Raw genomic sequence first — 223283 nt, 5'->3', positions numbered from 1 at the left:
CTATGACTGTTGGACGGGGGCGAATCAGCAGTGGACGCATACGGCGGCCGGTGAGTTGTCGGTCTATTCGGGTGGGTCTCGGAAGTGTCTGGACGCTTCGGGCGGGAGCAGTGCGAACGGGACGGCGGCGATCATCTGGTCGTGTCACGGTGGTGCGAATCAGCGGTGGAACGTGAATGCGAACGGTTCGATCACGAACGCGCAGTCGGGGTTGTGCTTGGATGTCGCGGGTGCTTCGGCGGCTAACGGCGCTCTGGTCCAGCTCTGGGCCTGCCACGGCGGCACCAACCAACGCTGGAACCTCGCCTAGGCGGATCGCATTACTCCGGTAGATGAGGAGAGACGACCGGGCGGCCCGAACGGGTCGCCCGGTCGTTGCCGAGGGTGATCGTGCATTCGCCCTCGGCCGGAGCCGGCTCAACTCACCGGAGTGACGCGGAGATCGACCGACAGCGTGCCCGAGAAGCTGATGGTGAGGATTCGATGGGTGCGATTGCCCAGGTACGACCGGTCCATCGGCGCGTACTTCGCTTCCCGGTCCGCTCCCCAGTCGATGGTGAACCGCAAGCCTCCGCGCGTGAGCGTCAGCCCTTTGGCGACCGTGATGGTCTCCTGTCCATAGGGGGCCGCGGTGCCGTTCGCGAACACCACCTGGTCTTCGGTGCCGACGATCAGGGGAATGCGTTCACGGGACGCTCCCGGAGTCGTCAGCACGCGTCTGATCCCGTCGGCGCGGTGCGTCACGTCCGTCCTGACGGCGCCGTCGGCGGTCACGTACTTCGTGGTGAACACTCCCGTGTACCCAGTCAGCGCGTCCGGGGAGATGACGGCGCCTGAGGCGCTCGCCCCGGCGTGATGGGTCGCGGTCACCGGCCCGCGCGACGAGGCGGTCCCGACGGTGTCCGCGACGGTCGTCCAGTCGTCCGGGCCCGTGCTGTTGACCGTCAGCGCGAGCATCCCCGCGGTGGGGTGCCAGAACGAGTTCGTCCCCATGCGCTGGAGGGCGTTCGGCCGCACGCCGTAGACGGCGGCGGTGTAGTACCCGGGCCGCCGGACGAACACGTACTGCTGGTCGAGCGTGCCCTTGCGAAGCTCGGTGAAGGTGTTCTCCTGCCGGTAGCGCTGCTCTGCGACCCGGGCGTTCCGCTGGGCGCTGGTGACCCCGAGGGGAGCCTGCGGGACGTGCATGTACAGGCGCGGGGAGGAGTCCTGCTTCTGCCTGGGCGACACCGGCGCACTCGACGTGCGCCAGGCGTCGCGCGCCTGCGTCTTCTCCTCGGAGCTGGCGAAGAACGCGCCCAGCGCGGGGACGTGCGGCACCAGCGTGCGGGCGAGCGCGCTGCGGTCGAGGTCGTCCTCGGGCGTGGTCTCGAAGGTCGGGACGATGTTGCGAGCGCTCGTCGCGGAGAGGATGAACCCCTCGTTGCGGCCCGGCTCCATGACCACGATGTACCCCCACCACTCGGCGAACCGCTCCGCGAGCTGGATGATCGCCGGGTCGGGCAGCCGCTTGTACAGCGCGCCGAGGTCGGGCAGCATGACTTCGAAGTTGTACCCGGCGTCGGGGGCGACCGGCTCGTGGAAGAACCCCGCGGGAGCCTGGCCGTCCTCGAGGAGGATCTGCAACCGGTCGGGCACGGAGGCGCTGACGGCGGGCTCGCCGAGGATGTGCGCCGCTTCGGCAACTCCGGACAGTCCCGCGAGGACCTGGTTGGCGAACTGCACCGGCCGGTTCCAGTGTGGACGCGAGGTGTCGACGAGCCATGCGGAGCTCTTGCGGAGGGCGTCGCGGATCTGCAGGCGGCGGTCGTAGAGCTCGCCTGCGGCGCGGAGGTCGCGGAGCACCGCGGAGAGTGCGACGGTCCCGAAGCCGGTCGGGGACAGGTGGTGCTCGGTGGGCGAGTACTCCGGGTAGGACCCGTCGGCGTGCTGCAGCGAGAGGTAGTGGCCGAGGGCGGCGTCGAGGCGTCCCAGCAGCGCGGGGTCGCGGTAGTACGGGTTCCAGGTCCGGTCGTTGGCGTAGAACCACGACAGCGTGGCGACGTGCTCCATGATGCGGGCGTTGTACGGCTCGTTCGGGTTGCGCTGCCAGCCGTCCTCCATCCACCCGTAGTTCGGTGCGATGTCGCGGACGCTGTTGGCGAGGGGTGCGAGGATCATCAGGTACGCCGCGAGGACCTGCTCGTTGGAGGCGAACTGGGACCGGACGGGTCGACCGGCCGGGAGGGGCGCGACGAGCGGCAGCACCGTGCCCTGCGACGTCGCCATCGCCGCGGGCGCTCCGGCGTTTCCGATGGCGACCATCGCCGCGGCCGCGCTCGCCCCCATGAGGAAGTGCCGGCGGCTCAGCGGCGGCGGCATCGGCGGGCGTTTCTCAGGCTCATGCATGGTTTTGGACTCCTTTGTCTCTCGACCGGGCCGTTGCGGTCAGCGGCGGCGCCCGGTCTGCGCCGCCGCTGAGGTGGCTCAGGTCATCCCTTGAGCCCGGTCTGCGCGAGACCCTGCACGAACTGCTTCTGCGCGATGAGGAACACCACGAGGATCGGGACGACGGTGAGCGAGGCCGCGCCGAGCTGCGTGTTCCACATCTGCTCGCCGTAGAAGTCCTGGTAGCGGGTGATCGCGAGCCCGAGCGTGAAGTTCTCGGGCGTGCGCAGGAAGATGAGCGCCTCGAAGTACATGTTGAACGAGCGCAGGAACGCCATGATCCCGACCGCGGCGATCGCCGGCTTGGCGAGCGGGAGGGCGATCCGGAAGAACACCCCGGCTCGGCTCACGCCGTCGAGCCTCGCGGCCTCCTCGTACTCCGTCGGGAAGCTGAGGAAGTGCTGCCGGAAGATGAAGACGGAGACCACGGCGGTCGGCCCGAAGATCGGCAGGATGATCAGCGGCCAGTGCGTGTCGTTGAGCCCCATCGCGTTGACGGCGGTGAAGATCGGGATGATCGTGACCTCGGTCGGCACCATCATCGCCGCGAGCATGAGCGTGAACACCGCGTTCCGCAGCGGGAAGCGGATCCGCGCGAACGCGTAGCCGGCCATCGCGGACAGCAGGATCGAGGCCGCGGTGACGATCGCCGCGATGTACATCGAGTTGCCGTACTGCTGGACGAACGGCTGCGCGGTGAACACCTGAGCGAACCCGTCGAGCGTCCACTCCCGCGGCAGCAGGGCGGGCGGCTGCAGGAAGATCTCGTTCGCCGGCTTGAACGAGGAGAAGAACATCCACAGCGTCGGATAGAGGAAGGGGACGGACACCACGACGAGCAGCACGTAGAGCGTGACGGTCGTGGCCCTCGAACGGCTCCTCGCCGCGCGCGATGCGTCAGACCTCATCGTGCACCCACTTCCGGCGGGTGGTCCACTGCAGCATCGTCAGCGCGAGGATGATCGCGAACAGCACGACGCCGATCGCGCTCGCGTAGCCGAACTGCTGGCTGATGAACGCGGTGCGGTACAGGAAGAACGGCAGGACGTTCGTCGAATCGCCGGGCCCGCCCCCGGTGAGCAGCTGCACGGGCGCGAAGACCTCGAGCGATCCGATGGTCGTGAGGATGCCGGTGAGCAGGATCGTCGGCGCGATCATGGGCACGGTGATGGACCAGAACGACTTCGACGGCGAGGCGCCGTCCAGTTGCGCGGCCTCGCGGATCTCCTCCGGGACGCTCTGCAGCGCCGCGAGGAAGAGGACCATGTTCATGCCGACGCCCTTGAACACCTGCACCACCACGAGGGAGATCAGCGCCGTGGACGGATCGGCGAGCCAGTTCGGCCCGGTGACGCCGAGGAGGTCCAGTGCGCCGTTGATCCCTCCGTTGGGCGCGAGGAGGAAGCCCCAGGTCACCGACCAGGCGACGACCGAGACGACGACCGGGGAGAAGAAGATCGTGCGGAACGCGGTGGTGCCCTTCATCCTTCGGTTGAGGAGCACGGCGAGGCCGATCGCGATCACGAGGTTCAGGACGAGCACGCCCGCGCTGAACAGGAGGCTCGCCAGGACCGACGCCGAGAACGTCGGGTCCGCGATGAGGCGGGAGTAGTTCTCGAGGCCGATGAACTCCATCTGCCCGGTGAGCGGCCGCCACTCGTTGAAGCTGTACCAGATGACGAAGAAGAACGGGACGACCCCGAGGACGATGACGCCGAGGGCCTGCGGGGCGACGAAGGCCGCGCCGAGCCAGCGGTCCCGATCGGGGCGGGGCCGCCGGCGCGGCGCGGCTCTGCCGCCTTCCGCCGCGGAAGCGAGTGCGGTCACTCGGGTCACCCCTCGAGCGTCGGCGAGATCTGCTCGCAGATCTCGTTCACCGCGGACTCGACGTCGCCGCCCGACCACACCGGGTCGAGCCCGGCGCGGACCGCGTCCGAGAACTGCGACAGCACCGAGTGCTGCGGCTTGACCTGCGCCTCGGGAACCACGTCGATGATCGCGGTCTGGATCTCCTCGGGCGAGAGCTTCGGCGCGGCCTGCGAGAGCGTCTCCACGTTGAGGAGCGACTGCCGCGGCGGCGGGAAGAACTGCGCGAGCAGTTCGGCGTTCGCGGAGTTCGTCAGGTACGCCAGGAACCCGGCCGCCTCTTCCTTGCGCTCGCTGCGCTCGAGCACGCTCACGCCCGCCTGGCCCACGATGGGGTGGTAGCCCTCCGGGCCCGCCGGGAGCGGGAGGAAGGACCACTCGAAGCTGTCGTCGAGACTGCCGGACTGGCTGAGCTGCGCGACGCTGAAGGCGACGTCGCCGCTCGCGAACGCGGCCGGCGCGGCGTTCCCGGAGACCGCGGGGATGGCGCCCCGCGCGATCTGGTCCTGGTACCAGGTGAGGTACTCGATCATCTCCGGCGACGCGAACTCGCACGTCGCGCCGTCCTCAGACCACGGCGCCGCGCCCCACGCGCTCCCGAGCATCGTGACCGCGCTCCAGTTCGTGGGGTTGAAGGTCGGAATGTTCAATCCGGAGGCTCCGGTCGCTCCGTTCGTCGCCGCGGCGATGTCGGTGACCGTCTCCCACGTGTACTCCGGCGTGCCGACGAGCGCCTTCACGTCGGGCTGGCCGGCCTCCGCGAGAAGGGTCTCGTTCACGTAGAGCGCGATCGGCGAGTTGGAGAACGGATACGCGTAGACGCCGCCGGCGTCGTCCTGCCAGGGCTCGAGCGCTGCGGGGATGATGTCGTCGAGGTCGTACCCCTCGGTGCCTTCGAGCGTCTCGCGGACGTCGTAGAGGATGCCGGAGTCGACGAACTCGGGCCCGCTCGCCTCCGGGATCCAGGCGAGGTCGGGCACGTCCCCGCCTGCGATCTGCGTCGTCAGCCCCGCGATGTAGTCCGGATTGGTGACCGGTTCGAACGTGATCGACGCGACCTCGTCGCCGTGCTCCGCCACGTAGGCGTCGCCGATCTCCTGCAGCAGCGCCAGGTGGTCCTCGTTCGACGACCAGAGCGCCATCTTCAGGTCGGCCGGGCCTGACGCGCCGTCGTCGCCGCCCGCGCATGCGCTGAGGGACACCGCGAGAACACCGGTGAGCGCGATTGCCGCCCCTCGGGATCGGGTAGCTCGCATGAAGTACTCCTTCGGACTCATGACGCGCCGCATAGCGCGTAGAAAGAAAAAGTACCAGAGTTACCGAGAAAATCAAGAAGTATTTTCGAGACCTTGCGGCGGCGCCGTCGAGTCGCGAACGACGAGCTCCGTCGCGAGGTCCGTGTGGAACGTGGGCGGCGCCCCGCCGAGCAGGAGCTTGTGGGCGACCTCCACCGCGTACGCGCCCATCGCCTCCGACGGCTGGCGGATGGTCGTCAGCCGCGGCGCGGTCATCCGGGCGACGAGCTGGTCGTCGAAGCCGATGACGCTGAGGTCGCGCGGCACCGACAGCCCGGCGAGGCGCGCCGCCTCCAGGACGCCCGCGGCCTGCGCGTCGCTCGCGGCGAAGATCGCCGTGACAGGATCGGCCCTGCTCAGGAGCTCCTGGGCGGTCCGCAGACCCGATTCGTACGTGAAGTCGCCCTCTTCGATGATGTCGTCACCGGCCGGGAGCCCCGCGAAGGCGAGCGCCGCGAGGTGCCCGTGCTTGCGGGCGATCGACGCCTGCGTGTCCGCCATGCCGCCGAGGAACCCGATGCGCGTGTGCCCGAGCGCCAGCAGATGCCGGGTCGCCGCCATGCCGCCCGCGAAGTTGGTCGCGCCGACCGAGTACGAATCACTGTCCGGCAGCTGGTAGGTGTCCACCTCGACGAGCGGCACCCCGTTCTTCGCGAGCTTGGCGCGCTCTTCGGTGCGCAGCCGCGACTTCAAGACGACCACCGCCGTGGGACCGTTCCGCTTCGTGCGGTCGAGCCACCCCGCGGCCGGCGCGCCGTCGGGGAGGTCGAGGAGGACCAGCTCGAGCCCCGCCTCGTGCGCCGCTCGCATCGTCCCCCGCAGGATCTCCACCGTCAGCGGCGAGGACATGCTGGAGTTCGCGAGCACGACGACCACGGTCGCCAGATCGCTCCGGGAGCGCTGCTTGGGCGACAGGTACTGCTTGTCGCGCAGGGCGGTCTCCACCCGCACCCTGGTGTCCTCGGCGACGTCGGGCGCCCCGTTCACGACCTTCGACACGGTCGAGATCGAGACACCCGCCTCGTTTGCCACCTCGGCAAGCGACGGCCGACGGTCCTTCTCGCGCATGGGCATCCCTTCGATTCACTTCCAGTGCTGGCATTCTATGGCGAACTCGTCACCTCTAGAGATTTTACTTGCAAAACGCCGATAAAATTACCTAGAGTTCCCGGGAAAGAAAGAGGTTTTCCCGTGAATGAACAGCAGGCCGATCTTCTCATCATCGGCGGCGGAGTCGGTGGCGTGTCCGCCGCACTCGCCGCACTGCGCCGAGGCAGGTCGGTGATCATGACCGAGCGGACACCCTGGCTCGGAGGACAGCTGACGGCGCAGCTCGTGCCGAGCGACGAGCACCGCCGGATCGAGACGACGGGCCGCAACCGCAGCTACGCGCGGTTCCGCGAACTCGTCCGCGAGCGCTACCGGACCTACTACCCGCTGACCGCGGCCGCGCGAGCGGACCGGCGCCTCAATCCGGGCGCGGCGTGGGTGAGCCCGCTGAGCGTCGAGCCCAAGGTCGTCCTCGCGGTGATCCACGATCTGCTGCGCCCGTACGAGGCGTCCGGACGGCTCACCCTGATGCTCGAGACGGTCCCCGTCGCCGTCCACGCCGACGGCGACCTCATCAGTGCGGTGACGGTGCGCGACCGCGAAGGGAATGCCCGCGAGCTCACCGCGCCCTTCGTGCTCGACGCGACCGAGCTGGGCGACCTGCTGGAACTGGGCGGCGTCGAGTTCGTCACCGGGCGCGAGGGGCGGGGCGAGACCGGCGAGCCCGGCGCCCCGGAGACCGGCGATCCCCTCGACATGCAGAGCGTCACCTGGTGCTTCGCGATCGAACACCTCGCCGGCGAGGACCACGTCATCGACCGGCCCGACGACTACGAGTTCTTCCGCGACTGGCGCCCGCCCCAGCTCGCGGGCGAGAAGATGCTCGGATTCCGCCGGGCCGCGCACGACGGCTCGATCGCCCGCGAGTACACGCTGAACGTGAACGCCGACGACGACCCATTCGCCATCGATGTGGATCACCGCAACATGGGCGAGGCCCCCGAGCTGTGGAACTATCGGCGCGTCGCCGCGCGGCGCCAGTTCGAGGACGGTGCGTACGCGAGCGACATCGTGATCGTGAACTGGCCCATGAACGACTACGTCGGCGGGCCGCTCTTCGGCACCGATGACGTTGCCGTGCACTGGGATCGCTCGAAGTCGCTGAGCAGGTCGCTGCTCTACTGGCTGCAGACCGAGGCCCCGCGGCCCGACGGCGGCACCGGCTGGCCCGGCCTGCGCCTCGCGCCGCGCGTGACCGGGACCCCCGACGGCTTCGCGATGCTGCCGTACTTCCGCGAGTCCCGCCGCATCCGAGCGCAGCGCACGATCCTCGAGCAGGACTTCGACCGGCGGTTCCGCGACGGCCGGGGCGCGGAGCGGTACCCGGACACGGTGGGCGTGGGGCACTACTACTGGATCGACCGCCATGCCACGACCGGCTCGAGCGCCGGCGGCGGCGGCCTCCCGGAGCCCTTCGAGATCCCCCTCGGCGCACTCCTGCCGCAGCGGGTGCGCAACCTCCTCCCCGCCGCCAAGAACATCGGCACCACGCACATCTCGAACGGCAGCTACCGGCTCCAGCCGGTCGAGTGGTCGATCGGCGAGGCGGTGGGCGCGCTCGCCGCGTACTGCCTCGACCGGAAGGTCGAGCCGTCGACGGTGCGCTCCGACCCGCGTCGACTCGGCGACTTCCAGAACGACCTCGAGCGAGGAGGCGCGCAGCTGCGCTGGGATCCCGAACTCCGGTGGTAGACCGCCCCCGCGGATCAGGGCTCGGTCGGCGCCGGCCCTGATCCGCGGCGCGGGCGTCGGCGCCGACATCGACCGCGACTTCGTCGAGGACTACCGGGCGCTGCTGCACCGGTTCGCGAAGGTGCGCGACCTGTCCTATCTGGGATGGGCCGGGACGGTCTCGGAACTCCAGTTGCGCATGGAGAACCGGCTGCGCATCAGATCGGTCGCGAATGGCTCGACTCGCTGTCGTGGATGGTCGAGCAGGGTCGCCTGGCGCGCCTCGGGGTTCCGCCCGATCGGATGGTCGACGTGTCGTACCACCAGCTCACGGCCGACCCGTACGGGCAGCGCTCAGACCAGGCCCGCCTCGCGGGCGAGCACGGCGATCTGCGTCCGGTTGTTGAGACCGAGCTTGCCGAAGACGTGGGTGAGGTGCGCCTTGACGGTGGCAACGCTCATGAACAGTTCGGCGGCGATCTCGGCGTTCGTCCTGCCTTGCGCCACCGCGAGGACCACCTCGTGCTCGCGCGTGCTGAGACCGGCCAGCGCGGCGCTGGCCGTTACGTGGGCGTCGGTCTGGGCGGCCGCCCGGTCCATGAGCCGGCGGGTGATCTGCGGGGACAGGATCGGGTCGCCCGCGGCGACGCTGAGGATCGCGGCGACGATCTGCTCGGGCGGCGTGTCCTTGAGCAGGAAGCCGCTGGCGCCGGCCCGCAACGCGTGCAGGATGTCCTCGTCGGCGTCGAAGGTGGTCAGCACGATCACTTCCGGCGGGTTCGGCAGTCGCCGCAGCCGGCGGGTGGCGGTGATGCCGTCCACGCGCGGCATCCGAAGGTCCATGAGCACCACGTGGGGATTGGAGTCCTGCACGGCCGAGAGCGCCTCGTCGCCGTCGACGGCCCTGCCCACCACGGTGATGCCGCGGGCGCCGTCGATCATCATGGACAGACCGGCCCGGACCATGGCGTCATCGTCGACCAGGAGCACGCGCAGCGGAGCGTTCACGTCGGCAATGGTAGCCAGGCCCGGACTCGGAACTCGCCGGGCGGACTCGTCCCGTGGTCGAGGTTCCCGCCCGCGAGGCGTGCCCGTTCCGCCATGCCGATCAGACCGAAGCCGCCGCCGGGCGCGGCGGGTGCGGCCGATCGGTCCGGCGGCAGCGGATTGCGGATGTCGATCACGAGTCGGGCCCCGGACTGGCGTTCCAGGAGGACCTGGACGGGTTGGCCCGCGGCGTGTTTGCGGGCGTTGGTGAGTCCTTCCTGGACGATCCGGTAGGCGGTGCGGCCGACGATGTCGGGAACGGCGTCCCCGCCGGTCGCCGCGTCGCGCAGTTCCACTGCCGCACCGGCGTCTCGGGACTCGTCGATGAGGCGGGGAATGTCGTCGAGCACGGGTTGCGGCAGCACGTCGCGGTCTTTCGCATCCTCGCGCAGCACGGTGATGACCTCCCGCAGCTCGTTCAGTGCCTCATGCGCTCCGGCGCGGATCACTCCGGCGGCTCCGGCGAGCTGCTCGGGAGGGGAGTCCGGGCGGTACTCCAGGGCGCCCGCGTAGGTGGCCAGGAGTGACAACCGGTGTGCCAGTCCGTCGTGCATCTCCCTGGCGACCCGGTGGCGCTCCCGCATCCGGGCCTCGGCCACGCGTCGCCCCTGCTCGGCCTCGGCGCGCCGTGCGCGTTCGCGCAGGGAGTGGATGAGTGCGCGTCGGTCCCGGGCGAGCCGGCCCCAGCCGAGCAGCGCACCGAACGCGATGGCGACCAGGAACAGCCACCAGCCGTAGTCGATGCCGGCTTGGCCGCGCCAGACGCCTTGCACGGCCTGGGCGATGAATCCGACCGCGGCCACGGCGGCCGCGACGCGAAACCGGGACAGCTGCGCGACGCAGAGCACGCCCATCGCGGCCGACGGCGTGGCCGCGGGCGACAGTGCGGTCAGCGTCACGAGCAGCACCGTCGCGCCGACCGGTCGTCGCAGCAGCAGCGGCGAGACCAGCAGGCTCACCGCCCCGATCGCGATGTCGAAGCCCGGCAGCCACCCGGTCTCGTCGCTGACGTACTCGCCGAAGACGGTCGCCCCGGTCAGCACGACCGCAACGGCGAGCGCGCCGACCACCCCGGCGGTGGGCGGCGAGCTTCGGGAATCGGTGCCGCAAGGAGGCCTGTTCGTCACCGGCCCAGCCTAGGCACGCCTCATCGATCGGGGACACCTACCAAAGTCGATTTCCGCGTCGACACAAGTCGAGGGCGCGGTCGCGCAGCGGCCGATGCGGCGAGGGGCCCTGCGCGGCAAGGCTGTGAGGAGTGGCGCGGCGCCGAGTCGCCGCGCAGTCCCGGGGTCCAGCCCCGGCCGTCACCGAAGGGAAGTCCACATGTCCACCGAGATCACCGCCGAACCGCGCACCGCCGGTCGCCGAATGCTCGCGCTCGCCGCAGTCGCCGTCGCGTCGCTCGCCGTCTGGGTCCTGACCGGCCTCGTAGGCGGCATCCTGCCGACCGTCCTGCTCAACGGGGACGAGCAGGTCGTCGGCCCGGTCGCGATCGTCGTGTCGAGCCTGATCGCCGGGTCGGCGGCGTGGGCGCTGCTCGCGATACTGGAACGAAAGGCGAAGCGGCCCAGGCGAACCTGGCTCATCATCTCGGCGGCGACACTGGCGGTGTCGCTCGCGGGTCCGCTGACGAGCTCCGTCGACACCGAGTCCCGGGTGGTGCTGTGCGCGATGCACCTGGTCGTGGGGGCCGTGCTCATCTTGGGCCTGGACCGTTCGACACGCCGCTTCGACAAGGCCGGAAGCTGATGCACCATGCCGAACCGTATCCGCGCCGCCGCACCGCGACGCACCAACACTGAAAGGTCGAACGCCATGACGAACCACGACGACTCCTCGTCGCCTCCCAAGCCGTCCGGCGGCGCTGTGCGCCGTCGCCGACTGCTCGCCTTCGCAGCGGGAGGTGTCGCCGTGCTGTTCGCGGCGGGCGCCACCGTCATGAGCGCGAGTTTCGCCACCGCGGAGGAACCCGCGAGCGGCCAGACGGACCTGCCTGCGGCCCTTGACACTTCGGGCCAGGCCCTGGAGACGGTCCTGCTGCCGACCGGCGACCGGGTTCGGATGCAACCGGACGGCACGATCGGTGTCCTGCCCGCCGAAGGCCGCGAGGACGTCGGATTCCTCGCGGTCCCGGCCGCGGACGGCAGCGGCGACACGATCATCGTCCCCCGAGACCGGGCCGACGAACTCCGCTCGGGCGCCGAGGACTCCCGCCGCTACAACATCACCGGGCTCATCGCCGACGGCCACGCCGACGCCGCCGACGTCGAGACGTCCCGACTGGAGCAGTACGCGGGCCTGCCGCCGACGACCGACGACGCCGGAGTCGAAGGGGCTCAGACGTTCACCGTCACCATCACGGACCGGTCCGGTGGCGTTCCCGGCAACAACTTCGTCCGGTGGTACGACACCGCCGACGTCGACCGCAACGGCACCCTCGAGTTCGACGCCGACGGCAACGCCACCGCCGACCTCGCGCCGGGCACCTACCTCCTCACCTACTCGTTCGGGAACGACGCCACCGACACCGAGGCGGCCGAGTCGATCCACGGCATCGGCCATGTCGTGATCGGGGACCAGGACATGGGCCTCCTTCTCGACGGCGGCAAGGCCGAACCCGTCACCGTCGAGGTCGAACGTCCTGACGCGACACAGGCCGGCAGCGTCCTCGCCTTGGACGCCATCGCTCCAGACGGCTCGGGCGTCAACTCGACCAGCTTCGACAGCGACGCCATCGACCACTACCTCATGCCGCAAGCCGATGTGCCCGGGTACGACCTCGGTTTCCGGTACCAGCAGACGCTGACCGGGACCGAAGGCGGACCCTACGAGTACAACCTCACGTTCGCCCAGCACGGCGGCATTCCCGACGACACCTCTTTCAGCGTCGCCGACGACGAACTCGCGGCGGTCCAGACCGAGTACCTCGGCTTCGGCAAGGACGCCGACGGTCTCACCTGCAAGATCGGCGACCACGCCGTCCAATCCATCGGCATGAGAATCTGCTTCCTGACGGACAGGTCGTTCCCCTCCGAGCGCCTCGAGCTCTTCACGGCCGATCCCGCGATCGAGTGGAGCAACCTGATCGAAGGCGGGCGGTACGACGCGGACGACGACCTGGTGGACGGTTTCCAGGAGCGGGCGAACTTCGTCTTCGAACCCGGCGAGACCGAGCGGACGTTCCCGCACGGCCCCTTGACGGCCGGCGCGAGCGCGATGCCCCTCTACAACGATGACGGCGTCACGCAGTCGGAAGGCTTCGCCGACCTGGGCGCCAGCGTCAACGGCGAGCGGGTGAACCTCATCGGATACACCGGCGACGCGACCCTGCTCCTGGACGGCGAGCAGGTCGACCAGGTCACCGGCATCGATCCGTCCGCCGGTTTCGGCTTCGACCTCACCGGCGCCGCCGCCGGCCGCTACACGCTGGCGGTCGACGGGACGCGTGAGGAGACCGCCGAAACAGGGCCGTTCGCCACCACATCCGCGGTCGAATGGACCTTCGACCTCGATCCGGCCGCGATGAACCCCGAGGGCTACCAAGTCGTGGCCCTCCCGGCGGTCGGCTTCAATGTCGACGGCGTCGACGGCGGCTGGACCGAGGACCGCCACCAGGAGCTCACCCTCGAACTGACGAACGTCGAGGGCGAGGCCGTGACGGCCCGGGAGATGACCTTCGAGGTGTCCTACGACGACGGACGCACCTGGACCGAGATCGACATCGACGAGAGCACCGGCACGGTCGAACTCGACCACCCCGCGAACGCCGAGTACGTCTCCACCCGCATGACCGCCACCGACGAGGCGGGCACCGAGGTCACCCAGACCACGACCCGCGCCTACGGCCTCCGCTGAAACCGAGGCGACGCCCCGGTGATCCCGCACGCGGGATCACCGGGCGTCACCTCGCTCGGGGCCGAAGCGCACTCAGACTGAACGTTCAGCCGTCAAGGGGACGGAGCGTCGCCGCAAGAAACCGACGAACCCGCGCGGACCACTCACCGAGATGCAGCTCGTCAAAGTCTCGGATCGCTTTGGCGTAGTGACGGATGTAGCGCCTGAGGTGAGAGTCGGCGTGGTGGGCTTTCAGAAACTCCACGTCGCCGAGCCCCAAACTGCTGCGAGCTACACCAAATCCGTCTCCCAGTTCTTCAAATGTAGCCAGTGCCGTCGAGTATGCTTTCTCAGCTTCTTCGAGGTCCGGAGAGTTCTGAGCTATTGCCATATTTCCGATCCCGATGTAAATATCAGCAATGCCGACATAATCTCGTCGCGCTCGGAACAGCTTCAGGGCATCTTCGAAGTGGCGCTTGGCAGATTTCAGATCCAATGCCGTGTCGGCGTTGCCACCGATCGGGCGCTCAAGCGCTCGCTCGTGATACAAGTTGGGCCATTCGACGAGATCACCCGAACTTTGAGACATTTCAATACCCCGGGCGCGTTCCAAGATCGGCCACAGCACTCCCCCGGTGGTAATGTAGATAGCTGTATTCCCGAGCCCAGCGAGCGCTGCAGCTTCTCCGGCCTTGTCGTTGATAATCCGCGCAGACCTCAGAGCGCCGCGATAAAGACGCTCCGCAGCAAAAAGCAAACTGAGAGGACCCGCGAAGTCGTCGTTGAACTTGTATGTCAGGCGCCTAGAAGCCTCGACCGTCTCGGAATCCGCCAATCCCAACCGGGCCGCAATAGACCCCTCCGCATCGTCCATCAATTCACAGGCTTCGAGAGCGGTCCGAAAAGCATCCTCCGCCTCATCGGGCTTGAACTTGAGAAGAAATATGTCTCCTCTGATCCATATATCCGGATCAAAGCCGGTCGCGGCAAGTGTCGCGCTCTTGACATTCATGAACCGCCTTCCTACTCGCCGAGCATATTCCTCTCCACCGACATGCGGTGATTCCCAGGTCGCACGGAGCGCCGCGGCATAGTTGAAATCGTCTTCGGCGTTCCAGAATATCTTCGCAGCGTGGCCGAACAGTTCCCGAGAGACATTTGCCCGTCCGGAGGCGAAGAACCGTGCGGCGGCGAGATTCGCGAATTCCGCAGTCGCGATGTCCTCTTCCCCCAATGCAACCTCTCGGATTGCTTCCGCTTCAAGGAAGAACCAATCGTAGTCTGAGGACTGGTAACTCGCCAGCCTATGCGAGTAATACTCCCGCAGGCCAGACCATACGAGAGCACGATCATCTCTGGCCCGGCCGTGGATCCAACACTCTTGCAATGCCTGGTTGGCACCGAACGCCCGAATCAAGTCATGGGCGAAGTACGTCCTCAGATGCCTCGGAGTCCGAGTGGTGCGGTCGTCCTCTCGCTGCGCCAGCCCGGCATCGACCAACTGCAGAATCAGCTCTTCAGCATCTTCGACAGCACACTTGAGCACTCCGGCGAGAGTACCGATCGAGAGAGCCCTTCCCGGGTACGATCCGAATATGCGGAACGCGACTCGCTGCAATGGATCCAATCGACGATAGGAGGCGAACAGTCGCTCAAATAGCGATGCTTGCAGTCTTGCCGCGTGCTTCCTTCTACTTTCACTGACGGGAGGAAGATCCGAGACGATGTCAGCGAGAGACCATTTCCCGGATACGACTCCCTGAGCGTGGGAGTTGATGAGCACTGGAACGCAGAGGTCACGCAGCACCAACTCCTTGACCCGGCTTCTATCGTGATCACTCCCCGCAACCTGAAGAAACAGCGCCTCCGCGTCCTCAGTTTTCAACACGTCGAGCCGGATGGTCTTGGAACCGCCTTCGAGGAGCAGGGCTTGGCGGGTCGTATAGATCGTCGCGCAACCCCGGCCCCTAAGAATCAACGGTTCGATCTGATCCGACGAACTGACATTGTCCCATATCATGAGAATCCGTCGGTTGGCGGTAGCGCTATGCCAGAGAGTCAGCAGCTCCTCTGCACTGTACATCGCAATCCGCTTCGGATCCTGATTGAGCACTACCGGGAGTATCCTACGAAGCGCTTGCACCGCACTGATGGGCTGGGCGTTCAAGGAGTACGACTGAAAGTCAAAGAACACTCGCCCGTCGAAATCTGCCGAGTGATTCTCACCGAAGGCTGTTGCGAGCGCAGTCTTTCCGATTCCACCGAATCCGCCAATCGAGCAGACCTGCACTACAGCGGAGGAACCCGTGAGATCCTCCTCCAATGCTGCCATGTCCTCGACGCGCCCGACGAATCCACTACCCGCGCCGGCGGGGTTCCAGTAATCGGACCAGGCCGTGAGATTATGCGAAGGCGTCCGCTCCGATTCGAGGACAGGCGGACTCGAGCCGAACTCCAGTCGATTCGGTTCCGAATCGGCTCGAAGCTCGGTGCTCGTCGGCTCCGCGAGACTCCCATCGCAGGCGAGCAGCCGGGGCCAGTGCTCGCTCAGGTAGCGGTTCGGCAGCAAGTGTCCGGAGCGGTGTCCGTCTCGGAGCGCGACTATGCCGATGACCGCCTCGGCTTCATGGTCGTACACAGGTGCCCCCGAGAAACCGGGCCCGATGGCCCACCCGGTCATGCCATCCGCGTCGAGCTGGACCCAGTTGCCGAACTCGCCGCTGGCCCCGCGGAGGATGCCGGTCGCCTCCCGCGCAATGCGCTCACCCTCAGGAAACCCATGAGCAGAGAAGCGATGCCCACGCATCCCATTCGGGAATGCAAGCGGAGCCGCTTCGATCCCCCGCCGCGGATGCTCCAGTCGTAGTACTGCGATGTCACCATCGCCGTTGTCCTGCACCGGAAGCCAGAGAACAGTCCTCGCGTGAAAGGCGCCCCGGTGCAACCCGAAGGGGAATTCCACGCGGGCTAGGGCCGCCGGCGCCTCTCGACGCGATGCTACCGGGCCTGTTCGCCCTGACTGCAGATCGACCACGTGAGCGCAGGTGACGATGTGGTATTGGTCGACCAGCACCCCGGCTCCGGCGACGCGCTCCCCGCTCAAGTAGGGGAAGCGGACTAGCCAGGGTGGGCGCTCGGACAGGTCGGCGGATCCGGCCACGGGCCTAGCCTGGGCCGGGCTTCGTGACTTCCGGCTTCTTCCAGACCACCTTCACGTTCAGGTGTGCCCCGGAGCCGCCTGAGACGATTGAAGCCCCGACCTTGCCGTCCATGGCCACTCCGAACGTCACTTCTACTTCGTCCGGTGCCGGATCGATGCTCCGCAACTGCTCCAGCGTCCCCTCGGCCGCCAAGCGCATACCGTCGAGCGCTCGGCTCCAAGTCCTCGTAGCGGTCATGACCAGCCGCTCACTCGCCCCGACTCGGGTCAGGCTGCCGGCGCCTTCCTCATCGGCCATGAACACGTGGACCGTGCCTTCTCCATCGCCACCGATGGGGAATTCGATCAGGGTCATCGATACACCACCTCAAAGCCCAGTCTCCCACAGTGACAGTCGTTCCACACGCCTCGAAGGTCACCTGCCCAGGCGCACCTTCGACCCTGTGAAATGATCCCTGCCGTGTGAGCGTGATTCATCGTGCGAGTCGCGGCGATCGGGAGGAGACGCATGTGCCACCACGAACTGCAGTTGTGGGCCGCGTTGGAGGCGGCGCAGGCGGTGGAGGACTTCGAGATACGGCAGGCGCGGCTCGAGGACGTGGTCGACAGCGCCGAAGCCGGAGGCTTCGCCCGGCTCGCCTTCACCGCCCGGCATGCGCTGGCGAACGCGTACTGCGTGGGGCGGCAATGGGACCGGGCCTTCCCCCTGTTCTCCCGCTGCCTCTCCGAGCACGACGCCCGCAGGCTCGAACTCGGTCCGGAGGAAGAGGCGGAGCTGCGTTCCTGGTACTGCTGGGTCGTCCAGTCGATGGCCGAGTTCCCGGCCATCGGCCTGCCCCGGATCTACGCCGCGCTCGACGACGTCGAACAGCGCTACCGGGCGGCGGGCCAGAACCTCCGGGAGGTGTACGCGACCCGCCGCTCCGTGGCGCACATCGCCGCGGACTGGGAGCAGGAGCAGCACTACTTCCGGCAGTGGAACGCCGCGGGTGGACCGGACCCGAAGCGGATGTGGGACTTCGCTTTGCAGGTCGACCGGCTCACCGACCGCGGCGACGACGCGGCGGCGTACGAGCTGGCCGCCCCGGTGCTGGCCGGCGCGCGATCCTTCGACGAGCCCCCGGTGCCGGTGCAGATCGACATGCTGCTCCCCTTGGCGCGGCTGGGACGGGACGCCGAGGCCCGGCGGGCGTTCCGGCTCGCCCGCCGCGGCATCACCCGCGACGTGTACCGCTACGAGTACAGCGGCAAGCTCATCGAGTTCTGCGCGCTCACCGGGAACCTCGACGCGGGCCTCGAGACGCTCAGCATGATGATGTGGGGCTTCGCGACCCTGAACCGGCCGACCGGGAAGATGGACTTCGCCGCCGCCGTCGCGGTGCTGATGCGGCAGATGGTCGACGCCGGCCGCGGCGACGAGCCCGTCGGTTGGGCCAAGCAGGACGAGGACGAGTACGTCGACGCCGCGCAGCTGCTCGAGCGGATGCGCGGCATCGCACTCGATCTCGCGGCGCGGTTCGACGCGCGCAACGGCACCACGGACCAAGGCGACCGGGTTCGTACCCGCCTCGCCGCGCCACCGGTCGCACAGGTCCGCGTCGGCGCCGCGAGCTACCGGTTCACCGACGGCATTCCTGCGGGCCTGACGGCCGAAGAGCTGCTGGCCCGAGCCGAATGGCACCGCGACCGCGGGCAGCGCACCGCGGCCCGCGACCACCTCCGGGCGCTCGGGCGCCCGCCTGCGCACCTGGCCGCCCGCCGTGCGCATCTGCTGGCGCTGCTGAACGACGGACCCGACGCGGGATCCGATCTGCACGAGGCGGCCGGGCTCTACCAGGCCGAGGACGACGTGGTCGGCATGGCGCTCTGCCTGTGCGATGTCGCGATGTGGATGGCCGACAACGAGAAGCTCGACGACGCGGTGCCACTGGTCACCGGAATGCGCGACGTGCTGATCAAACTGCCCGACCCGAAGACGGCCGCGCTCGCGGAGTTCGCGTTCGCCAACGTGATGGCGGGGTCGGACCTGGAAGAGACCGACCGCGCGCTGGCTCGTGCCGCTGAACACGCCGCCGAGTCCGGCGACCCCTATGTCGTCGCCCTCGTCGTGCGCCACCAGGTGCACCGGGCGGTGCGGCAGGAGTCGCCGCCCGAGCAGGTCATGGCGCTGGCCACGACGATGCGGGACGCCGCGCTGGACGCGGAGTGGCCGGCTCAGGTGGTCCGCGCGTTCTCCTACCTCGAGTCGGCCCATTCCGAGGCGGGCACCACGGCCGCCTACCGCCGGGAGATCGACGAGCGCATAGCCCGGTTCGTTTCGGACACACCGCATCTGGTGCGGGTGGGTTTCGGCTATGCGCAGGCCCGGGGCCTCATCGGCGACGACCGGGAGGCCGAGGCCGTGCCGGCGTTGGAGCGGCTGATCGCCGCCGAGCGTCCCGGCGGGGTGCCGACCATGCACTGGCATTGGCTCGCGCAGGGGTACTTCGCGGCCGGTCGCCTCGAAGACGCGGTCGACGCCGCGGAAGTCGACGCGGACTATCTCGACGAACTGCGTGAACGCGGAAGCCTCGAGACGCCGTCGACGGCCGACGTGAACCGCAAGCTGCTCGTCGAGTGCTATCTGCGGCTCAACGATGTCGAGGGCGCCCTGGAACATCTGGAGATCCTGAGCCGCAACGCCCACAAGCGGGACGACGCGCAGCTCCAGAACTACGTGCGTACTCAGACCGATCAGGTCAGAGCGGTTGCGGTGGCCGCACGGCCACCGCAACCGTTCTGACCGGCACCGCGAACCCGAATCACCGGCCTTCGCTCATGCCTTGCATGTTCCTCAGCCCCACGGCTCCGCCGGTGCCGGAACCGTGATGCAGTTGTCCTCGCGGGTGACGTCACGGCCACTGGCGCAGAACTCCATGTCGCCCGACAGTTCTGCGGCGTCCGGGATCTGGAAGGCCAGGCCGCCGATCATGGTCGCGCCGGCCGGGAGGTCGACGCGCCCGAAAGCATCGGCGCTCCCCCACATGTGGTCGCGCCACTCGCCGTCGGCGACCGATTCGATGCTGGTGACGGGGTTGGGGGTGCAGTTCCCGTAGGCGTCGACATTGGCGGCCGCACAGGCGTCACCACCGGCGGGGAAGACCAGCTCGAAGTCGAAGTAGTTGAACCAGGCGTCGGCCACACCGCGGTCGTCGGCCTCGCCGGTCACCGCGACGTAGACCACCAGGTAGTGCGCGTCCGCATCGGCGATCTGGCCGGCGAGTTCAGTCTGCCAGACCGTGTCCACGGCCTTCAGTCGCAACCCGACGGGCACCACTCCCTGCTCGACGTACAGCAGCTCCTCGCCGGGGAAGTCGGCGAACGCGGTGTAGGTCGGCCCGGACGTGCTCGGCGACGACTCCTCTTGCGAGGTCGATTCGCCGGAGTCGGTGTCGGCGCCACCGGAGTCGGCGCATCCGGTGAGCGTCAGGAGGAGAGCCGCGGCGAGCGCGGCGATCGAGCGCGCGGACATCAGGCTCGCTCCCCCGTCGGCGCGGAGACGGCGACGCAGTTGTCGTACTCCATGAGGACCGTTTCGCCGCCCCCGCAGAACTCGATCCCACCGGTCGCCTCGAAGGTGTCCGGAACGGTGAAGGCCACGACCCCGGCCGCGGTCTCGCCGGCGTCCAGCGGGATGCCGCCGAGGGTCGACTCCTCCCAGCCGTACGTGCCCCAGTCCTCGTACGGAACGTCTGCGGGATAGGTGACCAAAGTGGCGTTGTCGTGGCAGATCTCCTCCATCGACTCGTCTCGGCCTCCGAGCGTGTCGCGGTTGCAGTCCTCCCCGGAGCCGAATCGCAGGGCCAATGAGAGGGCGTTCAGGTAGGCCTCCTCCACGCCGCGGTCGGCCGCTTCGCCGGTCATCACGACGTAGACGGCCAGGTAGTGGGATCCCGTCTGGGCGGGCCTGCCGGCCAACTCGGTGAGCCAGGCGGTCTCCACCGGCTTGACGAGCAGGCGGTACGACTCGCGGCCGTCGGTGTACAGCAACTCCTCGCCGGGGTAGTCCTCGTACTGCGAGTACGTGGGCTCCGGCTCGCTGGTCGATGCGCTCTCATCGGTTGTCGCAGCGTCGGAAGCGGTCTCGCCGCCATCGCTTCCGGAGCAACCGGCGAGTGCGAGGAGCAGACTCAGGGCGAGTATGGACGGTGAACGAACGGACATGCGGTTTCCTTGATCTATCGCTCGGCTTCGCCGCATTCACCCGCCGTGCCGACGGCGGGTCATCGCGGCTATGCGGATCACTGTCGCCGAACCCGGCTTCAGATCGACTTCACCATCGCCGGTGCCCTCGCCACCAGGGGCTAAGATGGCGGCGTGCCGGACCTCGATGGCAGCGAGAGCAGCGCCAACACGCCCACTGGATCACCTGGCGGTGTCGAACTCGGAGTGCTCGGGCCGCTGCGCGTCGCCGCGGGCGGCACGGAACTGGAGTTGACCTCACCGCTGTCGCGAACCTTCTTGGCGCTACTGGTGCTCAACGCCGGCAGGCAGGTGACGCTGTCGGCGTTCGCGGACGCCTTGTGGGGTGCGGAGCTTCCGCAGAACCCCCGTCGCGCGGTCCAGTTGTGCGCGGTGCGGGTGCGGGCGCAACTCGACCGGATCGGCGCAGGCGACATCGTGGCGACCTGTCCCGACGGGTACCGGCTCGACGTCCCGCCGAACGCCACCGACCTCGGAGGCGTTGCGAACCTCCTGCGGGAAGCCGATGCAGCCGCCGAGCCCGAAGGCGAGCTTGCCGTGGTGACGGCGGCGCTCGGACTGTGGCGCGGTGAGCCGCTGGCGGACGTCCCGTCCGAAGAGCTCCAGCGGGAGGTGGCGCCGGGCCTGCGAGAGAAGCGGCTGCGGCTGTTGGAGCGGCGCGTCGACATCCTGCTTCGCCGCGGGAGCGCCGCCGAACTGGTGGACGAACTGGTGACCCTCACCGCGCGGCATCCACTGCGCGAAGGGTTCTGCGGCCAGCTGATGCAGGCCCTCCACCACTGTGGACGACGCGGGGAGGCGTTGGACGCCTACCACCGGTTCCGCCGCCGGTTGAGCGACGAGTTCGGCGTCGATCCGAGCGAGTCGATGCGGACGCTCCACGCCGCGATCCTGGCCGGTCGACCGGACGAGGACCGCGGCACCGAGCTCACGCGGCTGCCGGTCCCGCGCCAGCTCCCCGCGAGTGCGGCGGCCTTCTCCGGGCGCAAGGGCGAGCTCGCCGAGCTGGACGGGTTGCTGACGGTGATGCACGGGTCGTCGGGACCGGTCATCGGTGTGGTCACCGGAACTGCCGGGGTCGGGAAGACCACGCTGGCGGTCCATTGGGCGCGTCGGGTCGCCGACGAGTTCGTGGACGGGCAGCTGTTCGCCGACCTGCGCGGGTACCACCCGGGGCAGGCGCTGTCGCCGGATCGCGTGCAGGCGCGGTTCCTGCGGACGCTGGGGGTGCGCGCCGAGGACATCCCCACCGAGACCGACGAACTGACCGCGATGTTCCGGTCCACGATAGACGGACGACGGCTGCTCATGGTGCTGGACAACGCGAACAGCGCCGACCAGGTCCGGCCGCTGCTGCCGGGCGGGCCCGGCTGCCTGGCCGTCGTCACCAGCCGGGACGCGCTGCTGAGCCTGATCGCCATCGAAGGTGCGAACCGGATCGACCTGGAGCTGTTCGACATGGCCGAGGCGCGGGAGCTGCTGGCGCGGCGGTTGGGCTCCGAACGGCTGGCCGTCGAATCGCAGGCCGCCGATGACATCATCGCCGCCAGCGCGCGGCTTCCGCTGGCACTCGCGATCGCCGCAGCCCGTGCCGTGATCGACCGGGGCACTCCGCTCAGCGCCCTCGCCGAGCAGCTGCGCGAGGGACTCGACGCCTTCGACACCGCATCGGACCTGACGGATGTGCGCGCGGTGTTCTCGTGGTCGTATCGCGCGTTGAGCCCGGACGGCGCCCGCATGCTGCGACTGCTGGGGCTGCATCCGGGTCCGCATCTGACGGTGCCCGCCGCGGCGAGCCTCGGCGGCCTCCCGGCGAAGACGGCCGGGAAGCTGCTCGACGAGCTGGTGCGGGCGAACCTGGTCATCGAACCGGTCCCGGGGCGCTTCGCCTTGCACGACCTGATGCGCGAGTACGCCCTCGAGCTGGTGTCCGCCGAGGAGCCCGAGGCCGACCGGGATCGAGCCGTCCGCCGCGTTCTCGACCACTACCTGCACAACGGGTACGCCGCCACGGCCGTGATCGACCCGATGCTGACCGGCGAGGGGCCGGGGGACGCGCTTCCCGAGGTCCTGCTGGAGGAGATGGCGGACCATGACGCGGCCATGGACTGGCTCACGGCCGAGCAGGAGGTGCTCGTCTCCATTCTGGACTGGGCGGCGGACGCCGGGTTCGACCGGCAGGTGTGGGAACTGGTGTGGGTCCTCGTCCCGTTCTTCGACCGACTGGGCAACTCGGCGCAGTGCCTCAGCTGCATGGAGGCGGCGCTCAAGGCCGGTGAACGGCTCGGCGAGCCGCTCATGCAGGCGCGGGCCCACCGGGGGCTCGGGAACCTTCACTTCAGAGCGGCTCGCGAAGCAGACGCCGACCGGCACCTCGAGACGGCGCTGAAGCTCTACCGCGGCGACGGTGACCTGGTCGGCGAGGCGCACGTCGAAATGGCCCTGGCGGCGTTCCGCGAGCATCAGGGGCGACACCCCGAGGCACTCGAGCACGCGCTGCGGGCGCTGGAGCTGCACGAGCGGCTGGGCGACGCCGGTTCCCATGCCAACGCCCTGAACTCGGTGGCCTGCTGCTATGTCCAGGTGGGGCAGCATGATCTGGCACTCGAGCACGGCCGGCAGGCGCTCGCGGCGTTCCGGGAGCTGAAGGCCCCCGACGCGGAGACCGCGGCGCTGGACACGATCGGTGAGGCCTACCAGAGGTCGGGGCGGTTCGCTGAGGCGATCGACAGCTTCCAGGAGGCCATCCGATTGGCCCGGCAGGTGGGCAACCGCTTCTACACGGCCCAGAGCCTCGACAACCTCGGTGACACCTATCTTGCGATGGGCGACCGGACCGCGGCTCATGATGCGTGGAGCCAGGCCGAGGCCATTCTCGACGAGCTCCAGCACCCCGCTGTAGGACGGGTCCGGGTCAAGCTCGCCGAAGTCGACGCGTAGGGGCCGCATGGGTCCGAGCGCCGATGCACGACCGTTGACGACCGATTGTCGTCGTCTCCGGGGCGGTGGCGGTGCAGCGGCGCTCGGACGGAGGCGGAACGATGGTCAGCCGGCGAGGCGGTAGCCGAACTGGACGGTGAGCCCGGCGGCGTCGGCGCTGGCGTCCTCCACGAGCAGCCCGATGCGCTTCGGGGCCGCTGAACCGTCCACATAGGCGATACCTGAGATGGTCTGGACGGCCGCCTCCTGGCCGACGGTGAGCGGGCCGGTGGCGGCGTCGCCGTCGACCGCGAAGCGCACCTTGCAGGACCCGGCGTCGATCGCGTGGGCGGCCTTGACGACCGTGACGTGCTGCCCGGCCACGAACAGGTTGTTCCCGAAGTCCAACGCGCCGTTGGCGACCGCGCCCCCGACTCGTGCGCTGAACCAGCCGTCCACGTCGCCGGTGCCCTTGTTGCCGGAGATGCGGGTCTCGGCCGTGGGGGTGGCCTTCATGAGCAGGCCGCCGGCGTGGTTGCCGTTGAAGTCGTTGGCGGACACCAGGACGTCGGGAGACGCGGTGACGAAGGCGTAGTCCTGGCGGTTGGTGCCGTCGCCGACGAAGCCGCCGACGCCGTTGCCGGTCAGGACGACGCGGGTCGCGCCTTCGCGGATGCTGACGCCCGCGCCGTGGCGGTAGGCCGCGCCGCCGGAAGGCGAGCCGGTGAACTCCGATCCCTGGAGGTCGAAGGAGTCGTCGTCGATGACGGTGACCGTCCACTTCGAATTCACCGCGTCGGCGCCGGCCACGTCGTAGACCGTGACGCGGTCGCCCGTCTCCCAGCCGTGCGGGTCCGCGGTGGTGACGCGGACGGCGCCGTCGCCGTTGTCGGCGAGGCCGGAGAGGCTCCGGCCGAAGTCGACATGGGCGGTGCGGCCGTTGTTGCCGATCAGGCAGCCGCTGACGTTCAGGCGCCTGGAGGCGAAGTCGATCCCGTTGCGCCCGGCGCCGCGGATCACGCAGCCGGCGAAGGTGACGCCGCCGACGAAGTCGGGGCCGACGCGAACCAGGTCGAGTTCGCCGTCGGTGGAGATGTAAGCGTTCGCGAACTGGGCCTGCGCGCCGCGCTCCAGCAGGACCGAGTAGCCGTAGGTGTTCTCGAAGCCGCCGCCTTCGAAGTACACGAACTTCGGCAGCGCGGCCGAGCCGGTGGTGTTGCGCATCCACAGGCCGTGGCGTCCGAAGAGGATCGCGGTGGCGATGAATTTGAGGGACCCGCCGAGGCCGTCCACGATCACGTTGTCAGTCGCGTGGTTGCCGCTGCCCGCGGCGATGCCGCACTGGACGAACTCGATCGGGTCGGCCCGGGTGTCGTCGGCGACCCCGTTGAGGAGGACCACGTACTCGCCGGTGAAGGTGTTCCAGACGCAGTTCTGGAAGCGGACGGTGTTGCATCCGCGCAGAGTGGTGCCGTTGTAGCCGTCGCGGAAGCGCACGTGCGAGAAGGCGAGCATGTAGTTGCCGTCTTCGGGCTCCGGCCCGGCGCGCTCGGTGCGGATCAGCGACCCGCCCTCGAGTTCGAGCCCGCGGATCTGGAGGTCGCGGAAGCCGCCGCCGCGGACGCCGGTGAGCAGGAACCCGTCGGCGTCGGTGGTGTCGACGACGATCTGGGTGCCGGTCTCGAGGTTGTCGGAGTGCCCGGCCCCGGCGAAGGTGATCGGGACGCGCAGGACGTTGACCGTGGTGCGCAGGAGGACGAGGCCGGGCCCGATGGCGACGGTGCCGCCCGAGGGGAGGGCGTCGACGGCGGCTTGGAGGAGGTCCGAGTCGGCCGAGGCGTCCTCGGGGTCGGCGGTGCCGGTGCCGCTCCAGCCGAACCAGGTCAGGTCGACGCGGGATTCGGCCTGGCGCTTCCAGCGTCCGGTCGCGGTTCCCGTGACGGCGAAGACGGTGCCCCCGTTGTCGTCCTCTGTGGATTCCTCGTCCCAGAAGAGCAGGCCGCCGCCGCGACCGGGGGTCGCGGTGAAGTACCCGACGAGGTAGACGGTCTCGCCGTGGGCGGTTCCGGCCTTCTCGCGCAGGTCCGCGACGGTGGCGACGGGTTCGGCGGCGGCGATCTGGGCGCGCCGGTCCTCGCCGGAGTCGTCGGCGGCGTGGGCGGGTGCGGCGAGGGCCGCGCCCGCGATGCCGCCGAGGCCGAGGGCGGTGAGGCCGCGGCGGGTGATGGTGCGGTCGGTGCTCATGGTGATCACTCCTTTGTGACGGCGTGCTTGAAGACGTGCAGTGCCGGAGGGGCCGCCGGGGTCGGACCCGGCGGTCGGGTGAACTGGTGGAGAGCGGGTTGACGGTTGGTACCGGGGGTCGGGTCAGCCCTTGACGGCGCCGATGAGGAGGCCTTTCGCGAAGTGGCGCTGGAGGAACGGGTAGACGAGGGCGATCGGGACGAGGCTGACGACGAGGATCGCCATCTGGATGGACTGGGAGGCGGGCAGCGTGGCGCCGGCGATCTCGGTGCCGTCCACGCCCAGTGAGGTGTTGTCAACGACGTAGGTGCGCAGCACGAGCTGGAGCGGCCACTTCGCGGTGTCGTTGATGTAGAGGACGGCGTTGAAGAACGCGTTCCAGAACGCGACGGCCTGGAACAGGCCGATCACCGCGAGCACGGCCTTCGACAGGGGCAGCACGATCCGGGTCAGGATGTGCAGCTCCCCCGCGCCGTCGATGCGGGCGGCGTCGATGAGCTCGCGCGGGATCTCCATGAAGAACGCGCGCATGATGAGCACCTGGAAGGCGTTCACCAGGACCGGCAGGATGAGCGACCAGTACGAGTCGAGCAGGCCGAGCGACCTGATCAGCAGGTACATGGGGATGATGCCGGGGGTGAAGAACAGCGTGAACAGGACGGTCATGAGCAGCGGCTTGTGGGCGAACGAGCCCGGCCGCGACAGCGCGTACGCCAGGAGCGCGGTGCACGCCAGGGAGAGCAGCGTCCCGACGAGGGTCACGCCGACGGACACGAACAGGGCCCTGGTGACCACGCCGCCGGCGAGGATCGCGCGGTAGGCGTCGAGGTTCGGGCGCTCGGGCCACAGGACGTAGCCGCCGGCCTCGGTGATCTGCTGCTGGTCGGCCAGGCTCGTCGAGACGACCGACAGGAACGGGACCACGACGAGCGCGCACGCGATCAGGAGGATCAGGCCCTTCGCGCCGCGCATCGCGAGCCCCGGCGGGGGCGTGCCGTTGACGTTGCGCCGCACCGGTTTCCGACTGGTGAGGACGGTCATTTCTGGTACACCCCGCTCTCGCCGAGGAGGTGCGCGAACTTGTTCGCGAGATAGACGAGTATCAGCCCGACCAGGCCCTTCACGAGTCCGACCGCGGCCGAGACGCCCCAGTCGCCGCCGATGATGCCGTTGTAGTACACGTACGTGTCGAGCACTTCGGAGGCGTCGGCGCCGACCGCGTCGCGTTGCAGGATGATCTGTTCGAAGCCCACGGTGAGCGCGTCTCCCAGTTTGAGGATGAGCAGCAGCACGACGACGCCGCGGATGCTCGGCAGGGTCACGTGCCAGAGCTGGCGCATCCGCGAGGCCCCGTCGACGGCGCTCGCCTCGTACAGCTCGGTGTCCACTCGCGACAGTGCCGCGAGGAAGATGATCGTGCCCCAGCCCGCGTCCTTCCAGATCACCTGCGCGGTGATCAAGGGGATGAACAGGTCCGGGTTGCCGAGGATGTTGAAGTCGCCCAGCTCGTGCGTGCGCAGGAACGTGTTGAACAACCCGGCGTTGCCGAGCATTTGCTGGAAGATCGCGACCACGACCACCCAGGACATGAAGTGCGGCAGGTACAGCACCGACTGCACGAGGCGCTTCAACCGCTCGCTGAGCAGCGAGTTGAGCATGAGCGCCAGGACGATCGGGATCGGGAACACGAACGCGACCTGCACGAACGAGATCACGAGCGTGTTCGTGAGCGCGTTCAGGAACTCGGGGTCGCCGTTCCAGATGACCGAGAAGTTCGCGAAGCCGACCCACGGGGAGTCCACGATGCCGATGTACGGCTGGTAGTCCTTGAACGCGATGACGTTCCCGGCCAGCGGCAGGTAGTGGAAGAGCAGGACGACGGCGATGCCGGGCGCGGCGAGCAGCAGCAGGAGCCGGTCCCGGCGCAGCCTCGCCCGGCGCCGGGCGCGCGGCTTCGGGGCCGCGGCCGGTCCGGCCCCTGCCTGCGCCGTCGCCCGCGTGTCGCTCACCGCGGCCGCCATCAGTTCCCGGCGCTCTCGGACGGGGACGCCTCGGTCTCGGCGACCGCGGCCTCGTACTCGGCGCGGATGTCGTCGCCGCCCGCGGCGCGCCACGCCGAGACGGCCTCGTCCCAGGCCTCGATGCCCTTGCGGCCGGAGACGATGTCGAGTTCGGCGGCCTTGACGATGTCGGACAGCTCCCCCGCCTTGTTGATCGCGGTGTCTGAGTAGAAGCCGATCGACGGGTCGCGGACGACCCGGGAGATCACGGTCTCCTGGTAGGCGCGCTGGGCGTCCACGCGGGCCTGCTCGCGCGGGCCGAGGATCGGCGTGGCGTCGGTGACGTACTCGAACGGGACGGTGGTCTCGTTGGAGCCGAGCTCGGTCTTGACGGGCGTGTCGCCCTCCCAGTTGAAGTGCCGGCCTTCAACGCCGAACTTGCGGAGCATGTACTCGTTGCTGCCGATGGGGGCGGCGAGCCAGTTCGCGACCGACAGGAGCTGGGCGATCCGGTCGTCGTCGGCCTGCTTGAACGCGATCATGCCGAAGCTGGCCGACCCGGCGCGCTGGACGCCCTCGCCGCCGCCGTCGTAGGACGGGGCGGGGACGCCGGCGATCTCGATGCCGTAGGTGTCGGCGATGAGGTCCCAGGCGGCGTACCCGTCGGGTCCGATCGCGATGGTGCCGTTGCCGAGCAGGTCGCGCAGGTTGATGTTCTCGCTCGCGGCGTCGGGGTGGAAGAGCCCGGCCTCGACGAGTTCGGCCACGCGGGCGACCGCTTCGCGGCGCTCCTCGGTCTCGAACTCGGAGGTGAACTTGCCGCCCTCCTCGCGCCACACGTTCGGGACGCCGAGCATGTTGGCGACGTAGGTGATGAGGCCGCGCGGGTTGCCGAAGGCCCAGCGGTTCGCGCCCGGGTCGGTCAGCTCGGTGGCGATCTCCACGAGTTCGTCGAAGCTGCCGGGCGCGAGGTTGAGGCTCTTCGCCGCGAACAGGTCCGAACGGGCGAACATGACGGTGCCGACGATCGCGCGCGGGTTCGGGATGCCGTAGATGCCGCCGTTGTAGACGCTCGGGAGCCAGGAGTCGGTCGGGAAGTTCGCGAGGAACGGGTAGTCGGCGACCTTGTCGCCCGAGAGGTGCCCGGACAGGTCGGCGCAGAGGTTGCTCAGGACCTCGGAGCGGTTGGCGAGGGTCGAGGCGATCAGCATCATGTCGGGCAGGTCGCCGCTGGCGATGACCGTGGAGAGCTTCGCGAGGTAGTCCGCCGCCGGGGTCATGGTGATGTCGAGTTCGGCGCCGACCGAGTCGTTGACAGCCTGCCAGTAGGCGTTGTCGCCCATGCCGGGCGGGACCGGGTTGAACATGTTGGTGAGGATCGAGACGGTGCCGGCGCCGTCGGCGGGCGGGGCCTCGAAGGCGTTCACGAGGTCGCGCGGGAACCGGTAGTACCCGGCGAGGACGCCGTCCTCGGTGGCGGCGAGGTCCGGGGCGGCGAGTTCGGTGGGAATGTAGCTCGGCAGTTCGACGCCGGTCTCGCTCAGGGACTGGGCTTCGCCGGTGCCGGCGCCGTCGCCGCAGGCGGCGAGGCCTCCGGAGGCGGCGATGACGGCGGCGCCGCCGGTCGCTCGCAGCAGGCCGCGCCTGCCGATGTGGATGTCACTCATGATCAGCTCCGATCAGGTTCTACTGGTGAAGGGTTGGGGCCCGAGCAGCGCGAGGTCGACTGCTCCGGCCATGGCCTGGTATCCGGCCGGGGTGAGGTGGACGCCGCCGCCGGAGTCGTATGCCGGGAGCAGGCGCCTGGGGTCGTCGGGGTCGCGGACGGCGGCGTCGAAGTCGACCGTGCCGTCGGCGAGGCCGTCGCGGACGGCGGTGTTGACGGCCGTCCGGATCGCCTCTTTCGGTTCGGTGAAACTCGCCGAGCCCAGCCACGGCGTGATGGTGCCGCAGACGAGGCGGATGCCGTGGAGGTTGAGGCGTTCGCGCAGGTGGCCGTAGGCGTCGATGAGGTCGCCCGGGCTTGCGGCCTTGCCGCCCGCGATGTCGTTGATGCCCTCGACGAGGACGACCGCGTGGACGCCGGGATGGGAGAGCACGTCGCGGTCGAGCCGGGCCTGGCTCGACGGCGAGGCGCTGTTCCACAGGACGCGGTTGCCGGCGATGCCTTCGTTGAGGACGCCGACGCGGCTCAGCGCGCCGCCGGCGGCGAGGAGCCGCCGGGCCAGGAAGTCGGGCCAGCGCTGGTTGGTGCCCGCCACCGAGCCGACGCCGTCGGTGATCGAGTCGCCGAGGCAGACGACGGATCCGCCGTCGGCTTCGAGTTCAACCGTGAGTTCGTCGATGAGGTACCACTGCGAGACGGTCGCGGTGAACGCGGCGGCCGTCTCGTCGGCGGCGTGGTCGCCGCCGGTGGTGAGGTACGAGCGCTGCGCGGCGATGCTGTGGCCGGTGACGTCGCCGATCGGTGCGGGCGCGTGGACGCTGACGGCGAGGTCCGCTTCGGGTGCGAGCACGAGGTCGACGGGGTCGGAGAGGACGACCGCACCGGCGGCGATGACGACGGTGTCGGCGCCGCCGAAGGTGACGGGGCGGTTGGTGCCCGCCGCGACGGCGCCGCCTCCGGCGTGGAGTCCGAGGTGGACGCTGGTGACGGTGATCGGTTCGGCGCCTGCGACGTTGGAGAGGCGCAGGCGGGGGTTGGTGCCGCCGACGCTGGTGCGCAGGATGAACCGGCCGGTCTGGGCGCCGAAGGTGACGCCGGTGAGGCCGTAGGCGCCCGCGGCCCAGGTGCCGACGCGCGGTCCGGTCGTCTGGGCGGCGGCGGGTGCGCCGATCAGCGCGGTGCCGGTGGCCGCGGCGGTGGCGCCGAGGAGGCTTCGCCGTCTCATCGGGCGTCTCCGTTCTCGTGCAGGAGGATCGAAACGACTTCCCAGGGCCGCAAGGTGACCGTGGCGTCGAGGAGCGGTTCGAGCGGGGTCTCGTCGGCGGTGCAGCGCACCGCGGTGCCGGTGGTCGGGAGCGGCACTCGGGTGCCGCGCCCGGAGAGGTCCTGGAAGCGCACGAGGAGGCCGCGGCGGTCGCGCGGTTCGGCGACGGTGGCGTGGACTTCGGGCGGCAGGTCGAGGTCGAGCAGGGAGGCGGCGTCGGCTGGGAGTGGCCTGGGTTCGGTGTCGAACTTGTCGAGCCGGTTCACTTCGCCGGGGACACCGGGGAAGCGGACCTCGCGGCCGAAGCGGCCCGCCGCGGCGGCGTCGAAGGCGGGCATCGGCGTGAACGCGTACCGCAGTTCGAGGGTGCCGTCCTGTTCGGGCGGGGTGTTGGTGGGCCAGTAGTTGTTCATGACCCACGAGAAGATCGAGCCGTTGGGGATGTGGAACTGTTCGGGCCAGGCGCCGCGGACGATGTCGCCGGCGGTGAACAGGGGCGCGTCGGCGCTGGTCCACACGACGGCGGGGCCGCCCGGCCCGGAGGAGACGGTCACGCCGTACTGGGTGGTGAACCACTCGTGGCAGGCGCCGGGGGCGTGGTCGGTGGCCGGGTCGATCCAGCCCTGCTGGCGGTCGTAGGCCAGGCGCGGGTCCTCGGCGGCGAAGGGGAAGGCGACGTAGACGGCCTCCTTCGCGAGTTCGCGCTTCTTTTCGAGGCGGACGAGGACGTCGACGCGGTCGTCGCCGTCGCGCAGGAGGAGGTCGACTTCGACGTGCGGGAGGTTCGGGGCGGTGCCGACGGTGCGCAGGCGCCAGCCGTCGTAGGTGCGGCGCAGGCCGACCGGGCGCATCGCGGCGGCGGTGACGGTGAGTTCGGGCGGGTCGGCGATCGGGCGGCGGCCCGAGAGGGTGCTGCGCGGCGGGTGCGGATGCGTATGCGGCGCACCGGAGTGCGTGAAGGCGTCCGGATGGTCGCCGCGGGTGAGGGTGTCGGGTCCGTTGAGGACGTAGAGGACGTCGCCGAGGTGCCACGCGGAGCTGGTGTCGAGCAGGGTCCGGCCGGTCGGGCGGTGGGTGAGGGAGCGGACCGCGCCGGTGTCGGGGGCGAGGGCGAGTTCCCAGCGGTCGGTCGTCAGCGTCTCGGGGACGGGACGCCAGTCGTCGCCCGCGGCGGCGGCGCGTTCGGCCTGGCCGCCTTCCTCGCCGGGAGCGAGGGTGCGGGCCGAGCCCATGGGGACGGTGCGGTAGCCGAAGGGCGGCACGTCGGGGACGGTGAGTCGGTGGCGTACGAGGCCGTCGCAGTCGGCGAGCGCCTCGGTCGGGAGCGGGGCGCCGTTGAGGAGGAACGGGGTCCCGGCGGGGGCTTCGACTTCGATCTCGACGTCGCGGGCCCAGCCGAGCGGGTTGTGCGCGAGCACCGTGGGGCCGTCGGTGGTGACGAGTTCGCCGAGCTGGGAGAGGGCGCGGCGGGTCTCGTCAACGGCGTTGCGGTGGCCGGTGTGGACCTGGTGGCGCTTCCAGTCGAGCTGGTCGCCGACCTGTTCGCCGTGCGGGTGGGCGTTGGCGTGGGACCAGGTCCAGGTGTGCTCGCAGCCGAAGAGGGCGCCTTCCCAGGCGGCGTCGAGGGCGGCGCGGTTGGGGCGGTAGGTGTCGTCGGCCCGGGCGACGAGCGCGGTGAGCGCTTCGGCTACGGGGAGCGCGGTCTGGGTGCGGCGGTGCTCGGCGGCGACGGTGGCGCCGGTGCCGACGCCGTCCTCCCAGTAGGAGCCGCCGTCGCCGCGCCACACCGGGAGCCGGTCGGCGAGGGGCCGGACCGCGTCGAGGTATCCGGCCATGGTGGACACCGCGATCCGGGGCCAGGCGTAGGCGGCGTTCCAGCGGGCGGCGAACGCGGCGTCGCCGTCGGCGAGGTCTTCGTTGTCGGCGTGGGTGCCGATGACGGGCAGGTCGTGCGGGAGGTAGTCGTCCCGCTCGTAGCGGGCGAGGAACCGGTCGAGGGCGTGCGCGCCGCCGGGGAGGGTCTGGGGGTCGCCGGCCATGAACCGCAGCTGCGAGTAGGTGTCGGAGAAGTGGGCGAGAACGCGGGAGCCGTCGACGCCTTCCCACATGACGGGGCTGGCCAGGTGCTGGAGGTCGGAGTCGGCGTTGCCGCCTCGGTGGTGGTTCTCGATGCCGACGAACGCGTCGATGCCCAAGGCGCGCAGCATGGACGGGACGGCGGCGCTGTAGGAGGGGACGTCGGTGAGGTTGGCGTAGTCGACGGGGACGCCGTGGTCCTCGCGCAGCCGCGCGGCGAGGTAGGCGGCGCGGTAGACCTCTTCGAGGCTCGCGACCCCGGACAGGAAGAGCGAGTGGAAGGCGTTGACGGAGACGCGGCCGGAGCGGAGCGCGGCGAGCACGCGCTCGGACCTCTCCGGGGAGCGGGTCGCGAGGTACTGGGCGACGATGAGGGAGCCGTCCACGGAGAACGCGAAGTCCGCGTTCCGGTCGAGCGCGGCCAGGGCGCGGTCGAGGTTGCGGGAGTGGAGTTCGAGCACTTTGCCCTGGACGTCGGTGTAGCCGACGTCGAGGTGGACGTGCGGGATGAGGTGAACGGTCCACTTGCGCTTGGGTTCGAGGATGAACGCGACGGGTTCGCGGCTGAAGGAGCGGACTCGGTCGGTGGCGGCGGTACCGCCGCCGGTGGCGCCGTTGGCGGCCGGGCTGGCGGCGACATCGCTGAAGCCCGCGTCATCGGCACCGGTGCCGTCGGTTGCGGCAACCTCGAAACCGCCGCCGCCGTTGGCGACGCGGTTGCCCGCGGCGTCGCCCGAGTCCACACCGCCGGAACCGGCGGCGTTGGGATCGACACTGCCGAGGCGCACTTCGGTCTCGGTGGGCCCGGCGAGTTCGGGGACCGGGAAGCGGACGCGGAACTGGCCGAAGTCGCGCCCGGGACGGGTGAGGCCGTGCGTCCAGGTCCGGTCGCCGATACGGACTTCGGCGGTGCGCGGCGGTTCAGTGCCGATCGGCACCGTGACCGTCAGGTCGATGAGCTGTTGCAGCCCTTCGGATTCGATGAACAGCGGCGTCGACCGGAGGTCGACGTGCGCGGCGGTCGGCGCGCCGGGAGCACTCGCGCTCGGCGCTCCCGATGCGGCCCTGGTCGCGGGTGCGGTCGGCACTTCGGTCGCGGTCCCGATCGGCGCTCCGGGCTCGGTGGCGGGAGCGGTCGGGACGCCATTCGCTTCGGCCGCGTCGTAGGAGACGAGCGCGAGGCGCCGCCAGGTGATGCCGCTGCCGAAGTGGTGGCCGAACTGCTCGCGGTGGCGGGTCGGCCCGCCGGGGTCGGCGACGGGGCCGGTCGCGGCCGCCGTGTCGAGCGTCGTGGTCAGGCCGATGGCGTGCCGCCCCGCCGCGAGCGGCCCGAGCGGCACTTCGAGGATCGCCGATCCGGCGATGGGCCCGTGCCGGTAGACCTCGGCGCGGTCCTCGCGAACGACCTCGGGATGGAAAAGGCCCGTGCGTTCGCCGTCGAGGTCGATCAGCAGGTCGGGGCACGGCCCGTGTCCGGCGTCGAATTCGAGGCGCAGCAGCCAGTGCCCTTCGGGCCCATGCCCTTCAGAAGGCACGGCGGTGCGCAGTTCGACTCGGTGGTCGCGCCATCCGGCCTCGGCGTCGAGCGGGCCGGGCTGGAACGCGGGCAGGTCCGCTCCGCCGATCGGGAATTCGATCACCTCGGGCACGTCACTCCCCTTCCTGCTGCGGCAGTGCGAGGACGCTCCCGTGCTCCGTGAGCGCGGCCGCGAGGTCGGCGTAGTCGTAGTCCTGCACCGGGAGTCCAGTGCGCAGGGACTGGGCGGCGAGTTCGCCGCAGGCCTCGCCGAGCATCCCGAAGTTCGGTTCCATGCGCGGGGAGGAGAAGCCGACGTGGCTGGCGGAGAAGCAGATCGCGACGGTGAGGTTCTCGACGCCGCCGCGCGAGGGCATCAGGACTTCGGCGGGGATCTGGTACAGGTCCACGGCCGGGTTGACCACGGTGCCGCTCAAGGTGCCTTCGCCGACGACCGTGCCGTCCCCTTCGGGGTAGTACTGGACCACGTGCGAGTCCATGGCGTACGCCCAGCAGGCGACGGACGTGGCCTTGGTGTTGTGGGGGCGCAGCAGGTCGTGCTGGGTGAGCACGTGCTGTCCGAGCATCCGGCGGCCTTCGCGGACGTAGAGGGCGTGCGGGAAGCCGTGCCCGAGCGGGCTGTCGGCGAACTCGTCGGGCGGGAGCCCGAAGGTGCGCGCGTCGGCCCGGAAGGACTCGGGGAGCGCGGGGTCGTTGGCGAGCCAGTACAGCATCCCCTGGTGCCAGCGGGCCTGCTCGGCGATGATCTCGTCGCGGCGGCGCCACGAGCCGTCCGGGTAGTCCCAGGAGGCCCCGGGCAGGTCGAATCCGAAGAACAGGGCCTGGTTGGTCTGGAACTTGCCGTTCGGGAGCGCGGCGGTGTGCGTGACGATCGAGGAGAGCCCGGCGACGCCGCGGTCCCGCAGGTGCTGGAGCAGGTGCCCGTAGCGGCCGGGGTCGTAGTCCTCGGGTTTCGGGAACGGCAGCCGGTCGGCCTCCCTGGTGAGGACGCCGCGGAAGTTGTACGCCTGGGTCTTGTGGTCGCCTTCGCCCTCGGCGGTGCGGGGGACGGGCCCGACGGGGTAGCCGGTGTTGGGTTTGAAAGGGCCCCTTCGGTAGGCGCGGGAGGGCTGGAACCCGGCCAGGGTCTCGTCGTAGCGGGAGGCGCCTTCGCGGCCGACCGCGTACGGGACGCCGGCGGCGGCCATGAGGTCGCCTTCGTAGGAGGCGTCGATGAAGAAGCGGGCGCGGTGCCATTCGCCGCCGGTGCGGACGGCGGTGACGCGCTTCCCGTCGGTCTCGACGTCGGCGCCGGACCCGATGCGCCGCCCGGTCTTGACGAGGGCGCCGGCCTCCTCGAGGAGGCGCCGCGAGACGCGTTCGGCCGCTTTGGGTTCGAACAGGAACTTGGGCCCGTCCTCGCCGTATTCGGCGCCGATTCCGGCGAAGTACCGGTCGCGGGTGAGCCCGGCGAGGGCTTCGGGGACGTCGGGGGTGTCGGTCTTGACGAGGCCGCCGGCGACGATGCCGCCGACGTGGCCGGTCGGTTCGAGGACGGTGGCGCGGTGGCCGCGCAGGCTCAGGCGCAGCGCGGCCATGATCCCGGCCGGGGTGGCGCCGTAGATGAGGACGTCAGACACCGGGCACCCGCTTCTTCGGCTTGGCCAGCACCGGGGTCGCGTTCTTGGAGGCCTGGGAGGGCCGGGTCCGCCGGACGTCCTCGGGCCAGGCCACGGGGGCGCCGACGGTGCCGGTCAGGAGCCGCTGAAGGTCCTCGGTGAGCTTCGGGGAGTCGCCGACGGCGTGCGGCTCGGTGCGTTCGGCGGCGCACAGGGCGGCCAGGGCGCCGACGGCCTCGCCGATCGACCACTCGACCGGGTGGAGCCGGTAGCAGCCGTTGGTGATGTGGGTGGTGCCGATGTTCTTGTTGGCGGGCAGGAGATTGCGGACCCGGACGGGCAGGAGCGCGCCGAGCGGGATCTGGAACGGGTAGGTCTCCAGGTTGACGTAGTTGACGCCGGCGGCGCTGGGGTGCAGGTCGATGTTGTAGTGGCCCACGCCGACCGCGTCGGCGAACTGCTCGGCGCCCTGGCCTTCGGGACGGTCCACGACGGCGACGTGCTGCTCCAGGATCGTGAAGCGGGCCTTGATGCGCCGGGCCTCGCGGATGTACGCGGTCTTGGCGAGCCCGTCGTCGGTGCCGGTGAGGTCGGGGCGCAGGCGCAGGCCCGGGTAGCCGGTGCCGCCGTCGGGGCGCGGGGCCTCGGTCTGCATCCAGTGCAGATAGGACAGTGACAGTTCCTTGCAGCGGCGCAGGGCCTTCTCGCGGGCGGACTCGTCGATGCCCTCGCCGAGGAGCGGGGCCTCCCAGTAGTCGATGTTGGGCCAGTTCACGAGCGAGATGTCGGTGTCGATGACGGCGGGGTCGAACTGGCTGCGGGCGCGGATGCGGCGGAAGTGCCACAGGTCGGGCACGCGCACGGCGTCGAGGTCGCCTTCGAAGATGCGGTTGGTCTTGCCGCCCATGGTGTGGATGTCGATCTTCTCCCAGGACAGCTGGGGGCCGGGCCAGAAGTCGTCGACGTGGGTGCGCCAGTGGTCGTAGGAGGCGGGCTTGTCGACCACGTGCTCCTCGCCGGGGCGGTATTCGAGGGGGAAGCACCAGGTGATCGACTGCTGGTCGCCCGGAACGGGTTCGGGCGCGGCGTAGGGTTCGCCGGTCTGGGCGTGGGACTCGGCGCCGATGACGTGCTCGACCCCGGCGAGTTCGAGGAGGTCGCCGAGTTCGGTGGCGTCGACCACGAGCGGGGCGGTGACGGTGCGGTCGCGCCCGTTCCACTTGTCGCGCAGGGTGACGGCCGTGACGCGGTCGCCCTCGACCTGGGCGGCCACGGGCACGTGCCCGTAGAGGACCGTGATGCGCCCGGCCGAGCGGTAGGGGGCGAGCATCTCGCCCAGGACGGCGACGCCGACCTCAGGCTCGTGGCAGATCTTGCTGACGTTGCCCAGGCCCGGGTTGAGGGCGGGCTCGGCGGCGGCCTCCGCGGTGAGCGGGTAGTTGCGGCGGTAGTAGTCGCGGATGCGCTCGCGCAGTTCCTTGTACCCGGCGGAGATGAGGTCGGTCTCGATCCACGGGTGCTCGTCGGAGGGGACGGCCTGGGCCGTGAGCTGTCCGCCGAGCCAGTCGGTCTCCTCGGTGAGCAGCACGCTGAGGCCGAGGCGGGCGGCGGTCAGCGCGGCGGCGGTGCCGCCGAGCCCTCCGCCCACGACGAGCAGGTCGTGAGCGGTCTCGTGCTCCGGATTCATCTGGGGGTCTCCAGGTCGCTATCGCTTGCTGATACTATTAGCAATCTCAGCAATATTTGCTGAGTTCGGCCTCACATTACATCAACGCGACCGGGAGGTGTCAAGGGTGCTTCAAGAGTCTTTCCCGGAACTGCACGGTCAGCGATCGTGCCGATAAAGCTGATATGAATCCGTTGTATGCTGATGCGATGAATGATCGTATGACTGCGGCGCCCGCGCTCCCCGGCGTGCGCTACTACCTCCCCCCGAGCGGCGCCCCCGAGCGCCTGGACGCCGACCTCGTGGTCTACGGGGCCACCGCCGGAGGCGCGACCGCCGCCATCGCCGCCGCCCGCAAAGGACGGTCCGTGGTCCTGCTCGCCTTCGGCGACCACATCGGCGGCATGACCGCCTCGGGGCTCGGCACCACCGACGTGGGCGACCCCGCCACCGTGGGCGGCCTCGCCCGCGAGTTCTACCGGCGTGTCGCGCACCGCTACCGCGCCGACGACCCGCACTGGGACGTCGAGGCCGGCCTCGCCGAGGCGATCCTCACCGACTGGCTCGCCGACGCCGGCGTCCAGATCCGCCGCCGCCGGCACCTCGACGGCGTCGCACTCGACGGCGGGCGCATCGCCTCGATCACCACCGACGACGGTTCCTCCTACGCCGCCGAGGTCTTCATCGACGCCACCTACGAGGGCGACCTCATGGCCCGCGCCGGGGTCACGCACACCATCGGCCGCGAATCGTCCGAAGTGCACGGAGAGCCGCAGGCCGGCGTGCAGCACAGCGAGAACCACCAGTTCCAGCGGCCCGTCGACCCCTACGTCGAACCCGGCCGCCCCGAGAGCGGGCTGCTGCCCGGGATCAGCGCGGACCCCATGGGGGCCGTCGGGGAGGGCGACCGGCGGCTCCAGGCCTACAACTTCCGCCTCCACGTCACCACCGGCGAGCACCGCGTGCCGTTCCCGAAGCCGGAGGGCTACGACCCCGGCCGGTACGAACTGCTGCGCCGCTACGTCGACGCGGGCGTGTACGAGCTGTACGGGCGCTGCACCCGCGTGCGCGGCGACGTGTTCGACATGAACAACCACGGCGCGGTCTCCTCCGACCACATCGGAGCGAACTACCGCTGGCCGGAAGCGGACTACGCCGAGCGCGAGGCGATCTACCAGGACCACGTGCGCTACCAGGCCGGTCTCCTGCACTTCCTCGCGAACGACCCGCGCCTGCCCGAGCGGGTCCGCGCGGACACCAGGGCGTTCGGGCTCGCCCCGCAGGAGTTCGCGGCGCGCTCGAACTGGCCGCACCAGCTGTACGTGCGCGAGGCCCGCCGCATGGTGTCCGAGCGGGTCGTCACCCAGCACGACGCCGCCGGGCGCGGCTGCGCCGACCCGGTCGCGCTCGCCTCGTACGTCATGGACTCCCACAACGCGAAGCGCGTCGTGGTCGACGGGCGGCCGGTCAACGAGGGCAATGTGCAACATCCACTGTCGACCCCGTTCGGCGTTCCCTACCGGGCGCTGGTCCCGGCGCGCGGCGAGTGCGAGAACCTGTTGGTGGCGTCGGCGGTGTCGGCGTCGCACGTCGCGTTCGCGTCCGTGCGCATGGAGCCGGTCTTCATGATGCTCGGGGAGGCGGCCGGGACGGCGGCGGCGCTCGCGGGCGCCGACAAGACCGCGGTCCAGGACGTGGACTACGGGAGGCTGCGACTCGACCTGCTCGCGGGCGGCGCGGTCCTCGACGGTACGGGGAAGGGGCACGGATGAAGGAGGATGGACCGATGACCAGACAGCGGGGCCGGACGTCGCGGCAGGCCGACATCGCCAAGGAGGCGGGAGTCTCGCAGTCGACGGTCTCCATGGTGCTCAACGGGACCGCTGAGAACGGCCGGATCTCCGCCGAGACGCGCAAGCGGGTCCTCAGCACGGCGCGGCGGCTCCAGTACGTCCCCGCTTCGGCCCAGCGCGCTCCCGCCGTGCGCGCTCAGGCGCTGCTGCTCGGCGTTCACACCTTCGAGCCGATCTTCCCGACCAGCACCGGGGACTACTACTTCGAGTTCATGCGCGGCATCGAGGACCAGGCGGCCGCCGAGAGCTGCAACCTCATGCTGTTCACCGCGGCCCGCAACGACTCCGGGGTCCGGCGGATATACGAGGACGGGGTCAACGGGCTCGCCCAGGCGGCCGGGAGCCTGCTCCTGGGCCACCATGCCGACCGCGACGACTTGGAGCGCCTTGCGGCCGAGGAGTATCCGTTCGTCTACATAGGCCACCGGGAGGTGGCCGACGGGATCGCCTACGTCGGCGGGGACTACCGCACCGCCACCGGCCGCATCGTCGACGAGCTGGTCGGCATGGGGCACCGGTCCTTCGCCTACCTCGGCGAGACCTCCCGGCACGAGCCGCAGGTCGACCGCTGGGAGGGCTTCGCGACCGCGCTGGGGCGCTTCGGCCTCGCCGTTCCCGAACCGACGTACGTGGACCCCGAGGGGCTGACGGCGCAGTGGCTCGACGACGCGGTCGCCGCCGGGGCCACGGCCCTGCTCGTGGAGTCGGTGAGCCTGCTGCGGGTGCTCGCGGCCATGGCGAGCATCCGGGGCCTGGAGATCCCCCGCGACCTCTCGATCGTGGTCCTGGTGGACATCCCGGTCGGCGAGGTCGGCACCCGGCAGTGGGCGTCGCTCCGCGTCCCCCGCCACGAGATGGGCCGCCGCGCGGTACGCCTCCTCACCGGCCTGCTCACCGATCCTGCGGGCGACCACGAGCGGCAGGTGCTCCTGCCGTGCACCTATTCGCTTGAAGGAACCGCGCGATCCCTGTAGCGCGGCGGTGGCATCGCAGCTCGACTCGACGTCGCAGGTCGCCTCGCCGGCCGAGGTCCGGCCGGGCGCGGGCCGTGCGGCCCCGCGGTTCAGGCGTGGCGTGCCGCGAACTCCGCGGAGAGTTCCACGAGGCGCTCGCGGGCGGGCACGGTCTCGAAGCCGTGGCCGACGCCGTCGAACAGATGCAGGTCGAGACGGCCCGCGTACGCGTGCTCGTAGCGTTCGAGGACACCGGGTTCGAGGACGAAGTCCTCGGATCCGACGGCGAGGAGCACCGGCCCGGGGTACGCGGCCGCGTCGGCGAACGGGTCGATGTCCTCGGCGTCGTCCACAAAGGCCTGGTGGATGGGCAGGCCGCCGAAGTCGTCGTAGCCGAATTCGGCGATCGCCTCGGCGCGCCGCTTCGCGCCCTCGTCGCTCATCGCGACGGCTACCGCGGCAGGCGCCCACAGGATCAGCGACCGGACCTGCCGCAGCGGGGCGGCCAGCGATGCGGTCAGCCCGCCGAGGCTCATGCCCAGTAGCGAGACCCGCTCGGCGTCGATCGCGGGGTGCGCGGCCACGGCGTCGAGGACGGCGGTCGTCTGCGCGACCTGGTCGGAGACGGTGAGGTCCTCGAATTCGCCTTCGGAGTCGCCGCAGCCGGCGAAGTCGAACCGGTAGGCGGCGATGCCGTGCGCGGCCATGCGCTCGGCGGCGCGGACGAACGTGTACCCGAACTCGGCGCGGTTGCCGCCGAAGCCGTGGCAGAACACGACCGCCGGGACCGGCGCGTCCGTGTCGGCGGGAAGGTGCAGCGCGCCGCGGAGCGTGCGGCCGCGGTGCGGGATGTCGAGGAGTCTCACAGCACCCGAATCTAACAGCACCGGGATGCGCGCGGCATCCGAGCGAGCGCGTCGCGGCGGAACCGGCCGCGCGGGGTGGACAAGTGGTCGGGGCTGTGCCATGATCCTCGCTAAGCAAGCGCTTAGTAATCTGAGGATGCCATGACCGAAGCCGTGATCGTCGCCGCCGCCCGGACCCCGATCGGCCGGGCCGGGAAGGGCGCGCTGCGGGACTGCCGCCCCGACGACCTGGCCGCGTTCGCCGTGCGGGCGGCACTCGACCGGGTCCCCGCCCTCAATCCATCCGAAGTGGACGACCTCTACCTCGGCTGCGGGATGCCCGGAGGCGAAGCCGGGTACAACATGGCGAAGGTCGTGAACACGCTCAACGGCATGGACACCGTCCCGGGCGCGACGGTCACCCGGTACTGCGCCTCGTCGGTGCAGGCGACCCGGATGGCGTTCCACGCCATCCGGTCCGGTGAAGGAGACGTCTTCGTCGCCGCGGGCGTCGAGGCCGTGTCGCGGTTCGCCAAGGGCACCTCGGACGAGCTGCCGGACACCCGCAACCCGGTGTTCGCGGCGGCAGGGGCCCGCACGGCGACCGGCGGGGCGCGGTGGCGCGATCCGCGCGAGGAAGGGCTGCTGCCCGACGTCTACATCGCCATGGGGCAGACGGCCGAGAACGTCGCGTCGCTGCGCGGGATCACGCGCGAGGAGATGGACCGGTTCGCCGTGCGCAGCCAGCACCGTACCGAGCGGGCCGTCGCCGAAGGGTTCTGGGCACGCGAGATCACGCCGGTCACCACCCCGGACGGGACCGTGCTCGCCGCCGACGAGAGCCCGCGCCCGGGCGTCGCCTACGAAGCGGTCGCGGCGCTGCCGCCGGTCTTCCGCGACGGGGGCACCGTGACGGCAGGCAACTGCTGCCCGCTCAACGACGGCGCGGCCGCGGTGGTCGTCATGTCCGACCGCCGAGCGGCCGACCTCGGCATCGCCCCGCTCGCCCGCGTCGTCGCCACCGGCGTCTCCGGCCTGAGCCCGGAGATCATGGGCCTCGGTCCCGTGGCAGCCACGCGCCGAGCACTCGCCAACGCCCGCATGAGCATCGGCGACATCGACCTGGTCGAGATCAACGAGGCGTTCGCCGCCCAGGTCATCCCCTGCCAACGGGACCTCGGCATCGACCCCGAGCGGCTCAACGTCAACGGCGGCGCGATCGCCGTGGGCCACCCGTTCGGCATGACCGGCGCCAGACTCCAGGCCACGATGCTCAACAGCCTCGACTGGCACGACAGGACCACCGGCCTGATCACGATGTGCGTCGGCGGCGGCCAGGGCATGGCCCTGATCCTCGAGCGCGTCTGAACAGGACGTCAACTTCCACGAAGGAGTGCACATGGGACGTTTCGAGGGTCGCGTCGTCGCGATCACCGGCGCCGCCCGCGGCATCGGACTGTCCTCGGCCGCGCGGTTCGCCGCCGAGGGCGCCTCGGTCGCCGTCATCGACCTGGACGAGCCGTCCGCGGCCGAAGCGGCCGCGGGACTGCCGCTCGCGAAGGGCGCGAAGGCGATCGGCGTCGGCGCCGACGTGACCTCGGCGCCCGACGCCGACAAGGCGATCGCCCGCGCCGTCGACGAGCTCGGCGGACTCCACGTCCTGATGAACAACGCCGGCATCACCCGCGACAACCTGCTGTTCAAGATGTCCGAGGACGACTGGGACCAGGTCATCGGCGTGCACCTCAAGGGCGCGTTCCTGATGTCGAGGGCGGCGCAGGCCCGCTTCGTCCCGCAGCGGTACGGCAAGATCGTGAACCTCTCCAGCATCTCGGCCCTGGGCAACCGCGGGCAGGCGAACTACGCCGCCGCGAAGATGGGCGTCCAGGGGTTCACCCGCACGCTGGCGATCGAATTGGGGCCCTTCGGGGTCAACGTCAACGCCATCGCGCCGGGCTTCGTGGCGACCGACATGACGGACGCGACCGCCGCCCGGCTGGGGCTGAGCGTCGAGGACTTCCGGCAGCGCACCGCCGAGGGCAACCTGGTCGGGCGCGTCGGCAGGCCCGACGACATCGCCGCGGCCGCGGCGTTCCTCGCCAGCGACGAGGCCTCGTACATCACCGGTCAGACGCTGTACGTCGACGGCGGCCAGACGGTCGCGTGAGGGCGGGAGGAACCGTGCAGGGCATGATGCAGGACCGTCCACTGGAGATCGGCTCGCTGATGCGGCGGGCGCAGCGGATGTTCGCGCGCAAGACCGTGGTGACCGGGACGGTCGGCGGCGAGACCTCGGCGACCTGGGGCGAGGTCGTCGCGAGGGCCTGGCGCCTGTCGGCCGCGCTCGACCTCCTCGGCGTCCCGCCCGGGGCGCGCGTCGCCAGCTTCGCGTGGAACACGCAGCGCCACCTCGAGCTCTACCTGGGGGTCCCCGCGGGCGGGCGGGTGCTCCACACCGTCAACCACCGCCTGTTCGCCGACGACGTGGCGCACATCCTGGACGACGCCGGCGACGACGTCGTCTTCGTCGACCGGTCGCTGCTGCCGGCCGTCTGGGAGCTCGTGGCGGCGGCCGCGAGCGTGCGGCACGTCGTCGTCATGGACGACGGCGCCGCGTGCCCCGTTCCGGACGACCCGCGGGTCCTCGACTACGAGGAGCTGCTCGGCAGGGTCGCCGCGGACCACGAGCCGCCCCCGTCGCCGGTCGTCGCCGAGGACGACGCCGCGGGGCTCTGCTACACCTCCGGCACCACCGGCAGGCCCAAGGGCGTCCTCTACAGCCACCGGTCCGTCGTGCTGCACACGCTCACCCTCCTAGGCGCCGACGCCCTCGCGATCAGCGAGCGGGACACGGTGATGCCGATCGTGCCGATGTTCCACGTCAACGCCTGGGGCCTGCCTTACGCCGCGCTGGCCTCCGGCGCATCGCTCGTGCTCCCCGGACCGGCGATGGCCCCGGAGGCCTTGGCGGACAGGCTCGAACGCCACCGCGTGACGTTCACCGCCGGGGTCCCCGCGATCTGGCGCGGCCTCGTGCCGCTCCTCGCCTCGCACGACCTGTCGGCGCTGCGGACGGTCGTCAGCGGCGGCAGCGCACTGCCCGACTCCCTCTCGCGCGCATGGGAAGCGCAGGTCGGCATCCCGATCACCGGGTCGTGGGGCATGACCGAGTGCAGCCCCCTCGTCGCCGCGGGCCGCGTCGTCTCGGACCTGGACGGCCTCGCCGGGGACGAGCGCCGCGCGCTGGTCGGCCTGCCCGGACCCACGGTGCCCCTGGTGGAGGTCCGCGTGGTCGACGACGCGGGACGGCCGGTGGCGCACGACGGCGTCGCCTCGGGCGAACTCCAGGTGGCCGGCCCGACGATCGCCGCCGGGTACTTCGGCGCGGAGGCCGGCGCGGCCGCGTTCACCGCGGACGGGTGGCTGCGCACCGGCGACGTGGCCGCGATCGACGCGCACGGGTACCTGAGGATCGTGGACCGGACCAAGGACATGATCAAGTCGGGCGGGGAGTGGATCTCCTCGGTCGCCTTGGAGAACGCGCTCATGGACCACCCGCTGGTGCAGGAGGCCGCGGTCGTCGGCGTGGAGGACGAGCGCTGGGGCGAGCGGCCCTGCGCCTATGTCGTCCCCCTGCCCGGCAGCGAGATCGACGAGACCGGGCTCCGCCGCCACCTGGCGGGGCGCCTCGCGTCGTGGTGGGTCCCGGACCGGTTCGTCGTCCTCGACGCCATCCCGAAGACCTCGACCGGGAAGGCGGCCAAGAACGTCCTGCGCTCGCGCGCCCGGGCCGAGGCCGACCCCGGCGCGCCCTTGTAGAGTCGCCGTCGCACCGACACGCACGGAGGGAGACGATCGTGCCCCAGGTTCCACCGCCGCCCGCGCCCCGCGCCGCGCCGCTTTCGGCCGCCGAGCTCGCGGCGGCCGACCTGCCCGGCGCCGAGTCCTACGCGGAGGTCCCCAGGCGCCTGCTGCTCTCCGCCGTGCGCGCCTTCGCCGCGAACGGCTTCCACGGGACGACGACGCGCGACATCGCCTCGGGCGCGAACCTGAGCCCCGCCGCGCTCTACGTGCACTTCCCGTCGAAGGAGCTCGCACTGTTCGCGATCGTGAGCCTGGGCCACCGGCGCGCCCGCGACATCCTCACCGCCGCCGCGCCCACCTCCGATCCGACTGCGCGCCTGCGGGAGCTGGTGTCGCGCTACACGCAGTTCCACGCGCGCCACCACGTGGTCGCCCGCGTGTGCCAGTACGAGTTGGGCGCGCTGGACGAGGAGCACTACGCCGAGGTGCTGGCCGTCCGGCACGAGACCAACGAGGTCTTCCGGCTCGCGGTCGCCGCGGGCGTGGACGCGGGCCGGTTCGACCCGGACCTCGACGTCCACCGCACCACTCGGGCGCTGATCTCGCTGGCGATCGACCTCGCCCGCTGGTACCGCCCCGACGGCCCCGACAGTCCCGAGGAGCTGGGCCGGTTCAACGCCGACCTGGCGGAGCGGCTCGTCGCGCCGAGCCGCCGCTGACCTCAGGGGAGCTCGGTGGCGCTGTCCCGCAAGGCGGTCAGCGTCCGGCGCACCTCGGGCGTGTCGGGCAGGGTCGCGAGCAGCATCTGCCGCACCGGACTCGGGTGCGCAAACTCGGAGGTCAGCCCGCGGACCCACGCCATGCCGGCCTGGAGCTCGGCCATGGCGTCGGTCGCGCCCTCGCTGCGCGCCCAGCCGCCGAGGGCGGAGCGGTGCATCGCGTCGATGAGCGCGGCCAGGCCCATGGCCTGGAACCCGGGCGCGTCCGGCGCCAGGCGGCCGCGCAGGAACGCCGAGGTCATCGCCACGTACCGTTCGTGCTCCACGATCTCCCGGTTGCGCAGTTCGGGGACGCGGCGGGTGAGCCGGTACCGGCGGAAGACGAGCTGCGGGTGCTGGAGGAAGTCGCGCAGCGACGCCTCGGTGCCGCCGATGACGGCCTCGACCGGGTCCTCGTCGGGCCCTGCGGCGTTGAGGTGGCTCTCCAGTCGTCGCAGCCGCCCCGAGTGGTCGGGGAAGGGCAGCTCGTCCTTGCCGCCGAAGTACCGGAAGACCGTGCGGCGGGAGACCTCCGACGCCTCGGCGACCGCTTCGACGGTCACCGTCTCGTAGCCCTGCTCGAGGAAGAGGGCCATCGCGGTCTCGGCGATGCGGTACTTGGTGTCCTTGGACTCCCGGGTCGGTTCGGACACCGCGGCTCCCTGTCGTCTCGTCGTCGTTTTCCTGCGGCCAGTGTAGAAGCGCGCGGGGGGCCCGGTCGCGGTGATGCTTCCGGACGCCCCGCGCGCCGCGCGTCAGCCGAACTCGCCGGTGGTGATCCGCGCCCGGTGGTCGTCGGCGTCGAACACGACGCTGGCGGGCCACTGGGCCCATCGGACCGGGAGCGTCCAGGACTGCGGGCTGCCGGTCCGGATGAACTGGCGCACCGCGCCGATCATCTGGCCGGACAGCGCGAGCCGGCCGGGCGCGTTGGCCTCGCTGAACGCGTAGGAGAACACGCTCTGGCCGAAGTTCCCGAACACGAACGGCAGGTCCATGGCGTGGACGGCTCCGTAGACGTCGTCGAACGGTTCCGGCTCGTTGTTCCAGGCGAACTGGTAGTAGTAGACGTTCCGGTTGCCGCTGTCCTGGAGCGCGTTCATCGAGTTCTCGGCGATGCCCATGAACACCAGCTCGGTCAGCTGGTCCGACGCCTCGTTCCACCCGCCCGGGGCGTCCACCGGCAGGTACCGGTCGACGAGGAAGTCCTCGGCGGTCCAGTCCGTCGGAGCGTCGGGATCGAACTCGTACTGCATCGTGAAGCGCTCGTAGTCGGTCGGCCGGTGGGCGCCGATGGCCGAGCCGAACAGCTTGCCCTCCTCCATGGTGTTCCCGGCCAGGACCGGGACGTCGCGCAGGGACCCGTCCCCCAGCGCGGCATAGGGATCGGCCGGGATCACCGTCCCGTCGGCGATGACCGCCGGCGTCGCGTCGAGCCGGTGCCGCAGCGCCAGCGCCACGAGCTCGTCGGCCGACATCGCGTCCAGCAGGGGCGCGCCGGCCTCGGGACCGGACAGCCCGGCCTCCGTCGCCGCCGCGGAGGCCAGGTTCTCCGCGTACGCGTGCGCGCTCGCCACAGTCGCGGTGCTCAGACCGCCGCTCATCGGGATCGCCTTGTCGAAGAGCCCCTGGGCCTCGGGTGCGACCATCAGCGCCCACACGTTGACCGCGCCGGCGGACTCGCCCATGATCGTGACGTTGCGCGGGTCGCCCCCGAAGGCGCGGGCGTTGTCGTCGACGAACCGCAGCGCCTCGATCTGGTCGAGCAGTCCGAAGTTCCCGGAGTCGGTCAGCGGGTCGCCGGTGTCCTCCCGCACCCCGTCGAACCAGCCGAAGAGGCCGAGGCGGTAGTTGACGGTGACGACCACGGCTCCGGCCGCCTCGGCCAGCGCCCGCCCGTCGTACATCGGGTCGGCGGCGTAGCCGACGACGTTGCTGCCGCCGTGGACGAACACGATGACCGGCAGGTGCTTCGCCGCGGTCGAGGGCCGGAAGACGTTGAGCGTCAGGCAGTCCTCCTCCCCCACCGGCTTGCCGAGGCCGTCGCGGACCTCCAGGTCGTAGTGCGGGCCGTCGGGCGACGGGCTGAAGAACCGGCCCGGCTGGGCGCAGCCGTCCCCGTACTCGTCGGCGTCGAGGACGGACCGCCAGGGGCTGTGGGGCACGGTGGCCCGCCAGCGGAGGTCGTCCACCGGCGGCTCGGCGTACGGGATGCCGAGCCACGAGTAGGTGCCGCTGCCGCGGTGGTCGTCGATGCCGAGGACGGGGCCGAGGGTGGTGTGCCGCAGGACCGGGGACGCGCCGCCGTGTCCGTCGCCGCGGTCGGCCACCGCGGCGGCGGCCGGTGCGAGCACGAGTGCCAGCGCTGCGGTGATCGCGGTGAGGAGTCGTCGCGTGTTCATGCGTCGCTCCCGGTGGTCGCCGCGGTCCGGGCGGTGCGGGCTTGCGCCGCGCGGTCTTCGCGCCGGACGGTGCGGTGCAGGATCGGGACGAGGGCGACGCCGAGGAGCGAGGAGCCGACGAGGACGATCCAGGCGGATCTGGCCGCGCCCGAGGCGGCTTCGGACCAGCCGTAGAGGTAGGGGCCGAGGAAGCCGCCCATGAGCCCGATGGTGTTGATGAAGGCGAGGCCCGCGGCGGCCATGAGTCCCTGCATGCGCTGCTGGGCGACCGACCAGTAGATGGGGAGGACGCCGATGAGGAAGAACATCGCGAGGTCGATCAGGAGGATGCGGGCGACGGGGGCGGTGACGAGGACGTAGGCGACCGCGGAGGCGGCGGTGCCGAGGGAGCACCAGATGATCACCGCGACCTCGTTGCGCACGCGGCGTTGGACGGCCGGGATGGCGATCACGCCCAGCAGGGCCGCGATGCCGACGCTGCCGGAGACCAGGCCGATGAGGAAGGGGCGGGTGATGTCGATGCTCTCGACGATCGAGGGGAAGTTGTACTGGATGGCGACCGAGGCGATCTGGTTGGCGAAGTAGACGGTCGCGAGCGCGAGGATGAACGGCCGGCCGAACGCGACCTTGACGTTGCCGCGCAGGGTGGGGTGGTCGGGGGCGGTGGGGACGCGGGCGCGGTCTTCGAGGATCGCGGCCTCTTCAGGAGTGAGCCATGTGGCTTCGGAGGGCTTGTCGGGCAGCAGTCGCCAGATGGCGAGTCCGACGAGGATGGTGAACCCGCCTTCGAGGAGGAACATCCACTGCCAGCCGTGGAGGCCGCCGGTGCCGCTCATCTCCATGAGCGCGCCGCCGAGCGGGCTGCCGATGGCGAGGCCGAGGCAGACGGCCATGTAGAGCAGGCCGACCATGGTGGCGCGCTGGGACTGGGCGAACCAGACCGTGATGATGTACATGAGCGCGGGGAACAGGCCCGCTTCGGCGGCGCCGAGCAGGAAGCGGATGGCGTAGAAGCTCATGTCGCCTTGGACGAGGGCCATGCAGGCGGTCAGGGCGCCCCAGGTGATGGCGATGCGGGTGATCCAGACCCGGGGGCCGACTCGGTGCATGATCAGGTTGCTGGGGACTTCGAGCAGGGCGTAGCTCAGGAAGAAGATGCCGGCGCCGAGTCCGTAGGCGGCGGCGCCGATGCCGACGTCGGCTTCGAGCTGGGTCTTGGCGAGGCCGACGTTCGTGCGGTCGACGAAGGCCATGAAGTAGGCGAGGCAGAGGAGTGGCAGGAGGTGGGTCAGGGCTTTTCTGGTGGCGGCGCGGTGCAGTGCGTCGCCGCGGGCCGCCGCTTGCGGCTGGGTCATGAGGGGTCCTCTCGACATTGAGTGGCACGCCGTGCCGCAGTTTGGTCGACACTTTGGCATCTGGTGCCATGAGTGTGACGCACCCGGTCCGGAAAGGCAAGACCCTGCCGCCGGCAGCTTGAGCTATTTCCATCGATCGATGCATTGGGCTCGCCGCGCAGGCCCGGAACGGAGAGGCCGGACCGGTTTGGAAGATACCCCCTAGGGGTATATGCTCCGACCGAGGAGCAACCGCATGGAAGGAGCCTCAAGTGAGCGGTCATCACGCCCACGGTGACGACGAGGGGCACCAGGGACACCAGGGCCACGAGACCGACCACGCCGGTCACGGCGGCCATGGCGAGCACGGCGGTCACACGTCGCACGGTGGCGCCGTCGCGGCCGAGCAGCCCCGGGCCCACGGGTCGCACGGCGCGCACGAGGGCCACGGCGGCCATGACAAGCACGCCGGGCACGACCCCGAGGCGTTCCGGCGCAAGTTCTGGCTCAGCCTGGTCCTGACGATTCCCCTGGTCGTCACCAGCCCCATGATCATGGACTGGTTCGGGTACACGCTCGACCTACCCGGCATGGACCTCGTCGGGCCCGTGCTCGGCACGTTCGTGTTCTTCTACGGCGGCTGGCCGTTCCTCGCGGGCGGCGTCCGCGAGGTCCGCGACCGGGCGCCCGGCATGATGCTCTTGATCGCCACGGCGATCACCGTCGCCTACATCGCTTCGCTCGCAACCAGTCTCGGGTTCTTCGACCTCGAGTTCTGGTGGGAGCTCGGTGCGCTGGTGTCGATCATGCTGCTCGGCCACTGGCAGGAGATGAAGGCCATCGGCCAAGCCCGAGGCGCGCTCGCCGCGCTCGCGGCACTGCTGCCCGACGAGGCCGAGCGCATCGCCGAGGACGGTTCGACCGAGACCGTTCCCGCGGCCGAACTCGGGGTCGGCGACGTGGTGCTGGTCCGCTCCGGGTCCCGTGTTCCGGCCGACGGCGAGGTCGTCGACGGCGAAGCCGAGATGGACGAGTCGATGATCACCGGCGAGTCCCGCCCCGTGCCTCGGAGCGCGGGCGAGCGGGTCGTGGCCGGCACCGTCGCCACCGACTCGGCGATCCGCGTGCGCGTCGACGCGGTCGGCGACGACACCGCCCTGGCCGGCATCCAGCGCCTCGTCTCGGCCGCGCAGGAGTCCCGCGGCCGCGGCCAAGTGCTGGCCGACCGGTTCGCGGCCCTGCTGTTCTACATCGCCATGGCCGCCGGCGCGATCACGTTCGCGGTCTGGTCGCTCCTGGGCGACACGACCTCGGCCGTCGTCCGCACCGTCACCGTCCTGGTCATCGCCTGCCCCCACGCGCTCGGCCTGGCGATCCCGCTGGTCATCTCGATCACCACGGCCGTCTCGGCCAAGGCCGGCATCCTGGTGAAGGACCGGCTCGCGATCGAGCGGATGCGCACGGTGGACGCCGTCCTGTTCGACAAGACCGGGACGCTGACCAAGGGCGAGCACACCGTCGCCGGCGTCAGTGGAGCCGCAGGCGCCGACCGAGACGAGGTGCTCCACCTGGCCGCGGCGGTCGAGTCGGACTCCGAGCACCCGCTCGCCCGCGCGATCGTCGCCCACCGCGGCCGCGAGCACGGCGAAAGCGCCCGCGCCTCCGACTTCCGCTCCCGCACCGGCAAAGGCGTCGAAGCCACGGTGGACGGCGAGCGATACGCGGTCGGCGGTCCGGCGCTGCTGCGCGAGCTCGGCACCGATGCGCCGAACGAGCTGCAAGGCGACATCGAAACCTGGTCGGGCCGGGGCGCGACGGTGCTCTACCTCATCGCGCTCGACGATGAGGCGAAGGTGCTCGGCGCGATCGCCCTCGAGGACGAGGTCCGCCCCGAGGCCAAGCAGGCCATCGCCGACCTGCGAGCCCAGGGCGTGAAGACGATCGCGATGATCACCGGCGACGCCAGGTCCGTGGCCGAGGCGGTCGCGGCGGACCTCGGCTTCGTCGAGGGTCGCGACGAGGTCTTCGCCGAGGTGCTGCCCGCCGACAAGGACCAGGCCGTCGCGGACCTGCAAGCACGCGGACTGCGCGTGGCGATGGTCGGGGACGGGGTCAACGACGCGCCCGCGCTGGCACGGGCCGATGTCGGCATCGCGATCGGCGCGGGCACCGACGTGGCGATCGAGTCCGCCGGGGTGGTCCTGGCGTCCTCGGATCCGCGCGGTGTCGGCGGCGTACGGCGTCTCTCGAAGGCCGGCTACCGCAAGATGATCGAGAACCTCGGCTGGGCCGCGGGCTACAACATCGTCGCGATCCCGCTCGCGGCCGGAGTCCTGGCCGGAGTCGGGATCACGCTGAGTCCCGCGGTCGGCGCGGTGCTGATGTCGGCCTCCACCATCGTGGTCGCCCTCAACGCCCAGCTTCTGCGCCGGGTCAGGCTCACGCCCGAGTCATAGGAGGCGAAGGACCGCAGACCGTCCAGGTCTGCGGTCCCGCACAGGCACGTGCGCATACGGTCCGTGCCAGGACCGGTCTAGAAGACCTGGCCGGTCTGGGACTGGAAGGAGTCGCCCAGGGGGGTGGCCTCGGTCTGGACGGTGTCGAGGAAGCCGTCGCCGTCGCTGTCGGTCAGGACCGTGTCGGCCACGCCGTCGGCGTCGGAGTCGACCACGATCTCGTCCACGTAGCCGTCGGCGTTGTAGTCGCTGGCCACGGTGTCGGTGTAGCCGTCGCCGTTGGTGTCGGTGGCGACCGAGTCGACGTAGCCGTCCGCGTTCGTGTCGACCGAGACCTGGTCCACGATGCCGTCGCCGTCCGTGTCGGACTCGTAGGTGTCGACGTAGCCGTCGCCGTCGCCGTCGCTGATCGCGGTCTCGAAGCCGCCGTCGCCGTCGGCGTCGATGAGGACCTCGTCGGAGAGGCCGTCGCCGTCGTAGTCGGTCGCGACCGCGTCGGCCTCGCCGTCGCCGTCGGTGTCGATGAAGGTCACGCCGTCGGCGGTGATCGTCTCGTCGGCGTAGCCGTCGCCGTCGATGTCGAAGGTCTCCTCGACGTGGGAGAGTCCGGTGCCGCCGAGGTCGGCGTCGTCTTCGGTGTAGGTGTCGTCCACACCGGTGACGTCGTCTTCGACCGTGGTGTCCTCGTACTCGCTCATCGCTCTTCCTCTTTCGTCCAGGGGCGTTCCGGGCTGTTGCAGGGAACTCTATGGCCGCGAGAACGCCTCAGAATCCCCAGAGTGTGCCAACTGCCCCGCCGCATCGCCGCCGACGCCATCCCGCCCCCGGTCCCCCAGCTCGCCGCCGTCGGCTAAACCCCTCCTATGGAAACCCACGCCTCCGAGGACACGGCGCACGGACGGCCCGACACCCATGCGGCGGTCCCGCGCCGTGTCCTCATCGCCTTGTGCGCCACCCAGATCACCAGCTGGGGCGTCCTCTTCTACGCCCTCCCGGTCCTCCTCGGCGACATCACCGCCGACACGGGCTGGTCGACCGCCGCCGTCATGGGCGCCTTCTCCGTGGGGCTGGGCGCCTCCGCGATCGCCGGCGTCGCCGTCGGACACCTGCTCGACCACCGGGGCCCCCGCCTGGTCATGACCACAGGCTCGGTCATCGCCGTGCTCGCGGTCGTCGGCATCGCGACCGCGCCCAACCTGTGGACGTTCACCGCCGCGTGGATCCTCTCCGGCACCGCCCAAGCGGCCGTGCTCTACAAGCCCGCGTTCGCCGCCGTCACCGCCTGGTACGGACCCCGGCGCGTGCGCGCGCTGACGATCCTGACCCTCGCCGGAGGCCTCGCCAGCACCGTCTTCGCACCCCTGACCGCCTACCTCGCCGGCCACTTCGACTGGCGCGGCAGCTACCTCGTCCTCGCCGTGATCCTCACGGTCGTCACCGTCCCCGCCCACGCCTTCGCGCTCACTCCGCCATGGCCCCGAAGCGCACACCCGTCAGGCGGCCACTCGGCGGCCACGGCTTCGGCGGCACGGCGGCGGATCATCCGCTCACCGACGTTCATCGCCCTCGCCGCCGCCCTGACCCTCACCGCCTTCGCCATGGCCGCCTCGAACCTCTACCTCGTGCCGCTGCTGACCGGCCGCGGCATGGACACCGTCACCGCCGCCTGGGCCCTGGGCATCTGCGGCGCCGGGCAACTCCTCGGCCGCATCGCCTACGCACCGCTCGCGAACCGCACCGGCCCGACCGTCCGCGCCGTCGCCATCCTCGTCATCGGCGCCGCGACGCTCTCGGCGACCGCGCTCATCGCCGAGCCCGTCGCCCTGGTCTTCGCCGCCGTCGTCCTCCTCGGCGCCGCCCGCGGCGCCTTCACGCTCCTGGACGCCACCGTCGTCACCGACCGATGGGGACCGCACGGGTACGCCACCCTCCACGGCATCCTCACCGCACCCGCCACCGCCGCGATCGCACTCGCCCCTTGGACCGGCGCACTCCTGACCGACCGGACCGGAGGGCATCCCGAGATGTTCGCCGTCCTCGCCGCCCTCACCGCCGCCGCAGCGGTCGTCATCCTGCTGGAACGAATCGCAGCAAAGCCGCCCCTGAAGGCTCGCGCTGGATCAAAGTGAACGTGCGGCGGCCGGCGTTTCGCCTTCAGCCGCGGGCACCGGCCGGCTGGACGTCGAGATCCGGCTTCGGCAGGATCGTCGTGCGCCGCCGAAGGCTCCCGAGCAGGACCCCGCCGACGACCAGTACGCCGCCGAGCATTTCGGGGACCGTCACGGTCTCGCCCAGGATCAGCCACGCCGCGGTCATCCCGACGACGGGCACCAGCATCGAGAACGGCGCCACGACTCCCGCCGGGTGGCGCGACATGAGCCAGGTCCACAGCCCCGAGCCGAGAATCGTCCCGATCAGGACGGTGTAGAGCAGGCCGAGCACGGCACCGACCGCGCCGGGCTCGTCGAACCCGGTCAGCGAGCCGGCGATGCGCGACGGACCCTCCACGAGCAGCGCCAGCGCGAGCATCGGCAGCGGCGGTACCACGGACATCCACAGCGTCAGCCGCAGCGGATCGGCCGCTCTCGCCTGCCGGTTGCAGATGTTGCCGATCGCCCAGCCGAGCGCTCCGGCGAGCGTCAGCAGGAACGGGACGACGCTGGCGTGCTCGGCGCGCTGCCAGCCGACCACCGCGAGGCCGCCGACCGCGACCAGGACGCCGGCCAGCTGCGCTCCGGTCACGCGCTCGCGGAGGAACGTGGCGCCCAGCAGCATCGTGAACGGCCCGGAAGCCTGGAGCACCAGTGAGGCATGGCCGGCGGGCATCCCGGCGGCCATGCCCCAGTACAGGAACAGGAACTGCACGGTCCCGAAGCCGAGCCCGTAGCCGATCAGCCAGCGCAGCGGCACATCGGGCCGCTTGACCAGCAGCATCGTCGGGACGGCGATCAGCGCGAAGCGCAGCGCGACGAGGAACATCGGGGGGAAGTGCTGGAGGGAGGCGTCGATGGCGATGAAGTTGAGGCCCCACATGAGGGCGACGGCCATCGCGAGCAGTACGTGGCGAGCAGGCATGCGTCCATCATCGGCGCCCCGACTGTAAAGCACAAACGAAAACTACTTAAGCTATTGTGTAGCATTGCTACATGGACGTCCGTCATCTGGAGCTACTGCGCGAACTGGCCCTGCGAGGCAGTGTCACCGAGGTCGCCCGCGCCACGCACCGGACCCCGTCCGCGGTCTCGCAGCAGCTCAAGGCGGCTCAGCGCGAGTTCGGCATGGCCTTGGCCGAGCCTTCGGGCCGCGGCCTGCGCCTGACGGAGGCGGGTCGGGTGCTGGCCGAGGGCGGGGCGGTGGTCGCCACGGCACTCGAGCAGGCCCGGGCCCGATGGGACTCCTTCCGCAGCGAACCGTCCGGCACGGTGACCGTCGCGGCCCTTCCCAGCGCCGCGACCTTCATGCTCGCGGAGGTCATGCGAGCGTTCGACGGCGGAGCCATTGAGTTGCGGTGCAACGATATCGACATCGCCGAGGCGGAGTATGCGGCGTTCGCCGCCGACAACGACATCGTGATCGCGCACAGTTTCACGGGGGCGCGCCCGGCCGGGACGTCCGCGTTGACCGCGGTGTCGCTGGCGCGCGAGCAGCTCGACGTGGCGATGGCCGCGGACCATCCGCTCGCCTCGCGGGCGACCGTGCGGACCGAGGACTTGGTGGACTGGGAGTGGATCGGCGTGCCGAAGGGCTACCCGTTCGACTCGGTGCTCGAATCGATCGAGCGTGCGACGGGTGCCTCGTTGCGGGTGTCCCAGCGAATTCGCGACAACCGGCTGGTCGAGTCGCTGGTGGTCGGCAGCCGGCGGATAGCGCTGCTGCCGCGGTTCACGACGCCGACCGGGGCCGGACTCGTCCTCAGAGAGATCGCCGACATTCCCACGCGGCGGCACATCACCGCGATCCTGCGACCGGACCGCGCCGAACGGCTCGCGGTCAAGCGGGTCCTGGACGTGTTCCGTCAGGTGGCCGCCGAAGTCGAACGGCGCCACCGGACCAAGGGGTGAGCGACGACCCGGCCGATAGGGCGATCCGCTGCGTCGTTGAGGATCGGCCCGGGTCCGAATCCCTCCGTTGAGCGTCATCGAGCGGTGTTGCGAAATTGGTGCGGAACTCGTGCGAGGCCGTGCAAGGCTCAGGGATTCGGCGGTGTCGAACCCGGACGCCCGCGCCGACGAACCCTCTTACCGCAATGCGAACAGGACCCCCTACGTGGCTTACGCGACCCCGACGCTCACCCTTCGAGCCCTCAACAACCTGCTCGCTCCGCTGACGATCGGCCTCGAACGGCGCGCTGATGCGACGATGGACCGGATCGTGGCGAGAGCGGAGCGCGAGACCGGCGAGAGCCCTGAGGGCCATGCGCAGTTGATTGAGGACTTCCGCCTCATCTTGCGAGCCTGGGCCAGACAGGACGGCGCTTCGACGATCGGCTGGAAGTCGGTGGTCGATCAGGTCCAGGGTCGGGTCATCAACCGGTTCCGGATCGCGCGGGCCATCGCCGAGCACCCGGAGATCGAGGACGAGCCGATCGACGACCCGATCGTGGTGACCGGCCTGCCGCGCACGGCGACCACCCTCGCCCACAACCTGCTGTCCAATCCTGAGGGCAACCGTGCCCCGCTGCTGTGGGAGATGCTGCAGACGCCGCCGCCGGGTACCGACGAGGCGGGCCTTCGCGCGAGGATCAAGTCCACCGAGCGGTACGTCGCCAACTTCGAGAAGGCGGTTCCGGCGCTCCCGAACATTCACAAGATGGGCGCGATGCTCCCCGAGGAGTGCGTGTTCATCATGTCGTTCCACACGTTCATGTGGACCCTGACCGGTCACATGCCAGAGCTGCGCGAGTGGTTCGCGAAGCGTGATTACACCGAGGACTACCGCTACCTCAAGCGGACGCTCCAGGTGCTCCAGCACGGGCAGGAGCGCAAGCGGTGGGTCCTGAAGAGCCCCTGCCACCTGTGGTCGCTCCCGGCGCTGATCAAGACCTTCCCCGACGCGAGGGTGATCTGGACGCACCGCGACCCGATCACCGTGATGGCCTCCTACTGCTCGCTCGCGGAGGGCACCTGGTCGGTGTACCTGCGCAAGTTCGACCGTTCGAGCCTGGGCAGGATGTGCCTGGACGTGCTGACGGAGGGCATCGAGGCCGCCCGCGCCGCCCGGACCATGATCCCGGCCCGGAATCTGCTCGACGTCGGCTACTCGCACCTCGCCGGCGACGCCATGGTCCAGGTGCCGCGCCTGTTCCACCATCTCGGCCTGGAATGGGACGAGCGCGAGTTCCAGCACCTGGAGTACCGGATGTCCCGCCCCGACCAGAGCCGCAGGCACGAGTACAGCCTCGGCAGCTACGGCCTGACCCCGTTTGAGGTGGAGGCGGCGTTCGGCGACTACGTGCGGCGGGTCGAGACCCTCCCCGCCATCCCCGACACCGTGTTACCGGCACCCCCGTTCACCGTGGAGTGGCAGACGCTTCGCGGAGCACGGCGGCGGTGAACGACCAGGGCGGCAGGACGAGGTCGATCCCGTTCTCGCCCTTGGCGGTCGTCCTGAACGGTCGGACCGGGGACGCTTCGAAGAGAGCGCCGTCGTCCGGTCCGGCCCCGGCGAGCACCGACAACTCGGCCTCCACCGCGCCAGGCGTCCCCGGCAGGTCGATGCGCACCGGCTTCTCGGTGTCCTCGGCATTGACGAGGCGCACGACGTATTCGACGCCGCCGCCGGCACCGGACCGGGAGAGCGCTCCGGCCACCACTCGCTGCTCGGGGCGGTCGTCGCGGACAAGGTCGTGGTGGCGTTCGCCGTCGACCCAGACCTGGAGGCGCGGGCCGTCGAGACGGACGCGCACGGCGACCGGTACGCCGTCGGCGAGTCCCGGCCAGACGCACCCGGACTCCCAGTTGTCGATGCCGTCGTCGCGACGGATCACCGCCGTGTTCTTGTTCTGCCAGACGGCGAAATCCAACCTGAACGAGGTCTGCGGGTCCTCGGGGCCGAGACCGAGCGAGAAGCCGTCCGCGCCGTCCCGGCGGACCGCGGTGAACGCGATCTCCGCGGCTTCGGGGTCGATCGCGGCGAGCAGGAGGTCATCGCCGCCGGGGGTGATGACCGCGTCGGGTACCGGGTTGCCGTCGACGGTGATCTCGGTGAGGGCGATCGCGGCCCGCGCCGACCGGAAGCGGACCGCGCCTTCGCGCGGGACCGGCCGTGAAAACGGTCGGGCGCCTTCGAGGACCACCGCATGGACCTGCTCGCCGCGCTCGGCGCCGAAGGCCTGCTGCACGTGGTAGGAGGCGGTGAGGCGCACCTCGTCGGCCGTGAAGTAGATGAGGTCCGGGGTCCATTGCGAGTGTCCGACGCGGGCGAGCAGCGGCGCGTACGAGGCGAGGCGGACCACGCCGGGGGTGCGCTCGAGGCCGATCATGTACGCGGCCTCGGCGAGCGCGGAGCGGATCCTGCTGGAGGCGCCGGCGTACTCCCCCAGGTAGACCTTGGAGCCTTCGGGATCGTAGGCGCCGTAGCGGTCCAGGTTCTGGTGGAGCCAGCGCGGACTCTGGTAGCCGTGCTCGTCGACCACGGCGATGGCGCGTTCGCGGGCGTAGGCCCAGCCGGCCTCGTAGTCGGGGCCGGAGGTGGCGGGCCCGGTGGTGCCGATGACGGTGATGTCGGGGTGGGCCTCGCGCAGTGCGTTCTCGATGCGGGCGTAGCGGTCGCGGAAGTCGTCGTTGATCACGTCCTCGTTGCCGACGCCGAGGTGGCGCAGCCCGTAGGGTTCGGGGTGGCCGTGTTCGGCGCGTTTGGCGCCCCAAGGGGTGTCGATGCCGCCGTTGGCATATTCGACCAGGTCGAGGACGTCTTGGATGTAGGCGTCCATGTCGGAGTCGGGGACGGCTCGCTGGCCGCCCGGGGAGTTCTGGCAGCAGACGCCGGCGGCGACGATGGGAATCGCGGTGGCGCCGACGGCTTCGCACAGTTCGAAGTACTCGCCGTACCCGATCTGGCGGGACTGGTGGTAGTTCCAGATGTTGCGGTCGTGGACGCGCTCGTGGCGGGGGCCGACGGTGTCCTTCCAGCGGTAGAGGTTCGCGAGGCCGTAGCCGTGGGCGAGGCAGCCGCCGGGGAAGCGGATGAAGCTCGGGGCGAGGTCTTCGAGGGCTTGGAGCAGGTCGGGACGGAATGTCAGCGGTTCGCCGTCGTCGCCGAGGGGCCGCAGGGAGACGGCGTCGATGTCGAGCGCGGCACCGGCGGGGACGGCGAGGGAGAGTTCGCCGCGGCCGGTCGCGGTGGCGTCGAGGTCGATCACGAGTCGGCGCCAGCCGCCGGGCTCGACGGTGCGGCGGGCGGTGGCGAGGCCGTCGCCGATGGCGGCGGCGAGCTCGACGGGCGTGCCGTGGGCCCTGGCGAAGAGGGAGAGGCGCAGGCGTTCGCCGGAGACGGTTCGCATGCCGTCCCAGCCCTCGTTGGTGATCGCGGCCGGGCCGGTGAGGGACGCGTAGTGGCGGTTGTTCGGGTGGATCGGGAGATCCGTCAGCACCTGGACGGCCCCTTCGGCGGCCCAGCCGGTGAGGGGGTGGAAGCCGTCGCGGTCGGTCGCGGCGAATTCGAAGTCGCCGTTGCGGACGCGTTCGGCGTTGAGCCCGCCGTCGAGGGCGTCGTTGAGATCTTCGATGAACAGACCCCACAGGTCGGGGGCGGCCTCGGCGACCGCGTTGCCCACGCGGATGGCGACTCGCTCGTTCATGTGGGGTGCCCTTCTCGGCGTCGAACGGCTCTTTATCGGTAAAGCGATGTCACTGTATCGGGTTCGCGCCGCCGTGTCGAGGGGTGCTTCGCGCAATGCCGCCCCGGGCTCCGGAGAGCTCCGAGCTGACCTTGATCGGGCTTCGAGCCGTCCTCGACCTCGAGGGCGAACTGTGTGCCGTTATGCGCATCATTCCCCCCTGGCCGCGGCAACTGCTGCGCGCGGCCGTACTCGCGGCCGCCGGCCTCGCCTTGACCGCCTGCGGTTCCGGTGGCGACACCGAGGAGAACCCCGACGAGAGCGCCGCCTCCGGCGGTGACCTGATGAGCGCCTACGTCTCCTGCATCGAGGACCAGGGTGTCGAGCTGCCCGACGGCTGGGCGGAGGGTCTCGGCGGCGGCATGCCGACCGATATGCCGACGGACATGCCCGGGGACATGTCCGGGGAGATGCCGACCGAGATCCCCTCCGACATGTCCGGCGAGATGCCGACCGACATGCCCTCAGGAGGGTTCGGCGGCGGCGGATTCGAGGCCCCGGAAGGCGTCAGCGACGAGGACTGGCAGGCGGCACAGGAGGCCTGCTCGGGCGAACTGCCCGTGGGCGGAGGCGGATTCCCCGGTGGCGGCTCGGGTGAGTCCGACGACCTCGCCGCCTACCGCGACTGCCTCGCCGAGCGCGATGTGGCACTCGGCGACGACGCCTCCCAGCTCGACGAATCCGATCCGGACGTCGCCGCCGCGATGGAGGCGTGCGCGGCCTTCGCCCCTGAGACGAGTACCGATTCCTGACCGCACTCCCGAGGGGCGGTCCGCGGCCCCGGCTACACCCTGCGTCTCGCCGTTCGGTCAAGGGCTGTCGATGAGGGTGCGTCGGTGCCTCGTTCGCTCTTCCTGGTCAGGTCGTCGATCCGGACCGGGCGGCCTCGGCGAGGAGGTGTTCGACGAGAAGGCGGTGCAGCCATTCGGCGCGAGTGCGCCTCGCTTGGCGGGAGAGCGCGGCTTCGGGCATCCAGGCGTCGAAGGCGTGCGCGCCGCCTTGCCAGATGTGCAGTTCGGCGGCGCCCCCGGCCGCCCAGATGCGACGGGCGAACTCGACGTCCTCGTCTCTGAAGGTCTCGGCCGACCCGGCGTCGACATACGTCGGCGGGAGTCCACTGAGGTCGGTCGCCCGCGCTGGCGAGGCGTAGACCGGAGCCTCGCTGCGGGGCTGGGCTCCCAGGTACGCCGACCATCCTGTCTCGTTGGCGGTCCGGTCCCAGACCCCGACGCCCGCCATCTGCCGGGACGAGTCGCTGTCGTTTCGGTCGTCGAGCATGGGGCAGACGAGGATCTGCCCCATCAGGTTCGGTCCCGCGAGGTCGCGGGCGAGCAGGGCGGCCGCGGCCGCCAGGCCGCCCCCGGCGCTGACGCCGCTGATGACGATGCGCTTGGGGTCCAGTCCGAGTCCGGGCGCATTCGCCGCCACCCATCGGAGGCCCGCGTACACATCCTCGACGGCGGCGGGGTATCGGTGCTCCGGTGCCAACCGGTACTCGACCGACGCGACCGCCATGCCGACGCCGGAAGCGAGTTCGGTCGCCATCGCGAGATCGTCGAATGCGGTTCCGGCCACGAGGCCGCCGCCGTGCACGTGGTAGAGCACGGGCACGGGTTCGGGCCGGTCCCGCGGCCGGAGCAGCACGACGTCGGGCGACGCGCCGGTGCGCGGGTCCCGCGCCCGGTGGCGGCTGAGATGAAACTCGCCGTCGCGGGTGAAGTCCTCCTCGTTCGCAGTGGCCGCACGCGAGCGCAGCTGTGGAATCTCGTCGGGGCGGAGGCTCACCGTCAGGTCCGCGCGTCGGGACAGCGCCTGTTCGATCTCGGGCGCGAAGGGCGGGCGGTTCGGCGCCGTCATCCCTTCAACGACCCTTGGAGCAGGGCCGAGACGAACTTGCGCTGGAACAGCAGGAACACGATCAGTGTCGGTGTCAGGATCAGCAGCGATCCGGCGCACAGCAGCGGAATGTCCGTGCCGTACCTGCCTTGGAACGCGCCCAGGGCTCCCGCCATGGTCCGCTGGGCCGGGTCGGCCACGAGGACGATCGCGAGGAGGAACTGGTTCCACGTCCACAGGAACAGCAGGATGGCGAGCGACGAGATCGCCGGCACCGACAGCGGAATGTGGATGCGCCAGAACAGGTGCCAGGTGCTCGCCCCGTCGACGCGCGCGGCTTCCGACAGTTCCCTGGGGATCGTCGCGAAGTTGGCGCGCATCCAGGTGACCGCGAACGGCATGAACAGACCGATCAGCGGCAGGATGATCGCCCACCGGGTGTTCAAGATCCCGAGGTCGCGGATCTGGAAGTACAACGGCGTGATGATCCCTTCGAAGGGGAGCGTCAAGCCGAGGATGAAGACGATGAACACGGCTCGGGCGCCGACCGGTTTGAGGTGCCCCAGGCCGAACCCGGCGAGGGTCGCGAGGAGGACCGCGGCGGGGACGACGCCCAGCTCGATGAGGATGCTGGAGCCGAGCAGGCGGAACATGTCCGCCGACTGGAAGGCGAGGACGAAGTTCTCCCAGTGCGGTGTCTCCGGCCATTCGATGCCCTGCGGGTAGCTGCCCGATTCGTGCAGGGCGGTGACGAAGAGGCTGACGAAGGGCAGCACCGTGACCAGCATCAGCACCACGAGAATGGTGCGTCCGATGATCTTCTCTCGACGCGAGACGATCATGATTCACGCCCCCGAAGGAGGCGCTGCAGCGGCAGGACGACGGCGATCACCAGTGCCATCAGGACGATGCTGAACGCGGACGCCGTGCCGATCTCGCGTTCGAAGAAGGCGAGGTAGAAGATCTGCAGGCCCGGCACCAGGGTTCTGTTGCCCGGCCCGCCCTGGGTGGCGACGTAGATGATGTCGAAGCTGGCGAGCGCGGAGATGACGGTGACCGTGACGCAGATGGCGATCTCCTGGCGCACACCGGGAAGCGTGATCGAGAAGAACTCGCGCACCGGTCCCGCACCGTCGAGGCGCGCCGCTTCGTAGAGCGACGCGTCGATTCTCGTCATGCCGGAGAGGATGAGCACCAGGCACAGGCCCACCTGCACCCAGGCGCCGATGACCCCCACCGCCGGAAGGGCCGTGCCGAAGTCTCCCAGCCATGCCCGGGTGACGGCGTCCAGCCCGACGGCTCGGAGGATCTGGTTGACGAGGCCGTCGCTCGACAGCTGCCAGCTCCAGATGATGCCGGCGGCGACCAGTGGGATCACCTGCGGGATGAACAGCACGGTCCGCGCGGCCGTCGCCAGCCGGCTCGCGGCGATGGACCTGATGAGATTGGCGGCGACGAGCGCGAGCCCGACGGGAACGATGCTGAAGTACAGGATGAGCTCGAATGCGTTCAGAATCGCGCCGACGAGCTTGGGCTCGCTCAGCACCGCGACATAGTTGTCGAATCCCACCCAGGTCGCCGTGCTGACGCCGTTCCAGTCGTAGAACGAGTACTGCGCCGACGTGACGATGGGACGCAGCACGAAGAACGCGTAGAAGAGGGCGGCCGGAGCGACCAGCGCGTAGGCGAGCAGGTCACCGCCGAGGCGGCGGTGACGACTCCGGGCGCGACTGCCCGAAGAGGGCCGGCGCGGACGGGCGTCTCCGCCGAGTCCGGGCGCCGGCACGGCGGACGTGGGTGCGGGCATCGGCTAGTCTCCGACCTGCGATTCGTAGTCGGCTTGCACCGACTCGAGCAGGCCCTCGGGCGTCTGCTCCCCTGCGACCAGCTTCTGGAGGTTGGGCGTCCAGCTCTGGGCGTAGATCGAGCCGGTGGCGTTGGCGATGAAGTCCATCGCCCCGTTCGCTTCGCTGATGGTCGCGCCCGCTGCGAGCGTCGCGGCGGTCACGGAGCCTTCGGCGACCTCCGGCATGAAACCGTCGGCGGGCCCCATCGGGTGCGAACCGCCGATCTCGACCTCGATGGTCCGTGCCTGCTCGTCGGTCGCCGCCCAGTTCAGGAAGAACGCGGCGCACTCGGCGTGTTCGGCGGTGGCGGCGATCCCGTAGGTGGCCGGAGCCGACATGGCGCCGATCGTGCCGCCGGTCTCGAGCGGAGGCATCAGGAAGAAGCCGGCGCCGCCGGGCATCTGCGTGTCGAGGTTGCCCGATTCCCAGTCCCCGTTGAACATGAACAGCGACTCGCCGTTGACGAACCGGCTCATCATCTGCGAGTAGTCCATCGAGTTGACGTCGTCCGCGAAGTAGCCCTCGTCGATCCAGCCGGCGAGGTGTTCGGCGGCGGCGAGGTTCTCGGGCGTGTCGATGTCGGCGCCGGGCTTCTGGAAGATCCAGTCGTTGACGGCGGCCGTGTCGCCGTAGGAGGCCATGAGCGCCTGCAGCGGGAAGGCGAGTCCTCCGGTCGCCCCGCCGTTGAACTGCGCGATCGGGGTGATGCCGGCGTCGCGGGCGGCGGCGAGGTAGCCGTCGAACTCCTCGAGCGTCGCCGGCGGCTCGGCCATCCCGATCTGCTCGCCGAGCTCCTTGTTGTAGAACACCCCGGTCATCGAATAACCCAGGCCCATCGCATAGAGCGGGCCGTCGCCGCGGCTCCCGTCCTCGTCGACGCGCATCTGCTCGAGCTGCGAGGCGGGCCATGCGTCCCAGCCGAACGCTTCCGCGTAAGGGTCCAGGTCGAGGAGGAGGCCGTCCGATGCCAGTTCGGACATCTGCGGCAGCCGGATGAGATCCGGCGGCGAGTCCTGCAGGGTCCGCGGCGCGTTCTGCGTGATGACGGCGAACTGGTCTTCGCGGATGTCGAACGTGACGTTCGGATACTGGCGCGTGAATTCGTCGGCGAGCGCGCTCGGAAGGGGAAAACCCGTCTCAAAGTACGCGTTGAGAACGACCGCGTCCTCACCGCAGGTGGGATCGCCGGTCAGCGGGGCCGAGGCGTCGTCGGCGCCGTCGCTCCCGGGAGGGGCGCAGGCGGCGAGCCCGATGGCGGCCGAGAAGGCGACTCCTGAGACGACCAGAGCGCGCCGACGGAGCTTCCTGATGCGAGACATCGTTGTCTCCTTTTCCATGGATTGAAGGGGCCGGCGGATGATGCAACCGTCGAGCTAAACCGTGTTAGCAACGACTATACTGCGAGACGAAGCCGGCTTTGTCAACTCCGCGGGGCCCCTCGAAGGACGGAAGGACACCACGTGCATCAGAAGCGAGTCACCCTCGCCGACGTCGCCAAGGCCGCCGGCGTGTCCCGCACGACGGCATCGCTGGTGCTGTCGGATCGCGGCGACGAACTGCGGATCTCCGAGCCCGTCCAGCATCGGGTGCGCCAGGTCGCCGCCGAACTGGCGTACCGCCCCAACGCGGCGTCACAGGTCCTCCGGACCGGCCTCAGCCGCACCTTCGGCTTCATCTCCGACACGGTGGCGACGTCCCAACTCGCGGGCGACATGATCAAGGGCGCGATCGAAGGCGCGCGCCGGCACGACCACATGCTCTTCATAGGTGAATCCGAAGGGTCCGAAGACGAGCAGGCCCGCCTCATCCAGGCCATGGTGGACCGGCAGGTCGACGGGATCGTCATCGCCTCCATGTTCACCCGGGAGCGGCCGGTCCCCAGTGGAGTCGGTCGCCCCCTCGTCTTCCTCAACACCATCCCCACGGACGCCCGCGCCCAAGTCCCCGTCGTCGTACCCGACGAGATCGGCGCGGGCCGGGCGGCCGCGCGCGCACTGCTCGATGCCGGCCACCGGAAGATCCACCTCATCGGGGCCGGCCCCACGCCCGCCGACGTGCCGCCGCTGACCATAGCCGGACAGGAGCGCCTGGAAGGCATCCTCCAAGAACTCGGCGACGCCGGCCTCAAGCCCGCGAGCGGTCGGATGTGCACCATCTGGCTGCCCGAGGACGGCTGGCAGGCGACGACGGCGCTCCTGGAGTCGAATGTCACCGGCGGGGCGATCCTCTGCTTCAACGACCGCCTGGCCCTCGGTGCCTATCAGGCGATCCAGGAAGCCGGCCTCCGTGTGCCCCAAGACTTCTCGGTGGTGTCCTTCGACGACCACCAGCTCGCGAGCTGGCTTCGACCCGGCCTCACCACGGTTGCCCTCCCCCACTACGAGCTCGGCCGAAGGGCCATCGAGGCGCTGCTCGCTCCCGCCGAAACCGCCACCGGGTTCGAGCGCGTGCCGATGCCCCTCCGCGCACGCGGTTCCATCGGCGCGCCCTGATCGAGCTCCTCCACTGCCAAACCGCGGCCGCCTTATCGGCCGCCCGCTTGCACCCGCCTGAGGAACGGTAAGAGGAGAACCATGAAGAAGAAGGCCCCGGTTTCCCGGGGCCTTCCACTTGATGTGCCGTTTTCCTCCCATGTGCCGCGCCCGGTTGAACATCGGTCCTATCGTTCGGCCCTAGTGGGCGAGGAGGTCGTCAGACGGTCCACTGCTGGCTCGCGCTGCCGCGACAGGTGTTGTGCTGCAACCGGGCGCTGTTCGCGGTAGAGGAGCCGGCCACGTCGAGGCACTTGCCGGAATGCCGCGCGACGATCTCGACGTGGCCGCCGCTGACGGCGCGAAGCTGCCACTGCTGGTTGGCGCCGCCGTTGCACGACCAGAGCAGGACTCGGGCGTTGTCGGCCGTTGAGGCGGCGTCGACATCGAGGCATTTGCCCGATGCCGGCGAGACGATCTGGACATGACCGCCGCCGACGTCCTGGAGCAGCCACTGCTGATTGGATCCGCCGTGGCAGTCCCATTGGATGATCTCGGCGCCGTTCGCCGTCGAGGCGCTGACGACGTCCACGCATCTTCCAGAGTTGCGGTTCACGACGTCGGTGGCCTGGCCGCTGCCCACGTCGTCGCCCCAGGCATGTCGCAACCGGTCGGCGCCGGTGCTGTTGCGGATGGTCAGGGACAGGTCGGTGCCGCTGCCTTGGAGGGCGAACATCGAATACCAGTCGTATCCGATGGTGCCGGGTTTGCCTCCGAGCGCCGGCCAGTAGGTCCCGCCCATGCCGTTGTCGCGCATGACGTCGGTGAGGGCGCGGATGTAGCGGACGAAGTTGTCGGTGCTGGCCGCGTCGCTGTAGTTCAGGCCGTTGTTCATCGGCGCGCCGAATTCGGTCGCCACCGCGCGGGAGGCGCAGGCGCCCAGGCGGGTCTCGACATTGCTGCGCCAGCCGGCGTAGGTGTTCTCGCCGTAGAAGAACGCGTAACTGTGGAACGACAGGAGCGTGCCGTTGAAACGGCTGTCGTTGCAGACCGGCCGCAGGTCCTGGCTGAAACCGGTGCCGCCGATAAGGATGCGGCCCTTAGGGATCGAAGGGCGGGCGCTGATCCAGTCGGCGGCAACGTTGAGCCATTCGCCCGCACTGTAGCCGTGCGGTTCGTTCATCGGCTCGAAGTGGACACGGCTGTTGCCGCTGTACTGGGACACCACGGTGTTCCACATGGCGTTGAACGCGCTCATGTCGGTGATCCGGCCGCCAGAGGCGGCGCCGTCCTCCCAGTAGGCGAGGATGACGTTGAAGCCGCGGTCGGTCGCGGCGTCGATCGCGCCCCGGTAGTTGTTCCACCAGGAGGTTCCGACCGTGTGGGTGTTGATCGGCAACCGGATGGTGTTGACGCCGAGAGCGGCCTCCATGTCGTCGTAGAGGGCGTCGGCCTTGGCCCGCACGGTGCTGTAGCTGTCGGAGCTGCTCAGTCCTTGGATGACGAGCGGTCCGGTGCTGAAGTTGTCGCCCAGGACGGCCCAGTTCACTCCGCGGAACTGGCCGGTGTCGGCGTTCGCCGGTGCGGCGCCGGCGAGGACGGTGAGCGGTACCAGGGCGAGTGCCGCCAGAGTGCCGATGACGAGGCGGAGGAGGGACCGCCGCCGCGGGGACGATGCGTTCTTTCGTTGGCTGCCGGGATTCATGAAGTCGACCGATCTCGTGCGACTTTGCACGGATAAGGGTGGGAATGACAGTGATGTTGACGTCAACATCGAGTTGCAGTATGGCATTCGTCACAGATACGGTCAAGATGCGCCTCGTGCTGGCTTCAGCGTGAGCGTCGACGACCCATCGATCTGGGGCAGTGGGAAAGCGGGGAAGCGATGGACGGTGGGGAGACCGGCGGTATGGAGCAGAAGGGCGGTCTGCGCGGAAAGCGCACATCGATCACCGACGTCGCCGCCGCGGCCGGAGTCTCGACGCAGACGGTGTCGCGGGTCGCCAACGGCTTCACCGGAGTACTGCCCGCGACTCGCGAACGCGTACTCGGGACCATGCGCGCGTTGGGGTACCGGCCCAACAGCGCCGCTCGGGCACTGCGGCACGGCCAGTTCAAGACCATCGGCGTCATCCTCTTCAGGCTCAGCGCGACCGGCAAGAGCGAGACGGTCGAGGCGATCACCGCGCAAGCGGCATCCGAGGGCTACACGATCACGCTCATCCCCGTCGACGTCCCCACGCAGCACAACGTGCTGGGGGCCTTCTCGCGGATGAGCGAGCTCGCGGTCGACGCCGTCATCGTCTTCATCGAGAGCGACCTGCCCGACGCGTCGATCGTCGAGCTCCCGCCGGACGTGTACGTCGTGGTCGTGGACTCCGACGCCGGCGACCGGTACCGCACGATCGACTCCGATCAGGACGGCGGCACCCGGAGCGCCGTGGCACACCTCCTCGAGCTGGGCCATCGGACGGTCTGGCATGTGACCGGCCCCGAGGCCTCGTTCGCGAGTCGGCGGCGCACGCGCAGCTGGCGCCTCGCCCTCGAATCGGCGGGCCGTCCCGTTCCGCCGCCGGTCACCGGCGACTGGTCGGCCGCCTCCGGCCATGCCGCCGGACTGGTGCTCGCCGAGAATCCCGACTGCACCGCCGTGTTCGCCGCCAACGACCAGATGGCGCTCGGCCTGCTGCGGGCCTTCCAGGAACGGGGCAGACCCGTCCCCGGCGAGATCAGCGTCGTCGGCTTCGACGACATCCCCGGCGCCGCGTACTTCGCGCCCCCGCTGACCACCGTCCGTCAGGACTTCGCCGAGGTGGGTCGCAGGAGCGCCCGTGCCGTGCTGCGCCAGATCCGCGCCGACGCGGCGGCCCCGCCCGGGACCGACATCGTCCCCACCCGCCTCGTGGTCAGGAACAGCACCGCCGCCCCACCTGCATGAACGCGGAGGAGAACCGAGACCGGAGGGCCGCTGCGGACCCCTCCGAACTCCCCGCGCATGGTCCGATGTATCGCGACGGCCCTGCCCTCGACAACGGGCATCAACGTCTTGTCATGGTGGATACCAGTATGAAATGATGACATTGATGCATGTATACATCTGATCTTTAAGAGGCGAATGCGGCCGCCCGAGGCCAGGAGGAGACAGTGTTCCCCGTGAGTCGTTCCCTCCGCTCCGACCCGCCCGAGACGACCGTGACCGGCATGGAGTCGCCCACCGGACCGCGCGACCGGTTGCGGGCATGGCTTCGGGAGCACCTCTCCTACGCCGTCTCCGAGTTCACGGCGGCGACCGCGCTCGTCGTGCTGTTCATCGCCCTCAGCCTCGCCAGCCCGCACTTCCTCACCGCCGACAACCTGTTCAACATCGGATCCCAGACGGCGGTCATCGCGATCATCGCAGTGGCCCAGACGATGATCATCATCACGAAGGGGATCGACCTGTCGGTCGGCTCCGTCGCCGCGCTGGCCGGGGTCGTCGGCGCCATCGTCGTCCGCGATCTCGGATTCTCCGTGTGGGAGGCGACCGTCGTCGCCATCGGCGTGGGTGCGGCAGCCGGGCTCGTCAACGGCCTGCTCGTGGCGTCGGCGCGGCTCCCGCCCTTCATCGCCACCCTCGGCATGATGTCGGCCGGACGCGGACTGGTCTTCATCATCACCGGCGCGGTGGGCGTCTACAGTCTGCCAGAGTCGTTCCAGCTGCTCGGCAACGGCGAGATCGCGGGCATCCCCTTCGCCATCGTGATCACGGCGGTCGTCGCCCTGGCCGCGGGATTCCTGCTGTCGCAGTCCCGCTTCGGCCAGCACGTCTACGCGATGGGCTCCAACCTGGAAGCGGCCCGCCGTGCGGGCATCCCCGTGCGCCGCAACCTCACCGCGGTGTACGTACTGGCCGGTGCGCTCGTCGGCCTCGGCGGCATGGTCGCGGCCTCGCGGGTGAGCTCGGGCCAGCCGAACTACGGGATCGGCCTCGAGCTGGACGTCATCGCCGCGGCGGTCATCGGCGGCGCCAGCCTCTTCGGCGGCCAGGGTCGCATAGCCGGGACCCTCATCGGCGCGTTCCTCATCGCCTTGGTGCGCAACGGTTCCGTGCTACTGGGCATCAACATCCACTACCAGCAGGTCATCGTGGGCCTCATCATCTGGGCCGCCGTCTACTTCGACCAGTACCGACGCCGACGCCTCGAAGCCCGCGGGTGATCGTCGACCACCGCTCAAGACGGAAGGACAAGACCATGTCCAACAACATGAGGACCCGCAAAGGCCTCGCCGTACTCGCGGCCTGGGCGGCGATGGCCGCCGGCGCCTGCGGCGGCGTGGACGTCCGTGACGAATCCGGCGGCGGCGAGGGCACGACCACCGACGGGCCGCTGGAACTCGCCGTCGTCCCCAAAGCGGTCGGCCACGAGTTCTGGAGCACCGTGCAGGCCGGGGCCGAGTGCGCCGCTGAACTCGCCGGCGACGTCACCGTCGAATGGGACGGCGTGAACGCCGAGACGGATGTGGAGGGGCAGGTCAACCTCATCCAGAACTTCGTCACCCAGAACGTCGACGGCATCGTCTACGCCGCGACGGACTCCGCGGCGCTGGCTCCGGCGACGCAGAACGCGCTCGACTCCGGCGTCCCGGTCGCCATGATCGACTCGGGCACCGATCCGCAGCCCGATGAGGTCCCCCTGTACGCCACGGACAACCGCGCCGGAGCGGCCGAGGCCGCGAATCTGCTCGCGGACGCCCTCGGCGAAGGCGACCACGACGTGGCGCTCATCGAGTTCCAGCCCGGCTCGCAGACGAACACCGAACGGGTCGAGGGCTTCACCGAAGGCCTCTCCCAGCACGGCAACCTGAACCTCGTCGCGCAGCAGCCCAGCCTCAGCGACGTCAACGAGGCCCGCAGAGTCACCGAGGACATCCTCACCGCCAACCCGGACCTGGCGGGCATCTTCGCCGCCAACGAACCCAGTGTCCTCGGCGCCGCGCAGGCCGTGGAGGCGGCCGGGAGAACCGGCGAGGTCGTGATCATCGGATGGGACGCCGCCCCGGACGAGATCGCCGGACTCCGCGACGGCCAGATCGCCGCGCTGGTGGTGCAGAACCCGTTCCGGATGGGCTACTTCGGCGTCCAGAACATGGTGGAGCACCTCCGAGAGGGCACGCCGATGGAGTCGGCCGACACGGGCGTGACGTTCGTGACCCCGGAGAACATCGACTCCGAGGAGGTCAAGGCCGTGCTCGAGCCCAGCTGCGACAACCCGCCGGTGGACCAGTGAGCGCCGCGGACGGCATCGAATCGGCGCAGGGCGCCGCCGATCGGCCGGTGCTGGAGGCGCGCGGGATCGTCAAGCGCTTCGGCCATGTCGAAGCGCTGCGCGGCGCCGACTTCGCCGTCCACCGCGGCGAGGTGGTCGCGCTGATCGGCGACAACGGCGCCGGGAAGAGCACCTTGATCAAGGTGCTCTCCGGCGCCCAGCCGCAGGATGAGGGCGAGATCCTGGTGAACGGGCGCCCTGAGCGTTTCGGCTCCCCGGTGGACGCCCGGCGGGCGGGCGTCGAGACCGTGTACCAGGACCTCTCCGTCGCCGACGACCTCAGTGTCGCCGCCAACCTCTACCTCGGCCGCGAGATCAAGCGCCGCGGCCTCCCGGGCCTGATCGGCCTGCTCGACAAGCGGGCGATGCGGCGCGGCACCGCTGAAGCGCTGGAGCAGCTCGGCGTCCGGGTACCGCGGGTCACCACCCCGATCGCGATGCTGTCGGGCGGGCAGCGGCAGAGCGTCGCCGTCGCCCGGGCCGTCGTCTGGGCGACGAGCGTGGTGATCCTCGACGAGCCCACCGCGGCGCTCGGCGTCGTTCAGACCCGGCGCGTCCTCGACGTCGTCGACCGCGCCCGCGACGCCGGCATGTCGGTCGTGCTGGTCAGCCACAACATGCCGCAGGTCCTGGAGATCGCCGACCGCGTCGAGGTCATGCGGCTGGGCCGGCGCACCGCCCGCTTCCGGGCCGCAGAGGTCACCACCGACGACCTGGTCGCGGCCATGACGGGAGCGCTCGTCACCGAACCGGAGGAAGCGGCCCTGGGCGGACCCTTACGGCGGCCGGTGAACTGAGCGTCTGCTCCGGGGTTTCGCGCAAGTGCCCGGATGCCCCGTGCGGCGCCGAAGACGCCCTCACCGGCCGCCGTGTCAGGCGCGCCGGAGTTCGAAGCGCTGGTTGGCGCCGCCGGTGTAGTTCCATTGGGAGACACGGGCACCGTCGTCGGCGGATTGGCCCCAGACGTCCATGGCCAGGCCGCTGTGGCGGTTGGTCAGGCTGACGGTGCCGTTGCCGTGGTCGACGACCTCCCACTGCTGGCTCGCCGCACCGGAAGTCGGCTGCTGCGTGATGTCGGCGCCCGTGCCGGTACCCGACACCTGGAGCACCAGGCCGGAATGCCGGGCCCGGACACGCCAGAACCCTCCCCCGGCGTCGACGAAGTCGAACTGCTGATTGGCGCCGCTGTTGACCGTCCACTGGACCAGCGCCGCACCGGCGGCGGCGGAGGCGCCGCTGATGTCGGCGGCCTTCCCGCTGTGCTGGGCCACCAGCCGGTAGTAGACGCCCGGCTCCACCGGGCCGCCGCTGCCGCCGCCGGTCTCCGTGGGCCGACGTGACAGCGCCATCGCCTGGTCGACGTCCGGCAGCGGCTTGAGCCGGTAGGTGTACGAGTAGTCGCGGTTCGCGAAGAGCTTGTACTGGTCGAGGGGTTGCGCACCCCAGCTGTTGTCGCCGCCGACGCCCGTCTGCCGGTGGTTCAATCGCAGCACGACCTCCTGGCGGGGCGTCAGCTGGTAGTCGTGGCGGACGCCGCCCGACAGGTCCTCGGGAGTGAAGTGCGAGGCGTTCACCTCGAGCAGCGGCTCACCGGTCGCGAGCAGGCCGCGTCCGGTGCCGTCGACCAGGGCGACCCAGCGGACTTCGGTCTTGTTGCCGTTCTCCTGCGGCCGGAGGTAGCCGGCCCACTGGTCCTCCACGGCGGAGGAGTAGAGGCCGACGTCGGTTCCGGTGCGGCGATCCCAGTGGTTCTCTTCGGGGCCGCGCCCGTAGTAGTGCATCTGATCCAGCGCGGCGGGCAGGACCAGGAACATGCCGACCTCGGGGATGTAGGGCAGGCTCGACGAACCGGGGTGGAGCGTGCCGTCCACTCTGATCTCGCCGTTGCCGTAGACGGTGTACGCCGTGGTGTAGGTCGACTGCGTGCTCGTCGGCAGGGTGCCGGTGACGGTGATCCGCCGGGACCGGTCGGAGGGCCGCGCGACGGCGACGGCGGTGACGGTCCGGTTGCGTCCGGCGGCCCGCCAGGTGCCGTTGCGGTTCGGGTGGCCGTTGCCGCGGTCGTTGTCCGTGGGCGCCCGCCAGAAGTTGGGGACCGGGCCGGAGTTCACCAGTCGCATCCCCATCGCCTCGTACGCGGTGATCTCGCCGGTCGTCTTCGAAATGGTGACGGCGAAGCCGGTGCCGCTGACGGTGATCCGGTCGCCGGTCTCGGCGTCGGTCAGCGTCGGCACGTCAGGGAGCGGGACCGGTTCGACCGGCGGGCTGTCGAAGTCGACCGGGAGCTGCTGCGCGGCCACCTCGTGTCCCGCGTCGGCCCAGGCGGTCGCGGACTTGAGCGTGAACGACAGCTCGAGGAAGTGCTCGGTCCCCGGGGCGATCGGGGCCGGGCGCTGGATCGGCACCCGGATCACCTTGGCGGACAGCGGGGCGATGTCGAGCTGCTGGGCGGTGAGGCCGCCGCTCTGGATCACCTCGCCGTCGGCGATCAGCCTCCAGGAGCCGTCGAACTCGTCCGCGTTGGCGAAGGCGTACTCGTTGGCGATCCGCACGTCCCCGGCGGCGAGGTCGTCCCCGGCGGTCGCGTTGATCGCCTGGTAGACCCGTTTGACCTCGGCGGCCTTGCCGGCCGGCTCGCGATCGGCGGAGACGATGCCGTTGCCGCAGAAGTTGCCGTCGTTGGGATCGTCGCCCCAGTCGCCGCCGTAGGCGAGGTACGTCGCCCCGCCGCCGAGCGGGATCGGCCAGCGCAGGCCCTCGTCGGCGAAGTCCCAGATGTACCCGCCCTGCAGGACCGGGTACTGGCGGATGACATCCCAGTACTCCTTGAAGCCGCCGTTGGAGTTGCCCATCGCGTGGGAGTACTCGACGAGGATGTACGGCCTGGTGTCGCCGGTGTCGAGGGCGCGGTCCCGGATCCCTGCGGCGGTGTTGTACATCTGGGAGCGGATGTCGCTGACCGAGGCCCGGTTGTCGCCCTCGTACTGGACGATCCGGGTCGGGTCGGCCGCTTTGATCCAGTCGCGCATGGCGACGAAGTTGGATCCGCCGCCGGCCTCGTTGCCGAGGGACCACATGACGACCGAGGGGTGGTTCTTGTCCCGGTGGACCATCTGGGCGGCCCGGTCGATGACGGGCGCGGTCCAGGCCGGGTTGGAGGCCGGGTAGTCGTCGCGGACGCCGTGGGTCTCGAGGTTGGCCTCGTCCATGACGTACATGCCGTACTCGTCGGCGAGGTCGTACCAGTCGGGGTGGTTGGGGTAGTGGGAGGTGCGCATGGCGTTGATGTTGAGCCGCTTCATCAGTGCGATGTCGCGGATCATGTCCTCGCGGGTGAGGGCCGCTCCGTGGTCGGGGTCCATCTCGTGCCGGTTGACGCCTCGGAGCGAGACCGGCTTGCCGTTGATCCGCATGAGGCCGCTGCGGATCGCGAACTCACGGAAGCCGACCCGCGCCGAGACGGTCTGGGTGACCGCGCCGGAGGGGTCGCGCAGCCGCAGCACGGCCGTGTAGAGGTTCGGGTGCTCGGCGGACCAGAGCTCGGGGCCGGTGACGGCTTTGGTGCCGCGCGCGGTCGCGTCCTGTCCGACCGGGACGGAGCCGATGGCGACCGTCGTCGTGAGCGGCGCGGACCAGACGGGCCGGTCGTTCGCGTCGTAGAGCTGGGTCTCGACCGTGTAGGTGCCGGACTGCTGGGCGCCCCTGTTGCGGACGGCGACCGCGACGGCCAGGTCGGCGTTCGTGTAGTCGTCGCGCAGGGGCGTGTCGATCTTGAAGTCGCGCAGGTGGACCGCGGGGACGGAGTAGAGGAAGACGGGCCGGAAGATTCCGGAGAGGCGGATCATGTCCTGGTCTTCGAGCCAGTCGCCGTCGGGGAAGCGGTAGACCTCGACGGCGATCAGGTTGGAGCCGGCGCGGAGGTGGTCGGTGACGTCGAATTCGGACGGCGTGTAGGAGCCTTCGCGGTAGCCGACCTTGGTGCCGTTGACCCACAGGTAGAAGCCGGACTTGACGCCTTCGAAGTGGAGGTGGACGCGCCGGCCCTGCCAGGCGGCGGGCAGGTCGAAGGTGCGGCGGTACTGGCCGACCGGGTTGAACCGGGTGGGCGCGAAGGACGGCTGGGCGTTCTCGTGCTGGCCGTTGGCGCCCCACCAGGGGTAGGTGAAGTTCAGGTAGATCGGGAAGTCGTAGCCGGCGAGCTGCCAGTTGGAGGGCACCGGCATGGTGTCCCAGTCGCTGTCGTCGCGGTCGGTGTTCCAGAAGTCGGTGTCGCGGTCGGCGGGCCGTTCGGCGTGCTGGAACCGCCAGTCGCCGTTGAGGTCGAGCCGGTAGGGCGAGTCGGTGCGGTCGGCGTTCAGCGCCTGCTGGAGGTCGGCGTACGGCATGGACGTGGCGTGGGCGGGCTCGGAGCCGACCTGGAAGATCCCGATGTTGTTGTTCCACTCGGGGTAGCCGTTGGGCGGGTCGGTCCACGCGGCCGTGGTGTCGTCGGGTGCGGGGGCGGAGGCCTCTTCGGGTGCCGCCGCCGCGGGCTCGGCCGCCATCGGGATAGTAGCGCTCCCAATGGCGGCGAGGCCGCCTCCCAGGAGGGTGCGGCGGCGCGCTCGCTCGCGCCGGCCGGGTTCGTCTGACATGTCGGTCTCCTCTGAGTTTCAGGCGCGTCGGAGTTCGAAGCGCTGGTTGGCGGTGCCGGTGCGGTTCCATTGGGAGATGCGGGCGCCGTCGGCGGTGGAGGCGCTCCAGACGTCCATGGCCAGGCCGCTGTGGCGGTTGACCAGGCTGACGGTGCCGTTGTGGTCGACGACCTGCCACTGCTGGCTGGTCGCACTGGAGGTCGGCTGCTGGGTGATGTCGGCGCCGGTGCCCGTGCCGGACACCTGGAGCACCAGGCCGGAGTGGCGGGCTCGGATCCGCCAGTACCCGGCGCCGGCGTCGACGAAGTCGAACTGCTGGTTGTTGCCGTTGTTGGTGGGCCACTGGACGAGCGCGGCACCGGCGGCGGTGGAGGCGCCGCTGATGTCGGCGGCCTTGCCGCTGTGCTGGGCCACCAGCCGGTAGTGCACGCCCGGCTCGACCACCGGTGCTTCGCCGAGGGAGGTCGCGCGGTAGGTGCGGGCGGCCCGGCCGTCGAACTCGATCACGTCGACCTCGGGCCGGTCCGGGTCGATGGCCGCGCCGTTCGTCTCGTCCACCAGCTCGTGGTCGCCGGTGAACATCCGGCTGCGGATCCTGACGGCGCCGTCGCGGTCGGGCGTGACGGTGAGCGCGTCGATCGAGCCGCCGCTCCAGGCGGCGCCGACGGTGTACCCGCCGCGGCCGCGCAGGCCCGACACGGACCCGGTCGGCCAGGCGGACGGCAGTGCGGGCAGCAGGTGCAGCTCGCCGCTGTGGCTCTGGAGCAGCATCTCGGCGATACCGGAGGTCGCGCCGAAGTTGCCGTCGATCTGGAACGGCGGGTGCAGGTCGAACATGTTGGGCGCGAGCCGCTCCGGCGTCACCAGCTGGCGGATGAGGTCGTGCGCCCTGGTGCCTTCCTCCATCCGCGCCCAGTAGTTGATCTTCCAGGCCAGCGACCAGCCGGTCCCCGCGTCGCCGCGCAGCTCCAGGGTCCGGCGGGCGGCCTCGAACAGCTGCGGCGTGCCGCGCTTGGTGATCTGGCTGCTCGGGTGCAGGCCGTAGAGGTGCGAGATGTGCCGATGCTGCGTGTCGGTCTCGATCCAGTCGTGGAGGTACTCCATGATGTTGCCGCGCGAGCCGATCCGCATCGGGGCCAGCCGGTCCCGGGCCGACAGGACCCGGTCGCGGAAGTCCGCGTCGACGCCGAGGGCCTCGGCGGCGCCGGCGCAGCCCTCGAAGAGGTCCCGCAGGATCTGGTTGTCCATGGTGGGTCCGGCGCACACGGTGGCGTCGTTGTGGTGGAGCAGCTCCGGCGAGTTCGACGGGTTGGTCACCAGCCAGCCCAGGTTCGGCTCCTCGACCAGGGTGTCCAGGAAGAACTGCGCCGCGCCCTTCATCGCGGGGTAGTTCGCCTCCAGGAAGCCGCGGTCGCCGGTGAACCGGTAGTGGTCCCAGATCATGGTCGCCAGCCACGCCCCGCCGGTCTGCCACATGCCCCACCGGGCGTCGTCGACCACTGAGGACCCGCGCCAGCCGTCGGTGTTGTGGTGCGCGACCCAGCCGCCGGCGCCGTACTGGACGTCGGCGGTGCGGGCGCCGGTGACGGTGAGGTCGTCGATCATGTCGAACACCGGCTCGAAGCACTCGGACAGGTTCGTCGAGTCGGCCGGCCAGTAGTTCATGGGCAGGTTGGCGTTGAGCGTGTACTTCGACTCCCACGCCGGGGCCGTCGACTCGTTCCAGATGCCCTGGAGGTTGGCCGGCTGCGAGCCGGGCCGCGACGAGGAGATCAGCAGGTACCGGCCGTACTGGAACAGCAGGGCCGCGAACTGCGGATCGCCGCCCGAGCCGTGCTGCGCGATGCGGGTGTCGGTCGGCTGGTCGGCCGCGGCGGTCCGGCCGAGGTCGATGACGGTGCGGTCGAACAGCTCCCGGTAGTCGGACACGTGCCGCGACCGGAGGTCGTCGTAGGAGGTGTTCGTCGCGGCGTCGAGGTGGCTCCAGGCGATCCCCTGGTAGTCGCCGTTCACGTCCTGGTAGTCGACGTAGCTCGTCCCGATCGAGATCAGCAGCGTCACCGCGTCGGCGCCGGACACCTGAAGCGTGCCGCCGGAGGAGCCGGTGCTCCCGCCTTGGACGACGGCCCGCGCCAGCGCGAGGAACCTGACCGAGCCGGCGATGCCCCGGTGGTCGCCGGATCTGCCGTCGAGGGCGATGGTCCGCGCGTCGGGGCTGGACTTCGACGCGCGCTGCGGGGTGGTGAACGAGGCGGTGAACGAGATGCGGCCCGAAGCGCCGGCGGTGAGGCGCACGGCGATGACCTGGTCGGGGGCCGAGGCGATGACCTCGCGCTGGTGGCGCACGCCGTTGGCGAGGTAGCCGACGCCGGCGGCGGCGGTGGTCAGGTCGAGCCACCGCTCGTACTCAGAGGCCGCGCCGACGCCGGAGAAGGCCAGGTTGAGGTCGCCGACGGGCTGGTAGGCGAGCTGGCCCGCGGGGCTGCCGAGCATGGCCTGGTTGATGAGGTTCTGGGCCTGGCCCCACTGGTCGGCGAAGACCAGCTGCCGGATCTGCTGGAGTGCGTCGGCTCCGGCCGGGTTGGCGTAGTCGTGCGGGCCGCCCGCCCAGACGGTGTCCTCGTTGAGCTGCAATCGCTCCGAAGCGCTGTTGCCGAACACCATCGCGCCGAGGCGGCCGTTGCCGACGGGGAGGGCGCGCAGCCAGTCGGTGCCCGCCGGCTCGTCGTACCACAGTGCCAGGTCGCCCGCGGCCCGCACCGCCGAGGGCGCCGCCGAGGCCGCTTGCACCGGCCCCCACTGGAGCGGTGCCCCGAGGGCGCTCGCCGCTCCGTACTTGATCACTTGCCTTCGCCGCAGTGCTGCCATGTCGATCCTCCGGGAGACGACCGCGAACGCGGTCAGAGCTTGGATGGGGAGAGTGGTCGGGGGAGCCCCGGCCCCGGCTCGAGTGCCGGGGCTCCCTTGCTCTCGCTCGCGCACGGCGTCAGCGGGAGCTGAGCCTCCCGGCGCGACCGTCGCCGGTCCGCCGCTCGGCGTTCTTGATGGGTCGGGTCATCGTTCGCGCCTTCGCTTCAGGGGGGTCATCCGAGGGTCCATCGCTGGTTGGATCCGCCGTTGCACGTCCACAGGATCACCGCGGTGCCGTTGGCGGTCCCGGCGCCGTTGACGTCCAGGCACCGTCCGGACTGGACGTCTGTGAAGGTGCCGTCGGCGTTGCGGTCCCACCGCTGGCCGGCCCCGCCGTCGCAGTTCCGGATGACGGCCCGCGCGCCGTTGGCGGTCCCGCCGCCTTCGGCGCCCAGGCACCGCTGCGAGCCGCCCGCGTAGACGGTCAGCTCGCCGTCGGCGGCGTGCGTCCAGGTCTGGTTGGATCCGCCGTGGCAGTCCCAGATCTGGAGCCGCGTGCCGTCCGCGGTCGACTGGCCCGGCACGTCCAGGCACTTGGCGGCGCTCGTCGAGGTCAGCTGCCCCGACTGGGCAGCCGTCCCCCCTGCGATCCCCTCGCCCTGGAACTCCATCCAGTTGACGTTCAGCAGGTAGTCGGTGCTGGCGCTGCCGGACGGCCTGCGCACGACGAAGTAGAGCGCCGTCCCGTCGGCCGGGACGTTCTCGAGCTGGGCGGTGGCGGTCGTCCAGGTCTGCCAGCCGCCGGTCGCCGGTACGGCCGCGGTGCCCACCAGCGGGCCCTCGGGGTCGTCGACGCGGACTTCGATGATGCCGCCCGCGGTGCCGGAGGAGACCCGGAAGTCGACGGCGTCGATGCCGGTGAGGTTCATCGGTTCGAAGCCGAACCAGTCGCCGTCGGTGGCCCAGCCAAGGTTCTGGCCCCCGCCGGTGTCGGTGGTGGTCTCCAGCCCGACGCCGGGGTCGTCGGCTCCGGCGCCGTCCGGGATGCGGCCGGTGTCGGTGAAGTACTCGGCCTCTTTGTGCTTGGTGTGGAGGACGATCACTTCCTGGCTGGTCAGGGGTTCGGCGCCGCCGGGGCCGCCCTGGTCGGTGTAGGTCACGGTGACCACGCCGAAGATGTTCGCCCCGATGTGCCCTTCGTCGCCCGGCAGCGGGAAGACGCCCTCGCAGCCGTAGTACTGCTCGTAGCCGTGGGCGTGCTCGTCGTGGCCCAGCGCCGGCTGGGTGACGACGTTCTGGCAGTCGATCTCGCCGTCCTCGGGGTCGGTGACGGTGACCCTGTACGGGATGTCGTCGCCCCAGTCGAACATGCCGCCGTCGACCGGCGCGTCGATGGTGATGGTGGGCGCGGTGTTGCCGGCGACGATCTCGATGTCGGCCACGGCGATCCGTCCGTCCTCTGTGGTGACGGTGAGCGCGGCGAGATAGGTGCCGGCCTCGGTGTAGGTGTGGGACGCCTCGGTTCCGGTGGCGTCCGTGGCGCCGTCGCCGTCGAAGTCCCAGGCGTAGGTCAGCGGTTCGCCCTCGGGGTCGCCGGAGCCCTCCGAGGAGAACTGGACGCTCAGCGGGATCGGCCCCGAGGTCCGGTCGGCCCCGATCTGCGCGACCGGGTCGCGGGTGCCCCCGCCCCTGGTGTAGTCGATCCGGTAGATGCCGGAGTCGGTGTTGCCGCCGCCGAAGCCGGTGCCCCAGTCGATCACGTAGAGCGCGCCGTCCGGGCCCCACTTGAGGTCGTGGATGCGGATGAACCGCATGTCGGGCAGGATTCGGCCGACGTCGACGACGTCGCCGACCGCGTCGTCGGGCTGGACCGAGAAGAGCCTGCCGTCGTTCCAGTCGCCGAGGATCGCCTTGCCGTCCCAATAGGACGGCCACCTGCGGGCGGGGTCGGCCCCGGCGTCGAAGCGGTAGACGCCGCTCGCGGTCGGTGCGCCGCTCCCGCCGATCTCGGGCACGCCGGAGGCGGTCTTGCCCATCCACAGCTCGGCCCCGATCGCGGGCGGCAGCTCGGTGATCCCGGTGTTGTTCGGGGAGTCGTTGACCGGGTCGCCGCAGTCGAACTCCCCTTTGGACTGTCCGGTGGCGAAGTCGCGGTCGACGTACGGCGTGTTGGCGCCGACGCAGTAGGGCCAGCCGTAGAAGCCGGGCTCGTCGACGATGTTCCACTCGACCCGGCCGTCCGGCCCGCGGTTCGGGTCGGCGGCCCCGGCGTCCGGCCCGTAGTCGGCGACGAGCAGTCTGCCGGTCTCGGGGTCGGTCCCGATCGTGAAGGGGTTGCGGAAGCCCATCGCGTAGATCTCGGGCCGGGTGTCGGGGGTGCCCGGGGCGAACAGGTTGCCGGTCGGGATCGAGTAGGTGCCGTCGTCCTCGGGGTGGATCCGCAGGACCTTCCCGTTGAGGACGTTCGAGTTGGCCGAGGTGCGCTGGGAGTCCCAGAACTGGCGGCCCGGCCGCTCGTCGATCGGCGCGAAGCCGTCGGAGGCGAACGGGTTGGTGTTGTCGCCGATGGCGATGTACAGGTCGCCTTCGGGGCCGAACGCGAGCGCTCCGCCGGCGTGGCAGCACTCGGTGCGCTGGGTGCCGACCTCCAGGAGGGTGGTCTGGCTGCCGAGGTCGAGGGTGTCGCCGTTCATGGTGAACCGGGACAGCCGGTCGATCGGCCGGCTCCCCGCCGGGGAGTAGTAGAGGTAGAGCCGGCCGTTGCTCGCGAAATCGGGGTCCAGGGCGAGACCGAGCATCCCGAACTCCTGCCCGGTGTAGACGTCGACGTGGCCGGCGGTGGCCGTGGAGCCGTCGGGCCGGATGATGCGCAGGTCGCCGCCGCGGTCGATGTAGAAGACCCTGCCGTCCTCGGCGATGTCGAGCTTCATTGGGTTGAGCGTCGACTCGTCGAGCGGCACCTTCTCGAAGCCGTCGGCCTGCGACGCGCCGCAGTCGGCGGCCGCGTCGCCCGCCGCGGACCTGATGCCGCCGAGCAGGTGCTGGAGGAAGGCCGGATCGCTGTAGGACTCCGCGGTGTGGCCGAGCCCGGTGTACCAGGAGCGGCCGCCCTCGAAGTCCTGGCACCAGGCGATCGGGTGCTCGGGGCCCATCGCCCCCGAGCCGGGATCGTACGAGGCCTCGTCCAGGGAGGCGAGGACGTGGACGTCGCCGCGCGGGTTCGCCTGGAAGTTGTACCACTCGTCGAACCGCTCCCAGAGCGGGTCGAGATGAGCCGTCGACGGGTGCGCGGGGTCCTCGACCTTGACGATCGCGTCCTGCGGGGCCGGGTGGTCCTTGAAGTAGGCGCCGACCAGGTCGCCGTACCACGCCCAGTCGTGCTCGGTGTCCGAGGCGGCGTGGACGCCGACGTAGCCGCCGCCGGCCTCGATGTAGCGCTCGAAGGCGCCCTGCTGGGCGTCGTCGAGGACGTTCCCGGTGGTGTTGAGCCAGATCACCGCGTCGTACTGGGCGAGGTTGTCGTCCGTGAACTGCCCCGAGTCCTCGGTGGTGTCCACTTCGAAGCCGTTCTCGGCGGCGAGGTCCTCGATGGCGGCGATGCCGTCGGGAATCGAATCATGCCGGAATCCGGCGGTCTCGCTGTAGACGAGCGCGGTGAAGGGCGCCTGCTGCGGGGAGGCCTCCTCCTCGAACGCCGATGCCGGGGCGGCGTTCGTGAGGAGCGATGCCGCGAGCGCGGCGGTGAAGGCGCCTGTCGCTACGCGCCTTCCGGGTCTGGAGTGGTTCACGATCTCGTCCTTTCGATCGGTGTGTTCGGGGTGCGGCGCCGAGGAGCGCCGCCATGATCCGGTCAGGCGTCGGTCGTCCCGGCGCCGTCCGGATCGGATGGGGCGGTGGCGGTGCCGACGCCGAGGTAGCGGTGCTGGAGATCGGGGCGGTCGAGCAGCTCGTCGCCGGCGAACTCGGCCTCGATGCGGCCGGAGACCATGACGAGCTGGCGCGGCGCCATCCTGACGGCGGCGCGGAGGTTCTGCTCGACGACCAGGACGGCGACGCCCTCGGCGACGAGGTGGTGCACGGTGTCGACGAGGACGTCCACGATCGCCGGCGCGAGTCCTTCGGACGGTTCGTCCATGACGATCAGGTCGGCGTCCAGCAGCAGGGCCCGACCCACGGCCAGCATCTGCTGCTCGCCGCCGGAGAGATTCCCGCCGCGTTGGCGCTTGCGCTCGGCCAGGCGCGGGAACAGCGCGTAGACCGCGGACGGCGTCCACCGCCGCCCGCGCCGGCTCAGCATCGCGAGGTGCTCCTCCACCGTCAGCGACAGGAAGAGGCGGCGGCCCTGCGGGACGTAGGCGATGCCGCTCCGGGCGATCCGCTCGGGTGAGCGGCCGTCGATCCTGTTGCCGCGCAGAAGCACCCGGCCACCGGACGGCGGCAGGAAGCCGACCAGCGCGTCGCACAGTGTCGATTTGCCCATGCCGTTGCGCCCGACGATCCCGACCGCCTCGACTCCCATGCGGAAGCCCAGGTCTTCGAGCACAATGGACGCGCCGTATCCGGCCCGCAGACCGCGGACCTCCAGCAACGGCGAGGTCGTCACGACCGCCCCTCCGATCCGAGGTAGATCTCGTGGACCTTGGGGTCGGCGCGGACCTGCTCGGGCGCTCCGGCCGCGACGATCTCGCCGTCGGCCATGACCACCACCCGGCGGGCGACCCGGAAGGCCACGTCCATGTCGTGCTCGATCAACAGGACCGTGACCGACTCGGCCAGGGCGTCGAGCAGCTCGACGAGGTGCTCGCGCTCGCCGCGGGAGAGCCCGGACGCCGGCTCGTCGAGCATGAGGACGTCCGGATCGGTGGCGATCGCCATGCCGAGCTCGAGCTGGCGTTTCTGCCCGTGCGCGAGCGCTCCGGCGGGCGTGTCGCGATGGTCGCCGAGCCACACCGAGGCGACGACGCGTCCGGCCTCGTCCCGGAGTCGGCGGTCCACCGCCGAGCGCCAGGGCACTCGCTGGCGCCGGTAGTGGCCCGCCAGTGCGAGGTAGACGTTGTCGGTGACGGACAGGCCCTCGAACGTCCGCGCCTTCTGGTAGGTGCGCGCCACCCCGAGCCGGGGCCGGCGGCGGGAGGGCAGGCGGGTGCAGTCGACGCCTTTGACGGCGACCGTCCCGCTCGTGGGCGTGATGTCGCCCGCGATGACGTTGAACAGCGTGGTCTTCCCGGCGCCGTTGGGCCCCAGGATCGCCAGGCGCTCGCCCTGCTCGACGTCGAGATCGATGCCGCGCAGGGCGAGCAGCCCGCCGAAGGCCACCTTGACGGCGCGCACCTGGACGACCGGGACGAGTCCCGCCGTGCCCGGCTCGGCCGCGGGGAGCGGCCTCCTCTTCGATGTCATCGGGGCCTACCGCTGGGGAACGCCGTCGACGACCGGGATCGCGTCGCCCTCCCAGGGCACGTCGCGTTCCTCGCAGGACGGGAACTCGCGCGACGGCGAGGGGGTGTCGGGGCCGAAGGCGCCGCCGAAGGACTGGTCGACCTGCGGGATGACGGCGACCGCCTCCTGCACGACCGCGCCGTCGTCGCCGAGGACGAGCTGGGACAGTCCCACGTCGACGACGCCGCTGCGGTTCTCGTCCAGGCTGACCGAGCCGTAGGGCAGGTCCACGGTGAGGCCGGAAAGGGCCTCGTGCAGTGCGCTCGGGTCGGAGACGTCGCCGTCCACGACCTCGAGCCCCCGGATCAGCGCCACGCCGGCCGAGTAGTAGCCGTAGAAGAACCCGAACGCGGCGGCGGTGGACGGCGGCGCGGGCTCGTTGCCGCTCACTCCGCCCGGCAGGCTCTCCCATGCCGCGTCGGCGCTGGCGAGGTACTCGTCGATCGCCGGCGTGGTGACGTCTCCGGGCAGCGTGGCGAAGCCGCCGACGTAGGCTCCGGCGATGTCGGTGCCGAGCGCCTGGGCCAGGTCGGGGTTGAAGAACAGGTTGCCGGCGTGCTGGTCGCCGGTCAGGTCGCCCTTGGCGTTGACGAAGGCCTCGAGCGCCGCCTGGGTGCCGGTGCCGCCGACCGCCCAGAAGTAGCCGTCCACTTCGTCCGGTCCGGGCAGCTGGGCGATGTAGGAGGAGTAGTCGGTGGTGCCCAGCGGCGGGAAGATCCTGGCGTCCACCTGGCCGCCGACGCCGCAGAATTCGGCGATGAAGCCGGCGGCGGAGGTGTGGCCGAAGCTGTAGTCGTCGGCGATGACCGCCACGGAGTCCCAGCCCTCCTGGTTGTGCAGGATGTCGCCGAGCCCGGCGTTCCACATCGCACCGTCGCCGAAGAACCGGAAGTAGTTGGGCGCCTGGACCTGCAGCGTCTGCTCCTGCGAGCCGGAGATCCCCGACAGCACGGTGAGGTCGGGGTGCTCCTTGGCGTACTCGGCGACCGCGATGCCCTCGTCCCCCGAGAGCGGCCCGATGATCACGTTGGCGCCCAGCTGCTCGACGAGGCGGCGGACCTCCTGGAGGATGCGGTCCGCGGTGTCGTCGCCGCAGCCGACGCCGACCAGTTCGATCGGCGTCCCGGCCGCTTCGGCGCCGGTGAAGCCGTCGACCGCGCTGGTCGGCGATGCGGCCTCCGCTCCGGCGTGGTTCACCATCGCGAGCACGGTCCCGCCGACGGCGTCCTCGTGGAAGCCGCCGAACGGGCCCTCGCATTCGCCGAGGATCCCCAGCCGGACACCGTCACCGCCGATCGCCGTTCCGGCTCCCTCGTCGGCGGGGAGCCCGGACGAGTCGCCGCCGTCGCTGCATCCCGCCAGTGCCAGCGCGGCGGCGGCGAGCAGCGCGGCGGCCCTTCTCGGCCTGTCTGGTCTGCGCATGGGAATCTCCTCCACATAAATAGGGGAATGCTCATTCATCGATAAGTTGGGCACGGCGAATCGCCGCTTCGGTCTCGTCCGCGGACCCCGCGGCGGGCCGTCGCGGGCGGGTCGGCCGCCGCCGGAGCCGGTCGGCGATGCCGGCCAGCCCTTGGGGCGAGAGGACCATGATCAGCAGCACGATCGCTCCGATCACGGTGTTGAACCGGGCCTCGGTGATGCCGATCCGGTCGATCAGCGGAAGGTCCCGCAGGTAGGTGGACATCGCGACGTAGACGAACGCGCCGAGCCAGGCGCCTTCGAAATACGAGACGCCGCCGATCACCGCGATGATGAGCAGGATCAGGGTCGGGCCGATCCCGATCGAGGCGGGGTCGATCTGCCCGTTCCACCACACGTTCACCAGCCCGCCGAGTCCGGCGACGAACCCGCCCAGCGTGAACGCGAGCGTCCGGTGCAGCGGCACGTTGAAGCCGAGGGAGGCCATGCGGACCGGGTCGTCCCGCATGCCCTGGAGGGCGAGGCCGAACGCGGTGCGCCCGAGGGCGCGGAACCCGAGGTAGGCGAGGACCGACAGGCCCAGGGCCGTGTAGTACAGGCTCACCGGAGCGGCCAGCAGCTCCGGCCGCTTGATGCTGGTGATGCCGCTGGGCCCGGAGATCTCGGTGATCTGGGCGAACACGAAGTACCCGATGACCGCGTACACGAGGGTGAGCATGAGGTAGTACAGGCCGGTGGTGCGGCTGGCGAGCGCCCCCAAGAGGAATGCGGCGGCGGTCGTGACGGCGAGCGCGAAGGCGACCGCGGCCCACGGATGCCAACCGAGGTTCAGACCCCGCGACCCCGCTTCCAGGGCGGCGTTGCCGTACATGAAGCCGGCGACGCCGAACAGCAGGAACTGGGCGAGCGAGACCATGCCGCCGTACTTCGCCAGGAACACGATGGTCGCCGCGGCCAGGCCCAGCATCAGGGTCTGGGTCATGACGAAGTTGATGAAGAACGCCGGCACCACGCTCGGCAGTGCGATCAGGACGACCACCAGCAGCGCGAGTGCCGCTCCTCGCCGGTACACCGGCGATCCGGACCTCATGCCGGCCTCCCGTACAGTCCGTAGGGCCGAACCGCCAGCACCAGCGCGAGCAGGCCGAAGGTCAGGATGATCGCGTAGAACGAGTACTGGCTGGGCAGGTAGGCCGGCGAGAACGCCACGACCGTCCCGTACAGCAGCGATCCGGCGGCGGCGCCCTTGATCGAGCCGAGTCCGCCGATGATCACCACGACCAGCGAGTTCAGCAGCCATGCGCCGTCGGTGCCCGGTGCGGCGCCCGCGAAGGAGGCGCCGAGCACGCCGCCGACCCCGGCCAGGAACGCCCCGGCGAAGAACACCACCGCGAACACGAGCCGGATGTTGATACCCAGGCCGCGCACCATCTGCCGGTCGTCGACGCCGGCCCGGACGACCATGCCGAGCCGAGTCCGGTTGAGCCACAGCCACAACAGCACGCCGATCACGACCGCCACCCCGAGCATGAACAGCCGGGTGGTGGCGTAGCGCTGGCCGAAGATCGTGATGAAGTGCGTGACCGCGCCGGGCCAGACCATGCGCTGGGCCAGTCCGCCGAACTCGCGCAGCATCTGGTCGGCCAGCACCACGGTGATCGCCAGGGTGATCAGCGCCTGGCGCAGTTCCTGACCCTCGTTCCACTGCAGGAAGACCTGCTGGATGACCGTGCCCACGACCGCGGCCGCCGTCGCGCCCGCGAGCATGGGCACCAGCCAGTCGGCGATGCCCACCTCGGAGGCGTCGATGTTGCGGGTCTTGCCGACCATCGCCTGCTGGACGCCGACCGCCACGTACGCGGCCAGCAGGAACAGCGAGCCGTGGGCCATGTTCACGGTGCGCATGAGCCCGAAGATCAGGGTGAATCCGGAGGCCGCCACGAAGAGCAGGCCCGCGAAGGTGACCGCGTCGAGCGCGGTCACCACGAAGGCCCCGGGCTCGTCCAGCACCGTCCCGGCGGGAGTGTCGGTGGCGAGGAACAGCACCCATACCGCGGCCGCGGCGGCCACGGCTGCGGCGGCCAGCACCGGCAGCCGTCGACGGGTTGCGGTCATGTCGGTCCTCCGAGGGGTCGGTCGCACTGCCAGGAACGCGACACAAGCTCAGCAACGAGCACCAACAGCGTATAAACATCAGACGTATTACGTCAAGGGTCTGCATGCCATTGTCCATAAGGACCTGATATCTCGACTTGATTCCAGGATCGACAACGGAACGTGGCAGCGCCGCTTCAGATTTCCCCGATGATCATCCGATCTTTGCCATCACGAACCACTCCGCAGCTATCGCGGCCGAGATCGCGCCGATCTGGGGGCGGCAACGCGTCGACCGTCTACTTCCCCGGCCGCGGAGCAGCGCTGTCGGTGGTGCTTTCGCGCCCGGGCCTCGTAGGCGAGGATCGCGGCGGAGATGGACACGTTCAGTGAGTCCGCCACGCCCAGCATGGGGACGCCGACTCGCGGGAATCCGTGCCCATACCAGGGGTTTGTGATGCCGTACCGCTCGTTCCCGACCACGATCGCCGTCCGGCCCGAGCAGTCCATCGTCCGGTAGTGGACGGAGTCCTGCGTATCGGCCAGGTAGATGTGCACGCCGCGCTCGGTGAGCCAGGAGATCGCGTCGTCTACCTGCCCGAATTCGATGTGCGGCACATGCAGGCTCATGCCCTTGGAGCTGCGGAAGACCTTCGGATGGCTCATGCGGGTGCGCCGGTTGGTCATCACCAGCAGTTCGGCGTGCGCTCCGTCGGCCGTTCGCAAGAGCGTGCCGAGGTTGCCGGGTATCTCGATGCCGTCGGTGACGAAGATCAGGGCGTCCTCGCTCAGCTCGATCTGCGCGGGATCCCAACGCGGCATCGCCACCAGCGCCAGCAGCCCTTCGGGGGCATCGCGTTCGGACATTCGCTGCATGGTCTTCGCCGAGACCTCGTAGGCGCGGTACGCACCGCTGGCCGCCTCGATGGCGACCTTCGCGGCGTTGGAGGACCTGACCAGCTCGGGGGCATAGAAGAACCGGTCAAGACGCGAACCGAGCTCGAGGGCCAGTTCCACCGCCCACAGGCCGTCGGCCACCACCAGGTTGAAGCGGTTCGGAGCGGTGTTCCTCGCGATGTTCAGCACATCCCTGACCGCGGGGTGACCGACACCCACACGCAGCCAATCGATACCGACCATGGGCGAAGTCAACCACGGCCGCCGATACCGGGCAACGCATTATGCAGGGAATCGGCCCGAGACAGCTTGCGGGCCGAGCTTTCAGCGCGGCGGACGAGACGATGATCGAGCTGTTCAGCGGCTTGTCGATGAGGCAGTTCGTGAAGCTGGTGCGACAGTTGCGAGTCGAGGGCGCCGAACCGCCACTGAAGGGCCGGCCGTGGAAGGTCGCCTTCGAAAATCGGGTGCTGCTGGTCGCCGCCTACTGGCGCACCACCCGATCGACACGTTCACCAAGAGCGATGTATTGGACGAGGCCCGACACACTATGTGGAGAGCTCTCCATATACTTTAACGGAGAGCTCTCTGGCCAGCAAGGGGATCCGTGGCTCGCGCAAAGCGAGGAACGCGACCGTCGAGTGCGCGCCCCGCCTCGCGCCATCACGTCGGATTCGAACAGGCCCGACCGCGGGACGAGGCGAACGGGGCCGGCCACCCGAGTCCCGTGCAAGGTTCCGCCGCCGAGCCCTGCGCCGCGGCCCTGATGCGAGCCGGTCCGGCACCGCCGGGCGGCGGTGGAGATATCGCGAAGCGCTGGTGGACCGCTTTGTGGAGGCGGCACCGAGGCGGCAGCATTCGATAACGCGGCGAAGCTCGGGGATGCGGTGAGTGTGCAATGTGGCGGTCCGGACCTCGTCGCCGTGGCGAGGCCGGACCCGGGCGCTGGGCCAGGCGCCGGTGTGACGGGACCGCTACCGCTGGGGGCGGAGGCCATCGAGGATGAGGGCGAGCATGCGCGGTGCGCGGTCCTCGGGTTCGGTGGCGGCGCGCCAGAGGGCGCCGGTGAGCTGGAGGAAGTCGCCGGGGTCGGCGTCGGCGCGGATGACGCCCTCGCGCTTGCCGGCGTCGAGGAGTTCGGTGATCGCAGCGATGACGGGACCGTAGGTCTGCTCGGTGACCGCCTGGTGCGCACCAGGGCTGAGGGCCTCGCCCAGGCCGTGCTTGCGGCGCATGGCTTCAACCAGGTCCAGCGTCCAATCGCGCAGCGCCTCCAGCGGCGGGGCGGCCGCCAGGAGGTCGGCGACGCGACCGGTGATCCGGTCGACTTCGGCCTGGTAGACGGCCAGGACCAGAGCCTCCCGGGTGGGGAAGTTGCGATACAGGGTGCCCGCTCCCACACCGGCGCGCTGGGCGACCTGGTTCATCGAGGTGCCCCCGTCCTCGGCGAAGGCCTCGCGGGCGGCGGCGAGGATGCGCGCCCGGTTCTGGCGGGCGTCGGAACGGACCACAGGACCTCCACTTGATAAACGGAGAGCTCTCCGTTAATGTATGTGGAGAACTCTCCGCATATTGTAGAGGAGCATCATGCACTACATCAAGCTCGGCACCACTGGCCTGGACGTGTCCCCGATCGCGATCGGGGCGATGACCTACGGCGAGCCCGACCGCGGCCACCCCGTCTGGTCGAAGGGCGAGGAGGAGGCGCGCCCGCTCATCCGGCACGCCCTGGAAGCGGGGATCAACTTCTTCGACACCGCGAACATGTACTCCAACGGCTCCAGCGAGGAGATCCTCGGGCGGGCTCTGGCCGACTTCGCCGACCGCGACGCCGTCGTCATCGCCACGAAACTGCGCCATCCGATGCGCCCGGGCCCCAACGGCCGGGGCCTGTCGCGCAAGGCGGTCATGACCGAGGTCGACCACTCGCTGCGCCGCCTGGGCACCAACTACATCGACCTCTACCAGGTCCATCGCAACGACCATGCCACACCGCTGGAGGAGACCCTGGAGGCGCTCAGCGACCTCGTCAAGGCCGGCAAGGTCCGCTACCTCGGGGCCTCGTCAATGCACACCTGGGAGTTCGCCAAGGCCCTGCACCTGCAACGGGCGAACGGCTGGGCGCGGTTCGTCTCCATGCAGGACCACTACAACCTCCTCTCCCGCGAGGAGGAGCGCGAGATGATCCCGCTGTGCCTGGACGAGGGCGTCGGGACCCTCATCTGGTCCCCGCTGGCGCGTGGCCGCCTGGCCCGCGCCTGGGACGACGCCAAGTCGACCGCGCGCTCGGCCACCGACGGCGCTTTCGCCGACACGCTCTACTCGCCCGAGCAGGATGCCTCCAACCGCGCGATCATCGACGCGGTCGGGAAGGTCGCCGAGGCGCACGGAGTCAGCCGTGCGCAGGTTGCGCTCGCCTGGCTGCACCGCCAGAGCGTGGTGACCGCGCCCCTGGTCGGGGCCGGTTCCTTCGCGCAGATCGACGACGCTGTGGCCTCCCTGAACCTCGACCTCACCGACGAGGAAGTCCGCGAACTCGAAGCGCCGTACACGCCGCGCCACGACTTCCAAGGCGTCTCGGACGAAGCCGAGATGGAGGCCATCCGGCGGCGGATCCCGGGGATGGCGCTGTGACGGCCCAAATCGTCCACACCGGCACCCGCGCCCGCACCGGCGGAGCACTGCTGCTGCTCGGTCCGCTCGTGTCGTGGCTGGCCGAGCTCGTCACCGCGGCCGCATGGCAGGACCCGCCGTACGCGCCGTTGTACCACTGGGTCAGCCACCTCGGGCTCACCGGTCCGGCGCAGACCGCGTTCGGACAGGTCGGCAACTCCCCGCTTGGGGCGGTCATGGACGCGGGCTGGGTGATCTACGGCGTCCTGCTGATCGTCGGGGCGTTCCTCGCGTTCGACCTGGGCAAAAGCGCCCGTCCGGCCGTCATCGTCGTCCTCGCCTGCATCGCCGGGATCGGGGTCGCCCTGGTCGGCCTGTTCCAAGGCTCGAACGCGAACGTTGAGAACGGATTGATCGTCTTCCACACCTTCGGTGCCCAGGGGGTGATGGTCGCCGGGAACGCCATGGCGATCGTCGTCGGCGCCAATGGGGCCCGGATCGGCCTGGGTCGGGGCCGGTCGGTCGCGAGCCTCGTGCTCGGTGTGGTCGGTCTGGTGGCGTTCGCATCGTTCATGGTGAACGTGTCGATCGGGTGGATGTGGAACATCGGGATGTTCGAGCGCGCGGTGATCTACTCGATCATGATCGCCCACGTGCTCTTGGGATCTGGGCTGCTTGCCCAAAGGCGGATCACGGCGCCCGCCACGATCGAAGGGGGCAGGGGATGACCGCGACAGTGCTCGTCACCGGGGGAACCGGCTATGTGGGCGGGTGGGCGATCGTCGCCCTGCTGGAAGCCGGATACGAGGTGCGCACCACCGTGCGGTCGGCCGCGCGCGAACAGGCGGTCCTCGACGCGGTCGCCACCCGCGTCGACCCGGCGGGCCGCCTGGAGTTCGCCCACGCCGACCTGCTGGCGGACGAGGGCTGGGATCGGGCGGTGAACGGGATCGACTACGTCCTCCACGTCGCCTCACCACTCGGCGAGGGCGGCGATCGCGACGCGAACGCCTTGATCGCTCCCGCCCGCGACGGCGCCCTCCGGGTGCTCGCCGCCGCGGCCCGGGCCGGGGTGCAGCGGGTCGTAATGACCTCGGCCGCCAACGCGGCCAGCCCCATGTCCTACACCACCGAAGGCGTCACCGACGAGACCCTGTGGACCGTCGACGACCCCTCGCTGCCGGCCTACCGCCGCTCCAAGACCCTTGCCGAGCGGGCCGCATGGGACTTCATCGCCGCCCAAGACGGTCCGATGGAGTTGACCGCCGAAACCCTTGACCAGGCGTTCAGCACCGACTTCCTCGACCCGGAATAGCCGGTATCAGCAATGCAAACCGGCCGTTTGACCGGCCTTCCCCCCTTTTAAGAACGGGTTTCGAGTTTTCTAGCGGACCGGGGTCTGTTCCTGGCTGCGGTGGTGATCTCAATCGGGCGATAGTCTGACGCGCATGAATCGTGTGTTTCGTGATTCGATGGGGCTGATGCGAAGCCAAGACCCGCAGTGAGCCTTTCCAGGCAAGGTGATCGGTACTAAGCGTGGCCGGAAGTGTCGTCGGGCCCGCGGTGGCAGTGGATTCGAGGCAGAGGCGTGTTTCCATCCCCACCGCCGGCCAGTTTCCCTGGTCCGGCCCCCGAACCGGCTCCGCATGTAGGCTGCTCGCGGTGGCGTTCCGATGGGCCACAGGCGATCGGAGTAGGGATGGAGCGGCGTCATCGTTATTTGAGGGGACCGTGGCACTACCTGTGGTGGCTCGTCCGCAGCCAATGGAGGCGGGTGCTGCTGGGCGCGCTCCTCGGGAGCACGTGGATGGTCGGGCTGACCGTTCCTCCGCTGCTGCTGTCGCTCGCCGTCGACGATGGACTCCGGCACGGCTTCGGGGCGAAGGTGTGGATGTGGGCCGGCATCCTGGGCGCGGTCGGGATCGGTATCGCGATCCTGGCGATACTCCGTCATCGGACGATGACCAAGGTCCGGATCTACGCCGCGCAGCAGACCATTCGCGCCGTGGCAGCGCAGTCGATCAGGTTGGGTTCGTCCCTGCAACGCCGGGCCGCGGCCGGCGAGGTCGCGGCCATCGGAGTCAGCGACGCTTGGACCATGGCGCGGAGCCTCACGGTGACGGGCCCGGGTGTGGGCGCTGTCGTCGCCTACGTCGTCATCGCGGCAGCGCTCCTGCGTATTTCGCCGCTGCTCGCGGTCGTCATCCTGATCGGAGCGCCTGCTCTGCTCCTGCTGCTCGGGCCCGTCCTGAACCGCTTCCGCGTCCACGGCATGGCATACCGGGAAGCGGAGGCGGCGCTTTCCGGTCGCATCGTGGACATCGTCTCGGGCCTTCGCGTGTTGACCACGCTGGGAGGAAAGTCGCTGTTCGCCGAGCGATGGGAGGTCGAGTCCGACCTCGTTCGACGCACCGGATACCGCCTGGCGACAACCGAAAGCTGGATCAGGGGCATCGCAGTCGGCCTGCCCGCGCTCTTCCTCGCGATCGTCATGTGGCTCACCGCCCGCATGACCGTGCAAGGAGACATGTCCGTGGGCGAATTCGTTGCGGTGTTCGGATACGTAGCGGTCGTCGTCGTGCCGGTCTCGTTCTTCATCGAGGCCGCGATCGACATCAATCGAGCGCTCGTCTCCGCGCAGCGGGCCACCCAGTTCCTCTCGATCGAGCCCCGGCCGCGCGGTACCGCACCGGTGAACGATGCGACCGCGGCCTTGTCCGACCCCGAGTCCGGGCTTCGCCTCGAGCACGGAGTCTTCGCCGTCGTCGCGACCGACGACCGCCGCCAAGCGAAAACGATCATGGAACGACTCGCCGGGATCGAGACGTCCGATGCCCGCTGGGGCGATCAGCCGCTCGCCGAGATCGATGCGATGGTGTTGCGGCGAGCGGTCCTTCCCCTGGACGACAGCGATTACCTCTTCGCCGGCCCGCTGCGTGACGTCGTTTTCACGAATGGGGATCAAGGCGACGCCGAGCGAGAGCACGTCGCCTTCGCGAGCGGCATCGATGAGATGCTGCGCGGCTTTGACGACGGATGGGACACCCAGATCGCTGAACGAGGAAGCAACTTGTCCGGCGGCCAACGACAGCGACTGTGTCTTGCTCGCGCGCTCGCGGCCAGGCCGGCCGTGCTACTGGCTCTGGACCCGCTTTCCGCTGTCGACGCCGTCACCGAGAGCCAGGTCGTCGAGCGTGTCAGAGACGCACGGCGCGAGCTGACGACCCTCGTCTTCAGTGACTCGGCCACCGTTCTCTCCGCGGCCGATGTCGTCCATCTCGTCGAAGAAGGACTCGTGGTGGCATCGGGGACTCACGCGAGCCTCACCGCATCGAACGGACGCTATCGAACGCTGGTGTCGCGAAACTCGAGCGATGAAGGCGAGACGAGCTGATGGAGCACACGTCGGAGTCGGGATTCCCGATCGCCTCGCGAGGTGAGCTGGGCCGGGCCGCCGCGCGGCTGGTCCGCGCCGATCCGGGGATGTTCTTCTTCACCATCGGGTTCGGGACCGTCGCCGCCGCGCTCGCGCTCGCACCACCGTGGCTGGCCGGCGTCATGATCGACAAGATCACCGGCGGAGCGAGCCTCGCGGAGGTCGATCGATACGGTGCCGCGCTCGTCATACTGGCCGTACTGCAACTGCTGATCTCGCGGTACTCGTTCCTGGTGACGGCACGGTACGGCCTACGCCTGTCGCAACGGCTCCGCCGCTCGATCGTCGATCGCGTCCTCAACCTGCCGGCCAGGATCGTCGACAAGGCAGATGCTGGCGACCTGATGGTCCGAACCACCAACGACACGCGCAGCGTTACGGGGATCTTCAGCAACGCCGCCCCGGAGATGCTGATCTCGATCGTGCAGGTCGTATTGACCTTCATCTTCATCGCGGTCCTCAGCGTTCCGCTCGCTATCGTCACGATCATCGGCATGCTCGGCATTCCCGTAGTCACTCGCTGGTACCTGCGCCGGGCGGCGTCGGGATATCTCGCCGAGGCCGACGGACACGCCCAACTTGCCGAGAGCCTGTCCGGGACTGTCAACGGCGCCAGAGCCGTCGAACTCTACGGTCTCCAGCGCCGACGGCAGGACGACATCGTGCGCCGTGCCGCGACGGCACGCGCCGCGCAATTCGCCACACTGCGCCTGCGCAGTGTCCTGTTCCCCGCGGTGGACTCCTCCTACGCCATCGCCCTGGTGGTAGTACTGCTCGTCGGCGCGTGGATGTTCCAGGCGAACGCCATCGCCCTGGGCTCGCTCATCGCGATCCTCCTGTACGTGCGGCAGATAAGCGCCCCGCTCGACGTCGTCCTTCTCTGGCTCGAATCGCTGCAGAGCGGCATCGCATCGTTCGCGCGAGTCGAAGGTCTTGCCGGCTCGAACATCGCGAACACGCCGACGTCGACTGGCATCCCCTCTGGGTCGGCCGTCGTCGTCTCCAATGTGTCTTTCGCCTACTCGCATGGCCCGACCGTCCTCCACGGCATCGACCTCGAGATCCGCCCCGGCGAGAACCTGGTGATCGTCGGCGCCTCAGGCGCCGGAAAATCCACGCTCGCCCGCCTCCTGGTAGGCATCGAAGCGCCGACCACCGGCTCCATCACTCTCGGTGGCGTCGAGGCATCCGCGCTGCCCCTGGAAGTCCGCCGATCCCAAATCGCACTCGTCACCCAGGAACAGCATCTGTTCCACGACACGATTCGTACCAACCTTCTCCTGGCCCACCCGGATGCCGAGGACCACGAACTCCATGCGGCGATGAGCGCCGTCGGCGCGCACTGGCTCGACAGCCTTCCCGCGGGCCTCGACACGGTCGTCAGCCAGGACGACGGTCTCTCCGGCGCTCACGCTCAGCAGATCGCGCTCGCCCGCGTTCTCCTCAGCGACCCGCAAACCGTCGTCCTCGACGAGGCGACATCGCTCCTCACGCCCGGATCCGCAAGCACCGTGGAACGGTCCCTGTGGTCGGTGCTGGAAGATCGCACCGTGATCACGATCGCGCACCGCCTGGCCACAGCGCGCGTAGCGGATCGCATCGCGGTGATCGACGACGGCCGCATCCGCGAACTCGGCGACCACGAGGAGCTTCTTCGCAGAGAAGGGCTCTACATGCGGCTCTGGAACGCCTGGCAGGGCGGACCGCACTGACTGAGCGTGACTGAAGCCTGTTGAGGCACAAGGAAACCCCCGGGCAGATGCTGGATCTGCTACGAAAGCAGTTGTCCACCAAGGGGTTCCGTGCCTGCCTTTGTCGCCTACACTGCCGTAATTCCCGTCGACAGGGCCGCCGCACAGTGGCTTTCCCTGAAACTCGCAGCTCACCGCCGCCTGATCGGACTCGCAAGGGCACCCGCCGCCTCACCTGGACCGCCTCAACGACCCGGGTCGCAGGTGCTCTCGCAGCAGGCCGGGTCATGCTGCGTAGGCGTAATGGTAAAGCCAATCCCCAATCGTGCGATTGCCCTTGAAGGTCGCCCGCAATGCGACCGTGGCGCCCACCGGAAGCGGCCCCCTCCACTGGTGTGCTGGACCGCTTCCCTATCGTGACCGCGCCGGAGAGTCCTATTCCAGCCGTGATTCCATCAGGTGCTGGAGCGTCGTGCACTCGACTGCTGCTCAAGCAGGTCCATTACGCGCACCATATCGGCGAGGACTTCTTCCCGGCTGTTGTGTGGGTATTTCCGATGGCCCACACAGAATCATTGTCGTACAGCCGGATTTGCAGCCTTGCCGTCACACCGGCGTCTTCGGGCAGTGGCGCCGAAGGCATTTCGACTCGGGCCGCCTGCCGGGATCGTGGTTCGGCGGCGCGAGGTCTCGACCCAGAAACGGTTGCCGCGCTTAAGTACAATCCGGGCATGATTGCACTCTCGCACCACGTTCGGACGATTGCCGCAGCCGCGGGAATGGCCGCCGCCGTCGCACTGACCGCCTGCACCAGCGAGTCTCCCGAGGAGACTGCGAGCTCCGCGCCCGCCGAGACCTCCACCCCTGCCGACGCGACCTCCACACCCGCCGAGGAGGACCCGACCTCCGAGGGCGTGGGCGACCTTGAGGGAACCTGGAACCTGGACGCCGCACCACCCGAGGCCTCGACCCTGACCATCGACGCCTCGGGCTACGCGAAATACACCACCGAGGGCACCATCGTGGACTACTGGGAGGGCACCGCCGTCCCCTCGTCCGATTCGACGTTCACGATCGAGTTCACGCCGTCGGAGGACTCGCAGGACGAGACCGGCGCCGAGGATTACGAGTTCACCGCGGAGGTGACCGTCCAAGCCGACGGCGACACGCTCGCCTGGACGTCGGACGGCTACGACTCGACGTACATCCGCGCCGAATGACGTCCCGTGGCGAGAGCGCCATGCTGTGGCCGCCTCGCCTCGCGCACCGCGTTCCGCCGGGCCGGATCACGTGTTCACCGCATTCCTCGCCCCCGCAGCAGCCCTCACCTGCCACAAGAAACTCACCAACTGAGACAAGCTCTTAGAACAGGCAGGTTTGCCGCCATGCACGGACCGGTGCCCGTCCGGTCATTTGCAGGACCAGCATGACCGATAGAACGGCGGTAGCCAGGCCGACGATCCACACCGCGATAAGACCGACACGGAGGCCCATGTCCACGCCGCTGTTTCCGAATACATGGCCAAGGGTCGACGCTAGCCCTAGTGCGCTCGCCCCGCCGAACGTCAAGAGCAAAGGCAGCAGCGATCCAAGTAGGTGCGGTTTCGGGTGCGACTGTCGCAGCCATGTCTCCCAGTGAAGGCCACCTGGAACCCTTTTACTCAGATGGTCCCGGATGAACTCGGCCACGCGGACGGTCCCGAAGTGCTGGGAAACCAGTCGCCCGCACAGCAGATACGAGCTGAACGGCACGATGAGAAGCACTGCGGTCATGTCTGGTCGTGAAATCGCAAAACCGAAGATGGTGGCGGTCACAGTCAGTTGCAAGGTCAACAACTGCTGTTGGGCCTTGACCCGCTCTAGGATCTCTTGGCGTAGCGCGGAGAACTCAGCCAACGCTCCATCTCCTCCACCGACCGTCGGTCCGGATGCTGCGTCGTCCGTAAGCTCCAACATGTACTGATGCTAAGCCCAATCGCAGTCGCATAGGGTCCTCCTTAGTTGGGACACAAAGTGCTTCAAAATCCACGAAGGCGCACAAGGTGCAGTTGCACTCTCGCGCCTCACAAGTCGTTCTGAGGATGTGATGAAGGCGAGACCCTGTTGAGAAGTCGATATTCCCTCGGCTTGCGCACGGGTTACCGCAGGTTGCTCGGCCACGCAGTCCGATAGCACCACAGCATCAGACTCCACCGGCCTTGATCAATAGGTCGCCCTGCGGCTAACACCGAACTCGGTCACGAGCTGCATCCGCGACATGCCAGCCCGGGCAGCGACCCACAACTGTTCAAACCCGGCACGGTGGAGGCTACCGCGCATGCCAAGGCCCGAATTCCACACATGCGACACCTTCACGAACGTCGATATGATGTAGGCGTTGGAGGGTTCCATCTTGTGGCCCGCAGTCGCTCCCAGCCTGCCTCGGTAGCTTGGTCCACATTCACCAGCCGACCACAGCGCCGCAGAGCCGAGCCCCGCCAACAAGTGTGGCACGGCACTGGCGTCATGAAAGCCAGCCGTCTGCCCGGTTCAGCCACCGCATCGACATCCGGACGGAAGCCGCCGGGACCATCATGCTGCGACAGACCGAAACGGAGAATCGACACGGACGGGAACGTAACCGCATTGCTACGATCCTGGCTTGACCGCGATGAGAAGGGGTGCCGTTGTGGGCGAGACCGATACCGCACTCCCCGACTGGGCCTGGGCCGTCCTCGACCAAGTCATCACGACCACCGACACCGGCTTTACCGAGACACACACGCTCGCCATCGCAGCCTCCCGCGACCCCGCTCGGAGCGACTACCTCACGCCGCCGCAGCAACTCCCGCACTTCCAAGGGATGCCGGTCACCGGCTCACTGCTCCGCGAATGGGGCTGGGACGAACTCGGACCGCTCACCGGCGTCGACACCCAAGTCCTGGAACCGGTCACGACGACCCTCTTCGGCGAGATTCCGCCCTACCGCGGCGCATTCCGCGTCCGCCGCACCACAATCGGCACCCCCGCAGGCACCATCGACCCCGTCCCCTACGGCCCGAACCTCGCCGCCGCCTTCAGCACCAGCCCCGGCGACCACGCCGACCACGCTGAGGCCGAAGGCCCGCCGTGGGACATCGCGGCCGCGCTCCTGGCGTTGGAGGAGACCGGGCTCGACGGCCGAGGCGAGTGCGAGGACGCCCACCGCCGCCACATGGCCGGCGACGACCTCACCGCCGACGACCTCGCACGCAGCCACGCCTTCCTCGCCCGACGCACGCTCGAAGACTTCACCCAGTGGTTCACCGAACAGATCCGCGCCCACGGCCTCCCCCGCGCCGGCATCGACCCGGCCCAGGTGTGCTTCCTCGCAGCAGCCCATGCCGCCGCCAGCCCCGACCCGACCTTCCGACGCGAATGCCTCACCCGCGCCAAACAACTCGCCGCCACCGGCGACATCGACCCCGAATACCTGGCCCTGCTCGAATCCTCCGCCCACTCCTGGTAGCTCCGCGTCAGGGCCGATGATGCAGCAGTCCGATAAGTGTTGGGGCAGCGAGAAAGCGGGTGAGGTAGCTCCTCGTGGATTCTCGTGAGGAGGCCCAATTAGGCTGGCCCCAACAGCATTCTGCTCGTGCCGCTGCGGAGAAGTCCGTGGACCTGGCCCAGGCCCGCAGCAAGTTCGAGCTGCCGCGGCTGCGGCGCGGTCCACGGTGTGCTCGACTGTGGCGGCCCGGCCGCGGGGTTCCAAACGGTCGTCCCGCCAGCGCAGATGGCGGCATCGAAGACGTCGGCGGCCCACGCACACTGCGAAGGCCGGGTGTGGGCGTGCAGTGACCGCGACGGTGGCAATGCCGCGGGCGCGTGCAGCCAGGGCTCTGGGGGTAATGATGCCGCCGGGACCGAGCAGTGTTCGGTCGAGGTCGGTGGCGATCACCTTGAACGTGGTCATGGTGCGTGTGTGGTCACGGCCGTGAGCCCGTCGCCGACTGCCGTGGCCGCGAGTGCTTCCCGGGCTTGTTCGCGCAGGTTGGCGTCGGTGGCAAGGTCAGCGTGGGTGACGGTTCGGCCGAGCGCGGCCGCGACAAGCTCAAGCGCTTGCGCCTGTCCGCCAGCGGGAACGGCAGTGCCGTCCGGTCCGCAGATGAGGCAGTGCTAGGAGCGGTACAGGTCAACGCCTTCGAGGACCTGCCCGTCCTCCAGCCGCACGTCACGCTCAGCTGGCAGCGCGCTCCGGTGGTAGTTGGGTTCCGTCGCGTCCAAGACGGCGAGCGTTTCGACGTCGAAGAACGGCACCTCGTACGAGCAGCGAACGCCGAGGTCGCCGGCTTTGGGCGCCCATGGGATCCAACCCGGCCCGGACACGCCGCGGCGTGGCCGACCTCGAGCCCGGCGACGGTCACGCGCAACGTCGGCAGGACCCAGCCTGGTACGCGGGCGTATTTCCGGCACAAGGTAGATAGGGATCGGTTCGATCCGATCGCCAGAACAGCGCGCCGCTCGGACAACGGGGCGGCGCCCGAGTCATCCAGGTGGGCGTCGATACTCGCCCAGTGGGAGCCGTCCACGGGCACCGGCACGACCGCCTCAGCGGTGACGATCGCGGACGCCGCGAGCGGCGGCCTTCGGCGAGCCTGACCCAGTGGGCGTCCTCGGTGAGCAGACCGGCCAAGAGCGCCGCGGTGGAACCCGACCGCCAAATCGCTTGCCGGTTCGAAATCGTGACGCTCTCGGGATTCGAAGACCGCTTGGGCCGTACGACGACCAGGCGAGGGCGAGTTCGCCCCTCTCGCGCAGAGCGACTTCACGGGTAACGCATGGAGGCCTCCCCGCGGTATTCCAGCGGATTGCAGCAGCGCCTTTCGGTGACCGCACGCCGCGGGTGTAATTCCCTTGCACGAGCGCGACCGCGCCACCGAGCGGAAGGAGCACACCGTGACAGCGACCTACACCTTCGACGGACCCGAACGCCTCGCCCATCGTCTCGCGCCCTACAGCGGGGATCAGCGAATGGTCTTCGGTGCCAGTACCTATCGGGAGCTCGTCCAGATGCTCGACGGCAACACCAATGGCATCAATGTTCCCGTCGCCTGGGCATCCGTATGCGCGACCTCCCCGCCACCGTGGTCTCCTCCCGACTCGGGGCCCCCTTGACCGGCCCGACGGCACGGTCGTCAAGGGCGACACCGTCGACGTTGTCGCCCGGCTCGAAGCCGAGCCTTAGGCGCCATTGCGCTCCCAGGGGAGTTTCTCCCTCAACCGCGCCCTCCTCGACGACGGCCTTGTCGGCCTCGTCCAGGTCACTTATCCGCTGTCACCGGCCGGAGCGCCAGGGCTGGGGCCGATTCGAGGCCCCGGCCCCACCTCGGCTCAGTCCCCGCGGGCGGCGCCTGAGCCTCCGAGCCTTTCGCGGACCCCGGCGGCGTCGGGATGGTCGAGTTCGTCGAGGACGGCGAGTGCCTGTCGCCATAGTCCGCGCGCCATCTCGGGGTGGTCGATCGAGGCGAGCAGGTCACCGAAGTTGGTCAGCGCGATGGCCGTGCCGTGGCGTTCGCCGATGAACCGGTACTGCTCGATCGACTGCCGGAAATGGCGGACGGCGAGGCGGTGCCGGCCGAAGTGGTGGTAGGCGTAGCCGAGACTGTCGAGTGTGGCGGCCTCACCGAACCGGTCTCCCGCCGCGCGGAGGCCTGTGAGCGCGCGCGAGCAGTAGTCGACGGACTGCTCGAAGTCGCCGAGTTTCGCGAGGTGCCAGCCGATTGAGCTGAGGGTGGTGGCCAGACCTTCCCAGTGCCCGCTTCGGTCGAACAGTTCGTACGCGCGGCGGTAGGTCGCGACGGCGTCGGCGTGGCGGCCCTGGTCGCCTGCGACGCGGCCGAGCGAGCGGAGCGCGTGGGCGACACCGGCGTCGTCGCCGGCCGACTCGCTGAGCTGAATGGCCGCTTCCAGTTCGGTGCGGGCTTCGTCCAGCCGGGCCAGGCTGTTATAGACGTAGCTGAGCATGCGGTGGCAGCGGGCCCGGACGAGTGTGTCGCCGATCCGGTCGGCGGCGGCCGAGGCGGTGGTCCAGACATCGGCCATCTCGTGCCACAGTCCGGCCTTGAACTGGTACACCGCAAGGTTCCAGGCGATCCGCCAGCAGTGGTCGTCGAACCCGTGCCGTTCGGCATGCGCGGCCGCCGCGATCAGCGCGGGTCGTTCGCCGCCGACCCACGCGTTCGCTTCGTCGAGGTCGCGCAGTTCCTTTGTCGCCGTGCCCGGTTCGGCCTCGGCAGGGGGCACGTCGTCCCTGGCGGGGTCGAGGAGTCGGTCGGCGGTGTACGAGGTGTGGACGTAATGGTCGAGCAGGCGCTGCTGCGCGGCCTTTCGCTCCTGGTCAGCGTCGGTGCGCTGGGAGATGCCGCGGGCGTGGTCGCGGATCAGGTCGTGGAAGCCGTATCGGTCGTCCGCTGTGGTGGTGAGCAGGTTCGACTGGACGAGTTCGGTCAGCAGCGTCCGCGTCCGTTCGACAGGCAGTGCGGTGAGACTCGCGGCGGCCTCGACCGCGAAGTCGGGTCCGGGGTGGAGTCCGAGCAGGCGGTAGGTGCGGCGGGCTTCATCATCGAGGTGCCGGTAGGAGTGGTCGAGCGCGGTGGTGACGGCCGTGCCGGGGTCGGTCGGGCCGACCGCGAGTTCGGCGCGCCCTTCCGCGAGGGCGGTAGCGTAGGCGTCGATGCCGGTGGTGCGCCAGTGGTGGTTCAGGTAGTTCGCGGCCGCGATGGTGAGCGCGAGCGGGAGATTGTCACAGACCCGTGCAAGCGTGTCGATCGCGGTCTCCGTGGCGGCCCCGGTCGCCAGGCGTCCGAGCAGGCGCCGCAGCAGCGAACCCGCCTCGGGGCCGGTGAGTGGCCGTAGGTTCAGCGAGCGGACGTTCGGGTCGGTGGCGGCAAGGCCGTGCAGGGCGCTGCGGCTGGTGATGACCGCCAGGCATCCGGGCTCGGTCGGCAGCAGTGGGCGGACTTGGGGTTCGCTGTGGGCATTGTCGAGGACGAGCAGCAGTCGCCTACCGGCGAGCCGTTCCTGGTACATCGCCGACTTCGCGCCCGGGTCGTCGGGGATGTCGCGCGGTTCGACGCCGAGTTGGATCATCAGGCTGGTGAGTGCGTCGTCGGGACGCATCGGGGAGCGCTCGGCGTAGCCGTTCAGATTGAGGAAGAGGCACCCGTCAGCGAGCGTGGCGCGCACCTCGCGGGCGCGGGCCCAGTGCACGGCCAGCGCGGTCTTGCCCACGCCGCCAGTGCCGGTGAGCACGAACGCGGCCGGGCCGCGGTGGCGCACGTACTCCAGCAGCAGCCGGTCGAGTTGCCGCAGCTCGGCCGCGCGCCCGGTGAAAGAGCGGATGTCGGCCGGGAGGCCGCGGGTCGGCCAGCCCGATTCGAGGCCGACGGTGCGCACAGAGACGCCGAGAAGGCGGCGGCGGATCTCGTCGAGCTGGATTCGCTGGCGCAGGCTCAGGTTCAGGAGGGGGTTGCGCAGGACCAGGTCGAGCCGGTCGGGTTCCTCGCCGGTGGGCGGGGGCGGGAGGTGGTCGCCGCGGATCCAGTTGTAGAGGGTGCTGAGACTGACTTCGGGGGTGGCGTCGGCGATGTCCCGTACCGAGCAGCCCGAAGCGGCGATGTGGGCGCGCAGCCACTCGCCGAACTTCGCCGACGTGTCCAGGTGCGCGAACTCGTTGTCGCCCTCGGTGATCCGTTCTCCGGCGAGCCAGGAGCGGAGCAGTCCGACGGGAACGCCCAGTCCGGCCGCGACCGCCTCAGGCGATTCGCCCGTGCGGTCCAGGTACGCCCGCAGCCAGGCGGTGAGTTCGCTGAGGACCTTCGATCCGGAGGAGGTCGATCGTGTCATCGTCAAGGGGCCGCCTTCAGGGGATCGGTCTGCGCGGTGGTTTCGATGCTGACAACCGATTCGCCGCGGGATTCCAGCGTTTTCCAACCGTCTCCGGGTCAGGGCTGCGCCTCGCCGGGCCGGGCGGTCCCGGGTGATGACCGCCGCTCGACCGGACTGGGTCGAAGTTCGCATCGGCGGCCTCGACCCAGTCCGGAACCCCCTAGTCGAGGACGCGGAGCCTCCAGGGCTTCTGCGGGTACGGCCCGTCCTGCTTGCAGGTGTACGCCTGGACCAACCCTGCCGACACGAGCTCGTAGCCAGTCTGGTCGCACTCGTACGACGCCTCGTGGTAGCTGTGGGTGTACCAGACCGCCATCGGCGACACCGTATCGTGCGTGCCGGCCGAAGCCTGCTCCGCGGCGGAGGCGGTGCCGGTCAGCCCGGCGAGGATTCCCAGCGCCATCAGCGCCGTCGCGATCGTCTTTCTGCCCATGGATTGCTTCCTTCTCGTGGGCCCGCGCTGTTGCGCGGACGTTCGGATCGGTGGGCGTCGAGCGTCGCAATCAGCGGTTTCAGACCCGCTTCAACGTTGCGTCACGATCGCGGTCGGCATGGCCGCGGCCTGAACTCCAGCGGGGAGGCGGGTACCGGGTTTCACCACGGCGGCCGTCATGCGGCGGGCAGCAGCAGTTGGCGACGCAGGAGGTCGCGGTAGAGGCCGCAGGTCTCCACGAGCGCCTCGTGCGGTCCGTCGCCGATGACGCGACCGGAGTCGAGGACGACGATGCGGTCCGCGTCGGTCACTGTGGACAACCGGTGGGCGACGATCAGGACGGTTCGGTGGGTGGCGGTCGCGGCGATGGCGTCGCGCACGGCGCCTTCGCTGCGCGCGTCGAGGTTGCTCGTGGGCTCATCCATCAGCAGGATCGGTGCGGGTGAGAGCAGTGCGCGGGCCAGTGCGAGGCGTTGGCGTTCGCCGCCCGAGAGCAGGACGCCGCCGTCGCCGACCGGTGCGTCCAGTCCGAGCGGCGAGCGCTCGGCGAGGCCGCGGAGGCCGACGCGGCCGAGGACGGCGAGCAGGCCCGCGTCGTTCGCGCCGGGGGCGGCGAGCCGGAGGTTGTCGCGGAGGGAGCCTGCGAGCACCGGCGTGTCCTGCTCGACGTAGGCGATGCGGCGGCGCAGGTCCTTGACCGACCGGTGCCGGACGTCGACGCCGTCGACGAGCACCCTTCCGGAGCCGGGGTCGTAGAACCGCTCGACGAGGGCGAGCAAAGTGGACTTCCCTGCGCCGGAAGGGCCGACGACTGCGACGCGGGAGCCGCGCGGCACGGCGAAGTCGACGTCGTCCAGCAGGGGCGCGGCGTCGTGGTATGCGAAGTGGACGCGGTCGAACCGGATCGCGGATCCGTCCGGTTCGGGGGGTGCGGGCGCGGTGGGCCGGTCGCGGGCCTCGACGGGGAGGCGCATGAGCTCCTCGACGCGGCCGAGGGCCGCGAGGCCGGTCTGCATCTGGGCGATCGCGCCGATCGCCTCGTTGACCGGCATCGCGAGGAGGAACAGGAACATCACGAACGCGACGAGGTCGCCGACCGTCATCTGGCCGCCGGCCACTCGGGCCCCGCCCACCGCGAGCACGAGCAGCAGCGCCCCTTGGGACGCGGCGTTCACGGTCGGGCCGAGCCGGGCGTGGAGCGCGGCGAGCCGCAGTCCGGCCTCGTAGGCGCGTTGGGCGGACGCGGCGACGACGGCGCTCTCGCGCCGTTCCGCGTTCCATGCCTTGACGGTGCGGACGGCGGAGAGTGCGCGCTCCACATCCGCGGTCATCTCCCCGAGGTGCTCCTGGGTCCGTTCGGCGGCGGCGCGGACGCGGGGCATCACCAGGACGCCGACGGCCATGCCCGCCAGGCCGACGAGTGTGATGACGAACATCAGCGGGTCCAGCAGGAGCATCATCGCGACCGCGCCCGATACGACGAGCAGGCCCGCGGCGATGTCGAGGACGCCGGTGGTGAGCACCGCCTGGATCAGGCTCGTGTCGAGCCCGACTCGCGCGAGGAGGTCGCCGGTCCGGCGGCGGTCGAACTCGGCGACCGGTATCCGCAGGAGGTGGTCGACGAGGCGGCGCCGCGTGGACAGGACCAGTCCCCCGGCCGCCCTCTGGAGCGCGTACTGTTGCGCCGCGGTCAGGAGCGCGGCGGCGATGGCGAGCGCCGCGAGCACGGCGACGCGCGGCCCCACAGGACCGTCGCCGTCGAGCGCGGACAGGAGCGAGCGCGTTGCCAGCGGCTGCGCGAGCGTCGCCCCGGCCCCGAGGACGGACAGGGCGACCACGGCGAGCAGGAGGCGCCGCCGGCCCCGCAGGTGCGGTCGCAGCGCGGTGAGCGCGGCCCGGAAGGTCACTGCCGCTCCGAAGGCGCCGGGCGCCCGCGGATGGCGCGGTGGGCCAGTGCCCACAGTTCCCGGGCGGTCTCCTCTTTGGTGCGGTCGGCACCGAGGAGCCGGTTGCACTGCATGTGCATGAGGCTTTCGAGGAGGTTGCGCTCGCTGCGGGAGGCGCCACCGCGGTCGGCGAGGGCGCGGTAGGCGCGCCCGGCGTCGGCGAGGACCGGGGCCTGGCGTTCGAAGACCGCGTCGAGGAACGGCCGGTAGCGGGCGGCGCGCGGGTCGCGGCCGGGCTGGCCGGGGGCGGTGAGTTCACACAGGAGCGGCCGCAGGGTGCGGAAGCGGCTGCGTCCGGCTTCGGAGACGTCCTGGCCGAGGGTCTCGACGGCGATGGCGTCGGCGTCGGCGCCCCAGTCGGCGCAGAGGCGTTGGAGCGCGAGCGCGCCGAGCAGCTCCGGTTCGAGATCGTCGTGGGCGGCGGCGAGGCGCATGAGCTGGACGCAGGTGTCGCTGTTGGCGGCGAAGACCATTTCAAGCATTTCGATCGCGTCCGGGCCGCCGTAGCGGTGCGTCTCGCGGTCGTAGCTCACTAGGGCCGTGTCGAACGCGGCCTCGGAGGCGACGAGCGAGCCGCTCCAGGCGGCGAGCCGGGCCGAGATGCGCTCCCTGACGTCAGGGGCGGCGGCGTGGAACCGGAGCCGCAGGTGCGGGAGCGGATCGAAGTACCTGATGTAGAACCAGCGGTCGACAGCGCCGGAGTCACGCAGTTCCTGCGCCAGCTCGGCGACGGGCCCTGTCAAGAGGTCGGCGTGCCGGTCGGAGGCGGCGTAGAGCTTGAGGTGCGTCCACTCGGAGCCCGCGGTGAGGCGGCGCGCCGGGGCGGGCCCGCGGGGATCGGTGCGGATCGGCTCCCGGGTCTCGATGGCCGATCGGGCTCTGACGGGGAGGACGAACTCCGCGTGGAATCTGCGGTCATCGGTGTCGCGCAACCACAGGTCGGGTGTGTCGGGGAGGACTTCCTGGAGGGTGACGGCCCCGTTCTTGGCGATCTCCCGGTGCAGCTCGTCGGTGCAAAGGGGATGGTCGAGGTCGAGGAGCAGGCGGCGGTCCGCGGCGGCGAGGCGGACGCGGGCGGGGACCTGCCAGGCCTCCCGCCAGCGCTGGACGGCGGTGTAGCAGGCGTCGGGGTCGGCGGGGCGGTCGAGCGCGGCCTCGTCGAGGTGCCACTGCGCCGGGGAGAGGACGATTCGACCCCTGGTGAGGCGCGGCAGGAAGGGGGCGCCTTCGGCGATGCTCCAGTCGAAGCGGGCGGGGGGCGCGAGACCGTCGGCCGAGAGTTCGAGGAGGGCCCGGCAGGCATTGGCGGCCATGAACCGGGTGTAGGCCTGGCTCTGGACGACCAGCAGCTCCCTGCCGTGCCGCGGGGACCAGAGGTAGAAGCGGTCGCCGGTGGCGCCGAGCATGATCTCGTCGAGCGCGATCTGGCGGTCCGCGGGGAGGGTCGGGGCGGCGTTGACGCTGACCTCGTATCCGCGGACGGGCGGCCTGACGACGAGGTTGCCGCCGCGGGCGTGGGCGGGCTCGCAGTTGAGCTCCGCGACGATCGCGTCGGGGAGCGCGGCCTCCTCGGCGGCCGCGAAGCCGCGGAGGTCGGCCAGGTGGTCGTCGCCGAAGAGGTCGGCGAAGCGGCCGAACGACTGGAGGCCCTTGAACATCCCGGCGGTGTTGAGCACGATCGACCAGTCGCCGGCGTCGACGGCGTCGGCGGAGGCCGCCGCGATCTGGAAGTACACATCGAGTGAGGGCGGGACTCGGAACGTGTGGTGGTCGGGGCGCCAGACGGTGAGGTCCTCGACGTCGTCGTCGTTCAGGTCGACGGTGCGGCGGCCGTCTCGGAGCGCGCCGGAGAGGAGGCGCACGAGCGCGCGGTCGCGCCGTTCGGGGGTCGGCCGCGCGAAGGTCGGCAGCGGCGCGGACCGGACCGGGGACACGAAGGAGTTCGGAGCGTCGATGCCCTTCTCGGGGCTGAGGACGTCGAGGAGCGGGATCTCGGTGCCCGCGCCGTAGTGCTCGAGGAACATGTGGTGGTAGGCGGCGATGTGGTCGGGTCGTGGGACGGTGCCGCCGAGGCGCAACAGGAGTTCGGCGGCTTCGGCGGCGGCTTCGGCGATCGGGGCGGGAAGTGCGGCCCCGGTCAGGTCCAGGACGGTGTCGGTCTGGTAGGTGGGGCCGGTGTGGGCGGGGGTGAGGCGCCGCTGCGATTCGGTGAGCTTGTCGAGGACGGACACGTCGGCGCGGCCGTTCGCGTCGTCGACGGCGCCGAGGAGTTCGGCGGCTTCGCGCAGGTCGGCGGCCGCGGCGGCGGTCGCCGGGGATCGGTCGAGCCGGTCGGCGAGGTGGCGTTCAGGGAACGGGGCGCTGCACGGCGGCCGCAGGTCGCTGCCGAGGATGTTGAGGTCCCAGAGCTGCGCCAGGAGGGCCCGGATGCGGTCTTCGCCGGCGCCGGGGAACGCTCGGAGGAGGTCGGCGACGAGGTCGCCGTGGTCGAGTCCGGTGGCCGCGAGCCGGACCGCGCGGTCGGCGGGCGCCGTCAGGCGCAGGTCGACGCGCTGGTCGTCGCTGTGGTCGGTCCTGGTGCGCGGCAGCACGGCCCGGTCGCCGACCCGGTACAGCAGGTCGTTGCGGCGCAGCGGCAGCGCATCGCGGAGCGACGGGTCGCGTTCGAGTCCGGCGATGAGATGGAGCAGCCAGCCGGAGTCGGCGCGGGTGCGGGTGCGGGCGACCGGGTCGGCGGCGAGGCCCAGGGCGGTGCGGGAGCCGAAGCGCCCCATGCCGACTCCGGCGAACAGGCCGAGCGGGGTGGGCCGGGCGGACATCCGGCTCAGGTAGCGCAGCAGTGTGGAGTCGCTGCGGGCGCGGCGCTTCTCGGAGACCGTGCGGCCGTCGGTGAGGCCGGCGTACAGGCTCGGGCTCGCGGCGTGCAGCGCCTGGCGGATCCGGGGCTCGGCCGCCAGTTCCCGCAGCGTTCGGCGGCCTTCGGCGCGCAAACTGTCCAGGTCCGGCGGCCCGCTCGGGGCGGGGCGGTCGGGCCAGAGGGCGTCGGCGGGCAGGAGCGGGGCGCGGACCATGAAGAAATCCGCGGCCGCGAACGCGCGCCCGCCGCTCGTCGGCTCGGTCATGTTCGTTCCCTTTCGGATCGTCACCGGATCAGCAGGGCGCGCTGCCATGCGGTCTCCTGCGGTCGCAGCGTCGACCACAGTGCCAGAGCCACACCGGCGGCGCCGTCGAGCAGGCCGGGACTATCGAGCCGGATGCCGGGCGCTCCGATGTGGATTTCCTGGACGACGAGCGGCAGGTCGAAGTCGCAGTAGCCGAGGATGCGCTCGACGAGTTCGAGCACGACGCCGCGCATCGCCTCGTCGCCGGTCCGGTCGGCGATCTTCTGGGCGATGAGCAGCGGTCCGGACAGGCCGTGGCACAGGGTGGCCGCGTCGATGTGGCCGCTGCCGTCGCGGAGCCGCCGCATCTCGGTGTGGAAGCCGTCGACGGCGACCTCGCGCCAGTCATCGTTGCCGAGCGCATCGGCGGCATCGAGCAGTGCCGAGCTCACACCGGGCGCGCCGTAGCACCAGGCGGTGCGGCCGAGCGGCTCCAGCGGCCGGTCGGGGACGCCGGACGCGTCGACGCCGTACAGGCGCGCCCAGTTGCGGCCCCACTCGTCGGCGATCGACAGTCTGACGAGGTCGTCGGCGGTCCGGTGGATCGCCTCGCGCTGCCCGGGCCGCCGGTGTCCGGCGGACCAGGCCATGCTGAGGGTCGCGAGCGGACCGCAGATGCCGTGCGCCAGGCCGAGGTCGAGGTAGCCGTGGGGGAACCGGTCGTGGTCGCCGGGGATGACGTAGTACTCCGGTGCGGCGATCCAGCGTCGGCGGCCGTCGGGTTCTGGCGTGCACAGCCAGATCAGGTCGTCGATGAGGCCGTCGATCGCGGCGGTGACGGCCGGGTCGGGCTCCTCGACGGTGACCAGGTATCCGAGGATGCCGGCGGATCCCTGGATGGCGTCGAAGGCGCCGCGGTTGACGCCGCCGAAGCGGCGCGGGTCCGGCCGGTTGGCGACCTGCTCGGCCAGGCGGGCGTCGATCCGGTTCGCGGTCTTGCGGAATCCCGGCTGCTCGACGGCGCACTGCGAGACGGCCAGCGCGAGTCCGGCGGTGCCGTAGCCGATGCCGGGCTCGTCGAGCGGCTTGTCGCGGGTGCCGGCGACGGCCTCGCGCAGCCAGGCGCGGGTCGCCTCGCGCCAGTGCTCGGCTTCGCCGGGCAGCGCCCGCGCGGCCTGGTCGCAGACGAGCGCCTGGCCGGTGTGGCCGCCGTACAGCGGCACGCCGCCCCACTGGTAGGGGAAGTCGGCCCGGCGCACCGATTCGCGCACCGCGTCGGCGACGACTTCCCGGTCCATCAGGCGCCGCAGGATGACCTCCGCGGCTTCCTCGGTGGCGCCGCGGAGTCCGGCGGGGATCTCGATGCCCGCGATCGCTTCGCCGGTGGCGGCCTTGCTGCTCATGTAGGGTCCTCGTTTCAATCGGGCCGGGGCGCCGCGGCGGCGCGAGCCGCCGCGGCGTGTTCGTGGGTTCGGATCAGCACTGGGTGGTCGGCGAGCCCTGGCAGGCGACGATGCAGGGCGACTTGCCCGAGCACGTTCCCCGGCACGAGTACCAGGAGCAGCTGAAGCCCGCTTCCGGAAGCTCGGCGTCGGCGCCCACTGAGACGCGGACGTCGAGGTCGAACTCGTCGTCGCTCATGGACGGCGGCGGCGTGTCGATCACGGGAAGCTCGATCATGGTCATGTCTGGGCCTTTCGTTGGATTCGAGGTTTCGATGCGCTGATGGCACTGCGGCGGTGCTTCAGGTCGGCGTCACCGCGGCTTCAGCGGCCGCGGCCGTCGGCGCCACCAGGCCGAACGCCCCGGCGACGAGCCGGTGGCTTCGCAGCCGGGCGGGGCCGGGGAGGTGCGAGAGGAGCATCAGCTCGTCCGCGCCGAGGTCGCCGACCAGGGTTTCGAGGCCGCCGCGCACCTCGTCCGGGTCGCCGCAGACGACCTCCGGCGGTTCCAGTCCGGAGGCCTTCGCCAGGGCAAGGCCCTCGCGGTGGGTCTCGGCGGCGGCGGTCGCGACGGAGACGAGGGCGTACGGCCGGTCCAGTGCCGGCGAGGGCTCGAACCGCTCCCGGTATGCGGTGAGCGCGGCGGCCCCGCGGCGGGGCGCGAGGTGGTGCGCGAAGGCGAATGGGAGCCCGAGGCGGGCCGCGAGTCCGGCCCCGCCTTCCCCGGTGCCGAGGATCCATATCGGCGGGCGCGAGTCGAGGCCGGGCGCGGCCTCGCGATCGGGGTGCACGCGGCCGGGTATCGCACGGATCGTCGCATAGGGATGGTCGCTGGAGAAGGCGTCGTCGAGGAAGCCGATCAGTTCGGACAGTTGGTGCTCGAAGTCGGTGGGGTTGCGGCGCAGCGCGGCGGCGGTCGCAGGCTCGCCGCCAGGCGCTCGCCCGACCCCGAGGTCGATGCGGCCCGGGTGCAGCGCCTCCAGCGTCCCGAACTCCTCGGCGACGATGAGCGGGGTGCGGTTGGGCAGCATGACGCCGCCCGCTCCGATCCGGATGGAGGCGGTGCGCGCGGCCAGGTGGGCGATGAGCACCGTCGGAGCGGAGCTCGCGAGCGTCGGGATGCCGTGGTGCTCCCCCACCCAGAATCGGCGATACCCCCACCGCTCGGCCTCGACCGCCAGCTCGGCGGTCGTGCGCAGCGCCTCCACCGCGCCTCCGGGGCCGATCGTCGCGAGGTCGAGGACCGACAGCGGCACGGGAGCGTCGCCGTAGGGCGCGGTCATGCGGGGACTCCTTTCCCAGGTGGCGGGCGGCTCCAGGAACGGACCGCCCGCCGAGCACGAAGGACTAGTGGTTGCAGCAGTCGTTGTCGAACGTGCCGAAGCCGTCGCGCTCCTGGCTTGCCGGAGCAACAGCGGCGGTGTCGGTGGTCGCCTCGGCCTGGGCGGGCGCGGCGACCGCGAGGCCGCCCGCGACGAAGGCCAGTGCGACAAGAGCGGCGCGTACCGCGGTCTTCAAGGGCATGGGAACTCCATTCGGATGTGCGTGCAGTTGCGGACCGCAACACCAACACGGTGCCGATTCAGATCGGCTTCAAACCGGTGTCATCGACCTGGTTCTGGGGTGCATTCGCCTTGACCGACGGCATTACGATCAGACCGTCCGCATGTTCGGAGCACGAAGAAGGTGGCGTCTGTTGCCAGAGCTGAGTGGACCGCGCCTGTCGATCGGCGTGCTCGGGCCCCTGGAGGTCCGATTGGACGGCGAGCCGCTCGGCCCGCTGTCGAGCCGGCTGCGGTCCGTGGTGGCGGCCCTCGCGATGTCCGCGGGCACGACCGTCTCCACGGAGCGGCTCGCCGCGATCGTCTGGGACGAGCGGCTCCCCGACAACGCCCGCCGAACGCTCCAAACGTATGTGAGCAGGCTCCGGACCTACATCGGCGTCGAGGACCGGCTCGTCACCGCGCCCTCCGGCGTGCGGCTCGAAGTCGACGCCGAGGACGTCGACGCCCTGCGGTTCGAACGGCTCCTCGACCGAGCCTCACGCGCAGCCGACGACGACGAGGAGCAGGCGCTCCTGGCCGAGGCGATCGGCCTGTGGCGGGGCACGCCGTTCGCGGACGTGGAGTCGCGCTGGCTGGAGGAGACCGAGGCGCCCCAACTGACCGAGCGGTACCTGGCGTCGCTGGAGCACCGCATCGACTTCGACATCGCCGCGGGCCGAACCGACCACCTCGTCGGAGAGTTGCGGCGGCTCGCGTCGAGCCACCCGCTCCGCGAACCCCTGTGGGCCAGGCTCCTGCGCACGCTGCAACTGAACGGGCGCCAGGCCGAGGCCCTCGACAGCTACGAGGCGATCCGCGTCCGGCTCGCCGAAGAGCTGGGAACGGACCCCGGCCCGGAGCTCCAGCGCCTGCATCGGGAACTCCTGGCAGGACAGTCCCCGGAGCCCGGTGAGCTCCGGTCCCGCATCGCCGCGGCGCCGGTCACGGTGCCGCGGCAGCTTCCGATCGATGTGGACCGGTTCTCCGGCCGCGCACCGGAGATGAAGGAGCTCGCAGACCTGCTCAACCCCGAGACCGCCCGACGCTCGAAAGTGGCGGTGGTGTCCGGCATGGCCGGCGTCGGCAAGACGACGCTCGCCGTCCACTTCGCGCACGAGTCGGTGCAGTGGTTCCCGGACGGGCAGCTCTACATCGACCTCGCCGGGTTCGGGCCCCGCCCGCCGATCCCCGCCGACGAGGCCCTGCGGCGGTTCATCGAAACGCTCGCGCCCGCATCCGGCCCGGTGCCGGACGACACCGAGACGCGGGCCGGCCTGTACCGGAGCGTCACCGCGGGCAAGCGGCTCCTGCTCGTGCTCGACAACGCCTCCGACGCCGACCAGGTCGCCGCCCTCCTGCCCGGTGGATCCGGCTGCTTCACGCTGGTGACCAGCCGCAACCGCCTCGATGGGCTCCTGGCTCGGACCGGAGCGCACCGGATCGCGCTGGAGCCGGTCACACACATAGAGGCGCGCCAGATGGTCATCGACCGGCTCGGCCCCGACCGGGTCGCGTCCGACGCCGACGCGCTCGATCCGATCGTACGGCGCTGCGCCGGACTGCCCCTCGCGCTCGCGGTGGTCTCCGCGCGGGCGGCGTCCACCGCCGACCTGCGCCTGCCGAAACTCGCCGCCGACCTCGAAGCGGAATCCGGAAGCCTGGACGGGCTCGACCTCGACGGCGACGCGCTCGACATCCGCTCGGTCTTCTCGTGGTCGTACAGCGCCCTGGAGGACGAGGCCGCGAGGGTGTTCCGGCTCCTCGCGACACTCCCCGGCGCGGAGTGCACGGTCGAGGCCGCCGCGAGCCTCGCCGAGGTCCCGCCGCGCAGGGTACGGTCCGTGCTCGCGAAACTGATCCGGGCGAACCTGGTGTCCGAGCGGCCGGGCGACCGGTTCGGGCTCCACGACCTGCTGTGCGCCTATGCCGTGGAGACCGCTGCGGACCGCACCGCCGGGCACGACCGGACGGCGGCGCTCAGCCGCCTGTGCGAGCACTACCTCCGCAGCGCCTACAACGGGGACGTGCTGCTCGATCCGCAGCGTGATCGGATCGCGCTTCCGGAACCCCCGCAGTCGATCACGCCGTTCCCCATGCCGGACCGCGATGCGGCGATGGACTGGTTCGCCCGCGAGCACCGGTCGCTGGTCCGCCTGGTGCAGGAGGCGTCGGCGTCGGGACTGCACCGGCAGGCGTGGCGGATCGCGTGGGCGATGATCTCCTACCTGGACCTGTCGAACCGCTGGCGCGACTGGGAGCAGGTCCAGCGCCTCGCCGCGCAGGCGGCGGCCCTGGAGGGCACCCGGTCCGAGCTGGCGCTGTCGCGGCGGCTGCTCGGGCGGGCCCTCACCAGGCTCGCGCGCTACGCCGACGCCGCCGAGCAGTTCCTTTCCGCGCTCGATCACTACGCGGTCGAACCCGACCCCGTGGGCGAGGCGATAACGCACGTTAACCTCGGCTGGCTCTACGAGCAGCAGGGCGACTTCCGCAGCGCTCTCGGGCACAACCGTTCCGCGCTGAAAGGGTTCGAGTCCGTGGACCACCTCGTGGGGCAGTCCCGGGCGTACAACGCGATCGGCTGGGACCTGGCGCAACTCGGCGAGCTGGAGGAGGCACGGGAGCTGTGCGAGCGGTCCCTGGAGTTCCAGGTTCGGATCGACGACCGGCGCGGGCAGGCCGAGACGCTCGACAGCCTCGGCTACGTCCACCGCCGGCTCGGCGAGCTCGCCCGCGCCATCGGGTACCAGGACCGGGCGTGCACCGGCTTCGCCGACCTCGGCGACCGCTACAACGAAGCCGACTCCTATGTGGTGTTGGGAGAGATGCACCTCGAATCGGGCGACTCCGGCCGTGCGCGCGACTGCTACGAGCACGCGCTGTCCATCCTGACCGAACTGGAGCATCCCGAGGCGGCCGCGGTCGCCGAGCGGGTCGAGCGCCTCGCCGGGAGCTTACGGGCGCGGGCTCATGCCGCGCGGCGCCCGCCGGCGTCCGGGCGCTTGCGGGCGACGACGCGGGGCAGGCCGAGCGTCCTGCCCTGGTCGAGGGTGAAGCGGCGGACCCAGTCGGCGCAGAATTCGCGCCATTGCGGGTCGGCGGCCTGGGCGCCGAGCTCGTGCCAGCGCATCCAGTGCTTCCAGCCGTCGGGCAGGAGGTCGGCGTGCTCGACGTCGAAGAAGCCGGAGCGGCCGAGGTGCGCGCTCCACCAGTCGGGGCTGTGGAACGCGTGGAAGTCCCACTTCCAGGCGTCGGCGAGGTGCTCGGGCACGTCCCCGCCGAGCTCCTCGGCAAGGCCGAGCGGCACGATCGCGAGGACGCCGCCGGGGGCGAGGAACCGCTGGATGTAGCCGGTGTACAGGTCGTCGGTCCCGAAGTACTGGTAGGCGTCGATGCTGATGATGACGTCGAAGTACCCGTGCGCGAACCTGAGGTCGTGCGCCTCGGCCATGATCGGCATGACCCGGTCCTGGACGCCGGCTTCGACGATGAGCGGCCAGGTCATCTCAGGAGGCAGTCCGTAGTCGGCGGCGACGACATGCACGCCGAACTCCTTGGCGAGGAAGATCGCACTGGTCGCCCAGCCGCAGCCGAGGTCGAGCACCCGCATGCCCGGGGCCAGGTCCAGCAGCTCCGCCAGCGATTCGGTCAGCCATAGCGGGTTCGGGCCCATCGCGAACCGGCCCTGCCACACGGCGTCGTATGCGGCCGATCGGGGGAACTGCGGGTGGATGAGCTTTTCGGCGGCCAGTTCGGGGTCGGCGTCCTCGGCCAGCATGGGGTTCCTCTCCGGGTTCGTGTCGGACGGTTCCGGGTTCGGAGCCGGTGAGCGGTGGTCAGGTCGCCGGCCGGCCGGCAGGGCGGTTCGCGATCGCCCGTGCGGCGAGCGCCCACAGCTCACGGCATTCGCGTTCGCGGTCCCGGTCGATCCCGGTCAGGCGGTTCGCCTGCATGTGCAGCAGGCTCTCCACCAGTGCGCCCTCGGTGCAGCTCAGCCGCGCGTCGCGAGCCAGTTTGCGGGCGAGCGCGCCGGCCTCGGCCAGCGCGTCGTGCTGGCGGGCGAAGACCGGGTCGAGCACCGCCGCGTACCGCGGGGCCGCAGGGGCGGAGCCCGGCTGGCCAGGCGCAAGCAGTTCGCACAGCAGCGGCCGGAGGGCACGGAAGCGCCGGCGCACGCTCTCGGAGACGGAGCGACCCGGTTTCTCGGCGGCGAGGACCAAGGGATCCGAGCCCCAGCTCCGGCACAGCGCGTGCAGCGCCGACACGCACACCATGTCCTGGTCGAGTCCGTGTTCGGCTTCCGCGGCGAGGAGGCGTACCGTCGTCTCGCTGCCGGCCTGGAACACCCGCTCCATCGCGGCGATGGCGTCGGGGCCGCCGTACCGCTCCAGTTCACGGGCGTAGCCGGCCAGGGCGACATCGGATGCCCACCCGGCCCGGACCTGATCCGCGGCCCATGCGGCGCACTTCGACAGCAGCGTCGGCGCCGCGTCGGTGTCGGCGGCGTGGAACCGCAGCCGCAGGTGCGGCTGCGGGTCGGCGTACCTGACGAAGAACCATCCGTCGATGAGGTCGTGCTCGTGCAGGTCGGCGAGCAGCGCCTGGAGCGGCCCGGTGAGGACGTCGTCCTGCTGCGCCACCGCGGTGTACAGCTTGACGAAGGCCCACTCGCCTCCGGGCGGGAAGTGCCGCGCGACCGCGGCCGCCGTGCCCGGCGACGCGGACGGGGCATGGGTGTGATCGACGCCGGCGGACGCGGGGAGCAACGGGACGACCACTTCGGACTGATAGCCGCGACCGTGCTCGTCGCGGAGCCACAGTTCGGAGAAGTCCGGCAGCATCTCGTACAGGAACACCGATGCGGAGGCTCGGCTCGCGCCTTTGCGGACCTCGCGGAGCAGCTCGTCCACGCACATCGGGTGCTCCAGGTCCAGCAGCAGTCGGTGATCGGCGGCCGTGAGGTAGACATGACGCGGGACCTCCCAGTCCCGGCGCCAGCGCTGCACGAGGTCGTACCCGCGGTCGGGGTCGCCGGTCGGTGCGTCGCCGAACGTGCTCGCATCGACGGTCCAGTACGCGGGGCTGAGCACGATGTTCCCGCGGACGAGTCGCGGCAGGAAGGGCGCCTGGCTCATCGGCCCCCAATTGAACGGGGAGGGGATGGCGAACATGTCGGCGGACAGCTCCAGCAGCGCCCGGACAGCATTGGGCGCCTGGACGTTGGTGACGGCATGCGACCTGGTCACCACGAGCCGCTTGCCGTTTCGCCGCGACCGCAGGTAGAACTCGGATCCGGTCGCCCCGACGAGGATGTCCGGTAGGGCGATCCGGCGATCGGCGGGCAGCACTGGTGCCGCGTTCACGCAGACCTCCCACTCGCGCACGACCGGGCGGGCGATGAGGTTGCCCTGGCGCGCCAGCCAGGGCGCCGTATTCAGCTCGGCGAACACGACGTCCGGGTGCGGGGCCTCCTCGGCGCGGGCGAACGCGCGCACGGCCGCGAGCGCGTCCTCGTCGAACAGGTCGGCGAACCGGCCGAAGCTCTGGAGTCCCTGGAACGAGCCCGGGGCCAGGACCAGGCGGAACCGGCCCTCGTCGATCGCCTCCCGCGACGGGGCCGCGATCTTGGCGTAGACGTCCAGGGTCGCCATGCGCCCGGTGCGCACGGTGTCGTCAGGCCATACCGTCAGCGCCTCCAGGTCGGCGTCGGTGAGTTCCACTTCGCGGACGCGGTGGTGGACGGCCGTGGCGACCAGGTCGACGACGGCTCGGTCGCGCCGCAGGTGGGTCGTCGCGGGCTGGGTCGGCAGGGGGACCGCACGGGGCGGGGACGCGTAGCCGTTCGGCGGGCCGAGGCCCCGTTCCGGGCTCAGCACGTCGAGCAGGGCGATCTCGGCGCCGAGTCCGTACCGTTCCACGAACGTGCTGTGGTACTCGGCGATGTGGGGCAGTCGCGGGCTCATGCAGTTGAGCCGCATGATGAGTGCGCCGGCGTCGGCTGCGGCCGTGGCGATCCGGTCCGACAGTGCGGTGCCGGTCGTCGCCAGCGCGGTGTCGGTCTGATAGACGGCTCTGCCGCTGTCGGGCGACATCCGGCGCTGGTGCTCGGTGTAGCGGTCGAGCAGCGACGGCGACGCCCGGCCGCCCGCCGCGTCGACGGCGTCGGCCAGCTCGCGGGAGCGGCGCAGGCCCGCGACGACGGGTGCGCGGACGCCGGCGAGGCGCTCGGCCAAGTCGAGTTCAGGCGGCGCCGGCGACATCGGCGCGCTCAGATCGGCGATGAGCACGTGTTGCTCCCACATTCGGGTCAGGAGTGCTCGGACCCGGTCCCGGCCGGCCCCGGGGTACCGCCGCTCCAACTCGGACACGAGGCCCGCGAAGGTGATGCGCCCGTCGGCGAGGTGCAGGGCCGTCGCGACCGGGGCAGTCGCCTGCAAGGCCACCCGGCGCACGCTGCCGCCGTCAACGTGTTGGAGAATCACGAGTCCGGACGTGTGGTGCCGCAGCTCGTTCGCCCGCACCGGCAGGTCTTCTCGCAATGCGGGGTCGCTTCCGATGCGGGCGGCGACGTCGGCGATCCAGCCGTAGTCGGCGCGCGTGCGGGCCCGCAGCATCGGGTCGGCGCGGAGTGCGGCGGTCGTGGCCGGGGCGAAGCGGCCCATGGCGACGGCGGCGCAGAGGCCAAACGGCGTCGACCGTGTCGACATCCGAGTGAGGTAGCGCAGCAGCGTCGCGAACGTCCGGTCGGCGGCCCTGCCGGCGGGCGGGCCGTCGAGTCGGCGCAGCCGCTCGGTCAGGTCAGCACTGGCGACGTGGAGTGCGTGGGCCACGCGGGGTCGGTCCACGAGCTCCCAGAGTCGTTCGCGCCCTGCGGCACGGCGCTCCTCAAGGGAGTCCGGGCGCACTCCGGGGGCATCGGTGGTAAGCCGGGTGAAGACGTCGACGGGCAGCAGCGGCGCCCTCAGCATGAAGAACTCCCCCGCGGTGTACGCGATGCGGCGGGCGGGCTCGGCGGCTGCGTCCAATGTCGTGTTCCTGTTCTGCGTCAGTCGATGAGGAGGGCGCGGTGGCATCCGCGGCCGACCGCGCCGGAGGCCGACCACAGGGTCAGCGCGACGCCCGCGGCGCCTTCCAGAAGGCCCGGGCTGTCCAGGCCGATCTCCGGTGCGTTGGAGTGGATCTGCTGCACCATCAGCGGCAGCGACGGGTCGCATCCTGCGAGTACGCGTTCGGTCAGTTCCGGGACGAACTCGCCGATCGACCGGTCGCCGTGCGCGGTGAACTTCTGGGCGATCGCGAGCAGGCCCGCCGCGCCGTGGCACAGGGCCGCGGTGTGGACGTGGGCCCGGCCTTCGCGCAGCCGCTGGAGATCGGCGCGCAGGCCGGCGACGGCGGTCGCGCGGAGTTCGTCGTCGTCGAGTGCGAGCGCGGCGTCCAGGAGCGCGGCGCAGACGCCGGGTGCGCCGTAGCACCAGGCGAGTCGCCCGACCGGTTCGACGGGCGGCTCCGGTGCGCCGTCCTCGTCGAGCGCGATGGTGCGCGGCCAGTTGGCACCCCAGTGGTCGGTCACGCTCCACGCGACGAGCCGATCGGCGGTGTGGCGGATGGCCTCGCGCTGCGCGGGCCGCCGGTACCCGGCCCGCCATGCGCGGCTCAGGGCCGAGAGTGGCCCGGGGATGCCGTGGGCGAGGCCGAGGTCGAGGTAGCCGTTCGGGAACCGCGCGGCGTCATCGGGGTCCTCGAGGTACCGCGGGGCCACGTGCCAGCGGGCGTTGCCGCCGTACTCCGTGACGGGTAGGCATGTCCAGGTGAGGTCGTCGACGAGCCGGTCCGCGGCGGCGCGCACGGCCGGCTCCGGGTCCGGCACGGACACCAGGTGACCGAGCATCCCTGCGGCGCCCTGGATGGCGTCGTAGCGGGCCGGGCTGGTGCCGTCGTCTCCGTCAGGGCGGGGGAACTGTTGGATCTGCTCGGCCAGCTTCCGGTTCACGGCGCCCAGCGCACGCCGGTATCCCGGTTGGTGCACCTCGCATTCGGCGAGCGCCGAGGCCAGGCCGGCGGTGCCGTAGCCGATGCTTGGATCGGCGAGCGGCATCTGCTGAGTGAGCCGGGCCGCGGTGCGCAGGGACTCCCGGGCGGCCGCCCGCCACCGGTCGGCCTCCTCGGGCACCGCGCGTGCGGCGTACTCGAACAGCAGCGCCTGGCCGGCATGCCCGCCGAACAGCGAGGGGCCACCCCAGCCGAAGGGGTTCGCGGCGCGCGCCGCTGAGCCACGGACCGACTCGTCCACCAGGTCGGTGTCGGTCAGCCGGTGTGCGATCGCCGCGGCCATCCTGTTCGCGGACTCCCTGAGATCCTCGGGCAGCATCGTGTCGCTACGCATATCCGAAGACCTCCAACAGGTGCCCGAAGCGGTCGTTGAACATCGCCTCGTGTTCGGCGGTGAAGACGTCCCTCCAACGCCCGATACGTCCCTTGTGGAAGCTGAAAGCGGAGCGGTCGAACAGGTCGTCCACGACGCGTTCCGGATCGACGTCGGATTCCAGGTGCTCGGCGACGCGCCGGGTCGCCTCCATCTGCCGATCCCTGCTGCCGCCGCCGCTCGGGCCGACCAGGTCCTCGAAGGAGACGTCGGCGACCTTGGGGTGGTAGAGCAGGCTGATCGCGGCCTCGTAATCGGCCATCAGAGGAAGGGCCGGATCACGCAGCGCGTACGTGATCCGGTCCGCCCGGTCGGGGATGTTCTGGAAGATCGGTCCGAACGTCGCCGACTCGGGGTATCTGAGGAACTTCAAGCCGCCTTCGCCGGCGAAGAAGTCCACCATCGACACCAGCGTGTCCCGGGGGTCACGGTGGTTCAGCACCATGCGAGGCTCACCTTCTCGGATCCACTCCTCGAGGAACAGCGGGTCCATCCGCCAGATGTCCACCGAGTGGAAGATCCAGCACAGCCTCGACGGGCCCTCCCGGAACGGCCGGGTCCACGCCTCCGGTGCCATCTTCAGCGTGAAGTCGGCATCGGGTTGCGACACTTGGACGTTCGACAAGTTCCGGGCCGCGAGCCGCATCTGCCAGATCCAACCGAGCTGAATGAGCAGCAGGTCAGTCCGGCGGATGAACTCCTCGGTGTCGCGGCGGACGTCGATGCCGTCGAACTCCGCGGGGTCGGCGAAGCGTTCGGCGAGGCGCTGCCGCTCGCGCAGGCTGAACGCGGCACGCCCGGCTTCGGGGGGAACCGTTTCGCCGTAGATGCCGTAGCCGAGCCGCACCATGAGCTGCTGGAGCAGGTGCGTACCGGCCTTGCGCGGCGAAATGGCCAGGACTCGTTCAGCGCTCATTCCGCGGGCCTTCCCGTTGCGGCCGGTTCATCGGACGGCGCTCAGCAGCAACGGTCGGGCCTGCTGGTGATGGTGCAGCATTGGGAGCAGGTGTACCAGGAGCATGAGAATCCGCTTTCGGGCATCTGCACCTCCTTGCCGACGACGATGCGAAAATCCGGATCGAACCCGTCGTCCTCCACCGCGATCTCAGAGTCCGATGTGGGCGTTTCGAGGGTGTCCATGGCGTGTCTCCGATCGAGCTGCGAACTGCTGACGTGGAACAGTCGACGACCGGCCTGCTTCAGAAAGGCTTCAAATCCGATTCACGACCGCTCTGATCGGTACGCAACGGTCGGCGCCGTCGCGGCTTCATCCTGAACGCCTCGGACACGGTCGGGGCGCTCACCGCCGCCATCGTGGCCGACGCGCTCGCCAACGGGCCCGCCAACGAGCCGTCCACACCCGAGCTGACCGTGACCCCCGAGACCATGCCGGCCCCTGACACCGGGGAGATCGTCGGCCCCTTCACTGTCACCGCCGACGGCTCCTCCACGATTCGAGCCACCGGCGTCGAGGTCTTCACCGACCCCGAGGGCGCGAACCCGCTCGCCGACGGCGACACGGTCGCCCCAGGCGCTGAGCTATGGGCCCGGATCATCGGGCCCGACGACCCGCACGCCTTCGTCCTGGACCTCGCCGCCCAGCACCTCGTCGGCACCGTGTACCTGTACGACGGCTCGAACCCCGGACGCGACGAGGCGCAGAAGCTGGTGCTCGCCCAGAGCGCGGAAATGACCTCTCGGGCCGGCGCAGAACTGATCCCCTACACCGCGGGAAGTCTCGAGATCACCAAGCGGATCGAAGGACCGGGCGCAGGGCTCCAGGACGAGATCGCCATCAGCGTCTCCTGCACCGACCCCGCAGGGGCGCTCGACCAGGAACGCACGCTCAGTGTCCCGGCCGGCTCCACCGCGGGCGACCACCTGCTGGCGGTCGACGGCCTCCCGGCCGAAAGCGAGTGCACCATCACCGAAACCGCCGACGGCGGCAACGATCGCGTCCGCGCGGCCGAGACCGTCATCGATCCCGCCACGGTGACCATCGCCGCCGGAGCGACGCAGACCGCGACCGTCACCAACACCTACGTCCGATGCGCCGAGGACGGCGAGGACGCAGTCGCACCCGGCGGATGCCTGGAGTCGCTGGCGGCGACGGGCGGCGCTACCGCCACGGCTGTCACTACCGCGGGAGTACTGGTGCTCATGGGCACGGTCCTGCTGTTCGGCATCCGCCGCCGAACCGCCTGACCGCTCGGTGAGCCCGCGGGTCGGGTTGGATCCGACCCGACCCGCGGGCCGACACTCGAGCCAACATTGGCCGATGGCTGACCAATGATGGCCTATCTCGAATGGAAAGGATCCGCATCCGGCTCCGAATGGCTGCCTTTTTGGCTGCCAGGTGGCGATATCACCGCCTGCGCCGGGGGCGCACAACTGCCATCCAAAGACAGCAAAAAGGCCCTGTTACCAGGGCCTTTCATTCTGTGCGCGAGGGGGGACTTGAACCCCCACGTCCATAATAGGACACTAGCACCTCAAGCTAGCGCGTCTGCCATTCCGCCACTCGCGCGTGCACACAGAAGTGTATATGTAGTTTGTTTTGCCTGCCAGGCGGGTGTTTTCGGCTGCCTTGGCACGAGACGAAACTTTACACGATGGTTCGCGGCTCGGCGCAAGGGGGGGTTCGCGCTCAGGCGTGTGGGCAGGCGGCGGCTACGCTTGGGGGCATGACCGTGACCGCGCCTCGACTCCCTGACGCGGCGCTGGCACATTGGGATCTGGGGCAGGTCTACCAGATGCAGCGAGTCCAGACCGGGCTGATGAACCGGTCCTGGCGAGTCGACTCCGCATCCGGGTCGTACCTGCTGAAACTGTTCCGAGATGTGACCGGGCCAGAGCTTCAGTTCCAGTTCCACGTGCTGCAGACGCTGGGCGGATCAGGGGTGCCGGTGGTCCTGCCGGTGCTGAGCAGGGACGGGCGCACCACGATCTTCCTCGAGGGCGAGGAGTTCGGGGTCTTCCCCTGGGTCGGCGGACGCCACCGGTCCGGATTGTCGATGTCGCGCGAGACCTGTCGGGATCTCGGGTCGGTCATCGGGCGACTGCACCGGACGCTGCATGCCTCCATCCCCGCCGATCGGCCCCCCAAGCCGGACAATCCGCCTACTACCGAGGCTGCATTGCAGAAGGTCGACCGGCTGCTGGAGCTCGTGGCCGCCGGGCGCGGGGACAAGACCGGGTTCGAGGCCACCGCCGAGCAGACGCTGCGGTTGAAGCGGGGCCTGCTCGTTCGGCTCGGGGACCGCCGGCCGCCCGACATGGCCTCCCAGTACACGGGTTACACGCACGGGGACCTGCACCCGCACAACGTGCTGCACGGTCCCGACGACCGGGTCTCGGCCATTCTGGACTGGGACCGGCTCGTGGTCTCCTCGTACGCGCGGGAAATGGCCCGCGCCGCCGTGTTCTATTTCACCTACGGCGATGAGCGCGGACTCGACTGCGACCGGATCCGGGCCTTCGCCGGGGGCTACCGGTCCGTCTTCGACGTGGGCGAACCCGAGATCGGGCTGGCCACGCATCAGCTGTGGTGGGACCGACTGACGGACAATTGGGTCATCGAGTGGCATTACGTGCGACACAACTCGGCGTGCGACCACCTGCTGCCGGGGCAGACCGGGCTCGTGAAGTGGTGGACCATCCACTACTCGCAGGTCGAGCAGTCGCTCATGGGGCGCTGAGAAAGCGGTTCGCTTTGTCGTATCGGGTTTGTCACAATGGCATCCATGACTCTCCCCCTTCTGCATCTGCAGGGCAGCCCTTACCGCCAGGGCGTGCAGCACGGCGAAACGCTGCGCGACGAGATCGCCGGCAACGTCGCCGTCTACCGTTCCCGGATGCTCACCTCCGGGCTCACCGAGCCCGACCTCGCCGAGCGCTCGCAGCGGTACCTCGGGCTCTTCACCCGTGAGGACGCCTCCTACCGGGCGACCATGGACGGGATCGCGGACGGTTCCGGGCAGAGCCTCCTCGACATCGCACTGCTCAACGCCAGGTACGAGCTGCTGTACAGCACCTGGAGCGAGTTCGGCCGCCCCACGGCCGAAGGCGTCCGCTCCGAGTGCACCTCGTTCGGCGGCGCCGACGGCGTGTTCGCCTCCGGCGGCACCCAGATCGGGCAGAACTGGGACTGGTTCACCGGCGTCGAAGGCGCCCTGCTCCAGTGGAAGCACGGCGAGACCACGGTCCTCGGCTTCACCGAGGCGGGCGTCGCCGGCGCCAAGATCGGCATCAACAGCAACGGCATCGGCCTGTGCGTCAACGGGCTCGGCGCCAGCGTCGACGACTGGAAGATCGACTCGGCGCCCTTCCACCTGCGGACGCGGCGCATTCTCGAGTCGGCTTCGCTGGCGGAGGCGGTGGGCCATGCCGTGGCTCCTCGGCCCGCGTGCTCGGCGAACTTCTTCGTGGGGAGCGCCGAATCGGGTGTGGCGACCGTCGAGACCTCGCCGCTGGGGTCGCGCGTGATCTATCAGACCGGGGAGGCGCCCCTGGTGCACACCAACCACTTCCGCGCCCCCGAGGCGCTGGGCGTCTACGAGAGCTGGCTCGAGTCCGGACGCGTCTCGACGTACCACCGCTGCGAGCGGATGGAGACGCTGCTCGACAAGGAGTCGCCGCTGTCGACCGAGCGGCTGTACGCGGCCATGCGGGACCACGACGGCGGCCCCATCGCGGTGTGCCGCCATCCGGTCGAGACCGACCCGGTGGACCTCCAGACGCACACGGCCCTGGCGGTGCACCTGGAGCTGGACGCCCAGCGGCTCTCCTACACCTGGGGTCCGCCCTGCGAGTCGGAGTTCACCACGGTCGCGATCTAGCGCGGGGCCGGTTGCGACAGTTCCCAGCACGCGACGGCGGTCGCCGCGGCGACGTTGAGCGAGTCGACGCCCGCGTGCATGGGGATCACCACGGTGCGGTCGCAGGCGTCGAGGGCGGCGGCCGTCAGGCCCGGACCCTCGGCGCCGAACATGAGCGCCGGGCGCTCCCGTTCGGCGGCGCTGACCTTGCCGATGTCGATCGCCCCGCGCGAGGGGCTCAGCCCGTGCAGCGTGAAGCCGGCCTCGCGGACCTGGTGCAGGCCGCCCGGCCACGGGTCGAGGTAGGCGTACGGCACCGCGAACACCTCCCCCATGCTCACGCGCACGCTGCGCCGGTACAGCGGGTCGGCGCAGTCGGGGGCGAGCAGGACGCCGTCGAAGCCGAGCCCGGCCGCCACGCGGAAGATCGCGCCGATGTTGGTGTGGTTGTTGATGCCTTCGAGGACGACCAGGCGCTTCACTGTCGTCAAGAGCTCGGAAGGGGCCGGGAGTTCCCTGCGGTGGAACGAGGCCAGCGCACCGCGGTGGACGTGGAAGCCGGTCACCGATTCGAGCACGTCCGGCCCGGCGGTGTAGCAGGGGGCGCCTTCGGCGAGGTGGGCGAGCTGGTCGGCGCGCTTGGCGTCGATGAGCATGGACCGCATCCGGTATCCGGCCCGCAGTGCGCGGCCGATGACCTGGTGTCCTTCGGCGATGAACAGGCCGTTCGGCTGCTCGAAGCGGGTGCGCAGGGCGAGGTCGGTCAGGGCGCGGTAGTCGCCGAGGCGCCCGTCGTCCGGGTCGTCGATGCGGGTCACTGGGTCGGGCACCCGATGATTGTGCCGCAGGCGCGCGAAACGCCCTGGGGCGGCCGTGCGGCCGCCTCAGGGCGTCACGTCGCGCTACGCCGGTGAGGGCGGCAGTTCGTTGTTCCTGGCCTTGCCTTCGCCGATGTCCTGGACCTCGCGAGCGGCCTGCTGGGCCGCTTCGAGGGCCTGGGCGGCGGAGTCGTCGAGTTCGAGGGCGCTCGTGTCGACCTCGATCTCGTCCTCCTCCTCGTTGACGTCGCCGGTGATGCCGCCGAGGGCGTTGCCGATGCCGCCGAGGGCCTTGGTCAGCTCCGCCGGGACGACCCACACCTTGTTGGCGTCGCCCTGGGCGATCTTCGGCAGGGTCTGGAGGTACTGGTAGGCGAGGAGCCGGTCGGTGGGCTTGGCCTTGTGGATGGCCGCGAACACCGTCTGGATGGCCTTGGCCTGGCCGTCGGCGCGGAGGACCTCGGCGTCGCGGGCGCCCTTGGCGCGCAGGACCTGCGACTGCTGCTCGCCTTCGGCCATGAGGATCGCGGAGCGCTTGGTGCCCTCGGCGTTGAGGATCGCGGCGCGGCGGTCGCGCTCGGCGCGCATCTGCTTCTCCATGGCGTCGCGGATGCTCAGCGGCGGCTCGATCGAGCGCAGCTCGACGCGGGTGACCTTGAGGCCCCACTTGTCGGTGGCCTTGTCGAGCTCGGCGGCGAGGCGGGCGTTGATCTCCTCGCGGCTGGTGAGGGTCTTCTCCAGGTCGAGGGAGCCGACGACGTTGCGGAGCGTGGTGGTGGTGAGCTGCTCGACGCCCGCGAGGTAGTCGTCGATGTTGTACACGGCCGCGGTGGGCTGCGTGATGATGTAGTACAGCACGGTGTCGATCTGCACGCCGAGGTTGTCGGCGGTGATGACCGGCTGGGGCGGGAAGTTGACGACGCGTTCGCGGAGGTCGACCTTGGCGCGGACGTTGTCGACGAAGGGCACCAGCAGTCGGGGCCCGGGTTCGAGCGTGCGTCGGTACTTGCCGAGGCGCTCGATGATGTAGTTCCACTGCTGCGGCACGATCTTGATCGAGCGGAAGAGCACGATGATCAAGAAGAGCGCGACGATCAGCAGGAGTATGCCGAGCGGGTCCATGGTGTTCTAGCCTCCAGTGGTCTGGCGGATCGGCGGGCGGTCGGTGTCTGCTTCCAGACGATGCGGAAAGGCTATACGGGCGTTTCCAGCTAACTCTGCTTCCAGACGATGACGGTGGCTCCCTTGATTTCTACCACTGTCGCGCTCTCCCCGGGTTCCAGCACCTGGTCGGGCTCCAGCGGGTAGGCGGTCCAGTTGTCCCCCGCGATCTCGACCAGGCCGCCCGAGAGGTCGACGGTCTCGATGACGCGGGCCTCGGCGCCCTCGATGGCGCGGGTGCCGAAGGTGCGGGGGCGCTCGTCACCTCGGTCGGATTCGAGGGCCTGCCTGAGGAAGGGGCGCAGGCCCCAGATCGAGGCGACGGAACCGACGCCGAACAGGATGGCCTGGAGCCAGAAGGGCGCGCCGAGGGCGGCGGCGATGCCCGCGAGGGCGGCGCCGGCGGCGACCATGGCGAGGACCAGGGTTCCGGTGAAGAGCTCGGCCACGCCGAGCAGCACCGCGGCGACGATCCAGAAGAAGACGGGTTCCACACCACAAGCATGTCATGTGGTTGCTACCAGCGGGGACTGCGGGGAGCGCGGTGCCGGGCCCGCGGCGGTCGCGCGGGCCCGGCGGGGGCCTATCGGCCGCCCCGGTGCTTCTCGGGGGCCGGGGGACGGCGGGCGGGGCAGCAGCCCTCGACCGTCGGGTCCCAGACCGGGAGTTTGCCGAGGCGGCGGATCGGCGCGCCCTTGACGCGTTCGGCGACCAGGTCGCGGAACATGCCGACCAGGTCGGCGTTGACGCTGGGCGTGCCGGCCCGCAGGTAGCGCAGGCCGAGGTCGGCCGCGGTGTCCTTGGCCTCGTTGTCGAGGTCCCAGAGGACCTCGATGTGGTCGGAGAGGAAGCCGACCGGGCTGACCACGACGGTGTCGACGCCTTCGGAGGCGAGGACCTTCAGGTGGTCGTTGACGTCGGGCGCGAGCCACGGCATCGACGGCGGGCCCGAGCGGGACTGCCAGACCACGTCGAAGGGGCCGTTCCATCCGGCGCGTTCGGCGACCAGGGCGGCGGCCTCGGCGACCTGGTCGGAGTAGCGGGCGCCCTCGGGGCCCGAGCACTCCTCCATGACGTCCGGGATCGAGTGCGCCGTGAACACCACGCGCGTCTTCGACTGGTCCTCGATCTGGTCGAGGCTCGACTTCAGCTGGGCGGCGAAGCCGCCGACGAAGCCGGGGTGGTCGAAGAAGTGGCGGATCTTGTCGATGACCGGTGCGGTCTCGCCGACGGCGGCGCGCGCGGCGTTGATGTCCTCGACGTACTGGCGGCACGAGGAGTACGAGCCGTAGGCGCTGGTGCACAGCGCCAGGGCGTGCTTGACGCCGTCGCCGGTCATCTGGGTGACCGCGTCGACGAGCATCGGCGGCCAGTTGCGGTTGCCCCAGTAGATCGGCAGGTCGATGCCGCTGACGCGGAACTCCTGGCGGAGGGCCTCGATGACCTCCCGGCACCACTGGTTGATCGGCGAGATCCCGCCGAAGTGGTAATAGTGCTCGGCGACTTCGGCGAGGCGCTCGTCGGGGATCCCGCGGCCGCGGGTGACGTTGCGCAGGAACGGCAGGACGTCGCCCGGGCCCTCGGGACCGCCGAAGGAGACGAGCAGTACCGCGTCGTATCCGTTCTCGGCGGTGCCGTTCGTGGCTGAGCCGTTCAGAGACATGGCTGCTCCGCTACTTTTCGGTGCGCTCGACTCCGACGGCGTGGAAGCCGCCGTCGACGTGCAGGATCTCGCCGCTGGTGGCGGGGAACAGGTCGGACAGGAGCGCCGCGCAGGCCTTGGCGACCGGCTCGGAGTCGGTCAGCGACCAGCCGAGGGGGGCGCGCGCGGTCCAGGCCTCCTCGAAGGCCTCGAATCCGGGGATGGACTTCGCGGCCATGGTGCGCTGCGGTCCGGCGGAGACGAGGTTGACGCGGATGCCCTTGGGGCCGAGGTCGCGCGCGAGGTAGCGGTTGGCGGACTCGAGCCCGGCCTTGGCCACGCCCATCCAGTCGTAGACCGGCCAGGCCTGGCTGGCGTCGAAGGTCAGGCCGACGATGGAGCCTCCGCCCTCCATCAGCGGCAGGCAGGCCATGGCGAGGGACTTGTACGAGAAGGTCGACACCTGGAGTGCGGTGGCGACGTCTTCCCAAGGGGTGTTGAGGAAGTTCCCGCCGAGGGCCGAGGGCGGGGCGTAGGCGATGGCGTGCAGGACGCCGTCGAGGCCGTCCACGTGCTCGCGGACCTTGTCGGCGAGGCCGGCGAGCTGCTCGGGGTCGGTCGCGTCGAGCTCGATGACCGGGGCAGGGGTCGGCAGCTTCTTGGCGATGCGCTCGACCAGGGACATGCGCCCGAATCCGGTGAGGATCACTTCGGCGCCCTGCTCCTGCGCGTACTTGGCCACGCCGAAGCCGAGTGACTGCTCGGTGATCACACCCGTGATGAGCAGTCGTTTGCCGTCCAAGATTCCAGACATGTGTTCCTCCGTGGTTGTCAATGCTTGAAGAGTATTGCTGCTAGTGGCCCATGCCCAGGCCGCCGTCGACGGGGATGACCGCGCCGTTGACGTAGCCGGCCCGGTCCCCCGCGAGCCAGGTCACGGCCCCGGCGATCTCCTCGGTGGCGGCGAAACGCTTGGCGGGGATGGCGTCGAGGTAGGCCTTGCGCTGCGCTTCGGGGAGCGCGTCGGTCATGTCGGTCGCGACGAAGCCGGGGGTCACCACGTTGGCCGTGATGTTGCGGGAGCCGAGCTCGCGGGTGATCGAGCGGGCGAGGCCGATCAGGCCGGCCTTGGAGGCGGCGTAGTTCGTCTGCCCGGCGTTGCCGTAGAGGCCGACGACCGAGGAGATGAAGATCATGCGGCCGAATTTGGCGCGGAGCATCTTCGAGGAGGCGCGCTTGGCGACGCGCCAGGCGCCTTTGAGGTTGGTGTCGACGACGCGTTCGAACTGGTCTTCGCTCATGCGCAGCAGGAGGGTGTCGTCGGTGATGCCGGCGTTGGCGACGAGGATCTCGACGGGGCCGAACTTCTCCTCGACCTCGGTGAACGCGGCGTCGACCGAGGCGGTGTCGGTGATGTCGCACTGGACGCCGTAGAGGCCGTCGGGGGCGCCGGTGCCGCGGTGGGTGACGGCGACGTTGTCGCCCTGGGCCGCGAAGGCCTTCGCGATAGCGAGGCCGATCCCGCGATTGCCTCCGGTGACGAGGACCGTGCGCGCCATTGTTCGAACTCCCTCACGTTCTTTGTATGAAGCCACGAAGATCGTAGCGACGGGCCCCTCCCGGTGCGAAGGGGCCTTCACGCAGGGTGTGCTGCCCGCCTCACCGCATCATGTGAGGCGCGAGGTCCAGGCGAGGCTGAGTCCGGCCGCGGTGAACAGCAGGATCATGGCGGTGCCGACGAACCACTGGGAGACGTCCTCGGCGATGGTGCGGTACCCGAGGGAGGAGCCCATGTCCTCGTAGACGGCGCGCAGCTCCTCGGCGGAGAAGGCCTCGTAGTAGTCGCCGCCGGTGACGTCGGCGAGGCCGGCGAGGGCCTCGCGGTCGACGGGGACGGACACGAGTTCCTGGTCGAGTTCGATGACGCCCTCGTCGGTGCCGAACGCGACGGTGGAGACGGGGATCTCGGCCGCGGCGGCGGCCTCGCCGGCCTCCTCCACGGTGCGGCCGGCGGTGCGGTAGCCGTCGGAGAGCAGGAGGATGCGGGCCGGGGCGAGCTGGCCGGTGGCGTCGGGCATGACCTGCTGGACGGCCTGGAGCGAGGCGAAGACGGCGTCGCCGGTGGCGGTGGCCTCGGCGAGGGTGAGGCCGTTGATGGCGCTGGTGACCTCGGCGCGGTTCTTGGTGGGGGGCACGACGACCGAGGCGAACCCGGCGAAGGAGACGAGGCCGACGTTGTACTGCTCGGGCAGTTCGGCGACGAAGTCGGCCGCGGCGGCCTTGGCGGCGTCGATGCGGTTCGGTTCCACGTCGGTGGCCATCATGGACAGTGAGACGTCGATGGCGAGGATGATCGTGGCCCGCTCCTGGGGCTCTTCGACGTCGACCGCCGGCTTGGTCATGCCGCCGACGAGGAGCGCCAGCGCGATGACGAGCAGGCCGGCGGGGAGGTGGCGGCGCCAGCCGGGGATCTTGGGCACGAGTTTGGCCAGGAGCGAGGCGTTCGCGAACCTCACGGCGATCCGCTTGCGGGCGAACTGGGCCCAGATGTAGACCGCGGCGAGCGCGGCGACGGGGACGAGCGCCAGGAGCCACATCGGGTCGAGCAGGCGGATCAAGAGTTCTCCTTCATGCGCGGGTAGCGGCTGGTCAGCGGTAGGCGGCGAGGTGTCGGCGCTGGGCGACGAACGCGGCGATGTCGCGCAGCCAGTCCGAGTCGGTGGACAGGCGCAGGTGCGCGGCGCCGCCGGAGCGGATGCCGTCGGCGATGCGGGCCCGCTGGGCCGCGGCGGCCTCGGCGTAGCGGGCGCGGAAGCGGGCGTTGCCGGTCTGGACTTCGACGGTGGCGCCGGTCTCGGGGTCGGTCAGGTCGAGGACGCCGACGTCGGGGAGCGCGAGCTCGGCCGGGTCGAGGACTTCGACGCACAGGACCTGCTGCCGTACGGCGAGGCGGCGCAGTTCCCGTGCCCAGTCGCTCGGGTCGTCCTCGTCCTCCAGGAAGTCGGAGATGACGATCGCGAGGCCGCGTCGGCGGGCGTGGCGGCGGGTCTTGTCGATGAGTTCGGCGAGGTCGCCGGCCCCTTCGCCGCGCGGGAAGGTCGTGACGGTGCGCAGGAGCGAGCGGGCGCCGCCGCGGCCGGGGCGGGGCGGGATCGCCTTGGCGGGGCCGCCCTCGGTGATGACGGCGCCGATGCGGTTGCCGCCGCGTCCGGCGAGGTAGGCGAAGGCGGCGACGGCGCCTTCGGCGAGTTCGCGTTTGAGCATGCCGACGGTGCCGAAGTCGAGGCTCGGGGACAGGTCGATCGCGAGCCAGGTCTCGAGTTCGCGGTCGGCGATGGTGGTGCGCACGTGCGGTGTGGTGGTGCGCGCGGTGACGGGCCAGTCCATGCGGCGCACGTCGTCTCCGGCCCGGTACTCGCGGGCTTCGCCGGCCTCGGTGCCGGCGCCGGGCAAAAGGCCCAGGTAGTCGCCGTGGAGGAGCCCGTCGAGGCGGCGGGTGACTTGAAGCTGGAGTCGGTCGAGGGCGCGCAGGTCGGCGACGTTCATGGGCCTACCAGGCGCCGGGTTGCTGGGGTTGGGCCGGCTGGTAGGACTCGGCCCCGCGCGGTGCGGCGTCCTGCCTGGGCGTGACGGTGGGGGCCGGGACGGCGGCGAGGAGCTGGGCGACGAGGCGGTCGGCGCTGATGCCGTCGGCCATCGCGTCGTAGGAGAGCACGAGGCGGTGGCGCAGCACGTCGGGTGCGATGTCGTCGAGGTCCTGCGGGAGCGCGTAGTCGCGGCCCCTCAGGAGCGCGATGGCGCGGGTGGCGCGGATGAGGCCGAGGGAGGCGCGGGGGCTGGCGCCGTACTGGATGTGGCGGGCGATGCCGCCGAGTCCGGCGCCGGCGGGGTTGCGGGTGGCCATGACGATGCGCACGGCGTAGTCGACCAGGGCGTTGTGGATGAAGACGCCGTCGGCGGCCTGCTGGAGGCGCAGGAGGTCGTCGGTGTCGAGGACCCGGTCGGGGACGGGGGTGTCGACGCCGACGCGGAAGACGATCTCGCGTTCTTCGGAGTCGGTGGGGTAGCCGACGTTGACCTTGAACAGGAAGCGGTCCCGCTGGGCTTCGGGGAGGGGGTAGACGCCCTCCTGCTCGATCGGGTTCTGGGTGGCCATGACCAGGAACGGTTTGGGGAGGACGTGGGTCTGGCCGCCGATGGAGATGCGCTGCTCGGCCATGACCTCGAGCATCGCGGACTGGACCTTGGCGGGGGCGCGGTTGATCTCGTCGGCGAGGACGAAGTTGGTGTAGACGGGGCCCAGTTCGACGTCGAAGGTCTCGGTGGACTGGCGGTAGATGCGGGTGCCGACGATGTCGGCGGGGACCAGGTCGGGGGTGAACTGGATGCGGTTGAAGTCGGCGCCGACGACCTTCGCCATGGTCTCGACCGCGAGGGTCTTGGCGACGCCGGGGACGCCTTCGATGAGGCAGTGCCCGCGGGCGAGGAGCGCGGCGAACATCCGCTCCACCAGGGCGTCCTGGCCGACGATGACCTTCTTGATCTCGAACAGGGCCTTCTCCAGCAGCGCGGCGTTCTCGGCCGGCGTGGGGAGCCCGGTCGCGGAGGGCCCTGCCGGGCGGTCGTTCGAACGGTCGGCCTCGGGTGATCCCATGTCGGCTCCTTCAGGCGCGTCGGTCTGGTGCTGTCGATACTAATTCGCCCGTTCGAGGCGCGCAGGGGGCCGCTGGGACCCGCGTGGCGCCTCCGCACCGGGTTTTGTCGGGAACCCGACAGTTGTGGCCGAACCCCTTGGGGCGCAGCAGGTCTACACTGCCGCATCGGCTTTTCGGCAAACGCGGAGGGGGGTTTGCCCCGCGGCGTGACACGCCGCGCGGATTCAATCCGTTGCTGCGAAATGTCGGAGCGCTATGCTTTCTCCAAGCCGCACGACTTCCCCCGTGGTCGTGCGGCTCTTCCGTCCCTCCAGTCGTCAGGACCCTCATTTCGGCGCTGGCGGAACTAGACTTTCCCTCATGCCCCGTCGCCGCCAAGCGCTCCTGCTCCCCGGACGCAATTACAGCGTTCAGGGGCCGCTGCTGATGTACACCCATGTGGCCCTGCAATCGCGCGGCGCCCATACGTATCCGATCGTGTGGAAGGACGTGGACCGGCTCGCGTCCGACGAGCAGTCCATGGTCGAAGGGGTGTGCGAGCAGACCGAGGCGGTGCTCGACCGGGTCCACAACGACGACCCGCCGCTGCTGGTCGGCAAGTCCCTCGGGTCGGCCGCCGCGGTCCTCGCGGCCCACCACGGGCTCCCGGCGATCTGGTTCACGCCGCTGCTCCAGCACTATCCGATCGTGCAGGCCCTGCGCCGCGCGACCGCGCCGTTCCTGCTCATCGGCGGCTCCGCCGACCCGGCCTGGACCAAGAAGCTCGCGACCGACCTGCCCGGCGAGGTCTGCGAGATCCGCGGGGCCGACCACGGCCTGTTCATTCCCGGCCGGCCGCTGGTGGACTCCGCGCACGCCCTGGCCGACGTGATCGAGGCGGTCGAGGCGTTCATCGACACAGCGGTGTGGCCCCGCACCGGTTGAGGCCGCGGAGCGAGCACAATCGCACAGTGACCTCCGATGCCGACACGCCCATCTGCTCCGCCCGGGGCTGCCGCCGCGAGGCCGCCTGGATGCTCTTGTGGCGCAACCCCCGACTGCACAGCGTCGACCGCGTGAAGCGCTGGGCCGCCTGCGACGAGCACCTCACCACGTTGCGCGGCTTCCTCACCGCACGCGGATTCCCGTGCGAGACCGAGGCAGTGCCGCCGTCGTGAACAGTGCGATGATCAAGCCATGAGCGCGAAAGCGATCCCCGTGTGGGACCTGTGGCCGAGCGGCATCGAATGGCAGCCGATGTCCCGGCAGCTGCGGACCGTCTGGGTCCTGCGGAGCCTGCTGAACGTGCTGATCCTCGCGGTCGTGGCGGCGATCCCGTTGACGATCTGGCTGGGATGGGACGGACTCCTGTGGGCCCTCGGCGGGTACGTCGTCCTCGCGGGACTGCGGTCCCTCGCGGTGGCGCGCACCGTCGCGACCTGGGGCTTCGCCGAAAGGGACGAAGACCTCCTGGTCCGCCACGGACTCCTGACGCGCCGGTTGAGCATCGTGCCCTACGGCCGCATCCAGCTCATCGACCTCTCGGCCGGGCCCATCGAGCGGATGTTCGGCCTGACCACGGTGCAGGTGCGCACCGCCGCGCTCGGCTCGACGACCGAGGTCCCCGGGCTCGACCCGCCCGTTGCGGCGGCGCTGCGCGACCGGCTCGCCGTCCGCGCCGCCGAGGTCCGGGAGGGCCTGTGACCGGCCCTGGCCCCGACGAGGTGGGCCCCGAAGCCGCTGCGCCGCAAGAGGAGTCCGCTCCCGTGCTGGCCGACGTCCCGTACGGGCCGGAGGCCGCGGGGCCGAGCGCGCCGCCTCCGGGGGTCACCCGCCAGCGCCTGCACCCGCTGACGCCGCTGCTGGAGAGCTTCAGGTTCTTCGCCGCCGCCGCGGCGGCGGTCGGCTTCCAGGTCTTCACCTCGCAGAACTTCCTGTTCGCGGTCTACATCGCGGTGGCGGCCGCGGTGGTCGGCGGCATCGCGAGCCTCATCGCGCTCCAGTACCGCGGCTTCGTGATCTGGGGCCCGGAACTGCACATCTACAGCGGGGTCTTCACCAGGAGCCACCGCACGGTCCCGCTGGACCGGCTCCAGTCCGTGGACCTGGCGCGGCCGCTGCGGGCCCGTCCGTTCGGGTTGGCGCAGTTGAACATCGAAGTGGCCGGGGGCGACGGCACGGACGCGCGCCTGGCGTATTTGAAGGTGGACCGGGCCCTGGCGCTGCGCGCGGAGCTGCTGGGGATCGCCGGGCGCCCGATCGCACCGGTCCCTGAGGTCGATCCGGACGCCGACGCGGACGCCGGCGATGAGCCGGTCGCGTCCGGACCTGGCGCGCTGATCCCGCCGGTGCCGGTCAAGCGGCTCGCGTTCGCCTCGCTCTTGGAGGCCCTGCCGGTGCAGGTGACGGCGCTGGTGCTGTTCGGGACCGCGTTCGCGGTGTCGGGCGCCGTCTTCGGGTTCAGCACCGTGGCGACGACCGTGTGGTTCGGCTTCCTCGCACCGGCGCTGCTCGGGTACGCCCAGAGCACCATCGTCACGGTCAACCGGTTCCTGCGCAACTGCCGGTTCCGGCTCAGCCGCGACGGCGGGAGCCTGCTGGTGGAGCGGGGGCTGACGGACACGAGCCACGAGACGGTGCCGGTGGACCGCGTGACCGGGGTGACCTTCGACGAGCCGGTGCTGTGGCGCTCGCGTCGGTGGCGGCGCGTGGAGGTGTGGACGGCGGCCGTGGCCCAGCAGGGCGGCGGCGGTGCGGCCAAGTCGACCATGATGCTGCCGGTCGGCGACCCCGGGCAGGTGGCGCTGGTGGCGGCCGAGGCGGTGCCGGACCTGCCGTCGGTGTTCGAGACGGCGCTGCCGCCGCGCCGGGCGCGGTGGCGGATGCCGTTGCGCTGGAAGCGGACCGGGGCCACGCTCCATGAGCGGGTGTTCGTGGTCCGGCACGGCGTCATGGTGAACACCCATGTCGCCGTGCCGTACGCGCGCATTCAGTCGGTGCGGGTCGTGCAGGGTCCGGTCCAGCGGCTCCAGGGCCTCGCGACGGTGCGGGCGATGACGGCCGGAGGCCTGGGGCACGACGCGGTCGCCTACCACCGCGACGCGATCGAGGCCGTCGCGATGGCCGCCGAGCTGCGGGAGCGGGCGGACGCGGCCGCCGCATTGGAGCGGCCGCGGCTGTCCTAGAGGCGGCAGGCGTCGATGTTCGAGGCCAGGATGCCGCGCGCGCCCATCTCGTAGAGGGCGTCCATGACGCGGTGCAGGTCGGCGCGCTCGGTCATCGACTGGACGGCGACCCACCCTTCCCGATGCAGCGGGGAGACCGTCGGCGACTCGATGCCGGGGGTCAGTTCGACCGCGGCCTCGAGCAGCTCGGCGCGCACGTCGTAGGCGAGCATCACGTAGGAGCGGGCGACCAGGACGCCGCGCAGGCGGCGCAGGAGCTGGTCGACCGCGCCGGCCCGGCCGTTGCCGGTCTTGCGGACCAGGACGGCCTCGGAGTGCATGATCGGGTCGCCGAAGACGGCGAGCCCGGCCTGCTTCAAGGTCGTGCCGGTCTCGACCACGTCGGCGATGGCGTCGGCGACACCCAGGGCGATGGCGTTCTCGACCGCGCCCGCGAGCTCCACGATGGCGGTCTTGACGCCCTGCTGCTCGAGGTCGCGCTGGACGACGCCGGGGTAGGAGGTCGCGATGCGCTTGCCGTCGAGGCCGGCGACCGAGTCGACGTCGCCCGGGCGGGCGGCGTAGCGGAACGTCGAGCGGCCGAAGCCGAGCGCGAGGACCTCCTCGACCTCGGCGCCGGAGTTGACGGCGAGGTCGCGGCCGGTGATGCCCAGGTCGAGGTCGCCGGTGGCGACGTAGGTGGCGATGTCGCCGGGGCGCAGGTAGAAGAACTCGACGCCGTTGGAGGCGTCGACCGACTGGAGGTCGCGGCTGGAGCGGCGCTGGCGGTAGCCGGCCTCGGTGAGCATGTCGGTGGCGCCCTGCGAGAGTGCGCCCTTGTTGGGCACGGCGATGCGGAGCATGCGGAAGAGCCTTTCTAGAGGTACCGGTAGACGTCGTCGACGCTGATGCCGCGGGCGACCATCATCACCTGGAGGTGGTACAGGAGCTGGGAGATCTCCTCGGCCGCGGCTTCGTCCGACTCGTATTCGGCGGCCATCCAGACCTCGGCCGCCTCTTCGACGATCTTCTTGCCGATGGCATGGACGCCGGCGTCGAGGGCGGCGACGGTGCCCGACCCCTCGGGTCGGGTCACTGCTTTCTCGGCGAGTTCGGCGTAGAGCTGCTCGAAGGTCTTCACGACCGGGAATTCTACGTTGCGGACCAGGCGGCAGCGACGCCGATGCGCTCCCGCGACCGCTGTGCGGGACGGTCGAGACGGGGATCACGCGGCGGATCGGGCGGTACGTGAGGGGTCTGGACATTAGTTGGGTCGTGTGATGTAATGCACTTGTCATATTTCGACCCGTTTTACGGTCCTATGTGGCATCACATCGAATCGACAGAAGGCAGGAAAGATGCGACGCAGAACGCTCTTCACCGCCGGCGCCGCCACGTTCGCGGCGAGCGCGGCGGCGGTCGGCGCCCTCCCGGCATGGGCGCAGACCGCGGACGACGACGCCGGCGCGGCACAGACCTGGACCTCCAGCGACCAGTGGGGCAACTGGACGCAGGGCGACTACACGTTCTACAACAACATCTGGGGCTCGGGCGCCGGAGGCCAGACGATCTGGGCGAACGGCCCGGGCGACTGGGGCGTGAGCGCCGACCACCCCAACACCGGCGGGATCAAGTCCTACCCGAACGTCTCGTACACCTTGGGGCGCAACGTCTCCGAGATGGGGCAGGTGACGAGCACCAACGCCGTCACGGTGCCCCAGGGCAGCGGCCTGGCCTACAACACGGCGTACGACGTGTGGGGCGACGGCCACGAGCACGAGATCATGATCTGGACCAACTGGTACGGGCCGGTCGGCCCGATCGGCGGGCAGAGCGACGAGGTGGAGCTCGGCGGGCAGACCTGGGCGTACCACCAGGGCAGCAACGGCGCCAATGCGGTCTACAGCTTCCTGGCGACCTCGCAGAGCACCGGCGCGTCGATCGACATCACCGCGCACTGCCGGTGGCTGGTCGCCCAGGGCCACATGCCCGAGGTCCGGATCGACCAGATCCAGTTCGGCTGGGAGATCACCTCCGCCGCGGGCGGGCAGGACTTCCGGGTGGACGACTACACGCTCACCGCCTGAGGCACAGGGCGAGACGAAGGGCCGCGGCGCCTGCGCCGCGGCCCTTCCGCGTGCGATACGGGCCGGATCAGGGCCGTCCGCCTCTTGCGGCGAACACGGTGCGTAACGGATATAGACATTAATTTGGTCGTATGATCTAATTAAAGTATCGACATTCGTCAACGTTGAATGGCGATGACTGACACCGCGACTCACGAAAGGCGTGCCCGACATGCGACGCAGATCGCTCCTCACCGCCGCGCTGGCCGCTCCCCTGGCCACCGCCGGCGCCGTAGGCGCCCTCCAGTCCCCGGCGCAAGCCGCCGTCTGGTCCTCCTCCGCCCAGTACGGGCAGTGGACCACCGGCTCCTACACGCTGTACAACAACATCTGGGGCGGCGGCGCAGGCCCCCAGTCGATCTGGGCGAACTCCGCCTCCAACTGGGGCGTGTGGGCGAACCACCCGAACACGGGCGGCATCAAGTCCTACCCGAACGTCTCCCGCACGCTGGGCCGCCAGGTGTCCAACATGGGCAACGTCTCCAGCTCCTTCAACGTCACCAACCCGACCGGCTCGGGCCTGGCGTACAACACCACCTACGACGTGTGGGGCAACGGCCACGAGCACGAGATCATGATCTGGACGCAGTGGACGTCCAATGTGGGCCCGATCGGCGGCTACGTCACCAACGTCAACCTCGGCGGCCGCAACTGGAACTACCACCAGGGCCACAACGGCGGCAACCACGTCTACAGCTTCATGGCGACGAGCCAGTTCACCAGCGGCACCGTGAACATCACGCCGATCTGCCAGTGGCTGGTGAACCAGGGCCGGATGCCGAACGCGCGGATCGACCAGATCCAGTTCGGCTGGGAGATCACCTCCTCGAACGGAGGCAAGAACTTCAACTGCAACAGCTACTCGACGCAGTTCTAGACCGAGAGGCGCGCCGCCGGGCCCTGAGTGCGGGCCCGGCGGTTCCTCATCTGCGGAAGCGCTCGCGCACGACGCGGTAGGACTGCTTGGGGCGGCGGTACTCGTCGACCAGGCCCTTGTCGTTGAGGCCGCGGGGCCGCTTGAGCGCCATCTCGCGGTGCTCGGTCGTGGTGAAGTCCCCCATGACCCAGATGCCCAGGCCCGAGATGCGGTCCTGGCCCTCGGTGATGTGGTCGATCACGGTGGCGAGCAGCGCGGCCTGGTAGTCCTCGGTCCACAGGGAGCCGCCGGCGTCGTTCCAGCCGGGCACGGCGCCGGCGCCGATCTCGGAGATGATGAGCGGCTTGTCGGCGTGCCCGAGGGCGTCCACACGGGCGGCGATGCGGTCGAGTTCGGCCGGGATGTCGGCGAGGCCGCCGAAGTACCAGCCCGGATAGGTGTTGGCGCTGACGACGTCGACGAGGTCGAAGCACTGGTCGTCGTGGGCGTTGAGGCTCGCGTACGTGACCGGGCGGGTCGCGTCGAGCTCGCGCAGGCGTCCGAGCAGCTTCGCGTAGACCGGGCGCCCGTCCTCGGACCAGCTCGGGCACTCGTTGAGCACGCCCCACAGGATGATCGACGGGTGGTTGCGCGCGGCGGCGACCATCTCGTCGATGTGGGCCAGCTGGGCGTCGACGAACGCGGGGTCGGTGAGGTGCTCGACCGGGTACTGCCAGCCGATCGACTCGCTCCACACGAGGATCCCGGACTCGTCGCACAGGTCCAGGAACAGCGGGTCCATCGGGTAGTGGCTGCCGCGCACGAAGTTGCAGCCGAGGTCGCGCAGCTGCTGGACGTCGGCGACCACGAGGGACTCGGGCTGGGTGTGGCCGAACTGCGGGTGGAGTTCGTGCCGGTTGACGCCCAGGAGCCGGACGGGTTCGCCGTTGACGGTGATGCGGCCGTTCGCGGTCGCGATCTCGCGCAGGCCGAAGCGCTCTCGCTGGTCGTCTTCACCGAGGGTGACGGTGAGCAGGGAGAGATTCGGATCGGCGGGCGACCACGGTGCGGCCCAAGGAATCTCAAGGGTCCGCGTGATCGACCCGGAGGGGTCGAGATCGACCGATTCGGCGAGGAGGGCCCGGCCGTCGCATTCGATGGTGAGCGGGGCCGAGGCGGTTTCGGCGGTGTAGCCGATGCGGACCTCGATGCGGCGCTCGGCGACCGAGAGGGTGTCGATCTCGAGGCCGTCGATGCGGACGCCGTCGAGGACGTGGAGTTCGACGCCGCGGCTGATGCCGCCGAAGTGGTACCAGTCGAAGTGCTCCATGTGCAGCGGCGAGCGGTCGCCGAAGCGGTTGTCGACCAGGACGGTGATCTCGGCTTCGCCGCCTTGGGCGTCGGTCTCGGCCCAGAAGCGCGTGAAGCCGCCGGCGTGGTCGCGGATCGGGCGGCCGTTCCAGTACACGCGGCACCAGTGCTGGACGCCGTCGAAGACCAGGCGCTGGCGCCCGGCCCGGGTCAGGACGCGGGTGCGGTAGGCGGCCAGGCCGCGGCGGCCGGCGTAGGCGGGCGTGGCGTCGAAGCAGCCGGGAACGGCCATGGCGTCGTCGAAGGCGAGGTCGTCGAGCGCGACGTCGTCGGGGTCGACGTCGCCGAGGTAGGCGAAGTCCCAGACGCCGTCGAGATCGGTGACCGTTCGGAGCACGTGCGGGGAGAATCGGCGGACCATGGCGGCCTCCTTCGCGGATGGACTGCGGCCGATCTTAGGCGAACGTTTGCCAAGCCGTCCAGGGCCGCGGGTTCAGGCGGCCTTGCGCTTGTCCCGGAACGCCTTCTGGCGGCACGCGGCCGAGCAGTACTTCGCGGGGCGGCCGGTGGCCGAGGGCGCGATCGGTCCGCCGCAGACCGGGCAGGCGCCTTCCGTTACGGAGGTTTCGTTACGAGGGTTCGACTCGGGCCAGGTTTCGTTACGGATTTCGGCGTTTCGTGACGCGCGCAGGCCGTCCCAGACGACGCCGGCGAGTCGGCGGATGCGCTCGGTGGAGGCGTTCATGACCACGCACCCCGACAGCAGGGCCCGGACGTCCTCCGGGTCCACGTCGGGGCGGACGGCACCGGCGTCCTGGGCGCGGCGCAGCAGCATCGCCAGGGGCGTGTCGACCACGCAGCGGCCCTCCGACTTCGAGGGCTCCTGCCAGTCGCCCCGCGCGGCGAGGGCCTCGCAGATGGCGCGGTTGGCGAAGGACTGCTCGGTGAGGAAGACCAGGTAGTCGAAGAAGGCGCGCTCGGGATCGTCGCCGGCGAGCATCGCGGTGCCGTACTCGCCGAGCTGGACCAGCCGCTGGTCGAGGACGGTCGCGAGCAGGGCGTCCTTGGTCGGGAAGTGCCGGTAGACCGTGCCCGCGCCGACGCCCGCCGCGACCGCGATCTCCCCCAGGGACACCGAGGTGCCGCGCTCGCCGAAGAGGCGGTCGGCCGTCTCCAGGACCTTCTGCCGGTTGCGCTGGGCGTCGACGCGCTCGGCTCGCTTCACTGCCGTCTGCAACAGGTGCCCCTCTCGCGATCGAAGTTAAACGGGTGTAGTCTTCCGTTTCAGCAACCGGGTTGCCGACTCCGATACTAGTCGGCGGCCTTCGGAACGGAAAGGAACCATCGATGTCTCACACTGCGAAGACCATTCTCGTGACCGGTGCGACCGGTCGGCAGGGCGGGGCCGTCGCCGCGCGCCTGCTCGCCGACGGCGTGCCGGTGCGGGCGCTGACGCGCGACGACTCCAGCGCCAAGGCCCGTGCTCTGGCCGAAGCAGGGGCGGAGGTCGTGGTCGGCGACCTCGACGACCGCGACTCGCTGGACAGGGCGACGGCCGGCGCCTGGGGCGTCTTCAGCGTGCACGCCGGGGCCTACGAGGGCGGGCCGTACGGCCACGACCTCGATCACGAGTCGCGCACGGCCGCCAAGCTCGGCGCGGCCGCGAAGGCCGCCGGGGTCGAGCACCTCGTGCACTCCTCGACGATCGGCGTCGGCGGCCCGCTGGAGGAGCACATGGACATGCTCCAGCGCAAGGCCGAGGCCGAGCGGGCGATCCGCGGCAGCGGCGTGCCGCACACGATCCTGCGCCCGACCTCGTTCATGGAGAACACGTTCGACTCCTTCCGCGAGCTCCAGAACGGCGCGCTGGTCTCGCTGCTCGCCGCCGACACGTACGAGCCGCACATCGCCGCCGACGACATCGCCGCGTTCGCCGCCATCGCCTTCGCCGATCCCGGGGCGCACGCCGGGAAGGTGTACGAGCTTGCGGGAGACGACATCACCCAGGCCGAGAAGGCGGCGATCATCGGCCGCGTCGTCGGGCGCGAGGTGCCGTACGTGGCCATCGGCGTCGAGCAGGTCGCCGAGGACAGCCCGTCGACCGCGAAGATGCTGGGCGTCCTCAACGAGCACCGCATGGCGGTCGACATCCCGGCGCTCAAGAAGATCCACCCGGGCCTGCTGACCTTGGAGGAGTGGATGACCGGCATCGGAAAGCCGCTGGTGGACGCCTACTTCGCGAGGATCGACGCGGCTTGAGCGCCCATGGCGCCCATGCCGTCCGGCGGGACGGCACGGGCGCCGGCGGGTTCAGGCCGGGGCGGTCGCGGGCGCGAACGCGAAGGAGACCTTCTCCATGAGGGCCTTGCGCTTGGTGTTGTGGAACGCGGCGATGCGCCACTCGCCGTCGGCTTCGCGGACCAGGGTGTAGGTCTGCACCTTCGACAGCTTCGCGGGGCGCCCGCCGTGCTTGGCGACGTCGCCGCGGCTGGTGACGACCGCCGCGTCCGCCCCCAGGAAGCGGACGTCGGCGATGTCGTCGACGAGCACGCTGCCCTTGAGGAACTTGTCGAACAGGGCCTGGTGGGCGCGGGCGATCTCGTCGCGGCCGCGGTACAGGGTGCCGACGAAGGTCACGTAGGTGGCGTCGGCGGTGAAGTTCGCGGCGTAGGCGGCGCCGTCGCCGGCGGCCCAGGCCTCGACGGTGGCGGCGATGCGGGCGGCGATGTGTTCGGTGTCCATGTTCGGCGTCCTTCTGGTAGCTTGGCGCAAGGTTAGTTGCGTCTGAACATTCTCTGCTTTCATGCAGATATTACCTTAAGGAAGAGGAATCCGCGTGTCAAGACCCGACCTGGAGCGGCTCGGCGCCGTGTACCCGCGCTACCTCAACGCCGTGGTCCTCCACGGGCTCGCCACCGCCCAGGCGGTCGGCCTCGGCGCCACCGACCTGTACGCGATCGGCGCGCTCACCTTCGAGGGCCGCATGACCTCCGGCGAGCTCGCCGCCAAGACCGGTTTGACCACCGGTGCCACCACGCGCCTCATCGACCGGCTCGAACAGCGCGGGCTGGTTCGCCGCGTCCCCGACCCGGCCGACCGCCGCCGCGTCCTGGTCGAGGCGGTCGAGGACGAGGCGGTCGATCTCGACGACACGCTCGCACCCGCCCGCGAGAAGCTCGGCGCGGTCTTCGCCTCCTGCTCCCCCGAGCAGATCGCGGCCCTCACCGAGCACTTCGAGCGCGCCACCCCCGCGTTCCACGAGGCGATCGAGGCCATCCGCAAGGCGGAGTAGCGAACGGGACGATCCGGGACACCGGGCGCGGTTGCGCCGCAACCGCCGCTGCGGGATGCTCTTCCCAGCACCAGTCCCCTCGAAAGGTCCGCATGCGCCCCCTCTTCAAGCTGCACCCCGCCCTGGCGAGCCTCGCGCTCGCCGCGGTCCTGGCCGCCACCAACGCCCGGTACGACTACCACCGCGACGAGCTGTACTTCCGGATGCTCGACCCCGCCTGGGGCTACGCCGACCAGCCGCCGCTGACACCGCTCCTCGGGCGCGCCGCGATCAACCTGTTCGGCGACTCGGTGTGGGCCCTGCGCCTCCCGTCCGTGCTGTGCATGGTCGGCGCCCTGTGGCTCGCGGCCCTCATCACCCGCGAACTCGGCGGAGGCAAAGCGGCGCAAGCGCTCTGCGTCTGGGGTCTGGCCTTCGCCGGGGTCGCGCTCGCCTTCGGGCACCTGCTGTCGACCGCCACGGTCGACCTGGCCGTGTGGACGGCGGCGCTCCTGTTCGCGATCCGGGCGCTGCTGCGCGACCCGCGCTGGTGGCTCGCGGTCGGCGCGGTCGCCGGGGTGGGCCTGTACAACAAGCACCTCATCGCGCTGCTGCTCCTCAGCGTCGGCGTCGCGCTGCTCGCCGTCGGACCGCGCCGGGTACTCGGATCGAAGTGGCTGTGGGCCGGCGCCGCCCTGGCGCTGGTGATCGGCTCGCCGAACCTGGTCTACCAGGCGGTGAACGGCTGGCCGCAACTGGAGATGGCCTCGGCCATCGCCGAGGGCGACGGCGCGGAGAACCGGATCATCCTGCTGCCCTTCCAGTTCGTGCTGCTGGGGACGTTCCTGGTGCCGGTCTGGATCGCGGGGATCTGGGCGCTCCTGCGCCGGCCCCGGTGGCGCCCGGTGCGGGCGCTGGCGGTCGCCTACCCGGTACTGCTGGCGATCACGCTGGCGACGGGCGGCCAGTTCTACTACCCGATCGGGCTGCTCATCGCCCTGTTCGCGGCCGGTTGCGTGCCGGCGGCGGCGTGGGCCGCCTCGCGCGGGCGCCGGACGCTGCTGGTCGCGGGCGTGGCGCTCAACGCGGCGGTGTCGGCGGTGGTCGCGCTGCCGCTGGTCCCCGTCGACGCGGTCGGCGGCACGCCGATCCCGGTCATGAACGACTCGGTGCCCGACCAGATCGGCTGGCAGGCCTACACGGACCAGGTCGAGGAAGTCGTCTCGGCGCTGCCCGCGGGCGAGGCCGAGGCGGCGGTGATCATCACGTCGAACTACGGCGAGGCCGGGGCCCTGGAGCGCTACGGCGAGGGCCTGCCGCCGATCTTCAGCGGCCACAACGAACTCCACGAGTACGGCCCGCCGCCGGCCTCGGCGACGGTGGTGGTGACCGTGGGCCTGCCGCTGGAGCGGGTGTCCGCGTTCTTCGACGGCTGCGAGATCGCCGCCGAACTCGACAGCGGCGTGGACGTGGAGAACGAGGAGCAGGGGCGGACCGTCGGGGTCTGCCGCGGCCCGGTCGAGGACTGGACCGCGCTCTGGCCGCGGTTCCAGCACTACAGCTGAGTCGGGACGGGGCCCGGGCCGACAGGCCCGGGCCCCGTCCCGATCGTCGGTGCTACGCGTCGAGCGAGCGGATCGCCAGCGCCGCGCCGAGGGCGGCGACGACCGCCTCGTAGCCCTTGTCCTCGGTGGACTCGGGGTATCCGGCGCGGGCGAGGGCCTGCTCCTGGTTGTCGACGGTGAGCACGCCGTGGGCCACGGGGGTCGACTCGTCGAGCGCGATCCGGGTGAGCCCTTCGGTGACGGACTTGCACACGTAGTCGAAGTGGGCGGTGCCGCCGCGGATGACGGTGCCGAGGGCGACCACGGCGTCGTACCGGCGCGCGAGCGCCTGGGCGGCGATCGGCAGTTCGACGGCCCCGGCGACGTGCAGGACCTTGACCTCGGCGACCTTGGCGTCGGCCGCGGCGTCGAGCGCCCGCTTGAGCAGCTGCTCGACGACGGCGGCGTTCCAGTCGGTGGCGACGATGCCGAGGGTGAGGCCGGCGGCGTCGGGGACGGCGACCTCGGGTGCTCCTTGTCCGGACATGTCAGGCGGCTCCGATCGCGTTGTCGACCGGCGCGAACCGGGGCAGGTCCACGAGGAGGTGCCCCATGCGGTCGCGCTTGGTGGTCAGGTAGGCGATGTTGTCGGGCGTGGCGTAGGTCGGCAGGGCGACCCGGTCGATGACCTCGAGGCCGTGGCCTTCGATCCCGGCGCGCTTGTCGGGGTTGTTGGTCAGCAGGCGCATCGACTTGATGCCGAGGTCGGCGAGGATCTGCGCGCCGACGGCCCAGTCGCGGGCGTCGGCGGGCAGGCCCAGTTCGAGGTTGGCGTCGACGGTGTCGCGGCCCTGGTCCTGGAGCTGGTAGGCCTGGAGCTTGTGGACCAGGCCGATGCCGCGGCCCTCGTGGCCCCTCATGTAGAGGACGACGCCGCGGCCTTCGGCCTCGATCTCGCGCAGGGAGGCCTGGAGCTGGGGGCCGCAGTCGCAGCGCAGCGATCCGAAGGCGTCGCCGGTGAGGCATTCGGAGTGGACGCGGACGAGGACGTCGCGGCCGTCGCCGATGTCGCCCTTGACGAGGGCGACGTGCTCGTTGCCGTCGAAGACGGACCGGTAGCCGACGGCCTTGAACTCCCCCGCCTCCAGCGGGAGGCGGGCTTCGGCGAGGCGCTTGACGTGGGTCTCGTTGCGCTGGCGCCAGGCGACGAGGTCGGCGACGGAGACGAGGACCAGGCCGTGCTCGTCGGCGAAGGCGCGCAGCTCGGGCAGGCGCATCATGGTGCCGTCGTCGTTCATCATCTCGGAGATGGCGCTGACCGGGCGCTTGCCGGCGAGGTTCATGAGGTCGACGGCGGCTTCGGTGTGGCCGCGGCGGACCAGGACGCCGCCGTCCTTGGCGCGCAGGGGGACGATGTGGCCGGGCCGGTTGAGGTCGGTCGCGGCGGTGGCCGGGTCGGCGAGGACGCGGACGGTCTGGGCGCGGTCGGCGGCCGAGATGCCGGTGGTGAGGCCCTTGCGGGCGTCGACGGTGACGGCGAACGCGGTGCCCTTGTAGTCCTGGTTGACGTGGTAGGCCGGGGGCAGTTCGAGCCGGTCGGCGGTCTCCTCGGGCATGGCGACGCAGACGTACCCGCCGGTGTGGCGGATGGTGAAGGCCATGAGTTCGGTGGTGGCGTCCTCCGCGGCGAAGACGATGTCGCCCTCGTTCTCGCGGTCGACGTCGTCGGCGACGACCACGGGTCGGCCCTCGGCGATGGCGGCGACGGCGTCTTCGATGGTGTCCAGGCGGATGTCGTTCATCAGATGCTCCCGGCTGACTGGAGGAGTTTTTCCACGTGCTTGGCGACGACGTCCGTCTCGATGTGGACGGGGTCGCCTACCTGCTTGCGCCCCAAGGTGGTGGCGTCGAGCGTGGTGGGGATGAGGCCGACGGTGAACTCGTCGCCTTCGATGGCGGCGACCGTCAGGGAGGTGCCGTCGATCGTGATGGAGCCCTTCTCGACCACGTATCGGGCGAGGCCGGGCGGGAGGCGGAAGGTGACTTCCTCCCATTCGGCGGCCGGGGTGCGCTTGACGATCTCGGCGACGCCGTCGACGTGGCCCTGCACGAGCTGTCCGCCGAGGCGGGTGGTGAGGGTGGCGGCGCGTTCGAGGTTGACCTCGTCGCCGGGCTCGAGGCGGCCGATGACGCTGCGGCGGTAGGTCTCCTCCATGACGTCGGCGTGGAAGACGTCGCCGTCGACGAGGATGACGGTGAGGCAGACGCCGTTGACGGCGATCGAGTCGCCGAGATTCGCGTCAGAGGTGACGAGCGGGCCGCGTACGGCCAGGAACGCTTCGCTGGACTTGACGACTTCGCCGAGCTCTTCGATGATGCCCGTGAACATCCGGTGGAACCCCCTACCTGGTGCAAGTGCCTTGGGTGCACGCAGGCGGGGCAGAAGAATGGCTCGCAGGGGCCGACCATGGCTTCCTGCGTTGCGTCTGCTCCCATCCGGACTTTAACCGTCGGTCCTGGAATCTCACCAGGTCAACCGTCCGCTGGATGCGGACGGGTCGCGGACTCGCAGGCTTGGCCTGCTCACCGCCGGCTCGGAGTTTCACCGACCCCGCTGACGCGCGTTGCTACTAGGAATTGTGCCACGGCCGTTTCGAGGAGTCTCTATTCCGTGAGTGTCGTCTCACTGTCACCGCTCGTTCGTCCAGAAGACGGGGCGGCGGCCGGGCCGGCCGGGGGCGCGGCCCTCGGGGAAGGCGACGTAGTTGCCGGAGTGGGATTTGGCGACGCTCTTGAGGGCGGTGGCCTCGGCGACGGCCTCGTAGGCGTCGGTGAAGCGGCGCTGGGCGGAGAGGGCGACGCCGGTGGAGAGCGTGGGCAGGCGGGAGCGGGACATGCGCCGCGAGGTGCGGTCGGCGTGCTCGATGTAGCCGCGTTCGACGTCGCGGGGGTCGCAGAGTTGGCGGACGCGCCGGGCGAAGTGGTCGTTGAGGAAGCCGGTGACGGGCTCGGCGTGCTCGGGCAGGCACAGGATGGTGAAGTCGTCGCCGCCGACGTGGCCGAGGAAGACCGGGGCGGCCCCGGCGTCGCCGGCGGCGGCGTAGACGGATTCGGCCAGGGCCTTGATGAACTCGTCGCCGCGGACGAACCCGTACACGTCGTTGACGGCCTTGAACTGGTCGATGTCGATGTAGCACAGGGCGAACGGGTCGCCGCGTTTGATCCAGGACTGGAGTTCGCGGAGGATGCGGTCGTTGCCGGGCATACCGGTGAGCGGTGAGGACTCGCGGACTTCGCGGTGGCGGCGGATCGCGGAGTCGATGCGCGCGGAGACTTCGGCGGGGTCGAAGGGCTTGGCGATGTAGTCGTCGGCGCCGGCCTTGAGGCCGGCGATCTTGTCGGCCGAGGAGGACTGGGCGCCCAGCAGGATGATCGGGAGGCTCGCGGTGGCGGGGTCGGCGCGCAACTGGCGGGTGAGGGCGAGGCCGTCGATGAACGGCAGGTCGCATTCGAGCAGGACGATGCCGGGCCGGCGCAGTGCGATCCCGGCGAGCGCCTGGTAGCCGTCGCGGGCGAGTGCGGTGTCGAAGCCGTCGGCCCTCAGCCGCGCGGCGAGGAATTCGGCGAGCTCGGTGTCGGCGTCGCTGATGAGGACCAGGTCGGGGGTGGTGGCTGCCATGCGCGGCTCAAGCTGATGATCGCGCCGCGTCGGCGCGGGCGCGCAGGCGCCGGGCCGCATCGGCTGGGTCGGCCGCGCCGTAGACCGCGGTGCCGGCGACGAACGCGTCGGCTCCGGCCTCGGCTGCGGCGGCGATGGTGTCGTCCGCGATGCCGCCGTCGACCTCGATGCGCAGGTCCAGGTGGCCTGATGAGGCGTGGGTGCGGGCGGTGCGGACCTTGTCGAGCAGCTCGGGGATGAACGACTGGCCGCCGAAGCCGGCCTTGATCGTCATGATCAGGAGCATGTCGAACTCGGGGAGGATCTCGAGGTAGTCCTCGACGGGGGTGTCGCGGTCGATGGCGAGTCCGGCCTTGGACCCTGCCGCGCGCAAGTCCTTCGCGACCGCGACGGGGTCGTCGCAGGCCTCGGCGTGGAAGGTGACGTTGTAGGCGCCCAGTTCGGCGTAGCCGACGGCCCAGCGGGCCGGGTCCTCGATCATGAGGTGGCAGTCGAGCGGGATGGCGGTGGCGGCCTTGAGCGCCTTCACGACGGGCGGGCCGAGCGTGAGGTTGGGGACGAAGTGGTTGTCCATGACGTCGACGTGGAGCCAGTCGACGGCCCCGTCGACGGCTTCGGCCGCCTCGGCGAGGCGGGCGAAGTCGGCCGCCAGCAGACTGGGAGCGATGACGGTGTCGGCCTGCGCCGCTTGGAACTGTGCCACACGGACAGTGTAGGTCGCGAAACCGCGACGCAGGCCGGACACCTGGTGCCTACTGTGACCTCGGGTCAGCAGTGGACGGTTCGGATCAGCATTCGACGTCGAAGTCGGCCGCCGGGCCGGAGGCGACGAAGCCGAACAGCTCCTTGGTCTGACCGGCCGAGACGCCGGCGTTCCAGCCGACGTCCTTGGCGGTGACCGTCGATCCCGAACTGGTCAACTGGGTGTTCCAGCTGCTCGTGACGGACTGCGCGCCGGGCCAGGTCCACGAGAGCGTCCAGCCGTTGACGGCCTGCTCGGTGGTCATCGAGACCTTGCCCTGCCAGCCCGAGTTCCAGGAGCTGACGACGTCGATGTGGACGGTGCAGTCGCCTTCGGCGGGTCCGCCGGTGGTCGGGTCGTCGGTGGTGACCGGGTCGGTCGGCTCGACGTCGCCGGGCCAGTCCGAGCCGGCGGCGTTGGCGAGCTGGTAGGCCAGGTCGGGGATGAACTGGCCGGCCGAGCCGGCGCAGCCGTCGGCCTCGCCGACGAGCTTGACCCACAGGAAGGCGTCGATGCCGGCGATGCCGGTGGAGGTGGTCGGGTGGGCGCCGATCGCGCGCCCGGACGGGTCGCACCATTCGCTGCCCAAGGGGCCGTTGCCGTTGCGGCTGGTGTCGATGACGGCGCCCTTGTTCGAGCCGATGATGTTGCGGATCTGCTGGGCGTAGGAGGTGGTCTCCTGGGTGGTGCGGTAGTTCGAGACGTTGAGCGCGAAGCCGTCGGCGTACTGGACGCCGGCGTCCTGGAGGCGCTGGGCCGCCGTGGAAGGTTCGAGCCAGTCGGAGTTGCCGATGTCGATGTAGACCTTGGCCTGCGAGTCGGCCCTCTTGATCGCCTGGGTCGCGTGGGTCAGGGACTGGTTGATCTGCTGGCGCTGGTTGCTGTCGGAGCACTCGTGCGGGAGGGTGTCGGGCTCGAGGATGATGTAGGCCGGTCCGGAGAGCCCGGCGGCGAACTGGTCGACCCAGTTGCGGTAGGACTGGTGGTCGGGGGCGCCGCCGCCCGAGTGGCCGCCGCAGTCGCGGTTGGGGATGTTGTAGACGACCATGGTCGGCGCGGCGCCCTCGGCGGCGGCCGCGGAGACCACCTCCTGCACCTGGGACCGGATCGTGTTCGGGTTGTACTGGGTGAACCAGGTGCCCGAGGGGGTCTCCGCGACGCGGTCGCGGATCATGGCCGCGCGCCAGTCGTTGGGGTTGTCCGCGACCCATTCGGCCGCCTGCGTGTTCGGGTTCGTCCACAGGGCTTGCGCCTGCGCGGTGACGCCGTCCTGCGCGCCCGCGTTGGGACTGAGCATGAAGCCCGCACCGAGAGCGGTGGCGACGGCCGTGGCCGATCCCGCGACGATCGCCGCGAGGCGCTGTCGTCGGTTCATTTTGGTGCTCCTAAGGGTCAGTTGAGTGCCGGTAACCAGGAGAACATTTACCTATGTCAATGTATGGTAGCGCTACCAAATCTCCGGATTAAGCGACCCCACCCGACTAATCGGGCACACGGTGGCGGCTCCGGCCCCTCGTGAGGGGCCGGAGCTGGGTGGAAATCGGTTACGCGGTCTTGCGGATCAGGGCGAGGAACATCGCGTCCGTGCCGTGGCGGTGGGGCCACAGCTGCACGAAGTCGCCGCGAGCCGAATCCGGCACCCGGTCGGCGAGCCACTGGGAGCGGACGAGTTCCGTCCCGGGAGTCTTGAGCGCCGAGGCGACCACTTCCTCGGTCTCGGCGATCACCGGCGAGCAGGTCACGTACGCGACGATCCCGCCCGGCCGGGCCAGGCGCAGGCCCGAGGCCAGCAGCTCCTTCTGGAGCGGCACGAGGCCGTCGATGTCCGAGCGCTGCTTGCGCCAGCGCGCCTCCGGGCGGCGGCGCAGCGCGCCGAGACCCGAGCAGGGGGCGTCCACGAGCACCCTGTCGAAGCTGCCGGCCTCGCCGAACTCGCGGCCGTCGCCGGTGTGGACGGTGACGGGAAGTCCCTTGGCGGCCTTGGCGACCAGCTCGGCGCGGTGGGGCTGGATCTCGACGGCGTCGACGGCGGCGCCGCGTCCGGCCGCGATGGCGCCGAGCAGGCCGGTCTTGCCGCCGGGGCCGGCGCACAGGTCGAGCCAGGCTTCGTCGCGGCCTTCCAGGGGCGCTTCGGCCAGAGCGACGGCGACGAGCTGGCTGCCTTCGTCCTGGACGTGCGCGAGGCCGGTGGCGACGGCCCTGATGCGGCCGGGGTCGCCTCCGGGCAGGTAGACCGCGTACGGGGACCACTGGCCGTGGAGGCCGCCGCGCGTCTCGCGCGAGAGGTCGCCCTTGGTGATGCGGCCGGGCTTGGCGCACAGGTGGACCGGCGGGGCGACGTTGTCGGCCTCGAGTGCGGCCGGGAGCTCGTCGGGGCCCACGACCGCCTCGAACTCGGCGGTGATCCACTCGGGGTGCGCGTAGCGCAGGGAGAGGTCGGCGAGGCGGTCGCCGGTGGCGAGTTCGGCGGTCCACTCGTCGAGGTCTTTGGCGGCGACCTTGCGCAGGACCGCGTTGGCGAGGCCGGAGACGCGCGGGGAGACGGCGGCCTTGACGAGGCTGACGGTGGTCGCGACCGCGGCGTGCGGCGGGATGCGCATGTACAGCAGCTGGTAGGCGCCCAGGCAGAGGGCGTCGACGAGGTCCTGCTGGAGCTGGCGGATGTGGCGGCCGGAGGCGGCGGCGAGGATCGCCTCGAGGGTGCCGAGGCTGCGGAGGGTCCCGTAGGTCAGCTCGGTGGCGAGTCCGGCGTCGCGGCCGGTGTTGTCGGTCTCGGCGAGCATCCGGGGCAGGACGAGGTTGGCGTAGGCGTTGTCCTCGGTGACGGCGCGGATCGCGTCGAAGGCGACGCGGCGCGGGTTCACGTTCGGGCGGTCGTTCTCGGGTTCGCGGCGTCGGCTGCGGCGGCGGTCGCTCATGCGAACCGCGTTTCGCCGGTGTGCTGGAGGCCGCGGCCCCATGCTGCTGCGTCCATGGGTTTCTTTCCTGCCGGTTGGACCTGTTCGAGGCGAACGGAGTCGGTGGCGGTGCCGACATGGACGTGGTGCTTGGCGAGGGCGAGTTCGCCGGGGGCGAGGTCGGGGCCGTCGGGGTCGAGGGTGACCGGGCCCAGTCGCAGGCGCTGGCCGGCGAACTCGGTCCAGGCGCCGGGTGCGGGGGTGACGGCGCGGATGCGCCGGTCGACGGCGAAGGCGGGGTCGCTCCAGCGGACGCGGGCGTCGTCGACGGTGATCTTGGGGGCGTAGGAGACGCCGTCTTCGGGCTGCGGTTCGCCGACGAGGGCGCCGGCGCCGAGGGCGTCCACGACGTCGAGGGTGAGGCGGGCGCCGGCGATCGCGAGGCGGTCGAGGAGCGCGCCGGAGGTGTCGCCGGGTTCGATGGGCTCGGTGAGGCGGCCGTAGACGGGGCCGGTGTCGAGGCCCGCTTCGAGCTGGAAGACGCAGGCGCCGGTCATCTCGTCGCCGGCGAGGACGGCGTGCTGCACGGGGGCGGCGCCGCGCCAGGCGGGCAGGAGCGAGAAGTGGAGGTTGATCCAGCCCAGGCGCGGGATCTCCAGGGCGGCGGGGGGCACGAGGGCGCCGTAGGCGACGACGGGGACGATGTCGGCGTCGAGGTCGCGCAGGCGCTCGAGGAACTCGGGTTCGCGCGGTTTGGCGGGCGTGAGCGCTTCGACGCCGTGCTCGTCGGCCCAGGCGGCGACGGGCGAGCGGGAGACTCTGCGGCCGCGGCCGGTGGGGGCGTCGGGTCGGGTCAGGACGGCGACGACCTCGTGGTCGGAGCCGTGGAGGGCCTCGAGGGTCGGCAGGGCGACCTCCGGGGTCCCGGCGAAGACGATTCTCATCGTTTGAAGAACACACCCTTGGAGTCGTGGGGGGTGACTTTTACTTTGACGTCTTCGTTGTACCAGTCCTGGGACTGGATCTCGGCCATGGCGGCCTTGCGGCGCTCCGCGTCGAGGCGGTCGATGAAGATGATGCCGTCGAGGTGGTCGGTCTCGTGCTGGAGGCAGCGGGCCATGAGGCCGGTGCCGACGATCTGGAGGGGGTCGCCGTACTCGTTGAAGCCCTTGGCGACGACGTTCTGGCGGCGCACGGTGTCGAAGTAGAGCCCGGGCAGGGACAGGCACCCTTCGGGTCCGTCCTGCTCCTCCTCGTCGGGGAATTCGAGGACGGGGTTGACGATGTGGCCGATGACGTCGTCGACGTCGAACGCGAAGACCCGCTTGCTGACGCCCAGCTGCGGCGCGGCGAGCCCGGCGCCGCCTTCGTCGCGCATGGTGTCGAGCAGGTCCTTCACGAGGCCCCGCAGTTCCTTGTCGAAGGTGTCGACGTCATCGGCGGCGGTGCGCAGGACCGGGTCGCCGAAGATGCGGATGGGCTGGATCGACAATGTGCTGACCTTCCGATGCGTGTACTGGCCGTTCTCCAGTGTCCCACTCGTCGGGCACTCCCTGTGAGGGGTCGGGGGAGGGTGTGGTGCGGGCCGGGCGGGCCCGCCCGGACGGGGACCGCGGCGGCGCGGACGGGCCGACGGTCAGCAGCAGTCCGGCGACCATGCCGGCCGCGATGCACGCGGCCAGCACGACCACGGGGAAGGGCACCTGAGCGTCGATGAGGCCCATGGTTCAGTCCGGCTTCGGTCGCATCGGGGCCCGGGCGGGGGCGGCGTTCACGGTCAGGCTCGTTTCGCTTGGATGGGGACGGATCGGAGGGTCGCGCTCGAGGCGGCGACCAGGATCGCGATGACGCCGAGGGCCATGGCGGCCCAGACGAGCAGGGAGCGCGGGTCGGTGAAGTAGCCGAATTCCAGGAAGAGGACGCCCGCGTAGTGGCCGGAGGCCGCAATGATGAGGACCACGACGAACCACGGCCTGCCGCCGAAGCGCATGGCCGAGGCGCCGATGAACGCCCCGGTGAAGAAGTAGATCGGGGTGATGAGGAAGTAGCGGGCGCCGTTGGCGAGGTCGCCGCCCCAGGTGCCGAGGGGGTCGCCGAACAGGTCGAGGAGGGCGTGCTCGGCGGCGAACCCGACGGTGGTCAGCGTCGCCACCGCGATCGAGCCGAGGATGCCGAAGATGATGTAGGCGACGGTGATCTCGCGCCTGGTGACGCCGCGGGAGATCAGGGTCGGCAGGTTGGTGTAGACCCAGCCTCCCGCGGTGACGGCGACGAACCACTGGAACACCGTGGCGGTGATCGTCCACAGTCCGGTCTCGACGACGTTGATGAAGAGGACGGAGGCGATCGGGGCGCCGACGGCCCACAGCAGCAGGGGCCAGCGCAGCCACCGGCCCGAGCCGAGGAAGAGGGAGACGCCGATGCGGTAGCGGCGCTTTGCGAGTGCGGTGCTCATGGTCAGGCCTTCTTCGAACGCAGCGGGATGTCGATGAGGATGCGGTGGGCGCCGGCCGCGAGGACGAGGGCGACGAGCACGATGCCGGCCAGGACGACGCCGCGGCCCCACTCGTCCATGTAGCGGCCGAGGAAGCCCATCCAGCCGGGTCCGAACGGCTCGGTGTCGTACAGGGCGTTGTCGAGGCTGAAGACGATCGGGAGGATCGGCACCAGCAGGAGCCAGCCGCTGCTCTCCCAGCGGTAGGAGGCGGCGCCGATGACGCATCCGGCGGCGAAGTAGACCAGGTACAGGAGCGGGTAGACCGCGGCGAAGGCGAGCGTGTCGCCCCAGGAGCCGATCGGGGCGATGGCGCCGTCGGCGTCGATGCCCTGTGACCAGCCCATCGCGTCGTAGTAGAACCGCTCGATCGCGATGCCGGCGACGGCGCAGGCGCCGAGGACCAGCGACCACATCGCGCCGAAGACGCCCATCGAGACCGACAGCTCGCGGCGGGTGAGGCCGGCCGCGATCATGTTGGGCACCAGGGCGTAGACGAAGCCGCCGCCGACGAACGCGGTGAACCACTTGGCGACGTTGGCGGTGTAGAACCAGGTCGAGAGCTCGATGTCGTTGAAGCGGGAGATCGCCAGCGGCCCGAGGAAGGAGACCAGGACGGCGGCCGCGATCCAGAACCTGAAGTACTTGACCCCTTCGCCCGCCATGCCGACGCCGAGGGCGTAGCGGCGGGAGGGCAGCCGGGTGTTTGCGGGGGCGGTCATCGTCAGGCTCCGTTCTTGCCGGGTTCGGTGAGGTGGATGAAGAGGTCCTGGAGGCCGACGGGGCCGATCTCGATCCCGGCGTTCGCGGCGCGCTCGCGGGTCGCGGCGTCGGGCCGGGCGGACACGGTGACGCTCTTGGTCGCGCCGAGGCGCTGCTCGGCGAGCACGTCGAGTCCCGCGGCGACGGCGTCGACGGCGTCGGCCGGCCCGGTGAGGGTGGCGCCCATGCCCTGGAAGGTCTCGACGTCCTCGTGGCGCAGGATGCGGCCGCGGTCGACGATGACGACCTCTTCGAGGTAGTTGGCGACCTCGTCGATGAGGTGTGTGGAGAGGACGACGGTGTGCTGGCGGTCCATGTACTCGGCCAGGAGCTCCTTGTAGAACGCGTCCCGGGTGGGGGCGTCCATGCCGAGGTGGACCTCGTCGAACATGGTGAGCTCGGCGCGGGCGGCGAGGCCGCAGACGGCGGCCAGGACCGAGCGCTTGCCGCGGGAGAGCTCGCGGACCTTCTTCTTCAGCGACAGCTCGAACTTGTCGGCGAGCTTGAGGGCGTAGTCGAGGTCGAAGTCGGGGCGGATCTGGCCGGTCTCGATGGTGGCCTTGACGGTGTCGGAGTCGTCGAAGTCGCCGCCTTCGCGGATGAGGGCGACGCGGGAGACGATCGGGGCGTTCTCCCAGACCGGTTCGCCGCCGACGAGGACTGCTCCGCTGGTGGGCTTGCGGAACGCGGCGATGAGGCTGAGCAGGCTGGTCTTGCCGGCGCCGTTGCGCCCGAGCAGGCCGTAGATCTTCCCGGCCTCGAGGGTGAGGTCCACGTCGGCGAGGGCGTCGGCGTCGCCGTACTTGAGGGTGACGTCGCGGAGGTTGACGGTGAAGCTCATTGGAGGGCGCCTTTCTCTGTCTGGTTGACGGCTCCGCCGGCGTTGCCGTCGCTGGCTCGGAGGTAGTCGATGATGTCGGTCAGGGGAATGCCGGCCTGGCGGGCTTCGCGGACCAGGGGGGCGAGGACCCGCTCGAAGAAGCGGTCGCGGAAGTCGGCGGCGAGCTTGTCGCGGGCGTCGTCGGCGACGAACATGCCGACGCCGCGCTGCTTGTAGAGGACGCCTTCGTCGACCAGCTCCCGGAACGCCTTCTGCGCGGTCGCAGGGTTGATCTGGTAGAAGGCGGCGTACTGGTTGGTCGACATGACCTTGCCTCCTGGCTGGAGCGATCCGTTCATGATCTCGGCCTTGATCTGATCGGCGATCTGCCGATAGATCGGTGCGCCGTCATCGAACATCTCGCCTCCTTCGATTGGTTCGGGAACCAGGTTCATTGGTTCAGAGGTTCATTACTTGACTAACGAACCATAGCACGTGGTGTCCCCGACGCGTCAACACGCCATCGGGGGAATTTCGGAAAGGGTGCGCGACCTGCGTTTACGCGCGGTCGTCGGCGGCGTTGCGGGCCTGGGCCACGAGTTCGGCGGCCCGTCGCTCCCACAGCCGGTCCTGCACGCTGCGGAACAGGTCCTTGGCGAGGCGGGCGTGCTCGGCGGCGCCGGTCTTCGCCCGCGTGTAGGCCGCGAAGCCGCGGGCCCAGGTCCCGCCGTCCCTTTCGGCCAGGGCCGCGGCCCGCTCGGCGCACTCGCGGGCGCGGTCGGCGTCGCCGAGTTCGGCGTGCGCGAACCCCAAGTAGCCCAAGGAGACCGCCCGCTCGAACGCGCCGCCGCGGCGTTCGGCGGCCGCCAGCGCCGAGCGCTGGACCGCCAGTAGTTCGCGGGCGGCGCCGCGGTCGAGCAGCCGCTCGGCCAGGATCCAGCCGAGCTGCCAGACCCGCAGGTCGGCCTGGAAGCCGCCCTCGGTCCCCGCCAGTCCGAGCAGGACCGGGTGCTCGGCGGCGAACCAGGCGGCCGCGGCCTTCACGTCGGCGATCGGTTCGATGTGGACGCCGGGCGCCGCCGGGCCGAGGTCGACCCGGTGGCCGCCCGCGGGGAACCGGTCGGCCCGGTGCGCGGCGTACAGGTAGTGCTCGACCATCCGCAGGGCCGCCGCCTGCCGGTCGGCGGCGAGCACTTCGTCGGCGAAGCACTCGGCGGCGTAGTCGCGCAGCAGGCGGTGCATCGCGTAGCGGTCGCCGGGGAGCCGGTCGACCAGGTTGGACTCGGCGAGTTCGGCCAGCGCCGCGCGGGCCTCGCCGGGCTCGGCGCCCATGAGGCTGGCCGCGGCCGCGGGCGTCATCTCGGGCCCGGGGTGCAGGCCGAACAGGCAGAACGCGAACGCGTCCCGCTCCCCCAGCAGCTGGTAGGAGCTGTCGAAGACGGTGCGCAGATCGGAGGCGGTGTCGGAGGCGACGAGGACGCCGAGCACGTCGGGCGAGGCGTCGAACCGGTCGGCGAGGGCGCCGAGGGCCAGGCCGGGGTCGGCCGCGGCCCAGGAGCCGACGAGCGTGAGCGCCAAGGGGAGTCCGCCGCAGGCCGCGGCGATCCGGGCGACGGACGCGCGGTCGGCGGCGGCCCGCTCGGGCCCGATCCGCCGGGCCAGCAGCGCTTCGGATTCGGCCGCGGTCAGCGGGCCGAGCGGGACGGTCTCGGCGCCTTCGTGCATGTCGAGGCCCACGAGCCGGTCGCGGCTGGTGACGATGGTGAAGCTGCCGGGGGCGGTGGCCAGGAGGGGCCTGACGTGCGCGGCGTCGCGGGCGTTGTCGAGCACGATGAGGACGCGGCGCCGGGCGAGGAGGGTGCGGTAGAGGCCGACCCGCTCGTCGAGGCGGGCCGGCGGGCGCGTCGCCCCGAGCGCGGCGAGGGCTTCGCCGAGGACGGCCTCGGGGTCGGCGGCGGGCGCGGTGGGGTCGAAGCCGCGCAGGTTGAAGTAGAGCTGCCCGTCGGGGAAGCGGTGGGCGACCCGGTGGGCCCAGCGGACGGCCGTCGCGGTCTTGCCGGCGCCGCCCATGCCGGTGACGGCGGCCAGTCCGGCCTCCGAGCCGGCGTCCATGAGGAACCGGTCCAGGGCGCGGATCTCGCTCTCGCGGCCGGTGAAGCGGGGCGTGGTGCGCGGGAGCATCGCGGGGGCGGGGACGGCGGGCGCGGGTTCGGGCGCGTCGGCGGGCGCGGGCTCGGCGGTCTGGTCGCGCAGGATCGCGGTGTGCAGGTCGACCAGTTCGCGGTTGGGGTCGGCGCCGAGGGCGTCGGCGAGCCGCTCTTTGAGGTCGGCGAAGGCTGCGAGGGCTTCGGCGGTGCGCCCGCAGGCGTGGAGGGCGCGCATGAGGAGGGCGACGAGGCGCTGGCGGGTGTCGTGGACGGCGAGGAGCTGGCGCAGTTCCTGGACGGCGCCGGGGGCGCGGCCGGTCTCGATGTCGGCGTCGATGCGCTGTTCGAGGAGGGTCAGCCGGTATTCGTCGAGGCGGCGGCCGATGGCGCCGGCGACGCTGCCGGGCAGGTCGGCGAGCGCGGGTCCGCGCCATTCGGCGAGGGCCTCGCGGAGGACCTCGGCGGCCTTCTCGCTGCCGCCCTCGCGGCGCAGCTTGCGGGCGAGGGCTTCTTTCGCCTTGCAGCGCAGGGTGTCGAGTTCGGTCTCGTCGATGCGGAAGCGGTAGGCGCGGCCGACGGTCTCGATGCGGTCGCGGGCGGGGCCGAGCTGGCGGCGCAGGACGCCGACGGTGTTCTGGATCTGGGCTTCGGGGTCGAGCGGGAGGTCGTCGGCGTAGACGCCCGCGACCAGGCCGCTGACGGGGACCACTTTCCCGGCGTCGTCGAGCAGGAGGGTGAGGACGGTGGTGGCGTTGCCCCTCGGGATCGCGGCGGTGCGGCCGTCCACGCGGACCTCCAGGGGTCCGAGGAGGCGCACGTCGAGGGTCATGGCGTCATCGCTTTCAGCGCTGAAAAGGAGGGGACTCCAGTGTCCCACAACGGCAGCCGGTGTTCAGGGCGCGAGTCGTGACGATTCGAGTGCGGATCTGGGGAGGGGTGGGCGAGCATCCGGGGAGGACGAGCACGAGACCAGGAGGTGTCCCTTATGGACAAGATCGCGATCCCGGAGGGATACGAGGACCGCCTCGCGGCGGCGCGAGCCGCCGCCGAGCGGCTGCCGGAGGGCCCGATGCGCGACCACGCGGTGCGGGTCCTGTCGGAGGCGCCGACGCGCGAGCGGGTCGCGGCGGCGGCCGAGGCGGCGGTGCGGGCGGGAGCGATCGCCGCGCAGCTGATGGGCGCCGGATTCGACGGCACCGACGCCGGCCGGGTGGTGTGGCTGCGGCTGGACTACACGGGGCGGCTGGGGTCGCTGGCGCTGAGCCCCACGGTGGACCGCATGAGCGGCAAGGCGGTGGCGAAGGCGATCGAGGCGGCGTGGGAAGCGGCCGAGGCGGCGCGCGCCGAGCACGTGATGCGCGCCGAGCGGATCGGCGCGGACCTGCTCGCGCGGTGCGCGCCCGATCCGCGTTCGGCGGACCTGCGGGAGTGGGTGGCGCGGTCGCCGGAGCGGTTCACGGCCGGCGGCGGGGAGGACGACGTGTGCGAGGTCGAGGTGACGCTGGCGGGGCGGCTGACGGCGTTCACGTTCACGGTCCCGAACGTCACCGTGGACACCGAGTACGAGCAGTTGGCCGCGGAGGCGTCCGCGGTGATCGGGACGGCGCAGCAGTGGGCGGCCGATCGCCTGGCGGCACTGGTGGCGTCCACGGCGCGCTGACGGAAGCGGACCGGCCCGCTGCCCCGTGAGGGGCGGCGGGCCGAGCGGTGTGCGCCTAGTGGTGCACGGAACGGGCACTGGCCGGGGGCGTCGGGGAGTCCACGGCGAGGTGGCCGTCCGCTCGCAAGACGCCGGGCCCTCCGGACAGCGGGGTCGCCTCCGGAGGGCCCGGCGTCGCGGCGAGCGGGCCGGATTACGACTACCTGGGGTTCTGGTCGGAAGGCAGGTCGAAGCCGGGAAGGGTGAACGGAGGGATCTCGTCCAGCGGCGGCGGACCGCTCTCGCCGGGGCGTTCGCCCTGGTAGTCGACGTAGGGGTTGTCCTTGTCGGTGCCGATGCCCCACACATCCTCGTCGGGGTCCTCGAGCAGGAACGATTCGCGTTCGACCTCGTCGTCGGCGACGTTCGCGCCGCGGGCGCCGGGAGCGCCCATGAAGCCGCCCGCGCCGGTCCTGGCCCCGGCGCCGGTCGCGCCCACGGGTGCGGCGCCCGCGCCCGGGGCGGCGAAGACGCCGCCGGAAGCGCCGCCGGGGGCGCCGAGCGGGAGGTCGGGCGCGCCGGTGCCGCCGCCGGAGAGACCGCCGCCCGAACCGATGCCGCCGCCTCCGGCCAGTCCGCCGGTCGGGAGCTCGGCACCGCCGAGTTCACTGGGGTCCCAGTCGCTCTCGTAATCGGGGATTTCGGGCGCGCTCAGCTCGGGGCTCTCGTAGCCGGGCACGTCGGCCGGGCCCGGGTCGGGCTCGACCATGCCGGGCGTCTCGTTCCGGGGCTGCTCGGCCTCCGGGTTCCGGGGCGCCTGGTCCTGCCGGTCGGGGTCGGCCGGGTCCTCCTCCTTCGGCTTCTCGTCCTTCTCGCCGTCCTTCTCGTCCTTCTCGTCCTTGTTCCCCTCTTTGTTCTCGTCCTTCCCGTCCTTCCCGTCCTTCTCGTCGCCGCCGGTCTTCTTCGCGGTGCCGTTCTCGTCCTTGGTGTTCGACTCGTTCCGGTCGGGCTTCTCGTCGACCGCCGGCGGGCAGACCGTGTTGCCGGGGCCGCCCTTGTCCTCCAGGGGCTCGAGCTGCTCGGCGGCCGCGGTCAGACCGGCGCCGGTGGCGACGTCGGTCGCGGTGAGCACCGCCAGGCCGAGCTGGAGCTGCGTCGTCCCCTCGTCGGCGCGGGCCTGGAACAGGGCCCGGAGCACGGGCCCGAACGGCCCGGCGGCCGCGATCGCCGCCCAGTGCACGGCGCCCAGTTCGACCCGCGGCTCGGACTGCACGTCGAACCCGGCGCCGCGGTAGGCCGCGTCCGTCGCCCTCAACTGCTCCACTTGGGACACCATGTGCCCGCCGCCGGTGCTCAGCAGCTCGGCGGCCTGGTCGACCTGCGAGACCACGTCGCCCACATGGGCGCCCACCGTGTCGACGTCCTCGTTGAACGCGGCGTTCGCCTCGTCCTGCCAGTCGGCGTTGATGGTCGTGACCACCGCGTCGTACTCGCCCTGGTGGTCGGTCAGGTCGGTGCCGGCCGAAGTCATCTCCGCGGCGTAGTCGACGAACCCCGCCGGGTTCGCGGCCAGCGCCTCGTCATAGCTGGGCATGGGGGTCCTCCTGGCTCGGCCGCCGCACAGGCAGGTCGCGTCCGATCGATTCGATGTCGCCGCCGACGCTGCGGTCGGTGCCGTCGAGGTCGTCGGCACTGCCGGTGACCTGCGCGCCCTGCCATTCGACGCGCCGCTCGACGCCCTCGGTGACGGTGCCGAGCGCCGCCTGCCACTGCACGCCCGCCTGGCCGGTGAGGAACCCGGCGTTCCCCGACGCGGCGCTCTCGGCGGGGGCCCGCACGCGCTCGGAGGCCCGGCGGGCCCCCGGCGCGAGGGTCCGCAGGTCCGCGCCGCCGCCGCGGACCTGCTCCACTTTCATGAACACGGTCATCCCGTTCCTCCTCCGATGTGCCGCGCGCCCGGGACGCGCCCGGGGCCTCCAGTGCAATGTGCACCCCGCCGCTCCAGACCCGTCCCGACCCGCCTGGAGCGAAGTTGAGGCGAATCCGTGGCGGACCGCTCTTTCATTGGCGCACCACCAGGAACGAGGGAGGCGCACCGGCATGACCGACGCGGGTTTCATCGAGGGCTCGGCCGCCGAAGGCGACGCGGGCTCGGAGTACGTGACGCTCACCGAGGCCGACATCGGGACGGCCTACGACGCGCCCGCCGAGGACTACGGCGCCGCCGACGAGGACGCGGCGTTCGAGTACGACGACACGGCCTACGCGGACATGGAGACCGCGACCGCCAGCTCGACCATCGCCTTCGGCGACACGGCCGATCCCGGCGGGGCGCGGGCCGGGTGCACCGCGGGCGCCTGCCCGCACCCGGCGGCGCACCCGGCCGAGACCGACTGGGAGCAGCTGGTCTCGGCCGTGCCGGTCGAGGGGCAGCTGGGCCGGTTCAAGCCCCGCTGCGAGGGGATGTCCTATCCGACCGAGGACGACTTCCGCTCGGCGGTGGGCGCGGTGCGACCCATCGACCCGGACGCGTTCTCGCTGCAGCGCCTGCGCACCGGGTGGAACGAGGAGGTCGCCGGGATCATCGGCGACTGGCCGGGCCTGATCAAGTCGAAGCTCGCGGAGCTGTCGACCGGATGGGCGGGAACGGACTTCGACGCGTTCGCCGACCAGACCGACCAGGTCCGCACGCTCCTCCAGGGCGTGCTCGACGACATCGAGGACGCCACCGGGGACCTCAAGCACCGCGAGGAGGCGATCTACACGCTCCAGGGCGGCGACTCCGGCGAGATCCCCTACCCCGCGCCGATGGTCGGCGCCGAGGGCGGGTGGACGAGCCTGGTCGCGATCCACGTCAGGCCCGGCTGGTGGCACGGCGACTGCATCCTCATGACCTGCGAGGAGGCCGAGCGGGCGCTCGAGCTCGGCGGCGCGGACCCCGCGCTGGCCGAGGAGGTCCGGACGTTCATCGGGCAGCGGTCGGGTGGCGCGCTGGAGCCGGTCGCGGGGGTCTTGCCGCCAGAGCGATTGCAGGCGGGAGCGGAGGCCGCGACGGCCTTCGCCGACCGCATCGCGGCCGAGGTGGCCGGGTACACCGAGCGGCACGCCGCGATCGACGAGTCGATCGTCGAGAAGCGGACGGGCCAGAGCGAGCAGCTGGAGGCGTTGAGCGCCACCGGGTCCGACCGTCCGTATCCGGACGGCGCGGACACGTCCTACATGGACTTGGAGCCGCCGTCGATGGAGCAGCCGGCCTCGCCGGTGGCGCCGCAGGCGACCCAGGACCCGAGCCCGGTCCCGCCGGGCGGGGACGGATCGGTTCGGGCCGAGGACGCCGAAGCGGCCGCGACGGCGCCGGAGGAGTCGGCGCCCGTGGACGGCGCGGTCTCCGGCGGCCTCGCCGGCGGAGGCGGCGGTTTCGGGTTCGGCGGCGCGGGCGGGTCGATGACGACCGCGCCGGTGACCGCGGGCGGCGCGGTGGCCGGCGGCGGTTCGGTCTACAGCGCGGCGGCGCCGGGGATGCTCGGCGCGACCGGGACGACCGGCCCGGCGGCCGCCGGCGGCTCCGGTTCCGGCGGCGGCGTCGGCTCGCGGACCGCGGTCGTGGGCGGTCAGCAGGCCGACGCCCGCAAGCGCTCCGAGAAGTCCGAAGAGGACGAAGAGGCGGAGGACGAGGACCTCACCTTCCGCGAGATCGACAACGTCTGGGGCTACGTCAAGCCCGGCGACGACCCCTACATCTAGCAAGGAGGCGCGCAATGGCGCAGGAGCGGGTGTTCGACCCCGAGGCGATCGAGGAGTACCGGCTGTTTCTGCTGGGGCTCATCGACACGCTCGAGAACCAGGTGGTGCCGGTGCTCGGCACCGGGACGCTGAGCCGGGCCCCGGCGTTCGGGACCGCGCCGGGCGCGGCCGAGAACGCCGCCGGGAGGTATCAGGAGTTCCACGCCGCCACATGGCGGAACCTCCAGTACCTGCGGGGGACCCTGCACGGGATGGAGGCGTCGCTGGCCGAGGCGGCGGTCGGCGGCGGCGAGGCCGACGACGAGGCGACGACGGCGTTCGCGGCCGCCACGACCGAAGTGGACGGTGGAACGGAGGGCGGCACGGTCCTCGGCGGGGCCCTCTCGGACGGCACGGTCATCGTCGACGGCTCCGCGGCCGAGGGTGGTTCCGCCACGGTCTTCGAGGCGTAGTCGCCCCGCCTCAGACGAGGCCGCCTTCGTAGGCCGCGATCACGGCCTGCGTGCGGTCGCGGACGGTCAGCTTGGTGTAGACGCTGCTCAGGTGGGTCTTGACGGTTTCGCGGCCGAGGAACAGCTCGGCCGCGATCTCGGCGTTCGACAGGCCGCGGGCCGCGAGGGTCAGGACCTCGCGCTCGCGGTCGCTCAGATCGCCGATCCCCTTGGGGGGCTTGCGTTTGGGTGCGGCGGCGGCGAGGCGGCGGACCGCTTCGGGAAACAGGAGCGCGTCGGTGCGGGCCACGAGCCGCACGGCCGCCAGCAGGTCTTCGAGGCGGGTGCGCTTGAGCAGGAACCCGTCGGCTCCGGCGCGCAGCGCCTGCCACACGTAGTCGTCGTTGTCGAACGTGGTGACCACCAGGATCTTCGGGGGCCGGTCCAGTTCGGACACGATCCGCTCGGTCGCCGCGATGCCGTCGACCTTCGGCATCCGGACGTCCATGAGCAGCACGTCGGCCTTGCCGGAGCGGGCGATGGTGAGCGCGTCCACCCCGTCGGCGCCCTCGGCGACGACCTCGAGGTCCGGTTCGGCGCCGATGATGGCGGCGAATCCGGAGCGGATCAGCGCCTCGTCGTCGATCAGGGCGATGCGCAGCGGTGCGGTCATTCCTCGGCCTTTCCGGTTTCGAGCGGCACGGCGGCCAGGACGGTCCACCGTCCCGGAGCCCATGATGCCTCGGCGGTCCCGCCGAGCACGGCGGCGCGCTCGGCCATCCCGATGAGGCCGCGCCCGCCCTTCCCGGTGCCGCGGCGGGGCCGGCGGGCGGCGGGGCTGGTGACGGTGACGGTGCACTCCCGCTCCCCCACCGCGACCACCACCGTGGCGCGCGGCTCGTCGGCGTGGCGCAGCACGTTCGTCAGCGACTCCTGGACGATCCGGTAGATCTCGCGGGAGGCCAAGCGGCTCAACGCGTCAGCGTCGCCGGTGAGCTGGAGGTCGGTCTCGACGCCCGACTCGTCGGCGAGCGCCTGAAGGTCGGCGAGGTCGCGTTGAGGGCCGCGGGCGCCGTCCCGGTCCTCGCGCAGTGCCCCGATGACGGCGTCGAGCTCGGCGAGCGCGCCGCGGGCGGTCTCGCCGACGGCGTTCATCGCCTTGGCCGCGAAGGCCGGATCGGACTCGATGAGGCGGGCGGCGGCCTCGGACTGGACGACGACGACCGACAGGGCGTGGCCGACCGAGTCGTGCAGCTCCCGGGCGATGCGGTTGCGGGCGGCCAGCCGCGCGGACTCGGCACTGGAGGCGGCCAGCCGGTCGGCGGCGCTCTGGCCCAGCAGCAGCGGGGCCAGGGCCCTCATGCCCGCGGTGGCGGCGGCGATGAGCGCGACGAGCACGACCAGGAGGAGCGGCCCGGTGAGCGCGCCCCACTCGACGAACCAGCCCCAGTACAGGTCCGGCGCCCGGTCGATCCGGCCCAGCGCCAGGAGCGCGCCGTAGTAGGCGAGGTACGCGGCGAAGGGGACCATGGCGAGGGTGACGCCGCTGAGGAGGCCGCCGATCGCGGCGTGGAGGGTGAACCAGCAGCCGGTGCGCCAGCGCGTGTTCCAGGTGCCGTCGTCGGGCGAGGCGAACTGGGCGTCCAGGAGGCGTCGGGCGGCGGTGCGCTCGACCTCGCGGTCGGGCAGGAGCAGGGAGACGGCGGCGACGAGCGGGATGACGCCGACGTAGACGGTGGGGTGGATGACGCCGTCGAAGCCGCTCTGGGGGTGGCGCCAGTTGTAGAAGACGGCGCCGACCATCATGAACGGCATCATCAGCGCGCCGCCCAGGATCATCCAGACCCACCCGCGGTAGGTGGCCCGGGACCAGAGCGGGGCGAGGAGGCGCACGGGGCCATTGTGCCAGCGGTCGTTCACGCCTTCAGTGTCGCCGAGACGCGGCGCCGGGGCCTCCCTCTGCGGCGTGGCCCCGGTCCCCCGCTCGGGGGACCGGGCCGCGCCCTCGGCGTCATTTGCCCTCGTATGCGTCCTTGATGGCCTGGAGGTCGATCTTCTTCATCTTGTACATCGCCTGCGTCGCGCGCACCGCGGCCTCCTTGTCGGGGCCGCCGAGGTACCGGTCGGCCTCGGAGGGCCAGACCTGCCAGTTGACGCCCCACTTGTCGGCGATCCAGCCGCACTCGATCTCCCTGCCGCCCTTGGCGAGGATGGCGTCCCAGAGGCGGTCGACCTCGGCCTGGTCGTCGCAGTTGATGAGCAGCGACATGGCGTGGTCGTGCTTGGCCGAGTCGTCGCCGTTGATGGCGGTGAAGGCCTGCCCGGCGATCTCGAAGTTCACGACCATGACCTTGCCGGGCGTGCCGTGGGCGTCCTCGACGTAGGGAATGGTGCCGGTGACCTTGGCGTCGGGGAAGAGGGAGAGGTAGAAGTCGACGGCCTCTTCACCATCGCCGTCGTACCAGATGTTGGTGACGATCTTCTGCATGATCGCTGGTCCTTCCGAACGGGTCCTCTGATTGCATCAGTTAGGACGAGTCGGCGGGCCGAAACTCATCGTTCGCCCGAAGAGCCCTCCCGGCCGCGCCGCGCAGCGGACGCGGGGCGGCCGGGAGAGGGTGGGTCGGGCCGGGTGTTCCCACACCCCCGGCCCGGGTTTCTCACCGGTTTCCCATCGGCGCGTTCCGTCGCGGCCTTCGGGGACGGTTCGAGTCCACCACCGATGTGCAAGCGGGGCAATGGCTGCGGGTGTCCCGGAACGTCCGGGACAGGGACCCCGCACCGAGACCGTCCTCGGTAGACTCGGTGACGTGCGTCATTCCCTCGACGGCCTCGACCCCTCGGCGGCCGGCTCGGCCCCCCAGCTGGTGGCCCTGCTCAGAGAGCTGCGCGCCGCCTCCGGCCTGAGCATCCGCGAGATCAGTCGCCGCGCCCGCGACCACGGCGACTGGCTCCCCACCAGCACGTTGGCCGCCGTCCTCAACCGCGACTCGATCCCCCGCGCCGAAGTCGTCGCCGCCCTGGTCCGCGCCTGCGGCGGCGACGAGGCCGCCGTCGACACCTGGCTCGCCCAGTGCGGGCGCATCGCCGCCGCCGACGTCGCCGACACCGGCCAGGTCCCCCGCCGGCTCCCGCCCGCGCCCCACGCCTTCACCGGCCGCGAACGCGAACTGCGCCAGATCGACCGGCACACCCGCGACGCCTCGCCGCGAGCGGTCGTCATCGCCGGTCCCGCCGGGGTCGGCAAGACCGCGCTCGCCCTCCACTGGGCCCACCGCGCCCTCGACGCCTTCCCCGACGGCCAGCTCTACATCGACCTCCGCGGCTTCTCCGGCAGCGCCCCGCTCGGCCCCGAGCCCGTCCTCCACCGATTCCTCGCCGCGCTCGGCACCGACCCCGAGGAGATCCCGCCGGACGGCGACGAGCGGGCCGCGATGTACCGCTCGCTCCTGAGCCACCGCCGCGTCCTGGTCGTCCTCGACAACGCCCGCAGCCCCGAGCAGCTGCGCGACCTCCTCCCCGGCACCGGGGGCTCGACCGCCCTCATCACCGCCCGCACCGACCTGTTCGGACTCACCGCCACCCACGGCGTCCCCCACCTGCGCCTCGAACCCCTCACCCGCGAGGCGTCCATGGACCTCCTGGGCGCCATGATCGGACGCGAACGCGTCGCCGCCGACCCCGAGGCCGCCCGCGGCCTCGCCGCCGCCTGCGGCGACCTCCCGCTCGCCCTGCGCCTGGCCGCCTGCCAGACCCTCGCCCGCCCCGGGCAGCCCCTCGGCGACCTGCGCGACCGCATCGCCGGAGCACCCCTGGCGAACCTCGACCTCCCCGGCGACGAAGCCGCCGGCCTGCGCGCCTGCCTCGACCTCACCCGCGACCGCCTGGCACCGGCCGACCGCAAGGCCCTCAACGCGATCGGCCTCCACCCGGCCACCGAATTCGAGCCCGCCGGCATCGCCGCCCTCACCGGCGCCGACCCGGCCGAGGCCGACTCCGCGCTCCGGAGCCTCGCCACCGTCCACCTCGCCTCCCCGACCGCCGAAGGCCGCTGGAGCGTCCACGACCTCGTCCGCGCCTACGCCCGCGAACAGGCCGCCGACGCGCCCGACCGCGAAGAGGCGCTGGGTCGCCTCTACGACTGGCACCTGGCCGTCGCGGCGGAGACGCTGACGCTCCTGTTCGGACTCGACCCCGAGGCCGCTCCCGAGACCGCCGTCCCCGCACCGGCGTTCGACGGCGCCGACGACGCGATCCGATGGCTCGACACCCGCCAGGGCGCCCTGGCCGAGATGATCCGACAGGCCTCGGAGGACGGGCACCAGTGGCACGCGGGCCGACTCGCGACCACCCTGTGGCGCTACCAGTACACGCGCGGCCAGCGCGCCGAAGCCCTCGTCAACCTCGGCATCGCCCTCGACGCCGACCGCGCCCTCGGCGACCGGCCGCACCAGGCCACGGTCCTCCACCAGATCGGCAACACGCAACGGGCCCTCGGCGACATCGACGGCGCCCACCTGAGCCTCGCCGAGTCCCGCAGCCTCGCCCTCGCCAACGACGACCCCATGGCGGCACTCCTCGCCCTCGGCGCCATCGGCTGGTGCCACCTCGAACGCTGGCGGCTCGCCGAAGCCCGCGAATGCGCCACCGAAGCCGCCGAAGGCTTCCGCGACCTCGGCGACGCCGACCGCGAGATGAACGCCCTCGACGACATCGCCCACCTCGACCTGCTCATCGGCGACCACGACAACGCCGAATCCGGCTTCGAGCGGTCCGTGAAGACCTTCGCCGACCGCGGCTGGGGCCAGAACCTCGCCGCGGCGCTCGCCGGCCTCGCACTGCTGCGCCTGCGCCAGGACGAGCCCGACGCCGCGGGCGAACTGCTCGACCAGGCGCTCGAGGCGTACCACCAGTCCGGGGACGCGTTCGGCGAGGCCTTCATCCGCAGCCGCCTCTCCCACGTCCGCGCCCGCCAGGGCCGAGCCGCCGACGCCGTCGCGCTCGCCGAACACGCCCTCGACGCGACCGCCGCCGTCCCAAGCGTGGAGCTGCGACTCGAAGTCCTCAACAACGCCGGTTTCGCGCACCTCGCCTGCGGCGACCCGGCGGCCGCCGAACGACTCCACCGCGAGGCGATCGACCTCGCCGAGGCGGCACCCGACGCCTACGAGGAGGCCAGGGCCCGCCACGGCCTCGGCAACGCCCTCGCGGCCGCCGGCGACACCGAGCGCGCCCGGACCCAGTGGGCCGAAGCCCTCCGGATCCACGCATCACTGGGCACCTATGAACGCCACGAACTGGCGTCCCTCACCGCCCCCGAAGCGCTACGTTGAAGTCATGGTGCAGAGCAAGGCCGCCGACGTCGACGCCTACCTCGCGGAACTCCCCGACGACCGCCGCGAGGCCGTCGCCGCGATCCGCGAGATCTGCCTGGAGGAGCTCCCGGGATTCACCGAGGTGATGGCCCACGGCATGCCGTGCCTCGAACGCGACGGCGCCGTCGAACTCGGCTACGCGTCCCAGAAGCGCCACATCTCGCTCTACGTCCTGCGCGAGGACGTACGCGAGGCCTTCGCCGAACGCCTCGCCGGCCACGACACGGGCAAGGGATGCCTGCGCTTCAGCACCCCGGCGAAAGTCGCCCGCGACCTCGACCTCATCCGCGACCTCGTCCGGGCCTTCGCCCGCACGCCGGGCCCCGTCTGCTGAAACACCCCTGCGGGCAGGCGGCCTGCTATACATGACCGATGGCCGAACCGCGCCCCGGGCGCCTCCGCACCGCGATCGCCGCCCTGGTGTTCCGCATGCAGGCGCTGACGGTCCTCGGTTACGCCGGGGTCGCCTCCATCATCGGCGTCGAAGCCCTCATCGTGGTCCTCGGCTTCACCACGGTCCTCCCGATCGCCATCCCCTTCGTCCTCATCGTCCTGGCGGCGGTCTACTTCTTCCGCGAACGGCTCCGCGCCGTCGGCGGCAGGCTCCGGGTCCGACTCGGCAAGACCACCGGGGAGACACGCGAAGCCGAACGGTAAGGCCCGCACCGCGGCAGGCGATGTGCTCAGGCGATTTCGCGCGGGTCGATCTGGATGCGCACCGGCTCGGCCTTCGAACCGGCCCTCTCGGCGGTCGCCTTCGCCAGCGTGCTCGCCAGGGCCGCGCCGTCACGGCGCCGGACCCGCAGCAGCAGCCGCTCGGTGTGCTCGTCCACCGGGATCGGACCGATCGCCTCGGCACCCAGATCGGCGGGCAGATCGGCCGCCAGCTTCTCGGCCTCCCCGTTCGGACCCGTCAGCGCCGCGAACCGCATCACCGGCGGGAAGCCCAGCTCCGACCGGTCCTCCAACTCCTGCAAGGCGAACCACGCCGGATCCCAGCGAATCAGCGCCTGGACCACCGCCAGACCCCCGTCGGCGACCACCACGGCCGTACCGTCGTGACGCGCCAAGGCCACCGCGTTCATCCAGCGCCGCAACGCCTCCTCGCTCGCCGTCAACTCGGCCCGCGTCAGCAGCGCCCAGGTGTCCAGGAGCAGGACCGCGCCGTAGCCCCCCTGCGCCGGCGGCTCCACCCCCGGCGTCGCCACCACCACGGCCGCGCCCTGCGGCGCCGCGTCCAGGCGGTTCACCCCGGTCGACTCCACCACCTGCGTGTCCGGGAACGCCTGCGCGAGCTCCTCGGCCGTGCGCTCGGCGCCGATGACGATCGCCCGCACGCGGGTCCCGCCGCACTCGGCGCAGCGGAAGTCCTCGGCCACCACCCCGCACCAGCCGCACACCGGCGCCCGTCGGGCCCCCAGGAGCCGCAGCGGACCCGAGCAGTTCGGGCAGGCCGCGCGGGTCCGGCAGCGCTGGCAGGAGACGGCGGGAACGTATCCGCGCCTGGGGACCTGGACGAGCACCGGCTGGTGCTTGGCGAGGGCCGCCCGTGCCGCTTCCCAGGCGACGGTGGGAAGCCGGGCCGTGCCGCCGGAGGGGTCGCGCTCAAGGTCGGACTCGTCCCCCACGGGCACGATCCTCGGTGTGGCCGAACGGATCTCATCGCGCGACGCGACCATCGAGACCGCCCACTCGGTCTCCACGAGGAGCTGCGCCTGCGGGGTCCGGCCGTAGCCGCCGACGAGGCAGGCGGCGCCGGACAGGTTGGCCCGGGTCAGGACGACCTCCCTGGCGTGGGGGTACGGGGCGTGGCGGTCCACGTGGGACTCGTCGCCGTCGTCCCAGATCGCGACCAGGCCGAGGTCGGCGACGGGGGCGAAGGCCGCGGCCCTGGTGCCGGCCACGATCCGAACCTCGCCCCGGGCCGCCTTCAGGAACGAGCGGTAGCGCTTGGTCGGGCCCAGCTGCGCGGAGAGCGTGACGTGGCGGTCCGGGCCGAGGATCGCCTCGAGCGCGGCGTCGAGGCGGTCCAGGTCGGCCTGGTCGGGCACCACCAGGACGGCGCCTCGGCCCGCGGAGGCGGTCGCGGCGGCGGCTTCGGCGAGCCGTGCGGGCCAGTCCTCGCCTGCGAGGGCGTTCCAGACGGCCTTCGGTGACTTGGTCTCGCGCAACGCGCGTAGGAATGCCTCGCCTGCGATATATCTCTTCCAGTCGCCGTCGATGGGCGCGGCCACCGGGAGGGGCTCGCTGCGGTTCTCGGCCTCGACCCTGACGCGCCGTTCCGGGACGGCCAGGCGCAGGACGTCGGTCAGCGTGCCCGCGTAGCGGTCGGCGACGGCCCTCGCCAGGGCCGCGACCTCCGCGGTGACGACCGGTTCGGGTGAGACGAGGTCGGAGATCCACAGGAGCTTGCCGGTGAAGTCGGTGGAGGGCTTGACGGCGATGACGAAGCCCGAGACCTTGCGGCGCCCGAAGCGGACCCGCACCCGGCAACCGGGTTTGACCTGGGCGGCCATGTCCTCGGGGATGAGGTAGTCGAAGAGCCGGTCCAGCTGCGGCAGCGGCTGGTCGATGCAGACCGCTGCGATGGCCGGGGACTCGTTCATCCGATAAACGTACCGGGCGCCCCCGACGGATCGGGGGCGCCCGGCGACAGTGCTCGGACCGTCAGTTCACCGCTTCCTTGAGAGCGGCGGCGCGGTCCGTCGCCTCCCAGGTGAACTCCGGCAGTTCGCGGCCGAAGTGGCCGTACGCGGCGGTCTGGGAGTAGATCGGCCTTATGAGGTTGAGGTCGCGGATTATCGCGGCCGGGCGCAGGTCGAAGACCTCGAACACGGCCCGCTCGATGCGCGCGTGGTCGACGGTGCCGGTGCCCATCGTGTCCACCGCGATGCTCACGGGCTTGGCCTTGCCGATCGCGTAGGCGACCTGGACCTCGCAGCGCTCGGCGAGGCCGGCGGCCACGACGTTCTTGGCGACCCAGCGGGCGGCGTACGCGGCCGAGCGGTCGACCTTCGAGGGGTCCTTGCCGCTGAAGGCGCCGCCGCCGTGGCGGGCGTAGCCGCCGTAGGTGTCGACGATGATCTTGCGGCCGGTCAGGCCCGCGTCGCCCATCGGGCCGCCGATCTCGAAGCGGCCGGTCGGGTTGACCAGGAGCTGGTAGTCGGCGATGTCGAGGTCGAGGCCGGAGACGACCGGCGCGATCACGTGTTCGGCGATGTCGGGCGAGAGCAGCGAGTCGAGCGAGATGTCGGGGGCGTGCTGGCTGGAGACGACCACGGTGTCCAGGCGCACGGGCTTGAGGCCGTCGTACTCGATGGTGACCTGGGTCTTGCCGTCCGGGCGCAGGTACGGCACGGTGCCGTCCTTGCGGACCTCGGTGAGCCGCTGGGAGAGCCGGTGGGCCAAGGCGATCGGCAGGGGCATCAGCTCGGGGGTCTCGCGGCAGGCGAAGCCGAACATCAGGCCCTGGTCGCCCGCGCCCTGGAGGTCGAGCTCGTCGAGCTCGCCCGCGTCCACTCGGGACTCCCAGGCCTTGTCGACGCCCTGGGCGATGTCGGGGCTCTGGCCGCCGATCGAGACGTTGACGCCGCAGGAGGCGCCGTCGAAGCCCTTCTTGGAGGAGTCGTAGCCGATGCGCAGGATCGTCTCGCGGACGATCTTGGGGATGTCGGCCCACGCGTTGGTGGTCACCTCGCCCGCGACGTGCACCTGGCCGGTGGTGATGAGGGTTTCGACCGCGACCCGGCTCCCGGGGTCCTGGGACAGCAGGGCGTCCAGGATCCCGTCGGAGATCTGGTCGGCGATCTTGTCCGGGTGGCCCTCAGTGACCGACTCGGAGGTGAACAGGCGACGTGCCACGGCACTCCTCAACACACATCTACGCCGCCGCGCGGCGCTCTCGAATGACTTCGCAGCTCACAAGTCTATGCGGTCCCGATCTTCCCACCAAGTCGGCGCGCGGGACCCAGGCGGCCTCGGAGGCGTCCACTGAGCGGGAGCGGCGCTAGGCGAGCGCTGCGGAAACGGCGTCCCAGATCGCGTCCGCGACCGATTCCTTGGAAGTGTGAGCGAGCGCGTCGACTTCGCCACGTTCGTCGAAGATGGTGACCGAGTTCTCCGTCGAGCCGAACACGGCGCCGCCGGAGACGTCGTTGAGGACCACCAGGTCGGCGTTCTTGGCCGCCCGCTTGGCGCGGGCGTGCTCGGGGCCGTCGTGGGTCTCGGCCGCGAAGACGACGAGGACCTGGCCGGGGCGCTTGGCCCGCCCGACCGCGGCGGCGATGTCCGGCGTCGAGCTCAGCGACAGCTCGAGGTCGCCCTTGCGCTTGAGCTTGCGGTCCGAGGGCTCCTTGGGCGTGAAGTCGGCGGGTGCGGCCGCGAGGACCGCGGCGTCGGCCTCGGCGGCGGCCTTGAGCGTGGCGTCGTAGAGCTCGGCGGTGGTCGAGACGCGCTCGACGCGGACGCCCGCGGGCAGTGCGGCGTCGATGTGGGCGGCGATGAGGGTGACGTCGGCGCCGCGCGCGGCGGCCGCGGCGGCGATGGCGATCCCCTGGCGGCCCGAGGAGTGGTTCCCGATGAAGCGGACCGGGTCGAGCGGCTCGCGGGTGCCGCCGGCCGAGACGACGACCTTGCGGCCCACCAGGTCCCGTGCGGGAGAAGCAGAGAGGAAGCCCTTGAGGAGGGCGAAGAGCGATTCGGGTTCGGGCAGGCGCCCGGGGCCGGTGTCGGCGCCGGTGAGGCGGCCCGAGTCGGGTTCGACGACGTGGACGCCGCGCTCGCGCAGGACGGCGACGTTGGCGCGGGTGGCGGCGTGCTCCCACATCTCGGTGTGCATCGCCGGGGCGAACACGACCGGGCAGGTCGCGGTCAGGAGCGTGGAGGTGAGCAGGTCGTCGGCGCGGCCGTGCGCGGCGCGCGCGAGCAGGTCGGCGGTGGCCGGGGCGACGACGACGAGGTCGGCCTCGCGGCCCAGGCGCACGTGCTTGACCTGCGAGACGTCCGTGAACACGCCGGAAGCCACCGGGCGGCCCGACAGGGCCTCCCAGGTGGCTTCACCGACGAAGTTGAGCGCCGCCGCGGTGGGGATGACGGTCACGTCGTGACCGGACTCCTTGATGAGGCGGAGCAGTATGCAGGCTTTGTAGGCGGCGATGCCGCCCGACACGCCCAGGACGACGTTCATCCGGACCTACGCCTCGGGGTCGTCGAAGGCCTTCGTTTCGAGGAGGCCCTTGTCGAGCTCGCGCATCGCGATCGACAGCGGCTTCTCCTCGGGAGTGGTCTCGACGAGCGGACCCACGTACTCGAGCAGGCCTTCGCCCAGCTGCGAGTAGTAGGCGTTGATCTGACGAGCCCGCTTGGCCGAGTAGATGACCAGCTGATACTTCGACTGGCTCTTCTCGAGCAGGTCGTCGATCGGCGGGTTGGTGATGCCGACCGGGTCGGCGACAGTCCCTGACACGTGTAATCCTTCGTGTGCGACTAGGTGGTGTTCAGCTCCGGCCTTTCGGAGCTACAGGCGGCTCGCAAGCTTCGCTGCCAAAGCCGGAGAACTGAGCAACTCTACCAGCTCAGCGGCCGCCTGCTCGATCGACACGTTCGTGACTGTGTGATCGAACTCGGCTTCCGCCGCGAGCTCCTGTCGTGCGGCGTCCAGACGGCGCGCGATCGTGGCCTCGTCCTCGGTCCCCCGCCCGGTGAGGCGGCGGACGAGTTCGTCCCACGACGGCGGCGCCAGGAACACCAGTTGGGCGTCCCGCATGGCCCGTCGGACCTGGCGGGCACCCTGCAGTTCGATCTCCAGCAGCGCCGGGAGTCCGGCGCGCAGGCGCTCCTCGACCGGGCCGCGGGGGGTTCCGTAGAGGTTCCCCGCGTAGGAGGCCCATTCAAGGAACTCCCCCGCGGCGATCATCGACTCGAACTGCTCGGTCGACACGAAGTGGTAGTCGGCGCCGTCGACCTCACCCGGGCGCGGCTTGCGGGTCGTGCAGCTCACTGAGAGCCAGACCCACGGGTAGTACTCCTGGATGAGGGCCTTGACGCTGCCCTTGCCAACGCCGGACGGACCGGAGAGGACCGTCAGTCGCTGGGCCAGGGCGGCGTGGTGGTGATCGATGCTCACGCGACTACTACTACCCGAACTTAGGCCTGGTCGCCCTTGAATTCATCCAAAAGCGCGGCGCGCTGGTGCTCGCCCAGGCCGCGCAGCCGACGCGAGTCGGCGATCTTGAGCTTCTCCATGATCTGGGTGGCGCGCTTGTCGCCGATGCCCGGGAGGGCCTTGAGCACGGCCGAGACCTTCATCTTCCCGGAGATGTCGTCGGTGGCAGCGGACTTGAGGACCGCTTCCAGGGTGGTCTCGCCCGACTTCAGCTTCTCCTTGAGCTCGGCGCGGGCCTTGCGGGCCGCGGCGGCCTTCTCAAGGGCTGCGGCGCGCTGTTCCGGAGTCAGTTTAGGGAGCGGCACGGGGTCTCCTTGCAGTCGATGGTTACGTCCCTGTGGACCTTGACGTGCGGGTATCGCCAAAGCATACCCAGCTCGGGAACGGTAACCCCAACCTCCGACACGCCTGCGACCGGGGGTGGGGCATTTCTCGGGGGCGGAATTCGGCGGTTTATTCCCCCATCGCGGCGCGGCATTCCTCCTGCAACCCCTCGACGGCGGTGCGAATGCTCGCCGTGGCAGGTCCCGGCTGTGCAATTTGTCGGGAATAGGACGGAATTGCGAAGTTTGCCGCGGCGCCGAGGACGCGCGGAAGATCACTCGGGCGCCCGCCCTGCGCGCCCATGCCCGGGACCAGGATAGGGCCGTTGAACTGGGACAAGTCGTGAGCGGAGTCACGTTGGCTCACCGTGGTGTGGGTGATTCCGTAAGTCGACTCACGGAGGCGCGCGTCCCCTTCGGCGGCGCAGGCGCCGATCGTGGCGCCCATGACGATGCCGAACGAGCCCATGGGCTCGGCGTCGCCGTTCTGGAGGTTCACCTCGTCGATGACGCCCTGGGCCACCGACCTGCCGTCGCGGCGCTTGGCCATCTGGATCTGCTTGCCCTCGGGGTTGGAGGTGCGCGCCAGCACGAACACGCCCTTGCCGTGGGCCGAGGCGAGGTCGAAGGCCGGCTGGAGCGAGCCGGTGCCCAGGTACGGGCTGACGGTGATCGCGTCGACGGCCAGCGGCGAGGCCGGGTCGAGGTAGGCCTGGGCGTAGGCGGCCATCGTCGAGCCGATGTCGCCGCGCTTGACGTCCAGGATGACGAGCGCGCCTGCCTTGCGGCACTCGGCGATCACCCGTTCCAGGAGCGCGACGCCGCCCGAGCCGAAGCGCTCGAAGAACGCCGACTGCGGCTTGACGAACGCGCACTGGTCCGCGACCGCCTCGGTCAGGGTCAGCACGAAGCGCTCGGCCCCTTCCAGGTCGTCGTCGAGGCCCCAGTTCAGCAGTTGCGAGCCGTGCGGGTCGATGCCCGCGCACAGCGGCCCGCGCTCGCGCGCCAGCCGGTGGGCGCGGGCGCCGAAGTCCTTGGTGGTCGGCATGTGCATTGCTCCTCAGGAATGGGCGGTGGCGCCGGGGCGGTGGGCGGTCTTCTTGAAGCGTCGCACGCTGCGGCGCACCACGGCGGGCCCGTTGAACACGAGGCCCGAGTAGAACTGGACGAGGCTGGCCCCGGCGTCGAACATCGCCTGGGCGTCGTCGGCGGTCATGACCCCGCCCGAGCCGATGATCGGCAGCCGGCCGCCGGTCTCGCGGTGGACGAAGCGCACGATCTCGCGGGAGACCATCGTGAGCGGCCTGCCGGACATGCCGCCGGGCTCGGCGGCGACCGCGTCCTCGCCCGGGTCGACCCCGTCGCGCCCGAGCGTGGTGTTCGTGGCGATGACGCCGGCGACGCCGGATTCGAGGCAGACCTCCAGGAGCTGGGCCATGGCCGGCTCGGTGAGGTCGGGGGCGATCTTGACCAGGACCGGGCGCTCGGCCCGCCCGGCCGCCAGGCGCACGCCCTCGGCCCGCAGCGCCCCCAGCAGGGCCCTGAGGGCCCCGGCGTCCTGGAGCTGGCGCAGGCCGGGCGTGTTGGGCGAGGACACGTTGATGGCGATGTAGTCGGCGAAGGGGTAGAGGAACCGCATCGACTGGAGGTAGTCCTCGATCGCGCCTTCGAGCGGCACGGCCTTGGACTTGCCGATGCTGATCCCGAGGGGGCAGTTCACGGCCGGTGCGGCCGCGAGCCGGGCGGCGAGGGCCTGGGCGCCGTCGTTGTTGAAGCCCATGCGGTTGACGATGCCCTGGGATCGGGGCATCCGGTACATGCGCGGTTTGGGGTTGCCGGGCTGGGGCTGGGCGGTGACGGTGCCGATCTCGGCGAAGCCGAAGCCGAGGGCGGGCCAGGCGCCGACGGCGACGCCGTTCTTGTCCATGCCCGCGGCGAGGCCGACGGGGTTGGGGAAGGGGATGCCGCAGACGGTGACGGGGGCGTGGAGCTGGTTGAGTTTGATGAGCGCGTTGCGGGCCTGACGTTGTTCGGACAGGCGGACGAGCCAGCGCAGGGTCGACTCGTGCGCGCGCTCGGCGTCGCCGCGTCCGATCCGGAACAGGACCGGGCGGGCCAGATTCTGGTACAGCATGGTCATTCCTGTATACGTCAATGCGCCGGGTGAGCGACTCGTGGTCGCCCACCCGGCGCTTCCTTAGGCCGCGGTCTCGGCGCCGCGCAGGCGCCGGTGGAGCTCCTGGAGCGAGGCGACGCGGATCTCGCCTCGGGAGGCGGACTCGATGGCCTGGGTCGCGGCCGCGGCTCCCTGGATGGTGGTGACGCAGGCGACGTCGGCGACGACGGCCGCGGAGCGGATCTCCCAGCCGTCGGTGCGCGGTCCGGTGGAGGCCGAGGGCGTGGTGATGATGAGGTCGATCTCGCCGGAGGCGATGAGGCTCACCGCGTCCTGGAGTCCGCCGTCGTTGCCGCTGTGGCGCACCACGGGGGTGGAGTCGATGCCGTGGCGCTTGAGGACCAGGCCGGTGCCCTCGGTGGCGTAAACGGTGAAGCCGAGGTCGACGAGGCGGCGCACGGGGAAGACGATGGCCCGCTTGTCGCGGTCGGCGACGGACACGAAGAGCTTCCCGGAGGTGGGGAGCTTGCCGTAGACGGCGAGGGTGGCCTTGGCGAAGGCCAGTCCGAAGGACGAGTCGATGCCCATGACCTCGCCGGTGGACTTCATCTCCGGGCCGAGGACCGCGTCGAGCCCGGCGCCTTCGACGGTGCGGAAGCGCTTGAAGGGCAGGAGGACCTCCTTGACGGAGATGGGGACCTCGGGTCCGGCGTCGGAGCCGTCGCCTTCGGGCAGGAGCATCCCTTCGGCGCGCAGTTCGGCGATCGTGGCGCCGAGGGCGACGCGGGCGGCGGCCTTGGCGAGCGGGACGGCGGTGGCCTTGGAGACGAACGGGACCGTGCGGGAGGCGCGCGGGTTGGCTTCGAGGACGTACAGCTGCTCGTCCTTGAGGGCGTACTGGACGTTCATGAGGCCGCGCACGCCGAGGCCGAAGGCGAGTTTGGCGGTGTAGTCCCGGATCTGCTGGATGACGGTGGCGCCGAGGGTGATCGGCGGGAGCGCGCAGGAGGAGTCGCCGGAGTGGACGCCGGCCTCCTCGATGTGCTCCATGATGCCGCCGAGGTAGAAGTCGGTGCCGTCGCAGAGGCAGTCGACGTCGATCTCGATGGCGTCGTCGAGGAACCGGTCGATGAGGATCGGGTGCTCGGGGCTGGCCTCGGTGGCGCGGGAGATGTACCCGGCGAGGGTGTCCTCGTCGTAGACGATCTCCATGCCGCGGCCGCCGAGGACGTAGGAGGGGCGGACCAGGACGGGGTAGCCGATCCGGTCGGCGACCTCGCGGGCCTCCTCGTAGGAGAAGGCGGTGCCGCCCTCGGGGGCGACGAGGCCGAGTTCGTCGAGGAGGCGGCCGAAGACGCCGCGGTCCTCGGCGGCGTCGATGGCCTTGGGGCTGGTGCCGACGATGGGGAGTCCGGCGTTCTCGAGGCGTTCGGCCAGGCCCAGGGGGGTCTGGCCGCCGAGCTGGACGACGACGCCGATGACGCCGGGTCCGCCTCCGGCCCTGCCGCTCTCGTGCTCGGCGTGGTAGACCTCGGTGACGTCCTCGAAGGTGAGCGGCTCGAAGTAGAGCCGGTCGGCGGTGTCGTAGTCGGTGGAGACGGTCTCGGGGTTGCAGTTGACCATGATGGTCTCGTAGCCGACCGCGCGCAGGGCCTGGACGGCGTGGACGCACGAGTAGTCGAACTCGATGCCCTGGCCGATGCGGTTGGGGCCGGAGCCGAGGATCATGACCTTGGGCCGGTTGGAGGGCGCGACCTCGGTCTCGTCCTCGTAGGTCGAGTAGTGGTAGGGCGTGTGGGCCTCGAACTCGGCGGCGCAGGTGTCGACGGTCTTGAAGACGGGGCGCAGGCCGAGGCGGTGGCGCAGGCGGCGGACGCCGGCCTCGCCGGCGAGTTCGGGGCGCAGGGCCGCGATCTGGGCGTCGGAGCATCCGGCGCGCTTGGCGCGGCGCAGGAGCGCCTCGTCGACGACTGCGGCGTCCTCGATGTCGTCGCGCAGGTCGATGAGCTGGGCGACCTGGTCGAGGAACCACGGGTCGATCTTGCAGGCCTCGTGGACGTCGGCGACGCTCGCGCCGAGGCGCAGGGCGCGCTCGGCGGTGTAGAGGGTGCCGTCGTGGGCGGTGCGGAGCGCTTCGAGCGTGTTCTCGAGGGTGGCGCCCTCGGGGTCGGGGCGGGTCCAGAAGCCGGCGGCCTTGGTCTCGGTGGAGCGCAGGGCCTTCTGGAGGGCCTGCTGGAAGGTGCGGCCGAGGCTCATGGCCTCGCCGACGGACTTCATGGTGGTGGTGAGGGTGGGGTCGGCGCCGGGGAACTTCTCGAAGGTGAAGCGCGGGACCTTGACGACGACGTAGTCGAGCGCGGGCTCGAACGCGGCCGGGGTGGCCTTGGTGATGTCGTTGGGGATCTCGTCGAGCGTGTAGCCGATGGCGAGCTTCGCGGCGATCTTGGCGATCGGGAAGCCGGTGGCCTTGGAGGCGAGCGCGGAGGAGCGGGAGACGCGCGGGTTCATCTCGATGACGATCATGCGCCCGTCGGCCGGGTCGATGGCGAACTGGATGTTGCAGCCGCCGGTGTCGACGCCGACTTCGCGCAGGATCGCGATGCCGACGTCGCGCATGCGCTGGTACTCGCGGTCGGTGAGGGTCATCGCGGGGGCGACGGTGACCGAGTCGCCGGTGTGGACGCCCATGGGGTCGACGTTCTCGATGGAGCAGACGATCACGACGTTGTCGTTGCGGTCGCGCATGAGTTCGAGCTCGTACTCCTTCCAGCCGAGCACGGACTCCTCGATGAGGACTTCGGTGGTGGGGGACTCGGCGAGGCCGTTGCCGGCGATGCGGTCGACGTCCTCCCAGGTGTGGGCCATGCCGGAGCCGAGGCCGCCCATGGTGAAGGAGGGGCGGATGACGACGGGGAGGCCGAGGTCCTTGACGGTGTCGCGGACCTCGTCCATGGAGTGGCAGACCGCGGAGCGCGGGACCTCGCCGCCCACCTTGAGGACGACCTCCTTGAACTGCTGGCGGTCCTCGCCGCGCTGGATGGCGTCCATGTCGGCGCCGATGAGCTCGACGCCGTACTTCTCGAGGATGCCGGCCTCGTGGAGGCCGACGGCGGCGTTGAGCGCGGTCTGCCCGCCGAGGGTGGCCAGGAGCGCGTCGGGCTTCTCCTTGGCGATGATCTGCTCGATGACCTCGGTGGTGATCGGCTCGACGTAGGTGGCGTCGGCGAACTCGGGGTCGGTCATGATCGTGGCCGGGTTGGAGTTGACGAGGGTGACGCGCAGGCCCTCTTCGCGCAGGACGCGGCAGGCCTGGGTGCCGGAGTAGTCGAACTCGCAGGCCTGGCCGATCTGGATGGGCCCGGACCCGATGACGAGGATGTGCTTGAGGTCGTCGCGCTTAGGCATCGGCCTTCGCCCCCTTGTTGTTCTCGATGAGTTCGACGAGCCGGTCGAACAGGTAGTCGGCGTCGTGCGGCCCGCTGGCGGCCTCGGGGTGGTACTGCACGGAGTAGGCGGGCACGTCGAGGCAGGTGAGGCCTTCGACGACGTCGTCGTTGAGGCAGACGTGGCTGACCTGGACGCGGCCGAACTCGGTCTCGAAGAACTCCCCCGACTCCGGTGCCGCGAGCGCGCCCTGCTCGTCGTCCGCCTTCGGCTTCGCCAGCGCGAAGCCGTGGTTGTGAGCGGTGATCTCGACCTTCCCGGTACGAAGGTCGAGCACGGGCTGGTTGATGCCGCGGTGCCCGTACTTGAGCTTGTAGGTGCGCAGGCCGAGCGCGCGGCCGAGGATCTGGTTGCCGAAGCAGATGCCGAAGACCGGGACGCGGCGGCGCAGCAGTTCGCGGGTGAGCTCCACCTGGTGGTCGGCGGTGGCCGGGTCGCCGGGGCCGTTGGAGAGGAACACCGCGTCGGGGCCCTCGGACAGGAGCAGGTCGACGGCGGCGTAGGCCGGGTAGACCGTGGTGGTGATGCCGCGCGCGGCGAGGCGGCGCGGGGTGTTGCGCTTGATGCCCAGGTCGAGTGCGGCGACGCGGTACTTGCCCGCGCCTTCGGCCTCGTACGTGTAAGGCTCGGAGGCGGTGACGGCGCCGACGTGGTTGGCGCCGGCCATCTGCGGGCTCATGCGGACCTTCGCGAGCAGTTCGTCGACGTCGGTCGAGCGCGAGGAGATGCCGACGCGCATGGCGCCGGATTCGCGCAGGTGCCGGGTGAGGGCGCGGGTGTCGACCTCGCAGATGCCGACGACGCCCTGGGAGGCGAGCTCGTCCTCGAGGCCGCGCTTGGCGCGCCAGTTGGAGCTGATGCGGGAGGCGTCGCGCACGACGTACCCGGCGACCCAGATGCGGCGGGACTCGTCGTCCTCGTCGTTCCAGCCGGTGTTGCCGATCTGCGGCGCGGTCTGGGTGACCACCTGCCCGTAGTAGGACGGGTCGGTGAGGGTCTCCTGGTAGCCGGTCATGCCGGTGTTGAAGACGGCCTCGCCGAAGGTCTCGCCGACCGAGCCGAACGCTTCGCCGCGGAAGACGCGGCCGTCCTCCAGGACGAGGATCGCTGGTGCCCTGCTGCTCATTCGGTCGTCTCCTCTTCGATCTTGCCGTTCAGCACGGTGGCGCGTCCGCGCAGGAACGTCGCCTGCACGGTGACCGGGAGTTCCATCCCGGCGTACGGGGTGTTGCGGGACAGGGACGCGAGGTCTTCGGGGACGACGGTCCAGGTCGCGGCGGGGTCGACGAGGGTGAAGTTGGCCTCGACGCCCGGCCGGGGGTCGCGGCCGTGGGCCTCGAGTCCGGCAATGCGCGCCGGGGCGCGCGAGGTGCGCTCGGCGAGGAGGTCCCAGTCGACGCCGGCGGGGCCGCCGAGGGCGAGCACGCTGATCGACAGGGCGGTCTCCAGTCCGAGCATCCCCGGGCGGGCCGCGGCCCACTCGCACTGCTTGTCCTGCAGGGCGTGCGGGGCGTGGTCGGTGGCTACGGCGTCGATGACGCCCTCGGCGAGGGCGGCGCGCAGGACCGCGACGTCGGCTTCGCGCCGCAGCGGCGGGTTCACCTTGTACACGGGGTCGTAGGAGCGGGCGGCCTCGTCGGTCAGCAGCAGGTGGTGCGGGCAGACCTCGGCGGTGACCTTGGCGCCGCGGGCCTTGGCCTCGCGGATGATGTCGACCGAGCGGGCGGTGGAGACGTGGCAGAAGTGGATGCGGGCGCCGGTGTACTCGGCGAGGAGCACGTCGCGGGCGATGATGGCCTCTTCGGCGACCGAGGGCCAGCCGGGCAGGCCGAGTTCGGCCGAGACGGCGCCCTCGTTCATCTGGGCGCCTTCGGTCAGGCGCGGCTCCTCGGCGTGCTGGGCGATGAGCCCGCCGAAGGTCTTGACGTATTCGAGGGCGCGGCGCATGAGGACCGGGTCGGCGACGCAGTGGCCGTCGTCGGAGAACATGCGGACCTCGGCCGCGGAGTGGGCCATCGCGCCGATCTCGGCGAGCCGCTTGCCTTCGAGGCCGACCGAGACCGCGCCGATGGGCTGGACGTCGGCGTAGCCGGCGGCGCGTCCGAGGGCGGCGACCTGCTCGACGACCCCGGCGGTGTCGGCCACCGGGTAGGAGTTGGCCATGGCGCACACGGCGGTGTAGCCGCCCTTGGCGGCGGCGCGGGTGCCGGTGAGGACGGTCTCGGCGTCCTCGCGGCCGGGCTCGCGCAGGTGCGTGTGCAGGTCGACCAGGCCGGGCAGGAGCACCAGGCCGTCGGCGTCCACCGTGTCGGCGCCCTTGGCGCTGATCGAGCCGACTTCCGCGATGCGGCCGTCGCGGACGAGGACGTCCGTGCGGCCCTTGCCGATCAGGTCGGCGGATTTGATGAGGAGGTCGGTCACCTGGCTTCTCCGTTCGTGAGCAGGAGGTAGAGGACGGCCATGCGGACCCAGACGCCGTTGGTCACCTGTTCGGTGATGGTGGCGCGGGGCGAGTCGGCGACCGTGGCGGCGATCTCCATGCCGCGGTTCATCGGGCCGGGGTGCATGACGATGGCGTGGTCGGGCAGGAGCGCCAGGCGGCGCTCGTCGAGCCCGTAGAGGCGGGCGTACTCGTTGGCGGTCGGGAAGAACGAGGCGTTCTGGCGCTCGCGCTGGACGCGCAGCATCATGACCGCGTCGACGCCCTTGAGGCTCGCGTCGAGGTCGTAGCCGATCTCGACCGGCCACCCCTCGATGTCCTTGGGCAGCAGGGTGGGCGGGCCGACCAGGCGCACCTGGGCGCCCAGTTTGGACAGCAGCCACACGTTCGAGCGGGCGACTCGCGAGTGGAGGATGTCGCCGACGATCGCCACGGTGCGGCCCTCGATGCCGCCGAGGCGCCGCTTCATGGTGAAGGCGTCGAGCAGGGCCTGCGTCGGGTGGGCGTGGGTGCCGTCCCCGGCGTTGAGGACCGCGCCGTCGAGCCATTCGGTGAGCCGCTGCGGGGCGCCCGCGGCGGGGTGGCGGATCACGACGGCGTCGGCGCCCATGGCCTGCAACGTCAGCGCGGTGTCGCGCAGGCTCTCGCCCTTGTTGACGCTGGAGGTCTTGGCCGCGAAGTTCACGACGTCGGCGCTCAGGCGCTTGGCCGCGGTCTCGAAGGAGGTGCGGGTGCGCGTGGAGTCCTCGTAGAACAGGTTGACGACGGTGCGCCCGCGCAGCGCCGGCAGCTTGGGGACCTCGCGCCCGGTGACGGCCTCGGCCATCTGCTCGGTGACGTCGAGGATCAGCTCGGCCTCGTCGCGGGTCAGTTCCTTGGTGGTGAGCAGGTGCTTCATCGCTCCCGGCCTCCGGTCAGCACCACCGCGTCGAGACCGTCGTACTCGGTCAGGCGCACGGCCACGTTCTCGTCGCGGGCGGTGGGGATGTTCTTGCCGACGTAGTCGGCGCGGATGGGCAGCTCGCGGTGGCCGCGGTCGACCAGAATCGCGAGCTGGACGCTGGCGGGGCGGCCGAGGTCGTAGAGCGCGTTGAGCGCGGCCCGGACGGTCCGTCCGGAGTAGAGCACGTCGTCGACGAGGATGACGCGCTGGTCGTCGACGCCGCCGGGCGGCAGCTCGGTCGGCCCGAGCGCCCGGAGCGCGTTGCGGCGCAGGTCGTCCCGGTAGAGGGTGATGTCGAGCGTGCCGGCGGGGACGTCGATGTCGGCGAAGCGCCGGATGCGGTCGGCGAGGCGTCCGGCGAGGGCGACGCCGCGGGTGGGGATGCCCAGGAGCATGGTGTCGGGGGCGCCCTTGGTCTTCTCGAGGATCTGGTGGGCGATGCGGTCGAGGATGCGGCCGATGTCGTCGCCGGCGAGGATGTGCTTGCCCGACGGGTCTTCCTCGGTCTGCCTGAGGGCAGGGGAAACCACGTGAACCTCCTTCTCCGCCTCACTGGACGGTCTGTTAAAGAACGGTTTCGTCGCGGGCCATCTTACTTCGTCGGTGACGGAGCGTAAAGGCCGTTCCCAAAAGCGAAGCGTCAAAACCGGCTTGTATGACGGATTTCATCGGGTTTGCCTGGCGGCTATGAAGGGCTCACGCGACGAAGAACACTGTTTGGGGGCACCCCAACGGCCGATGGTCACCGACCGTAGTCAACAATAGGGTTCCTCTCGTACCGAAAATTGGAGTTGATCCCAGCATGGCGACATCTGACTACGCCAAGGCGCTCGGCAACCGGCTGCGTGACATCCGCATGCAGCAGGGGCTGTCGCTGCAAGGCGTCGAGGACAAGTCCGGCGGCAAGTGGAAGGCCGTCGTCATCGGCTCATACGAGCGAGGGGACCGTTCGATCACGGTCAGCCGCCTCGCCGAGTTGGCCGACTTCTACCGGATCCCCGTCTCCGAGCTGCTTCCCGAGGGCGTGCCGCTCCCGGTCGAGCAGGCGGAGAAGATCGTCCTCAACCTCGAGGCGCTCTACGACCACCCCGACCCCGAGCTGGAGCACGTGGCCAAGCTCGCCCGCTCGATCCAGCAGCGGCGCGGCGACTACAACGGACGGATCCTCTCGATCCGCGCCGACGACCTCTACACCCTCGCGGTCGTCTACTCGACCACGCCTTCGGGCCTGATCGAGAAGCTCGAGGACTTCGGCGTCCTCGTGCACGACCTCCAGGCGTTCTTCGCCTCGGACGGCGAGTAGGACTCCGCGCAGGACGACGAAAGCGGCCGGGCCCCGGATCGGGGGGCTCGGCCGCTTTCGTCTCGCCTCCGGCACGACGAAGCGACCGGACCCCGACAGCGCCGGTTCGGGACGGGGCTCGGCCGCTTTCTCGTTCTGCCTCCGGCGCAAGCGAACGGCCGGGCCCGACGCTGCGCACCCGCAGCGGGGTCCGGCCGCTTTTCGCTTGCACGACAGGCTATTCAGCCGTGTCGTCGGCCTCTTCCCGAGGCTTGTCCTCGATGCTTTCCCGGGGCTTGTCCTCGGCCCGCTCCTGGGGCTTGTCGGCCCTCGCGGCCTTGTCGAGGACCGCGTTGACGAACGAGGTGTCGTCGGAGGAGCCGATCTGGAGGGCCACGCGCATGGCCTCCTTGATGGCCACGGGCGTGTCGACGTCGGGGACGTGGCGGATCTCGTAGAGGGCCACGCGCATGACGTTGCGGTCGACCGCGGCGATCCGCTCGACCGCCCAGCCCTTGGCGGAGGCGCCGATGATCGCGTCGAGTTCACCGAGGTGCTGGGCGACGCCGCGCACCAGCTCCTCGGCGTAGGCGGGCAGACGCGGGGCCTCGGGATCGGCGAAGGCCCGGGAGGCGCGCTCGGCGAGGACCTTGGAAGGCTCCGTGTCGCGGCTCTCGGCTTCGTACAGGATCTCGACGGCGCGCATCCGCCATTTCGTTCGGGCGGAGAGCCGATCAGGTCCGTTCTGCTGGTTCCCCACGCCTATGCCCGGGAGAGGTATTTGCCGTCGCGGGTGTCGACCTTGATCTTCTCGCCGTTGTCGATGAACAGCGGCACCAGCACCTGGGCGCCGGTCTCGACGGTGGCGGGCTTGGTGCCGCCGGAGGAGCGGTCGCCCTGGAGGCCGGGCTCGGTGTAGGTGATGACGAGCTCGACCGAGGCCGGCAGCTCGACGTAGAGCGCCTTGCCGTCGTGCCAGGCGATGGTGACCTCGGAGTTCTCCAGCATGAACTTGGCGGCGTCGCCGACCAGGTTCGGGCCGAGCGGGAACTGGTCGTAGGACTCCATGTCCATGAAGACGAAGTCCTCGCCCTCCTTGTAGAGGTAGCTCATCGTGCGGCGGTCGACGTTCGCGGTCTCGACCTTGGTGCCGGCGTTGAAGGTCTTGTCGACGATCTTGCCCGACGGGATCTGCTTGAGCGTGGTGCGCACGAACGCCGGGCCCTTACCGGGCTTGACGTGCTGGAACTCCTGCACCTGCCAGAGCTGGCCCTCGAGGTTGAGCACCAGGCCGTTCTTGAGGTCGTTCGTGGATGCCACGGGCGTTCGTCTCTTTCGATAGAGGTTCTGAGTTGCCGACCGTCAATGGTAGCGGGCGGGCGGGCACCCGCCCGTCCCGCCCGCACCGGCTGTGAACAGCGGCGCAGCGCTCCCGCCGCGGCGGGTCGCTCAGGCGGCCCGGAGCGCGGCGATGTGGCGGAGCGCGGCGGTGTAGCCGTCGAAGCCGAGGCCGACGATGACGCCCGCGGCGTGGGCCGAGACGAACGAGCGGTGCCGGAACTCCTCGCGCTGGTGCACGTTGGAGAGGTGGACCTCGATGAGCGGGGCCGTGAGCTGGGCGCACGCGTCGCCTACCGCGACGGAGTAGTGGGTCCAGGCGGCGGCGTTGAGGACCACGGGGTATTCGCCGTCGGCGGCCTCGTGGAGCCATCCGAGGAGTTCGCCCTCGTGGTTGGTCTGGCGGAAGTCCACTTCGAGGCCCAGTTCCTCGCCGGCCTTGGCGCACAGGTCGGCGAGGTCGGCGAGGGTCTGTGAGCCGTAGATCGCCGGTTCGCGCTTCCCGAGCCGGTTCAGGTTGGGGCCGTTCAACACCAGTGTCTTCATGCCGTCAGCCTCTCATAGGCCTCGCGCTGCTGCTCGGCCGTGACGTCGTCGACGACCACGGGTTCGGCGAGCGCGTCGAGGAGCACGAACCGCTGGGTCGCGCCGACGTTCTTCTTGTCGATCAGCATGACCTTGAGGATGTCGTCCCAGCGTCCGGCCTCGTAGGTCGTCGGCAGTCCGAGCGACGCGAGCACGGCCTTCGTGCGCTCCACGAGGTCGACCCGGCCGGTGAGGGCGCTCAGGTGGGCGGCGTAGACCATGCCCACGGCGACCGCGTCGCCGTGGCGCCAGCGGTAGTGCTCGAGCTTCTCGACCGCGTGCGCGAAGGTGTGCCCGTAGTTGAGGATCGCGCGCAGGCCGCCTTCCTTGAGGTCGGAGGCGACCACGGCGGCCTTGACGGCGATGGCGCGCTCGACCAGTTCGCCGACCACGGGGTTCGCGGCGTCGAGGGCGGCCTCGGGGTCGGCCTCGACCAGGTCGAGGATGACCGGGTCGGCGATGAAGCCGGCCTTGACGACCTCGGCGAGTCCCGCGGCGAGGTCGCGCACGGGCAGGGTCGCGAAGTTGTCGAGGTCGACCAGGACCGCGCGCGGCGGGTGGAAGGCGCCGACGAGGTTCTTGCCCGCGGCGGTGTTCACGCCGGTCTTGCCGCCGACGGCCGCGTCGACCGCGCCGAGCAGCGAGGTCGGGACGTGGACGACGGCGACGCCGCGCAGCCAGCAGGCCGCGACGAATCCGGCGAGGTCGGTGACCGCTCCCCCGCCGACGCCGACGACGAGGTCGGTGCGGGTGAAGCCCTCTGCGCCGAGCGCCTCCCAGACCTGCTCGGCGACGGCGACGGTCTTGCCGTCCTCGGCGTCGGGCAGTTCCATGAGGGTGGCCTCGACCCCGTCGGGGACGAGGGCGCCGACGCGTTCGGCGAGCTGGACGGTGCTGGCGGTGTGCAGGACCGCGACGCGGGAGGCCTGGCCGAGGAACTCGGGCAGGCGGTCGGTCGTGCCGTGTCCGATGAGGACCTGATAGGGCGTGTCGGCGTCGTTCACCGTCACGATGCGCACGGCCAGCCGCACGCGGATCTCCTCGGTCACGTCGGCCACGTCCCTTCCGGTGGTGTCGATCTCGATGTCGGCGACCTCGCGGTAGAGCGGCATGCGCTCGTCCATGAGCCGGCGCAGGGTGGCGCGCGGGTTGACCTGGAGGAGCGGGCGGCCGCGGTCGAGTTCGGTCCGCTTGACCGCCTCGGCGAGGCCGACGCGCAGGTGCACGACGGTGACGTCGGCGAGGAGCTTGCGGGTGGCCTCGGCGAGGACGGCGCCGCCGCCCAGGGCGAGGACGCCGTCGTGCTCGGCCACGGCGCGGCGGACCGCTTCGCGTTCGAGGGCCCGGAAGTGGTCTTCGCCGTGGTCGATGAAGATGTCGGGGATCGGCTTGCCCGCGGCGTCGGCGATGTCGGCGTCGGCGTCGCGGAAGGGCGCGCCGAGGGACTCGGCCAGGGCCCGGCCGATGGTGGTCTTGCCCGAGCCGGGGGGCCCGACGATCACCACGAGAGTCATCTAGCGCACCCGCAGGTTCTCGAGGTAGTTCGCGAAGTTGCGGCGGGATTCGGGGACGGAGTCGCCGCCGAACTTCTCCAGGGCCGCTTCGGCGAGCACGTAGGCGACCATGTGCTCGGCGACGACGGCCCCGGCCGGGACCGCGCACACGTCCGAGCGCTGGTTGATCGCCTCGGTGGCCTCGCCGGTGACGGTGTCGATGGTGCGCAGGGGGCGCGTCAGCGACGAGATGGGCTTGAGCATGGCCGAGACGCGCAGCGGCTGGCCGGTGGTGATGCCGCCTTCGAGGCCGCCGGCGCGGTCGGTGAGGCGCTGGACGCCGTCGGGGCCGGGCACGATCTCGTCGTGCGCGGAGGAGCCGCGCACCGAGGCCTGCATGAGGCCGTCGCCGATCTCGACGGCCTTGACCGACTGGATCGACATGAGGGCGGTGGCGAGGCGGGCGTCGAGCTTGCGGTCCCACTGGACGTGCGAGCCGAGCCCGGGCGGGAGGTGGTAGGCGAGGACTTCGACGACGCCGCCGAGGGTGTCGGCGTCCTTCTTCGCGGCGTCGACCTCGGCGACCATGCGGGCGGAGGCGTCGGGGTCCATGCAGCGCAGCGGGTCGGCGTCGACCGCCGCGAAGTCGGCGGGGGTGGGGACGAGGCCCTCCTTGGCGCGGACGGGGCCGAGGGCCTTGACGTGGGAGACGATCTCGATGCCGAAGGCCTGCTTGAGGAAGGCCTTGGCGACGGTCCCGCCGGCGACGCGCGCGGCGGTCTCGCGGGCGGAGGCGCGCTCGAGGATCGGGCGGGCGTCCTCGTGGTCGTACTTCTGCATCCCGGCGAGGTCGGCGTGGCCGGGGCGGGGCCGCGTCAGGGGGGCGTTGCGGGCGATCCCGGCGAGTTCGGCGGGGTCGACCGGGTCGGCGGCCATGACGGTCTCCCACTTGGGCCACTCGGAGTTGCCGACGCGGATGGCGACGGGAGAGCCGAGGGTGCGGCCGTGGCGCAGGCCGCCGATGAAGCTGACGGCGTCGGCCTCGAACTTCATGCGGGCGCCGCGGCCGTAACCGAGCCGCCGGCGGGCGAGTTCGGCCGCCACATCGCCGGTGGTCAGCTCGATCCCGGCGGGCAGGCCGTCGAGCGTGACCACGAGTTCGGGTCCGTGTGATTCTCCAGCTGTCATCCATCGCAACACGCCGTCAAGTCTGCCACTGGGGCGGGTGTGATTCGGCACCTGGTGGAAGTGGCGTCCCACCGGCTGGGCGGCGGGGCGGCGTTGGCGCGCGGGCGACCGCGTCGCGGGTGTGCCAGGAGGGTTCCGGAGGGCGGCGCTCGCGATGTTTCACACGTTCGAGAAGGTTTCGCGGTTCCGGTCCGCGAGACGGCGACCGGTAGACTCGAGCGATCATGTTCGCAGGTCAACGACGAGATAATGAAGATTTCAATAAAGTTGCAGACGGAAGGACGACGGTGCGATGACCCCCCAGCACGCTCGGAGATCCGCAGACCGCACCCCGGCACCGCGGTCTCGCAAGCCGACCATGGCGGACGTGGCCGCCGAGGTCGGCGTCTCCCGCGCCTTGGTCTCCCTGGTCTTCCGCGGCCAGCCCGGCGCAAGCCCCGAGACCCGCGAGCGGGTCTTCGAGGCGGCGGCCCGCCTCGGCTACAAGCCCGACATGGCCGCCCGGCTGCTCGCGCGCGGGCGCAGCCGGGTGCTCGGCGTGCTTTTCACCGCGCGCAACCCCTACCACGTGGACCTGGTCGAGGCGATCTATCCGGCCGCCGAGGAGCTGGGCTACGACCTGGTGCTGAGCGCCGCCGTGCCGACCAGGGACGAGCACAAGGCGATCGAGGCGCTCATCGGGCACCGCAGCGAGGCGCTGCTGCTGTGCGGTCCGAACATCCCCGACGGCGACGTGAAGACGCTCAGTTCGCGGCTGCCGACGGTCGTGATCGGACGCCACATCAAGGACGCGGGGGTCGACGTGGTCACCTCCTACGACCGGCCCGGCGCCCGTGAAGTGGTCGACTACCTGGTGGGGCTGGGGCATCGGAACATCGTGCACGTGGACGCCGGTAGCCAGCCTGGCGGTCCGGAGCGGCGGCGGGCCTACCGGGACGCGATGCGCTCCCACGGCCTCGGCGAGCGGATCAGGGTCATCCCCGGGAGCCATTCCCAGGAGGGCGGCTCCGATGCGGCGCGCCTGCTCCTGGAGGAGGAGCGGCCGCTGCCGACGGCGGTGTTCGCGGCGAACGACCAGTGCGCGCTCGGGCTCCTGGACGTGTTCACCAGGGCGGGCGTCAACATTCCGGAGCAGGTCTCGATCGTCGGGTACGACGACAGCCACATCGCCGGCCTCAGCCACATCGACCTGACGACGGTGCGCCAGGACGTGCCGCGGCTCGCGAGGCTGGCCGTCCAGGCGGCCGACGAACAGCTGCGCGGGGCCCGCCAGGCGGGCGCGAGCCTGAAGCTGGAGTCGCGCCTGGTCGTGCGCGGGACGAGCGGCCCGCCGGCCGAAGGGTGACGGCGGAACGGGCCTCGCTGACATCGGTTGCCAGCGTGGGGATCTCATTCGGTCGAGCGATTCGGCTCCGCGGAAAGCCTGGAAACAACTTATTGACATTCATGAATTTCAATGACAGGATATGCGTGGTAACGCTCCCAAATCCTTGGAGGAGGGCACCCCCATGCCGCTGTCCGCACCCGATCGACCGCTCTGGTCCCGACGCCTCGCGCTCGCCGCCGCGACCGCACTAGCCGTGGGCTTCGCGGCGGCCGCGCCGGCCGCGCAGGCCCAGGACGAGGAGCCGACCGACCTGATCACCAACGGCGACTTCGCCGACGGCACCACCGGCTGGTGGACCACCGCTAACCTCACCGGCGCCGTCGCCGACGGGCAGTGGTGCGTCGACGTGCCCGGCGGCACCGCCAACCCCTGGGACGCCATCGTCGGCCAGGACGGCCTGCCGCTGGTCGCCGGCGAGTCCTACGAACTGCAGTTCACCGCCAGCGCCTCCTCCGACGTGAGCGTCCGCGCGCTCGTCCAGCGCCCGGTCGACCCCTGGCCGACCGCGCTGGAGGAGTTCCCGATCCTCACCGCCGAGCCGCAGGCCTTCACGTACACCTTCACCGCCGGCGCCGACTGGAGCGACGCGCAGCTCGCCTTCCAGATCGGCCGCCACGCCGATCCGTGGCAGCTCTGCCTCTCGGAGGTCGCCTTGCTCACCGGAGCCGAACCGCCCGTGTACGACCCCGACACCGGCCCGCGCGTGCGGGTCAACCAGGTCGGCTACTTCCCCGACGGCCCCAAGCGCGCCACGCTCGTCACCGAGGCGACCGAGCCGGTCCCGTGGCAGCTGCACGACGCGGCCGGGACCCTGGTCGCCGACGGCGAGTCCGCCGTGCACGGTGACGACCCCGCGGCGGGCGAGTCGGTGCACGTCATCGACTTCTCCGGCGTCACCGCGGTCGGCGAGGACTACACGCTCACCGCCGACGGCGAGACGTCCTACCCGTTCGCGATCGGCCGGGACGCTTACGGCGCCTTGGCGACCGATGCGATGTCGTTCTACTACCCGCAGCGCTCGGGGATCGCGATCGACGACGCGATCGCCCCGGGATACGGGCGCGAGGCCGGGCACGTGGACGTGGCTCCGAACCAGGGCGACGGCGCCGTCACCTGCTACGGCGGCGCCTGCGACTACACGCTGGACGTGACCGGCGGCTGGTACGACGCGGGCGACCACGGCAAGTACGTGGTCAACGGCGGCATCTCCGTCGCGCAGCTGATGAGCGTCTACGAGCGGGCGCTCCACGCGCCCACCGGCGACCCCGACCGGCTCGCCGACGGGACCCTGCGCATCCCCGAGCACGGCGACGGCGTCCCCGACGTCCTCGACGAGGCCCGCTGGGAGGTCGAGTTCCTGATGGCGATGCAGGTGCCCGAGGGCGAGGAGCTCGCGGGCATGGCCCACCACAAGATGCACGACGAGAACTGGACCGGGCTGCCGCTCATGCCGTCCGACGACCCGGAGGCGCGGTTCCTGGAGCCGCCTTCGACGGCGGCGACGCTGAACCTGGCGGCCGCGGCCGCGCAGGCGGCGCGGCTGTTCGAGCCGTACGACCCCGAGTTCGCGGCGCAGGCGCTGGAGGCGGCCGAGACCGCCTGGGCGGCGGCGCTGGCGAACCCCGCGATCTACGCGGTCGACCGCGGCGCGGGCGGCGGTCCTTACGGCGACAACAAGGTCACCGACGAGTTCTACTGGGCCGCGGCCGAGCTGTTCCTGACCACCGGGTCGCAGACGTACGCGGACCACCTCCAGGACTCCGAGCTGCACGTGGAAGAGGACGTCTTCACCGCGGGCGGCTTCTGGTGGGGCGAGGTGGCCCAGCTGGGCAAGATCGACCTCGCGACGGTGCCGAACGCGCTGTCGGACCGCGATGCGGTGGTCGCGCAGGTCGTGGCCGGCGCCGACGCCTACCTCGCCGAGCAGGACGCGAACCCGTGGGACCTGGGCTACGGCGCCGCGGGGACCTTCGACTGGGGTTCCAACTCCGCGGTGCTCAACCGCCTCGTGGTGCTGGGAGCGGCCTTCGACCTCACGGGCGATCTGCGCTACCGCGACGGCGTGCTGGCCGGTCTGGACTACATCCTGGGCCGCAACGCCCTCGGGAACTCCTATGTGACCGGGTACGGCTCGCACTTCTCGCAGAACCAGCACTCGCGCTGGTACGCCAACCAGCTCGACCCGAACCTGCCGAACCCGCCGGCGGGGACGCTCTCGGGCGGCCCGAACTCGGTCGCGTCCACGTGGGACCCGGTCGCGCAGCGCTGGCTGACCGACTGCGCGCCGCAGCGGTGCTACATCGACGACATCGGGTCGTGGGCGACGAACGAGCTGACGGTCAACTGGAACGCGTCGCTGTCGCAGGTGGCGGCGTTCGCGGCCGACCAGGCGGCGACGGTGGAGACCGCGCCCTCGTGCTCGGTGGAGTACCGGATCAACGGCCAGTGGCCCAGCGGGTTCAACGCCCAGGTGGCGGTGACCAACACCGGTGACGCGCCGCTGGAGGGCGTGACGCTGCGGTGGTCGATGCCGACCGGGCAGTCGATCACGCACTCGTGGAGTGCGGACCTGGCCCGGGAGGGCCACCTGGTGACCGCCACCGAGCTGGGCGGCGGCTACGCGCTGAAGCCGGGCCGGACGTTCACGTTCGGGTTCATCGGGTCGAAGGACGCGAGGTCGGCGGTGTCGCCGGCGACCGTGACGTGCTCGGTGAACTGACAGGGCATTAATGGCCGCGACCGGGAAGGGTGAGCCCGGGGACGGCGAAGGGGCGGCCACTGTGGAGGTGGCCGCCCCTTGTCTTGCCTGTGGCTAGTCGCCGTGGTGGTGCTTCTGGTCCTTCGACCAGTTGCAGACCTTGTCGACGTCGGAGGTCCCGAGCAGACCGAGGCTGGCGGCGTTGCTCCAGTCCCAGTTGAGGGCGCAGATGTTCGAGGCCACGTTGACGCCGTTCGGGTTCTGGTCCCAGCCGTTGCACAGGTCGGTCACGTCGCTCTTGGCGACGTTGAGCAGGCTGATGACGTCGCCGCTCCAGTTGCCGATGCAGAGGTTCGACAGGAAGTTGACGCCGCCGAAGTCCTTCGGGTCGTATTCGTAGCTGCTGCCGCCCTCGGTGGGGGCGGTCGTCTCCGCGGCCAGGGCCGGTGCGGCCATGCCCACGGCCAGGACGCCGGCAGCGGCTGCCGCCACGGCGGTTTTGGCGATAAAACGAATCACTGTCACCTCTCAGTCCTCGGTGTCTCCTTGTGACCCTTTCGTACCAGGTCGGCCATGAATATAACGTCGCCCCGGAGCCGGGGAGGGAATATCGGGAAATTCGGGGGCGGCGTGTCGTCGTCACGCGAGCCAGGGTGCGAACGCGAGTGCCGCGGCCGCTCCCGCGAGCATCGCCGGGCCGTAGGGGAAGTCCTTGCGGCGCATCGCGAGCACCACCGCGGCCTGTCCCCCGCCGACGGCGGCGGTCGCGACCGCGGCGATGAGCGCGGTCTGCCAGGAGGCCCAGCCGAGCGCCAGGCCGAGCAGTCCCGCGAGCTTCACGTCGCCGAAGCCGACCTGGCCCGCGGCGCAGCCGATCCCGTAGGCGGCCATGCCCGCCGCGGCGCAGGCCGCGGCCCGCAGCATCGCGTCCGCTTCCCCGGTGGCGATCAGGAGGGCGGCGACGACGGGGTAGGCCGGCAGCACCAGCACGTCCGGCAGGCGCCGCTCGTACGCGTCGATCCACCCGGCGGCGATGCCCGCGGCGGCGACCAGTGCCAGCGCGGCCGCGTGCAGCGCTCCTTCGGCGCGCCAGGCGATCAGGAGGGCGGCCGCGACCGCCGCGGCGGCGACGGGCCACCCGGCGGGCCGCCGGGCGGTCGCCACGGCCACGGCGCGGCGCAGTCCCGGGACGGCGATCATCGCGGCGGCCGCCGCTCCCACGAACAGCATCCACCGATGCTCGCACCGGACGGGCGCAGCGAACCCGAACGACGCGCGGCCTTCGGGCCGCGCCAGCGGATCGGCGGAGCCCTCGCATCGCCGGAAACCGTCGGACCCCTCGGGCACCGTTGAAGCCGGGGGCGACCGCGAGCCGACACGCCCGGCCTCGTGATCCGCAGCGCCTCCCGCCGGCGCACCGCGCAGAGCGGCGCGGCCCGAAGGCCGCGCCGCCCGTGCGCTGTCGCGCTACTTCTTGGCGGCGGTCTTGCGGCCGTTGCCGGACTTGGCCCTGCGGGCGGCCGGGCCGTCCCCGTTGCCCTTGCCGTCGAGGCCGAGCAGCGGGCGCAGGTACGCGCCGGTGTGGCTGGCGCTGATGGCGGCCACCTCCTCGGGCGTGCCGGCCGCGACCAGGGAGCCGCCCTTGTCGCCGCCCTCGGGGCCGAGGTCGATGACCCAGTCGGAGCACTTGATCACCTCGAGGTTGTGCTCGATGGTGATCACGGTGTTGCCCTTGTCGACCAGGCCGTCGAGCACGCCCAGGAGCTTGCGGACGTCCTCGAAGTGCAGGCCGGTGGTCGGCTCGTCCAGGATGTACACGGTCTTGCCGGTGGAGCGCTTCTGGAGTTCGGAGGCGAGCTTGACGCGCTGCGCCTCGCCGCCGGACAGGGTGGGCGCGGGCTGGCCGAGCCGCACGTAGCCGAGGCCGACGTCGACGAGGGTCTTCAGGTGCCGGTGGATCGACTGGATCGGCTCGAAGAAGTCGGCGGCCTCCTCGATCGGCATGTCGAGCACGTCGGAGATGGTCTTGCCGCGGTAGTGGACCTTGAGGGTGTCGCGGTTGTAGCGGGCGCCGCCGCACTCCTCGCAGGGCACGTACACGTCGGGCAGGAAGTTCATCTCGATCTTGAGCGTGCCGTCGCCGCTGCACGCCTCGCAGCGCCCGCCCTTGACGTTGAAGGAGAACCGGCCCGGGCCCCAGCCGCGGACCTTCGCCTCGGGCGTGCCCGCGAAGAGCTTGCGGACCTTGTCGAACACGCCGGTGTAGGTGGCGGGGTTGGAGCGCGGCGTGCGCCCGATCGGGGACTGGTCGACGCCCACGACCTTGTCGACCCCGTCGAGGCCGGTGATGGTGCGGTGCTTGCCGGCGACGAGCTTGGCGCCGTTGATCTCCGCGGCGAGCGTGTTGTACAGGATCTCGTTGACCAGTGTGGACTTGCCCGAGCCGGACACGCCCGTCACCGAGACCATGCAGCCCATCGGGAAGGCCGCGTCGATGCCCTTGAGGTTGTTCTCCCTGGCGCCCTTGACGACCAGTTCGCGGTCGGGGTCGGTGGGGCGGCGCTTGCCGGGCACGGGGATGCTGCGGCGGCCCGCGACGTAGTCGCCGGTGATCGAGCCCTCGGCGTCGGTCAGGCCGGCGACGGGGCCGGAGTAGATGACCGAGCCGCCGTGCTCGCCCGCGCCGGGGCCGATGTCGACGATGTGGTCGGCGATGCGGATGGTGTCCTCGTCGTGCTCGACGACGATGAGCGTGTTCCCCAGGTCGCGCAGGCGCTCCAGGGTGGCGATGAGCCGGTTGTTGTCGCGCTGGTGCAGGCCGATGGAGGGCTCGTCGAGCACGTAGAGCACGCCGACCAGGCCCGCGCCGATCTGCGTGGCGAGGCGGATGCGCTGGGCCTCGCCGCCGGACAGGCTCCCGGAGGCGCGCGCGAGCGTGAGGTAGTCGAGCCCGACGTCGAGCAGGAACTGCAGGCGGGCGGTGACCTCCTTGACGATCGGCGCGGCGATCATCGAGTCGCGGTCGGAGAGCTTGAGCGCGTGGAAGAAGGAGGCGCACTCGGCGATCGAGAGCGTGCAGACCTCGTGGATCGACAGTCCTTCGACGGTGACGGCGAGGACTTCGGGCTTGAGGCGGGCCCCGGCGCAGGTCGAGCAGGGGATCTCCCGCATGAACTGCTCGTACTTCTCGCGGGTCCACTCGGAGTCGGTCTCGTGGTGGCGGCGCTCGACCCACGGGACGAGGCCTTCGAAGCGGGTCTCGTAGGAGCGCCGCTGGCCGCGCTTGTTGCGGTAGGAGACCTGGAGGGTCTCGTCGTAGCCGTAGAGGACCGCCTTCTGGGCGGCGTCGGGCAGGTCGGCCCAGGCGGTGTCCACGTCGAAGCCGACGGCTTCGCCGAGGGCGACGATCTGGAACAGGAAGTAGTCCCCCATGCCGACCGAGGACCACGGCGCCAGGGCGCCGCCGCGGATGGTCGCCTCCAGGTCGCGGATGACCAGCTCGGGGTCGACCTCCTTGCGGACGCCGAGGCCGTGGCAGACCGGGCAGGCGCCGAAGGGGGCGTTGAAGGAGAAGGTGCGCGGCTCGAGCTCGTCGAGCGTGAGCGGGTGGTCGTTGGGGCAGGCGAGCTTCTCGGAGAAGCGCCGGGTGCGGGCCGGGTCGTCCTCGGGGACGTCGACGAAGTCGAGGACCACGACGCCGTCGGCGAGGCCGAGCGCCGATTCGACCGAGTCGGTGACGCGCTGGATCGAGGAGGGCTTGACGACGAGGCGGTCGATGACCACGTCGATGTCGTGCTTCTCCTGCTTCTTGAGCTTGGGGACGTCGGTGAGGGCGTAGACCTCGCCGTCGACGCGGGCGCGGGCGTAGCCCTGCTGCTGGAGGTCGCCGAACAGGTCGACGAACTCGCCCTTGCGCTTGCGCACCACCGGCGCGAGCACCTGGAAGCGGGTGCCCTCGGGCATGGCCATGATCTGGTCGGTGATCTGCTGCGGGGACTGCCGCCCGATCTCCTCGCCGCAGACCGGGCAGTGCGGCACGCCGACGCGGGCGTACAAGAGCCGCATGTAGTCGTAGATCTCGGTGATGGTGCCCACCGTCGAGCGCGGGTTGCGCGAGGTGGACTTCTGGTCGATCGAGACCGCCGGGGACAGGCCCTCGATGAAGTCGACGTCGGGCTTGTCCATCTGGCCGAGGAACTGGCGGGCGTACGCCGAGAGCGACTCGACGTACCGGCGCTGTCCCTCCGCGAAGATCGTGTCGAACGCCAGGGAGGACTTGCCCGAGCCGGACAGGCCCGTGAAGACGATCAGCGAGTCTCGGGGCAGGTCGAGGTCGACGTTCTTGAGGTTGTGCTCGCGCGCGCCGCGCACGACGATCGTGCCGGAGGAATGCGTCTTGGTGTCGATCAGAAGGTGCTCGTTGGCCACGGTGGGAATCTAACGTTCGGGTCCGACAGTTCGGGGAGGCCCGCTGTTCGAAGATGCCGCGGTCGCGGGCCGCTTGTCGAGGCTACCTCGCGCGGAGCTGCGATTCGCACCGCGAATGTGACCTTTAACTCAGGCTTCACGGCGGCGAAAGGCGCCGCGGCGGGCCGTCCGGCGAACGCGGGCGGCCCGGAGGATGCCCCCTCCGGGCCGCCCGCCCGCCGTCGCCGGGGCGCTTTCACCCGGCCGTGTCGTCCGGCTGTCAGTCGAACCGGTACAGGTCGTAGTCGTCCATGATCCCGATGAGCTTCTCGGCGTACTTCGGGTCGGTGGCGTACCCGGCCTTCTGGATCTCGCTCGCGAAGCGCTTCGGGTCGTCGGCGTGGTCCATGGCCGTGTCGTAGCGCGACCAGTTGGAGAGCAGGTCGCCGTGGTCGCGGAACGAGTCGGCCACGGTCTCGTAGGCGCGGAACGTCGCGTCGATGTCGAAGCAGCCGCCGGTGGGGCTGCACTCGAAGGTCGCGTAGTCGCGGCAGCCGAGGGCGTGGTCGCCGGGCGAGCCGAAGCACTTCATGCCGAACAGGTTGTGGTCCTCGCGGGCCAGCGCGCCGCGACCCCAGCCGGTCTCGAGGATCGCCTGGGCGATGGTCACGGAGGCGGGCACGCCGGTGGCGTCGTCGCCGGCCTGCGCGGCGGGCGCGTGGGCGCTGATGAAGCCCTGGTTGCCGCCGCGCGGGACGGACGGCGGGTCCTGGCCGCACCAGGGCAGCCACGGCTCGCCCTTGCTCCAGCCGACGTAGGCGGCGCTGACGTAGCGCTTGTCGCCGATCTTGTACCAGACGCCGGTGGTGCGGGCGGTGCCGTCGACCTCCTGGCCCCAGACCTGGCACTGGACGGGCAGGCTCGCGCCGTTGGCGAAGCCGCCCTGCCTGCCGGCGGTGGAGTTGGCCGCGTTGCGGACGTTGAGCTCGCCGCCGCCGGTGTTGACGCGGGCGGCGGTGGCCTCCTGGGTCGCGGCGGCGCACCAGGGGAGGTCCGGCGAGGTCGACCAGGCGATGTAGGCGTTGGCGATCCAGCGGGCCTTGCCGATGCGCAGCCAGGTGGAGGAGGCGCGCACATGTCCGCTGATGTGCTCGCCGCGGGCCTTGCAGAAGACCTCGGGGCCGGCGCCCTTGGCGAGGGTGCCGACGACCTTCTGGTCGGTCGCGGGTCCCGAGCGCACGTTGACGGTGCCCGCGTCGGTCGAGGCGACGGCGCCTGTGATCTTCGCGTGGGAGGGCAGCGCGCCGACGAGAACGGCCCCCGCGGCGAGCGCGAGAACCATAACGAACCGGATGGATATATGGAATACGCCCATAAATCGCAGTGTAAGCAGTGGAGGACATTGCCACACGGAAAGACACAATGTGAATGTTGTTTCCGTAGTGTTCGCCGAGCAGGTGTCCGCGATCACCTGGGTTGACGCCAGGGCGGTCCGCTCCTTGAGCGACAATGGTCGTCGTGTCTACACGCTCTGATCTGCGAAACATCGCCATCGTCGCCCACGTCGACCACGGCAAGACCACGCTCGTCGACGCCATGCTGAAGCAGGCGGGCGCCTTCCGCGAGGGCGCCGCCGTCGACGACCGCGTCATGGACTCCGGTGACCTTGAACGCGAGAAGGGCATCACGATCCTCGCGAAGAACACCGCGGTCCACTACACCAATCCGACCGACGGCTCCGCGATGGTCATCAACATCATCGACACGCCCGGCCACGCCGACTTCGGCGGCGAGGTCGAACGCGGCCTGTCCATGGTGGACGCGGTGGTCCTGCTCGTCGACGCCTCCGAGGGCCCGCTGCCCCAGACCCGCTTCGTGCTGCGCAAGGCGCTCACCGCGAGGCTCCCGGTCATCTTGTGCATCAACAAGACCGACCGCCCCGACGCCCGCATCGACGAGGTCGTCAACGAGACCTACGACCTGTTCCTGGACCTGGACGCCGACGAGGAGCAGATCGAGTTCCCGATCGTCTACGCCTGCGCCCGCGACGGCGTCGCCTCGCTGACCAAGCCGAAGGACGGCACGGTCCCCGAGGACTCCGACAGCCTCAAGCCGTTCTTCGACACCATCATCGAGCACGTGCCCGCGCCCGAGTACACGCCCGGCGCGTCGCTCCAGGCGCACGTGACGAACCTCGACGCCGACAACTTCCTGGGCCGCATCGCGCTGTGCCGCGTCGAGGAGGGCGAGCTGCGCAAGGGTCAGACCGTCACCTGGATCAAGCGCGACGGCTCCATGTCGAACGTCCGCATCACCGAGCTGATGATGACCGAGGCGCTGACCCGCAAGCCCGCCGAGATGGCCGGCCCCGGCGACATCTGCGCCATCGCGGGCATCCCCGACATCATGATCGGCGAGACCCTGGCCGACCCGGAGAACCCGGTGGCGCTGCCGCTCATCACCGTGGACGAGCCGGCGATCTCGATGACCATCGGCACGAACACCTCGCCGCTGGTCGGCAAGGGCGGCAAGGGCCACAAGGTCACCGCGCGCCTGGTCAAGGACCGCCTCGACCGCGAACTGGTCGGCAACGTCTCGCTCCGGGTCCTGCCGACCGAGCGCCCCGACGCCTGGGAGGTGCAGGGCCGCGGCGAGCTGGCCCTGGCGATCCTGGTCGAGCAGATGCGCCGCGAGGGCTTCGAGCTCACGGTCGGCAAGCCCGAGGTCGTGACCAAGCAGATCGACGGCAAGACCCACGAGCCGGTCGAGCGCCTGACCATCGACTCCCCCGAGGAGCACCTGGGCGCGATCACGCAGCTCATGGCGACTCGCAAGGGCCGCATGGAGACCATGACCAACCACGGTTCGGGCTGGATCCGCATGGAGTGGCTCGTGCCCTCCCGCGGCCTCATCGGCTTCCGGACCGAGTTCCTGACGCAGACCCGCGGCACCGGCATCGCGCACTCGATCTACGAGAAGCACGAGCAGTGGTTCGGCGAGCTGCGCACCCGCAACAACGGCTCGCTCGTGGCCGACCGGGCCGGGGCGGTCACCGCGTTCGCGATGATCAACCTCCAGGAGCGCGGCACCCTGTTCGTGGGGCCGACCACCGAGGTGTACGAGGGCATGATCGTCGGCGAGAACTCGCGCTCGGACGACATGGACGTGAACATCACCAAGGAGAAGAAGCTCACGAACATGCGTGCGGCGGCGGCGGACTCGACCGAGAACGTGGTCCCGCCGCGGGCGCTGTCGCTGGAGCAGTCGCTGGAGTTCTGCCGCGAGGACGAGTGCGTGGAGATCACGCCCGAGACCGTCCGCATCCGCAAGGTCGTCCTCGACCAGAAGGAGCGCGGCCGCTCGGCCTCGAAGGCCAAGCACGGCAAGTAAAGCGGTAACAGGAAGCGGGCCCCGGCCGATGCCGGGGCCCGCTTCTTCACGCCGCTAACTTGTCGTCCTCGCCCCGCTGGCGCTCGGCGAGGAAGGACTCGAAGGCCGCGCCGAGCTCGTCGGCGGTGGGCATGCGCCCGTCCTGGAGCATCTCGTCGGTCTCGGCGGCCTCGGTGAACGAGTCGTACTGGTCCTCAAGGGTCTTCACCACTTCGCCGACCTCGTCGGACTCCGAGACCTGCTCGGCGATGTCCGAGTCGACCTGGGCGCGTTCGACTTCGAGGTCGTCGTCGCTGGGCAGGTCGAGGCCGGTGGCCTCGCGGATGCCCTCCAGGAGGCGCATCGTGGCGGCCGGGTAGGTCATCTGCATCACGTAGTGCGGCACGTGGACCGACAGGCCGATCGCGTCGCGCCCGGACTCGCCGAGGCGGTACTCCAGGAGCCCCGCGGCGTTCCCGGGGACCGTGACCTCGTTGAAGACCGGGCGGTTGTCGAAGACGAGTTCGGGCCGGGTCGCGTGCACGGTCATCCCGAGCGGCCGCGTGTGCGGGACGCCCATCGGGATGCCCTGGAAGCCCAGGGTCAGCGGCACGTGCCAGTGCTCGACCAGGTCCTCGACCGAGTCCACGAAGCGTTCCCAGGCGAAGTCGGGCTCGGGCCCGGTCAGCAGCAGGAACGCCCGGTCGGACGCGTCCCTCATGAGGTAGACGACCAGTTGCGGCGCCTCGAAGTCGGACCAGCGGTCGATCGAGAACGTCAGGTTCGGCCGCCTGGAGCGGTAGTCGATGAGCTGGTCCACGTCGAAGGACGCGACCGGCGTGTGCTCGCAGGTCTTGAACAGGTGGTCCACGACCCCGCGCCCTGCCTGCCCCGCGTCCATGAAACCGTCGAGGAAGTGCAGCAGGACGGCTCCCCGAGCCTCCGGCGGCTCGGCGAGGACTTCACACAGTGCCCAAGGGTCAACGTTCAAAACAATCGGCTCCTTCTTCCTTGACGCCTTCGATGCTAACGCCCGGGGCCGACCTCCGATTCCCCCTCGGGCAGAACTTCGGACCAGCGTCACGCCCGCGCCCGGTGCGCCGACCGCACTCGGGACCGGCGCGGCTCAACCCCACACGTCGAACACCGGGGCCGGGTCGGTCGCGGGGCGAACCCCGAAGTAGCCCAAGGCGAACTCGTTGATCTCCTTGAACGCCTCGCCGGTCGTGGAGCCGCCGCCACCGCCGCCGGGGACGTAGACGCTCACGGCCACCACGTACTGCGGGTCCTCCGCCGGGGCGAATCCCACGAACGAGGCCACGTTGCCCTCCGCGTACTCGCCGTCCACGACCAGGCCGCCCGTGCCGGTCTTCCCGGCCAGGTGGTAGTTCTCGAGCTCGGCGTTGCGGCCCGTGCCCGTCTCGGCCGCGATCGGCGCCTGGAGGAGGTACTGGAGGTCTTGGGCGGTCTCGGTCGAGATCACCCGGTGGGAGTCCTCCTCCGACTCCTCCTCGACGGGATCGCCGTCGGCGTCCACGAGGTGGTCGACCAGGGTCGGCTGCACGTAGACGCCGTCGTTGGCGATCGCGGCGTACATCGCGGCCATCTGCATGATCGTCGCGGTGCCCTCGTGGCCGATCGGGACCGAGCCCGCCGAGGTGCCCGACCAGTTCTCCGGCTCCTGGAGGATGCCCGAGGCCTCGCCGGACACGCCCACGCCCGTGGGCTCGCCGAGCCCGAACGCCAGCTGGTACTCGTAGAGCTTCTCCGCGCCGATGCAGTCGGCGAGCTGGATGGTGCCCACGTTCGAGGACTGGGCGATGATCCCGGCCAGGCTCAGCACCGCGTCGCCGTGGTCGTAGGTGTCGGTGTAGTTGACGCCGCCCTTGTTGATCGACTGCTCGACGGGCATGGTGCCGTCCGGCTCGATGCAGCCCTCCTCGAGGGCCGCTGCGAACACGATCGCCTTGTGGATCGAGCCGGGGTCGACCGTGGCCTGCGTGGCGTAGTCGCGGTAGGCCTCCGGATCGTCCACATCGAACGGATCGGCCGCGTTGTAGGTCGGGGTCGACGCCATCGCGAGCATCTCGCCGGTGCCGACCTCCATCACCAGCGCCGAGCCGAACTCGGCGTCGTGGTCCTGGACCGTGGCCTCCAGGATGTTCTGCACCTGGAACTGGAGGTCCGCGTCGAGCGTCAGCTGGATGTCCTTGCCCGGCACCGCCTCCTCCTCGCGGTAGAAGGCGCCCGGGATCGGCTGGCCGGACTGGCTGCGCTCGTAGGAGACCTCGCCGTCGGTGCCCGAGAGCCAGTCGTCGTAGGAGGCCTCCAGGCCGCCCAGGCCCTCGCCGCCGTCGCCGCCGGTGAACCCGATGACGTTGGCGGCCAAGTCGAGTCCGGGCACCACGCGGCGCTCGTCGTCGCCGATGATCAGGCCGGGGTTCTCCATCTCGCGGATCTGGTCGCCGATGCCGAGGTCGACGCCGCGCTGGAGGTAGGCGAAGCGGATGTCGTCCCCCTGCGGGGTCTGCTTCGTGCCGATGAGCGGCTCCAGCTCCGAGGCCGGGCGGCCCAGCAGCTGCGCCAGCTGCGCCGCGAGCTCGGCGGGGTCGCCCTTGACCATCGCGGGGTCGACGGCGATGTAGTTGGCCCTGACCGAGTACGCGAGCCGGTTGCCGTCGCGGTCCAGAATGGAGCCGCGCGCCGCCGGGAGCGGCTCGGTGGTCAGGCGCTGGTTCAGCCCCTCGGCCGCGTACGCCGCCGAGTCGGTGACCTGGAGCTGGATCAGGCGGGTGCCCGAGAGCACCAGGAGGACCATGACGAAGGCCGCGGCCATGCGCATGCGCCGCGACGGGTTGCCCAGGCGCGGCAGGCGCGGGCCCGGCCGGACCGGGACGGGCCCGGTGGTGCGGCCGGCGGGGCGCCGCTGGGACCCGACCGTGCCCGTGCGGCGGGTCGAGCCGGGTCGCACGGCCCCGGTGCGCCGGGTCTGCTCGCGAACGGTGCCGGTGCGGCGCACCGGCTCTGATCGGGCAGAGCCGGTGCGCGGCGATCCGGTGGACTTGGACTCGGGGCGGGGTTCGACGGGGATCGCGCCGGTCTCGCGCTGGCGCCGCTCGCGCGAGCGGGCCGCGGCCTCGCGGCGGCGCTTCGCCGCGACGTCCTCGGTCTCGGGCTGCTGGGCCCGGTTGCGCTCGCGGCGCGCGGCCTCGCGGTCGCGCGCCCCGTTCTCCCTGGCCCGGTTGTCCTCCGGCCCCTCCGCCGCCTCGCGGACGGTGCGTCCGCGAGGCGTGTAACGACGGGCCCGGCTGATCGAGGAGGGGTCGCGCCGTCGACGGGGGTCGGATTCGGTCATCGACGTCCTTACTCTCGGTTCCAGGGCAGCTCGATGGTCTCGCCGCCGGGGAGGTACAGGTAGGTCACCTTCTCCGGGTGGACCATCCCGTACCGCAGGGCCGCGGCCTCGAGGTTGTTGGGCGAGTTCAGGTTCGTCAGCTCGTCGGCCAGCGCCTGCTCGGTCTGGTCCAGCTCGCCCGCCTGCGTCCGCAGCTCCTGGAGCCGGTAGGCGTCCTGGTTGATGACCGCGTTCAGCAGCAGCAGGCCCACGATGCCGGCGACGACCAGCGCGATGATCCCGCCGACGAACGCCGGGCGCGGCACCTCGACCGGCTCGGGCGCGGCCTTGGTGGCGGGGCGCTCGGCGGTCTTGGTGCGCGGGATGACCACGGTCTCGCGCTGCGGCGCGGCCGGAGCCTCCACGGGCGGCAGGTCGATCGGGACCGTTTCGGGCTGCACCGCGAGGTTCCCGTCGAAGACGGGGGCATCGGCGGACTCGCCCACGAGGGACCTGCGGCGCGAGGACGCGGCGCGGGCCCGGCGGCGGGCGGCCTTGATGATCTCCTCGGGGTCGGCTTGAGCTCGACGGTACTGGTCGCTCATGGTGCGCCTCCTGGTCCTGTGGACGGTGCGATGCGTTCCGCGGCGCGGAGCCGGGCGGGCGCCGCTCGCGGGTTGCGGTCGAGTTCGGTCTGGGTCGGTTGCTGGGCCTTCTTCGTAAGGAGTCGAAAGGTGGGCTCGGTGCCGGGGAGGTCGACCGGGAGGCCGGCCGGGCTGGAGGAGCTGGCTCGGCGGGCCAGTTCCTGCTTGGTGATGCGGTCTTCGAGCGAGTGGTAGGACATGACCACCACGCGCCCGCCGGGGGTGAGCCGGTCGAGGGCGGCGGGCAGGGCCCGCTCCCACGTCTCGAGCTCGCCGTTGACCTCGATGCGCAGGGCCTGGAAGGTGCGCTTGGCCGGGTTGCCGCCGGTGCGGCGGGCCGCGGCCGGGATGGCGTCGCGGACCAGGTCCGCCAGGGCGGAGCTGGACGTGATCGGCGCCCGGGCGCGGGCGTCGACGATGGCCCTGACGACGCGGGTCGCGAACTTCTCCTCGCCGTATTCGCGCAGGATGCGCACGAGGTCGCCCGGCTGGTAGGTGTTCACGACGATCTCGGCGGTGAGGGCGTCGTCGGGGTTCATCCGCATGTCCAGGCGCGCGTCCTGGCTGTAGGCGAAGCCGCGGTCGGCCTGGTCGAGCTGCATCGAGGAGACGCCGAGGTCGAACAGGAGGGCGTCGGCCCCGTCGAAGCCGTTGTCTCCCAGTACCTCGGGGATCGCGTCGTAAACCGCCCGGGCCGGAATGAAGCGGTCGCCGAAGTCGGCGAGCCGCTTCGACGCGAGTTCGAGGGCGGCGGGGTCGCGGTCGACGCCGATGACGGTGAGGCCGGGGTGGGCGGTCAGGAGCGCCTCGGTGTGGCCTCCGGCGCCGAGGGTCGCGTCGACGGCCAGCGCGCCGGGCCGGGCCGCGGCGGGGGCCAGGTAGTCGAGCACCTCGTCGAGCATGACGGGGACATGCGGTGCGTTCGATGCGTTCATTCCGCTCACCTCCTTCTCTACAGTCCTTCGGGCAGGTCGCCCTCTTCGATGTCGGCGAAGGCCTCCTCGGAGGCCTCCAGGTATTCGTCCCAGGTCGTGGTGTTCCAGATCTCGACCCGGTTCGAGGCGCCGATGACGACCAGGTCGCGGTCGAGTCCGGCGTATTCGCGCAGTCGGGGCGGGATGTTGACGCGGCCCTGCTTGTCGGGGACCTCGTCGTGGGCCGAGGCGAAGAACACCCGGCTGTAGGCGCGGGCGGTCTTGCTCGACATGGGGGCCTGCTGGAGGGATTCGGCGATGCGCGCGAACTCCGCCTCCGGGAACACGTAGAGGCACCGCTCCTGGCCCTTGGTGATCACGACTCCCTCCGCCAGTCCTTCCCTGAACTTGGCGGGGAGGATGACGCGGCCTTTGTCGTCCAGGCGCGGGGTATGGGTACCGAGGAACATCGGCGCCACCCCCCGTGACTCTCAGGCTGCGCGGCCTCCCCGACCGCGCTGGCGGGCCACCAGTCCCGCCATTGCGCCCCACCTTACTCCACTCTTCCCCACCTATGGGGGTTGTTTCCGCGTGGCTTCCGTGGTTGGTGTGACGTATGTGCTGGTCAGCATCGGTGGAGGAGTGTGGAGTGACGAGTGCGCAACATGGGGGTCCAAAGGCGAGATTCATTCAGAGTTCACCCCTTCGGGTGGGAAGCGCCCCAATCGGATCGGCCGGTCGGCGACGACTCGCGCACGCATTGCGACGAGACCCGGCACGGTCCGCGCGCGGCTGATCACTGTGGAGTGAGGGCGGGGAGGGAAGCGGCGGACGCGCCGCGGAGCCGCTGCCCGGAGGCGGGGATGCGGCGCGGCGAAGCCGCTCCGGCCCGGGTGCGGGCGGGGCGACGGGCGCGGGCCCGCATCGGCGTTCGTCACTGCGGCGGCGGCGGGGTCCGACGCAGCTCACGCACCGGTGCCACTCATCACGCGATCCGGTGGCCGTGTGACAAACTCTTCTTCATAGTCGTCGAGTCCGATCAAGCCGAAAGCGAGCCCGCATGAGCGCGAATCTGACCCCACGCGCGAAATTCGCCACCACGCTCCTCAGGACCGCGGCGGCGCTCTCGCGGGCCACCGGTCGTGGCGACGGCTCGGTGATCGGCGGCCGCGTCGGGTTGATCGTCGAACCGCGGCTCCTGGAGCTCCTCGCCGAGGGGCGCCACGTCGTGCTCATCTCCGGCACCAACGGCAAGACCACGACCACGCGCTTCACCACGGCCGCGCTGGAGGCGATCGGGAAGGTCGCGACCAACTCGTTCGGCGCGAACATGCCCACCGGGCACACGACCGCGCTCGCGAAGGCCCCCAAGGCGGAGTACGCCACGCTCGAATGCGACGAGCACTACCTCGGGCAGCTGCTGGACGCGGCGAGCCCGAAGGTCGTCGCGCTGCTGAACCTCTCGCGCGACCAGCTCGACCGGGCCATGGAGGTCACCGCCCTGGCCGCGAAGTGGCGCCAGACCCTCCAGGCCTCGGCGGGCCAGACGACGGTCGTCGCCAACGCCGACGACCCGCTCATCGTGTGGGCCGCCTCGGTCTGCCAGCGCGTGGTGTGGGTCGCGGCGGGCCAGAGCTGGACCGCCGACTCGGCGATCTGCCCCAACTGCGGGGCGCACCTGGACCGGTTCGGGGAGTTCTGGCGCTGCACGAACTGCGGCCTCAACCGCCCGAGCCCGCAGTGGTCGGTGGCGCAGCAGGGCGAGGCCGTCGTCGGGCCCGACGGGCGCCGCTACGACCTCAACCTGCAGCTGCCCGGGCGCGTGAACCGCGCGAACGCGGCCACCGCCCTGGCGGTGGCGAGCCTGTTCGGGGTCGACCCGGTGCAGGCGGCGCCGCGGCTGTCCGCGGTGACGTCGGTGGCGGGGCGGTACGCGAAGGTCGAGCGCGACGGCCGGCACCTGCGGCTGCTGCTGGCGAAGAACCCCGCGGGCTGGCTCGAGTCGTTCGACATGATCGAGCAGGGCCCACCGGTGGTCCTGTCGCTGAACGCCCGCGAGGTCGACGGGTTCGACACCTCGTGGATCTACGACGTGGACTTCACCTCCCTGTCGGGCCGGAAGGTGGTCGTCACCGGCGACCGCCGCACCGACCTGGCCGTGCGCCTGGAGGTCGACGGGGTCGACTTCATCGTCGTGGACGACATCAGGGCCGCGATCGCGGCGGTGCCGCCGGGTCCGGTGGAGGTCGTGGCGAACTACACGGCGTTCCAGGACGTGCGCGCCGAATTCAACCGGGTCAACTGAGAGAGCGAGCGTTCCACCGTGGCACTGAGCACCCTGCGCATCGTCTGGCTCTACCCCGACCTCCTGTCGACCTACGGCGACCGGGGGAACCTCCTGGTCCTGGCGCACCGCGCCCGCGCCCGCGGGATCGACGTGGAGCCGATGCAGATCCGCAGCGACCAGCACATCCCGCACACCGCGGACATCTACCTCATCGGCGGCGGCGAGGACGGCCCGCAGGCCGTCGCGGCCGACCGGCTCCTGCAGGACGGCGCGCTCAGCCGCGCGGCGGAGGCCGGGAAGCCGATCCTCGCGATCTGCGCGGGGTACCAGCTGCTCGGCGCGTCGTTCTACGCGAACGGCCGCGCCTACGAGGGCCTGAACATCCTCGACCTGCGTTCGGACCGGGGCCCGTCGCGGGCCGTGGGCGAGATCGCCGGCGAGGCCGCGCCGCAGCTGGGCATCGGCCCGATCACCGGGTTCGAGAACCACGGCGGGCGCACGCACCTGGGCGAGGCGGTGCAGCCGCTCGCGCGCGTCACGGCCGGCGTCGGCAACGACGGCGCGACCGAGGGCGCCTGGGCGGGGCACGTCATCGGCACTTATATGCACGGCCCGGGGCTCGCGCGGAACCCGAAGCTCGCCGACCTGCTCCTGGCGTGGGCGGTCGGGGTGAACCCGGCGCAGCTGCCGCCGCTGGACGACACGTGGCCCGAGCGGCTGCGCCACGAGCGGTTCGCCGCGCTCAGCGCCTCCCAGTAGATCCGAGTCCGATTCGCACGCATTAGGCTGGCCGAAACACCCCGGAACCAGTTAGTTTTGTCTTACAACTAACTGACCCGCAGTGCCGCCGCGCGCTGTGAACGCGCACCTCGGAGGACCCCCATGGACTGGCCCAAAGGCGTCGACGGCTTGAGCTACGGCGGGGACTACAACCCCGAGCAGTGGCCCGAGGACGTCTGGGACGACGACGTCCTGCTCATGCGCGAGGCGGGCGTCAACCTGGTGACCCTCGGGGTGTTCTCCTGGTCGCGCCTGGAGCCGCGCGAGGGCGAGTACGACTTCGACTGGCTCGACCGGATCATGGACAAGCTCCACGCCGGGGGCATCCGCGTCGACCTCGCCACCCCGACCGCCTCGCCGCCGCCGTGGTTCGGCATCGCCTACCCGGACGCGCTCAACACCCGCCCCGACGGCGTGGTGCAGGTGCACGGCTCGCGCGACACCTACGACGTCTGCGCGCCCGACTATCAGGAGGCGTCCCGGCGGATCGCGGCGAAACTCGCCGAGCGGTACGCCGAGCACCCCGCGCTCGCCATGTGGCACATCCACAACGAGTACGGGTCGGCCTCGTACTCCGCGCACGCCGAGCGGGCGTTCCGGGTCTGGCTCGAGGCGAAGTACGAGACGATCGACGCGCTCAACGAGGCGTGGTGGGGCTCGTTCTGGAGCCAGCGGTACGGCGAGTGGGACCAGGTCCTCGCGCCGCGCGCGACCCAGTACCTCCACAATCCGGCGCACGAGCTCGACTTCAAGCGCTTCACCTCGGACGCGATGCTCTCGCACTACAAGGAGCAGCGCGAGATCCTGCGCGAGGCGAACCCCGAGATCCCCGTCACCACGAACTTCGTGTTCGGCCAATGGGTCCCGGTCGACCACTGGAAGTGGGCGGGCGAAGTGGACGTCGTCGCGTTCGACTCCTACCCCTCGGCGCCCGACGAAAGGGCCGAGCAGCAGAGCGCCCTCCACGCCGACCTCTCCCGCTCGTGGGCCGGCGGCGGGGACTGGATCCTCATGGAGCAGGCCGCGGCCACGGTCCACTCCAAGGACGGGTCGATCGCCAAGGCGCCCGGCCGGATGGCGCGCCACTCGATGATCCACATCAGCCGCGGCTCCAAGGGCGCCATGTTCTTCCAGTGGCGCGCCGGACGCGGCGGCTCCGAGCAGTGGCATTCGGCACTGGTCCCCCACGCGGGCAAGAACACCCGCATGTTCCGCGAGGTCACCGAGTTCGGGAACACGCTGCCGGGCCTCGCCCGCACCGTCGAGTCCCCCGTCGAGGCCCGCGTCGCGATCCTGTGGAGCCCCGACTCGTGGTGGGCCACCGCGGGCGGGCACCTGCCCGCGCCGGTCGACTACTTCGAGAACGTCGCCCAGATCCACCGGGTCCTGCGCGACCGCGGCGTGGTCGCCGACTTCGTCGCCCCCGAAGGCGACCTGTCGAAGTACTCCACGGTGATCGCCCCGACCACGTACGTGCTCAGCCGGGCCGCCGCCGAGAACCTGCGCTGGTTCACCGCCGGCGGCGGGCGCCTCGTGGCCTCCTACCTCACCGGCGCCGTCGACGAGCACTGCCAGGTCTGGCTCGACGGGTACCTCGGCGGCCTCACCGACCTGTTCGGCATCCGCGTCACCGAGCACCTGCCCCAGCCCTCGGGCGAACTGCGCGCCCTGTGGAACTTCGGGGCCGCCGAGCGCTTCTGCGAACTGGTCGAACTGCGCGGCGCCCAGTGCGTCACGCAGTACGCCACGGGCGAGGTCATCGAGAACCAGCCCGCCGTCACCGTCAACCCCTTCGGCGAGGGCGAGGCCTGGTACGTCTCGTGCAAGCTCGTCGACGAGGCCTGGGACCGCCTGTTCGAAGCGCTCGAACTGACCGGCCCGGGCTGGGCCGGCGTCGACGTGGTCGACCGCGGCCAGTGGCGCTTCATCATCAACCACACCGAGAAGGAAGCCCAGGTCGGGCACGTCATCGTCCCCGCCGGATCGTGGGCGGTCGACAGGAAGCCCTAATGCCCCGTTTCGGCCCGCCCCAGGCGAGGCGGGCCATACGCTCGGCGGTATGAGTGAGCGAACCGGCCCCGCGGGCATGAGCCGCCGGGAGCTCTACACCCTCTTCGGCGCCCTCATGCTCACGATGCTCCTGGCCTCGCTCGACCAGACCATCGTCGGCACCGCCCTGCCCACGATCGTCGGCGACCTCGACGGCATGGACAACTACACGTGGGTCGTCACCGCCTACCTCATCGCCACGACCGCCTCCACCCCGCTGTACGGGAAGCTCTCCGACCTCTACGGCAGGCGCCCGGTCATCCTCACCGCCATCGTCATCTTCCTCGTGGCCTCCGCGCTCGCCGGGCTCTCGCAGAACATGCTCCAGCTCATCCTCTTCCGCGGCCTCCAGGGCCTGGGCGGCGGCGGCCTCATCTCCCTCGCGTTCACCGTCGTCTCCGACGTCGTGTCGCCGCGGGAGCGGGGCAAGTACCAGGGGTTCTTCGGCGCGGTCTTCGGCGTCTCCTCGGTCGCCGGCCCCGTCCTCGGCGGCTGGCTCTCCGAAGTGGACTGGCGGTGGATCTTCTACATCAACCTGCCGCTGGGCTTCGCGGCCATGATCGCGGTCAACCAGATCCTGCGCCGCCACCACTTCCCGACCAGGCAACGCAGGATCGACTACCTCGGCGCGGCCTGCCTCGTCCCCGCCGTCGTCTGCCTGCTGCTGGCCGTCACCTGGGGCGGCAGCGAGTACGCGTGGACCTCCGGCGTCGTCCTCGGCCTGTTCGCCGCCGCCGCGGTCCTCACCGCCGCGTTCCTGCTCGTGGAGACGCGCGCCGAGGAGCCCATCCTGCCGCTGCGGATGTTCCGGCAGGGCACCTTCGCGCTCGCCAGCGTCATCGCGCTCGTCTTCGGCGTCGGCATGTTCTCGGGGATCGTCTACATCCCCCTGTTCTTCCAGATGGTGCGCGGCTACTCCCCCACCGAGTCCGGCCTGCTCATGATCCCCATGATGGCCGGCATGGTGCTGACCTCGGTGTCCTCGGGCTTCGTCATCTCCAGGCTCGGGCGCTACAAGTGGTTCCTCGTCACCGGGTCGATCGTCATCACCGCGGGGCTGGCCCTGTTCACGCAGCTGCACGTCGACACGCCGCTGTGGCTCAGCAGCCTCTACCTGCTCGTGCTCGGCGTCGGGATGGGCATGTTCATGCAGCCGCTCGTGCTCGCCATGCAGAACATCGTGAAGGTCGAGGACCTCGGCGCGGGCACCAGCACCAACAACTTCGCCCGGTCGCTCGGCGGCGCGATCGGCACCGCCGTGCTCGGCGCGGTCATGACCGCCAAGCTCAACGACGAACTCGCCGCGAACCTGCCGGGCGCCCTGGCGCAGCTGTCGCCCGAGCAGGCCGCGGGCTTCGGCCGGACCGACCTGACGGCGGTCATGCAGTCCCCCACGGTCGTCGCCCACCTGCCCGAACCGGTCCGGGTCGTGGTCCAGCAGGCCTTCACCGACGGCCTCGACCTCGTGTTCCTCGTCGCCGCCTCGATCGCGGCCGTCACCATCGCGCTGACGCTGTTCATGCCGAACCTGACACTGCGCGGCGCCAAGCCCGCCGTCGAGGACCCGGACGCGAAAGGCTGCGAGGTCCGCGCCGAGACCTCCCCATGACACCCCGCCCGGACGTCTCCAACGGACGACAGCAAGAGGAGGACACATGGAGATCCTGATCGTCGGCGCGGGCAACATGGCCCGCGGCATCGGCCTGCGACTGGTGCGCGGCGGGCACCGGGTGCGCATCGCCGCCCGCGAACCCGACAAGGCCGCGGACCTGGCCGCCGAACTGGGCGACAGCGCCGCGGGCGAACCGCTCGACAGCGCCGCCGGCGCCCCGGTGATCGTGCTCGCGACGCCGTACGAGGGCGGCAAGGAGGTCGCCCGGCTCTGGTCGGACCAGCTCGCGGGCAAGACCGTGATCGACATCTGCAACCCGGTCGACTTCGACACGTTCGACGGGCTCGTCACGCCGCCGGGAAAGTCGGCCGCCGAGGAGATCGCCGAGGCGGCCCCGGACGCGCTGGTGGTCAAGGCCTTCAACACCACGTTCGCCTCGCGCCTGGCGAACACCGGGACGCTCGACGTGTTCGTCGCGGGCGAGGACGCCGACGCCAAGAAGACCGTGGTGGGCCTGTGCGTCGACGCGGAACTGCGGCCGATCGACGTGGGCGGCCTCGCGCACGCCAGGGCCCTCGAAGCGTTCCAGCTGCTGCACATGAAGGTCCAGGACCAGATCCACGGCGGCTGGTCCACCGCGATCACCTTCGCGCCCTGAACGGCGGTCCCGGGCCGGCGGTTCGCCGCCGGTCCGGGGCTCGACCAATGGGGAAATCGCATTCGAAAGGCGTTGCGGCCCTCCTGCGAAAACACCTTGATATCGGCGACCTGACACCACCCGACAGGAGCATCGTTGTTAAGCTTTGCCTTAGCTTCCCGCCCCCAGCAGGTCCGCATTCCGATATTCCCGCGTCCATCCCCGCATCGACTGCACTGGCAGACTATCCCCCTGAAGGTTCCCATGCGCGATCGAATCGAATCATCTGAAGCCGGCCGTGCATTGGCAGCCGCGAGTCGCGATTTCAGCACTTGGGAATACTGTCTGTTCCTCAATTCACTCCTTTCACTCTGGAACACATCGGCCGAGCCCGCCGAAACCCGGGAGCGCATACGCCGGGCATCGGGCGAGCTCCTATCACGACAGCACGACAAGGGCTACTTCCCGAGCGCCGAGTTCCGATTCGCACCTACCGAGATCACCGCGCTGGCCCTGGTGACGCTGGCCCAGGCCGGCCACCGGCGCGACGAGCGGATCGATCGCGGACTGGACTTCCTGAGCGAGCAGGTTCGTAGCGCGGACGGATCGGTCCGGTCCACCTGCGAAGGCGAAGACGTGGGCTGGCCGAGGGGGCCGGAGCCGGGCCGGACGATCGCCGCCACGCTGATCACCGGGGAGGGGCTCAAACGCACCTACCCCGCATCGCTCACGCTCCTGGCCTTCTCCTTGTGGGACGCGCACCCCGACAAGCGCGAGCGCATCACCGGCTTCCTGCTCCGGCAGTCGAGGTCGGGCCTGTGGGGCCCGATCCGGCAGGCGCCGCCCTCGCCGGGGTTCACCGGCGCCGTGCTCACCGCGCTCATCGCCGCCACCCGCGACGCCGCGCCGTTCCGCCGGTCCTTCAGGTATCTCCGCTCGACCCGCCTCCAGCCCGACCGCTGGTTGCGCGAGGAGGACGTGTGGGTCGTGTCCGCGCACGACCAGGAGCTCTACGGCAGCATCTCCATCCCGGCCACGACGTGGTGCCGCACCGCCTTCGAACTGATGCGCGACCCCTCCCGGGCGAAAGAGGCCCTGATCGCGAACGGGCCCGACCCGGACTTCAGCACCGGCCTGGAAGACCAGAACCTGGTCAGCCCTCCGGTGCGCCGTCGCGACCTGCAGGCTCCGTCGATACCGCGGTGACGCAGAACATAGAAACATTCCTCGATACGGCCGAGCACAAGTTGGCACATTCAACTGCCTATGCAAACAATGGCGAACCCATTCATTGAGGAAACCTGTCAATTCGCGGAACGCTCAACTCCGCACATCTCGTCAATCTTTGCGGTGCAGTCGATTCCGCATCCGGACGCCGATCGACCTCGCCGAATCGACCACGAATCAACGTTCGTTCGGCGTGCCATCCAAACCGCATTCGGGAATTCGACCGTGCAACCTTTTTGCAATTGCACACGCCTAGGGAATCGACAACCCGTAAGGACGCTCAATACCGGCCGATGAGCGTCGGATATCAGACAGGAATGCGCTTTCTCATCGCGATCGGCGATTTACTTCACCAAGGATCCGAATAGCCCTCGGGTACGATTCCGCCATGGCAATCGCAGCCGCACGTCGCCGACCGGCAAGGCGTCGCGCGGATTCAGGCAATCTCCGAATCCTCCGGTCGCCGAGGGCGACCCCGTAGCGGTCAATCAGCTTCCGAGTTCGAAGTCCTGTCAGCCTCCCGGTCCGCGTACCAAGCGATGCGGCCCCGTCCCATCGGAGCTCCCTTGTCCAGACGCAGAAAGCGTCCCTCCCGAGATATCGCCAAGACCGTCGGATACGGCCACAACCTCATCCGCAGCAACCGGTTCCGTGAGGGCAACCTGTGGCGCGCCGTGTTCGAAGGCGGCGTTCAGGTCTCCTTCTGCGCGACCGTCGCCGTGATGGAGCTCAACCGGGTCCTCAGCAGGGCCGGCGTCGCGCGGGCGGCGGTCACCCCCGACGACTACCGGGCGCTGCTCAGGAAGGTCGGGCCCAACGGCGCCGTCCGCTGCCGCGTCGCCGACTACACCGGTCCGGAGGTCGCCGCCAAGCTCCTGATCGGACTGCGCCCCTGCTTCGACCAGGGCGAGCCTCCCCCTGCGATCAAGCGGATGATCGCGTTCGTGGCCGCGAGCGTCCGACCCGACGGCACCATCGAGACGCTCCAGTCCCGCTGCGGCGGAGGCGAGCGGGTCTACCCGGCCGCCGTCATCGCGATCGCGCTGTCGCAATGGGCGCCGCAGGAGCACCGGGACAAGATCGGCGACATCGTCGACTTCCTGGAGCGGCAGTGGGACGTCAACACGGGCCTGTGGCGGCACGCCGAGCGGCGCGGCTTCGAGCTCGCGGTGAGCGCCGTCGCGTTCATCGCGGTACGCCGGGCCGAGAGCACCAGCGTGGACCTGCGCAAAGCGGCCGAGGCCATCGCGAACGGCGTCATCGAACGGACGCACAGCCAGTTCTTCGACGACAAGTGCGCCAAACCCGACACCGACGCCTACCAGTTGCTCCGGCTCAACCGCTACGCCTGGTCTGCCGATGCCCTCATCGAGGCGGAGGGCGTCCTCCCGGACCGGCTGCGCCGGAACGCGATGGCCGCGCTGACCGAAGTCCTGCTGGAGAAGCACCACGTGATGCTGGTCCCGGGCCGACGGATCCCCAACCAGGACTCCATCGAGGAGTTCGCGAAGGACATGACCGCGCTGCACCGACTGGGCATGGAGCAGGAGGGCGCTTCGAGCCGCCGGTTCCGGTTCCGTGCCTTCGGCGCCCGGCTGCGCCGCGGACCCGAACGGCGGTCGCAGGCTCGCGCCGTCGCAGCGTCGCCGGCCGGCGACGACGAGGGGCAGATGCTCCGCTGGACCAAGTTGAGCGCGCTGGTGGGGCTGGTGGGCATCATCGTCGGCGCCGTCATCAGCCTCTTCACTTGAACTCGCGGTCGGGCACAATGGGGCGATGCGCACCATCGGATTGATCGGCGGGATGTCCTGGGAGTCGTCCGCCGAGTACTACCGGCTCGTCAACCAGGACGTCCGCGAGCGGCTCGGCGGGCAGCACAACGCCCGCAGCCTCATGGTCACCGTGGACTTCGCGGAGATCGAGGCGATGCAGCGCGCCGGCGACTGGGACGGCGCGGGCAAGGTCCTCGCCGAGGCGGCCGCGTCGCTCGAACGCGGCGGGGCCGACCTGATCGGCCTGTGCACCAACACGATGCACCTGGTGGCCGACCAGATCGAGGCGGCTGTGTCGGTGCCGTTCGTGCACCTGGTCGACGCGACCGCCGACAGCATCCGGGCGGCCGGGGTCGGGCGCGTCGGGCTCCTGGCGACGCGGTTCACCATGGAGATGCCGTTCTACACCGAGCGGATGGCCGGGCACGGCATCGAGGTCGTGGTGCCGCCCGCCGAGGACCGCGACGTGGTCCACGAGATCATCTACAACGAGCTGACCCTGGGCGTCGTCAACGAGGACTCCCGCAGGGCGTACCGGCGGTTCATGGCCGACCTCGCCGAACGCGGCTGCGAGGGGATCATCTTCGGCTGCACCGAGATCACGCTGCTCGTGGACGAGGGCGACGGTCCGGTCCCGGTCTTCGACTCGACGCGGCTGCACGCCGAGCGCCTGGTCACCCTCGCCTTGGCGTGAGCGTCCCGAGCCGCCGCGTCGCTACTGCGGCAGCCGGACCCGGAAGCCGATGGCACGGTAGGCCGTCTCGGTCAGCAGCACCGCCTTGGGTTCGGCGATGTCGCCGAAGTGGACGGCTGGTCTGAGCTCGGCGAGCCTCGGGTCCTCGAGGATGCCCTCGACCGGTCCGCCGGTGACCAGCGCGTCGAACGCGGCGTTGCCGAGGACGGCGAACACGGCCTCCCGGGCGCGCTTCTCGGCGGCCTTCGCCTGGCCTTCACGCCTTCTCGCGAAACGCTGCTGGGACTGGCCGCCGGCCTTGGTCGTTCCCTGGACGTAGGCGGTGTCGGTCTTGGAGACCTTCACCCGCCCGTCCTCCACGATGCCGACCGAGTAAGCGCCCTTGCGGGCGAGGAGGACGGCGATGCGGCGCGGCTCGAGGGCGTAGTCCCGCAGATGCTCGGCGGCCGTCACCGGGTCGGCGTCGAGTAGCCACGAGGAGGGCAGGCCGCCGGCCAGTGCCCAGGTGACTTGTGCCGATTTACGGCTCGCAAGTTCGCCGAGACCGGCCGACGGGCCTTCGTTCGATTCGATCGTCCAGGCGTCGCCTTCGGCGTGGTGGCCCGCGATGCCGCCGTTGCGGGCGGCGAAGTTCGCGACCCACTTGGGGAGCCGTTCGGGCTCGACCTCGACGATCCTGCCGCCGCCGGAGGCGGGGCGGATCTTCACCATCGACTAGACGTTGAATCCGAGGGCGCGGAGCTGGTCGCGGCCGTCGTCGGTGATCTTGTCGGGGCCCCACGGCGGGATCCACACCCAGTTGATCTTCAGGTCGGCGGCGAGGCCGCCTTCCGGGCCGCTGGTCAGAGCCGAGCGGGACTGGTCCTCGATGACGTCCGTCAGCGGGCAGGCCGCCGAGGTGAGCGTCATGTCGAGGGTGACCACGTTCTGCTCGTCCACGTGGACGCCGTAGATGAGGCCCAGGTCGACGACGTTGATGCCCAGCTCGGGGTCGACGACGTCTTTCATGGCCTCGAGGATGTCGTCCTCTTTGGTCTTCACATCTTCACTCATGCTGCGTCGGTCCTTCCCGGGATCGAGGCTTCTGCGCGGACCAGGGCGTCCTTGAACGCCATCCAGCCCAGCAGCGCGCATTTGACGCGCATCGGGTATTTCGAGACGCCGGCGAACGCGACCGCGTCCTCCAGGGTCTCCTCGTCGCCTTCGTCCTGGCCCTTGGAGTTCATCAGTTCGGTGAACTCGGCCAGGCGGGCCAGCGCGTCGTCCACGGTCGAACCGTTGACGAGTTCGTACAGTACCGACGCGGAGGCCTTGGAGATCGAGCAGCCGACGTTCTCGTAGGAGACGTCGGCGACCTTGCCGCCCTCCACGTGGACCCGGAGGGTGATCTCGTCGCCGCAGGTCGGGTTGACCTGGTGGGACTCGCCCTCGAAGGGTTCACGCAGGCCGACGCCGCGGGGGCGCTTGTAGTGGTCCAGGATGACTTCCTGGTAGAGCTCGTCGAGATTCATCAGCCGAACACCTTTCGCACCTGGGCCAACGCCTCCACGAGCCGGTCTATTTCCTCGTGGGTGTTGTAGACGTACCCGGAGGCGCGCGTGGTGGCGTTGACGCCGAAGCGGTCGCACGTGGGCTTGGCGCAGTGGTGCCCGACGCGGACGGCGATGCCCTCGGCGTCGAGGATCTGGCCGACGTCGTGCGGGTGGACGTCCGCGAAGGTGAAGGAGACCGTGGCGCTGCGCCCGATCGGGACGCGCGGGCCGATGACCGTGAGGCCGTCGACGGTCTCGAGCCGCTCGAGCATGTACCCGGCCAGCTCCTTCTCGTGGGCGCGCACGTTCTCCATGCCGAGCTTGTCGAGGTAGTCGACGGCGGCCGCGAGGCCCACGGCCTCGGCGATCGGCGGCGTGCCGGCCTCGAACTTCGCCGGTGCCGGGGCGAACGTGGTGCGCTCCATGGTGACGGTCTTGATCATCGAGCCGCCCGTGAGGAACGGGGGCATCGCGTCCAGGAGGTCCGCTTTCGCCCACAGGACGCCGATGCCGGTGGGCCCGAGCATCTTGTGTCCGGTGAAGGCGATGAAGTCGACGCCGAGTTCGGCGACGTCCACCGGAATGTGCGGCACGGACTGGGAGGCGTCGAGGCCCACCAGGGCGCCGACCTCGCGGGCGCGGGCGGTGATCTGGGAGGTCGGGTTCACGGTGCCGAGCAGGTTGGCGACGGCGGTGAACGAGACGATCTTGCACCGCTCGGTGATCACTTCGGGGACGCTCTCGAGGTCGAGGCGGCCGTGGTCGGTGATGCCGATCCACTTCAGCGTCGCTCCCGTGCGCAGCGCGAGCTGCTGCCACGGGATGAGGTTGGCGTGGTGCTCCATCTCGGTCACGACGATCTCGTCGCCGGGGCCGATCTTGAAGCGCGGGTCGGCGGCCGGGTCCAGCGCCGCGTTCTGGAACGCGTAGGCCATCAGGTTGATCGCCTCGGTGGAGTTCTTGGTGAACACCACCTCGTCGGCGCTCGGGGCGCCGATGAACGCGGCGACCTTCGCGCGGGCGCCCTCGTAGGCCTCGGTGGCCTCGGAACCGAGCGTGTGGACCGAGCGCGAGATGTTCGCGTTCGAGTGCTCGGTGAAGCGGCGCATCGCCTCGACGACCTGGACGGGCTTCTGCGAGGTCGCGGCCGAGTCGAGGTAGGCCAGCGGTTTGTCGCCGATCATTCGCCGAAGGATCGGGAAGTCGGCGCGGATGGCCTCGACGTCGAGCTTGGTTGCGGCGTCCACGGGCTCCTTCTTTCCGGTTGGCTAGGCGGCCTTCGTGCCGACGTAGGACTCGTAGCCCTCGGCTTCGAGCTTGTCCGCGAGTTCGGGCCCGCCCTCTTCGGCGATCCGGCC

At 70.7% G+C, this 223283-nt stretch carries 178 protein-coding genes, 1 tRNA gene, 4 pseudogenes and 1 riboswitch (1 of these 184 cut by a window edge); of the genes and pseudogenes, 62 read left to right on the top strand and 121 right to left on the bottom strand.

Translation table 11 applies throughout. The annotated features are described in order from the left end of the window. Positions 1 to 310, top strand: a 310-nt coding sequence (locus BLQ63_RS12870; protein ID WP_143014867.1) for an RICIN domain-containing protein, incomplete at its 5' end; no start/stop codon positions are given. A 107-nt stretch (positions 311 to 417) separates the two neighbouring features. On the opposite strand, the gene BLQ63_RS12865 is transcribed toward BLQ63_RS12870, so the two are convergent. The 5 genes from BLQ63_RS12865 to BLQ63_RS12845 all read right to left on the bottom strand — a co-directional run bounded on the left by BLQ63_RS12865 (position 418) and on the right by BLQ63_RS12845 (position 6656). Further along, a complete protein-coding gene (locus tag BLQ63_RS12865) occupies positions 418 to 2388 on the bottom strand; it encodes a twin-arginine translocation signal domain-containing protein (RefSeq protein ID WP_143014866.1) in 1971 nt (656 codons plus the stop codon). A gap of 83 nt (positions 2389 to 2471) precedes the next feature. Continuing rightward, complete coding sequence (locus tag BLQ63_RS12860; protein ID WP_091034834.1) at positions 2472 to 3335, bottom strand: carbohydrate ABC transporter permease; 864 nt, start codon at positions 3333 to 3335, stop codon at positions 2472 to 2474. Beyond that, positions 3325 to 4254, bottom strand: coding sequence for a carbohydrate ABC transporter permease (locus BLQ63_RS12855; protein ID WP_091034940.1), 930 nt, complete (start codon positions 4252 to 4254; stop codon positions 3325 to 3327). Before BLQ63_RS12855 ends, BLQ63_RS12860 begins: the two co-directional genes overlap by 11 nt. A gap of 5 nt (positions 4255 to 4259) precedes the next feature. Further along, positions 4260 to 5549, bottom strand: a complete 1290-nt coding sequence (locus tag BLQ63_RS12850) for an ABC transporter substrate-binding protein (RefSeq protein ID WP_177154914.1) — start codon at positions 5547 to 5549, stop codon at positions 4260 to 4262. A gap of 72 nt (positions 5550 to 5621) precedes the next feature. After that, complete coding sequence (locus tag BLQ63_RS12845; protein ID WP_177154913.1) at positions 5622 to 6656, bottom strand: LacI family DNA-binding transcriptional regulator; 1035 nt, start codon at positions 6654 to 6656, stop codon at positions 5622 to 5624. 123 nt (positions 6657 to 6779) lie between these two features. Between BLQ63_RS12845 and BLQ63_RS12840 the strand changes: the two genes are divergently transcribed. Next, on the top strand, positions 6780 to 8390 hold the full coding sequence (locus BLQ63_RS12840) for an FAD-dependent oxidoreductase (protein WP_091034826.1): 1611 nt from the start codon (positions 6780 to 6782) through the stop codon (positions 8388 to 8390). Between the two features lie 333 nt (positions 8391 to 8723). Here BLQ63_RS12840 and BLQ63_RS12835 read toward each other — a convergent pair whose 3' ends face one another. Both BLQ63_RS12835 and BLQ63_RS12830 read right to left on the bottom strand, forming a co-directional pair. After that, positions 8724 to 9386, bottom strand: a complete 663-nt coding sequence (locus tag BLQ63_RS12835; protein WP_091034824.1) for a response regulator — start codon at positions 9384 to 9386, stop codon at positions 8724 to 8726. Beyond that, positions 9374 to 10543 carry a sensor histidine kinase gene (locus tag BLQ63_RS12830; RefSeq protein ID WP_091034821.1) on the bottom strand — a complete coding sequence of 390 codons (1170 nt, stop codon included), beginning with the start codon at positions 10541 to 10543 and terminating at the stop codon, positions 9374 to 9376. Before BLQ63_RS12830 ends, BLQ63_RS12835 begins: the two co-directional genes overlap by 13 nt. A 199-nt stretch (positions 10544 to 10742) precedes the next feature. On the opposite strand from BLQ63_RS12830, the gene BLQ63_RS12825 reads away from it, so the two are divergent. Both BLQ63_RS12825 and BLQ63_RS12820 read left to right on the top strand, forming a co-directional pair. Beyond that, positions 10743 to 11168, top strand: coding sequence for a DUF6069 family protein (locus BLQ63_RS12825; RefSeq protein WP_091034819.1), 426 nt, complete (start codon positions 10743 to 10745; stop codon positions 11166 to 11168). Between the two features lie 66 nt (positions 11169 to 11234). After that, positions 11235 to 13274: a hypothetical protein gene (locus tag BLQ63_RS12820; RefSeq protein ID WP_091034816.1), complete on the top strand. Its 2040-nt coding sequence runs from the start codon at positions 11235 to 11237 to the stop codon at positions 13272 to 13274. Positions 13275 to 13359: 85 nt separating this feature from the next. Here BLQ63_RS12820 and BLQ63_RS12815 read toward each other — a convergent pair whose 3' ends face one another. After that, positions 13360 to 16326, bottom strand: a complete 2967-nt coding sequence (locus BLQ63_RS12815; RefSeq protein WP_281187809.1) for a S1 family peptidase — start codon at positions 16324 to 16326, stop codon at positions 13360 to 13362. 91 nt (positions 16327 to 16417) lie between these two features. Then, positions 16418 to 16768, bottom strand: a complete 351-nt coding sequence (locus BLQ63_RS12810; protein ID WP_091034811.1) for a CU044_2847 family protein — start codon at positions 16766 to 16768, stop codon at positions 16418 to 16420. Between the two features lie 153 nt (positions 16769 to 16921). Between BLQ63_RS12810 and BLQ63_RS12805 the strand changes: the two genes are divergently transcribed. Beyond that, a complete protein-coding gene (locus BLQ63_RS12805) occupies positions 16922 to 19195 on the top strand; it encodes a hypothetical protein (protein WP_091034808.1) in 2274 nt (757 codons plus the stop codon). 51 nt (positions 19196 to 19246) lie between these two features. Here the strand turns inward: BLQ63_RS12805 and BLQ63_RS12800 are convergent, their stop codons facing one another. Both BLQ63_RS12800 and BLQ63_RS12795 read right to left on the bottom strand, forming a co-directional pair. After that, on the bottom strand, positions 19247 to 19924 hold the full coding sequence (locus BLQ63_RS12800; protein WP_091034806.1) for a hypothetical protein: 678 nt from the start codon (positions 19922 to 19924) through the stop codon (positions 19247 to 19249). Then, positions 19924 to 20616 carry a hypothetical protein gene (locus tag BLQ63_RS12795; RefSeq protein WP_091034803.1) on the bottom strand — a complete coding sequence of 231 codons (693 nt, stop codon included), beginning with the start codon at positions 20614 to 20616 and terminating at the stop codon, positions 19924 to 19926. Before BLQ63_RS12795 ends, BLQ63_RS12800 begins: the two co-directional genes overlap by 1 nt. Positions 20617 to 20769: 153 nt before the next feature. Between BLQ63_RS12795 and BLQ63_RS12790 the strand changes: the two genes are divergently transcribed. Next, positions 20770 to 23595, top strand: a complete 2826-nt coding sequence (locus tag BLQ63_RS12790; RefSeq protein WP_091034801.1) for an AfsR/SARP family transcriptional regulator — start codon at positions 20770 to 20772, stop codon at positions 23593 to 23595. 105 nt (positions 23596 to 23700) lie between these two features. Here the strand turns inward: BLQ63_RS12790 and BLQ63_RS12785 are convergent, their stop codons facing one another. The 8 genes from BLQ63_RS12785 to BLQ63_RS12750 all read right to left on the bottom strand — a co-directional run bounded on the left by BLQ63_RS12785 (position 23701) and on the right by BLQ63_RS12750 (position 37646). Further along, a complete protein-coding gene (locus tag BLQ63_RS12785; RefSeq protein ID WP_091034799.1) occupies positions 23701 to 25818 on the bottom strand; it encodes a hypothetical protein in 2118 nt (705 codons plus the stop codon). Between the two features lie 123 nt (positions 25819 to 25941). Beyond that, positions 25942 to 26859, bottom strand: a complete 918-nt coding sequence (locus BLQ63_RS12780; protein ID WP_177154912.1) for a carbohydrate ABC transporter permease — start codon at positions 26857 to 26859, stop codon at positions 25942 to 25944. Next, positions 26856 to 27839 carry an ABC transporter permease gene (locus BLQ63_RS12775; protein WP_091034797.1) on the bottom strand — a complete coding sequence of 328 codons (984 nt, stop codon included), beginning with the start codon at positions 27837 to 27839 and terminating at the stop codon, positions 26856 to 26858. Before BLQ63_RS12775 ends, BLQ63_RS12780 begins: the two co-directional genes overlap by 4 nt. After that, positions 27839 to 29485, bottom strand: a complete 1647-nt coding sequence (locus BLQ63_RS12770) for an extracellular solute-binding protein (protein ID WP_091034795.1) — start codon at positions 29483 to 29485, stop codon at positions 27839 to 27841. Before BLQ63_RS12770 ends, BLQ63_RS12775 begins: the two co-directional genes overlap by 1 nt. Before the next feature lie 12 nt (positions 29486 to 29497). Continuing rightward, positions 29498 to 30709: an SGNH/GDSL hydrolase family protein gene (locus BLQ63_RS12765; protein ID WP_091034792.1), complete on the bottom strand. Its 1212-nt coding sequence runs from the start codon at positions 30707 to 30709 to the stop codon at positions 29498 to 29500. Then, positions 30706 to 34473: a glycoside hydrolase family 38 N-terminal domain-containing protein gene (locus BLQ63_RS28430; RefSeq protein ID WP_091034790.1), complete on the bottom strand. Its 3768-nt coding sequence runs from the start codon at positions 34471 to 34473 to the stop codon at positions 30706 to 30708. The genes BLQ63_RS12765 and BLQ63_RS28430 overlap by 4 nt, the downstream gene beginning before the upstream one ends. A 1-nt stretch (position 34474) precedes the next feature. Continuing rightward, the gene (locus BLQ63_RS12755; protein ID WP_091034788.1) at positions 34475 to 35980 is read right to left on the bottom strand and encodes an FAD-dependent oxidoreductase; all 1506 of its coding nucleotides are present in this window, start codon (positions 35978 to 35980) and stop codon (positions 34475 to 34477) included. Further along, positions 35973 to 37646, bottom strand: coding sequence for an FAD-dependent oxidoreductase (locus BLQ63_RS12750; RefSeq protein WP_091034785.1), 1674 nt, complete (start codon positions 37644 to 37646; stop codon positions 35973 to 35975). Before BLQ63_RS12750 ends, BLQ63_RS12755 begins: the two co-directional genes overlap by 8 nt. 188 nt (positions 37647 to 37834) lie before the next feature. On the opposite strand from BLQ63_RS12750, the gene BLQ63_RS12745 reads away from it, so the two are divergent. Both BLQ63_RS12745 and BLQ63_RS12740 read left to right on the top strand, forming a co-directional pair. Beyond that, positions 37835 to 39397: an FAD-dependent oxidoreductase gene (locus tag BLQ63_RS12745; protein WP_177154911.1), complete on the top strand. Its 1563-nt coding sequence runs from the start codon at positions 37835 to 37837 to the stop codon at positions 39395 to 39397. 14 nt (positions 39398 to 39411) lie between these two features. Beyond that, a complete protein-coding gene (locus BLQ63_RS12740) occupies positions 39412 to 40452 on the top strand; it encodes a LacI family DNA-binding transcriptional regulator (protein WP_177154910.1) in 1041 nt (346 codons plus the stop codon). 89 nt (positions 40453 to 40541) lie between these two features. Here the strand turns inward: BLQ63_RS12740 and BLQ63_RS12735 are convergent, their stop codons facing one another. Beyond that, positions 40542 to 41297 (bottom strand): alpha/beta hydrolase, encoded by a 756-nt coding sequence (locus BLQ63_RS12735; protein ID WP_177154909.1) that lies wholly within the window; start codon positions 41295 to 41297, stop codon positions 40542 to 40544. Positions 41298 to 41438: 141 nt separating this feature from the next. On the opposite strand from BLQ63_RS12735, the gene BLQ63_RS12730 reads away from it, so the two are divergent. The 4 genes from BLQ63_RS12730 to BLQ63_RS12715 are packed head-to-tail and all read left to right on the top strand — an operon-like array spanning position 41439 to position 45799. After that, entirely contained in the window at positions 41439 to 42644 is a 1206-nt protein-coding gene (locus tag BLQ63_RS12730) for an acetyl-CoA C-acetyltransferase (protein WP_091034775.1), read from the top strand. A 31-nt stretch (positions 42645 to 42675) separates the two neighbouring features. Next, on the top strand, positions 42676 to 43443 hold the full coding sequence (locus BLQ63_RS12725) for an SDR family NAD(P)-dependent oxidoreductase (protein ID WP_091034772.1): 768 nt from the start codon (positions 42676 to 42678) through the stop codon (positions 43441 to 43443). Between the two features lie 14 nt (positions 43444 to 43457). Continuing rightward, complete coding sequence (locus BLQ63_RS12720; protein ID WP_091034770.1) at positions 43458 to 45095, top strand: long-chain fatty acid--CoA ligase; 1638 nt, start codon at positions 43458 to 43460, stop codon at positions 45093 to 45095. A 38-nt stretch (positions 45096 to 45133) separates the two neighbouring features. Then, complete coding sequence (locus BLQ63_RS12715) at positions 45134 to 45799, top strand: TetR-type transcription factor C-terminal domain-containing protein (RefSeq protein ID WP_218125228.1); 666 nt, start codon at positions 45134 to 45136, stop codon at positions 45797 to 45799. A gap of 2 nt (positions 45800 to 45801) precedes the next feature. Here the strand turns inward: BLQ63_RS12715 and BLQ63_RS12710 are convergent, their stop codons facing one another. The 3 genes from BLQ63_RS12710 to BLQ63_RS12700 all read right to left on the bottom strand — a co-directional run bounded on the left by BLQ63_RS12710 (position 45802) and on the right by BLQ63_RS12700 (position 49595). Then, positions 45802 to 46491: a TetR/AcrR family transcriptional regulator gene (locus tag BLQ63_RS12710; RefSeq protein ID WP_091034768.1), complete on the bottom strand. Its 690-nt coding sequence runs from the start codon at positions 46489 to 46491 to the stop codon at positions 45802 to 45804. Positions 46492 to 46593: 102 nt separating this feature from the next. Continuing rightward, positions 46594 to 48240 (bottom strand): carboxylesterase/lipase family protein, encoded by a 1647-nt coding sequence (locus BLQ63_RS12705; protein WP_091034766.1) that lies wholly within the window; start codon positions 48238 to 48240, stop codon positions 46594 to 46596. Continuing rightward, entirely contained in the window at positions 48237 to 49595 is a 1359-nt protein-coding gene (locus BLQ63_RS12700) for an MFS transporter (protein ID WP_091034764.1), read from the bottom strand. The genes BLQ63_RS12705 and BLQ63_RS12700 overlap by 4 nt, the downstream gene beginning before the upstream one ends. 251 nt (positions 49596 to 49846) lie before the next feature. Here BLQ63_RS12700 and BLQ63_RS12695 point away from each other — a divergent pair, with 251 nt between their 5' ends. Continuing rightward, on the top strand, positions 49847 to 52030 hold the full coding sequence (locus BLQ63_RS12695; RefSeq protein WP_091034763.1) for a heavy metal translocating P-type ATPase: 2184 nt from the start codon (positions 49847 to 49849) through the stop codon (positions 52028 to 52030). A gap of 77 nt (positions 52031 to 52107) precedes the next feature. Here BLQ63_RS12695 and BLQ63_RS28425 read toward each other — a convergent pair whose 3' ends face one another. Further along, on the bottom strand, positions 52108 to 52728 hold the full coding sequence (locus tag BLQ63_RS28425) for a hypothetical protein (RefSeq protein WP_177154908.1): 621 nt from the start codon (positions 52726 to 52728) through the stop codon (positions 52108 to 52110). A gap of 165 nt (positions 52729 to 52893) precedes the next feature. On the opposite strand from BLQ63_RS28425, the gene BLQ63_RS12685 reads away from it, so the two are divergent. Beyond that, complete coding sequence (locus BLQ63_RS12685) at positions 52894 to 54159, top strand: MFS transporter (protein ID WP_091034760.1); 1266 nt, start codon at positions 52894 to 52896, stop codon at positions 54157 to 54159. A 25-nt stretch (positions 54160 to 54184) separates the two neighbouring features. Here the strand turns inward: BLQ63_RS12685 and BLQ63_RS12680 are convergent, their stop codons facing one another. Then, positions 54185 to 55105 (bottom strand): EamA family transporter, encoded by a 921-nt coding sequence (locus BLQ63_RS12680; protein ID WP_091034757.1) that lies wholly within the window; start codon positions 55103 to 55105, stop codon positions 54185 to 54187. A 71-nt stretch (positions 55106 to 55176) separates the two neighbouring features. Here BLQ63_RS12680 and BLQ63_RS12675 point away from each other — a divergent pair, with 71 nt between their 5' ends. Together BLQ63_RS12675 and BLQ63_RS12670 are read left to right on the top strand one after the other, a co-directional pair. After that, a complete protein-coding gene (locus BLQ63_RS12675; RefSeq protein ID WP_091034754.1) occupies positions 55177 to 56091 on the top strand; it encodes a LysR family transcriptional regulator in 915 nt (304 codons plus the stop codon). A gap of 205 nt (positions 56092 to 56296) precedes the next feature. Beyond that, positions 56297 to 57583, top strand: coding sequence for a sulfotransferase family protein (locus BLQ63_RS12670; RefSeq protein ID WP_143014865.1), 1287 nt, complete (start codon positions 56297 to 56299; stop codon positions 57581 to 57583). On the opposite strand, the gene BLQ63_RS29645 is transcribed toward BLQ63_RS12670, so the two are convergent. Beyond that, positions 57540 to 59828 (bottom strand): alpha-L-arabinofuranosidase C-terminal domain-containing protein, encoded by a 2289-nt coding sequence (locus BLQ63_RS29645; RefSeq protein ID WP_091034745.1) that lies wholly within the window; start codon positions 59826 to 59828, stop codon positions 57540 to 57542. The genes BLQ63_RS12670 and BLQ63_RS29645 overlap by 44 nt on opposite strands. Before the next feature lie 182 nt (positions 59829 to 60010). Between BLQ63_RS29645 and BLQ63_RS12660 the strand changes: the two genes are divergently transcribed. Further along, positions 60011 to 60619 carry a hypothetical protein gene (locus tag BLQ63_RS12660; protein ID WP_091034740.1) on the top strand — a complete coding sequence of 203 codons (609 nt, stop codon included), beginning with the start codon at positions 60011 to 60013 and terminating at the stop codon, positions 60617 to 60619. Between the two features lie 106 nt (positions 60620 to 60725). Here the strand turns inward: BLQ63_RS12660 and BLQ63_RS12655 are convergent, their stop codons facing one another. Genes BLQ63_RS12655 through BLQ63_RS12640 form a run of 4 tightly spaced genes read right to left on the bottom strand, consistent with a single transcriptional unit; the run spans position 60726 to position 64869 of the window. Next, positions 60726 to 61724 carry an alpha/beta hydrolase gene (locus tag BLQ63_RS12655; protein ID WP_091034736.1) on the bottom strand — a complete coding sequence of 333 codons (999 nt, stop codon included), beginning with the start codon at positions 61722 to 61724 and terminating at the stop codon, positions 60726 to 60728. After that, entirely contained in the window at positions 61721 to 62545 is an 825-nt protein-coding gene (locus tag BLQ63_RS12650) for a carbohydrate ABC transporter permease (protein ID WP_091034731.1), read from the bottom strand. Before BLQ63_RS12650 ends, BLQ63_RS12655 begins: the two co-directional genes overlap by 4 nt. Continuing rightward, on the bottom strand, positions 62542 to 63510 hold the full coding sequence (locus tag BLQ63_RS12645) for a carbohydrate ABC transporter permease (RefSeq protein WP_091034726.1): 969 nt from the start codon (positions 63508 to 63510) through the stop codon (positions 62542 to 62544). Before BLQ63_RS12645 ends, BLQ63_RS12650 begins: the two co-directional genes overlap by 4 nt. Before the next feature lie 3 nt (positions 63511 to 63513). Then, the gene (locus BLQ63_RS12640; RefSeq protein ID WP_091034722.1) at positions 63514 to 64869 is read right to left on the bottom strand and encodes an ABC transporter substrate-binding protein; all 1356 of its coding nucleotides are present in this window, start codon (positions 64867 to 64869) and stop codon (positions 63514 to 63516) included. Positions 64870 to 65010: 141 nt separating this feature from the next. On the opposite strand from BLQ63_RS12640, the gene BLQ63_RS12635 reads away from it, so the two are divergent. After that, positions 65011 to 66042, top strand: a complete 1032-nt coding sequence (locus tag BLQ63_RS12635; RefSeq protein ID WP_091034719.1) for a LacI family DNA-binding transcriptional regulator — start codon at positions 65011 to 65013, stop codon at positions 66040 to 66042. Positions 66043 to 66241: 199 nt separating this feature from the next. On the opposite strand, the gene BLQ63_RS12630 is transcribed toward BLQ63_RS12635, so the two are convergent. Continuing rightward, on the bottom strand, positions 66242 to 67726 hold the full coding sequence (locus BLQ63_RS12630) for a ricin-type beta-trefoil lectin domain protein (protein WP_091034714.1): 1485 nt from the start codon (positions 67724 to 67726) through the stop codon (positions 66242 to 66244). A gap of 204 nt (positions 67727 to 67930) precedes the next feature. Here BLQ63_RS12630 and BLQ63_RS12625 point away from each other — a divergent pair, with 204 nt between their 5' ends. From BLQ63_RS12625 to BLQ63_RS12610, 4 genes are all read left to right on the top strand, one after another. Then, entirely contained in the window at positions 67931 to 68959 is a 1029-nt protein-coding gene (locus BLQ63_RS12625; protein WP_091034709.1) for a LacI family DNA-binding transcriptional regulator, read from the top strand. A 215-nt stretch (positions 68960 to 69174) separates the two neighbouring features. Beyond that, complete coding sequence (locus BLQ63_RS12620) at positions 69175 to 70218, top strand: ABC transporter permease (protein ID WP_218125227.1); 1044 nt, start codon at positions 69175 to 69177, stop codon at positions 70216 to 70218. A gap of 35 nt (positions 70219 to 70253) precedes the next feature. Beyond that, positions 70254 to 71288, top strand: coding sequence for an ABC transporter substrate-binding protein (locus tag BLQ63_RS12615; RefSeq protein ID WP_218125226.1), 1035 nt, complete (start codon positions 70254 to 70256; stop codon positions 71286 to 71288). Next, positions 71285 to 72124 carry an ATP-binding cassette domain-containing protein gene (locus tag BLQ63_RS12610; RefSeq protein WP_177154907.1) on the top strand — a complete coding sequence of 280 codons (840 nt, stop codon included), beginning with the start codon at positions 71285 to 71287 and terminating at the stop codon, positions 72122 to 72124. Before BLQ63_RS12615 ends, BLQ63_RS12610 begins: the two co-directional genes overlap by 4 nt. Positions 72125 to 72199: 75 nt before the next feature. On the opposite strand, the gene lacZ is transcribed toward BLQ63_RS12610, so the two are convergent. From lacZ to BLQ63_RS12565, 9 genes are all read right to left on the bottom strand, one after another. After that, positions 72200 to 75961: a beta-galactosidase, LacZ type gene (gene lacZ, locus BLQ63_RS12605; protein ID WP_091034705.1), complete on the bottom strand. Its 3762-nt coding sequence runs from the start codon at positions 75959 to 75961 to the stop codon at positions 72200 to 72202. 18 nt (positions 75962 to 75979) lie between these two features. Further along, positions 75980 to 78829, bottom strand: a complete 2850-nt coding sequence (locus BLQ63_RS12600; RefSeq protein ID WP_091034700.1) for a glycosyl hydrolase family 95 catalytic domain-containing protein — start codon at positions 78827 to 78829, stop codon at positions 75980 to 75982. Between the two features lie 215 nt (positions 78830 to 79044). Further along, positions 79045 to 82599: a ThuA domain-containing protein gene (locus BLQ63_RS12595; protein WP_091034697.1), complete on the bottom strand. Its 3555-nt coding sequence runs from the start codon at positions 82597 to 82599 to the stop codon at positions 79045 to 79047. Between the two features lie 62 nt (positions 82600 to 82661). Then, entirely contained in the window at positions 82662 to 83414 is a 753-nt protein-coding gene (locus BLQ63_RS12590; protein WP_091034694.1) for an ABC transporter ATP-binding protein, read from the bottom strand. Continuing rightward, positions 83411 to 84211, bottom strand: coding sequence for an ABC transporter ATP-binding protein (locus BLQ63_RS12585; RefSeq protein ID WP_091034691.1), 801 nt, complete (start codon positions 84209 to 84211; stop codon positions 83411 to 83413). Before BLQ63_RS12585 ends, BLQ63_RS12590 begins: the two co-directional genes overlap by 4 nt. Before the next feature lie 6 nt (positions 84212 to 84217). Beyond that, a complete protein-coding gene (locus tag BLQ63_RS12580; RefSeq protein WP_177154906.1) occupies positions 84218 to 85672 on the bottom strand; it encodes an ABC transporter substrate-binding protein in 1455 nt (484 codons plus the stop codon). 31 nt (positions 85673 to 85703) lie between these two features. Then, positions 85704 to 86762: a branched-chain amino acid ABC transporter permease gene (locus BLQ63_RS12575; protein WP_091034681.1), complete on the bottom strand. Its 1059-nt coding sequence runs from the start codon at positions 86760 to 86762 to the stop codon at positions 85704 to 85706. After that, complete coding sequence (locus BLQ63_RS12570; protein ID WP_091034678.1) at positions 86759 to 87787, bottom strand: branched-chain amino acid ABC transporter permease; 1029 nt, start codon at positions 87785 to 87787, stop codon at positions 86759 to 86761. Before BLQ63_RS12570 ends, BLQ63_RS12575 begins: the two co-directional genes overlap by 4 nt. Before the next feature lie 228 nt (positions 87788 to 88015). After that, the gene (locus BLQ63_RS12565) at positions 88016 to 88906 is read right to left on the bottom strand and encodes a TrmH family RNA methyltransferase (RefSeq protein ID WP_091034675.1); all 891 of its coding nucleotides are present in this window, start codon (positions 88904 to 88906) and stop codon (positions 88016 to 88018) included. Between the two features lie 101 nt (positions 88907 to 89007). Here BLQ63_RS12565 and BLQ63_RS29950 point away from each other — a divergent pair. Further along, positions 89008 to 89175 (top strand): annotated as a pseudogene (locus tag BLQ63_RS29950) (IS5/IS1182 family transposase); the annotation flags it as partial. A 462-nt stretch (positions 89176 to 89637) separates the two neighbouring features. On the opposite strand, the gene BLQ63_RS12560 reads toward BLQ63_RS29950, so the two are convergent. Continuing rightward, a complete protein-coding gene (locus tag BLQ63_RS12560; protein WP_091034671.1) occupies positions 89638 to 90174 on the bottom strand; it encodes a TetR/AcrR family transcriptional regulator in 537 nt (178 codons plus the stop codon). 76 nt (positions 90175 to 90250) lie between these two features. Here BLQ63_RS12560 and BLQ63_RS12555 point away from each other — a divergent pair, with 76 nt between their 5' ends. The 6 genes and pseudogenes from BLQ63_RS12555 (at position 90251) to BLQ63_RS12530 (ending at position 97623) form a co-directional block, all read left to right on the top strand. Beyond that, entirely contained in the window at positions 90251 to 91297 is a 1047-nt protein-coding gene (locus BLQ63_RS12555; protein ID WP_091034667.1) for an aldo/keto reductase, read from the top strand. Beyond that, positions 91294 to 92004, top strand: a complete 711-nt coding sequence (locus BLQ63_RS12550) for a DUF998 domain-containing protein (protein WP_218125225.1) — start codon at positions 91294 to 91296, stop codon at positions 92002 to 92004. Before BLQ63_RS12555 ends, BLQ63_RS12550 begins: the two co-directional genes overlap by 4 nt. Continuing rightward, positions 92001 to 92540, top strand: a pseudogene (locus tag BLQ63_RS12545) (NAD-dependent epimerase/dehydratase family protein); the annotation flags it as partial. The gene BLQ63_RS12550 and the pseudogene BLQ63_RS12545, both read left to right, overlap by 4 nt. Before the next feature lie 510 nt (positions 92541 to 93050). Continuing rightward, complete coding sequence (locus BLQ63_RS12540; protein ID WP_177154905.1) at positions 93051 to 94670, top strand: ABC transporter transmembrane domain-containing protein; 1620 nt, start codon at positions 93051 to 93053, stop codon at positions 94668 to 94670. Further along, the gene (locus tag BLQ63_RS12535; RefSeq protein ID WP_091034655.1) at positions 94670 to 96424 is read left to right on the top strand and encodes an ABC transporter ATP-binding protein; all 1755 of its coding nucleotides are present in this window, start codon (positions 94670 to 94672) and stop codon (positions 96422 to 96424) included. The genes BLQ63_RS12540 and BLQ63_RS12535 overlap by 1 nt, the downstream gene beginning before the upstream one ends. A gap of 710 nt (positions 96425 to 97134) precedes the next feature. After that, entirely contained in the window at positions 97135 to 97623 is a 489-nt protein-coding gene (locus tag BLQ63_RS12530; protein WP_143014864.1) for a hypothetical protein, read from the top strand. 142 nt (positions 97624 to 97765) lie between these two features. Here the strand turns inward: BLQ63_RS12530 and BLQ63_RS12525 are convergent, their stop codons facing one another. Further along, on the bottom strand, positions 97766 to 98299 hold the full coding sequence (locus BLQ63_RS12525) for a hypothetical protein (protein ID WP_091034647.1): 534 nt from the start codon (positions 98297 to 98299) through the stop codon (positions 97766 to 97768). Positions 98300 to 99071: 772 nt separating this feature from the next. On the opposite strand from BLQ63_RS12525, the gene BLQ63_RS12515 reads away from it, so the two are divergent. Together BLQ63_RS12515 and BLQ63_RS29945 are read left to right on the top strand one after the other, a co-directional pair. Beyond that, complete coding sequence (locus BLQ63_RS12515; RefSeq protein ID WP_091034641.1) at positions 99072 to 99890, top strand: hypothetical protein; 819 nt, start codon at positions 99072 to 99074, stop codon at positions 99888 to 99890. 1427 nt (positions 99891 to 101317) lie between these two features. Next, positions 101318 to 101536, top strand: a complete 219-nt coding sequence (locus tag BLQ63_RS29945; RefSeq protein WP_143014863.1) for a hypothetical protein — start codon at positions 101318 to 101320, stop codon at positions 101534 to 101536. Between the two features lie 216 nt (positions 101537 to 101752). Here the strand turns inward: BLQ63_RS29945 and BLQ63_RS12510 are convergent, their stop codons facing one another. The 8 genes from BLQ63_RS12510 to BLQ63_RS28420 form a co-directional block, all read right to left on the bottom strand. Next, positions 101753 to 104266, bottom strand: coding sequence for an ATP-binding protein (locus BLQ63_RS12510; protein ID WP_245680959.1), 2514 nt, complete (start codon positions 104264 to 104266; stop codon positions 101753 to 101755). A gap of 202 nt (positions 104267 to 104468) precedes the next feature. Beyond that, a complete protein-coding gene (locus BLQ63_RS12505) occupies positions 104469 to 104741 on the bottom strand; it encodes a hypothetical protein (protein WP_091034635.1) in 273 nt (90 codons plus the stop codon). A 176-nt stretch (positions 104742 to 104917) separates the two neighbouring features. Continuing rightward, positions 104918 to 106648: an ABC transporter ATP-binding protein gene (locus BLQ63_RS12500; protein WP_091034632.1), complete on the bottom strand. Its 1731-nt coding sequence runs from the start codon at positions 106646 to 106648 to the stop codon at positions 104918 to 104920. Beyond that, complete coding sequence (locus BLQ63_RS12495) at positions 106645 to 109809, bottom strand: lantibiotic dehydratase (RefSeq protein WP_177154903.1); 3165 nt, start codon at positions 109807 to 109809, stop codon at positions 106645 to 106647. Before BLQ63_RS12495 ends, BLQ63_RS12500 begins: the two co-directional genes overlap by 4 nt. Before the next feature lie 20 nt (positions 109810 to 109829). Beyond that, the gene (locus BLQ63_RS12490) at positions 109830 to 111191 is read right to left on the bottom strand and encodes a lanthionine synthetase C family protein (RefSeq protein ID WP_091034905.1); all 1362 of its coding nucleotides are present in this window, start codon (positions 111189 to 111191) and stop codon (positions 109830 to 109832) included. 73 nt (positions 111192 to 111264) lie between these two features. Next, positions 111265 to 111474, bottom strand: coding sequence for an FDLD family class I lanthipeptide (locus BLQ63_RS27805; protein WP_143014862.1), 210 nt, complete (start codon positions 111472 to 111474; stop codon positions 111265 to 111267). 58 nt (positions 111475 to 111532) lie between these two features. After that, complete coding sequence (locus BLQ63_RS12485) at positions 111533 to 112513, bottom strand: LLM class flavin-dependent oxidoreductase (RefSeq protein WP_091034625.1); 981 nt, start codon at positions 112511 to 112513, stop codon at positions 111533 to 111535. A gap of 64 nt (positions 112514 to 112577) precedes the next feature. Further along, complete coding sequence (locus tag BLQ63_RS28420; protein ID WP_177154902.1) at positions 112578 to 112754, bottom strand: hypothetical protein; 177 nt, start codon at positions 112752 to 112754, stop codon at positions 112578 to 112580. Here BLQ63_RS28420 and BLQ63_RS12480 point away from each other — a divergent pair. Beyond that, positions 112753 to 115524 (top strand): annotated as a pseudogene (locus BLQ63_RS12480) (AfsR/SARP family transcriptional regulator); the annotation flags it as partial. The gene BLQ63_RS28420 and the pseudogene BLQ63_RS12480 sit on opposite strands and share 2 nt — an antisense overlap. Before the next feature lie 215 nt (positions 115525 to 115739). On the opposite strand, the gene BLQ63_RS29240 reads toward BLQ63_RS12480, so the two are convergent. From BLQ63_RS29240 to BLQ63_RS12455, 5 genes are read right to left on the bottom strand one after another with little or no spacing between them, the layout of a single operon-like run. After that, entirely contained in the window at positions 115740 to 116549 is an 810-nt protein-coding gene (locus tag BLQ63_RS29240) for a class I SAM-dependent methyltransferase (RefSeq protein WP_091034618.1), read from the bottom strand. Between the two features lie 58 nt (positions 116550 to 116607). Further along, on the bottom strand, positions 116608 to 119796 hold the full coding sequence (locus BLQ63_RS12470; RefSeq protein ID WP_177154900.1) for a lantibiotic dehydratase: 3189 nt from the start codon (positions 119794 to 119796) through the stop codon (positions 116608 to 116610). 20 nt (positions 119797 to 119816) lie between these two features. After that, the gene (locus BLQ63_RS12465) at positions 119817 to 121154 is read right to left on the bottom strand and encodes a lanthionine synthetase C family protein (RefSeq protein WP_091034610.1); all 1338 of its coding nucleotides are present in this window, start codon (positions 121152 to 121154) and stop codon (positions 119817 to 119819) included. After that, positions 121147 to 122109: a hypothetical protein gene (locus BLQ63_RS12460; RefSeq protein ID WP_091034606.1), complete on the bottom strand. Its 963-nt coding sequence runs from the start codon at positions 122107 to 122109 to the stop codon at positions 121147 to 121149. Before BLQ63_RS12460 ends, BLQ63_RS12465 begins: the two co-directional genes overlap by 8 nt. A 41-nt stretch (positions 122110 to 122150) precedes the next feature. After that, the gene (locus tag BLQ63_RS12455; protein ID WP_091034603.1) at positions 122151 to 122333 is read right to left on the bottom strand and encodes a hypothetical protein; all 183 of its coding nucleotides are present in this window, start codon (positions 122331 to 122333) and stop codon (positions 122151 to 122153) included. Between the two features lie 174 nt (positions 122334 to 122507). Here BLQ63_RS12455 and BLQ63_RS12450 point away from each other — a divergent pair, with 174 nt between their 5' ends. Beyond that, entirely contained in the window at positions 122508 to 123398 is an 891-nt protein-coding gene (locus BLQ63_RS12450) for a DUF5979 domain-containing protein (RefSeq protein WP_091034599.1), read from the top strand. 237 nt (positions 123399 to 123635) lie between these two features. On the opposite strand, the gene BLQ63_RS12445 is transcribed toward BLQ63_RS12450, so the two are convergent. Then, a tRNA-Leu gene (locus BLQ63_RS12445) sits at positions 123636 to 123720 on the bottom strand. A 157-nt stretch (positions 123721 to 123877) separates the two neighbouring features. On the opposite strand from BLQ63_RS12445, the gene BLQ63_RS12440 reads away from it, so the two are divergent. Both BLQ63_RS12440 and BLQ63_RS12435 read left to right on the top strand, forming a co-directional pair. Continuing rightward, entirely contained in the window at positions 123878 to 124891 is a 1014-nt protein-coding gene (locus BLQ63_RS12440; protein WP_177154899.1) for a phosphotransferase enzyme family protein, read from the top strand. Positions 124892 to 124936: 45 nt separating this feature from the next. Continuing rightward, the gene (locus BLQ63_RS12435; protein ID WP_177154898.1) at positions 124937 to 126031 is read left to right on the top strand and encodes a C45 family autoproteolytic acyltransferase/hydrolase; all 1095 of its coding nucleotides are present in this window, start codon (positions 124937 to 124939) and stop codon (positions 126029 to 126031) included. Here BLQ63_RS12435 and BLQ63_RS12430 read toward each other — a convergent pair. From BLQ63_RS12430 to BLQ63_RS12390, 9 genes are all read right to left on the bottom strand, one after another. Next, on the bottom strand, positions 126028 to 126858 hold the full coding sequence (locus BLQ63_RS12430; RefSeq protein ID WP_419774935.1) for a TrmH family RNA methyltransferase: 831 nt from the start codon (positions 126856 to 126858) through the stop codon (positions 126028 to 126030). The two genes, BLQ63_RS12435 and BLQ63_RS12430, sit on opposite strands and share 4 nt — an antisense overlap. Positions 126859 to 126912: 54 nt before the next feature. Continuing rightward, on the bottom strand, positions 126913 to 127950 hold the full coding sequence (locus BLQ63_RS12425; RefSeq protein WP_091034583.1) for an SPFH domain-containing protein: 1038 nt from the start codon (positions 127948 to 127950) through the stop codon (positions 126913 to 126915). Positions 127951 to 128039: 89 nt separating this feature from the next. Beyond that, a complete protein-coding gene (locus BLQ63_RS12420; protein ID WP_091034580.1) occupies positions 128040 to 128483 on the bottom strand; it encodes an NfeD family protein in 444 nt (147 codons plus the stop codon). 89 nt (positions 128484 to 128572) lie between these two features. Continuing rightward, complete coding sequence (locus tag BLQ63_RS12415; protein WP_091034575.1) at positions 128573 to 129652, bottom strand: ferrochelatase; 1080 nt, start codon at positions 129650 to 129652, stop codon at positions 128573 to 128575. Between the two features lie 10 nt (positions 129653 to 129662). Further along, entirely contained in the window at positions 129663 to 130445 is a 783-nt protein-coding gene (fabI, locus tag BLQ63_RS12410) for an enoyl-ACP reductase FabI (protein ID WP_091034570.1), read from the bottom strand. Positions 130446 to 130485: 40 nt separating this feature from the next. Continuing rightward, the gene (locus BLQ63_RS12405; protein WP_091034567.1) at positions 130486 to 131190 is read right to left on the bottom strand and encodes a beta-ketoacyl-ACP reductase; all 705 of its coding nucleotides are present in this window, start codon (positions 131188 to 131190) and stop codon (positions 130486 to 130488) included. A gap of 108 nt (positions 131191 to 131298) precedes the next feature. Further along, positions 131299 to 132249 carry a VWA domain-containing protein gene (locus tag BLQ63_RS12400; RefSeq protein ID WP_091034564.1) on the bottom strand — a complete coding sequence of 317 codons (951 nt, stop codon included), beginning with the start codon at positions 132247 to 132249 and terminating at the stop codon, positions 131299 to 131301. A 31-nt stretch (positions 132250 to 132280) separates the two neighbouring features. After that, positions 132281 to 133177: a DUF58 domain-containing protein gene (locus BLQ63_RS12395; RefSeq protein WP_091034561.1), complete on the bottom strand. Its 897-nt coding sequence runs from the start codon at positions 133175 to 133177 to the stop codon at positions 132281 to 132283. 4 nt (positions 133178 to 133181) lie between these two features. Next, entirely contained in the window at positions 133182 to 134285 is a 1104-nt protein-coding gene (locus BLQ63_RS12390; protein ID WP_091034559.1) for an AAA family ATPase, read from the bottom strand. A 361-nt stretch (positions 134286 to 134646) separates the two neighbouring features. Between BLQ63_RS12390 and BLQ63_RS12385 the strand changes: the two genes are divergently transcribed. Genes BLQ63_RS12385 through BLQ63_RS12370 form a run of 4 tightly spaced genes read left to right on the top strand, consistent with a single transcriptional unit; the run spans position 134647 to position 137450 of the window. After that, on the top strand, positions 134647 to 135210 hold the full coding sequence (locus BLQ63_RS12385; protein WP_143014860.1) for an alpha/beta fold hydrolase: 564 nt from the start codon (positions 134647 to 134649) through the stop codon (positions 135208 to 135210). A gap of 26 nt (positions 135211 to 135236) precedes the next feature. Next, positions 135237 to 135443, top strand: a complete 207-nt coding sequence (locus BLQ63_RS12380; protein WP_218125223.1) for a hypothetical protein — start codon at positions 135237 to 135239, stop codon at positions 135441 to 135443. A 19-nt stretch (positions 135444 to 135462) separates the two neighbouring features. Beyond that, positions 135463 to 135969: a PH domain-containing protein gene (locus BLQ63_RS12375; RefSeq protein ID WP_091034553.1), complete on the top strand. Its 507-nt coding sequence runs from the start codon at positions 135463 to 135465 to the stop codon at positions 135967 to 135969. Next, a complete protein-coding gene (locus BLQ63_RS12370) occupies positions 135966 to 137450 on the top strand; it encodes a PH domain-containing protein (protein WP_091034550.1) in 1485 nt (494 codons plus the stop codon). The genes BLQ63_RS12375 and BLQ63_RS12370 overlap by 4 nt, the downstream gene beginning before the upstream one ends. Here BLQ63_RS12370 and hisG read toward each other — a convergent pair. Together hisG and BLQ63_RS12360 are read right to left on the bottom strand one after the other, a co-directional pair. Then, positions 137447 to 138292, bottom strand: coding sequence for an ATP phosphoribosyltransferase (gene hisG / locus BLQ63_RS12365; RefSeq protein WP_091034546.1), 846 nt, complete (start codon positions 138290 to 138292; stop codon positions 137447 to 137449). The two genes, BLQ63_RS12370 and hisG, sit on opposite strands and share 4 nt — an antisense overlap. Positions 138293 to 138306: 14 nt before the next feature. Beyond that, positions 138307 to 138570, bottom strand: coding sequence for a phosphoribosyl-ATP diphosphatase (locus tag BLQ63_RS12360; protein WP_091034543.1), 264 nt, complete (start codon positions 138568 to 138570; stop codon positions 138307 to 138309). A 217-nt stretch (positions 138571 to 138787) separates the two neighbouring features. Here BLQ63_RS12360 and BLQ63_RS12355 point away from each other — a divergent pair, with 217 nt between their 5' ends. Both BLQ63_RS12355 and BLQ63_RS12350 read left to right on the top strand, forming a co-directional pair. Beyond that, entirely contained in the window at positions 138788 to 139516 is a 729-nt protein-coding gene (locus BLQ63_RS12355; protein WP_091034539.1) for a GH12 family glycosyl hydrolase domain-containing protein, read from the top strand. Positions 139517 to 139727: 211 nt separating this feature from the next. Continuing rightward, positions 139728 to 140432, top strand: a complete 705-nt coding sequence (locus BLQ63_RS12350) for a GH12 family glycosyl hydrolase domain-containing protein (protein WP_091034896.1) — start codon at positions 139728 to 139730, stop codon at positions 140430 to 140432. Positions 140433 to 140478: 46 nt separating this feature from the next. Here BLQ63_RS12350 and BLQ63_RS12345 read toward each other — a convergent pair whose 3' ends face one another. Beyond that, on the bottom strand, positions 140479 to 142143 hold the full coding sequence (locus BLQ63_RS12345; protein WP_091034534.1) for a glycoside hydrolase family 2 protein: 1665 nt from the start codon (positions 142141 to 142143) through the stop codon (positions 140479 to 140481). 72 nt (positions 142144 to 142215) lie between these two features. Further along, entirely contained in the window at positions 142216 to 142959 is a 744-nt protein-coding gene (locus tag BLQ63_RS12340) for a TetR/AcrR family transcriptional regulator (protein WP_091034531.1), read from the bottom strand. A 110-nt stretch (positions 142960 to 143069) separates the two neighbouring features. Between BLQ63_RS12340 and BLQ63_RS12335 the strand changes: the two genes are divergently transcribed. Further along, on the top strand, positions 143070 to 143981 hold the full coding sequence (locus tag BLQ63_RS12335) for an NmrA family NAD(P)-binding protein (protein ID WP_091034528.1): 912 nt from the start codon (positions 143070 to 143072) through the stop codon (positions 143979 to 143981). A 51-nt stretch (positions 143982 to 144032) separates the two neighbouring features. On the opposite strand, the gene BLQ63_RS12330 is transcribed toward BLQ63_RS12335, so the two are convergent. Continuing rightward, the gene (locus BLQ63_RS12330) at positions 144033 to 144464 is read right to left on the bottom strand and encodes an SgcJ/EcaC family oxidoreductase (protein WP_091034525.1); all 432 of its coding nucleotides are present in this window, start codon (positions 144462 to 144464) and stop codon (positions 144033 to 144035) included. Between the two features lie 94 nt (positions 144465 to 144558). On the opposite strand from BLQ63_RS12330, the gene BLQ63_RS12325 reads away from it, so the two are divergent. Beyond that, positions 144559 to 145014, top strand: a complete 456-nt coding sequence (locus BLQ63_RS12325) for a MarR family winged helix-turn-helix transcriptional regulator (protein ID WP_218125222.1) — start codon at positions 144559 to 144561, stop codon at positions 145012 to 145014. 92 nt (positions 145015 to 145106) lie between these two features. Further along, positions 145107 to 146558 carry a glycosyltransferase family 39 protein gene (locus BLQ63_RS12320; protein ID WP_091034519.1) on the top strand — a complete coding sequence of 484 codons (1452 nt, stop codon included), beginning with the start codon at positions 145107 to 145109 and terminating at the stop codon, positions 146556 to 146558. 52 nt (positions 146559 to 146610) lie between these two features. Here the strand turns inward: BLQ63_RS12320 and ribH are convergent, their stop codons facing one another. The 14 genes from ribH to BLQ63_RS12250 form a co-directional block, all read right to left on the bottom strand. Beyond that, positions 146611 to 147084, bottom strand: a complete 474-nt coding sequence (ribH, locus tag BLQ63_RS12315) for a 6,7-dimethyl-8-ribityllumazine synthase (RefSeq protein WP_091034509.1) — start codon at positions 147082 to 147084, stop codon at positions 146611 to 146613. 1 nt (position 147085) lies between these two features. Then, complete coding sequence (locus BLQ63_RS12310; RefSeq protein WP_091034506.1) at positions 147086 to 148339, bottom strand: bifunctional 3,4-dihydroxy-2-butanone-4-phosphate synthase/GTP cyclohydrolase II; 1254 nt, start codon at positions 148337 to 148339, stop codon at positions 147086 to 147088. Beyond that, the gene (locus BLQ63_RS12305; RefSeq protein WP_091034503.1) at positions 148339 to 148926 is read right to left on the bottom strand and encodes a riboflavin synthase; all 588 of its coding nucleotides are present in this window, start codon (positions 148924 to 148926) and stop codon (positions 148339 to 148341) included. The genes BLQ63_RS12310 and BLQ63_RS12305 overlap by 1 nt, the downstream gene beginning before the upstream one ends. A gap of 91 nt (positions 148927 to 149017) precedes the next feature. Continuing rightward, positions 149018 to 149160: riboswitch (FMN riboswitch) on the bottom strand. Positions 149161 to 149226: 66 nt separating this feature from the next. Continuing rightward, the gene (locus tag BLQ63_RS12300) at positions 149227 to 150216 is read right to left on the bottom strand and encodes a GGDEF domain-containing response regulator (protein WP_091034500.1); all 990 of its coding nucleotides are present in this window, start codon (positions 150214 to 150216) and stop codon (positions 149227 to 149229) included. 7 nt (positions 150217 to 150223) lie between these two features. Continuing rightward, positions 150224 to 150919 (bottom strand): ribulose-phosphate 3-epimerase, encoded by a 696-nt coding sequence (gene rpe / locus BLQ63_RS12295; RefSeq protein WP_091034890.1) that lies wholly within the window; start codon positions 150917 to 150919, stop codon positions 150224 to 150226. Between the two features lie 85 nt (positions 150920 to 151004). Further along, positions 151005 to 152333 carry a glycoside hydrolase family 6 protein gene (locus BLQ63_RS12290; RefSeq protein ID WP_091034496.1) on the bottom strand — a complete coding sequence of 443 codons (1329 nt, stop codon included), beginning with the start codon at positions 152331 to 152333 and terminating at the stop codon, positions 151005 to 151007. 169 nt (positions 152334 to 152502) lie between these two features. Continuing rightward, entirely contained in the window at positions 152503 to 153918 is a 1416-nt protein-coding gene (locus tag BLQ63_RS12285; protein ID WP_091034492.1) for an RsmB/NOP family class I SAM-dependent RNA methyltransferase, read from the bottom strand. After that, positions 153873 to 154799, bottom strand: a complete 927-nt coding sequence (gene fmt, locus BLQ63_RS12280) for a methionyl-tRNA formyltransferase (protein ID WP_091034487.1) — start codon at positions 154797 to 154799, stop codon at positions 153873 to 153875. Before fmt ends, BLQ63_RS12285 begins: the two co-directional genes overlap by 46 nt. Then, the gene (def, locus tag BLQ63_RS12275) at positions 154796 to 155347 is read right to left on the bottom strand and encodes a peptide deformylase (protein WP_091034483.1); all 552 of its coding nucleotides are present in this window, start codon (positions 155345 to 155347) and stop codon (positions 154796 to 154798) included. Before def ends, fmt begins: the two co-directional genes overlap by 4 nt. 285 nt (positions 155348 to 155632) lie before the next feature. Continuing rightward, positions 155633 to 156310 (bottom strand): hypothetical protein, encoded by a 678-nt coding sequence (locus BLQ63_RS12270; protein ID WP_091034479.1) that lies wholly within the window; start codon positions 156308 to 156310, stop codon positions 155633 to 155635. 2 nt (positions 156311 to 156312) lie between these two features. Beyond that, positions 156313 to 157071: a hypothetical protein gene (locus BLQ63_RS12265; RefSeq protein ID WP_091034475.1), complete on the bottom strand. Its 759-nt coding sequence runs from the start codon at positions 157069 to 157071 to the stop codon at positions 156313 to 156315. A 2-nt stretch (positions 157072 to 157073) separates the two neighbouring features. Beyond that, complete coding sequence (locus tag BLQ63_RS12260) at positions 157074 to 157952, bottom strand: ATP-binding cassette domain-containing protein (protein ID WP_091034472.1); 879 nt, start codon at positions 157950 to 157952, stop codon at positions 157074 to 157076. Next, positions 157949 to 158350, bottom strand: coding sequence for a GntR family transcriptional regulator (locus BLQ63_RS12255; RefSeq protein ID WP_091034887.1), 402 nt, complete (start codon positions 158348 to 158350; stop codon positions 157949 to 157951). Before BLQ63_RS12255 ends, BLQ63_RS12260 begins: the two co-directional genes overlap by 4 nt. Before the next feature lie 139 nt (positions 158351 to 158489). Continuing rightward, positions 158490 to 160907 (bottom strand): AfsR/SARP family transcriptional regulator, encoded by a 2418-nt coding sequence (locus BLQ63_RS12250; protein WP_091034467.1) that lies wholly within the window; start codon positions 160905 to 160907, stop codon positions 158490 to 158492. A gap of 156 nt (positions 160908 to 161063) precedes the next feature. Here BLQ63_RS12250 and BLQ63_RS12245 point away from each other — a divergent pair, with 156 nt between their 5' ends. Beyond that, the gene (locus tag BLQ63_RS12245) at positions 161064 to 161738 is read left to right on the top strand and encodes a hypothetical protein (protein WP_091034465.1); all 675 of its coding nucleotides are present in this window, start codon (positions 161064 to 161066) and stop codon (positions 161736 to 161738) included. A gap of 199 nt (positions 161739 to 161937) precedes the next feature. On the opposite strand, the gene BLQ63_RS12240 is transcribed toward BLQ63_RS12245, so the two are convergent. Then, on the bottom strand, positions 161938 to 163311 hold the full coding sequence (locus BLQ63_RS12240; RefSeq protein WP_091034461.1) for a WXG100 family type VII secretion target: 1374 nt from the start codon (positions 163309 to 163311) through the stop codon (positions 161938 to 161940). Beyond that, positions 163298 to 163645, bottom strand: a complete 348-nt coding sequence (locus BLQ63_RS12235) for a hypothetical protein (RefSeq protein WP_091034457.1) — start codon at positions 163643 to 163645, stop codon at positions 163298 to 163300. Before BLQ63_RS12235 ends, BLQ63_RS12240 begins: the two co-directional genes overlap by 14 nt. Before the next feature lie 172 nt (positions 163646 to 163817). Here BLQ63_RS12235 and BLQ63_RS29640 point away from each other — a divergent pair, with 172 nt between their 5' ends. Both BLQ63_RS29640 and BLQ63_RS12225 read left to right on the top strand, forming a co-directional pair. Next, on the top strand, positions 163818 to 165461 hold the full coding sequence (locus tag BLQ63_RS29640) for a hypothetical protein (protein ID WP_091034454.1): 1644 nt from the start codon (positions 163818 to 163820) through the stop codon (positions 165459 to 165461). 14 nt (positions 165462 to 165475) lie between these two features. Then, complete coding sequence (locus BLQ63_RS12225; protein WP_091034450.1) at positions 165476 to 165913, top strand: hypothetical protein; 438 nt, start codon at positions 165476 to 165478, stop codon at positions 165911 to 165913. A 10-nt stretch (positions 165914 to 165923) separates the two neighbouring features. Here the strand turns inward: BLQ63_RS12225 and BLQ63_RS12220 are convergent, their stop codons facing one another. The 3 genes from BLQ63_RS12220 to BLQ63_RS12210 form a co-directional block, all read right to left on the bottom strand. Beyond that, entirely contained in the window at positions 165924 to 166565 is a 642-nt protein-coding gene (locus BLQ63_RS12220) for a response regulator transcription factor (RefSeq protein ID WP_091034446.1), read from the bottom strand. Beyond that, entirely contained in the window at positions 166562 to 167812 is a 1251-nt protein-coding gene (locus tag BLQ63_RS12215) for a sensor histidine kinase (protein ID WP_091034442.1), read from the bottom strand. The genes BLQ63_RS12220 and BLQ63_RS12215 overlap by 4 nt, the downstream gene beginning before the upstream one ends. A 91-nt stretch (positions 167813 to 167903) precedes the next feature. Beyond that, on the bottom strand, positions 167904 to 168380 hold the full coding sequence (locus tag BLQ63_RS12210; RefSeq protein ID WP_091034438.1) for a VOC family protein: 477 nt from the start codon (positions 168378 to 168380) through the stop codon (positions 167904 to 167906). Between the two features lie 322 nt (positions 168381 to 168702). Here BLQ63_RS12210 and BLQ63_RS12205 point away from each other — a divergent pair, with 322 nt between their 5' ends. The 3 genes from BLQ63_RS12205 to BLQ63_RS12195 are packed head-to-tail and all read left to right on the top strand — an operon-like array spanning position 168703 to position 171924. After that, positions 168703 to 171225, top strand: coding sequence for an ATP-binding protein (locus tag BLQ63_RS12205; protein ID WP_091034435.1), 2523 nt, complete (start codon positions 168703 to 168705; stop codon positions 171223 to 171225). A 4-nt stretch (positions 171226 to 171229) separates the two neighbouring features. Further along, positions 171230 to 171601, top strand: coding sequence for an iron chaperone (locus BLQ63_RS12200; protein ID WP_091034432.1), 372 nt, complete (start codon positions 171230 to 171232; stop codon positions 171599 to 171601). A 38-nt stretch (positions 171602 to 171639) separates the two neighbouring features. Continuing rightward, a complete protein-coding gene (locus tag BLQ63_RS12195) occupies positions 171640 to 171924 on the top strand; it encodes a hypothetical protein (protein ID WP_091034430.1) in 285 nt (94 codons plus the stop codon). A 26-nt stretch (positions 171925 to 171950) separates the two neighbouring features. On the opposite strand, the gene BLQ63_RS12190 is transcribed toward BLQ63_RS12195, so the two are convergent. The 13 genes and pseudogenes from BLQ63_RS12190 to pyrR form a co-directional block, all read right to left on the bottom strand. After that, a complete protein-coding gene (locus BLQ63_RS12190; protein ID WP_091034883.1) occupies positions 171951 to 173840 on the bottom strand; it encodes a primosomal protein N' family DNA-binding protein in 1890 nt (629 codons plus the stop codon). A 94-nt stretch (positions 173841 to 173934) separates the two neighbouring features. Continuing rightward, positions 173935 to 175128 (bottom strand): methionine adenosyltransferase, encoded by a 1194-nt coding sequence (metK, locus tag BLQ63_RS12185; protein ID WP_091034426.1) that lies wholly within the window; start codon positions 175126 to 175128, stop codon positions 173935 to 173937. A gap of 145 nt (positions 175129 to 175273) precedes the next feature. After that, positions 175274 to 176452 (bottom strand): bifunctional phosphopantothenoylcysteine decarboxylase/phosphopantothenate--cysteine ligase CoaBC, encoded by a 1179-nt coding sequence (gene coaBC, locus BLQ63_RS12180; RefSeq protein ID WP_091034421.1) that lies wholly within the window; start codon positions 176450 to 176452, stop codon positions 175274 to 175276. A gap of 6 nt (positions 176453 to 176458) precedes the next feature. After that, complete coding sequence (gene rpoZ, locus BLQ63_RS12175; RefSeq protein ID WP_026923083.1) at positions 176459 to 176731, bottom strand: DNA-directed RNA polymerase subunit omega; 273 nt, start codon at positions 176729 to 176731, stop codon at positions 176459 to 176461. A gap of 51 nt (positions 176732 to 176782) precedes the next feature. Then, positions 176783 to 177391, bottom strand: coding sequence for a guanylate kinase (gmk, locus tag BLQ63_RS12170; RefSeq protein WP_245680954.1), 609 nt, complete (start codon positions 177389 to 177391; stop codon positions 176783 to 176785). A gap of 20 nt (positions 177392 to 177411) precedes the next feature. Next, positions 177412 to 177735 (bottom strand): integration host factor, actinobacterial type, encoded by a 324-nt coding sequence (gene mihF / locus BLQ63_RS12165; RefSeq protein ID WP_030156658.1) that lies wholly within the window; start codon positions 177733 to 177735, stop codon positions 177412 to 177414. Between the two features lie 148 nt (positions 177736 to 177883). Then, positions 177884 to 178801 carry an orotidine-5'-phosphate decarboxylase gene (pyrF, locus tag BLQ63_RS12160; protein WP_091034874.1) on the bottom strand — a complete coding sequence of 306 codons (918 nt, stop codon included), beginning with the start codon at positions 178799 to 178801 and terminating at the stop codon, positions 177884 to 177886. 44 nt (positions 178802 to 178845) lie between these two features. Then, a pseudogene (locus tag BLQ63_RS12155) lies at positions 178846 to 179887 on the bottom strand (quinone-dependent dihydroorotate dehydrogenase); the annotation flags it as partial. A 63-nt stretch (positions 179888 to 179950) separates the two neighbouring features. After that, positions 179951 to 183274, bottom strand: a complete 3324-nt coding sequence (carB, locus tag BLQ63_RS12150) for a carbamoyl-phosphate synthase large subunit (protein WP_091034416.1) — start codon at positions 183272 to 183274, stop codon at positions 179951 to 179953. Then, on the bottom strand, positions 183267 to 184439 hold the full coding sequence (carA, locus tag BLQ63_RS12145) for a glutamine-hydrolyzing carbamoyl-phosphate synthase small subunit (protein WP_091034412.1): 1173 nt from the start codon (positions 184437 to 184439) through the stop codon (positions 183267 to 183269). The genes carB and carA overlap by 8 nt, the downstream gene beginning before the upstream one ends. Continuing rightward, the gene (locus tag BLQ63_RS12140; protein ID WP_091034407.1) at positions 184436 to 185734 is read right to left on the bottom strand and encodes a dihydroorotase; all 1299 of its coding nucleotides are present in this window, start codon (positions 185732 to 185734) and stop codon (positions 184436 to 184438) included. The genes carA and BLQ63_RS12140 overlap by 4 nt, the downstream gene beginning before the upstream one ends. Further along, the gene (locus tag BLQ63_RS12135; protein ID WP_091034404.1) at positions 185731 to 186651 is read right to left on the bottom strand and encodes an aspartate carbamoyltransferase catalytic subunit; all 921 of its coding nucleotides are present in this window, start codon (positions 186649 to 186651) and stop codon (positions 185731 to 185733) included. The genes BLQ63_RS12140 and BLQ63_RS12135 overlap by 4 nt, the downstream gene beginning before the upstream one ends. Beyond that, positions 186648 to 187226 carry a bifunctional pyr operon transcriptional regulator/uracil phosphoribosyltransferase PyrR gene (gene pyrR / locus BLQ63_RS12130; protein ID WP_091034400.1) on the bottom strand — a complete coding sequence of 193 codons (579 nt, stop codon included), beginning with the start codon at positions 187224 to 187226 and terminating at the stop codon, positions 186648 to 186650. The genes BLQ63_RS12135 and pyrR overlap by 4 nt, the downstream gene beginning before the upstream one ends. 272 nt (positions 187227 to 187498) lie before the next feature. Between pyrR and BLQ63_RS12125 the strand changes: the two genes are divergently transcribed. After that, positions 187499 to 187999 (top strand): transcriptional regulator, encoded by a 501-nt coding sequence (locus BLQ63_RS12125; protein WP_091034397.1) that lies wholly within the window; start codon positions 187499 to 187501, stop codon positions 187997 to 187999. Positions 188000 to 188216: 217 nt separating this feature from the next. Here the strand turns inward: BLQ63_RS12125 and nusB are convergent, their stop codons facing one another. The 5 genes from nusB to aroC all read right to left on the bottom strand — a co-directional run bounded on the left by nusB (position 188217) and on the right by aroC (position 192594). Further along, the gene (gene nusB / locus BLQ63_RS12120) at positions 188217 to 188738 is read right to left on the bottom strand and encodes a transcription antitermination factor NusB (protein WP_281187785.1); all 522 of its coding nucleotides are present in this window, start codon (positions 188736 to 188738) and stop codon (positions 188217 to 188219) included. Positions 188739 to 188740: 2 nt separating this feature from the next. Further along, the gene (gene efp / locus BLQ63_RS12115) at positions 188741 to 189298 is read right to left on the bottom strand and encodes an elongation factor P (RefSeq protein WP_091034388.1); all 558 of its coding nucleotides are present in this window, start codon (positions 189296 to 189298) and stop codon (positions 188741 to 188743) included. A 129-nt stretch (positions 189299 to 189427) separates the two neighbouring features. Continuing rightward, on the bottom strand, positions 189428 to 189862 hold the full coding sequence (aroQ, locus tag BLQ63_RS12110) for a type II 3-dehydroquinate dehydratase (RefSeq protein ID WP_091034383.1): 435 nt from the start codon (positions 189860 to 189862) through the stop codon (positions 189428 to 189430). Then, entirely contained in the window at positions 189859 to 191415 is a 1557-nt protein-coding gene (gene aroB / locus BLQ63_RS12105) for a 3-dehydroquinate synthase (RefSeq protein ID WP_091034381.1), read from the bottom strand. The genes aroQ and aroB overlap by 4 nt, the downstream gene beginning before the upstream one ends. Further along, a complete protein-coding gene (gene aroC, locus BLQ63_RS12100; RefSeq protein WP_091034377.1) occupies positions 191416 to 192594 on the bottom strand; it encodes a chorismate synthase in 1179 nt (392 codons plus the stop codon). It abuts the gene before it with no gap. A gap of 346 nt (positions 192595 to 192940) precedes the next feature. Between aroC and BLQ63_RS12095 the strand changes: the two genes are divergently transcribed. Both BLQ63_RS12095 and BLQ63_RS12090 read left to right on the top strand, forming a co-directional pair. Continuing rightward, positions 192941 to 193927 (top strand): LacI family DNA-binding transcriptional regulator, encoded by a 987-nt coding sequence (locus BLQ63_RS12095; RefSeq protein WP_091034372.1) that lies wholly within the window; start codon positions 192941 to 192943, stop codon positions 193925 to 193927. Between the two features lie 163 nt (positions 193928 to 194090). After that, positions 194091 to 196688, top strand: a complete 2598-nt coding sequence (locus BLQ63_RS12090) for a glycoside hydrolase family 9 protein (protein ID WP_091034367.1) — start codon at positions 194091 to 194093, stop codon at positions 196686 to 196688. Positions 196689 to 196781: 93 nt separating this feature from the next. On the opposite strand, the gene BLQ63_RS12085 is transcribed toward BLQ63_RS12090, so the two are convergent. The 4 genes from BLQ63_RS12085 to gsmA form a co-directional block, all read right to left on the bottom strand. After that, positions 196782 to 197159, bottom strand: coding sequence for a hypothetical protein (locus BLQ63_RS12085; protein ID WP_091034363.1), 378 nt, complete (start codon positions 197157 to 197159; stop codon positions 196782 to 196784). A 147-nt stretch (positions 197160 to 197306) separates the two neighbouring features. Next, positions 197307 to 197897 carry a prepilin peptidase gene (locus BLQ63_RS12080; protein WP_091034360.1) on the bottom strand — a complete coding sequence of 197 codons (591 nt, stop codon included), beginning with the start codon at positions 197895 to 197897 and terminating at the stop codon, positions 197307 to 197309. A 237-nt stretch (positions 197898 to 198134) separates the two neighbouring features. Beyond that, positions 198135 to 201044: an excinuclease ABC subunit UvrA gene (gene uvrA / locus BLQ63_RS12075; protein WP_091034867.1), complete on the bottom strand. Its 2910-nt coding sequence runs from the start codon at positions 201042 to 201044 to the stop codon at positions 198135 to 198137. Positions 201045 to 201354: 310 nt separating this feature from the next. Next, entirely contained in the window at positions 201355 to 202416 is a 1062-nt protein-coding gene (gene gsmA / locus BLQ63_RS12070) for a sporangiospore maturation cell wall hydrolase GsmA (protein WP_177154896.1), read from the bottom strand. 176 nt (positions 202417 to 202592) lie between these two features. Here gsmA and typA point away from each other — a divergent pair, with 176 nt between their 5' ends. Further along, a complete protein-coding gene (gene typA / locus BLQ63_RS12065) occupies positions 202593 to 204464 on the top strand; it encodes a translational GTPase TypA (RefSeq protein WP_091034858.1) in 1872 nt (623 codons plus the stop codon). 46 nt (positions 204465 to 204510) lie between these two features. Here the strand turns inward: typA and BLQ63_RS12060 are convergent, their stop codons facing one another. The 5 genes from BLQ63_RS12060 to mraZ form a co-directional block, all read right to left on the bottom strand. Then, positions 204511 to 205434, bottom strand: a complete 924-nt coding sequence (locus BLQ63_RS12060; RefSeq protein ID WP_091034358.1) for a proteasome assembly chaperone family protein — start codon at positions 205432 to 205434, stop codon at positions 204511 to 204513. A gap of 135 nt (positions 205435 to 205569) precedes the next feature. Further along, entirely contained in the window at positions 205570 to 207798 is a 2229-nt protein-coding gene (locus tag BLQ63_RS12055) for a peptidoglycan D,D-transpeptidase FtsI family protein (protein WP_091034357.1), read from the bottom strand. A gap of 8 nt (positions 207799 to 207806) precedes the next feature. After that, complete coding sequence (gene ftsL, locus BLQ63_RS12050; protein ID WP_091034356.1) at positions 207807 to 208382, bottom strand: cell division protein FtsL; 576 nt, start codon at positions 208380 to 208382, stop codon at positions 207807 to 207809. Next, positions 208379 to 209356, bottom strand: coding sequence for a 16S rRNA (cytosine(1402)-N(4))-methyltransferase RsmH (gene rsmH, locus BLQ63_RS12045; RefSeq protein ID WP_091034355.1), 978 nt, complete (start codon positions 209354 to 209356; stop codon positions 208379 to 208381). The genes ftsL and rsmH overlap by 4 nt, the downstream gene beginning before the upstream one ends. Positions 209357 to 209373: 17 nt before the next feature. Continuing rightward, positions 209374 to 209805 carry a division/cell wall cluster transcriptional repressor MraZ gene (gene mraZ, locus BLQ63_RS12040; RefSeq protein WP_091034856.1) on the bottom strand — a complete coding sequence of 144 codons (432 nt, stop codon included), beginning with the start codon at positions 209803 to 209805 and terminating at the stop codon, positions 209374 to 209376. A 590-nt stretch (positions 209806 to 210395) separates the two neighbouring features. Here mraZ and BLQ63_RS12035 point away from each other — a divergent pair. The 8 genes from BLQ63_RS12035 (at position 210396) to BLQ63_RS12000 (ending at position 220393) form a co-directional block, all read left to right on the top strand. Further along, positions 210396 to 211640, top strand: coding sequence for a Mur ligase family protein (locus tag BLQ63_RS12035; protein WP_218125219.1), 1245 nt, complete (start codon positions 210396 to 210398; stop codon positions 211638 to 211640). 18 nt (positions 211641 to 211658) lie between these two features. Beyond that, on the top strand, positions 211659 to 212381 hold the full coding sequence (locus BLQ63_RS12030; protein ID WP_091034353.1) for a type 1 glutamine amidotransferase: 723 nt from the start codon (positions 211659 to 211661) through the stop codon (positions 212379 to 212381). Between the two features lie 123 nt (positions 212382 to 212504). Further along, the gene (locus BLQ63_RS12025; protein WP_091034351.1) at positions 212505 to 214412 is read left to right on the top strand and encodes a beta-galactosidase; all 1908 of its coding nucleotides are present in this window, start codon (positions 212505 to 212507) and stop codon (positions 214410 to 214412) included. Between the two features lie 49 nt (positions 214413 to 214461). Beyond that, the gene (locus tag BLQ63_RS12020) at positions 214462 to 216060 is read left to right on the top strand and encodes an MDR family MFS transporter (protein ID WP_091034348.1); all 1599 of its coding nucleotides are present in this window, start codon (positions 214462 to 214464) and stop codon (positions 216058 to 216060) included. Between the two features lie 46 nt (positions 216061 to 216106). Beyond that, entirely contained in the window at positions 216107 to 216721 is a 615-nt protein-coding gene (locus BLQ63_RS12015; protein ID WP_091034344.1) for an NADPH-dependent F420 reductase, read from the top strand. 495 nt (positions 216722 to 217216) lie between these two features. Next, positions 217217 to 217906: a hypothetical protein gene (locus tag BLQ63_RS12010; RefSeq protein ID WP_091034340.1), complete on the top strand. Its 690-nt coding sequence runs from the start codon at positions 217217 to 217219 to the stop codon at positions 217904 to 217906. Between the two features lie 587 nt (positions 217907 to 218493). Then, positions 218494 to 219678, top strand: a complete 1185-nt coding sequence (locus BLQ63_RS12005) for a hypothetical protein (RefSeq protein WP_091034337.1) — start codon at positions 218494 to 218496, stop codon at positions 219676 to 219678. 25 nt (positions 219679 to 219703) lie between these two features. Continuing rightward, positions 219704 to 220393 carry an aspartate/glutamate racemase family protein gene (locus tag BLQ63_RS12000; protein WP_091034333.1) on the top strand — a complete coding sequence of 230 codons (690 nt, stop codon included), beginning with the start codon at positions 219704 to 219706 and terminating at the stop codon, positions 220391 to 220393. A 21-nt stretch (positions 220394 to 220414) separates the two neighbouring features. Here the strand turns inward: BLQ63_RS12000 and BLQ63_RS11995 are convergent, their stop codons facing one another. The 5 genes in view from BLQ63_RS11995 to sufC are tightly spaced (at most 21 nt apart) and all read right to left on the bottom strand, a layout consistent with a single transcriptional unit that may run on beyond the window. Continuing rightward, positions 220415 to 221104: an acVLRF1 family peptidyl-tRNA hydrolase gene (locus BLQ63_RS11995; RefSeq protein ID WP_091034328.1), complete on the bottom strand. Its 690-nt coding sequence runs from the start codon at positions 221102 to 221104 to the stop codon at positions 220415 to 220417. 3 nt (positions 221105 to 221107) lie between these two features. Further along, positions 221108 to 221446 carry a metal-sulfur cluster assembly factor gene (locus BLQ63_RS11990; protein WP_177154895.1) on the bottom strand — a complete coding sequence of 113 codons (339 nt, stop codon included), beginning with the start codon at positions 221444 to 221446 and terminating at the stop codon, positions 221108 to 221110. Then, positions 221443 to 221904, bottom strand: a complete 462-nt coding sequence (gene sufU, locus BLQ63_RS11985; RefSeq protein ID WP_091034322.1) for a Fe-S cluster assembly sulfur transfer protein SufU — start codon at positions 221902 to 221904, stop codon at positions 221443 to 221445. The genes BLQ63_RS11990 and sufU overlap by 4 nt, the downstream gene beginning before the upstream one ends. Next, the gene (locus BLQ63_RS11980) at positions 221904 to 223172 is read right to left on the bottom strand and encodes a cysteine desulfurase (protein WP_281187779.1); all 1269 of its coding nucleotides are present in this window, start codon (positions 223170 to 223172) and stop codon (positions 221904 to 221906) included. The genes sufU and BLQ63_RS11980 overlap by 1 nt, the downstream gene beginning before the upstream one ends. Before the next feature lie 21 nt (positions 223173 to 223193). Beyond that, positions 223194 to 223283: the end of a Fe-S cluster assembly ATPase SufC gene (gene sufC / locus BLQ63_RS11975; protein ID WP_091034319.1), read on the bottom strand. Its footprint extends 672 nt past the window's final position; only the last 90 of its 762 coding nucleotides appear in the window; its start codon lies off the right edge, out of view; it ends in the stop codon at positions 223194 to 223196.

The sequence above is a fragment of the Glycomyces harbinensis genome (genome assembly GCF_900101745.1).
GTDB lineage: Bacteria > Actinomycetota > Actinomycetes > Mycobacteriales > Micromonosporaceae > Glycomyces > Glycomyces harbinensis.
This window is presented reverse-complemented; position numbering and strand designations above follow the sequence as displayed.

What these genes read in the sequence shown, in the direction of transcription:
- BLQ63_RS12865 (WP_143014866.1), bottom strand. Translation starts at nt 2,388, where the DNA reads ATGCATGAGCCTGAGAAACGCCCGCCGATGCCGCCGCCGCTGAGCCGC.
- BLQ63_RS12860 (WP_091034834.1), bottom strand. Translation starts at nt 3,335, where the DNA reads ATGAGGTCTGACGCATCGCGCGCGGCGAGGAGCCGTTCGAGGGCCACG.
- BLQ63_RS12850 (WP_177154914.1), bottom strand. Translation starts at nt 5,549, where the DNA reads ATGCGAGCTACCCGATCCCGAGGGGCGGCAATCGCGCTCACCGGTGTT.
- BLQ63_RS12845 (WP_177154913.1), bottom strand. Translation starts at nt 6,656, where the DNA reads ATGCGCGAGAAGGACCGTCGGCCGTCGCTTGCCGAGGTGGCAAACGAG.
- BLQ63_RS12825 (WP_091034819.1), top strand. Translation starts at nt 10,743, where the DNA reads ATGTCCACCGAGATCACCGCCGAACCGCGCACCGCCGGTCGCCGAATG.
- BLQ63_RS12820 (WP_091034816.1), top strand. Translation starts at nt 11,235, where the DNA reads ATGACGAACCACGACGACTCCTCGTCGCCTCCCAAGCCGTCCGGCGGC.
- BLQ63_RS12810 (WP_091034811.1), bottom strand. Translation starts at nt 16,768, where the DNA reads ATGACCCTGATCGAATTCCCCATCGGTGGCGATGGAGAAGGCACGGTC.
- BLQ63_RS12805 (WP_091034808.1), top strand. Translation starts at nt 16,922, where the DNA reads ATGTGCCACCACGAACTGCAGTTGTGGGCCGCGTTGGAGGCGGCGCAG.
- BLQ63_RS12800 (WP_091034806.1), bottom strand. Translation starts at nt 19,924, where the DNA reads ATGTCCGCGCGCTCGATCGCCGCGCTCGCCGCGGCTCTCCTCCTGACG.
- BLQ63_RS12795 (WP_091034803.1), bottom strand. Translation starts at nt 20,616, where the DNA reads ATGTCCGTTCGTTCACCGTCCATACTCGCCCTGAGTCTGCTCCTCGCA.
- BLQ63_RS12785 (WP_091034799.1), bottom strand. Translation starts at nt 25,818, where the DNA reads ATGAGCACCGACCGCACCATCACCCGCCGCGGCCTCACCGCCCTCGGC.
- BLQ63_RS12780 (WP_177154912.1), bottom strand. Translation starts at nt 26,859, where the DNA reads ATGACCGTCCTCACCAGTCGGAAACCGGTGCGGCGCAACGTCAACGGC.
- BLQ63_RS12775 (WP_091034797.1), bottom strand. Translation starts at nt 27,839, where the DNA reads ATGGCGGCCGCGGTGAGCGACACGCGGGCGACGGCGCAGGCAGGGGCC.
- BLQ63_RS12770 (WP_091034795.1), bottom strand. Translation starts at nt 29,485, where the DNA reads ATGAGTGACATCCACATCGGCAGGCGCGGCCTGCTGCGAGCGACCGGC.
- BLQ63_RS12765 (WP_091034792.1), bottom strand. Translation starts at nt 30,709, where the DNA reads ATGAGACGGCGAAGCCTCCTCGGCGCCACCGCCGCGGCCACCGGCACC.
- BLQ63_RS12750 (WP_091034785.1), bottom strand. Translation starts at nt 37,646, where the DNA reads ATGAATCCGGAGCACGAGACCGCTCACGACCTGCTCGTCGTGGGCGGA.
- BLQ63_RS12745 (WP_177154911.1), top strand. Translation starts at nt 37,835, where the DNA reads ATGAATGATCGTATGACTGCGGCGCCCGCGCTCCCCGGCGTGCGCTAC.
- BLQ63_RS12740 (WP_177154910.1), top strand. Translation starts at nt 39,412, where the DNA reads ATGACCAGACAGCGGGGCCGGACGTCGCGGCAGGCCGACATCGCCAAG.
- BLQ63_RS12730 (WP_091034775.1), top strand. Translation starts at nt 41,439, where the DNA reads ATGACCGAAGCCGTGATCGTCGCCGCCGCCCGGACCCCGATCGGCCGG.
- BLQ63_RS12725 (WP_091034772.1), top strand. Translation starts at nt 42,676, where the DNA reads ATGGGACGTTTCGAGGGTCGCGTCGTCGCGATCACCGGCGCCGCCCGC.
- BLQ63_RS12705 (WP_091034766.1), bottom strand. Translation starts at nt 48,240, where the DNA reads ATGAACACGCGACGACTCCTCACCGCGATCACCGCAGCGCTGGCACTC.
- BLQ63_RS12700 (WP_091034764.1), bottom strand. Translation starts at nt 49,595, where the DNA reads ATGACCCAGCCGCAAGCGGCGGCCCGCGGCGACGCACTGCACCGCGCC.
- BLQ63_RS28425 (WP_177154908.1), bottom strand. Translation starts at nt 52,728, where the DNA reads ATGAGCGAGTACGAGGACACCACGGTCGAAGACGACGTCACCGGTGTG.
- BLQ63_RS12685 (WP_091034760.1), top strand. Translation starts at nt 52,894, where the DNA reads ATGGAAACCCACGCCTCCGAGGACACGGCGCACGGACGGCCCGACACC.
- BLQ63_RS12680 (WP_091034757.1), bottom strand. Translation starts at nt 55,105, where the DNA reads ATGCCTGCTCGCCACGTACTGCTCGCGATGGCCGTCGCCCTCATGTGG.
- BLQ63_RS12675 (WP_091034754.1), top strand. Translation starts at nt 55,177, where the DNA reads ATGGACGTCCGTCATCTGGAGCTACTGCGCGAACTGGCCCTGCGAGGC.
- BLQ63_RS29645 (WP_091034745.1), bottom strand. Translation starts at nt 59,828, where the DNA reads ATGAACGAGCGAGTCGCCATCCGCGTGGGCAACGCGGTCGCCGAGGCC.
- BLQ63_RS12660 (WP_091034740.1), top strand. Translation starts at nt 60,011, where the DNA reads ATGCGCATCATTCCCCCCTGGCCGCGGCAACTGCTGCGCGCGGCCGTA.
- BLQ63_RS12655 (WP_091034736.1), bottom strand. Translation starts at nt 61,724, where the DNA reads ATGACGGCGCCGAACCGCCCGCCCTTCGCGCCCGAGATCGAACAGGCG.
- BLQ63_RS12650 (WP_091034731.1), bottom strand. Translation starts at nt 62,545, where the DNA reads ATGATCGTCTCGCGTCGAGAGAAGATCATCGGACGCACCATTCTCGTG.
- BLQ63_RS12645 (WP_091034726.1), bottom strand. Translation starts at nt 63,510, where the DNA reads ATGCCCGCACCCACGTCCGCCGTGCCGGCGCCCGGACTCGGCGGAGAC.
- BLQ63_RS12640 (WP_091034722.1), bottom strand. Translation starts at nt 64,869, where the DNA reads ATGTCTCGCATCAGGAAGCTCCGTCGGCGCGCTCTGGTCGTCTCAGGA.
- BLQ63_RS12630 (WP_091034714.1), bottom strand. Translation starts at nt 67,726, where the DNA reads ATGAATCCCGGCAGCCAACGAAAGAACGCATCGTCCCCGCGGCGGCGG.
- BLQ63_RS12625 (WP_091034709.1), top strand. Translation starts at nt 67,931, where the DNA reads ATGGAGCAGAAGGGCGGTCTGCGCGGAAAGCGCACATCGATCACCGAC.
- BLQ63_RS12615 (WP_218125226.1), top strand. Translation starts at nt 70,254, where the DNA reads ATGTCCAACAACATGAGGACCCGCAAAGGCCTCGCCGTACTCGCGGCC.
- lacZ (WP_091034705.1), bottom strand. Translation starts at nt 75,961, where the DNA reads ATGTCAGACGAACCCGGCCGGCGCGAGCGAGCGCGCCGCCGCACCCTC.
- BLQ63_RS12600 (WP_091034700.1), bottom strand. Translation starts at nt 78,829, where the DNA reads ATGGCAGCACTGCGGCGAAGGCAAGTGATCAAGTACGGAGCGGCGAGC.
- BLQ63_RS12585 (WP_091034691.1), bottom strand. Translation starts at nt 84,211, where the DNA reads ATGACATCGAAGAGGAGGCCGCTCCCCGCGGCCGAGCCGGGCACGGCG.
- BLQ63_RS12580 (WP_177154906.1), bottom strand. Translation starts at nt 85,672, where the DNA reads ATGCGCAGACCAGACAGGCCGAGAAGGGCCGCCGCGCTGCTCGCCGCC.
- BLQ63_RS12575 (WP_091034681.1), bottom strand. Translation starts at nt 86,762, where the DNA reads ATGAGGTCCGGATCGCCGGTGTACCGGCGAGGAGCGGCACTCGCGCTG.
- BLQ63_RS12570 (WP_091034678.1), bottom strand. Translation starts at nt 87,787, where the DNA reads ATGACCGCAACCCGTCGACGGCTGCCGGTGCTGGCCGCCGCAGCCGTG.
- BLQ63_RS12565 (WP_091034675.1), bottom strand. Translation starts at nt 88,906, where the DNA reads ATGGTCGGTATCGATTGGCTGCGTGTGGGTGTCGGTCACCCCGCGGTC.
- BLQ63_RS12555 (WP_091034667.1), top strand. Translation starts at nt 90,251, where the DNA reads ATGCACTACATCAAGCTCGGCACCACTGGCCTGGACGTGTCCCCGATC.
- BLQ63_RS12535 (WP_091034655.1), top strand. Translation starts at nt 94,670, where the DNA reads ATGGAGCACACGTCGGAGTCGGGATTCCCGATCGCCTCGCGAGGTGAG.
- BLQ63_RS12530 (WP_143014864.1), top strand. Translation starts at nt 97,135, where the DNA reads ATGATTGCACTCTCGCACCACGTTCGGACGATTGCCGCAGCCGCGGGA.
- BLQ63_RS12510 (WP_245680959.1), bottom strand. Translation starts at nt 104,266, where the DNA reads ATGACACGATCGACCTCCTCCGGATCGAAGGTCCTCAGCGAACTCACC.
- BLQ63_RS12505 (WP_091034635.1), bottom strand. Translation starts at nt 104,741, where the DNA reads ATGGGCAGAAAGACGATCGCGACGGCGCTGATGGCGCTGGGAATCCTC.
- BLQ63_RS12495 (WP_177154903.1), bottom strand. Translation starts at nt 109,809, where the DNA reads ATGACCGAGCCGACGAGCGGCGGGCGCGCGTTCGCGGCCGCGGATTTC.
- BLQ63_RS12490 (WP_091034905.1), bottom strand. Translation starts at nt 111,191, where the DNA reads ATGAGCAGCAAGGCCGCCACCGGCGAAGCGATCGCGGGCATCGAGATC.
- BLQ63_RS27805 (WP_143014862.1), bottom strand. Translation starts at nt 111,474, where the DNA reads ATGACCATGATCGAGCTTCCCGTGATCGACACGCCGCCGCCGTCCATG.
- BLQ63_RS12485 (WP_091034625.1), bottom strand. Translation starts at nt 112,513, where the DNA reads ATGACCGCGCCCTACGGCGACGCTCCCGTGCCGCTGTCGGTCCTCGAC.
- BLQ63_RS28420 (WP_177154902.1), bottom strand. Translation starts at nt 112,754, where the DNA reads ATGCCCTTGAAGACCGCGGTACGCGCCGCTCTTGTCGCACTGGCCTTC.
- BLQ63_RS29240 (WP_091034618.1), bottom strand. Translation starts at nt 116,549, where the DNA reads ATGCTGGCCGAGGACGCCGACCCCGAACTGGCCGCCGAAAAGCTCATC.
- BLQ63_RS12465 (WP_091034610.1), bottom strand. Translation starts at nt 121,154, where the DNA reads ATGCGTAGCGACACGATGCTGCCCGAGGATCTCAGGGAGTCCGCGAAC.
- BLQ63_RS12460 (WP_091034606.1), bottom strand. Translation starts at nt 122,109, where the DNA reads ATGAGCGCTGAACGAGTCCTGGCCATTTCGCCGCGCAAGGCCGGTACG.
- BLQ63_RS12455 (WP_091034603.1), bottom strand. Translation starts at nt 122,333, where the DNA reads ATGGACACCCTCGAAACGCCCACATCGGACTCTGAGATCGCGGTGGAG.
- BLQ63_RS12440 (WP_177154899.1), top strand. Translation starts at nt 123,878, where the DNA reads ATGACCGTGACCGCGCCTCGACTCCCTGACGCGGCGCTGGCACATTGG.
- BLQ63_RS12435 (WP_177154898.1), top strand. Translation starts at nt 124,937, where the DNA reads ATGACTCTCCCCCTTCTGCATCTGCAGGGCAGCCCTTACCGCCAGGGC.
- BLQ63_RS12425 (WP_091034583.1), bottom strand. Translation starts at nt 127,950, where the DNA reads ATGGACCCGCTCGGCATACTCCTGCTGATCGTCGCGCTCTTCTTGATC.
- BLQ63_RS12415 (WP_091034575.1), bottom strand. Translation starts at nt 129,652, where the DNA reads ATGTCTCTGAACGGCTCAGCCACGAACGGCACCGCCGAGAACGGATAC.
- fabI (WP_091034570.1), bottom strand. Translation starts at nt 130,445, where the DNA reads ATGTCTGGAATCTTGGACGGCAAACGACTGCTCATCACGGGTGTGATC.
- BLQ63_RS12405 (WP_091034567.1), bottom strand. Translation starts at nt 131,190, where the DNA reads ATGGCGCGCACGGTCCTCGTCACCGGAGGCAATCGCGGGATCGGCCTC.
- BLQ63_RS12395 (WP_091034561.1), bottom strand. Translation starts at nt 133,177, where the DNA reads ATGAACGTCGCCGACCTGCGCGCCCTCGACCGACTCCAGCTTCAAGTC.
- BLQ63_RS12390 (WP_091034559.1), bottom strand. Translation starts at nt 134,285, where the DNA reads ATGGGATCACCCGAGGCCGACCGTTCGAACGACCGCCCGGCAGGGCCC.
- BLQ63_RS12385 (WP_143014860.1), top strand. Translation starts at nt 134,647, where the DNA reads ATGCCCCGTCGCCGCCAAGCGCTCCTGCTCCCCGGACGCAATTACAGC.
- BLQ63_RS12375 (WP_091034553.1), top strand. Translation starts at nt 135,463, where the DNA reads ATGAGCGCGAAAGCGATCCCCGTGTGGGACCTGTGGCCGAGCGGCATC.
- hisG (WP_091034546.1), bottom strand. Translation starts at nt 138,292, where the DNA reads ATGCTCCGCATCGCCGTGCCCAACAAGGGCGCACTCTCGCAGGGCGCC.
- BLQ63_RS12355 (WP_091034539.1), top strand. Translation starts at nt 138,788, where the DNA reads ATGCGACGCAGAACGCTCTTCACCGCCGGCGCCGCCACGTTCGCGGCG.
- BLQ63_RS12350 (WP_091034896.1), top strand. Translation starts at nt 139,728, where the DNA reads ATGCGACGCAGATCGCTCCTCACCGCCGCGCTGGCCGCTCCCCTGGCC.
- BLQ63_RS12345 (WP_091034534.1), bottom strand. Translation starts at nt 142,143, where the DNA reads ATGGTCCGCCGATTCTCCCCGCACGTGCTCCGAACGGTCACCGATCTC.
- BLQ63_RS12335 (WP_091034528.1), top strand. Translation starts at nt 143,070, where the DNA reads ATGTCTCACACTGCGAAGACCATTCTCGTGACCGGTGCGACCGGTCGG.
- BLQ63_RS12330 (WP_091034525.1), bottom strand. Translation starts at nt 144,464, where the DNA reads ATGGACACCGAACACATCGCCGCCCGCATCGCCGCCACCGTCGAGGCC.
- BLQ63_RS12320 (WP_091034519.1), top strand. Translation starts at nt 145,107, where the DNA reads ATGCGCCCCCTCTTCAAGCTGCACCCCGCCCTGGCGAGCCTCGCGCTC.
- ribH (WP_091034509.1), bottom strand. Translation starts at nt 147,084, where the DNA reads ATGTCCGGACAAGGAGCACCCGAGGTCGCCGTCCCCGACGCCGCCGGC.
- BLQ63_RS12310 (WP_091034506.1), bottom strand. Translation starts at nt 148,339, where the DNA reads ATGAACGACATCCGCCTGGACACCATCGAAGACGCCGTCGCCGCCATC.
- BLQ63_RS12305 (WP_091034503.1), bottom strand. Translation starts at nt 148,926, where the DNA reads ATGTTCACGGGCATCATCGAAGAGCTCGGCGAAGTCGTCAAGTCCAGC.
- BLQ63_RS12300 (WP_091034500.1), bottom strand. Translation starts at nt 150,216, where the DNA reads ATGGCAGCCACCACCCCCGACCTGGTCCTCATCAGCGACGCCGACACC.
- BLQ63_RS12290 (WP_091034496.1), bottom strand. Translation starts at nt 152,333, where the DNA reads ATGAACCGACGACAGCGCCTCGCGGCGATCGTCGCGGGATCGGCCACG.
- BLQ63_RS12285 (WP_091034492.1), bottom strand. Translation starts at nt 153,918, where the DNA reads ATGGGGCCGCGGCCTCCAGCACACCGGCGAAACGCGGTTCGCATGAGC.
- fmt (WP_091034487.1), bottom strand. Translation starts at nt 154,799, where the DNA reads ATGAGAATCGTCTTCGCCGGGACCCCGGAGGTCGCCCTGCCGACCCTC.
- BLQ63_RS12270 (WP_091034479.1), bottom strand. Translation starts at nt 156,310, where the DNA reads ATGAGCACCGCACTCGCAAAGCGCCGCTACCGCATCGGCGTCTCCCTC.
- BLQ63_RS12265 (WP_091034475.1), bottom strand. Translation starts at nt 157,071, where the DNA reads ATGACCGCCCCCGCAAACACCCGGCTGCCCTCCCGCCGCTACGCCCTC.
- BLQ63_RS12260 (WP_091034472.1), bottom strand. Translation starts at nt 157,952, where the DNA reads ATGAGCTTCACCGTCAACCTCCGCGACGTCACCCTCAAGTACGGCGAC.
- BLQ63_RS12255 (WP_091034887.1), bottom strand. Translation starts at nt 158,350, where the DNA reads ATGTTCGATGACGGCGCACCGATCTATCGGCAGATCGCCGATCAGATC.
- BLQ63_RS12250 (WP_091034467.1), bottom strand. Translation starts at nt 160,907, where the DNA reads ATGACCCTCGACGTGCGCCTCCTCGGACCCCTGGAGGTCCGCGTGGAC.
- BLQ63_RS12245 (WP_091034465.1), top strand. Translation starts at nt 161,064, where the DNA reads ATGGACAAGATCGCGATCCCGGAGGGATACGAGGACCGCCTCGCGGCG.
- BLQ63_RS12240 (WP_091034461.1), bottom strand. Translation starts at nt 163,311, where the DNA reads ATGCCCAGCTATGACGAGGCGCTGGCCGCGAACCCGGCGGGGTTCGTC.
- BLQ63_RS12235 (WP_091034457.1), bottom strand. Translation starts at nt 163,645, where the DNA reads ATGACCGTGTTCATGAAAGTGGAGCAGGTCCGCGGCGGCGGCGCGGAC.
- BLQ63_RS29640 (WP_091034454.1), top strand. Translation starts at nt 163,818, where the DNA reads ATGACCGACGCGGGTTTCATCGAGGGCTCGGCCGCCGAAGGCGACGCG.
- BLQ63_RS12225 (WP_091034450.1), top strand. Translation starts at nt 165,476, where the DNA reads ATGGCGCAGGAGCGGGTGTTCGACCCCGAGGCGATCGAGGAGTACCGG.
- BLQ63_RS12220 (WP_091034446.1), bottom strand. Translation starts at nt 166,565, where the DNA reads ATGACCGCACCGCTGCGCATCGCCCTGATCGACGACGAGGCGCTGATC.
- BLQ63_RS12210 (WP_091034438.1), bottom strand. Translation starts at nt 168,380, where the DNA reads ATGCAGAAGATCGTCACCAACATCTGGTACGACGGCGATGGTGAAGAG.
- BLQ63_RS12200 (WP_091034432.1), top strand. Translation starts at nt 171,230, where the DNA reads ATGGTGCAGAGCAAGGCCGCCGACGTCGACGCCTACCTCGCGGAACTC.
- BLQ63_RS12195 (WP_091034430.1), top strand. Translation starts at nt 171,640, where the DNA reads ATGGCCGAACCGCGCCCCGGGCGCCTCCGCACCGCGATCGCCGCCCTG.
- coaBC (WP_091034421.1), bottom strand. Translation starts at nt 176,452, where the DNA reads ATGAACGTCGTCCTGGGCGTGTCGGGCGGCATCGCCGCCTACAAAGCC.
- pyrF (WP_091034874.1), bottom strand. Translation starts at nt 178,801, where the DNA reads ATGCCGACCACCAAGGACTTCGGCGCCCGCGCCCACCGGCTGGCGCGC.
- carB (WP_091034416.1), bottom strand. Translation starts at nt 183,274, where the DNA reads ATGCCTAAGCGCGACGACCTCAAGCACATCCTCGTCATCGGGTCCGGG.
- carA (WP_091034412.1), bottom strand. Translation starts at nt 184,439, where the DNA reads ATGAGCAGCAGGGCACCAGCGATCCTCGTCCTGGAGGACGGCCGCGTC.
- BLQ63_RS12135 (WP_091034404.1), bottom strand. Translation starts at nt 186,651, where the DNA reads ATGAAGCACCTGCTCACCACCAAGGAACTGACCCGCGACGAGGCCGAG.
- BLQ63_RS12125 (WP_091034397.1), top strand. Translation starts at nt 187,499, where the DNA reads ATGGCGACATCTGACTACGCCAAGGCGCTCGGCAACCGGCTGCGTGAC.
- aroQ (WP_091034383.1), bottom strand. Translation starts at nt 189,862, where the DNA reads ATGAAGACACTGGTGTTGAACGGCCCCAACCTGAACCGGCTCGGGAAG.
- aroB (WP_091034381.1), bottom strand. Translation starts at nt 191,415, where the DNA reads ATGACTCTCGTGGTGATCGTCGGGCCCCCCGGCTCGGGCAAGACCACC.
- BLQ63_RS12095 (WP_091034372.1), top strand. Translation starts at nt 192,941, where the DNA reads ATGGCGGACGTGGCCGCCGAGGTCGGCGTCTCCCGCGCCTTGGTCTCC.
- BLQ63_RS12090 (WP_091034367.1), top strand. Translation starts at nt 194,091, where the DNA reads ATGCCGCTGTCCGCACCCGATCGACCGCTCTGGTCCCGACGCCTCGCG.
- BLQ63_RS12080 (WP_091034360.1), bottom strand. Translation starts at nt 197,897, where the DNA reads ATGCTGTTCGTGGGAGCGGCGGCCGCCGCGATGATCGCCGTCCCGGGA.
- gsmA (WP_177154896.1), bottom strand. Translation starts at nt 202,416, where the DNA reads ATGGTTCTCGCGCTCGCCGCGGGGGCCGTTCTCGTCGGCGCGCTGCCC.
- BLQ63_RS12055 (WP_091034357.1), bottom strand. Translation starts at nt 207,798, where the DNA reads ATGACCGAATCCGACCCCCGTCGACGGCGCGACCCCTCCTCGATCAGC.
- ftsL (WP_091034356.1), bottom strand. Translation starts at nt 208,382, where the DNA reads ATGAGCGACCAGTACCGTCGAGCTCAAGCCGACCCCGAGGAGATCATC.
- rsmH (WP_091034355.1), bottom strand. Translation starts at nt 209,356, where the DNA reads ATGAACGCATCGAACGCACCGCATGTCCCCGTCATGCTCGACGAGGTG.
- mraZ (WP_091034856.1), bottom strand. Translation starts at nt 209,805, where the DNA reads ATGTTCCTCGGTACCCATACCCCGCGCCTGGACGACAAAGGCCGCGTC.
- BLQ63_RS12035 (WP_218125219.1), top strand. Translation starts at nt 210,396, where the DNA reads ATGAGCGCGAATCTGACCCCACGCGCGAAATTCGCCACCACGCTCCTC.
- BLQ63_RS12025 (WP_091034351.1), top strand. Translation starts at nt 212,505, where the DNA reads ATGGACTGGCCCAAAGGCGTCGACGGCTTGAGCTACGGCGGGGACTAC.
- BLQ63_RS12020 (WP_091034348.1), top strand. Translation starts at nt 214,462, where the DNA reads ATGAGTGAGCGAACCGGCCCCGCGGGCATGAGCCGCCGGGAGCTCTAC.
- BLQ63_RS12015 (WP_091034344.1), top strand. Translation starts at nt 216,107, where the DNA reads ATGGAGATCCTGATCGTCGGCGCGGGCAACATGGCCCGCGGCATCGGC.
- BLQ63_RS12000 (WP_091034333.1), top strand. Translation starts at nt 219,704, where the DNA reads ATGCGCACCATCGGATTGATCGGCGGGATGTCCTGGGAGTCGTCCGCC.
- BLQ63_RS11995 (WP_091034328.1), bottom strand. Translation starts at nt 221,104, where the DNA reads ATGGTGAAGATCCGCCCCGCCTCCGGCGGCGGCAGGATCGTCGAGGTC.
- BLQ63_RS11990 (WP_177154895.1), bottom strand. Translation starts at nt 221,446, where the DNA reads ATGAGTGAAGATGTGAAGACCAAAGAGGACGACATCCTCGAGGCCATG.
- sufU (WP_091034322.1), bottom strand. Translation starts at nt 221,904, where the DNA reads ATGAATCTCGACGAGCTCTACCAGGAAGTCATCCTGGACCACTACAAG.